The sequence below is a fragment of the Glycocaulis sp. genome, from assembly GCF_051859565.1.
Classification (GTDB): domain Bacteria; phylum Pseudomonadota; class Alphaproteobacteria; order Caulobacterales; family Maricaulaceae; genus Glycocaulis.
Genome location: NZ_JBHYFK010000002.1, coordinates 146,644 through 325,392, shown reverse-complemented (window position 1 = coordinate 325,392; position 178,749 = coordinate 146,644). Strand labels below are relative to the sequence as shown.

General features: G+C 63.5%; 160 protein-coding genes and 3 tRNA genes (1 of these 163 only partly in view). 67 read left to right on the top strand and 96 right to left on the bottom strand.

Translation table 11 applies throughout. The features are described from left to right. From ACTIGC_RS04005 to ACTIGC_RS03990, 4 genes are all read left to right on the top strand, one after another. On the top strand, positions 1-1,630 hold a 1,630-nt coding region (locus ACTIGC_RS04005; RefSeq protein ID WP_439633177.1), incomplete at its 5' end, for a flagellar biosynthesis protein FlhA. Positions 1,631-1,644: 14 nt separating this feature from the next. Continuing rightward, the gene (locus ACTIGC_RS04000; protein ID WP_439633176.1) at positions 1,645-2,640 is read left to right on the top strand and encodes a flagellar biosynthesis-like protein (FlhF); all 996 of its coding nucleotides are present in this window, start codon (positions 1,645-1,647) and stop codon (positions 2,638-2,640) included. Continuing rightward, positions 2,637-3,455, top strand: a complete 819-nt coding sequence (locus ACTIGC_RS03995; RefSeq protein WP_439633175.1) for a nucleotide-binding protein — start codon at positions 2,637-2,639, stop codon at positions 3,453-3,455. Before ACTIGC_RS04000 ends, ACTIGC_RS03995 begins: the two co-directional genes overlap by 4 nt. A 39-nt stretch (positions 3,456-3,494) precedes the next feature. Further along, entirely contained in the window at positions 3,495-3,821 is a 327-nt protein-coding gene (locus ACTIGC_RS03990; RefSeq protein ID WP_439633174.1) for a hypothetical protein, read from the top strand. A 29-nt stretch (positions 3,822-3,850) separates the two neighbouring features. Here the strand turns inward: ACTIGC_RS03990 and ACTIGC_RS03985 are convergent, their stop codons facing one another. Beyond that, on the bottom strand, positions 3,851-4,243 hold the full coding sequence (locus ACTIGC_RS03985; protein WP_439633173.1) for a hypothetical protein: 393 nt from the start codon (positions 4,241-4,243) through the stop codon (positions 3,851-3,853). A 340-nt stretch (positions 4,244-4,583) separates the two neighbouring features. Continuing rightward, positions 4,584-5,687, bottom strand: a complete 1,104-nt coding sequence (locus tag ACTIGC_RS03980; RefSeq protein ID WP_439633172.1) for a DUF6607 family protein — start codon at positions 5,685-5,687, stop codon at positions 4,584-4,586. Between the two features lie 109 nt (positions 5,688-5,796). Here ACTIGC_RS03980 and ACTIGC_RS03975 point away from each other — a divergent pair, with 109 nt between their 5' ends. Continuing rightward, positions 5,797-7,914 carry a TonB-dependent receptor domain-containing protein gene (locus ACTIGC_RS03975; protein WP_439633171.1) on the top strand — a complete coding sequence of 706 codons (2,118 nt, stop codon included), beginning with the start codon at positions 5,797-5,799 and terminating at the stop codon, positions 7,912-7,914. 428 nt (positions 7,915-8,342) lie between these two features. Beyond that, complete coding sequence (locus ACTIGC_RS03970) at positions 8,343-8,984, top strand: OmpW/AlkL family protein (RefSeq protein ID WP_439633170.1); 642 nt, start codon at positions 8,343-8,345, stop codon at positions 8,982-8,984. A gap of 497 nt (positions 8,985-9,481) precedes the next feature. Here the strand turns inward: ACTIGC_RS03970 and ACTIGC_RS03965 are convergent, their stop codons facing one another. Together ACTIGC_RS03965 and fliI are read right to left on the bottom strand one after the other, a co-directional pair. Then, positions 9,482-9,901, bottom strand: coding sequence for a flagellar FliJ family protein (locus ACTIGC_RS03965; protein ID WP_127568279.1), 420 nt, complete (start codon positions 9,899-9,901; stop codon positions 9,482-9,484). A gap of 3 nt (positions 9,902-9,904) precedes the next feature. After that, positions 9,905-11,224 carry a flagellar protein export ATPase FliI gene (gene fliI / locus ACTIGC_RS03960; RefSeq protein WP_439633169.1) on the bottom strand — a complete coding sequence of 440 codons (1,320 nt, stop codon included), beginning with the start codon at positions 11,222-11,224 and terminating at the stop codon, positions 9,905-9,907. A 341-nt stretch (positions 11,225-11,565) separates the two neighbouring features. Here fliI and ctrA point away from each other — a divergent pair, with 341 nt between their 5' ends. Together ctrA and ACTIGC_RS03950 are read left to right on the top strand one after the other, a co-directional pair. Then, positions 11,566-12,261, top strand: coding sequence for a response regulator transcription factor CtrA (gene ctrA, locus ACTIGC_RS03955; RefSeq protein WP_127568283.1), 696 nt, complete (start codon positions 11,566-11,568; stop codon positions 12,259-12,261). Positions 12,262-12,491: 230 nt separating this feature from the next. Next, positions 12,492-13,058, top strand: coding sequence for a tetratricopeptide repeat protein (locus ACTIGC_RS03950; RefSeq protein WP_439633168.1), 567 nt, complete (start codon positions 12,492-12,494; stop codon positions 13,056-13,058). Positions 13,059-13,064: 6 nt separating this feature from the next. Here the strand turns inward: ACTIGC_RS03950 and ACTIGC_RS03945 are convergent, their stop codons facing one another. From ACTIGC_RS03945 to ACTIGC_RS03915, 7 genes are all read right to left on the bottom strand, one after another. Further along, on the bottom strand, positions 13,065-13,904 hold the full coding sequence (locus tag ACTIGC_RS03945; protein ID WP_439633167.1) for a CheR family methyltransferase: 840 nt from the start codon (positions 13,902-13,904) through the stop codon (positions 13,065-13,067). Further along, positions 13,904-15,088, bottom strand: coding sequence for a protein-glutamate methylesterase/protein-glutamine glutaminase (locus tag ACTIGC_RS03940; protein ID WP_439633166.1), 1,185 nt, complete (start codon positions 15,086-15,088; stop codon positions 13,904-13,906). The genes ACTIGC_RS03945 and ACTIGC_RS03940 overlap by 1 nt, the downstream gene beginning before the upstream one ends. Continuing rightward, a complete protein-coding gene (locus tag ACTIGC_RS03935) occupies positions 15,042-15,407 on the bottom strand; it encodes a response regulator (protein ID WP_439633165.1) in 366 nt (121 codons plus the stop codon). The genes ACTIGC_RS03940 and ACTIGC_RS03935 overlap by 47 nt, the downstream gene beginning before the upstream one ends. A gap of 21 nt (positions 15,408-15,428) precedes the next feature. Beyond that, positions 15,429-15,884 (bottom strand): chemotaxis protein CheW, encoded by a 456-nt coding sequence (locus ACTIGC_RS03930; protein WP_439633164.1) that lies wholly within the window; start codon positions 15,882-15,884, stop codon positions 15,429-15,431. Positions 15,885-15,902: 18 nt separating this feature from the next. Beyond that, on the bottom strand, positions 15,903-18,575 hold the full coding sequence (locus tag ACTIGC_RS03925; protein WP_439633163.1) for a chemotaxis protein CheW: 2,673 nt from the start codon (positions 18,573-18,575) through the stop codon (positions 15,903-15,905). Between the two features lie 134 nt (positions 18,576-18,709). Continuing rightward, positions 18,710-19,381: a histidine phosphotransferase ChpT gene (chpT, locus tag ACTIGC_RS03920; RefSeq protein ID WP_439633162.1), complete on the bottom strand. Its 672-nt coding sequence runs from the start codon at positions 19,379-19,381 to the stop codon at positions 18,710-18,712. A gap of 65 nt (positions 19,382-19,446) precedes the next feature. Then, positions 19,447-19,668 (bottom strand): hypothetical protein, encoded by a 222-nt coding sequence (locus ACTIGC_RS03915; protein ID WP_371392464.1) that lies wholly within the window; start codon positions 19,666-19,668, stop codon positions 19,447-19,449. Between the two features lie 243 nt (positions 19,669-19,911). Here ACTIGC_RS03915 and ACTIGC_RS03910 point away from each other — a divergent pair, with 243 nt between their 5' ends. Continuing rightward, entirely contained in the window at positions 19,912-21,390 is a 1,479-nt protein-coding gene (locus ACTIGC_RS03910) for a peptidoglycan DD-metalloendopeptidase family protein (protein WP_439633161.1), read from the top strand. Positions 21,391-21,405: 15 nt separating this feature from the next. Here the strand turns inward: ACTIGC_RS03910 and ubiG are convergent, their stop codons facing one another. The 4 genes from ubiG to ACTIGC_RS03890 form a co-directional block, all read right to left on the bottom strand. Next, positions 21,406-22,164 (bottom strand): bifunctional 2-polyprenyl-6-hydroxyphenol methylase/3-demethylubiquinol 3-O-methyltransferase UbiG, encoded by a 759-nt coding sequence (gene ubiG / locus ACTIGC_RS03905; protein WP_439633160.1) that lies wholly within the window; start codon positions 22,162-22,164, stop codon positions 21,406-21,408. Positions 22,165-22,402: 238 nt separating this feature from the next. Further along, the gene (locus tag ACTIGC_RS03900; RefSeq protein WP_439633159.1) at positions 22,403-23,203 is read right to left on the bottom strand and encodes a helix-turn-helix domain-containing protein; all 801 of its coding nucleotides are present in this window, start codon (positions 23,201-23,203) and stop codon (positions 22,403-22,405) included. 187 nt (positions 23,204-23,390) lie between these two features. Then, the gene (gene ptsP, locus ACTIGC_RS03895; RefSeq protein ID WP_439633158.1) at positions 23,391-25,718 is read right to left on the bottom strand and encodes a phosphoenolpyruvate--protein phosphotransferase; all 2,328 of its coding nucleotides are present in this window, start codon (positions 25,716-25,718) and stop codon (positions 23,391-23,393) included. 76 nt (positions 25,719-25,794) lie between these two features. Beyond that, the gene (locus tag ACTIGC_RS03890) at positions 25,795-27,000 is read right to left on the bottom strand and encodes an aspartate kinase (protein ID WP_439633157.1); all 1,206 of its coding nucleotides are present in this window, start codon (positions 26,998-27,000) and stop codon (positions 25,795-25,797) included. A 448-nt stretch (positions 27,001-27,448) separates the two neighbouring features. On the opposite strand from ACTIGC_RS03890, the gene clpB reads away from it, so the two are divergent. From clpB to ACTIGC_RS03875, 3 genes are all read left to right on the top strand, one after another. Further along, positions 27,449-30,067 (top strand): ATP-dependent chaperone ClpB, encoded by a 2,619-nt coding sequence (gene clpB / locus ACTIGC_RS03885; RefSeq protein ID WP_439633156.1) that lies wholly within the window; start codon positions 27,449-27,451, stop codon positions 30,065-30,067. 268 nt (positions 30,068-30,335) lie between these two features. Then, a complete protein-coding gene (locus ACTIGC_RS03880) occupies positions 30,336-30,755 on the top strand; it encodes an MAPEG family protein (RefSeq protein WP_439633155.1) in 420 nt (139 codons plus the stop codon). After that, positions 30,752-31,102, top strand: coding sequence for an ArsC/Spx/MgsR family protein (locus ACTIGC_RS03875; RefSeq protein ID WP_439633154.1), 351 nt, complete (start codon positions 30,752-30,754; stop codon positions 31,100-31,102). Before ACTIGC_RS03880 ends, ACTIGC_RS03875 begins: the two co-directional genes overlap by 4 nt. Positions 31,103-31,397: 295 nt before the next feature. Here ACTIGC_RS03875 and ispG read toward each other — a convergent pair whose 3' ends face one another. From ispG to ACTIGC_RS03850, 5 genes are all read right to left on the bottom strand, one after another. After that, positions 31,398-32,537 carry a flavodoxin-dependent (E)-4-hydroxy-3-methylbut-2-enyl-diphosphate synthase gene (gene ispG / locus ACTIGC_RS03870; protein WP_439633153.1) on the bottom strand — a complete coding sequence of 380 codons (1,140 nt, stop codon included), beginning with the start codon at positions 32,535-32,537 and terminating at the stop codon, positions 31,398-31,400. An 81-nt stretch (positions 32,538-32,618) separates the two neighbouring features. Further along, complete coding sequence (locus ACTIGC_RS03865; protein WP_439633152.1) at positions 32,619-33,308, bottom strand: DUF4167 domain-containing protein; 690 nt, start codon at positions 33,306-33,308, stop codon at positions 32,619-32,621. Positions 33,309-33,575: 267 nt separating this feature from the next. After that, positions 33,576-34,622 carry a peptide chain release factor N(5)-glutamine methyltransferase gene (gene prmC, locus ACTIGC_RS03860; protein WP_439633151.1) on the bottom strand — a complete coding sequence of 349 codons (1,047 nt, stop codon included), beginning with the start codon at positions 34,620-34,622 and terminating at the stop codon, positions 33,576-33,578. Positions 34,623-34,625: 3 nt separating this feature from the next. After that, positions 34,626-35,699 (bottom strand): peptide chain release factor 1, encoded by a 1,074-nt coding sequence (gene prfA / locus ACTIGC_RS03855; RefSeq protein ID WP_439633150.1) that lies wholly within the window; start codon positions 35,697-35,699, stop codon positions 34,626-34,628. Between the two features lie 17 nt (positions 35,700-35,716). Then, positions 35,717-36,298: a TIGR00730 family Rossman fold protein gene (locus ACTIGC_RS03850; RefSeq protein WP_127568326.1), complete on the bottom strand. Its 582-nt coding sequence runs from the start codon at positions 36,296-36,298 to the stop codon at positions 35,717-35,719. A 264-nt stretch (positions 36,299-36,562) separates the two neighbouring features. Here ACTIGC_RS03850 and ACTIGC_RS03845 point away from each other — a divergent pair, with 264 nt between their 5' ends. Then, on the top strand, positions 36,563-36,862 hold the full coding sequence (locus ACTIGC_RS03845) for a GIY-YIG nuclease family protein (protein WP_439633149.1): 300 nt from the start codon (positions 36,563-36,565) through the stop codon (positions 36,860-36,862). 145 nt (positions 36,863-37,007) lie between these two features. Here ACTIGC_RS03845 and ACTIGC_RS03840 read toward each other — a convergent pair whose 3' ends face one another. Genes ACTIGC_RS03840 through sdhC form a run of 4 tightly spaced genes read right to left on the bottom strand, consistent with a single transcriptional unit; the run spans position 37,008 to position 40,381 of the window. Then, positions 37,008-37,787, bottom strand: a complete 780-nt coding sequence (locus ACTIGC_RS03840) for a succinate dehydrogenase iron-sulfur subunit (protein WP_439633148.1) — start codon at positions 37,785-37,787, stop codon at positions 37,008-37,010. An 18-nt stretch (positions 37,788-37,805) separates the two neighbouring features. Further along, positions 37,806-39,596 (bottom strand): succinate dehydrogenase flavoprotein subunit, encoded by a 1,791-nt coding sequence (gene sdhA / locus ACTIGC_RS03835; RefSeq protein ID WP_439633147.1) that lies wholly within the window; start codon positions 39,594-39,596, stop codon positions 37,806-37,808. 12 nt (positions 39,597-39,608) lie between these two features. Continuing rightward, positions 39,609-39,986, bottom strand: coding sequence for a succinate dehydrogenase, hydrophobic membrane anchor protein (sdhD, locus tag ACTIGC_RS03830; RefSeq protein ID WP_439633146.1), 378 nt, complete (start codon positions 39,984-39,986; stop codon positions 39,609-39,611). Then, positions 39,986-40,381, bottom strand: a complete 396-nt coding sequence (gene sdhC / locus ACTIGC_RS03825) for a succinate dehydrogenase, cytochrome b556 subunit (protein ID WP_439633145.1) — start codon at positions 40,379-40,381, stop codon at positions 39,986-39,988. Before sdhC ends, sdhD begins: the two co-directional genes overlap by 1 nt. Before the next feature lie 260 nt (positions 40,382-40,641). Here sdhC and ACTIGC_RS03820 point away from each other — a divergent pair, with 260 nt between their 5' ends. The 6 genes from ACTIGC_RS03820 to ACTIGC_RS03795 all read left to right on the top strand — a co-directional run bounded on the left by ACTIGC_RS03820 (position 40,642) and on the right by ACTIGC_RS03795 (position 48,276). Continuing rightward, the gene (locus tag ACTIGC_RS03820) at positions 40,642-41,523 is read left to right on the top strand and encodes an SDR family oxidoreductase (RefSeq protein ID WP_439633144.1); all 882 of its coding nucleotides are present in this window, start codon (positions 40,642-40,644) and stop codon (positions 41,521-41,523) included. 34 nt (positions 41,524-41,557) lie between these two features. Beyond that, positions 41,558-43,306: a DUF885 domain-containing protein gene (locus tag ACTIGC_RS03815; RefSeq protein WP_439633143.1), complete on the top strand. Its 1,749-nt coding sequence runs from the start codon at positions 41,558-41,560 to the stop codon at positions 43,304-43,306. Positions 43,307-43,617: 311 nt separating this feature from the next. Then, a complete protein-coding gene (locus tag ACTIGC_RS03810) occupies positions 43,618-46,026 on the top strand; it encodes a hypothetical protein (protein ID WP_439633142.1) in 2,409 nt (802 codons plus the stop codon). Next, positions 46,013-47,002: a hypothetical protein gene (locus ACTIGC_RS03805; protein ID WP_439633141.1), complete on the top strand. Its 990-nt coding sequence runs from the start codon at positions 46,013-46,015 to the stop codon at positions 47,000-47,002. The genes ACTIGC_RS03810 and ACTIGC_RS03805 overlap by 14 nt, the downstream gene beginning before the upstream one ends. A 355-nt stretch (positions 47,003-47,357) precedes the next feature. Then, positions 47,358-48,002 (top strand): MarC family protein, encoded by a 645-nt coding sequence (locus tag ACTIGC_RS03800; protein ID WP_439633140.1) that lies wholly within the window; start codon positions 47,358-47,360, stop codon positions 48,000-48,002. A 94-nt stretch (positions 48,003-48,096) separates the two neighbouring features. Next, positions 48,097-48,276, top strand: a complete 180-nt coding sequence (locus ACTIGC_RS03795) for a hypothetical protein (RefSeq protein WP_439633139.1) — start codon at positions 48,097-48,099, stop codon at positions 48,274-48,276. A gap of 18 nt (positions 48,277-48,294) precedes the next feature. On the opposite strand, the gene ACTIGC_RS03790 is transcribed toward ACTIGC_RS03795, so the two are convergent. From ACTIGC_RS03790 to ACTIGC_RS03770, 5 genes are all read right to left on the bottom strand, one after another. Continuing rightward, positions 48,295-49,854: a carbon-nitrogen hydrolase family protein gene (locus ACTIGC_RS03790; RefSeq protein ID WP_127568354.1), complete on the bottom strand. Its 1,560-nt coding sequence runs from the start codon at positions 49,852-49,854 to the stop codon at positions 48,295-48,297. Next, positions 49,851-50,699, bottom strand: coding sequence for an N-carbamoylputrescine amidase (gene aguB / locus ACTIGC_RS03785; protein ID WP_439633138.1), 849 nt, complete (start codon positions 50,697-50,699; stop codon positions 49,851-49,853). The genes ACTIGC_RS03790 and aguB overlap by 4 nt, the downstream gene beginning before the upstream one ends. A 2-nt stretch (positions 50,700-50,701) precedes the next feature. Continuing rightward, positions 50,702-52,432, bottom strand: a complete 1,731-nt coding sequence (locus tag ACTIGC_RS03780; protein WP_439633137.1) for a serine hydrolase domain-containing protein — start codon at positions 52,430-52,432, stop codon at positions 50,702-50,704. 4 nt (positions 52,433-52,436) lie between these two features. Continuing rightward, positions 52,437-53,438, bottom strand: coding sequence for an agmatine deiminase family protein (locus tag ACTIGC_RS03775; protein WP_439633136.1), 1,002 nt, complete (start codon positions 53,436-53,438; stop codon positions 52,437-52,439). A 256-nt stretch (positions 53,439-53,694) separates the two neighbouring features. Next, the gene (locus tag ACTIGC_RS03770; protein ID WP_439633135.1) at positions 53,695-57,042 is read right to left on the bottom strand and encodes a TonB-dependent receptor; all 3,348 of its coding nucleotides are present in this window, start codon (positions 57,040-57,042) and stop codon (positions 53,695-53,697) included. Positions 57,043-57,475: 433 nt separating this feature from the next. Here ACTIGC_RS03770 and ACTIGC_RS03765 point away from each other — a divergent pair, with 433 nt between their 5' ends. Next, positions 57,476-59,041: an ArnT family glycosyltransferase gene (locus ACTIGC_RS03765; RefSeq protein WP_439633134.1), complete on the top strand. Its 1,566-nt coding sequence runs from the start codon at positions 57,476-57,478 to the stop codon at positions 59,039-59,041. Here ACTIGC_RS03765 and msrA read toward each other — a convergent pair. From msrA to ACTIGC_RS03725, 8 genes are all read right to left on the bottom strand, one after another. Further along, positions 59,035-59,754, bottom strand: a complete 720-nt coding sequence (gene msrA, locus ACTIGC_RS03760; protein ID WP_439633133.1) for a peptide-methionine (S)-S-oxide reductase MsrA — start codon at positions 59,752-59,754, stop codon at positions 59,035-59,037. The genes ACTIGC_RS03765 and msrA overlap by 7 nt on opposite strands. Before the next feature lie 7 nt (positions 59,755-59,761). Continuing rightward, on the bottom strand, positions 59,762-60,703 hold the full coding sequence (gene argC / locus ACTIGC_RS03755; protein ID WP_439633132.1) for an N-acetyl-gamma-glutamyl-phosphate reductase: 942 nt from the start codon (positions 60,701-60,703) through the stop codon (positions 59,762-59,764). A 4-nt stretch (positions 60,704-60,707) separates the two neighbouring features. Then, positions 60,708-62,063 carry an acetylglutamate kinase gene (locus ACTIGC_RS03750; protein ID WP_439633131.1) on the bottom strand — a complete coding sequence of 452 codons (1,356 nt, stop codon included), beginning with the start codon at positions 62,061-62,063 and terminating at the stop codon, positions 60,708-60,710. Beyond that, complete coding sequence (locus tag ACTIGC_RS03745; RefSeq protein WP_439633130.1) at positions 62,060-63,067, bottom strand: N-acetylornithine carbamoyltransferase; 1,008 nt, start codon at positions 63,065-63,067, stop codon at positions 62,060-62,062. Before ACTIGC_RS03745 ends, ACTIGC_RS03750 begins: the two co-directional genes overlap by 4 nt. Positions 63,068-63,295: 228 nt before the next feature. After that, positions 63,296-64,798: a L,D-transpeptidase family protein gene (locus ACTIGC_RS03740; protein ID WP_439633129.1), complete on the bottom strand. Its 1,503-nt coding sequence runs from the start codon at positions 64,796-64,798 to the stop codon at positions 63,296-63,298. 138 nt (positions 64,799-64,936) lie between these two features. Next, positions 64,937-65,176, bottom strand: coding sequence for a hypothetical protein (locus ACTIGC_RS03735; RefSeq protein ID WP_439633128.1), 240 nt, complete (start codon positions 65,174-65,176; stop codon positions 64,937-64,939). 233 nt (positions 65,177-65,409) lie between these two features. Beyond that, complete coding sequence (locus ACTIGC_RS03730) at positions 65,410-66,390, bottom strand: P1 family peptidase (RefSeq protein ID WP_439633127.1); 981 nt, start codon at positions 66,388-66,390, stop codon at positions 65,410-65,412. A 115-nt stretch (positions 66,391-66,505) separates the two neighbouring features. After that, positions 66,506-68,896 (bottom strand): TonB-dependent receptor plug domain-containing protein, encoded by a 2,391-nt coding sequence (locus ACTIGC_RS03725; protein WP_439633126.1) that lies wholly within the window; start codon positions 68,894-68,896, stop codon positions 66,506-66,508. Positions 68,897-69,243: 347 nt separating this feature from the next. Between ACTIGC_RS03725 and ACTIGC_RS03720 the strand changes: the two genes are divergently transcribed. Both ACTIGC_RS03720 and ggt read left to right on the top strand, forming a co-directional pair. Continuing rightward, positions 69,244-70,197, top strand: a complete 954-nt coding sequence (locus ACTIGC_RS03720) for a LysR substrate-binding domain-containing protein (RefSeq protein WP_439633125.1) — start codon at positions 69,244-69,246, stop codon at positions 70,195-70,197. A gap of 58 nt (positions 70,198-70,255) precedes the next feature. Next, positions 70,256-71,986, top strand: coding sequence for a gamma-glutamyltransferase (gene ggt, locus ACTIGC_RS03715; RefSeq protein WP_439633124.1), 1,731 nt, complete (start codon positions 70,256-70,258; stop codon positions 71,984-71,986). Between the two features lie 127 nt (positions 71,987-72,113). On the opposite strand, the gene ACTIGC_RS03710 is transcribed toward ggt, so the two are convergent. From ACTIGC_RS03710 to ACTIGC_RS03695, 4 genes are all read right to left on the bottom strand, one after another. Continuing rightward, entirely contained in the window at positions 72,114-73,172 is a 1,059-nt protein-coding gene (locus ACTIGC_RS03710; RefSeq protein ID WP_439633123.1) for an ABC transporter ATP-binding protein, read from the bottom strand. Further along, a complete protein-coding gene (locus tag ACTIGC_RS03705; RefSeq protein ID WP_439633122.1) occupies positions 73,169-74,836 on the bottom strand; it encodes an ABC transporter permease in 1,668 nt (555 codons plus the stop codon). Before ACTIGC_RS03705 ends, ACTIGC_RS03710 begins: the two co-directional genes overlap by 4 nt. After that, entirely contained in the window at positions 74,827-75,867 is a 1,041-nt protein-coding gene (locus ACTIGC_RS03700; protein WP_439633121.1) for an extracellular solute-binding protein, read from the bottom strand. The genes ACTIGC_RS03705 and ACTIGC_RS03700 overlap by 10 nt, the downstream gene beginning before the upstream one ends. A 348-nt stretch (positions 75,868-76,215) precedes the next feature. Further along, positions 76,216-76,290, bottom strand: a tRNA-Val gene (locus ACTIGC_RS03695). A 256-nt stretch (positions 76,291-76,546) separates the two neighbouring features. Here ACTIGC_RS03695 and ACTIGC_RS03690 point away from each other — a divergent pair. Further along, positions 76,547-76,765: a phosphoglycolate phosphatase gene (locus tag ACTIGC_RS03690; RefSeq protein WP_127568383.1), complete on the top strand. Its 219-nt coding sequence runs from the start codon at positions 76,547-76,549 to the stop codon at positions 76,763-76,765. Between the two features lie 2 nt (positions 76,766-76,767). Here ACTIGC_RS03690 and ACTIGC_RS03685 read toward each other — a convergent pair whose 3' ends face one another. Then, positions 76,768-77,466, bottom strand: coding sequence for an HAD hydrolase-like protein (locus tag ACTIGC_RS03685; RefSeq protein WP_439633120.1), 699 nt, complete (start codon positions 77,464-77,466; stop codon positions 76,768-76,770). 99 nt (positions 77,467-77,565) lie between these two features. Between ACTIGC_RS03685 and glmU the strand changes: the two genes are divergently transcribed. The 4 genes from glmU (at position 77,566) to ACTIGC_RS03665 (ending at position 81,831) form a co-directional block, all read left to right on the top strand. Beyond that, positions 77,566-78,918, top strand: a complete 1,353-nt coding sequence (gene glmU / locus ACTIGC_RS03680; protein WP_439633119.1) for a bifunctional UDP-N-acetylglucosamine diphosphorylase/glucosamine-1-phosphate N-acetyltransferase GlmU — start codon at positions 77,566-77,568, stop codon at positions 78,916-78,918. Between the two features lie 40 nt (positions 78,919-78,958). Next, on the top strand, positions 78,959-80,431 hold the full coding sequence (locus ACTIGC_RS03675; RefSeq protein ID WP_439633118.1) for an NAD-dependent succinate-semialdehyde dehydrogenase: 1,473 nt from the start codon (positions 78,959-78,961) through the stop codon (positions 80,429-80,431). Then, positions 80,428-81,132 carry a ribose-5-phosphate isomerase RpiA gene (gene rpiA / locus ACTIGC_RS03670; protein ID WP_439633117.1) on the top strand — a complete coding sequence of 235 codons (705 nt, stop codon included), beginning with the start codon at positions 80,428-80,430 and terminating at the stop codon, positions 81,130-81,132. Before ACTIGC_RS03675 ends, rpiA begins: the two co-directional genes overlap by 4 nt. A gap of 102 nt (positions 81,133-81,234) precedes the next feature. Then, positions 81,235-81,831 carry a hypothetical protein gene (locus tag ACTIGC_RS03665; RefSeq protein ID WP_439633116.1) on the top strand — a complete coding sequence of 199 codons (597 nt, stop codon included), beginning with the start codon at positions 81,235-81,237 and terminating at the stop codon, positions 81,829-81,831. A gap of 111 nt (positions 81,832-81,942) precedes the next feature. Here the strand turns inward: ACTIGC_RS03665 and dapD are convergent, their stop codons facing one another. From dapD to rpmH, 7 genes are read right to left on the bottom strand one after another with little or no spacing between them, the layout of a single operon-like run. Then, positions 81,943-82,782 carry a 2,3,4,5-tetrahydropyridine-2,6-dicarboxylate N-succinyltransferase gene (dapD, locus tag ACTIGC_RS03660; RefSeq protein ID WP_439633115.1) on the bottom strand — a complete coding sequence of 280 codons (840 nt, stop codon included), beginning with the start codon at positions 82,780-82,782 and terminating at the stop codon, positions 81,943-81,945. Further along, positions 82,779-83,474 carry a pyrimidine 5'-nucleotidase gene (locus ACTIGC_RS03655; protein ID WP_439633114.1) on the bottom strand — a complete coding sequence of 232 codons (696 nt, stop codon included), beginning with the start codon at positions 83,472-83,474 and terminating at the stop codon, positions 82,779-82,781. The genes dapD and ACTIGC_RS03655 overlap by 4 nt, the downstream gene beginning before the upstream one ends. After that, on the bottom strand, positions 83,471-84,457 hold the full coding sequence (locus ACTIGC_RS03650) for a DUF1036 domain-containing protein (RefSeq protein WP_439633113.1): 987 nt from the start codon (positions 84,455-84,457) through the stop codon (positions 83,471-83,473). The genes ACTIGC_RS03655 and ACTIGC_RS03650 overlap by 4 nt, the downstream gene beginning before the upstream one ends. Next, complete coding sequence (gene yihA / locus ACTIGC_RS03645; RefSeq protein WP_439633343.1) at positions 84,454-85,059, bottom strand: ribosome biogenesis GTP-binding protein YihA/YsxC; 606 nt, start codon at positions 85,057-85,059, stop codon at positions 84,454-84,456. Before yihA ends, ACTIGC_RS03650 begins: the two co-directional genes overlap by 4 nt. 56 nt (positions 85,060-85,115) lie before the next feature. Beyond that, on the bottom strand, positions 85,116-87,224 hold the full coding sequence (yidC, locus tag ACTIGC_RS03640) for a membrane protein insertase YidC (protein ID WP_439633112.1): 2,109 nt from the start codon (positions 87,222-87,224) through the stop codon (positions 85,116-85,118). Further along, the gene (rnpA, locus tag ACTIGC_RS03635) at positions 87,217-87,606 is read right to left on the bottom strand and encodes a ribonuclease P protein component (RefSeq protein ID WP_373870241.1); all 390 of its coding nucleotides are present in this window, start codon (positions 87,604-87,606) and stop codon (positions 87,217-87,219) included. Before rnpA ends, yidC begins: the two co-directional genes overlap by 8 nt. A gap of 19 nt (positions 87,607-87,625) precedes the next feature. Next, complete coding sequence (gene rpmH / locus ACTIGC_RS03630) at positions 87,626-87,760, bottom strand: 50S ribosomal protein L34 (protein WP_127568409.1); 135 nt, start codon at positions 87,758-87,760, stop codon at positions 87,626-87,628. 227 nt (positions 87,761-87,987) lie between these two features. On the opposite strand from rpmH, the gene ACTIGC_RS03625 reads away from it, so the two are divergent. The 3 genes from ACTIGC_RS03625 to ACTIGC_RS03615 are packed head-to-tail and all read left to right on the top strand — an operon-like array spanning position 87,988 to position 91,615. Then, positions 87,988-88,743: a TVP38/TMEM64 family protein gene (locus ACTIGC_RS03625; RefSeq protein WP_439633111.1), complete on the top strand. Its 756-nt coding sequence runs from the start codon at positions 87,988-87,990 to the stop codon at positions 88,741-88,743. Then, positions 88,740-90,161, top strand: a complete 1,422-nt coding sequence (locus tag ACTIGC_RS03620) for a dihydrolipoyl dehydrogenase family protein (RefSeq protein WP_439633110.1) — start codon at positions 88,740-88,742, stop codon at positions 90,159-90,161. Before ACTIGC_RS03625 ends, ACTIGC_RS03620 begins: the two co-directional genes overlap by 4 nt. A 26-nt stretch (positions 90,162-90,187) precedes the next feature. Next, positions 90,188-91,615: a sensor histidine kinase gene (locus ACTIGC_RS03615; protein WP_439633109.1), complete on the top strand. Its 1,428-nt coding sequence runs from the start codon at positions 90,188-90,190 to the stop codon at positions 91,613-91,615. Positions 91,616-91,739: 124 nt separating this feature from the next. On the opposite strand, the gene ACTIGC_RS03610 is transcribed toward ACTIGC_RS03615, so the two are convergent. Continuing rightward, a complete protein-coding gene (locus ACTIGC_RS03610) occupies positions 91,740-92,282 on the bottom strand; it encodes a hypothetical protein (RefSeq protein WP_127568417.1) in 543 nt (180 codons plus the stop codon). Positions 92,283-92,492: 210 nt separating this feature from the next. Here ACTIGC_RS03610 and ACTIGC_RS03605 point away from each other — a divergent pair, with 210 nt between their 5' ends. Continuing rightward, complete coding sequence (locus ACTIGC_RS03605) at positions 92,493-93,053, top strand: lipocalin family protein (protein WP_439633108.1); 561 nt, start codon at positions 92,493-92,495, stop codon at positions 93,051-93,053. A 3-nt stretch (positions 93,054-93,056) separates the two neighbouring features. Here the strand turns inward: ACTIGC_RS03605 and ACTIGC_RS03600 are convergent, their stop codons facing one another. Together ACTIGC_RS03600 and ACTIGC_RS03595 are read right to left on the bottom strand one after the other, a co-directional pair. Next, positions 93,057-96,593 carry a class I SAM-dependent DNA methyltransferase gene (locus ACTIGC_RS03600; protein WP_439633107.1) on the bottom strand — a complete coding sequence of 1,179 codons (3,537 nt, stop codon included), beginning with the start codon at positions 96,591-96,593 and terminating at the stop codon, positions 93,057-93,059. A gap of 270 nt (positions 96,594-96,863) precedes the next feature. Beyond that, positions 96,864-97,391, bottom strand: a complete 528-nt coding sequence (locus ACTIGC_RS03595) for a response regulator (protein ID WP_439633106.1) — start codon at positions 97,389-97,391, stop codon at positions 96,864-96,866. 197 nt (positions 97,392-97,588) lie between these two features. Between ACTIGC_RS03595 and uvrB the strand changes: the two genes are divergently transcribed. The 3 genes from uvrB to ACTIGC_RS03580 are packed head-to-tail and all read left to right on the top strand — an operon-like array spanning position 97,589 to position 101,972. Further along, entirely contained in the window at positions 97,589-99,721 is a 2,133-nt protein-coding gene (gene uvrB, locus ACTIGC_RS03590; protein WP_439633342.1) for an excinuclease ABC subunit UvrB, read from the top strand. Between the two features lie 5 nt (positions 99,722-99,726). Further along, positions 99,727-101,088: an AAA family ATPase gene (locus ACTIGC_RS03585; RefSeq protein ID WP_439633105.1), complete on the top strand. Its 1,362-nt coding sequence runs from the start codon at positions 99,727-99,729 to the stop codon at positions 101,086-101,088. 2 nt (positions 101,089-101,090) lie between these two features. After that, positions 101,091-101,972 (top strand): DUF4435 domain-containing protein, encoded by an 882-nt coding sequence (locus ACTIGC_RS03580; RefSeq protein ID WP_439633104.1) that lies wholly within the window; start codon positions 101,091-101,093, stop codon positions 101,970-101,972. Positions 101,973-101,997: 25 nt separating this feature from the next. Here ACTIGC_RS03580 and ACTIGC_RS03575 read toward each other — a convergent pair whose 3' ends face one another. Together ACTIGC_RS03575 and ACTIGC_RS03570 are read right to left on the bottom strand one after the other, a co-directional pair. Further along, a complete protein-coding gene (locus ACTIGC_RS03575; protein WP_439633103.1) occupies positions 101,998-102,486 on the bottom strand; it encodes a hypothetical protein in 489 nt (162 codons plus the stop codon). A 230-nt stretch (positions 102,487-102,716) separates the two neighbouring features. Beyond that, positions 102,717-104,558 carry an aminopeptidase P family protein gene (locus tag ACTIGC_RS03570; RefSeq protein WP_439633102.1) on the bottom strand — a complete coding sequence of 614 codons (1,842 nt, stop codon included), beginning with the start codon at positions 104,556-104,558 and terminating at the stop codon, positions 102,717-102,719. A gap of 177 nt (positions 104,559-104,735) precedes the next feature. Between ACTIGC_RS03570 and ACTIGC_RS03565 the strand changes: the two genes are divergently transcribed. From ACTIGC_RS03565 to ACTIGC_RS03550, 4 genes are all read left to right on the top strand, one after another. Continuing rightward, positions 104,736-106,583, top strand: coding sequence for a fibronectin type III domain-containing protein (locus tag ACTIGC_RS03565; protein ID WP_439633101.1), 1,848 nt, complete (start codon positions 104,736-104,738; stop codon positions 106,581-106,583). Positions 106,584-106,681: 98 nt separating this feature from the next. Next, positions 106,682-107,656 (top strand): ATP-binding cassette domain-containing protein, encoded by a 975-nt coding sequence (locus tag ACTIGC_RS03560; protein ID WP_439633100.1) that lies wholly within the window; start codon positions 106,682-106,684, stop codon positions 107,654-107,656. Next, on the top strand, positions 107,653-108,486 hold the full coding sequence (locus tag ACTIGC_RS03555; RefSeq protein ID WP_439633099.1) for an ABC transporter permease: 834 nt from the start codon (positions 107,653-107,655) through the stop codon (positions 108,484-108,486). The genes ACTIGC_RS03560 and ACTIGC_RS03555 overlap by 4 nt, the downstream gene beginning before the upstream one ends. Positions 108,487-108,503: 17 nt before the next feature. Next, complete coding sequence (locus tag ACTIGC_RS03550) at positions 108,504-109,376, top strand: 50S ribosomal protein L11 methyltransferase (protein WP_439633098.1); 873 nt, start codon at positions 108,504-108,506, stop codon at positions 109,374-109,376. Here the strand turns inward: ACTIGC_RS03550 and ACTIGC_RS03545 are convergent. The 5 genes from ACTIGC_RS03545 to ACTIGC_RS03525 all read right to left on the bottom strand — a co-directional run bounded on the left by ACTIGC_RS03545 (position 109,373) and on the right by ACTIGC_RS03525 (position 115,863). Next, positions 109,373-110,080: an MgtC/SapB family protein gene (locus ACTIGC_RS03545; protein ID WP_439633097.1), complete on the bottom strand. Its 708-nt coding sequence runs from the start codon at positions 110,078-110,080 to the stop codon at positions 109,373-109,375. The two genes, ACTIGC_RS03550 and ACTIGC_RS03545, sit on opposite strands and share 4 nt — an antisense overlap. A gap of 71 nt (positions 110,081-110,151) precedes the next feature. Continuing rightward, entirely contained in the window at positions 110,152-110,838 is a 687-nt protein-coding gene (locus ACTIGC_RS03540; protein ID WP_439633096.1) for a hypothetical protein, read from the bottom strand. Positions 110,839-110,866: 28 nt separating this feature from the next. Continuing rightward, positions 110,867-112,264, bottom strand: coding sequence for a magnesium transporter (mgtE, locus tag ACTIGC_RS03535; RefSeq protein WP_439633095.1), 1,398 nt, complete (start codon positions 112,262-112,264; stop codon positions 110,867-110,869). Positions 112,265-112,839: 575 nt separating this feature from the next. Further along, positions 112,840-113,487: a TetR/AcrR family transcriptional regulator gene (locus ACTIGC_RS03530; protein WP_439633094.1), complete on the bottom strand. Its 648-nt coding sequence runs from the start codon at positions 113,485-113,487 to the stop codon at positions 112,840-112,842. Positions 113,488-113,556: 69 nt separating this feature from the next. Further along, the gene (locus ACTIGC_RS03525) at positions 113,557-115,863 is read right to left on the bottom strand and encodes an ATP-dependent helicase (protein WP_439633093.1); all 2,307 of its coding nucleotides are present in this window, start codon (positions 115,861-115,863) and stop codon (positions 113,557-113,559) included. Between the two features lie 190 nt (positions 115,864-116,053). Between ACTIGC_RS03525 and ACTIGC_RS03520 the strand changes: the two genes are divergently transcribed. From ACTIGC_RS03520 to ACTIGC_RS03510, 3 genes are all read left to right on the top strand, one after another. Beyond that, on the top strand, positions 116,054-116,959 hold the full coding sequence (locus ACTIGC_RS03520; RefSeq protein ID WP_439633092.1) for an aromatic ring-hydroxylating oxygenase subunit alpha: 906 nt from the start codon (positions 116,054-116,056) through the stop codon (positions 116,957-116,959). Positions 116,960-117,024: 65 nt separating this feature from the next. Further along, a complete protein-coding gene (locus tag ACTIGC_RS03515; RefSeq protein ID WP_439633091.1) occupies positions 117,025-117,270 on the top strand; it encodes an AbrB/MazE/SpoVT family DNA-binding domain-containing protein in 246 nt (81 codons plus the stop codon). Then, a complete protein-coding gene (locus ACTIGC_RS03510) occupies positions 117,264-117,623 on the top strand; it encodes a type II toxin-antitoxin system PemK/MazF family toxin (protein WP_439633090.1) in 360 nt (119 codons plus the stop codon). The genes ACTIGC_RS03515 and ACTIGC_RS03510 overlap by 7 nt, the downstream gene beginning before the upstream one ends. Here the strand turns inward: ACTIGC_RS03510 and ACTIGC_RS03505 are convergent. Beyond that, complete coding sequence (locus ACTIGC_RS03505; protein WP_439633089.1) at positions 117,606-118,337, bottom strand: RlmE family RNA methyltransferase; 732 nt, start codon at positions 118,335-118,337, stop codon at positions 117,606-117,608. The two genes, ACTIGC_RS03510 and ACTIGC_RS03505, sit on opposite strands and share 18 nt — an antisense overlap. Then, positions 118,334-119,464: a Ppx/GppA phosphatase family protein gene (locus ACTIGC_RS03500; RefSeq protein ID WP_439633088.1), complete on the bottom strand. Its 1,131-nt coding sequence runs from the start codon at positions 119,462-119,464 to the stop codon at positions 118,334-118,336. Before ACTIGC_RS03500 ends, ACTIGC_RS03505 begins: the two co-directional genes overlap by 4 nt. Positions 119,465-119,693: 229 nt before the next feature. Between ACTIGC_RS03500 and hspQ the strand changes: the two genes are divergently transcribed. After that, complete coding sequence (gene hspQ, locus ACTIGC_RS03495) at positions 119,694-120,026, top strand: heat shock protein HspQ (protein ID WP_439633087.1); 333 nt, start codon at positions 119,694-119,696, stop codon at positions 120,024-120,026. Here hspQ and ACTIGC_RS03490 read toward each other — a convergent pair whose 3' ends face one another. The 9 genes from ACTIGC_RS03490 to ACTIGC_RS03450 all read right to left on the bottom strand — a co-directional run bounded on the left by ACTIGC_RS03490 (position 120,027) and on the right by ACTIGC_RS03450 (position 128,558). Further along, positions 120,027-121,040: a fumarylacetoacetate hydrolase family protein gene (locus ACTIGC_RS03490; protein WP_439633086.1), complete on the bottom strand. Its 1,014-nt coding sequence runs from the start codon at positions 121,038-121,040 to the stop codon at positions 120,027-120,029. Positions 121,041-121,061: 21 nt separating this feature from the next. Continuing rightward, positions 121,062-121,715, bottom strand: a complete 654-nt coding sequence (locus ACTIGC_RS03485; protein WP_439633085.1) for a carbonic anhydrase — start codon at positions 121,713-121,715, stop codon at positions 121,062-121,064. Positions 121,716-121,762: 47 nt separating this feature from the next. Continuing rightward, positions 121,763-122,074, bottom strand: coding sequence for a P-II family nitrogen regulator (locus ACTIGC_RS03480; protein WP_127568465.1), 312 nt, complete (start codon positions 122,072-122,074; stop codon positions 121,763-121,765). A 4-nt stretch (positions 122,075-122,078) separates the two neighbouring features. Then, entirely contained in the window at positions 122,079-123,080 is a 1,002-nt protein-coding gene (locus ACTIGC_RS03475; RefSeq protein WP_439633084.1) for a sodium-dependent bicarbonate transport family permease, read from the bottom strand. A 23-nt stretch (positions 123,081-123,103) separates the two neighbouring features. After that, positions 123,104-124,252, bottom strand: a complete 1,149-nt coding sequence (locus tag ACTIGC_RS03470; protein ID WP_439633083.1) for a homogentisate 1,2-dioxygenase — start codon at positions 124,250-124,252, stop codon at positions 123,104-123,106. 134 nt (positions 124,253-124,386) lie between these two features. Further along, entirely contained in the window at positions 124,387-125,421 is a 1,035-nt protein-coding gene (locus ACTIGC_RS03465; RefSeq protein WP_439633082.1) for a glycerophosphodiester phosphodiesterase family protein, read from the bottom strand. A gap of 78 nt (positions 125,422-125,499) precedes the next feature. Then, positions 125,500-126,573, bottom strand: coding sequence for an isoaspartyl peptidase/L-asparaginase family protein (locus ACTIGC_RS03460; RefSeq protein ID WP_439633081.1), 1,074 nt, complete (start codon positions 126,571-126,573; stop codon positions 125,500-125,502). A 44-nt stretch (positions 126,574-126,617) separates the two neighbouring features. Next, entirely contained in the window at positions 126,618-127,592 is a 975-nt protein-coding gene (locus ACTIGC_RS03455; protein WP_127568475.1) for an NADPH:quinone oxidoreductase family protein, read from the bottom strand. A gap of 171 nt (positions 127,593-127,763) precedes the next feature. Continuing rightward, entirely contained in the window at positions 127,764-128,558 is a 795-nt protein-coding gene (locus ACTIGC_RS03450; RefSeq protein WP_439633080.1) for an outer membrane protein, read from the bottom strand. 184 nt (positions 128,559-128,742) lie between these two features. On the opposite strand from ACTIGC_RS03450, the gene ACTIGC_RS03445 reads away from it, so the two are divergent. The 3 genes from ACTIGC_RS03445 to ACTIGC_RS03435 all read left to right on the top strand — a co-directional run bounded on the left by ACTIGC_RS03445 (position 128,743) and on the right by ACTIGC_RS03435 (position 132,302). Then, positions 128,743-129,447 carry a TetR/AcrR family transcriptional regulator gene (locus ACTIGC_RS03445; RefSeq protein WP_439633079.1) on the top strand — a complete coding sequence of 235 codons (705 nt, stop codon included), beginning with the start codon at positions 128,743-128,745 and terminating at the stop codon, positions 129,445-129,447. Positions 129,448-129,507: 60 nt separating this feature from the next. After that, positions 129,508-130,593, top strand: a complete 1,086-nt coding sequence (locus ACTIGC_RS03440) for a Rieske 2Fe-2S domain-containing protein (protein ID WP_439633078.1) — start codon at positions 129,508-129,510, stop codon at positions 130,591-130,593. A 122-nt stretch (positions 130,594-130,715) separates the two neighbouring features. Then, complete coding sequence (locus tag ACTIGC_RS03435; protein ID WP_439633077.1) at positions 130,716-132,302, top strand: AbgT family transporter; 1,587 nt, start codon at positions 130,716-130,718, stop codon at positions 132,300-132,302. Here the strand turns inward: ACTIGC_RS03435 and ACTIGC_RS03430 are convergent. From ACTIGC_RS03430 to ACTIGC_RS03410, 5 genes are all read right to left on the bottom strand, one after another. Next, complete coding sequence (locus ACTIGC_RS03430) at positions 132,299-133,444, bottom strand: alpha/beta hydrolase (RefSeq protein ID WP_439633076.1); 1,146 nt, start codon at positions 133,442-133,444, stop codon at positions 132,299-132,301. The two genes, ACTIGC_RS03435 and ACTIGC_RS03430, sit on opposite strands and share 4 nt — an antisense overlap. A gap of 5 nt (positions 133,445-133,449) precedes the next feature. After that, positions 133,450-134,148: a ParA family protein gene (locus ACTIGC_RS03425; protein ID WP_439633075.1), complete on the bottom strand. Its 699-nt coding sequence runs from the start codon at positions 134,146-134,148 to the stop codon at positions 133,450-133,452. A 46-nt stretch (positions 134,149-134,194) separates the two neighbouring features. Then, positions 134,195-134,704 (bottom strand): bactofilin family protein, encoded by a 510-nt coding sequence (locus tag ACTIGC_RS03420; protein ID WP_439633074.1) that lies wholly within the window; start codon positions 134,702-134,704, stop codon positions 134,195-134,197. 220 nt (positions 134,705-134,924) lie between these two features. Further along, complete coding sequence (locus ACTIGC_RS03415; RefSeq protein WP_439633073.1) at positions 134,925-135,323, bottom strand: hypothetical protein; 399 nt, start codon at positions 135,321-135,323, stop codon at positions 134,925-134,927. Between the two features lie 156 nt (positions 135,324-135,479). Continuing rightward, a tRNA-Phe gene (locus ACTIGC_RS03410) sits at positions 135,480-135,555 on the bottom strand. Positions 135,556-135,749: 194 nt separating this feature from the next. Between ACTIGC_RS03410 and ACTIGC_RS03405 the strand changes: the two genes are divergently transcribed. Next, on the top strand, positions 135,750-138,431 hold the full coding sequence (locus tag ACTIGC_RS03405; RefSeq protein WP_439633072.1) for a TonB-dependent receptor domain-containing protein: 2,682 nt from the start codon (positions 135,750-135,752) through the stop codon (positions 138,429-138,431). Positions 138,432-138,677: 246 nt separating this feature from the next. On the opposite strand, the gene lpdA is transcribed toward ACTIGC_RS03405, so the two are convergent. From lpdA to ACTIGC_RS03355, 10 genes are all read right to left on the bottom strand, one after another. After that, positions 138,678-140,099 carry a dihydrolipoyl dehydrogenase gene (gene lpdA, locus ACTIGC_RS03400; protein WP_439633071.1) on the bottom strand — a complete coding sequence of 474 codons (1,422 nt, stop codon included), beginning with the start codon at positions 140,097-140,099 and terminating at the stop codon, positions 138,678-138,680. Between the two features lie 189 nt (positions 140,100-140,288). After that, positions 140,289-140,462 carry a DNA gyrase inhibitor YacG gene (locus ACTIGC_RS03395; protein WP_439633070.1) on the bottom strand — a complete coding sequence of 58 codons (174 nt, stop codon included), beginning with the start codon at positions 140,460-140,462 and terminating at the stop codon, positions 140,289-140,291. Beyond that, positions 140,462-141,520 (bottom strand): ribonuclease E/G, encoded by a 1,059-nt coding sequence (locus ACTIGC_RS03390; protein WP_439633069.1) that lies wholly within the window; start codon positions 141,518-141,520, stop codon positions 140,462-140,464. The genes ACTIGC_RS03395 and ACTIGC_RS03390 overlap by 1 nt, the downstream gene beginning before the upstream one ends. Further along, positions 141,520-142,110 (bottom strand): Maf family protein, encoded by a 591-nt coding sequence (locus ACTIGC_RS03385; RefSeq protein WP_439633068.1) that lies wholly within the window; start codon positions 142,108-142,110, stop codon positions 141,520-141,522. Before ACTIGC_RS03385 ends, ACTIGC_RS03390 begins: the two co-directional genes overlap by 1 nt. Positions 142,111-142,120: 10 nt before the next feature. Next, positions 142,121-142,339, bottom strand: a complete 219-nt coding sequence (gene infA / locus ACTIGC_RS03380; RefSeq protein WP_019961978.1) for a translation initiation factor IF-1 — start codon at positions 142,337-142,339, stop codon at positions 142,121-142,123. Positions 142,340-142,471: 132 nt separating this feature from the next. Next, positions 142,472-142,891: a low molecular weight phosphatase family protein gene (locus ACTIGC_RS03375; protein ID WP_439633067.1), complete on the bottom strand. Its 420-nt coding sequence runs from the start codon at positions 142,889-142,891 to the stop codon at positions 142,472-142,474. Further along, positions 142,888-143,373, bottom strand: coding sequence for a UPF0262 family protein (locus ACTIGC_RS03370; RefSeq protein WP_127568505.1), 486 nt, complete (start codon positions 143,371-143,373; stop codon positions 142,888-142,890). Before ACTIGC_RS03370 ends, ACTIGC_RS03375 begins: the two co-directional genes overlap by 4 nt. After that, a complete protein-coding gene (locus ACTIGC_RS03365; RefSeq protein WP_127568507.1) occupies positions 143,370-143,819 on the bottom strand; it encodes a DUF2948 family protein in 450 nt (149 codons plus the stop codon). The genes ACTIGC_RS03370 and ACTIGC_RS03365 overlap by 4 nt, the downstream gene beginning before the upstream one ends. Then, entirely contained in the window at positions 143,816-145,084 is a 1,269-nt protein-coding gene (gene murA, locus ACTIGC_RS03360; RefSeq protein ID WP_439633066.1) for a UDP-N-acetylglucosamine 1-carboxyvinyltransferase, read from the bottom strand. Before murA ends, ACTIGC_RS03365 begins: the two co-directional genes overlap by 4 nt. 72 nt (positions 145,085-145,156) lie before the next feature. Further along, entirely contained in the window at positions 145,157-145,327 is a 171-nt protein-coding gene (locus tag ACTIGC_RS03355) for a hypothetical protein (RefSeq protein ID WP_429910577.1), read from the bottom strand. A gap of 373 nt (positions 145,328-145,700) precedes the next feature. On the opposite strand from ACTIGC_RS03355, the gene ACTIGC_RS03350 reads away from it, so the two are divergent. From ACTIGC_RS03350 to ACTIGC_RS03335, 4 genes are all read left to right on the top strand, one after another. Further along, positions 145,701-145,775: transfer RNA gene (locus ACTIGC_RS03350), tRNA-Thr, on the top strand. A 97-nt stretch (positions 145,776-145,872) separates the two neighbouring features. Further along, a complete protein-coding gene (locus ACTIGC_RS03345; RefSeq protein WP_439633341.1) occupies positions 145,873-147,327 on the top strand; it encodes an NfeD family protein in 1,455 nt (484 codons plus the stop codon). A gap of 42 nt (positions 147,328-147,369) precedes the next feature. Next, positions 147,370-148,137 carry a slipin family protein gene (locus tag ACTIGC_RS03340; protein ID WP_439633340.1) on the top strand — a complete coding sequence of 256 codons (768 nt, stop codon included), beginning with the start codon at positions 147,370-147,372 and terminating at the stop codon, positions 148,135-148,137. 17 nt (positions 148,138-148,154) lie between these two features. After that, on the top strand, positions 148,155-149,159 hold the full coding sequence (locus ACTIGC_RS03335) for an alpha/beta fold hydrolase (RefSeq protein WP_439633065.1): 1,005 nt from the start codon (positions 148,155-148,157) through the stop codon (positions 149,157-149,159). 8 nt (positions 149,160-149,167) lie between these two features. On the opposite strand, the gene ACTIGC_RS03330 is transcribed toward ACTIGC_RS03335, so the two are convergent. After that, positions 149,168-149,626 (bottom strand): GNAT family N-acetyltransferase, encoded by a 459-nt coding sequence (locus ACTIGC_RS03330; RefSeq protein ID WP_439633064.1) that lies wholly within the window; start codon positions 149,624-149,626, stop codon positions 149,168-149,170. A 198-nt stretch (positions 149,627-149,824) separates the two neighbouring features. Between ACTIGC_RS03330 and ACTIGC_RS03325 the strand changes: the two genes are divergently transcribed. The 7 genes from ACTIGC_RS03325 (at position 149,825) to ACTIGC_RS03295 (ending at position 153,572) form a co-directional block, all read left to right on the top strand. Continuing rightward, positions 149,825-150,493, top strand: coding sequence for a TetR/AcrR family transcriptional regulator (locus ACTIGC_RS03325; RefSeq protein ID WP_439633063.1), 669 nt, complete (start codon positions 149,825-149,827; stop codon positions 150,491-150,493). Beyond that, on the top strand, positions 150,490-151,104 hold the full coding sequence (locus ACTIGC_RS03320) for a dihydrofolate reductase family protein (RefSeq protein ID WP_439633062.1): 615 nt from the start codon (positions 150,490-150,492) through the stop codon (positions 151,102-151,104). Before ACTIGC_RS03325 ends, ACTIGC_RS03320 begins: the two co-directional genes overlap by 4 nt. A 17-nt stretch (positions 151,105-151,121) precedes the next feature. Continuing rightward, positions 151,122-151,544: a VOC family protein gene (locus ACTIGC_RS03315; RefSeq protein WP_439633061.1), complete on the top strand. Its 423-nt coding sequence runs from the start codon at positions 151,122-151,124 to the stop codon at positions 151,542-151,544. A gap of 39 nt (positions 151,545-151,583) precedes the next feature. After that, a complete protein-coding gene (locus ACTIGC_RS03310) occupies positions 151,584-151,940 on the top strand; it encodes a DUF1428 domain-containing protein (protein ID WP_439633060.1) in 357 nt (118 codons plus the stop codon). A gap of 14 nt (positions 151,941-151,954) precedes the next feature. Then, positions 151,955-152,854 (top strand): VOC family protein, encoded by a 900-nt coding sequence (locus tag ACTIGC_RS03305; RefSeq protein ID WP_439633059.1) that lies wholly within the window; start codon positions 151,955-151,957, stop codon positions 152,852-152,854. A 132-nt stretch (positions 152,855-152,986) separates the two neighbouring features. Continuing rightward, positions 152,987-153,241 (top strand): ribbon-helix-helix domain-containing protein, encoded by a 255-nt coding sequence (locus ACTIGC_RS03300; protein WP_439633058.1) that lies wholly within the window; start codon positions 152,987-152,989, stop codon positions 153,239-153,241. A gap of 4 nt (positions 153,242-153,245) precedes the next feature. Beyond that, the gene (locus tag ACTIGC_RS03295) at positions 153,246-153,572 is read left to right on the top strand and encodes a type II toxin-antitoxin system RelE/ParE family toxin (RefSeq protein WP_439633057.1); all 327 of its coding nucleotides are present in this window, start codon (positions 153,246-153,248) and stop codon (positions 153,570-153,572) included. A 3-nt stretch (positions 153,573-153,575) separates the two neighbouring features. On the opposite strand, the gene ACTIGC_RS03290 is transcribed toward ACTIGC_RS03295, so the two are convergent. Then, positions 153,576-154,661 (bottom strand): ferritin-like domain-containing protein, encoded by a 1,086-nt coding sequence (locus ACTIGC_RS03290; RefSeq protein ID WP_127568531.1) that lies wholly within the window; start codon positions 154,659-154,661, stop codon positions 153,576-153,578. A 241-nt stretch (positions 154,662-154,902) separates the two neighbouring features. Between ACTIGC_RS03290 and ACTIGC_RS03285 the strand changes: the two genes are divergently transcribed. Then, the gene (locus tag ACTIGC_RS03285) at positions 154,903-156,036 is read left to right on the top strand and encodes a TraB/GumN family protein (RefSeq protein ID WP_439633056.1); all 1,134 of its coding nucleotides are present in this window, start codon (positions 154,903-154,905) and stop codon (positions 156,034-156,036) included. Between the two features lie 4 nt (positions 156,037-156,040). Here the strand turns inward: ACTIGC_RS03285 and ACTIGC_RS03280 are convergent, their stop codons facing one another. The 3 genes from ACTIGC_RS03280 to ACTIGC_RS03270 are packed head-to-tail and all read right to left on the bottom strand — an operon-like array spanning position 156,041 to position 158,328. Continuing rightward, entirely contained in the window at positions 156,041-157,006 is a 966-nt protein-coding gene (locus ACTIGC_RS03280) for a sterol desaturase family protein (protein WP_439633055.1), read from the bottom strand. Then, a complete protein-coding gene (locus ACTIGC_RS03275) occupies positions 156,990-157,460 on the bottom strand; it encodes a hypothetical protein (protein WP_439633054.1) in 471 nt (156 codons plus the stop codon). Before ACTIGC_RS03275 ends, ACTIGC_RS03280 begins: the two co-directional genes overlap by 17 nt. 52 nt (positions 157,461-157,512) lie before the next feature. Next, entirely contained in the window at positions 157,513-158,328 is an 816-nt protein-coding gene (locus ACTIGC_RS03270) for a PIG-L deacetylase family protein (RefSeq protein ID WP_439633053.1), read from the bottom strand. A gap of 93 nt (positions 158,329-158,421) precedes the next feature. On the opposite strand from ACTIGC_RS03270, the gene ACTIGC_RS03265 reads away from it, so the two are divergent. Then, positions 158,422-159,294 carry a glycerophosphodiester phosphodiesterase gene (locus tag ACTIGC_RS03265; RefSeq protein WP_439633052.1) on the top strand — a complete coding sequence of 291 codons (873 nt, stop codon included), beginning with the start codon at positions 158,422-158,424 and terminating at the stop codon, positions 159,292-159,294. Positions 159,295-159,490: 196 nt separating this feature from the next. Here ACTIGC_RS03265 and ACTIGC_RS03260 read toward each other — a convergent pair whose 3' ends face one another. Further along, positions 159,491-162,106 carry a TonB-dependent receptor gene (locus ACTIGC_RS03260; RefSeq protein WP_439633051.1) on the bottom strand — a complete coding sequence of 872 codons (2,616 nt, stop codon included), beginning with the start codon at positions 162,104-162,106 and terminating at the stop codon, positions 159,491-159,493. 152 nt (positions 162,107-162,258) lie between these two features. Next, positions 162,259-162,699, bottom strand: a complete 441-nt coding sequence (locus tag ACTIGC_RS03255; RefSeq protein WP_127568545.1) for a hypothetical protein — start codon at positions 162,697-162,699, stop codon at positions 162,259-162,261. A gap of 167 nt (positions 162,700-162,866) precedes the next feature. On the opposite strand from ACTIGC_RS03255, the gene ACTIGC_RS03250 reads away from it, so the two are divergent. The 6 genes from ACTIGC_RS03250 to ACTIGC_RS03225 all read left to right on the top strand — a co-directional run bounded on the left by ACTIGC_RS03250 (position 162,867) and on the right by ACTIGC_RS03225 (position 171,638). Next, positions 162,867-164,021 (top strand): PQQ-dependent sugar dehydrogenase, encoded by a 1,155-nt coding sequence (locus ACTIGC_RS03250; RefSeq protein WP_439633050.1) that lies wholly within the window; start codon positions 162,867-162,869, stop codon positions 164,019-164,021. Positions 164,022-164,137: 116 nt separating this feature from the next. Continuing rightward, positions 164,138-165,457, top strand: a complete 1,320-nt coding sequence (locus ACTIGC_RS03245) for a serine hydrolase domain-containing protein (protein WP_439633049.1) — start codon at positions 164,138-164,140, stop codon at positions 165,455-165,457. Continuing rightward, the gene (locus tag ACTIGC_RS03240) at positions 165,457-167,061 is read left to right on the top strand and encodes a GMC family oxidoreductase (RefSeq protein WP_439633048.1); all 1,605 of its coding nucleotides are present in this window, start codon (positions 165,457-165,459) and stop codon (positions 167,059-167,061) included. Before ACTIGC_RS03245 ends, ACTIGC_RS03240 begins: the two co-directional genes overlap by 1 nt. A 34-nt stretch (positions 167,062-167,095) precedes the next feature. Next, positions 167,096-168,517 carry a coniferyl aldehyde dehydrogenase gene (locus ACTIGC_RS03235; protein WP_439633047.1) on the top strand — a complete coding sequence of 474 codons (1,422 nt, stop codon included), beginning with the start codon at positions 167,096-167,098 and terminating at the stop codon, positions 168,515-168,517. 81 nt (positions 168,518-168,598) lie between these two features. Beyond that, the gene (locus tag ACTIGC_RS03230) at positions 168,599-170,908 is read left to right on the top strand and encodes a penicillin acylase family protein (protein ID WP_439633046.1); all 2,310 of its coding nucleotides are present in this window, start codon (positions 168,599-168,601) and stop codon (positions 170,906-170,908) included. A gap of 7 nt (positions 170,909-170,915) precedes the next feature. After that, positions 170,916-171,638 carry a M48 family metallopeptidase gene (locus ACTIGC_RS03225; protein WP_127568554.1) on the top strand — a complete coding sequence of 241 codons (723 nt, stop codon included), beginning with the start codon at positions 170,916-170,918 and terminating at the stop codon, positions 171,636-171,638. 77 nt (positions 171,639-171,715) lie between these two features. Here the strand turns inward: ACTIGC_RS03225 and rpsU are convergent, their stop codons facing one another. Then, on the bottom strand, positions 171,716-171,949 hold the full coding sequence (gene rpsU / locus ACTIGC_RS03220; protein ID WP_036514953.1) for a 30S ribosomal protein S21: 234 nt from the start codon (positions 171,947-171,949) through the stop codon (positions 171,716-171,718). 214 nt (positions 171,950-172,163) lie between these two features. Here rpsU and ACTIGC_RS03215 point away from each other — a divergent pair, with 214 nt between their 5' ends. Then, on the top strand, positions 172,164-172,838 hold the full coding sequence (locus ACTIGC_RS03215; protein WP_439633045.1) for a COQ9 family protein: 675 nt from the start codon (positions 172,164-172,166) through the stop codon (positions 172,836-172,838). Between the two features lie 112 nt (positions 172,839-172,950). Here the strand turns inward: ACTIGC_RS03215 and rsmI are convergent, their stop codons facing one another. Further along, positions 172,951-173,712, bottom strand: a complete 762-nt coding sequence (rsmI, locus tag ACTIGC_RS03210) for a 16S rRNA (cytidine(1402)-2'-O)-methyltransferase (protein WP_439633044.1) — start codon at positions 173,710-173,712, stop codon at positions 172,951-172,953. 122 nt (positions 173,713-173,834) lie between these two features. On the opposite strand from rsmI, the gene ACTIGC_RS03205 reads away from it, so the two are divergent. Then, positions 173,835-174,443: a hypothetical protein gene (locus tag ACTIGC_RS03205; protein WP_127568557.1), complete on the top strand. Its 609-nt coding sequence runs from the start codon at positions 173,835-173,837 to the stop codon at positions 174,441-174,443. A 9-nt stretch (positions 174,444-174,452) separates the two neighbouring features. Here ACTIGC_RS03205 and pbpC read toward each other — a convergent pair whose 3' ends face one another. Together pbpC and ACTIGC_RS03195 are read right to left on the bottom strand one after the other, a co-directional pair. Beyond that, positions 174,453-176,510: a penicillin-binding protein 1C gene (gene pbpC, locus ACTIGC_RS03200; protein WP_439633043.1), complete on the bottom strand. Its 2,058-nt coding sequence runs from the start codon at positions 176,508-176,510 to the stop codon at positions 174,453-174,455. Further along, a protein-coding gene (locus ACTIGC_RS03195; protein WP_439633042.1) for an alpha-2-macroglobulin family protein crosses the window boundary here: on the bottom strand, positions 176,510-178,749 show its 3' end. 2,626 nt of this gene lie beyond the right edge of the window; only the last 2,240 of its 4,866 coding nucleotides appear in the window; the start codon falls outside the window, past its right edge; its stop codon occupies positions 176,510-176,512. Before ACTIGC_RS03195 ends, pbpC begins: the two co-directional genes overlap by 1 nt.

Sequence of the window (178,749 nt, the reverse complement as noted above, 5' to 3'; positions counted from 1 at the left end):
CACGCTGGACGCCATGCCCGGCAAGCAGATGGCCATTGATGCTGACCTCTCCGCCGGGCTTATCAGCGAGGACGAGGCGCGCACCCGCCGCAAGGAGCTGGAAGACAAGTCCAACTTCTTCGGCGCCATGGACGGTGCCTCAAAGTTCGTGCGCGGCGACGCGGTGGCCGGCATTCTCATCACCTCGATCAATCTGATTGGCGGCATGATCATTGGCGTGGCCCAGTCCAACATGGCATTTGGCGATGCGGCCTCCACCTACTCCACGCTGACGATTGGCGATGGTCTGGTTTCGCAGATACCGGCCCTGATCGTCTCGCTGGCGGCCGGTCTTCTGGTCTCCAAGGCGGGCGTTGAGGGCGAGGCCGACAAGGCCGTGTTCGGCCAGCTTGCTGCCAACCCGACCAGCATGGCGATGGTGGCGGCGGCGGCGATCTCCATCGGGCTTCTGCCCGGCATGCCGCTCTTCCCGTTTGCGGTGCTGGCAGCAGCGGCGGGCGGCACAGCCTTCATCATGAACCGGCGAAAGATACAGACCGCCGAGCGCGAGGCCACGGCCATCCAGACCGAAGCCGCCGCCGCGCAGCAGCCTTCGGAAGCGCCTATCGAGGACTCGCTGCATATTGACGAGCTGAAGATCGAGCTTGGCTACGCACTCCTGCCGCTCATCAATGATGTGGAAGGCCGCCGCCTGACCGACCAGATCAAGGCGCTGCGCCGCAATCTGGCGCAGGATACCGGCTTCATCCTGCCCAGCGTGCGCATTATCGACAACATGCAGCTGACGGCCGAAGACTATGTGATCCGCATCAAGGAGATGGAGGCGGGCGCCGGCCAGCTGAAAATGCGCCATCTCCTCGTCATGGACCCGTCCGGCCAGCAGGTCTCCATGGCCGGCGCCCATGTGAAGGAACCCGCCTTCGGCCTGCCCGCAACCTGGATCGAGGAAGGCGCGCGCGAAGAAGCCACCTTCCGCGGCTACACCATCGTCGATCCGGCCGCCGTGCTCGTCACGCACCTGACCGAGCTCTTGCGCGAGCACCTGGCCGACCTTCTGTCCTACTCCGAGGTTGAAAAGCTGCTCGACGGCCTGTCGAAGGAGCACAAGAAGCTGGTCGACGACATCACGCCCGGCCAGATCACCCGCGCAGGGATACAGCGCGTCCTGCAGAACCTGCTGCGCGAGCGCGTCTCGATCCGTGACCTCGCCGGGATCATCGAAGGCATCGCCGAGGCCTCAGGCGCGACGCAGAACCTCGATGCCATCACCGAGCATGTCCGCACGCGCCTGGCCCGCCAGCTCTGCTTTGCCAATCGCGGCCCCGATGGCGCGCTTCCCGTGCTGAGCCTCTCTCCGCAATGGGAGCAGGCCTTTGCCGAGGCGATGATCGGCGATGGCGAACGCCGCCAGCTCGCCCTTGCCCCGACACGCCTGCGCGAGTTTGTAACCGCCGTGCGCGATGCCTTCGACCGGGCAGGCGCATCAGGCGATGTGCCGGTTCTGCTGACCAGCCCCGCCATCCGCCCCTATGTGCGCTCCCTGACCGAGCGCTTCCGCCCCTCTACAGTCGTAATGAGCCAGAACGAGATCCACCCCAGCGCGCGGCTGAAAACCGTCGGCGCGGTCTAGGGAAGGTTTAAGCCATGCGCCTTCGCACCTTCACCGCCGCGTCGATCAGCGAGGCCATGGCACAGGTGCGCCGGGAGCTGGGGCCGGACGCCATCATCGTCGCCACGCAGGAACGCGCCGATGGCGGGGTGAGCGTGCGCGCGGCTGCCGAGGAAGGCGCGGTGCAGCCGTCCAAGGACTCCCCCAAACTGGCCGCCAAGCGCCGCGAGGCCGAACGCACGCGTGGGCGCGGCGACAATGCAGACGGCATCACCCGCATCGCCCGCTCGCTCGCCTGGCATGATGTGCCCGACAGCGCCGCCGAAGCCATCATGGACGCCGCGATCAGCCTGGAAGACGCCGAGCCGACCGCTACCCTCGCCCATGCGCTGGACGCACGCTACGCGGTCCACCCGGTCGAGATCATGCCCGCAAGGCCGATCCTCTTTGCCGGTGCGCCGGGGGCAGGCAAATCCTCCGTCATGGCGCGCCTTGCCGCGCGCGCGGTCTCGCAAGGCGTGACCCCGCTACTGGTTTCTTGCGACCAGCGTGCAGGCGCAGCCGCCCAGATGCAGACCTATGCCAAGGCGCTGCAGCTCGATTTCGAGGCCGCGCCCGGCGCACGCGAGCTGGATCTGGTGCTGGACGGTGCCAATGGCCGCCCGGTCTTCATCGATACCGGCGGGGTGAACCCGTTCGAGCTGGACGCGCTGGAAAGCCTCACTTACCTCGCCGCCACCGCAGACGCCGAGATCATCGCGGTGATGGAAGCAGGCCAGATACCCGCCGATGCCGAAGACGCCGCCGCGCTCTTCACCTCCATCGGAACGGCGCGTGTGATCTTCACAAGGCTTGATATTGCACGGCGCATGGGCGCGCTGCTGGCCGCCGGAGAGGCGGGGCTTTCCTACGCCCATATCGCCGCCTCGCCCTTTATCGGGTCGGGCCTGGCTCCGGCCACGCCCTTGCGTCTTGCCCGCGCTTTGCTCGAAGACCCTACGGAAGACGGGCCTGAGGAGGCCGCACCATGAAGCAGTATTTCAGCACCACCGCCGATGACCAGCCGCGCAAGGCCGGCTCGCTTCTGGCCATAGCCTCCGGCAAGGGCGGGGTCGGCAAGACGGTGGTGGCCGGCGCGCTCGCCAGCGCCTTTGCCGCGCGCCAGGAACGCACCCTGCTAGTCGATGGTGATCTGGGCATGGCCAATATCGATGTGCAGCTGGGGCTCGATCCGCGCGGGGATCTCTCCGGCGTCATGTCCGGCCAGATTTCGCTCGCCGAAGCCGTCTCCTGCGTCGCGGGCGGGGCGGACATGACCGGCGGGTTTGACGTCATCGCCGGGCGTTCCGGCTCAGCCGCGCTGGCAGGGCTCGACACCGCAGGCGCGGCGCGCCTCGCCGCCGGAATTGCCGCCGCCTCCATGACCTATGACCGCACGCTGATCGATCTCGCCGCCGGGGCCGACCGCGCCACGATCCGCCTTGCCGCGGCGGCCGATGATGTGGTGCTGGTCATGTCCGATGAGCCGACCTCGCTCACCGACGCCTATGCCTTCGTGAAACTCCTGCGGCTGAGGGATGAGGGGGCAGCCCCCTTCATCATCGTCAACAATGCGCCCGACAAGGCGAGCGCGGAGATGGCCTATGCCTCGTTTGCGCGCACCTGCGAGAGCTTCCTCGGCTTCCGTCCGCCGCTCGCCGGCATTATCAGGCGTGACAGCAACGTGCCCAAAGCCATCCGCGCGCAGACCGCGCTGAAAACCTTTGCGCCCGCCACCCCGGCCATCCGCGACATCGAGGCCATTGCCGGACTTCTTGCTGCGGGGGCCGAGAGCGCTTACGCTTGAGCGATCCGGTGGGGGCCGGTTTGAAAACCGGGGGGAGCCATGATCGAAGAATTTGCCACCCGGCTGATCGCCGGGTTCACACCTGCAACGCTGATCCTGTTGACGCTGGTCTCGATTGTGGCCGCGCTGGTCATGCGCCGCTGGAGCCAGCTTTACGCCGCCGCCCTCTTTGCCTTCGCGGCTGACTGCGTGGCGCGCTATCTCCTGGAGCTGGGCGCCGCCGACGGCGTGCCCGTCAATTTCGCCATGGAACTCGCCATGACGCGCCTCGATGCAGGCGCGATCAGCGCCATGGCCCGCCCCTTCCTCTATCTCGGCGTCATCGCCGCCCTGTTCTGGGTGAAGAAGCGGTATGGGGCGAGGTAGGGGGGTGAATTGGCCTCCTAAGGCCTCCCTCAAAAAACAATGTGAACCAGCGAGTAACGCCAGAAAATGGCCACGACACGCCCGTTCTCGATCCGCAGGAACACCTGTCCATCTTTCAAGAAATCTTGCCGCCGGAAGAAATGGATGTCGTCGTTATCTGAGCACTGAACAAGTTCCTTGAGGTAGGATACGTCGCATCGATAACGACGATCATCACGCAGCCCCTGAGCTACCAGCGTTGCCACCGCATCCTCGTGAGCCATACCAACCGACACGCCATACTTCGCACCTTCGACAAGATGACCGTAGTATGCCCTGTCGGTACCCGGCGGGATGGGGCGTGGCTGCTCACAGCCCGATAGGGCTACGAGGACAAACAGCGCGGCCAGCGCACCAACGAGCATTTTCCAGAACATAATCATCGCGTATCCACCCTCATCTCCCGCCGGTCATCACTCCGCCCGACCAGACACATACTACACCCGCCAGAGGCAGGGGTGGATAAGTTTTAAGGGGCCGTGATGGGGCGGCATAAGACGAAGGTTGATGTCCTCCCCCGCCTGCGGGGGAGGTGTCGAGCGCAAGCGAGACGGAGGGGGGAACTTTTCTTTTCACCCCCCCTCGCCCCGTAAACGGGGGGAGACAACTAACTGGCCATCACCACTTCCACGCCCGCCCCCTAAGCACAAAAAAACTGCGGCGCGCGTCAGGGCGTAACGCGCGCCGCAGCATCTAACCGTCCGATGTAAAGGGACAATCCCTTCAGGGGAGGATATCGGCCGGCTGTCCGTTCGCCGTCACCCGCGTCTCGATGATCGCGGCCGCATTGGCAAAGGCTTCTTCCGTGTCGCGCGCGCCCATGAACACGGCCTGCCCTTCAGAGAGGACCGGGCCATAGAGCAGCGTGCCTTCGGCGTCGTCCTCGGCGGTGAAGACATCAGCCAGCATGATCTCGTCCCACGCGGCGCGCACCTCGGCCCAATAGTCGGCGGTAGCGGCCCAGTAGCGGTGGGCGTTCTCAACGCCGGTGAGCTCTGTGCGGCGATAGGTGTTGATGCCGTGCTCGCGCACCAGTTCGCGTGGCTCACCATCGCGTAAGGCCAGCTTTGAATTGTCCTGCTCATGGGTCCAGCCCCAGGCAGTGATGGTGTGGCGGTTTACGGCCGCGATAGTGTCGTAATCATCGCGCGTGGTGGCATCACGGCGCGGCAGCGGACGCCATGAGACGCCCGGCGTCCAGGTGGAGGCACCCACGCCATGTTCCCAGCGGGCGAGACCGGCATAGCGCGGGGAATCGTCCACCTGATAGACGGTCTGTGACCATGCGCCCCGCGCATCGTCCGCGCTGACCTCTTCCATCTCCCAGCTGTTGAAGCCGCGATAGGCCATCAGGCGGGAGGGCTGATACTGCCAGTCCTGACGCCAGTGCTTGATAACCATCGGGTCTTCAGGGTCACCCACCAGCAGGAGGTGCTGCAGCGAGATGAAGCCCGGCTCGTCGGCGATCACGATCACCAGCTCGCGCGCAGGCGTCTCGGTGGACGGGCGCAGCTCATAGCCCTCGGCAATCGGCAGATATTCATTGAAGGCGAAGGTGACGGCGTATTCGCCCTGCATCGCCAGAATGGCCTGACGGTCCGCCTCTGACGGCACGCCCGCCTCGCCTTGCGCCTGCACGCCTTCCGCTACCGTCCCGCCCAGCGCGGCGGCCGGCCCTGCCAGCATCGCCAGCGCCAGAAAACTGCCCGTCAGCCCTGTTACCACTCGTTTCACCGTCACATCTCCATCTGTTGTGGACGCCAGCCCTGTAAGGGCCGCAGCGATCTCGGCCTGCCTCAGGGAGCGAAGCTTGTGTCCCTTGCGCATGGCCTACTCCGTCAATTGCAGTTTTGCAAACGATTCTGACTTGCATTCTGAAATCGTCGCCGACATACATGCCGCAATTAAGACTTATTCGCAATAAGGAAGCTGCATCATGTCCTCCCCAATCCACACCCTTTCCACATCCGCCCGCGCGAGCCTGCTGGCCAGCGCCGCCGCTCTCGCCCTGCTGCCCGCCACGGCGTTCGCCAATGACGCGGACACCGCGCAGGTGAATGAGGCGAGCGAGACGATCATCGTCACCGCCACGCGCACCCGCCTGCCCAATTTCGATTATCCCGGCATGGCATCTGTGATTGATCTGGACTGGCTGGAGTCAGAGCGCCCGTCAGACCTCACCGATCTTCTTCGCGATACGCCCGGCCTTGAAGTGGCAGGCGGTCCGCGCCGCACCGGCCAGACCCTGTCCCTGCGCGGATTTGGCCGCGAGAATATCGCCCTTCTGGTCGATGGCACGCGGCAGAACTTCTCCTCCGCCCATGACGGGGTGATGTTCATCGATCCGGGCCTTCTGGGACGCGTGGAGACGGTGCGCGGCGCAGCATCCTCGCTTTATGGTTCGGGCGCATCGGGCGGCGTGATCGCGTTTGAAACCGCCAATGCCGACACTTTCCTGCAGGCCGGTGAGACGCGCGGCGCGCGCGCCTCCATCGGCTACCGCTCCGGCAATGAGGAAACGCGCGGCTCTGCGGCCGTGTTCGGACGCAATGATGTCGTCTCCGGCCTCGTTGCCCTGTCAGCGCGTTCCTCTGGCGATATTTCGCTCGGCTCCGGCAATGATCTGCCCGCCGATGACGAAGTGATCTCGCTTCTGGCCAATGGCGAATGGCGTGTCAGCCCCGGCCTGACGCTATCCGGCGGCATCCTCTCCTTCCGCAACGAGGCGCGCGAGCCCAATAACGGTCAGGGCGCGCAGGAAGTGGCCAGCGGCAATCCGCTGATGGAAAAGGATGTCAGCGCCGATACATACCGCGCCGGGCTGCGCTTTGCGCCTGAAGGCCAGTCGCTCATTGGGCTGGAGATGACGCTCTACCGCACCGAGGGCGGGGTAGATGAGCGTGACCCACTGACCGGGCGTTTCATCACCCGCGATCTCACCACCAATGGTTTCCGCGCCGAAAACCGCTCCGAATTTCTGGTTGGCACCCTGCCGCTCGCGCTGACCTTTGGCGGCGAATGGTATGAGGACGAGCAGACCGGCACCGACAGCGATGTGCCCTCCGGCGTGCGCGGCGGTGTACCGAACGGCACGACCAGTTTCTACGGCGCCTATGTGCAGGGCGAGACGGAGTTCTCTGTTGGCGCGCTGGGCCGCGTCATCCTGCTGCCGGGCGTACGCTGGGACAGGTTTGAAAGCGATAGCGATATTGGCGGCGCCAATGAGGACGAGGCCATCTCGGCCCGCTTCGGGGCCACCTGGGCGCCGGTCGAGAGCGTGCGCATCTTCGCCAGCTGGTCAGAAGCCTTCCGCGCGCCCTCGCTCAACGAGCTTTACCTCGATGGCACGCACTTCTCCATGCCGCACCCGATCCTTGGCGCGCCGAACTTCATCACCAATGACTTCATCCCCAACCCCAACCTGCGCCCGGAATCCAGCGAAACTTTCGAGATCGGGGCGGGCTACACCCATACCGGCCTGTTCACATCTGCTGACCGGCTGGAGGTGAAAGGCGCCTGGTTCCGCACGCGCGCCGATGATCTCATCAATCTGGCGGTGGATTTCGCGCTCTCGCCCACCTGCTTTGCCCCGCCCTTCTTCGCGCCCTGCTCGGCGGGCACGTCCTTCTCCAGCAATGTGGCCAATGCCGAGCTGACCGGGTTCGAGATCGCCGCGCTCTACCAGAACGGGCCGCTCACCCTTTCCGGCTCTGTCTATGAGGTTGATGGCGAGGATCGCACCACCGGCGCGCCGCTGGGCTCACTGCAACCCGTTCAAGGCTATGTGCGCGGCGTGTGGAGCTTTGACCGGGCCGACATCGGCGCGCGCCTGAGCTTTGCCGGTGATTTTGACAATACGAGCGCTGGCAATGAGCGCGACAGCTTTGCGGTGCTGGATGTGTTTGGCAGCTGGCAGCCCTTTGAGGATCGCCGGGTGCGCATCAATGCCGGCGTGGAGAACGTGTTCGACACCGATTATGAGCGCGTGTTTGCCGGCGTCTCGGAAGCCGGCCGCACCTTCCGCATCGATCTGTCCTGGACCGGAGGGTGGTGAGAGGGCGCAACACGCGCTGTCATGGCCCGGTTTATCCGGGCCACCCATGCCTGCAACGAACGATCAGCCGGAAACTCTAGAGGCATGGGTCCCCCGGACCGCTACGCGGCCGGAGGATGACAAGCGGAGAGGGCAATGAACAGCAATTGGCCTTGCGGACGGCGAAGCGCCGTCCGAAGAGCGCGAACGCGCGCCCGCGACTTTTCGCGGAACATCGCAACGCGGATGCGTTGCGAAAACTAACGCCGGCCGGTTGAGGGACTGGCCGCATGAGACCCCCGCACCTGTCCAGAGGGTGCGGGGGTTTTTTTGCCTGAAGAAAGACCTCTTGCCTGCGGCAGCACGCCGCGCGGCGGCTTGCCTCATCGCCTGCGGCACATCTCTCCTGCGAAATAACCCTACTTTTTTTACAGGAAAGGTTTTTCCCCATGAAGACGCTGTTGATGGCCTGTGCCGGTGCCGCCGTTCTGGCCGGTTCGATTGCTCCTGCCGCGATGGCCGGACAGGGCGACTGGATGTTCCGGCTGCGTGCGCTGCACGTCGCTCCGGACGAGGGCGCAACCATCTCTCCCATTGGCGGCTCGGTCGATATCGGCACATCGGTCGTGCCCGAACTCGACATCACCTACTTCTTCACAGACCGGATCGCGGTGGAACTCATTCTAGGCGCCACCCCCCATGATGTGAGCGCGGTAAACACCAGTCTCGGGGATGTCGACTTGGGCGATGTGTGGCTGCTGCCGCCGACCTTGACCCTGCAATACCACTTCAACCCGGAAGGCCAGCTGCGCCCCTATGTGGGGGCCGGTGTGAACTTCACCCACTTCTTCAATGCGGACCTGCCCTCCGGCTCACCGCTCACCTCGATCAGCTATGACAACAGCATCGGTTTCGCGCTTCAGGCGGGCGTGGATTATGCGCTCAGCGAGCGCTGGTTCCTGAACTTTGATGTGAAGAAGGTCTGGATCAACACCGACGTCACCATTGATGCCGGCGGGCTCGGCATCGTGAACGCCGATGTTGATATTGATCCCTGGATTGTCGGTATCGGTTTCGGCTGGCGCTACTAGCGCCCGAACACCATCACGGACGCTGCATGGGCTCTGTGATACTCCCCCAAGCCTGGCCCTCTTCGCACCTCGCGGAGAGGGCTTTTCTTTGGCACTGCGGGGGATGATCCCTCACTATCGTCACTCCAGAAGCGGCGTCAGCCGCTATCTGGAACCCAGTAGTCTTTCAAAAAAGCCTGGGTTCCGGCTTTCGCCGGAATGACGCTGGAGAGATGGCGGACGATGAAATGGGTCCCCCGTTCCCCGTTTTCACGGGGACAGGCGCGGCGGGCGACCTAAGATGTTTCTGGCGAATGCCTCTCAACCGGGTCCCCGGCCACCGAGCCGGGGTCCATCTTTCCAGCCACCGAGCTTGTCCATGGGTCCCCCGTCGGGGCGGGGGACCCCGGTGGACAGGTCAATGGCCATTCGGGCCGCATCGGCGGCCCGCAAGCGCGAACGCGCGCCCGAGCTAATGCGAGGAGCGACGGGGCGGATGCCCCGGAGCATCACTAAAGCTAGTGCGCAGCCCGGCGCATGCGACCGGCGATCTCGTCCATCTCGGCCTGTTCGGCAGCGCGCACGGCATCCTCGATACGCGCCACGCGGCGCTCTTCGAGAAGCTCGTACTTTTTCAGCTCCGCAAAAGCCGTCTCCAGCCGCTCGCGCAATTCCCCCGCCTGCGCCTCGACCTCGCGTTCGGAGGCACGCAGATTGTCTTTGCGCTGAATGACAGAGCGCGCATAGGAGCCGTAGGCGAGATAGCCTTCCTTGCTCTCTGAGGCGGCGGCCTGTTCGCCCGGAACGCTTAGCTCCAGCCGTTCGATCTGGTCGGCAATCGCCGCGCGGGCGCGGTCGATGTCGGCCATCTGCTTTTGCAGTTCTTCCACCTTGAACCGGGCCAGCCGGATCAGCGGAGCATGAGAGCGTGTGCTCATGGGTTATTCCTTTCCATCCACCACAATCTCCGACAGGGCCGCGAAACTCTCTTCAATCGAGGAGGTGTCGTCTTTTCCCTGCCCGAGGAACGCTTCGAGCGGGCCGTTCAGCGCAATCGCGCGGTCGACCTCTGTATTGGACCCGGCGGCATAGGCCCCGAGCCTTATCAGTTCTTCCATGTCGGCATAGGCGCTAAGCACGCGCCGTGCCTCGACAACCAGCTCTGCCTCGCCGGGTCCGTAGACCTCCGGCGCGGTACGCGAGATGGATTTGAGCACATCGATGGCCGGGAAGCGGCCGCGCTCGGCAATCGCGCGCGTCATCACCACGTGGCCGTCCAGAATGCCGCGCACCGCATCGGCAATCGGTTCGTTATGATCGTCGCCATCCACGAGAACGGTAAACAGCGCGGTGATCGACCCGCAGCCGTTCTCGCCTGGACCTGCCCGCTCCAGAAGGCGCGGCAGCTCGGCAAAGACGGATGGCGTATAGCCGCGCGTTGTGGGCGGCTCGCCCGCAGCCAGCCCGATCTCGCGCTGGGCAAGGGCAAAGCGCGTTACTGAATCCATCAGGCACAGCACGTTGAGGCCGCAATCGCGGAAATACTCCGCGATGGTCAGCGTCATATAGGCAGCCTGTCGGCGCGACAGGGCGGGCGCATCGGATGTCTCGGTGATGACAACGGCGCGGGCACGGCCCGCCTCGCCCAGCACCTCGTCGACAAACTCGCGCGCTTCGCGTCCCCGCTCGCCAATCAGGCCGATCACGATCACGTCCGCGCTGGTGCCGCGCGTGATCATGCTCATCAGGACGGACTTGCCGACGCCCGAACCGGCGAACACGCCAAGGCGCTGGCCGGTACGCATCGGGGTGAAGGTATTGAGCGCACGCACGCCCAGATCCAGGCGCGGGCCCAGCGCGTCACGCTGGTGAGCGCACAGCGGCGCACCCTTGACCGGATAGGCACGATTGCCTTCCGCCAGCGGACCCTTCCCGTCGCGCGGCTCGCCAAACGCATTGATGACCCGGCCAAGCCAGGCGCCATGCGGACGGATCACCATGCCGTCAGGATCGATACGGGCGGGCGCACCGGCGCGGATGCCGGACAGATCGCCATGGGCCATCATCAGGGCGGTATCGCCCCGGAAGCCGACCACCTCGCAGCGCTGCGGGTTGTCGCCTGCCCCCACATAGGCGCTGGCACCCAGCGTCAGCCCGGCACGCGGACCTTCCGCCTCGATAAGCAGGCCGTTGATCGCCTTCACGCGCCCCTTGAAGGTGCGCGTCTCGATCTCCTCGATACGGTCAATCAGGCCTTGCACGGCGGTTCTCGCTTAGCTGTGGTTCCGGCTGCTTCTGCGGCCGGTCTTGCAAGCTTTTAACGCAAGTGCGGTTTCAACGGCGTAAACGACCCCGCAACGCCTTGCTCATACTTTCTCCACAGGGCGTTGCAGCAAAAACTCTGCCGCGGGGCCATGCAGCGCAGCGTGCTTTATCAATACGTTAACCAGGAACAGTGCTGGACGGACTCGATTCCGCCCTTTGAGTCAAATCGCTGTTAACTTTCTCGAAGGAATTGTCGCGCCATTGTGCGAACCACGTTAACCATGGGGACGACGCGCCGGATCAGGTGATTCGCGCGAGCGGCTGCGGAGAGGGACCGATGCGGGTACTGCTCATCGAGGATGATCGCGCGACAGCGCAGGGCATCGAACTGATGCTGAAGTCCGACGGCTTCAACATGTACACAGCCGATCTGGGCGAGGAGGGTGTCGATCTCGGCAAGCTCTACGACTACGACATCATCCTTCTGGACCTGAACCTGCCGGACATGCCGGGTTTTGACGTTCTCAAGACATTGCGCCTTGCCAAGGTTGATACGCCCATCCTCATCCTGTCGGGCAATGCCGACATTGATAACAAGGTGCGCGGGCTTGGTTCGGGCGCCGACGACTACATGACCAAGCCCTTCCACAAGGAAGAGCTGATTGCGCGCATACACGCCATTGTGCGCCGCTCGAAAGGCCACAGCCAGTCAATCATCCGCACCGGCGATATCGCGGTGAATCTGGACGCCAAGACGGTGGAAGTGAACTCCCAGCGGGTTCACCTGACCGGCAAGGAATACCAGATGCTGGAGCTGCTCTCCCTGCGCAAGGGCACGACGCTCACCAAGGAAATGTTCCTCAACCACCTTTATGGCGGCATGGACGAGCCGGAACTGAAAATCATCGACGTCTTCATCTGCAAGCTTCGCAAGAAGCTGGAAGCGGCGACCGGCTCCAAAGCCCCGATCGAGACCGTCTGGGGCCGCGGCTATGTGCTGCGCGACCCGGTCGAGGAAAAAGGCGCGGCGTAACAGCCACACGATCACCAGAACATGCAAGAACCCCGGCCTCCGCGCCGGGGTTTTTCTTTGGGGCAAGCCAATTACCCGCGCCTCTTCCGATTCTGATTAACCAGACCCGGCGCCCGTGCTACATTGTGTGGGTTACAGGGCAGCCCCGGACGGGGGCTTTCCATCCCCTCACCTGCCCCCGGACGGCTGACAGACAAAAGCGCTCGCCCCTTGTAACGGGAGGTAGAGACATGCGTTTTCTGATCAGTCTTGCCGTGCTCAGCATCATCGCCCCCGCCAGCGCATCCGCCCAGATGACCATTATACTGGGCACCAGCGAAGCACGCGCCTGCTATGAGGCCGCGCGGGACGGGGCCCGGCATGCCGCCAGTGGTGTCACGCAGTGCGAGAACGCGCTCGCCGGCGGAATGGTATCGCGGCGCGACCGTGCGGCCACGGAAGTGAATATGGGCATCTTGCTGATGCGCGCGGGCCGCACGGATGAGGCACTGGCCGCCTATGACCGCGCACTGGGCATACAGCCACAGCTGGCCGAAGCCTGGCTCAATCGCGGGATCGCCCGGTTCAGCCTGCAGGAATATGCCCTGGCCGAAGCCGATATCACCCGCTCGCTGGCGCTGAATGTGCGTGAGGCCCACAAGGCCCATTATCACCGGGCGCTCAGCTACGACGCGCGCGAACGCTACACGGAAGCCTATGCCGACTTCCAGAGCGCACTGGAACTCTCCCCAGGCTGGGAGCCGCCCTTGCGCGAGCTGGAGCGCTATCAGGTTGTCCGCACGCCGGTGAACGGATAGAGGGCGCTACGCCACTGCCCGTGGAGCCGCCGGAGCGGCCTGCACGCCAGGCTGGTTACGCATGTACAGGCCGCGCTGGCCGGCGACGGGCTTGAAACTGTCTGTCAGGCCGACGACCGTTTCGGCAGCGCCGAGCACCAGATAACCATCCGGCGCCAGTTGGAGGGCCAGCCGGTCGAGTATCTTTGCCTTGGACTCCACATCGAAATAGATCAGCACATTGCGGCAGAAGATGATGTCGAGCGTGCCATAGCGCGAGAAATCCTCAAGCAGATTGCCGGTTTCAAACCGGATCATCTCGCGCAGTTCCGGCTTCACCCGCCAGCTATCCCCGTTCTGGTCGAAGTGCTGCACCAGGCGCTGGATGGCGAGGCCACGCTGCACCTCGAACTGGCTGTAAATCCCGGCCTTGGCCTTCTCCATCACGTGCGCGCACATATCCGTCGCGAGAATGGACGCGCTGATCCCGTTCATTTCGCGGATCAGCATGGCCAGCGAATAAGGCTCCTGGCCTGTCGAGGCCGCCGCGCACCAGATCTTGAAGGGCCGCCCCCCGCGCGCCTGGCGCAGGGCGGGCGCCATCACATCGCTGAACATGTCAAACGGGGTCTTGTCGCGGAAGAAGAAGGTCTCGTGGGTTGCCAGCGCTTCAGACGCGGCGGCACACAGGCGCTGATCGCCGCGCATCATGGCATCAATGACAGCCTCCGGCCCGGCGAGCCCTTCGGCACGCGCCAGCGGCGCCAGACGGCTCTCGATCAGATAGCCCTTCTCCGGACCCAGCACGAGGCCGGAGCGCTTCTTCACCTCGGCGGCGAGGAATTTGTATTTGGTTTCGCTCAGCATTATCGCGCTCCTGTCAGGCGGCGGGCGAGTTCCGGTCCGATCTGGTTGAGTGGCAGCACAAGGTCTGCGAGGCCCGCTTCGGCCACGGCGCCAGGCATGCCCCAGACGACGCTGGAGGCCTGGTCCTGCACGATCACACCGCCGCCGGCATTGCGGATATGGCGCGCGCCATTGCGTCCGTCAGAACCCATGCCCGTCAGGACAAGCGCCAGCAGGTTCTTGCCCGCGACGCGCGCGCAGCTTTCAAACAGCGGATCAACGGACGGACGGCAGAAATTGATCGGCGGGTTCTGATCCAGCCTTGCCCGGTACTGACCCGGCGCGCCCTCGATTGTCAGATGATAATCGCCCGGCGCCACATAGACATGGCCAGCTTTCAGTGTTTCGCCGTCGCGGGCCTCGTGGGCGGGCAGTCCCTCGCGTGAGAGATGCTCGGCGAGGATCGCCGTAAAGACCTTGGGCATATGCTGGGCGATCACCACGGGCATGCGGATGGATGAGGGAATATTCTGTATCACCTGGCGCAGGGCCTGCGGGCCGCCGGTGGACGAGCCGATGGCCAGAAGATCGATGCGTGATGGCAGCTCCCGCCCCGATGCCGCCGCACCCGTGCCGGCAGAAAGCTTTACGCCGGCAGTGGCAGCGGCTGCGATAGCCGGACCCGCGGCGCGCTGCGGCGCATAGCGCGGGGCCAGCCCGGCCAGCTTGTCCAGCAGTTCAAGGCGGTAGCTTTCCGCCCCGCCCATCCGGCTGGTATCGGGCTTCGGAGCAAAGTCGGCAGCGCCAAGGGAGAGCGCCTGTAGCGTCACCTGCGCGCCCTTCTGGGTCAGCGTCGAGGCCATGATGACCCGCGCCTTGGGCGCAGCTTTAAGGATCAGCGGCAGGGCGGTCAGCCCGTCCATGCGCGGCATTTCAATGTCGAGTACGACCAGATCAGGCTGCAGCTCGCCAGCGCGCTTGACGCCCTGCTCGCCATCAGAGCAGGTCGCCGCCAGCGCCAGGCGCGGATCAGCCTCGATCCAGCGCGCGACAAGCCCGCGCACGACAGCAGAATCGTCCACCACCATCACGCGTGGCAGGGCGCCAGGGCTGGCTCCGGGGGGAAGGTTGGCGGCTGTATTCATCACAATGGCCGGCTCACACCAGCCCGGCTTCGGCGAACTTCGAGCCGATAATGTCGCCATCGAACGGCTTCATCACATACTCGTCCGCACCTGCCCGAAGGGCCTGTGTGATATGGGACATGTCATTCTCTGTCGTGCAGAACACGACGACCGGGCGCTTGCCGTTCTGTTCGGCGCGCAGCGTGATCAGAAAATCGATCCCGTTCATCACCGGCATGTTCCAGTCAAGCAGGATCGCGTCGGGCATGGACTTGCGGCACTGGTCCAGCGCCATTTTGCCGTCCTGGGCTTCTTCGCAGGCAAAGCCGAGATCTTCCACGATTTTCCGGGCCACCTTGCGGATGACCCGGCTGTCATCGACTACCAGACAGGTTTTCATTGCCCTTTTGCCTTTCGCCCGTCAGGCCGCCATCGCCATGTCGGCGGCGATCAGCCTGTCCACATCCAGTATGGCCAGCAGTTCGGTTTCCAGACGATGAACGCCGGTGAGGAGCGCCCGCCAGCGCGGATCGAGATGGGCTGGCACCGGCTCGAACGTGTCCTGTCCGAGGCGCAGCACCTCGCCGACCTCGTCCACCAGTACGCCGAAGAGTTCCGCGCCCCGCTCCAGCCCGAGCGACATGCACGGCGCATCGGCCTCGCGCGCCGGCAGTCCAAGGCGGATGCGCGCGTCGATCACCGTCACGATGCGGCCGCGCAGATTGAGAAGACCGGCAATCTCCGGCCGGGCCAGCGGTACCGAAGTGATCGCCTGTGGGGCAAAGACCTCGCGGATTTCCTTTACCGGCGCGCCGCAGAGCTGACCGGCGATACGCACCGTCACAAATTCCTGGCTGGTCTGATAATCGAGTGCCATGATCGCTTCTCCTAGCCCCTAAGCCGCGCGTGTTTCACCGGAGCGCGCCGCCCGGTCGAGGGCAGCAATCAGCCCGCCCCTGTCGGCCGGGCGCATCACCGCCACCATGCCTTCGCCATGACCCCCGCGCGCACGGTCACTGACGCCAAGGCGCGGCACATCGGCCCAGTGGCCTTCACTGGCCAGAGTGTCGAGCGCGGCCGGATCGCCCACCAGCGCAGCGTATTGCGCGCCCATCTGGGCGGCATCGCGCGCCTCGTGCAGACCGCCCACCACCGTCACGTCGTAGCCCGCAGCGGCCAGCAGCGGCGCCATCATGCGCCGGGCGAAGGCATCCGGCTCCACCAGCAGGATCGGATGGCGGCCCGAACGCGCCGGACGCTGCGGCGAACCGGACCAGGCCCGCTCCATGTGCCAGGCAATGTCGAGCACTTCGGTCGCCCGGCCCTTGATGATGGCAGAGCCGATAACGCCGGGGCGTTCAGAGCCCATCTGCAGGTCGAGCGTCTCTTCCACCACATCGAGAATTTCGTCGACAGCCACACCGGCCGAACGGCCTTCCTCGGAGAAGACCAGCACCGCCTGACGGCCCTCGCGCTTGAACTCATCCACACCCGAGGCATGGGCCAGCGGCAGCAGGCGTCCGCGGTATTGTACGACATGGCGCGCATCGACGACTTCAATCGCGGACCCGTCAAACTCCTCAAGACGTGTGATGAGGCTGACCGGAACGGCCTTCACATCATCTTCGCCTGCACGCACCAGAAGCAGGCGCTGGCGTGAGGGGTCAGCAGAGCCAGCCGCCAGTTCTTCAGAAGCAGGCGTTTCCTCGGTGGCGTGCGCCAGTTGCTGGGAGAGGCCATTGGGATCAAGAATGATGATGACCGAGCCATCACCCAGAAGGGTGGCGCCGGAATAGACCTGGATGCCGCGCAGCTGGGCCGAGAGCGGCTTGACCACGATCTCCTCGGTATCGAGCACATCATCGACCACAACGCCGAGCTTGCGCCCCGCCGCCTCGATCACCACCACATAGCCATGGCTGGCATCGCTGGAGGCATCCGGCAGACCAAGCACCGTATTCAGGCTGACCACCGGCAGGAGCCGGTTGCGCAGGCGGATCATGCGCGCGCCATTCATCGACTCTATGGAGTGCGCCGATCCTTCACCGGCCCGCACCAGCTCGCGCACAGCCAGTTGCGGCAGCGCGAAGCGGGCATCACCCGCCTTCACGATCAGGGCCGAGACGATGGCCAGGGTCAGCGGAATCTTGATCGCAAAGCTGGTGCCCTTGCCCACCTCGGAGGTAAGGTCGATGGAGCCGCCAATCTGCTCGATATTGGTGCGCACCACATCCATGCCGACGCCGCGGCCGGACAGGTTCGTCACCTTGGCGGCGGTCGAGAAACCGGCCGCAAAGATGAAGCGCTGGATCTGCTGCTCGCTCATGGAGCTGAGCTCTTCTGCCGTGGCGAGACCCTTTTCGAGCGCCTTGGCGCGGATTTTCTCCGGGTCGAGACCGGCGCCATCATCAGTGATCTTGATGATGATCGCCCCGCCTTCATGATAGGCAGACAGGCGGATCGTGCCCTGCTCGGGCTTGCCCTTGGCGGCGCGCGCCTCGGGCATCTCGATGCCGTGATCGGCAGAGTTGCGCACCATGTGGGTGAGCGGATCCTTGATCAGCTCAAGCACCTGGCGGTCCAGCTCGGTCTCCTCGCCCTCCATGATGAGGCGGATTTTCTTGCCGAGATCCTGCTGGGTATCGCGCACGATGCGCGGCAGCTTGCGCCAGGCATCGCCCACGGGCTGCATGCGCGTCTTCATCACCCCGTCCTGCAGCTCGGCCGTGACCGAGGACAGACGCTGTAGCGGGCTTTTCAGGGCGGAATCTTCGTTCTCGCGCACGATCTGGTGCAGCTGGTTACGCGCCAGCACCAGCTCGGACACCGTCGTCATCAGCGTTTCGAGAACGTCCACATTCACCCGGATTGTGGACTGGGCCCGCACGCCTTCAGACCTTGGACCATCGCCATCTGCCGGAAGTGTCTGCACCGCAGGCTTACCGACCTTCATGGCGGCTACCGGCGCAGGCGCCTCATCATCGTCCTCGGCCTCCGCCTCGTCCTCGACGGCAGCGCTGGCCAGCTCCGGCCCTTCAGCGGCCATGAAGGCCGCTTCCAGATCGGCCAGCGACACTTCGCCCGGACGCAAGGGGCGGCCCAGATCGGCGTCGAACGCCTCCCCGCCTTCGGCAACAGCTTCGATAACGGGTTCAGGCTCGGGTTCCGGCTCAGGCGTGGCCTCTACTGCCTCGCCCATTGCCAGCGCTTCCAGCTTGGCAATCAGTTCGCTGTCATCGCCCTCAGGTTCACTCCCGGTCTCTTCCAGACCGCCCAGCACCAGCTTGATGCGGTCAAGCGATTGCAGGACCAGCGTCACCGCGGCGCTATCGGCGACCAGCGTGCCGTCACGGAACTTGCCCAACAGCGTTTCGCCCGCATGGGCCACGGCCTCAAGGCGCGACAGGCCCAGAAAGCCGCACGTGCCCTTGATGGTGTGCAGAAGCCTGAAAATATTGTCGAGCGTCGCCCGGTCGGTCGGATCGGATTCGAACTTCACCAGCTCGACATCGATCGTATCAAGGCTCTCAGCCGTTTCGGCCAGAAACTCGCCAATCAGCTCATCCATCGTGAACCCGTCCCCTGACTGTCCGCCACCGGGCGGACTCGCGCGCACGGCGCGCAACTGTGATCAGGGACGAAACTCACACGGGCAGGGTTAACGCATCGTTTGGCGGGTGGCCCGGATCCGAATAGTATTATTCAGGCCGCTGCCGCCTTCGCCTGCGGAGCCAGGAGGGCAATGTATTCAATGCGCTCTTCTTCCGCATGCGCCTCAACCCGGCCGCCATGCTCGCGGGCCACCAGCCCGGCATAGTATGGCTGGATGGAGCGGCCATCATAACCGTCCTCGCCCGCCCGGCCGGCCAGTGCCTCGACATAGGCCGGGTCGATGCGTGCCCGCGGTCCGGCAGCAATGATACGCAGACGGCTGTCACCGGCTTCGCTGGCCGTTGCCTCTACCGTCACCGTCCCGCCGCGGGGCACATTGTCCACCGCCAGCCAGATAAGGTTCAGCAGCACACGCGCCGCCGGCTTGTCGAGGCCGGCCGCCTGCACCTTCCACACCAGCTCCGGCTTGGCGGGCGCAAACATGGCCTCCGCCAGACGCTTCAGCTCGCCGGTGTCGACACTGCCCGGACGCGAGCCCCCTGCCCCGAAGGCCAGGCGCACATATTCCAGCTTGGCATGGGCCTGATTGGCGCCTGTGCGGATCAGCTCGATGGCGTCATCGCGCATGTCGGCGGCGTTTTCATCATCCAGCACGGACAGGGCCGCGCCGAGCGCCGATACCGGGCTGACAAGATCATGGCAGAGCCGGGCGCACAAAAGTGCGGCAAGCTCGGTGGCGGAGGGTGTGTGTTGCGTGCTCATGGCGCCAAGCATTATCCGATTCTCGATCGCGAAAGGGTTAACGCGTGTGCGGGACCTCCGGGTGCCTACGGCTCGCGGTCGTCCTCGTCATAGCCGCGCCGCGAAGAGAAGAAGACCAGCGCCATCAGCCCTGCCCCGACCACGAAGGTCAGCACCGCGCCGATGACCAGCGCGGCCCAGCCATGCCCGCCGACTGCATTATCCATGCTCATCCAAAGCCGGGCCGATAATGCAATCGCGCCGATGAGCATCGCGCCCAGAACCACCGCCAAAAGCCAGGTTTTCATAAATATCCTTCCTGTGCGCTGCACCGGGATGCATAACATGCATTGTGGTTAAGGGAGACATTAACCTTGCCTGCGGCACACATGCCCCCTTGGCAAGTCGATTCGTCCTTGTCACTGTGTGTGCCGCTCCGGCACGGTCCGGGAAAGATGACAGCATGTCACGGGGGGTGATGTTGGCCTGCATCTTGCCTTGCTGGACTGGCGGCTGATGACCAACCGCGCGGGAAGAGGGAAATAATACGCATGTCCGGTTTTGACGTCCGCCTCGCTGACGCCCACCGCTCTCGTGCGCTGGTTTTCTTTGCCACACTGACCATGGCGCTGCTGCTTGTAGCGGCCATACTGGTCAGCCGGACCATGGCAGGCACCTCCGCCTCGGCCGCGGCGCCGGAAACGGGCGGGCTTGATCCGGCGGGTGCGGCCCTGATGGCTGAGGCGGCTGAAGCCGCCCTCACCCTCGACGACATGGTGATGGCCGAACACGCTGTCTTCGCCAATTGCATCGACTGTCCCGTGCTGATGGCTGCCGAAGTGACGGTCCGTTCCGGCCAGACCTTTGCCAGCGTGCTGGCCGAGGCCGGCGCCAGCCGCATTGACGCGGCCCGCGCCATTGCTGCGCTGGATCCCATCTACCCCGCCCGATCACTTCGCGCAGGGCAGTCGCTCAACCTCTTCTTCGAGCGCGATCCCTTGCAGCGCATATCGGCCGACGAAGAGAGCGGCCTTACCCTGACCGGCATTTCCTTCCGTCCCGACCAGGAGCGCACACTGACCGTCGCGCGCACCGCCGACGGCCAGTACCGCACCCGCGAAGCCGTCATGACCGTCGAGCGCGAAATCGTGCGCGCCCGCGGCGAGATTTCCTCCAGCCTGTACGCCGCCGCGCTGAATGCCGGCGCGACCGACCGCATCGTCACCGACATGGCGCTGGTGCTGGGCCACGCGGTGGACTTCCGCACCATCCGCTATGGCGACACGTTCGACATCGTGTTCGAGCGCTATACCAACCGCGCGGGCGAAGTGATCCGTACCGGCCGCATTCTCTACATGACATTCGAGGGCCGGGGCCGTCCGCTGGAGTATTTCCGCTACGAAGCCCCGGACGGCGATATTGGCTACTACACCGCCGAAGGCGAGAGCGCGGCGCGCCTGCTGATGAAAATGCCGATCAATGGCGCGCGCATCTCCAGCCAGTTCGGCATGCGCTTCCACCCGATCCGCCGCACCAACCGGCCCCATAATGGCACGGATTTCGCCGCCCCGACCGGGACGCCTATCTACGCCGCCGGTAGTGGCACGGTGGAACGCGCCGACTGGTTTGGCACATTCGGCAACTATATCCGCATCCGCCACGCCAACGGCTATCAGACCGCCTACGCGCACCTGAACGGCTTTGCCCGCGGCATCCGCGCCGGCACGCGCGTCACGCAAGGCCAGACCATCGGCTATGTCGGCACGACCGGCGCCTCCACCGGCCCGCACCTGCACTATGAGGTGCACCTCAATGGCCGCCCGCTGAACCCGATGAGTCTGGACCTGCCGACGGGCCGCCGCCTGGAGAGCAATGAGCTGAACGTGTTCCGCGCCGAGCGTGACCGGATCATCGCCCTGCGCGATCAGGCTCCGGCAGCGCGTGAGGAAGAGCCCCAGCCCGTTCTGGTTGCCGAGCGCAGCGAGGAACGCCGCGTCAGCGCCGGTTCCGGGGCCAGCGCACGGCCGTAACGGTACCGCCCGCGCCTACTTCGTGGCCGCCATCAGATAGTTCACGCCAGCATCAGTGCTGATGAAGAAGCTGTCTTTCAGCGGGTTATAGCTGACGCCCACCGGCGTTTCGGGCGCAAGGCCCGCAGTTTTCAGCGCGGCCTCCACCTCTTCGGGCTTTACCAGCTTTCCAAAGCGGTGCGTGCCGCGCGGCAGCCAGCCCAGCACATATTCCGCGCCAAAAATCGCCGTCACGAAGGCGCGGCTGGTACGGTTGATCGTCCCGACAATCATTATCCCGCCGGGCTTTACCAGCGCCGCGCAGTCGGCAAGGAACTGCTCCGGATCGGCGACATGCTCGACGACTTCCAGATTGAGCACGGCATCAAACCGGCCCGGCCCTTCGGCCTCCAGCAACTGCTCTGCCGTGCCGTGGCGGTAGCCGATTTCGAGACCCGCCTCGCGGGCATGCACCAGCGCGGTCTTGATATTGGGCTCGGCGGCATCCACCCCCGTCACCTTGGCGCCCAGACGCGCCATCGGTTCAGACACCAGCCCGCCCCCGCAGCCAATATCGAGAAGCTCAAGCCCCGCCAGCGGCTCGCGGCCCTCACGGGCGAAATGGGCGCACAGGCGCTCGCGTATCCAGGTGAGGCGCGCCGGATTGAATTTGTGCAGCGGCGCGAACTTGGATTTGGGATCCCACCACTCGGCAGCCATGCGTGAGAACTTCTCCACCTCCGCCGGATCGATGGAGGGGCTGGAGAGGGTTTCAGGCGAGCTTGACTGGGCCATGGGACATCCTGCGGTGCGGGAACGGTAATCGCACCGGCCAATATACGCTGGCACGCGCGCGCGTTAAGGGCTGTGAGTGAGGTAAAATGCCGCCGCCTGAAATGCGGGGCGGAGAGCCGGGATATGGCACGAGGCCACGGATACCGCTTCGCGGTTCCGGGGGTTCAATGATGATGTTTGTACTTTGCTGAAATCCCGGAGGCCCGCAGGGCCATCCGGGACCTGTGGCCGGAAAAGCCTACCGGCCTGCGCCAGCGCCTGCGCCGATCACCGGCGTGCTGTCGGCACGCGCCGCGCGCCAGTTGCGCACGAAATTGTCCATGGGCAGCGATTCCAGTATCTGCCCGGAATTGCCCAGCACCCCGATATCCTGCGCGCCCGAACGCACGCGCACAGCGCCGGCATCGGTGGCAGAGACTTCAAGCCCGGCCTCGTCCGGCGCACGCCAGGAGGCACCGGCCTCCATCTCGCGCGCAAACAACACCCGGCCAGAGCCATCACGCACTTCCAGCGTCACCGGCGAAATGGCGGTAAAGACCAGCGCCTCGGGCGCATGGGCGGTCGGCAGACCGGCCCAGATCTGGGCCGGGTCGGGCGCACGGCTGGATTCCACCACAGGGCGTGGCATGGCCAGCAGTGTAGCGGCGTCGGGCGCGTCGGCAAACGCGCCGGTGCGGGTGATGTGCACGCCATACCAGCTCGTCGCGGCCAGCACGCTGCCCAGAATGACAACGGCGCCGATAACGCCCTTGGGCAGTTTGAATTCGCGTTTTTTCCTCGGAGCGGTCGGCTGGGCGCGGCCCGTATCGCACTCCACCTCCAGCTTGAACTGCTCCACCACGTCGGTGACGTTCAGCTCAAGGAAGCCGGCATAGGCGCGCAGATAACCAATCGTATAGGCGCGCGAGGGCAGGCCGCGCGGATCCATCGCTTCGAGGGCTTCGAGATAATCGCGCTTGATGCGGGTGCGGGCAGCGGCGGAATCCAGCGTCCAGCCATGTTTCAACCGCGCCTGACGCAAGGTGTCACCGATGCTCACGGGGCCACAAGGTGCCACCGGGGCATTGGCGAAAACAGCATCCATGGGCACGTACTGACTTCCTGCTACCTGACCGGCCAGCTTTTGCATCGCAATTTAAACCGCCTGACGGCGGCTTCCCCTCACCACTCGCGCTGACTCAAGGCCACTTGGTGTGACTTTTTGATCCCAACGCAAGCAGATTAAATCAAAATGCAGCACGGTTATCAACAAGTCGTGAAGAAATTCCGGCTTCTTGCGCAGCAGCGATCAGCTTGTGCCTCAACGATTTATCCGTATCGGGACGCTTTGTGGCGATCTCGCCTGCAAGCCAGATGCCAAGACGGCCCGCATCACATTCTGCCAGCGCCGCCTTTACCGGGCCGATACTGGCCGCCGACATGGACAATCGCCGGTAACCAAGACCGGCCAGAACGCAGGCCTCTAGCGGCTTTCCGGCCATTTCACCGCATACAGAAACCGGCTTGCCGGCCGCGTCACACGCCTCGCGGACCGATTGAAGCAGGGCGAGCGGCGCCGGGTTCAGCACGTCGTAGCGCTGGGCCACTTGCGGGTTTTGCCGGTCAGCCGCGAAGAAGTACTGCATCAGGTCATTGGCGCCCACGGCGGCAAAGTCACACAAGGCCAGATAGGGCTCCGGGGCGAAGGCCACGGCCGGCGTCTCGATCATCAGCCCGGTTTCAACCCGCTCCGGCACGCCGTGGCCATGGCGCCGGGCCAGTTCCAGCTCGGTATAGAGAAGATCGCGCGCGCGCGACAGCTCGCCAATATCGGCCACCATGGGAAAGAGGACTTTCAGCCCCTGCCCTGCGCTCGCCCTGACAAGGGCGCGCAGCTGGTATCGGGTGAGCGCAGGCCGGTCGAGCCCCATGCGCAGCGCCCGCCAGCCCAGCGCCGGATTGGGCTCGCGCATTTCGGGGATGAAGCGCGTCACCTTGTCGCCGCCAAGATCGAGCGTGCGGAACACGACCGGCCTGCCGCCCGCCGCTTTCAGGACCGCCTTGTACATCTCGATCTGGGCTGGCACGCGCGGCAGGGTGTGGGAGATCATGAACTGAAACTCGGTGCGGAACAGGCCCACGCCCGCCGCGCCCGTTTCAGCAAGGCGCGGCATCTCGATCAGCAGGCCGGCATTCATCGACAATTCCATGGCCACGCCATCGGCGGTCACTGCTGGCTCGTCGCGCCGCGCCGCATAGGCCAGGTTCGCCCGGGAGAGGCCCTCCATCCGCTCGGCATAGGCGGTCAGTACCTCCTCGCCGGGACGCACATGCAATATGCCAAACTCGCCATCGATGATGAGCGTGTCGCCATCTTCCACCCGGTCCAGCGCGCCTTCCACCTGCCCCACCATGGGTATGCCCAGCGCCTTGGCGACAATGGCCGCATGGCTGGTGGCAGAGCCTTCTTCCGTGGCCAGCCCCGCCAGGCGTGAGCGGTCCAGCTCCATCAGCTCGGCCGGGCCTATGGAGCGGGCAACGAGGATGGCATTGGGCGGCAGATCGGCCAGCGCCCGCACCGCGTCCGGCCCCGCCAGATGGCGCAGCAGCCGGTTGGCAAGGTCTTCCAGGTCATGCAGGCGCTCGCGGAAATGGGCTTCGCGCGCCTTCATCAGCCTGGCGCGGTGTTCATTGCGCACCCGCTCGACCGCGGCCTCTGCGGTCAGGCCCGAGCGCACCGCCTCGCGCAGCTGGCCGGTCCAGCCCCGGTCATGGGCGAACATGCGGTAGGCATCGAGCACATCGCGCGAGGGCGTGCCGATGGGCGCGCGCCCCGATTCCAGCAATTCATCGAGCCCGCGCCGCAGATCGGCAATCGCCGAATCCAGACGCACCTCTTCTGCCTCCGCATCCTCTGCGATCATGCGGGCAGGCGCAACGTGCGGCTCGTGAACCACCGCCACGCCCATGGCGATGCCCGGCGCCAACGCCGCACCGGCATAGCGCTCCGGCCCCGATGCGCGCAGTTCAAGATCAGAAAACGCTTCGGCGCGAATAAGCTCGCCCGACGCCACGATCTCGGCCAGCAGCATGGCGACCGTCTGCAGCGTCTCGATTTCCTCTTCGGTGCTGGGCCGCGCCGATTTGGACTGGGCGGTCAGCACCCCGACCAGACGCCCGCCGCGCAAGACCGGCACACCGACAAAGCTCTTGAAGGGTTCTTCGCCGGTTTCAGGCTTGTAGGCAAAGCGCGGGTGGGCCGGGGCGTCTTCCACCGACAGGGGCCGCGCCCTCTGGGCGACAAGACCCACCAGGCCCTCATCTCGCGCCAGGCGGAGAGAGTGAACCGCTTCTGCCTTCAGGCCGTGCGTCGCCGACAGCTCCAGCGCGCCGCTGGGCAGGACCAGATAGATCGAGCACACATCAGAGCCGGTTTCCTCGGCGATGATGCGCGTCAGCCGGTCAAGGCGCGCCTGCGCCTGATCCTGCTGCGCCATCAGATCGCGGATGCGCTGCAGGAGCCGGCGCGGTCCGCGCAGGCCCGTCCTGTCCAGCATGGGCTTTTCCAGCGTCATGGTTCTAGTGGTCCCGTGGCTGCGGGCGGGCAATGTCAGGTATTGCGCGGGGCAGTGGCCCCTTTCGCCCCTGACGTCAAGCCTCGTCCAGCCTATAGGCTGCATGAAGGGCGCGGACCGCCCGTTCTAGCGCATCTTCGTTCACGAGTGCTGAAATCTTGATCTCTGAAGTTGCCAGCATGCGCACCTCAATCGCCTCGCGCTCCAGCACACCATAGAGCGTGCGCGCCACGTCCGCCCGTCCGCGAAGGCCCGTACCGACCACCGACACCTTGGCAAGGCCCACCTCTGAAGCCAGTCCCTCATGCCCGGCCAGCGCCTGCAGGGCGGCGCGCAGATCACGCCGCTCCACCGAAAATTCCAGATTGGACCCGCCCGAACGCGCCCGGCCCTGCACGATCATGTCGACATGCACGCCCGCCCCCGCCAGCGCGGCAAACACGCCGCCCGGCCCGCTGGCGCTGTCCTCAATGCCCGGCAGCGCGATGCGCGCCTGCGCGCGGGCATAGGCAATGCCGGACACGACGCGCCGTTCGGCCAGCGCGCTCTCGCTCAACACCTGCGTACCGATGCTCGCCCCCGGCGCGGCAAAGCTGGATTTCACCCGCATCGCCACGCCCTTGGCCTTGGCGTATTCGACAGAGCGGGTCTGCAGAACCTTCGCGCCCATCGCCGCCAGCTCCAGCATCTCGTCATGGGAGATGCGCGCCAGGCGCGTGGCTTTGGGCTCAATACGCGGATCAGTGGTGAACACCCCATCGACATCGGTGTAGATGTCGCACTCGGCGCCTATGGCCGCCGCAATCGCGGCTGCTGACAGATCCGTCCCGCCCCGGCCCAGCGTGACGAGGCGCCCCTGCGCATCCACGCCCTGATAGCCCGCCACCACCGGGATCACCCCGTCGCCGAGCAGGCTCTCCAGCACCTCGCCATCAATGCCGGTAATGCGCGCCGAACCCGGCACGCCGTCCACCTCTATCGGTAATTGCCAGGCGAGGATTGAGCGCGCTTTCAGGCCCAGCTGTTTCAGCGCCAGCGCCATCAGGGCGGCAGCGGCCTGTTCGCCAGCGGCCAGCACGGTGTCGGTCTCGATCTCGCCAAGCCCGCCGCCGAGTGCGCTGGCATGGCCCAGATAGCGGTCTGTCTCGCCGGACATGGCAGAGACCACCACGGCGAGCTGATGGCCCCTGGCCGCCTCTGCGGCCACGATGGAGGCCGAATGGGCAATCCGTTCCGGACTGCCCATCGAAGTGCCGCCAAATTTCAGGACCAGCCGTGTCATGGCCCTTCTCTAGCAGGATTGGTGCCGGGAGGAAGCGGGGAGTCTTTTCGTGGACCCTCCACCTCGTCGTTCCCGCGCAGGCGGGAACCCAAGTTTAATGCTCACACATCCCTGCCGCGCACCTTTTAGCCTCGTGAGTTCAACTCACCGGGTCTCCGGCCACCGGGCCTGTCCATGGGTCCCCCGTCGGGGCGGGGGACCCCGGCGGAGAGAGCATCGGCAAATTCGCAGATTTTCCGAATAGGTAGAAAACCGGGCCCCGCCCTCCGAGTGGGGACCCATGGCAACGCCCCGCGCAACCCCTCCACCAAATTTATCCCCCCATTCCTTGTGTGGTCTCGTGGCCACACCTACATGCATGTCATCAGGGATGGCGGGCCGTGCCTCCAAGAGGGCGGCTCTTACCTAACCCCTTGTCTCGCTGCCCATTTTCAGGAGACCTGAAGGCATGAATTTCGACAGCTATACCGACCGTGCGCGCACTGTGATCCAGACCGCACAGGGCCTCGCCATGAAGGCGAAGAACCAGCAATTCTCCCCCGAGCACGTGTTCCGCGCGCTGATGGAGGAGGAAGAGGGCCTCGCCCCCAATCTCATCAACGCTGCCGGCGGGCGCGCGGACCTCGCCGCTGACCTGGCAAAGCGCGCCGTGGACGCCCTGCCCAAGGTAGAAGGCGGATCAGGCCAGCTTTATCTGGCGCCCAAGACAGCCGAAATCCTCTCCGCCGCCGAAGAAGCCGCCAAGAAGGCCGGTGACCAGTATGTGACGGCTGAGCGCCTGCTGCTGGCCTTTGCGATCACGCCCGGCACCGCGCCGTTTGACATATTGAAGCAGGCGGGCGTGACCCCGCAGACGCTGAACACCGCGATCAATGCGCTGCGTCAGGGCCGCACCGCCGACAGCGCCTCCTCTGAAGACAGCTATGAGGCGCTGAAGAAATACGCGCGCGACCTCACCGAAGTCGCCCGCAAGGGCAAGCTCGATCCGGTGATTGGCCGTGATGAGGAAATCCGCCGCACCATTCAGGTGCTCTCCCGGCGTACCAAGAATAACCCCGTCCTGATCGGCGAACCGGGTGTCGGCAAGACCGCGATTGCGGAAGGGTTGGCCCTGCGCATCGTCAATGGTGATGTGCCGGAATCCCTCAAAGACAAGCGCCTGCTCGCGCTCGACATGGGCGCGCTGATCGCGGGCGCGAAATATCGCGGCGAGTTCGAGGAGCGGCTGAAAGCCGTGCTCTCCGAAGTGACCGCAGCCGATGGGAAGATCATCCTCTTCATCGACGAGATGCACACCCTCGTCGGCGCCGGGAAAACCGATGGCGCGATGGATGCCTCGAACCTTTTGAAGCCCGCCTTGGCGCGCGGTGAGCTGCACTGTGTGGGCGCGACCACGCTCGATGAATACCGCAAGCATGTGGAGAAGGACGCCGCGCTCGCCCGCCGCTTCCAGCCCGTCTTCGTGGACGAGCCGAGCGTGGAGGACACGATCTCCATCCTGCGCGGCCTGAAGGAGAAGTATGAGGTTCATCACGGCGTGCGCATCGCCGATGGGGCCATCGTGGCCGCTGCCACCCTCTCCAACCGCTACATCACCGACCGCTTCCTGCCGGACAAGGCCATCGACCTGATGGACGAGGCCTCTGCGCGCCTGCGCATGCAGGTGGATTCCAAGCCCGAAGAGCTCGACGAGCTCGACCGGCGCATCATCCAGCTGAAGATCGAAGGCGAGGCGCTGAAAAAAGAGTCCGATGCCGCCTCCAAGGCGCGCCTTGAAGCGCTGACCAAAGAGCTCTCCGACCTTGAGCAGCGCTCTGCGGAGATGACGGCGGCCTGGCGCGCGGAGAAGGACAAGCTTGCCTCCTCGACCAGCCTGAAAGAGCAGCTGGACCAGCTTCGCGCAGAGCTCGCCAATGCCGAGCGGCGCGGTGATCTCGCGCGTGCCTCCGAGATCAAATATGGCCGCATCCCGGACCTTGAGCGCCAGCTTGGCGAGGCCGAAAAGGCGGGCGAGGCCAATGGCAAGGGCGCTCTGGTGCAGGAGGTCGTGGACGAGGAGCAGATTGCCGGCATCGTCTCGCGCTGGACCGGTGTGCCGGTCGACAAGATGCTGGAGGGCGAGCGGGCGAAACTCCTGAAAATGGAGGAGGGGCTGCATGCCCGCGTGGTCGGTCAGGACGAGGCGGTCGCCGCCGTCTCCGACGCCGTGCGCCGTGCGCGCGCGGGCCTGAAAGACCCCAGCCGCCCCATCGGCAGCTTCCTCTTCCTCGGCCCCACGGGCGTTGGCAAGACCGAGCTGACCAAAGCGCTCGCCGAGTTCCTCTTCGATGACGAGACGGCGATCACCCGCCTCGACATGAGCGAATACATGGAGAAGCACTCGGTCGCCCGCATGATCGGCGCACCGCCGGGCTATGTCGGCTATGACGAGGGCGGGGCGCTGACGGAAGCCGTCAGAAGGCGACCCTATCAGGTCATCCTCTTTGACGAGGTGGAAAAGGCCCATCCGGACGTGTTCAACGTGCTCTTGCAGGTGCTCGATGATGGCCGCCTGACAGACGGTCAGGGCCGCACGGTCGATTTCCGCAACACGCTGATCATCATGACCTCCAATCTCGGTTCGGAATATCTCCTCTCCGGCTCGGTGGAGGATGCGCGCCCACAGGTGATGGAGGCGGTGCGGGCAAACTTCCGCCCTGAATTCATCAACCGGATCGACGAGACGATATTGTTCCAGCGCCTCGAACCCCAGCACATGGGCGCGATTGTCTCGATCCAGCTCAAACGCCTTGAAGCGCTCCTGAAAGACCGCCGCATGACGATCTCTCTGGATGAACAGGCAAAGCAATGGCTCGCCGACAAGGGCTATGACCCGGCCTATGGCGCGCGCCCCCTGAAGCGCGTGATCCAGAAGGAGCTGCAGGACCCGCTCGCCCGCCTGATCCTGGAAGGCACGATCAATGATGGCGACGAGGTGAAGGTCTCCGCCGAGGCCGGATCACTGACCATCAATGGCCGCGCGGTCTCCCGCTCTGCCCTGCCGCCGGCGGAGGCCGTGATCCAGTAGAGAGGTCTTTTAGCGCCGCAGCCCATCCGGGCTGCGGTGTTCCGCGAGAAGTCGCGGGCGGCCGGTCGGCCTTGCGGCCCCTGACGGGGCCAGGCTGGCACCCCGGCGCGCAGCGCCGCAAGCGCGAACGCGCGCCCGAGCTCGTGCGAGGCGCGACGCGCGGATGCGCGGAGCACCACTAAAAAGACGCCCCTTCCCGTCCGGGCAGAGTCGCGCTTATCTCTCCTGACCAGAGGGCGCCAGACGCCCCGGACGGGAGGAGACGACCATGTATCAATCCATGATGGTGCCGCTGCTGGTGCTGGTATGCTGGACGCTGGTGATGTGGGTGTGGATGTATGCCACGCGCATTCCGGCCATGCAGAAGGCCGGCATCAATGCTGCAAAGATGAAGGAAAAGTCCGAGATGGACGTGCTGCCGCGCGGCGTGCGTCAGATTGCGGACAATCATAACCATCTGCACGAACAGCCGGTGATTTTCTACGCGCTCGTCACCTACAGCCATCTCGTTGGCGTGGGTGATGCCATCAATATCGGCTTTGCCTGGACCTATGTGATCCTGCGCATCATCCACTCGCTGGTGCAGAGCACGATCAACTTCATTCCCCTGCGCTTTGGCATCTACACGCTGGCGACGCTCTGCCTGTTTGTCATCGCTATCCGCAATCTGATAGCCTTGTCGGTATGAGCCTTACTGTATACGGACTGAAAAATTGCGAGACCTGCCGCAAGGCAATGACCGCGCTTGGCGAAGGCGGGAGAAATCCCGCCTTCGTTGACATCCGCGCCGAGCCTTCCGTGGCCGGACTGATCCCCGGCTGGATCAGGGCTGTGGGTGAAGCAAAGATCATCAACCGCGCCTCGATGACCTGGCGCAAGCTCTCCGACGCCGACAAGGCGAGGGCTGATGATGCAGGCAAACTTGCCAGCCTGCTCGACGAACACCGCACGCTTATAAAGCGCCCTGTGATCGTTACGGGAAGCACGGTCCATGTCGGCTGGACGAAGGCTGTGCAGACCGAGTTGGGGGTTTAGGGGCCTTCTTTTCTGCTGAGAGCCAGAGCACCCTCAAACGTCGAAGGACCGGGGTCCCCCGCACCGCCTGTCCTCGTGAAAACGGGGAACGGGGACCCATTTTCAAAATACCGTCAGATTGCGAACACCGATCGCCGCTCAAGCGCGCCGCACCCTTTTTCTGGGTCTCCCGTCGTGGCGGGAGACCCCGGAAATGTTGGCTTCCTGAATAATCTGCCAGTTTCGCCTTCGGCCTATCAACCGGGGTCCCCGGTATTGTGCGGGTTTCGATAGTTTTGCCGGTCTGGAAGGAACCCTACTCCGCCGCCGCCAGCGCCTCGCGTGCGGCGCGCATTTTCGCGGCCTTGTCTTCCACCGCAGCGACGATGCGTTCGATCATCGTTTCGTTGGAGACTTTCTCGGTCTGCTGGCCGGCAAAATAGAGCATGCCCGCGCCCTTGCCGCCGCCGGTGAAGCCCAGATCGGTATAGGCCGCCTCGCCGGGGCCGTTGACCACGCAGCCAATGATGGAGAGCGAGATCGGCTCGGAGATGTGGGCCAGCCGCGCTTCGAGCGCCTCCACCGTGCGGATCACGTCAAAGCCCTGCCGCGCACAGGACGGGCAGGCGATGATGTTCACCCCGCGCGTGCGCAGGCCGAGGGCTTTCAGCATGTCAAAGCCTGCGCGGATTTCCTCCACCGGCTCAGCCGAGAGCGAAACCCGGATCGTGTCGCCAATCCCCGCCCAGAGGAGCGAGCCCATGCCGATGGCCGATTTGATCGTGCCGGAGCGAAGCCCGCCGGCCTCTGTCACGCCAAGGTGCAGGGGCGCGTCGGTGGCTTCAGCCAGCATCTGATAGGCAGCGACGGTGAGGAACAAATCAGACGCCTTCACCGAGATCTTGTATTCGTGAAAGCCCAGATCATCGAGAATGCGGGCGTGGTTGAGGGCGCTTTCCACCATCGCGTCGGGGCAGGGCTCGCCATATTTCTCCAGCAGCTCGCGCTCCAGCGACCCGGCATTGACCCCGATGCGGATGGAGCAGCCATTATTCCGCGCAGCGGAAACCACGTCCTTCACGCGCGCCATGGAGCCGATATTGCCCGGATTGATGCGCAGGCACGCCGCGCCCGCCTCTGCTGCCTCGATGCCGCGCTTGTAGTGGAAATGGATGTCGGCGACGAGCGGCACTTTTGCCTCGCGCGCAATCGTGCGGAAGGCCGCCGTTGAGTCTTCATCCGGGCAGGAGACGCGCACAATGTCCGCGCCCGCCTCTTCCAGCCCGCGTATCTGGTTGATCGTCGCGCGCGCGTCGCTGGTGGGCGTGTTGGTCATGGACTGGACGGAGATGGGGGCATCCCCGCCCACCTCGACAGACCCGACACGGATTTTGCGCGAGACGCGCCGGTCAATCGCCCGCCAGGGCCTGACCTTGGTGTGATCCTCGACCGCCATGAACCTGCTCCTTCGCGCCTCGCTCCAACATATAGGAGCGATGTGACGAGGTGAAGGCGGAGCAGGCGTCAGGCATCCAGATCAGGCAGCCGCCTCGCCATCACCGTCAGAGGCCGATTTCAGCGCCGCTTCGGCTTCGGCATCGGCGCGTGAACGGCGCGGACGCCGTGTGCGGGCCGGGCGCGGAGCCTCGTCGCCGGGCTGGTCGTCACCGCCGGAAATCACCGGCGTCTGCTCGGCCGTGCCCGGATCAACCATGCGCAGCGGATCGCTCTGGGCATCGCCATTGTCTGCGCCCTTGCGGCTGTCACCGTCAGAGGCGCCCTGCTGACCGGCATTCTCATTGCGGCGGCTGGGGCGGCGGCCACGCGGCTGGCGTTCGCCGCCTTGCCCATTGCCCTGCTGGCGCTGATTGTTCTGGCCGTCCTGGCGGTCGCCATTATCGCTATCGCCGCCATTGCTGCGCGACTGATGCGTGTTGCGGCTGTCGCCATCATCACCGTCATCATCATTGTCATCATTGTTATTGTCGCGCTCTTCGCGGCGCGGCTGGATGACCTGCAGAATGCGCAGATAGTGCTCGGCGTGCTGGTAATAGTTTTCCGCCATGATCCGGTCGCCGGAGGAGGAAGCATCGCGCGCGAGCTGAAGATATTTTTCGTAAATATGGGCAGCATTGCCCCGGATTTTCACGTCCGGCCCATTGCTTTCAAAATTGCGATTGCCCTGATTATGACTGGGCTTACGCCCGCGGCCGCGTTGACGCTTCATGTCGTGCTGGGTCCTCATCTGGTGACCGTCATCTTGCCGGAATACCTGTCTGTTATGGCTTTATCCTGCGGGCCCGTGCCGGGGGTCGCGTTGCGCCAAGTCATGACGCACCTTGTTAGTGGTGCAACATGTCTCTGCAAGATGAGAGCCGGTATTACAGCGTCAGGCGCATGCCACTTTTCAGTTGTAACAGCCCCGTCCCGGCGCGCCACAATCGCTGTATCAACGCCAACCTAGACTCATCTGCACGTCATTTCCAAATCTTTTTCAGTTATGCACAGCCAGTACCCGGTCATGTCCGGCCAGGTCGGCAAGTATACGGGCGCTTCCAAAACCCGCTGCACGCGCCAGTTCCAGCACCGGCGCGCCCTGGTCATGGCCGATCTCGAAAAGGGCGTGGCCGCCGGGATTGAGCAGGCGGCGCGCCTCATTGAGAAGATGCGGATAGGGCGCCAGCCCGCCCTGCCCGCCATCCAGCGCCAGAAGCGGTTCAAAATCACGCACTTCCGGCTCCAGCGTGGCAATCACCTCCGGCGCAATATAGGGCGGGTTGGAGACCAGAAGATCAAACCGGCCCTCCACGCCATCGGCCCAGCCCGTCTCGAGAAAGCGGACCCGCCCCGAGAGCTGATTGCGTGCGGCATTGGCCTTTGCGATCTCCAGTGCCGCGGGCGAGATGTCCGTCGCGACGGCATGAGCGTTCGGCAGTTCAGACAGAAGCGCCAGCGCAATGGCGCCCGATCCTGTCGCTATATCGAGAATTTTCAACGGCGCGCTGCGGTCCGTGATTCGTCCCAGCGCGGCGCGCACCAGCGTTTCGGTGTCGGGGCGCGGGGTGAGCACATCGCGGGTGACGATGAGGTCCAGCGTCCAGAAGCCCACCGAGCCGATGATCTGGGACAGGGGTTCGCGGGCTGCGCGGCGGACGGCCATTTCAGCCACCTCACTCGGGATTGACCATGCCGCAGGCGTCGACGCATCCAGAACCGCGTTGAGCTGGTAGGGCTTCAGCACCGTTTCGAGAATGCGGCGAGAGTCGTGTTCGGCGTCTTCGATACCCGCCTCGCGCAGCCAGGCAGTCAGCGCCCGGCGAAGCTGGCCTATCGACAGGTCATGCCATTGCGCCGCCAATGCCGCATAAGCCGTCGGTTCGGCGCCTTCGATCTTTGCAACGAGGTCCATTGGGTCAATCGGGGAGCCATCTCGCCGCACGGCGATCAGGACCTGACCGCCCCCCTCGACATCGACCACTTCGACCCGGACTTTCCCCGGCTCGTTATCATCATCCGGCTCGTCTGAACCAGCGGAAGCCAACCCCTACCCCTCATCCATGGCGGCGAGGCGGGCGGCCTGATCCTCGGCGAGCAGCGCATCGATCACCTCGCCCAGCGCCTCGCCAGACACGATCTCGGGCAGCTTGTAGAGCGTCAGATTGATGCGGTGATCGGTGACGCGCCCTTGCGGATAGTTATAGGTGCGGATGCGTTCTGAGCGGTCGCCGGAGCCGACCTGGCCCTTCCGCTCGGCCGCGCGGGCGGCGTCCTTCTCGGCGCGCTCTTTTTCATAGAGCCGCGTCTTCATCACCTGCATGGCGATGGCGCGGTTCTGGTGCTGGGATTTTTCCTGGCTGATCACCACGATGCCGGTGGGCAGGTGCGTCATGCGCACGGCCGAGTCCGTCTTGTTGACGTGCTGACCGCCTGCGCCGGAGGCCCGCATCGTATCAATGCGGATATCCTCATCGCGTATCTGGATATCGACATCTTCCGGTTCGGGCAGCACGGCGACGGTCGCGGCTGATGTATGGATGCGCCCGCCGGCTTCAGTCGCCGGTACGCGCTGCACGCGGTGGACGCCGGATTCAAATTTCAGCTTGCCGAACACGCCCTTGCCATTGAGTGAGGCGATGATTTCCTTGTAGCCGCCAACCTCGCTATCGCTGGCCGACAATACCTCCACCTTCCAGCCCTGCTTGGAGGCGTGGCGCTGGTACATGGAGAAGAGATCACCGGCAAACAGCGCCGCCTCATCCCCGCCCGTACCGGCGCGGATTTCGAGGATCACATTGGCCTCGTCATCCTTGTCTTTGGGCAGGAGGAGAAGCTGCAGCTCGCGCTCGATTTGCGGGATGCGCTCTTTCAGCTCCGCGCGCTCTTCCTGGGCGAGCTCGGCCATATCCTTGTCACCGCCCTCTGCGATGATTGCCTCGGCCTCGGCAAGCCCGGCGCGCGCGGCTTTGAGCTCACGCGCCTTTTCGGTGATCTCTTTAAGCTCGGAATGCTCGCGCGACAGCTTGACGATCTCCTCGCCATCGGCGGCCGCGCCGAGGCGCGCCTCGATCTGGTCGAAGCGGTCGAGAATCTGTTCGAGTTTCTGGTCGGGCAAGCGCATGGGACTGGCGATACACCCTACATGCGCGCGCGTTCAAGCGAAGGTATCATGCCGGGATGGTCATAATCGCCCATGCGGGCGAGCAGATCGGCAATATCACCGCCTGAAAACAGCATGTCACGATGGCGCGCCTGCACGAAGCCATCGCCCTGCATCCGGTCCAGAAACGCCAAGAGCCCGTCATAATAGCCGTTCACATTGATAAGCCCGACCGGCTTTGTGTGACGGCCCAGCGCGCTCCATGTCCATATCTCGAACAGCTCTTCCATCGTGCCAATACCGCCCGGCAGCGCGATGAAGGCATCGGATTCCTCTGCCATCACGTGCTTGCGCTCATGCATGGAGGTGACGACGCGCATGTCAGAAACGCGCGGATGGGCGATCTCGCGGTGATGGAGAAAGTCCGGGATCACGCCGGTAACAGCCCCGCCGGCATCCACGGCCGCATCGGCCAGCACACCCATCAGGCCCACCTGCCCGCCGCCATAGACGAGCCGGTAGCCTTCACTTGCCAGATGAAAGCCCACAGCCCTTGCCATCGCGGCATAGGCCGGATCACCGCCGGGGCTCGCCCCGCAATATACACAGATCGATTTCATGGAGGGGTGTGTAGCGGGAGGGGAGGATTCGGGGAAGGGGGATTGGCCCTCTCCACCGGGGTTCACCTCTCTTTGCGTTTCCCCGACGAAAGTCGGGGTCCAGCGGAAGCTTCTACCTAGGCACCGGCTTTCGCCGGTGAAACGCAAAGAGGGGAGTGAAACGCGAAGAGGGCTGTGGAATACGAGAAAGGCTGGGTCCCGACTTGCGTCGGGAAAACGCTGTGGCGGGTTTTCACGCTAACCGCGCGCGCTTAAGCTGAAATCATGCGTGAAGAGCCGTTCCAGCCTTGCGTGTATATCCTCGCCAGCCAGCGCAACGGCACGCTCTATTGCGGCTCCACCTCGACGCCGATCAAGCGCATCTGGGACCATAAAGAGGGTGTCGGGTCTGTCTTCACCCGCAAGTATGGCGTGACATTGCTGGTCTGGTACGAGTTCCACGATCTGATGGCTGCCGCCATCAAGCGTGAGCTGCAAATCAAGGAATGGAAGCGGCGCTGGAAGCTGGAACTGATTGAGGCCGCCAATCCTGAATGGCGCGATCTGTATCAGGACTGGTTCTAATTCCCTATTTGCGTTTCCCTATTACGCGTTTCACCGGCGAAAGCCGGTGCCCAGTCGAACGGTTCCTCTGGATCCCGACTTTCGTCGGGAAAACGCAGGGTGGGCCGGTGAAACGCAGGGACGGTGGAAACGCCGGGAGGAAAAACTACCCCTGCCGTTCGACCAGCAATTCCTTGATATGGCCGATGGCTTTGGCGGGGTTCAGGCCCTTCGGGCACACATTGGTGCAGTTCATGATGGTGTGGCAGCGATAGAGCTTGAACGGGTCTTCAAGATCATCGAGGCGCTCGCCGGTGGCTTCATCGCGGCTGTCGGCAATCCAGCGATAAGCCTGCAGGAGCGCAGCCGGGCCCAGATACTTGTCGGAATTCCACCAGTAGGACGGGCAGGCCGTCGAGCACGAGGCGCAAAGGATGCACTCGTAAAGCCCGTCCAGCTTTTCGCGGTCATCGATGGACTGGCGCCATTCGCCCTGCGGGGTCGGCGTCACGGTCTGCAGATAGGGTTTTATGCTGGTCAGCTGGGCGTAGAAATTGGTCAGGTCCGGCACCAGATCCTTGATGACCGGCTGGTGCGGCAGGGGCGAAATGGTGACGCTGCCCTTGTAGTCGTCGATGGCGGCGGTGCAGGCGATGGTGTTGCGCCCGCCAATATTCATCGAGCAGGAGCCGCAAATCCCCTCGCGGCAGGAGCGGCGGAAGGCGAGCGTGGAATCGATCTCGTTCTTGATGAAGAACAGCGCGTCCAGCACCATCGGGCCACACTTGTCCATGTCCACCTGATAGGTGTCCCAGCGCGGGTTCTCGCCCGTATCGGGGTCATAGCGGTAGACCTTGAAGGTGCGGGTATTCTTCGCGCCCTCCGGCTTCGGCCAGGCCTTGCCTTTTTTGACTTGCGAGTTTTTCGGCAGCGTCAGCTGGACCATGTCAGTCGTGTCCTGTGTCTAGTAGACCCGGGCCTTGGGCTCGATATAGGCGATGTCGTTGGAGAGCGTGTATTCATGCACCGGACGGTCGCCCAGCGTGACCTTGCCGGTCTTTTCCTCATACCAGGCAAGCGTATGCTTCATCCATTGCTTGTCATCGCGGTCGGGGAAGTCCTCGCGCGCATGCGCGCCCCGGCTCTCGGTACGCGCCGCTGCCGAGTTCACGGTGACGGCGGCCTGGGCGATGAGATTGTCAAACTCCAGGGCTTCAACGAGATCGGTATTCCAGACCATGGAGCGGTCCTTGATCGCAATATCGCCAGAACCGGAGACCACTTTCGCGATGCGCTCAACGCCCTCGTCCAGCACGTCCTGGGTACGGAAGACGGCGCAGTTTTCCTGCATGGCCCGCTGCATGTCGAGGCGCAGCTTGGCCGTCGGCGTGCCGCCATTGGCGTGGCGGAAACGGTCGAGGCGGGCGAGCGTCGCATCGCCTGCGTCTTTGGGCAGTTCGGCCTGATTGGCACCGCTCTGCGTCGTCTCCGCGCAGCGAAGGCCCGCCGCCCGGCCAAACACCACAAGGTCAATCAGCGAGTTGGAGCCGAGACGGTTCGCGCCGTGGACCGACACACACGCCGCCTCGCCGACGGCCATCAGGCCGGGCACGACATGGTCCGGATCGCCGCCCACCTTGGTCAGCACTTCGCCATGATAATTGGTCGGGATGCCGCCCATATTATAGTGGACGGTCGGCAGGACCGGGATCGGCTCGCGCGTCACGTCCACACCGGCGAAGATTTTCGCGCTTTCCGAAATGCCCGGCAGGCGCTCGTGCAGTACTTTCGGATCAAGGTGATCAAGGTGCAGGAAGATATGGTCCTTGTTGGGACCGACCCCGCGCCCTTCACGGATCTCGATCGTCATCGAGCGTGAGACGACATCGCGGCTGGCAAGGTCTTTGGCCGAGGGCGCATAGCGCTCCATGAAGCGCTCGCCTTCGGAGTTCGTCAGATACCCGCCCTCGCCGCGCGCACCCTCGGTGATGAGGCAGCCCGCGCCGTAAATCCCGGTCGGGTGGAACTGGACAAACTCCATGTCCTGCAGCGGCAGACCAGCGCGTAAGACCATGGCATTGCCATCGCCGGTGCAGGTGTGAGCGGAGGTGGCGGAGAAGTAGGCCCGGCCATAGCCGCCGGTCGCCAGAATGACCTTCTGCGCGCGGAAGCGGTGCAGCGTGCCGTCATCGAGCTTCCAGGCGGTGACGCCCCGGCAGGCGCCCTCCTCATCCATGATGAGATCGAGCGCGAAATACTCGATGAAGAACTCGGTCGAGTGACGAAGCGACTGGCCATAGAGCGTGTGCAGGATGGCGTGGCCGGTACGGTCAGCCGCCGCGCAGGTGCGCTGCACCGGGCCTTCGCCATAATTGCGCGTCATGCCACCAAAAGCGCGCTGATAGATCTTGCCTTCCTCGGTGCGCGAGAACGGCACGCCCCAGTGTTCCAGCTCATACACGGCGGCCGGGGCCTCGCGGCATAGATATTCAATCGCGTCCTGATCGCCCAGCCAGTCCGACCCCTTGACGGTGTCATACATATGCCAGCGCCAGTCATCCTCGCCCATATTGCCAAGGCTGGCCGAGATGCCGCCCTGCGCTGCAACCGTGTGGGAGCGCGTGGGGAAGACTTTGGTGATGCAGGCCGTCTTCAGACCGGCTTGCGCCGCGCCGAGCGCTGCGCGCAGGCCCGAACCGCCCGCGCCCACCACGACAACGTCAAACGAGTGGTCGATCCATTTGTATTCAGACATCGAAACCTGCTCCTAGCGCGCGAGCGCGAGTACGGAATAAAGAACTGCGATCCACAGGCCCGCCGCCACGAAAGTGTTGAGGATCAGCAGGATCGCCTTGGTCGCCGGACGATAGATGTAGTCCTCGATGACGACCTGGAGACCCAGACGCATGTGATAAAGCGCCGCAGTCATGGCCAGCAGGGTGAGGATGGCGCCGAACGGCGAGCCGACCCAGGCGGCGGCCTCCACATAGCCCGCGCCTGCATGCTTCGCGAGCTTCACCAGAAACAGCGGCATCAGCACGACAAGCGCGATGGCGCTGACACGCTGGGCGATGAAATGGCCGGTGCCGGATTTGGCCGAACCGAGGCCGCGCACACGCGCCAGAGGTGTACGGAAATCACCCATTACACCAGCCCTCCCATGATCCACGCGCCCGCTGTGAAGGCGATGGCAAAAAATATGATCACAACAGAGCGCAGGTTCGAGCCCTTGGCGTCAAACCCGATCCCCGCATCCCAGACGAGGTGGCGGATACCGTTGAGGAGGTGGAAACTCACCGAGAAGGTGAAACCGACAAAAATCGCCGTGATGAGAATGCCCAGCGGCCCGGCGTTCAGATCTTCCCAGATCGCGTAGGTTTCCGGCCCTGCGGCCAGAAGCACCAGCCAGACCGAGACCAGCACCGCACCGATATAGTTCGCAACGCCGGTCGCGCGGTGCAGGATGGAGGAGGCCATGGTGGCGTGCCAGCGCCATATCTGGACGTGAGGGGAGAGGGGCTGGTCAGGTCTGGTCGCCATGGGCGTTGCTTTCCGCCTTCGAATACCGTTTCGAAAAAATCCGTAAACGGGAAAGGACGGTGCTTTCCTTGACAGCGCCTTAACCGGGCGGCCCCGGTATCAGTCATGCCAGTTCAGGCCGCCCCTTGCCTGTTTGAGCGAGACAATAATCCGGCAAGGCGCAAGGTCAATGCGGCGGGTGCTAAGGGGATGGGTAATTGACCGCGCCCGCCCCGCTTGCCACCCTTCATCCTGGCTGAATTCAAAAACAGGGGTGGCTGATGAGCGAGTTTGTGCGCAGCGCGCTGGTAACGGGCGCATCGACCGGCATTGGCCGGGCCTGCGTGGAGAAATTCGCGGGCGAAGGCTGGCAGGTCTTTGCCAGCGTGCGCAAGGCCGAGGACGGCGAACGCCTTAAAAGCGAAATCGGCGAGGCGGTCATCCCCCTCCTCTTTGACGTCACAGACGGCCCGGCGATTGCCCGCGCCGCGGGCCAGATGCGCGAGGCGCTGATGGGCGCGACGCTGGGCGCTCTCATCAATAATGCCGGTATCGCCGTGGCCGGACCACTTCTGCACCTGCCCATCGAGGAGATGGAAAAGCAGATGGATGTGAACGTGACCGGCCAGCTTCGCGTGGTGCAGGCCTTTGGCCCGCTTCTGGGCACGGACCGCAGCCTCTCCGGCGCGCCGGGGCGGATCGTGAATATCTCGTCTGTCGCCGGTTTCAGCGCCGCGCCCTTCGTGGTGCCCTATGCGTGCTCGAAGTTTGCGCTGGAGGCGTTTACCCAGGGGCTGCGCCGCGAGCTGACGCCTTATGGCATTGATGTCGTCGCCATCAATCCGGGGCCTATCGCCACGCCGATCTGGGACAAGGCCGAAAGCGTCGACCCCGAACAATACGCCCACACCGATTACATCAAGCCCATACGCCGGCTGGTCAATTACATGCTGGAGCGCGGGCGCAGCGGCCTGCCGCCCTCTGCGGTGGCTGATGCGGTCTGGGCGGCGGTGACATCGCCCAAGCCGAAGCTCAACACCATCGTCACGCCCGAACCGTTCACGCAGTGGTTACTGGGCATCATGCCGCGCCGGATGGCAGACAGGATCATCACCAGGCGCCTCGGTCTGACGCCGCAAGCGCTCAACACACGCGGGCAGTAAAGCCCTTGGACCATATACGAACGGGGAGAACACCATGCGCCATCTGATCTGCGGCATCGCCGCCAGCGTGCTGATCGCCAGCGCCGCCCATGCCGATCCGGCAGAGGATTTCGCCAGCCTGGTCGCCGATTACGAGGCCTGGACCGAGGAGCAGAACGTGCAGGCGCGCATCCGCGCCGGTGATCTCGATGCGATGCGTGAATGGCGCGATATCTCGCGTGCGACCATCGAGGCCCGCGATACGCAGATGGCAGGCTTTTATGACCGGATGCGCGCGATTGACCCCGCCGCGCTGGAGGGCAGCGACACCGCCTCCTACGCCGTGCTGGAGCACATGCTGCGCCACGCCGTCGCCCTGCCGCAGGCGCAAGGCATGTACTTCCCCTTCACCAATGATTCCGGCTTTCACACCTCGGCCGATTTCGCCGCGATGAGCGCGCGTCTGCGCAATGCGGATGAGGCTGAGGCCTGGATCGACCGGCTGGCGGCCTATCCGGCACATCTGGACGCGTGGATGGGCTGGCTGGACGAGGCGATTCAGGCGGGCTGGACCCAGCCGCGCGAAATCATCCCCGGCGTGATCGACCAGATCGCCGCCCAGATCGTCGATGATCCGCGCGACAGCGCGCTCTTCATACCGCTGGCCAACCTGCCCGCCAGCATTCCGGCTGAGGCGCGCGAGGCGCTGCAGGCGCGCGGTGCAGCCGTGATCGCCGATACGGTCATGCCCGCCATTGCGGGCCTGAGAGACTATTTTGAAAACACCTACATGCCGGCCGCGCGCGAGAGCATTGGCGTGTCCGAAGTGCCCGGCGGGCGCGCCTATTACCGCGCTCTGGTGCGCTATCACACCTCGCTGGATCTCACCCCGGAGGAGGTTCACCAGACTGGTCTTGCCGAGGTGGCCCGCATCCGCGCGGAGATGGACGATGTCATCGCCCGCACCGGATTTGAGGGCAGTTTTGACGAATTTACGCATTATCTGCGCACCGATCCGCGCTTCTACGCCCAGAGCGAGATGGAGCTGATGATGCGCGCCTCCTATCTCTCCAAGCTGGCCGATGATGCGATGCCGGCCGTGTTCAACCGCCTGCCGCGCCTGCCCTATGGCGTGCGCCCCGTGCCGCCTGCCATTGCGCCGAACTACACGACGGGCCGCTACTGGCCGGGCGACGCCGAAACGGGCCGGGCTGGCGGCTATATGGTCAACACCTATGCGCTCGACCAGCGCCCGCTCTATGAGCTGCCTGCCCTCACCCTGCATGAGGCGGTGCCCGGCCATCACCACCAGATCGCGCTCGCCCAGGAGATCGAGGACATGCCCGCCTTCCGGCGGCGCGCCTCCATCACCGCCTTCACCGAAGGCTGGGGGCTTTATTCGGAGTTCCTCGGCCTTGATATGGGCTTTTACGAAGACGCGTATGAGGATTTTGGCCGCCTCTCCTACGAGATGTGGCGCGCCTGCCGCCTGGTGGTCGATACCGGCATGCATTATTTCGGCTGGACGCGCGAAGAGGCCGAAAGCTGCTTCCTCGACAATTCCGCCCTCGCGCCCCTGAACGTCACCAATGAGGTGTCGCGCTATATCTCATGGCCGGGTCAGGCGCTGGCCTACAAGACCGGCGAGATCCTCATCCGCCGCCTGCGCAGCCAGGGCGAGGCGAGGCTGGGCGAGGATTTTGACCTCGCCGATTTCCACGACACGATCCTGGAAGAAGGCCCCCTGCCCCTCTCCTATCTGGAAAGCAAAATGGAAGCCTGGATAGCGGAGCAGGAGGGGTAGGAGGTTACCTCCGGGGTCCTCCGCCGGAGCGGTGGACCCGGCTACTCTGCTGGATGACAGCGCATGCTTCTAATACGTCCGGTGATCGTCACAAGCGGCGATGTACGTGTGAGTGGCGCGGTATTGGGGGCAGGGGGCGCTTCTCCCTTATGCAAGCGACCAGACATCACGTATGGTAGCGGTAGGAAGCATCAGCGCCTCTGAAGCAAGAGGCTATGGGGGTTCAATTTTTGATTGATCGGCTAAAAATCTGGATCAGCTCCAAGCCCTGGTTTTGGATAATCCGGACAAAATTTCAAAAAATCGCATTTATGTTCGAGCGTGAATTATATCAGCGCCGCACCTATGCATCCAAAGCACAAAGCAATGCTTGGATTATCGCATCTATTGTACAACGTGTATCAAGAATTCTTTTTCTTACAGCATCTTCATTGGCATTGATGATGGCTATAGAGTTTTATGCTAGAGATCGGCTTGAGTGGATGCCCAGTCTCAGCGACGCCGACCGAGCTTTCTTAACAGATCAACTTCGTCTGTACGCTCAAATATTGACGGGTATCTTCTCTATTTACTTCGCGACAATCGGAATAATTTTAAGTGCCGGGCATGCTCGGCTTCGGCGTGATATCATTCAGATGCTGACCAACGAGCAGGTCGGAAGCTTGTATTCTCAGGCATTGGTGCTGGCCGCTATGTTCTGCTTGCTAGCTACAGCTCTGCCGCTTATCGGATTTGAGCCTGGACAAATTGTATACATTATCGGGACAGCTTTAACTTTGCTAAGCGCCTTCGCCCTGTTTCCATTGGGTCAAAGACTGTTCAACTTCTTCGATCTCAATGTGCTTGTCCGGAGCGAGATACTCCCCAGCATTGCACGCCACATCGAAAATGCTGCAAATCGCAATGCTTCAATGTCGTTAGCCAACCATCACTCTAAGAGCGCACGCCGTGCTCTTGAGCAACTCACTTACATTGACGGTCGCCTCAAATTAGAAAGGGAGAGTTTAGAATACAATCTTCTTAGACTGACAGATAGTTATTCGACACTACTTCTACATTATCTCCACCACAAACATGCGATCAATCATGCAAGCTATTGGTATCCGCGGCGAAGGATGCATAAGCGTTGGTTTTTTGCCGGCGACACTGCAACCTCTATGGCCTTGGAGACGAGCAGTCAGGAAATGTTGATTGAAGACACACCCGACCATCAGTGGTTGGAAACTGAAATCGTCAACAAACTGGCAGGTCATATAGAGCTCGCATTTCAGGCCAACGACTTCAATCTTGCATTGAAGCTTCTCAGTCGCTTCTATACCCGCATATCTTCCTACGCGGCACAGTTTCATTTTGAAACTGGCATGCAAGAACTCAATAAACTCCAAAAGATCATCGAGCGAGCTTTTATTAATTCAGCTCTCTTAGAGAGCGACGAGACAAGAATGATGAAAATAGGTATAGCAGACACGTGGGCTGCATTAGGCAGCAATCTCTGCCAAGAAACTTTACGTCGAATGATAACTTTTGAGAAAAATCTAAAAGAATTCTTTGAGGCTGATGATTGGACCGAAGATTCATTAAAACGTTTACCTACTTTTTTGCAGGTCGATCTCGCATTAATCGTTGAGCGTATTGAGTTCGAGCAGAATATCGAGGGACAGCGCTTATCCAAACCAAAGTACGTCCAGCAGCTAGCGGTCCAAAAACTTCTGCAACACTACTCCAATATTCTGCCAGAGGTGTACAATTTCCACCACAAGATGGTTCCAAGTTTTGTCGCGACATTGATGAAGTTGGAAATGTCCGAGGCCGCTACACAGGTCACGTTGGCGAGCTTACACAACCACTGGAAGCTTCCAAAATGGATAGCCAATATAGCTGACCTTATAAGTCGGTACGGCGATTATGAGCACTATAAAGAAAACCAGTACCTGCTCCCAAATATCGACCTCACCGAAATGTCTACGCAGCTTGAATCGTTACGAGATGAGGCGTTGGCGCTTCTCGGCAATGGAGCAATGGTCGGTCATATTTTCGAGTCAGAAAGCAGTGATGAGCTTCCAGATCATTTTGGGCAAATTTACTTTGAACTGGCGGAAGCCTGCGTAAGAGCAATTGAGCAAAACGATGAAGAAAAACTCGACAAAATACTCCCAATGTTCGTGTCACTTGCCATCCTGGCGGCTAATTCAAAGTTTCTTGACCCGTCACTCGATCTAACAGTCGAGTTTCGACTTCATCTCATATCAACAGCGATCAACGATTTAGCGGCTATTTTGGGCTTCGCGATCCTCTATGGCGCTTACTTTAATAACGACAAGTTATTTGAGGGGGCGCTTGCAGAGTTCGATACTTGGGCTGAGCGTGCTCCCGACAAGCAGCAGCACTTGAAGCGTATGATCCTTCTGTCAAATCCATATAGCTTCAGTGTGAGCGCTTCCCCGAGAGGTTTGATCCGGACTAATTGGAAACTCTCGTTCGAACGACGCGCTAGGAATGATGGGTTCGGCGATCGGACTGGAATAGAGAGAGGCGACCCGCATCCGCACAAGACCGTAAGGGAGTTTCTGCGCTCATTTTCAGATGCATCCCATCTCTTCTTCGCCATGCACGTTGTCCCACAACTCGAAACCGTCGATTTTGAGATCGATCGCCGGATAACGGAATTAGCGCAGCGACTGCGCGACACCTCCGAAGAGATTCAAGATGAGGATCGTTAAAGCTCCACCACTGGCTCGCCATCTGCACGATGAGCAACCGGGCTGGGTTGATCGCCTCGTGTTGCGGCGTAAAAGCGACAGGCCGGACTTTAACCGCCGGATGTTTGACGAGGATTTTGCCAGGTTGTTCGGCTTTAGGGGTCGGGAGCGTGGCAATCTGTTTAACGTTGTATCCAGCGACGATGAACTTGCCCGAAAGCTATTGGCGAACGCAGACCCGCGATACGAACGCCGTTCTGTCGACCAATCTGTTCGAAAGCGGGTGGAGGACATCGCTCAGTCATTGGTCCGGTTTGGAGCAGCTTATTACTTCCTGCACGACAACCCGGATAGTGGCGAGATCCGCGTGAATTCGTTTGGGTCAGGGGATATTGGATATCTTTTTGGCAGGCATATTCAGTGGGTGCCTAAACGCTTGAAAAGGAACTGGGATCGAGAGGACGAAAAGGTTCCCGGCGAAATACGTCTCTTGGACTCAGCCAAAGTAATGCGCTTCGTGCTTCCTCACGGAATTAAGCGCATGCTCTCAGTTCAAAACAGGACGCTGGCTGTGCTGGATAGGCACGAGTTTAAACTAACCGAGTTCCAGCCTCAAGCTACGCACGAAAATCCAAATCCAACGAATCATTTCGATTTCGGCGTCTGGAGAAATACAAAGGATCGTGTGTTTTACCGGTCCACGCGGAGCACTGGTTGGAACGGCAGAAAACAGGACTCATCCAAGCGCTCGGATTTTTTCGACTGTCACAGACTAATTCGGTTTCGGCGAAACCAGCTTATACTACGAGACGACATATTCCGCCAACTTAGTTCAGAGCTTTCAAAAGTCGGCAGGTTTTACAATGCGGAGTTTACTGTAGATATATCGGGAACCGACAACTTACCTAGCATTAAAGATCTCAACGAACTTGAGGCTAAGCTGACCCGCGAGGAAATAGGATTCACCGAAGTCCTAGATTGTATTTTCGAACGTTGAATGACAGCCTGGCACTTCCAGTACGCGACGCTGCAAATGCAAGAGTCGCCATTCAGCCAACACACCTCCAACCACACCCATTCTACCCCAACCCACCCTGCAGGGGGATAACTCCACCCCTATCCCCCCATTTCCCGCCAATAGGGGGATAGATGCCGCCGGCGGGCATCTGCCCTCCTTGTGGCATTCAGGCAACACGGTGGAATCCGGGCCTTGGAACCGTGGAATCGGGGTGTGCGCACCCCTCATTTCGGGCCTGAAAACCCCTTAAAACGGGGATAGAGGCCCCGCCCCCTCTCGCCAGACGCAAAAAGGGGTGTTATCCGCCCCCCTATCCCCCATGGACAGGTGTGTCATGCCCGCTTTCGATCTTGCCCTTCTATCTGCCGCCTTTGTCACCTTTTTCGTGGTGATCGACCCCATTGGCGTGATGCCGATCTTTGCGGGGCTGACCCAAGGCACCAGCGCGGCCCACCGGCGCAAGATGGCCATCAAGTCGGTTCTTATCGCCACCATCATCTTGCTGGGCTTTGCCTATGGCGGGGAATGGCTGCTCTCCGCGCTGGGGGTGAGCCTTGATGCGTTCCGCGCGGCGGGCGGCGTTCTGCTCTTCCTCCTGGCGCTCGACATGATCTTTGAAAAGCGCACCGAACGGCGCGAGGACCGGGCCGGAAAACTGCACGGCGAGGGCGAGAGCGCGCCAGAGGATATCTCCGTTTTCCCCATGGCTATCCCCATGCTGGCGGGGCCGGGCGCGATTGCCTCCATCATGCTCTACATGTCCGGCTCTGGCGGGGACTGGGCGACGCAAGGCGTGGTTCTGGCGGCGATGGCGGCCAATCTGATCGTGTGTCTGGTGCTGTTTCTGGCCGCCGGTCCGCTGATGCGCGTGATGGGGGATACAGTCGCCGCGATGATCACGCGTATCCTCGGGGTGATCCTGGCCGCTCTGGCCGCCCAGTTCATCTTTGACGGGATCGCAGGCGCCTTGCTGGGCTGACGTTTATGGTCAATGCAGCGTAAACGCTGCGCACACTGAAATTTAGCCAGTTTCTGCCATTATCCTGCCTTCAGGGTGCAGGAGAAAAAGCGCCATGACACGGTTTCGCATCATGCTCTGGACTGCCTTTGCAGGCGTGCTAGCTCTCGGCCTCGGGGCCGGAGGGATGAGCCTTGCCAGCGGCATGGTGGATCAGGCCATCGCCTTTACCTGGCCGAGCGCGGGCGCGGCACTGGCCATCGCCCTCCTGATCCCGGCCGCGCGGCGCGAATAGGTTTTTGATAACAGCGTGTTAGCTGCGCCCTGAACCGGGCCCGTCATTCCACACAATGCGGTATAGATCAAAGCGCCGGTCGCGCAAATTGCGCACCGTGCCGGAGCGCCGGCTCTCGGCCAGATCATCTAGGCGCAAATCGGCCACCGCGATTGTCTCAACATTTTCAGAGGTTTCAGCCGCGATGCCATCGCGCGCAAACGGAAAGTCGCACGGCGTCAGAATGGCGCTCTGGGCGTAGTTGACGTCCATGTTTTCAACGTCCGGCAGATTGCCGACATTGCCTGCTGTGACGACGTAAAACTGGTTCTCGATGGCCCTCGCCTGCGAGCAATAACGCACCCGCAAATGGCCGGTGCGGTCATCGGTGGCGTAGGGGACGAACAATATGCGCGCGCCTTCATCGGCCAGGCGGCGGGCCAGCTCTGGAAATTCGCTGTCATAACAGATGAGTACGCCAATAGGCCCGCAGTCTGTCGGGATGGCGTGGACGAAATCGCCGCCCTTGATATTCCACCAGAAGCGCTCGTTCGGCGTGGGGTGGATCTTCTCCTGAGCGTGGACCGAGCCATCGCGCAGGAAGACATAGGCGACGTTCTGGATCTCGCCGTCATCGGTCTCGGTCGGGTGAGAACCACCAACGATATTAATGTTGTAGCGCACGGCCAGCTGGCTCATGAACTCCAGGAAGCGCGGCGTGTGGCGCGACAGGGCGGCGATGGATTCCTGCGGCGAGAGGCGCCGCTTTTCGAGCGATAAGAGCGCCACGGTGAACATTTCGGGGAAGACGCAGAAATCGGCCCGGTAGTCCGAGCAGACATCGACGAAATATTCCACATTGCGCTCGAACTCGCGCGTGCTTTCAACCGCGCGGGCCATGAACTGGACAGCCGCCACGCGCACGGTCTGCGGGTCGGGGCGTTTGCCGCCGGACGGCGCTTCAACGAATTTGGGATTGCGCCACACCATCAGCGAGGCATGGCCAAGAGAATCAGTATCTTCGGGGTAGTAGTTCTTCAGAACGCCCACCGGCTCAAAGCCCATGCGCATCTGGAAGTTGGAGACCGAGTCCTTCACCTCGCGCGCCTCGATGGCGGCCAGATATTCTTCCGGCGTGGGGTAGGCCTTGCGGCGGCGCTTATAGCCGGGCAGCCGCCCGCCAAAGACAACGCCCTTCAGCCCCCAGGCCTGGCAGAGCTGCTTTCTGGCATTGTAGAGCCGCTGGCCAATGCGCAGACGGCGGCGTGTCGGATCAACCGCCACCTCCATGCCGTAGAGCCACTCGCCATCCTCATCATGGCGCGCCGCATAGCCATTGCCGGTGATCTCCGCCCATGTATGCGGGCTCATCGCCAGCTCTTCGCTGATGATGAAGGTCGCACACCAGCCGACCACATCGCCTTCATATTCCACGAGAAACTGGCCTTCGGGAAAGGCCTGTATCTGGCCGCGTATCATGCCGGGCAGGTCTGGCGGCAGGTTGGGATAGGCCCGGTCCTGAAGCGCCAGAATCTCCGGCACATCGGCCAGCGTGGCATTACGTACGGTCAGTTTCGCGCTGCGGCGGGTATCGGTCATGAAAAATGGGGTCCGTATAGATCGGTGCGCCGATCCCGGAAAAAGCCCCAGGCGGCGCGGTGACGGTCAAGGAAGGCACGGTCGAAACGCGCAACCGCTACACCTTGTTCCGTCCGGTCCAGCTCGGACACCACTTCGCCGGTATGATCGCAGATAAAGCTGGTCCCGTAGAAGACCTGGCCGTTCTCGTCGCCCACCCGGTTCGCTGCGGCGATGGGCATCACGTTGGAGACGGCATGGCCCTGCATGGCCCGGCGCCAGCGCGCCGCCGTGTCCAGGCTGTCATCATGGGGTTCAGACCCGATGGCGGTGGGGTAGAGCAAGACTTCAGCGCCCAGAAGCGCCATGGCGCGCGCGGTTTCGGGGAACCACTGGTCCCAGCAAATGCCAACGCCGACGCGGCCATGGCGGGTATTCCACACCTTGAAGCCGGTATCGCCGGGGCGGAAATAATACTTCTCCTGATAGCCGGGGCCATCGGGGATATGGCTCTTGCGGTAGGTGCCGAGCGCCTTGCCGTCCGCGTCCAGCATGACCATGGAGTTGTAATAGCGCGGACCGTCACGCTCGAAGATGGAGACCGGGATCACCACGCCCAGCTCGGCAGCCAGCGGCTGCAGCGCGGTCACGCACGGATGCTCCAGCGCCGGGTAGGCAGTGCCAAACCAGCGCTCTTCCTGGCTGGTGCAAAAATACGGCCCCTGAAACAGTTCCGGCGGCAGGATCACTTGCGCGCCCTTGCCCGCCGCCTCGCGCACGAGGCTTTTTACCGTTTCGATATTGGCATGCATGTCTTCACCGAACGCGCCTTGCAGCACGCCCAGCGTAATCGCCGTGTCAGTCAAGATCAGTCCTCGTTAAGCTGGTCGAGCCAGTCGCCCGGCCCGTCGCCCGTGCGCAGGTCCATCACCGTCGGCCAGAGCCGCCACGGGGCGCTGGCATCGGCATTCCACAGCGCTATGTAGGCAAAACCGGTCGCCGGTTCCATGACTATCTGCGCTCCATAGCCCGACAGATAGCCCGAATGGGCGATGAGGGTGCGGTCCCCCCAGCGGTAAATGCGCCAGCCCAGCCCGTAATGAGTCTCCTGCACGCGCCCCGGGAAGCGCCGGTTCAGGCCTTGCGTCTCGCGCGGGGTCGCCACGTAAGGGGTAAACAGGCGCTCGCGGATTTCGGCCGGTATACCGCCCGTTTCGGAGATATGCGCCTGCGCCCAGGCCATCAGATCTTCCAGCGATACGATAGCCGCCGCAGCCGGTGCCACTGCATCGTAATTGCTGGCCGGGCTGCCGGGCGTGTCGGCGCGGCGTGCCCAGCCACGATGGGGCCGCGCCCAGCTGGCCGCGCGCGTCAGGTCGCGCTCGCCAAACCCGGCGGTCGTCAACCCGTAGCGGTCAAACAGGCGTCGGCGCACATTGCGCTCATAGCTGGAGCCGGTGGAGCGGCGCACCACTTCAGCGGCGCCGGAAAACACAATGTTCTGATAGGTATAGCACTCACCGACGGCGCAGACCGGGTCCAGCAGCGCCGTATCGGTAAGGATGGCGTCAATGGCGCGCCCCTCCTCCAGCCGGTTGTCATAGGCATTGCGTGGCAGGCCGGTGCGATGGGAGACCAGATCCAGCACGGTCGGCTGGCGCGAATTATTGACGCGGATCGTCTCCGGCGCCGGGTCATCAAGCCGGATGCGGCCCTCATGTTCCAGATGGGCCAGCAACACGCCCGTCATCGTCTTGGTCAGCGAGGCAGCACGGAACACGGTGCGCGGGGTGATGGGTTCACCCGAGCCGGCCGCCGTCTCGCCAGAGGTATAGATAAGCGCGGGGCGGCCCTGCTCGATAATGGCGACAGCCAGGCCGACCACGCGCCGTGAACTGGCCGCCTGGTTGAGGCGCACGATCACATCGTCCAGATAGGCAAGGTTGGAATAGAGCGACACGCGCGGTTCGCGCGGATTGCTGATCTGGGCCAGCGTCTCCGCCTCATCCACCAGGGTCGGCAAGAGGCGCTCAGGCGTGATTTCCCATACGAACTGACCGCCATCGGCAGGCACCGCCACCGGCACTACGCTGCCCTCACTGACATAGGCCATGTCGAGGGATTCCGCGATGGCCGCAGCTTCGGCCAGCGCCGCCTCCGCGTCCAGTTCGGGTGCGCTGGCGATGAACGGGGCCTCCGCCTCCGCGCCCGGCGCAGGCGCGATCCGGTAGATGGTTTCGCCCTCGGTCTCCGCAGGCGCGCGCTCTTCCGCGCCGGTCCGGCGCTCTGGCAGGTGACGTTCCGGCAGCACAGGCGCGCCGTCCAGCCCCATGCCTGCCGCTGCGCCGGCATCGGCGAGGGCATATACCGCCTCGCCCCCATCTCGCATTTCAGACACGCCGGCAGCTTCACGCCGCGCTTCGGCAGCGGCGATCAGCGCGTCGGCCTGCTCAATGGTCAGGCTGGCTTCAGAGGCGGGCGCATCATCGGCCGAGGCCAGTGCACTCGCCGTCAGCGCACGCAAGTATGGCGTGGGCGGCGCCGCACTGGATGCGGCCGCCATGGCAAGCGCAGCAAAAGCGTAGGCCGTATAGCGCATGGGATCACACCCGCGGCTGGTTGCACGTCACACAATGAAAGGACCCGCCGCCAGACAGGATATGCGAAGACGGGCTGGCCGCAAGAGTGTGCAACGCAAAGTAAGGTTTCAAAACCTCTAACGCCGCATCCGCGTGTTCATTAAACGATGGAATAACAACGGTTTTCGGCGAAATCACCCAGTTCATGTGAGAGGCGGCCTTTGGCTCGCCCTCCTCGTCCACAACCCGCCCCGGAGAGGGAATGCGCACCACTTTCAGCTTGCGCCCCTTCGCATCAGCTGCGCTTTCCAGCTGCCGGGCGATGGCATCGAAGATTTTTGCATTGGGATCATCGCTGCCGCTGGCGCTCTGGCAGGCGACGATGCCGGGCGCGATGAAGCGGGCGATATTGTCGACATGGCCATCGGTGTGATCGCCAATAAGGCCCTCATCGAGCCAGATGACGGTGCTGATCCCCAGCGCCTCTTTCAGCCGGCCCTCCACCTGCGCTTCGCTAAGACCCGGATTGCGATTGGCATTGAGCAGGCACTGGCGCGTGGTGATCAGCGTGCCCTCGCCATCAAACTCCAGCGCCCCGCCCTCGCAGACCAGATCGATCTCATTCAGCGTGGCCCCCGACAGTGCGGCGACGGCGAGGCCGATCTGCTGGTCGCCATCGAGCTCATACTTGCCGCCCCAGCCATTGAAGCGGAAACGCACTGCCTTCAGCTGGCCGTTCGACACCGCGAAGACTGGCCCGGTATCACGCACCCAGACATCGCCATAAGGATTGCGCACCACCTCGACGGTCTGCCCCAGACGGGCGCGGACATCGCGCTGCGTTTCCTCATTGGCCGCATGCACGGTGACGGCCTGGCCGCCGCGCACCAGATGGCTGACGAAGCTCGCAAACTCGGCGCGGGCGGGATCGAGATTATCCTCCCACAGATCGCCGTCGGCCGGCCAGCAGGTGTGGATCACGCTCTGGGCGGCAGTTTCGTGGGGAATATGGAGGGGAGTGGTCATGAGCAATCCGCGCAGCTGGCTGTGTAGAGCGTTGCCATACCATGCCCGTCAAGGCGTAGCGATGGGGTTAAGCGGGGCACCTCTTACTGAAACCCCTTAAAGCGCAAAGCGCTATCCGGGGCCTCTCTCCGCTTCATCCTGCCACAGGTCCCGGATGGCCCTGCGGGCCTCCGGGATTTCAGGTGGTTTTCAAAAGAAAAGGGCGGCTCAACAGAGCCGCCCTTCCCCTTGGTCTCAGAGCCGTAAAGGCTGGTTACTAGAACTCGTAACGCAGGCCGATGCGGATGCGGTAGAGCGACGCGTTCGGATTGGTCGCGACCGTCCGCGGCGTGAACGAATTGAACCGGTACTGGCAGGCCCCTTCGGTCGCACACACGATCGACGGGTCGTGGGCGGCGGAGTAGGCACCGGTGTTGTTGGCATTCGCCCGTGAGTTCAGCGGACGGAAGGTCGGGTCGCCCGTCTGTACAATATCAGCGTTCACGATCGGCGCAGCCGTCGAGAAGAACTGGTTCGAGGCATCCCCCGGCCGGCGATACTGACGGCCCCACTCATTGTTGAGCATGTTGGGGAAGTTCTGAACGTCAATCACAAGGCTGGCGCGGTTATTGCGGAACCGGTCAACACCCAGCGAGGCGAACGGCAGATCCTGCTGGATGCGCAGATCCCAGGACTGGCTCCACGGGGCCCGCAGGGAGTTACGCTCGAAGATCTGGCCGCGTGCCACACCGCGTTCGTCGATAAACTGATTGAACGCCGCCTGATCAAAGCCCGGCGCATAGCTGACACGCGGGTCGTTCAGGGTGGGAACGTACAGCAGATCGGTCTGCGCGGTATTGAGGTTCTGCACGGCGGAACGGCCAAACAGCGGGTTGTTGGCCGTATGACCGAAGGTCAGGCTGTAGGCATTTCCGGTCTGGACCTGGCCGAAAATGTCGAACCGTGTCGTCAGATCACCGAAGACCGCCGTCTCGTAGGAGAGGTTTAAGGTAAAGCTGTGCTCGGTCTCATAGTCAGAACGCGCCAGTTCAAGATTGTTGCGGTCGGCTGTTACCGCGCCATTGAAGTTCGAGATGGCAACCGACGAGCTGCCCGGGCTCTGGCTTTCAATGTCCTGATGGGCATAGGACACGTAGAAGCCGAAACCGTTTTCGAACTCGTTGGACAGCGACAGGGTGTAGATCCAGCCGCCACCGCCGCTGGTATTGGTCAGGCGGGTAGCGTTCTGCTCGCCGGAGATTGCACCCAGGTCGAGATAGATCGGGCGGCCGTCAGGAGCGACACCGATTGACGGGGTCGGGCCGTTAAGACGCGGAGCAATCTGGGCCAGGTTCTGCCAAGTATAGCCGTGGCGCGTGTCGGTGTAGATCACCTGGGCCTGAGCGATGTAGTTGCGGCCGAGATCGAAAGCGCCAAAGGCGAGGTCAAACTCTTGAGTCACCCCGAGCGAACCACGCCATTCTGACGGCAGGTTGAAGCCCGGATCAATCGTGTCGATCGGAGCCAGCGTTGTGGGATCGGCTGCCGCCACCTGGGCAATCAGGGACGCCGGAATGGTGAGCGGATCAACGCCGATGAAATCGCCGCTGAAGTCGAACTGCTGCGGCAGGAAGTTATTGCCGAACCATACTTTCGGATCAGCGCCGGAGAACAGGCCAAAGCCGCCCGTCACCGTTGTGCGGTCAAGCGCGTCCCAGCGGAAGCCGAAGCGCGGCATGACAATGTCCAGGCCTTCGAGATCACGGCGCTGGCTGGCACCATAGCGTGCGTCGAAATCAGCACGGCCGATAAGCGAGCGGCTGCTGACATAACGCTCATAACGCAGGCCATAAGTGATCTGGAGGTTCGGAAGGATCTGCCAGTCATCCTGCGCGAACAGCGTCAGGATATCGTAATCGAGTTCCGTGGCGCCTTCTTCGCGGACATTTGACTGAACGCCGCGATAGGAGACGCGGGCGCGGCCCTCGATGATGTCCTGATAGATATCACCGGTGCTGTGGTTGTTCTGCGTGCTGAACACGAAACGGCCCGAAGCGTCCTGCATGAACAGGTTATACACTTCGTACATCTCGTAGCCGCCACCGAAGCTGATCGTGTGATCGCCCCAGCGATAATCACCCTGCGCGTAGAACTGCCAGCGCTCGTCGGACAGTTCGTTAGCCTGACGCGAGCGGTCACATCCACCCAGAACCGTTGTGTTGCTGTTGACGAGACCGGCCAGCGGCGTGCCCGCCACAGAAGCAGCATTCAGGCCGACGATCTCGATCTGGCCGACATTGGTGCCAGCGTTACAGTTCGGCATGTTTTCGAACTCTTTGAACGATGCGCGCAGCGTCGTGGAGAAGTTCGCATTCCAGTCAGAATAGAGCTGGGCCGAATACGTCGTCACCCGGCGATCCGTCGGATAGTAGGTCGTATTGAAGTTGGAGCTGTTGTTATCACCGGCGGAGTCGAGGTCCTGGACGTCCTGGTAGGTGAATGAGAAGCGATGATCGTCGGTGATGTTCCAGTCAACGCGCGCGATGATGCGCTCGGACTCGGTCGGGCTGCCAAACACGGTCGGGCGCTCACCCACATCATAGCCTGTCCCAGCCAGGATCGCATCCCGAACAGCCGGGAAGAAGCCAGGCTGGATGCCGGCATTGGCGTCGTTGGACGTAAAGTTACGCGGCTGAGCGGTTTCAAAGCGCTCATAGCCCACAAAGAAGAACAGACGGTCGCGCAGGATCGGGCCGCCGAGCGTGAAGCCATACTCTTCCTCGATGAAATCGGCCTGCGCGACGTAGCTGTCAAACGCCGTGTTGCCGATGAAGTCATTGCCCGAGCGGTAGTAGTAGGCCGAGCCGGAGAAGTCGTTCGAGCCCGATTTGGTGACGACGTTCACGATACCGCCTTGGAAGCCGCCGGCGAACACCGAGTAATCGGTCGCGGCAACGGACACCGCTTCGATAGCGTCCAGCGAGATCGGTGAGCGGTTGGTGCCGAAGGTACGTGAGCTCAGGCCGAAATCGTCCTGCTGCAGCACGCCATCAACGGCAAACGCGTTGAAGCGCGGGTTGGAGCCGGCGATCTGAAGAACGCCCGGGCCGCCAGATGCGTTCGTGAGCGGGTCACGCGACAGCAGAGAGGAGATATCGCGGCCATAGGCAGGCTGGTTGAGAATGTCACGGGCGGTGAAGGACGAACCGGCGCCGTTGTTCAGGCTGATCGCCGAGGTGGCCGTACCGGATACGACGATCGTCTCGACGTTTTCGATCAGGCGCAGCGAGGCGCGCACCGGCGGGTTGACACCTGGAGCCAGGTTCAGGTTGTCAACCAGATCGCCTTCATAACCGGCGGCGTCGACCGTGATCCGGTAAGGACCGCCCACGCGCAGGCCCGAAGCGGCGAAGTTGCCGTTAGCGCTGGTGGTGGCAACCGACACGGTGGAGGTCGGGACGTGAATGATGGTCACCGACGCATTCGCAACCGGAGCGCCGTTCTGGTCCACAACAGTGCCGCGCACCTGAGAGGCGGTCTGCTGGGCGTGTACGGCGGCAACCGGGGCCATCGCGGCGAGCGCGGCCACAGAAGCGCCATAAGCGAGCTTCTTGAAGAGTTTCATGGGATAGGTCCCCCTGGATCGACCAAAATGAAGCGAAGCCCGCCGGAATACGGGCGTTCGGGGGACCGCTTACGGGCGGTGGGAGTCGGTTCGGTGACACAAGTGTGAAGGTTTTATTTCAATGCTACCGGTTTATTAACAGCGCGTTAGGGTGCATACGGACACTGTAACAGACGCACAGCCACGCAAATTCAAGGCTCTGCAGGCATTTCCCGCCGCCGGTTGTGCTTTTGAGGCATCCGCTGACGGATGCCGGACTGGACCGGCGTTGCAGCGACATCTCAGGAACCGTGACTTCTGCGCAACGCCTCTCGTCACCCGCCTCCCATCACCGCTCCCTGCAGCAATAACCGCAAGCCAGGTGCGCTGGTCGCCCATACGCTCTATGTAGGTTGGACCTTGAACATTCCTGCCTGCCCGGCCCGACACGATAATGACCCTGCTGCATGCCTCCCTGACCGATCTGACAACGCGACGGCTCGTCCTGGCGGCAGGCCTGTTTGGCCTGTTATTGCTCACCGCGCGGATCATCGGGCTGATCGTCAACCCGTCCAGCCTCTATGCCGACGAGACGCAATACTGGGTGTGGTCGCGTGATCTGGACTGGGGCTATTTCTCCAAGCCGCCGCTGATCGCCTGGATCATCGCTGCCACCACCGCCGTCTTCGGTGATTCGGACTGGGCGATCCGGCTCGCCGCGCCTCTGCTGCATACCGCAACCGCGCTGCTGCTGGCGCTCAGCGCTGACCGGCTGTTTGGCCGGGCCGTAGCCGCATGGACCTTCATTGCCTGGATCACCCTGCCCTCGGTCTGGCTGTCAGCGGCGGTCATTTCCACCGATGCGGTGCTGCTGACCTGCTGGGCGCTGGCGCTTTACGGCTTTGTCCGCCTGCGCGACGGCGCGGGCTGGAGCGCTATTCTCCTGCTGGGCGCCGGGTTCGGCTTTGGCATGCTGGCAAAATACGCCATGGGCTATTTCGCTGCCGGGCTGGCGCTGGCGGCCATTCTCGACCCGGTCTCGCGCCGCGCGCTATTGCGCCCGCGCCTGCTGGTGGCGGGCGCGCTGGCCCTGCTCATCATGGCACCAAACCTCATCTGGAACTGGCGTAATGACTTTGCGACCGTCTCCCACACGGCGGCCAATGCCAACTGGGGCGGAGACATGTTCAACCCCGGTGAGGCCATCACCTTTCTGATTGACCAGATGGGCGTGTTCGGCCCGGCCTTCTTCATCGCGCTTGGTGCCATCATCGTCATGCTGGCACGCCAGTGGCGCAAGGGCAGCGCCGACCCGCGCCTCATCGTGCTGGCCTGTTTCTGCGTGCCCGCCATTCTCGTCGTGACGGGGCAGGCCTTCTTGAGCCGCGCCCACGCCAACTGGGCGGCCAGCGCCTATGCCGCCGCGACGATTATCGTGATCGCCGTGCTGCTGCAGGGTCCGCGCTGGCGGCGCTGGGTGCTGACCGGCTCGGTTGCGCTACACACACTTGTCGGCGTGACCTTTGCCACGCTCGCCATGAGCCCGGCCCTGACCGAGCAGGCAGGCCTTGCCAACGCGTTCAAGCGCGTGCGCGGCTGGCCGGAAACCGCAACTGCCCTGGCGGAAGCCGTAGAGCGCACCGGCGTCGAGACGCTCGTCTTCGATAACCGCAATGATTTCCACCAGATGCAACGCTATGGCGGGGCCATCAATGCCCGGTTCTTCATGTGGATGCGCTATGCGGGCGTTACCAACCATGCCGAGCAGGGCTGGGCCCTGCCAGCAGGCTATGACGGCCCGGTCCTGATCGCGTCAGAACGCCCGCTGGAAGTGCCGGTCATGGCGTTCGACTTTGAAAGTCTCGAGCGCGCTGGCGATATCCGCATTGATCTGGGCGGCGGGCGCGAGCGCCACTACCAGCTCTTCATCGCAGAAGGCTACCGGCCTGTCGTCAGGACCGACCAGTTCGAGGATGCGGTCCGCCTGTCTCGAGAGGCGCGCGACGCAGCCCTTCAGTAACCGCCCGCCTCATTGCCCCAGATTTCGCGCAGGCGCTGATCGCGCCGGCAGCCAAAGCGGTAGCGCTGATAGCGGATCGGATTATTCGCCGCATAGTTCTGGTGATAGTCCTCCGCTGGCCAGAAGGTTTCAGCCTCGCGGATACGCACCGCCAGCGGCTGGCCGAAGCGGGCCTCGACTTCGGCGGCGCTGGCCTCGGCAGCGGCGCGCTGCGCCTCATCAAGCGTGAAAATGGCAGGCGCATAGGCCGCCCCCCGGTCGCAGAACTGCCCGCCCCCGTCGAACGGATCGACATTGCGCCAGTAGTGATGAAGCAGCGCCTCATAGCTGACGATCTGCGGGTCATAGATGATCTCGACCGCCTCGACATGGCCGGTATTGCCATTGACCACCTGACGGTATTCGGGATTCTCCACATGCCCGCCAGTAAAACCGGAGACCACGTCGATCACGCCGTCGAGCCGTTCAAAATCAGCCTCGGTGCACCAGAAGCAGCCAGAGGCAAGGATCGCGCGCGCCTGACCGTCCGGCAGGGCGGCGGGTTCGCCAGCCTCTTGCGCGGTTCCGGCCGGGCTGTCGGAACAGGCCATCAGGAAGGCTGCGGCAATAAGGGCGAGCAGGCGCATGGCGGCATCCTTCGGGTCAGCTGACAGTGAGTAAATGACGCAGACTGCCGTCAGGGAAAGCCCCGCACGCGAAATTGTGACACGCAAGGCGGGATCAGCTGATACCGCCCAGCTCCTCCAGCCCCGCCGCCAGGGCAAGGTTCTGCACCGCCTGCACGGCGGCGCCTTTCAGGAGATTGTCGAGTGCGCACACCAGCGTCGCATTGCGTCCGCCCTCGCCCACAGACCAGCCGCCGATCACTGCGCCCGGAATATCCTGCCCGTCACGGATTTCGGGGATGGTGTCAGAGAGGCGGATCAGCTTTTCGCCGCCATAGGCCGCCACGTAGCGGCTTTTGAGCGCTTCCAACGTCACCGGGGCGGCAAAGTTCAGCTGCGCGGTCAGGGTGATGCCCCGGAAGAAGGACGCGACATGGGGTGAGAAGCGCACTTCGTGGGCCAGATGACGGCTCATCTCACGCTCATGCATATGGCCGGTGAGGCTGTAGGGCATGAGATTGTCGCGAAGCGCTTCGACATCATTCTTGCGGCTGGGCGTGGTGCCTGCGCCGGAATAGCCCGACACGCCGAACAGATGCGCCGGACCGCTCAAGAGATCACGCACCGGATGCACGCAGAGCTGGCCCGCCGTGGCGTAGCAGCCGGGATTGGAGATGCGCGCCGCGCCTTTCAGGCGCTCCCGGCCGTAAAGCTCGGGCAGGCCATAGGCCCAGCTGCCGTCAAAGCGGTAATCCGCCGACAGATCGACCAGGATCGTGCCCGGCGCTGCGGCTTCAATCGCCGCCACATAGGGCGCGGCTTCGCCATTGGGCAGCGCCAGTATCACCGCGTCCGCACCGCGCGCAGCCACGTCTTCCGGCCCCATCGCCTCGAAGATCAGCCCATCGCGGGCTTCAGGCGCGAGATTGGATACCGGCTCACCCGCCATCGCCCGCGAGGACGCGAACACCAGCCGCATATCGCTACGGCGCGACAGGATGGCGATGAGCTCCTTGCCGGTATGTCCGCGCGCGCCCACAAGACCGACCGTCAGCATGGCCCTAACTCCTCAGCGTCGGCGGCAAGGCAGCGATGCGTTCCACCATGGCCGGAATGCGCGACAGATCATCCTCCCCGCGCCAGAACACCGTCCAGTGGCCGGTCTTCACCGCGCCATGGCAGGTGGCAAAGTAGAACTCATTGACCGGATTATCGGTGCGCGAACGCCAGTAGAGGCGCGGCGCATAGGCGATCAGCTTGCGCCATACCGCCCCGCCCAGCCCCTCGCCGCGCGCATCGTCCAGCACGGCAAACTTGTCGAGATAGATGACATCATCAAGCCGCGAGGTGATCGCCGCGGCCCGGTAGCTCTCGGTGACAAAGGCGCGGTCAAAGTCCAGCCGGTCGAAATACCCCTCCACCAGCTTGCGCCCGAAAGCCTGTTCAATCAGCGGGGCCGCACGCGCCGTGTCGAGATCGGCCTTGGCCGTGATCTCCAGCATGCGCTCGCCCTTGCGCACCAGCGTGCCGGACCCGGCGTGGGTGAAGAGCTCCTTGGCGAGTTCCCCCGGACTGGTGATCGAGACCGAGCTGGACAATGGCAGATCATCAAGCAGACGCTTGATCTCTTCCATTTTCAGACGCATCCCGCCCGACACCCAGTCCGCACCCATCAGCTCGTCAAAATCGGTGGCGAGGTTGATGGCCGAGATGGCTTTGCCCGCCTCGTCCAGCAGCGCGCCCGTGCCCGTCAGGAACACGATCTTGTAGGGCTGGAGCGCGTGTACGAGCGCGCGCACGGCAGCATCGGCATTGATATTGACCATGCGCCCGTCGGCCGTATCGCCAAGACAGGCCAGGATCGGCGCCTGCCCGGCGCGCGCAGCCGCTGCAACCAGATCAAGGCGCACAGCCTTGGGATCGCCGACGCGCCCAAGCTCCGCCTCATCCATCAGCTCGGCTTCAAAGACGCCGGAGGGAATAGCGGCTGCGCGCCCGCCGCAATCGCGGATCGCCTGCACCAGTTCGAGATTCACGCGCGTCAGCGTATCGCGGATCACGGGGATCGCTTCGGGCGGGGTCACGCGCAGGCCCTGCTTGCGCACGGTCTCGATGCCCGCCTCGGCCAGCGCCTTGTCGAGCTGCGGACCGCCGCCATGCACCACGATGGGAGCCAGCCCCACCGTCTGCAGGAAGGCGAGCGAGGCCGAGAGCGCGGCCATGTCCTCTTCCATCACCGCGCCGCCGACCTTGATGACAGCGAAACGCTCCTGATCGAGGCGCGAGAAGCGGGTCAGATACTCGCGTATCTCCTTGCCGTCGCGCATCTGGGAGAGAAGCTGGACAATGGCCGAGCGTACGGGAACAGCGGCCCCGCCGCGTTCATTTGCCGAATTACCGGCTGCCTGATCGATCACGCTGCCCCTCCTTTGACGAGGGCTTCCATGATCGCCTTTTGCACGTGCAGGCGGTTTTCCGCTTCCGCCATACCGATAAAGGCCGGCGAATCCACGACAGAATCCGCAATCTTCACATTGCGGCGCATGGGCAGGCAGTGGCTGACGACCGCCTTGTCCGTCATCGCCATCTTGGCATCGTCGATCATGAAGCCGGCACCCTTGGCGCGGTAGGGCGCTTCACCGTCCCACTGGCCGAAAAAGGGCAGCGCGCCCCAGCTCTTGGCGTAGACGGCGTGCGCGCCGCTATAGGCCGCCTTCACGTCGGTGGTGACGGTAAGCGACGTACCGGCATCACCGCAGAATTTCTCTGCCGCATCCATGTAGCGCTGATCGAGGCGATAGACTTCGTCGGGGATGAGCAGGCGCACATTCATGCCAAACTTCGACGCAATCAGCAGCGCGGAATTGGCCACAGCGGTGTTGAGCGGTTTCGGGTGCGGCACCCAGGTGAGGAGAAACTCCTTGCCGCGCACATCGCCGATAGCGTCCTGCAGCGCCATCATATGCGCTAGCTCCTGACAGGGATGGACGATTGTTTCCATGTTGATGACAGGAACCGTGGCGTATTTCGCATACGCCATGATCAGCGGATCCTCGCGCTCGGCCGTCCAGTTCTCAAACTTGGGGAAGCAGCGGATCGCGATGAGATCGACGTAGGACGACAGCACACGCGCGGCTTCCTTCACGTGCTCTTCTGCGGTGCCATCCATGATGGCCCCGTCCTCGAACTCCACCGGCCAGGTGCCGCCACGCGCATCCAGCACAATGGCATGGCCGCCCAGCTGGTGCGCGCCAAGGTCAAACGAGGTGCGCGTGCGAAGCGACGGGTTGAAGAAGACCAGCGCGATGGACTTGCCTTTGAGGGCATCGCCTTGTGGGCTTTCGCGGTATCGGCGCGCGCGGTCGATCAGGGCCTGAAGTTCTTGTCTCGACCAGTCAGCGGTAGACAGGAAATGCCGCATCGTTTCACGCGCCTCCCTTGGGCGTTGGAAAGCTCACGCGTTTAGCGCTCATTGCTGCGTTGCGCAAACGGGTGTGTGAGCGGGAGGTGGTCGTTGATCTTGTTTCCTGATTAGCCAGCAGTTGAACCCCCGGAAGCCCGCAGGGCTGTCCGGGGCCTCAGGCCAGTTCTGCCAGAGGTCCCGGCTCGCGCTGCGCTTGGCCGGGGTTTCAGCGCTTCGTTGAACCGTTCACGGGCTGCCCTGCACTGCGGCAGTCAGAAGCTCGCCGGCGTCTCGCACCTCCTCCACCTCCCCGCGTGCATCAGCGTCCAGCGCCGCGATCAGGGCCGCATCGCGGTTATAGATGTCGTGAATGAAGCGGACATGGCCGAAACGGTCCGACACAGCGGTAAAATAGAGGATGTGGACGGGGATGTGATTGCGCAGCCAGACGCGGCGCGTGCGGCCATTGTCAAAGGCCTCCTCCATCGCCTCGCGCGTCCAGCCCGTCTCGCCCTGCAGCACCCACCAGGCGAGCTCGCGCGGCTCGTCGACGCGTACACAGCCAGAGGATTCATTGCGCTGCACCTGATCGAACAGGGCGCGATGGGGCGTGTCATGGATGTAGATATTGTGGATGTTGGGGAACATGAATTTCACCTCCCCCATCGAATTGCCGCGCCCCGGCACCTGAATGACGCGGTAGCGCCCGTTTGCCCAGTCCGCCTGCGACGGGCTGATGACCCCGCCGGTCGACTGGTCCACCAGCCGGTAGCCCGATGCCAGCGCATAGCCCGGATTGGTCTGGAAGCGCCTGAGCCAGGGCGCGCCGAGGTTGGTGGGCGTGTACCAGACCGGATTGATCTCGATAAAGGTCATGTCCTCGGAGAAGACCGGCGTGCGGTTATAGCCCCGCCCGATCATGGAGCGGTGCACCCGCTCCACCTGCCCGCCCGACCACGCTTCCAGCCGGTAGTCGGCGAGGTTTACCCGGATATGCCGCTCGCCCAGATCACGCGGCACCCAGCGCCAGCGCTCCAGATTGGCGCGCACCTGATCGAGCCGGTGACGCGGCGGCGTATTCAGCTCACGCAGGGTGCCAGGCCCCACGACTCCGTCGGTGGCCAGATTGTGCCGCGCCTGAAACCGGATCAGAGCCGTTCGCAGCATATCGTCAAACGGGGTGCCCGGCGGCGCGAGTCGCGCCAGCAAGCCTTCCTGATGCAGGCGCGCACGCAACGCATCCACCCGCGCGCCGCTATCACCAAGCTCCAGCCTCGGCCCGTCCGCGATGAGTGAATGGGCACGCAGCAGCGCATGGCGGCGGATCAGCTCGCGGCGCAAGGCCATATAGTCAGGGTGGGAGGGGCTGAACCCCTCCAGCGTGGCAAACACGGCATTCTCGCGAAGGGCTGTCGCCATCGCCATGTCGAGGTCGAGCCTGCGCTGCGGCGCGGTCCAGTCCGGCTCCAGCTGGCGCGGGTCGATACGGCCAATCGCAAGGTCCCGCGCGAGCGCCGTGAAGCCTTCACGGGCCAGGGCATCGCGTTCCGGCCCCGCGCCTAAGGCGACTACCGCTTCGGGTGCAGGGTAATGGCCCGGTGTCAGCCCGTGCGTCCACGCCTCGCTCAACGCATCGGCCAGATCGGCGATGTGGCTGTCGCTCCACGCCTGACGCGAGTGCGCTGGACCTGTGACGGCAAGCACCAGTGCGCACAACGCTGACATCATGAAAAAGGCGCGTGCGCCCATATCACCCCCCTCGGCCGCGCCGGCGAGGTTAACAAGACGTTGCCGCGATGAGAACGGGAAATATACCCGGCAACAGGAAACCCCCGGACGTTTCCGCCCGGGGGTCCTTGAAGTCCGTCTTGGGACAGCGTGCCCGTATTATTCCGGAGCGCCGTCCTCAGGGTTTTCCTCGGTGGCCTCTTCCCAGGCCTCCTCAGTTTCCTCGGCCCACTCCTCGACCTGATCGGTCGTGTCGTCCCAAGCCTCTTCTACCGGGTTTTGCTCCTGAGTGCCCAGCGCCTCATCGATTGCTTCACCCGCTTCTTCTGCCGGACCCTGCTGCTCACAGGCGGCCAGAATCGCACTTGCAGCGAATGCAGCCAGAACAAACTTTTTCATCGTCAACTTCTCCATCAGTGACCTGTCCATCAGGGAGGCCGGCGGCGCTATTCGTGCCCCGGTTTTTTGCAGCCCCGCGGAATAACCGCAAAGGAAAGCCAACAGCTTATTGGCTTCCCGTCAAGCAATAACAGGGTGTACCGCCCGGAAATCGCCGTCAGCAACGCCGGGAATAAACGCACGCCTGCCGCATTTGGTTGCAGCCCATTTGCTGTAAACAGCATTCACCGGCCTTACAGTTTTGTCATCCCGGCATGGTGGACGCCGCGCGCTATGGCCCGCGCCAGACAGTCCGCTGCCAGATTGCCAAGCCGGGCAAGGAACAGGGGCGCAGGATCCGGCAGGCAGGCCCGCCCGGTCGACGCCACGAACACCACATCACCATCAAAGGGCGTATGGACCGGGCGAATCGCGCGCGCCAGCCCGTCCTGCGCCATGATGGCGACCCGTCTTGCCTGATCGGGTGTCAGCGCCGCATCCGTGGCAATGATGGCAAGCGTGGTGTTGGTACGCAGGCCAGGATTGAACTTCGCCCCGCCCCAGTCTTCCAGATCATCCAGCGGAGCAGGCGAGCAGCCCAGCCCGCCAAACTCGCTCTCCCGCTCAAACGGCGCGGCCCAGTATTGCTGCGTTCCGGGCACCTGCACCGAACCGAAACTGTTCACGCACACAAGCGCGCTGACCATGTAGCCATCGCGCGATTTAGCGCTGGCAGAGCCGGTTCCGCCGGGCAAGGCCCCGGCCCTTGCGCCAAAACCCGCCCCGGCACGGCCAAGGCGTACGGGCGCGCGGCGGCCGGCATCGTCAAGCGCGGCGCGGCCCAGCCGCGCATAGGGCGGTTCGCCGCCCCAGTCCTTGTCTCCGCCATTGGCCAGATCATAGAGAATCGCCGCCGGCACGATGGGAGAGGCCGGCACGCCCGGCTGGGGCATCAGCGCATAGCCACGCCCTTGCGCGCCCAGCGCCGCGCATACCGCGTCCGCTGCGCCCAGCCCGTACACCGAACCGCCTGACAGCACGATGGCGTCCACGCCTTCCACCAGTCCGCCGGGGCGCAACACATCACTCTCGCGCGTGCCGGGGCCGCCGCCGCGCACATCGATGGCGGCAATCGCCGGTTCGTCGAACAGCACCAGCGTAACCCCGGTACGGACGGTCTCGTCCTCGGCCTGTCCGACGCTGAGCCCGGCTATGTCAGTAAGGTCGTTGTGCATTGTTCGCGCTCCTGCTCGGCGGCGGCAGCCTAGCCGCATCTCAAAAGCAGACAAAAGAAAACCCCCGCAAGGCGGACCTTGCGGGGGCAGAACCGTCCAGTGACGGGAGGAGAGCTTACCAGTTCACGCGGACCCGGCCATAGACGTAGCGGCCGTTAAAGCCAGCCGGCGAGAAGCTGGAGAACGGCAGGATACCATCGAAGTTCAGACCCGCAGGAACATTGTCCGGGTAGGTGTCGAACAAATTGTTGGCACCCAGCGCGAAGTTCATGCGGCTGGTAATGTCGATATTGCCTTCAAGGTCAATGACCCACTGTTCGGACAGTTCCACATCGCTGGCCGCCGCCGTACCCGGCGAAAGCGTTTCACCAAAGCGCGTGGCGCGGACAAACCCGCCAAGGCGGTCACGCGACCAGTCGAGGCCGAGGATGAACTTGTCGCGCGGCGTGCCCTCTTCCAGACGCAGGGTGGACTGGCGCCCGAAGATTGTCGGCGGCGGGGTCAGCGAGGACAGCACACCGGTTGACTGGATATTGCTCAGTTCCACCGTGTTGTAGTTATAGCCGAACGTCGCATTGAACTCGCCGATATTTTCCACCGACCAGCCATAGCTGGCTACGATGTCCACGCCTTCGGTCGTGCTGTCCGCCGCGTTCAGGAAGAAGCGGGCCGAGGTGACACCGGCCGGCAGAATGGCTTGTACGGCCGGCGAGTTCAGGTTTTCCGACAACAGGATGCGGTCATCGATCTCGATGCGGTAAGCGTCGATGGTGAGCGCGAACCCGCCCGTGGCGAACACGGCGCCGAGCGAGTAGTTCACGCTAGTTTCAGCTTCCAGCGGGGTGGCACCGAGCGCGATGGCAACCGGGCTGGAGACCGGGAAGGTGCCGGTTTCAAACGGCACGCCGCCGGTGAATACCGTCGCGGTCGAGGTGAAGAAGGACTGATGCAGGGACGGCGCACGGAAGCCCGTGCTGACCGAACCACGCAGCGCCAGCGCATCGGTGAGTTCGAAGCGGGCCGCGAGACGGCCATTCAGCGTGTCACCGAAATCAGAATAATTCTCATAACGGGCTGCAGCAGAGACCGTCAGGCGGTCGGTGAGATCAGCCTCCAGATCGATATAGGCGCTGAAGGATTCACGGCTGGCATCCACCTCGTTGCTGGGCTGGAAGCCGGGGAAGACCTGGCTGCCCGGAGCGCCCGGGAAAGCGCCCTGTATGTAGGAGCCCGGCTCACCCGCACCGATCTCGAAGTTTTCAAATCGCGCCTCAAGGCCCAGACCCACATTCAGCGGACCGGCAAAGGCGTCAACCGCATACTGGCGGACAAGATCGAAATTGGCCACGGCCTGGCTGTAGGCCAGCCGGCCGGCATAGAATTCGGTCGGGCTGGCAGCGCCAAGCGTGGTGTTGAGCGTGTCCCTGATCGTATAGTCAATCTGGTTGCGGCCATAGACAAGGCTGGCATCAGCCGACCACTCGCCCAGCTGTGCACGCAGGCCCCCGCCAACCGAGTAGTCCTCCACTTCCGGCGCGATCAGCGGCAGGAAGCCGTCCGGGTAAACGGCCAGCACATTTCGGGGATCCAGCGCACGGCGGTAGAAGCCAGCGGAGTCTGCTTCGCGGTTCTGATAGCTGGCAAAGCCGTAAAGCTCATTGCCATTGGCAAATGGAATACCGGCATTGGCCAGCAGGGTGATGTCACGCGCGTTCGGGTTGCCGAAGCGGTGATTGAGTCGGTTGAAGCTTGCCTCGCGCGGATCACCCGCAGCCGGGTATTGCTGGCGCGGATCGGGACCGGAGCGGTTGGTCGCGCTGCGGTCACGGAACTCACCCGAAATCGTCAGGAAGCCGTCGGCGCCAAGCGGCAGGCCCGCCCAGGCGGCGGCTGTGAAGGTCTCGCCGTCGCGTTCGTTCCGGTCACCGCTGAGCAGCGGCACGGTCGTCACGTTCTGGCCATAGGTGAAGGTGGCGCCTCCGCCTTCACGCGCTTCGCGCAGGCGCACATTGATGACGCCGGCAATGGCGTCCGAGCCGTATTGTGCCGCTGCGCCGTCGCGCAGCACTTCCACCGCGCCGATGGCACTGGTCGGGATGGTGTTGAGGTCAACCGCTGCCGAACCCCGGCCCACCGAGCCGTTCAGGTTGACCAGCGCGCTGACATGGCGGCGCTTGCCGTTAACCAGGGTGAGGGTCTGGTCAGGGCCAAGGCCGCGCAGGGTCGCCGGGCGAACACTGTCAGTGCCGTCGGTGAGAGAGGGCTGCGGGAAGGAGAACGATGGCACGGCATAGTTCAGCGCCACGTTCAGCTCGGTCGAGCCATTGGCTTCCAGCTGCGCGTTGGAAATGACATCCACTGGCGCAAGCGTCTGCAGCGCGGTGCGTCCTTCAGAGCGTGTGCCAGTGACGACGATTACCTCTTCAGGTGTGCTGGCCGGTTGCTGAGCGAGGCCCGCACTGGCCGCAACCAGTGCAATCGCGGTGCTGGTGAGTAGTGTTTTCATGGGTCCAATCCCCTTTTTTGATCAGTCGGTGAAAAGTGCCGCCGGCTAACGCTGCAGCGCAGCAATCCGGTGGTTATACCGTCCAGAATGTCCGTACATTGTGTTGAGCGTGGACGGTTTCCAGTCAGTCGGAGCCGGTCGGAAGCCAAGCCCCTGTCGATGTAACAATTTTGCGACACATGCCGTCATGGACGGAAAAGGAGCGCGTTGAGCGAAGAATATCTAACTGCATGCTGGCGCCCCTCAAAAAAATCCCCGCCCCCGCACTGCACAATCGACAGGCTGAGTGAGAACTTGTAGACAAAAGGCCCGTTACACAGCGCGAGCGCAATCGAGCGGACCTAGGGATGGCATTAGAAAATCTGAATGATGGAGATCTGACCTCTTCTGCGCCGCAGCCGCTCCTGCCGCTGAACGCCTTACGCGCCTTCGAGGCAGCCGCCCGGCGCGGCAGCCTTGCTGCAGCTGCGAGAGAGTTGGGCGTCACACCAGGCGCCGTATCCCAGCAGATCCGGCTTCTGGAAGATGTGCTCAAGACCCGCCTGCTGGAGCGCACCGGGCAGGGCGTATTGCTCACCGTGGAGGCCGCCGATGCGGCGCCCTATCTCCACGAGGCCTTTGCCAGTCTTGCCGAAGCCAGCGCGCGGTTGCGTTTTGCAGGCGCCGCACCTGCTCGGGTGCGTCTGGGGGTTCCCGGTGCCTTTGCCGCCGCCTGGCTGGCCCCGCGCCTTGCCCGGGCGGGACGCAGTGATGTCAACCTGATCAGCGATCCCGGCACGGACGATCTGGACCGTTTCCGGCTGGATATCGAAATACGCTTTGGCGACGGGCAATGGCCGGGCTATGCGGTGCGCCCGCTATTGTCCGAAAGCCTGATGCCGGCCGTCGCGCCCGACCTGCTGGAGCAGTGCGATGGCGACTGGCGCAAGGCCGTGCTCGCCCTGCCGCTCATTCATGACACGACCCCGGCACGCGATCCGTCCCAGCCCGACTGGCAGGTCTGGCTGGCGCGCCGCGGGTTGAACCGGCCCGATCTCGCCCAAGGCGATCATGTCAGCGCGCCCGATCACGCCGTGCGGGCGGCGGTATCGGGGCGCGGCGTGGCGCTGGTGCGCGCCTCGCTGGCCGAAAACGCCGTCGCGGAAGGGCGCCTCATCACCCTTATCGCCGACGGGGTGACGCCGCTCTCCTGGCGCTATCATCTATTGTCACCCGAAGGACGCCCGCTGAGCCGTGCGGCACGCTCGCTCGCCAGCTTCCTCACCGAAGAGGCAAGGCCCTTTGAAACAGCCGGGGTCTAGCCAAACCCGCTGCCACGCCACACTTTCCACCAGACTGACTGAAAAAGAGAGACCGTCCATGCATCTGAACCGCTTCCTGCTTACCGCCGCCCTGCCCTTTGCCCTGATCGCCTGCAGCGGCGATGACAGCGCGCAGCAAAGCACTTCAGGTCCGGTTACAGGCGGTGAGGAAGCGATGGTCTCTGCCGCCCACCCGCTGGCGGTGGAAGCCGGTCTGGATGTCTTGCGCCAGGGCGGCGATGCGGTCGATGCCGCCATTGCGGTGCAGATGGTGCTGGGTCTGGTCGAGCCGCAAAGCTCCGGCATTGCGGGCGGGGCCTTCATGGTGCGCTATGACGCACAGTCCGGCACCGTCACGGTCTATGACGGTCGCGAGACAGCCCCGGCGGCGGTAACAGAAGACTACTGGCTGGACGAAAACGGCGAGCCTCTGGCCTATCTTGATGCCTGGCAGAGCGGCCAGTCCACCGGCGCGCCCGGGGCGGTGGCCATGCTGGCCATGGCCCATGAAGAGCATGGCCGTCTGGACTGGTCGGCCGGTTTCGAGGCGGGCATTGAACTGGCCGAGGAAGGCTTTCCTCTGTCAGGGCGCACCTCTTCCATGGCCGCGCGCGTGGCGCAGATTTCCCAGTTGTCGCGTCAGGAACCGGCCCGCTCTTATTTCTACGATGAAGAGGGCAATGCCCACCCTGAGGGCTTCATCCGCACCAATCCGGGCTATGCCGAGACCCTGCGGGCCGTCGCAGCTGACTGGCGCAATTTCTACACCGGCGAGATAGCGCAAGACATTATTGCCACCGCATCGCGCGATCCGCGGGGCGGGCTCCTGACGCTGGAAGACCTGGCCGGGTACGAGCCGGTCCGGCGCGAGGCCATCTGTGTGCCCTACCGCGTATATCGTGTGTGTTCGGCCCCGCCGCCCTCATCGGGCGCGGTAGCTGTAGGTGCCATCCTGACCCTGCTGGAAGGCTATGAGATGAGCGCGTTCGGCCCGGACACGGTGGAGGGCTGGCACCTTTTCATCGAGGCCAGCCGCCTGGCCTATGCCGACCGGGACCAGTATGTCGGCGATCCGGCCTTTGCCGATGTGCCGGTTCAGGGCCTGCTCGATCACGGCTACCTTACCGAGCGCCGCCGCCTGATCTCGGTAGACAGGGCCATCCCCGCAGTTCGCCACGGCACGCCGCCCGGCGCTCCGGAAGTGATCGCCGACACCACGCCGGATAGCCCCGGCACCACGCACTATTCCATCCGCGACACGTTCGGCAATGTCGTCTCGATGACGACCACGGTGGAGTCCATCTTCGGCAATAACCGGATGACGCAAGGCGGCTTCCTGCTCAACAACCAGCTCACCGATTTCGCCTTCGCACCCAGAGATGCAGAAGGCCGCACCCACCCGAACGCGCCAGCGGGCGGCAAGCGTCCGCGCTCGTCCATGTCGCCTACAATCGTGCTGGATGCGGAAGGCGATTTCCTGATCGCCACGGGCTCTCCGGGCGGCAATTCCATCATCGCCTACACCGCCAAGACACTGGTCGCCATGCTGGATTGGGGGATGACGCCGCAGGAAGCCGCAGCCCTTCCCAATGTTGTGGCGCGCGGCGATGTGGTCAGCATTGAAAGCGGCTTTGATGCAGAGCTGCTGGAGGGTTTGCGCGCGCTCGGCCACCAGATACGCGGCGAGCAGGGCGAAAACTCCGGCATCCACATCATCCGCCTGGGCGAAGACGGCACGCTGGAAGGCGGCGCTGACCCGCGCAGGGATGGGGTGGCGGAGCGGCCTTAGGGGGAAGCCCCACCGTGAACTCCCGGCCAAGCGTAGCGCAGAGCCGGGACCTCGTGCAGGAGAAGCGGAACAAGGCCCCGGATAGCCCTTCGGGCTTCCGGGGTTTCACGTCCAGAGTGTGAAAACCCTACCCCGCCACTACACTCACAAAAGCCGGGTCCAGGGTGAGCGACACCGCATCACCGGCATGTGCCGGGTGGCTGACAGGCGCGCGGGCCGTCACGCGTTCACCCGATGCCAGCGCGATCAGCAGCACGACCACGGGGCCAGCAGGGCGCCGTGAGACGATGCGGGCAGACGCCCCGGCTTCGCCCTCCGCACCGACCAGAATGCCTTCCGGGCGCACCAGCACGGTGACGGCGCTGCCATCGGGTTGAGGGGCGGCGGCCACACCCAGAGGCGTTGATGCATTGCCGCCATCCACCCTGCTGGCAAAGGCATCGACATCGCCCAGCATGCGCGCCGCGCTTTCGCTGGCAGGCGCGAGATAGAGCGCGTCAGGCGTGCCCGACTGGATGATGCTGCCACGCTCCATCAGCGCGATCTCGTCGGCACTGGCCAACGCATCTTCGGCATCGTGCGTGATGATGAGCGAGGCCGTGCCGGAGCGGCGCAGCACGTCCAGCGTCATCGCGGAAAGGTCGGCGCGCAGCCGCCGGTCGAGCCCGCTAAACGGTTCGTCCAGCAGCATGACGGCAGGTTCGGGCGCCAGCGCGCGGGCCAGCGCCACGCGCTGCTGCTCCCCGCCGGACAGCTCGTGGGGATAGGCGCGCGCGCGGTGGGTCAACTCCACCGCCTCAAGGCTTTCCATTACGCGCTGGCGGCGTTCACCGCTGCTCAAGTGGCGCAGGCCAAAGGCCACATTCTGGATCGCGGTCAGGTGCGGAAACAGGGCGTAATCCTGAAACACCACCCCGCAGCGCCGCCGCTCCGGTGCCAGATGCACGCCCGGCCCGCTCCACACATTGCCATCTGACACGATCTCGCCCGCATGCAGGCGCTCCAGCCCGGCAATCGCCCTGAGAAGCGTGGACTTGCCTGCCCCGGATGGCCCCAGCAGAGCCGTTACCTGACCAGCTCGCAATGCCAGATCAGCCCCGCGCACAGCAACACCGTCGGCACCGCCAAGGCGCACCTCGGCGCGGGTGATGGTCACGCGCGGTGTGTCGCTGGTCATCATGTTCATTCAGCCAGCCCCGGTATCGCTTCGGAGGGAGGCACACTGGCACGCGCACGCTCCGTGGCGGTAATGCGCCGGGCGATCCAGATCATCGCGGGCAAAGCCGCCACGACCAGCAGCACCGCCGGGAGGGCCGCCTCGCCCAGCCTTTCATCGGCTGCATAATTGTGCGCGGTCACGGCCAGCGTATTCATGTTGAAGGGCCTTAAAATCATCGTCGCGGGAAGCTCTTTGAGAACCTCCACAAATACAAGCAGGCCCGCCAGCGCGACACCCGATGAGACCAGCGGCCAATGGACGCGCCGGGCGAGCTCCAGCGGTCTTGCCCCCAGCGAGCGCGCTGCTGCATCCAAGGAGGGCGTGACGCGCGACAGCGCGCTTTCGCTGGGGCCGATGGCGGCGGCGATGAAACGCGCCTGATAGGCAAAGATGAGCGCCAGCGCGCTACCCGTCAGCACCAGCGGGAAGGGCGAGCCGGTGAGGGTACGCCAGCCGGTATCCAGCCAGCCCTGCAACGTGCCGAAGATGATCAGCACGCCCAGCGCCGCCACCGCGCCCGGCACGCCGTATCCCATCGCGGCAATACGGGCAGAGGCGCGTCCGGCAAGCTTTCGGGTGCGGATGGCATAGGCAAGGCCCAGCCCGATGACCGCTGCCAGCAGCCCCGATATGCCCGCCAGCATCAGCGAGTTCACCGCCGCATCCATCAGCCCGGTTGCAGCCGGCGTATAGGCCGCCCGCCAGCCCAGCCTTGCCGCCGGAATGACGAGCCCCATCAGCACCGGCAACAGACAAGCAAAGGCCGCCAGCATCCCGGCGAGCGGGGAAAGGCTCTGGCGGCGGAAGGCGCGCACATGGCCAGACGCCGCTGTCTGGCGCGCGCGCCGGCGCAGCGCCCGCTCGGCCATGAAAATCAGGAAGGTGATGGACACCAGCAGCATGGCAAGGCGCGCCGCATCAGGGATCGACCCCTCGCCCGCCCAGGCGCGCATCAGCGCCACGGTCAGGGTCGGCGCGCCCAGATGGCTGACCGTGCCATAGTCTGCCAGCGCCTCCATCACGACCAGCGCAAGGCCCGCCGCGATGGCCGGGCGCACCATGGGCAGGGCGGTGCGGGCAAAGGCGGCAAAGGGCGAACAGCCCAGCGTGCGCGCCGCGTCATAGGCATCGGCGGACTGGGCCGAGAAGCTCTCGCGCGCCAGCAGGTAGACATAAGGGTAGAAGACGAGGCCAAAGATCGCGCCTGCCCCCAGCGGCCCGTGCACAGTGGGTAGCAGCCCGCCCAGCGGGCCTGCCCCTTGCGTCAGATCATACCAGCCATAGGCGGCCGCATAGGCGGGCATGGCCAGCGGCAGGGCCAGCATCCACTGGAAGAGATTGCGGCCGGGAAACACATAGCGCGTGACCAGCCAGGCCGTGCCTGTGCCGATAACGCCGGCCAGGAGCGCCGCCGTCAGGCCCACAATCGCGGTATTGATGAGGAATTCGGCCAGACGCGTATTGGCAATGTGGATCAGATAATCGCTCCACGGGCCGGACACGCCCAGCCACACCACGGCCAGCAAAGGCGCGGCGCACAAAAGGCCTGCAAAAGCAGCGAGCCAGACAGGATGCAATCCTGTCCGGCCCGTCAGCGTGCGGCGGAGTGTGGCAGTATCGGTTATGGCCATCCCACCCGGTCAAAAATGCGTTGGGCTTCAGCGCCGTTCTCGCCCAGCGCGTTGACGTTCAGATCACGCGCCTCGAAACCGGCAAACCCTTCAAGAACGGTGTTGTCATAGCTGACAGACGGGTCGGCGGGAAACTCATTGGTAAGTTCGGCAAAGGCCCGCTGCGCCCGCTCCGACAGAAGGAAGGCCAGTAGGGCACGCGCGGCTTCAGGATTGGGTGCATTGGCCGCAAGGCCCGCGCCCGAGATGTTCAAATAAGTGCCGCCCTGCCCCTGATCGGGAAACACGATCCCAACGGCCTCGCCGACGGCGCGATCGGCATTGTCAGAGGCATTCAGCAGCCGGCCAAGATAGTAATGATTGACGATGGCGACATCGCATTCACCAGCGGCGACAGCGCGGATCTGATCAGTATCGCCGCCCTGCGGGGTGCGGGCGAGATTCTGGGCGATGCCGCGCGCAAAGCTTTCTGCCGCCTCAACGCCGTCTTCGGCAATCATGCCGGCGACGAGCGACTGGTTATAGACATTGGAGGACGAGCGCACACACACCCGGCCTTCAAACTCCGGACGGGCGAGATCGGCATAAGTCTGCACCTCGGACGGGTCCACACGGTCACGCGCATAAACAATGACGCGGGCGCGGGTCGCGAAGCCGAACCAGAGATTATCGGGATGCACCAGGGCGTCGGGCACCCGGTCCAGCATGCCGCCCAGATCGCCTGCGGGCTGGAACAGGCCCGCCTGCTCGGCACGGTGCAGACGGCCCGCATCGACAGTGATGATGACATCAGCCTGCGAACGCTCGCCATCGGCGCGAACCCGCTCGATCAGCAGATCGCCATCAGCCTCGACCAGATTGATCGCGATGCCTGTCTCTTCGGTGAAGGCCCGGAACACTTCCTGATCGGACGCGTAATGGCGCGCCGAGAACACGTTGACGACGCTGTCCTGCTCAGGTTGGCCACAGGCGGTCAGCCCCAGCGAGGCACAAAGAGCGCCGATTATGGAAAGGCGGAGACGGTCAGACATGGCGTTCCTCTCACGGTTTGCGGCAGCACAGAGAGCCTCCGTCAAAAGGGTCCGGCGCCGTTACCGGCCGTCATGCCAGTTCTGCGAACGCTTCGCAAGAGCAAGTGTGAGTTAATTGAGGGGCCATGCAGCCCCGCCGAACGTGCCCAGCGTTTCCCAAAAGGAAAGACAACATTTCCGAAGTGGCGCGACACGCGGCCGCCACTCCAATGGTCACTTTAAAGTGATCCGCCTCCCTCAGGGGCGATGCTGTCCGTGTCGCGCGCAAAACCGGCATCGACTGCCCTTGCAGGCATTGGCCTGAGGGCAGTCGAAAATCCGGCATTACACAGATTTAATGAGGAAATCTGGTGGGCGATACTAGGATCGAACTAGTGACCCCTTCGGTGTGAACGAAGTGCTCTACCGCTGAGCTAATCGCCCGGAGGGAGCGGCGTATAGAGGCAAAACACGCACGCGGTCAAGCGCTGGATCGCCGAGCCGACTCGATTTCGCTGCATGCATTCACTGGCTGGATAACAAAATCGCGAGGAGGGCTTTCGTCACACTTCCGTCAAGAAGACAAAGCATCTATATCGCTCATACCGCCGGGCGCATGAAGCGGCCCCGGTATGACACCCTACAGTCACCAGAGCCGGTGCGCTTCAAGGCCCTAAGCGCGTCGAAGGAGAATAGAGACATGGCCAGTAATGACCTCTGCACGCCTGAAGGCGCGCGCCGCCTGAAAGAACGTATTGAAGCCTACTGGAAAGAGCGCGGTTACGACGTGACCGTCGATCTCGTGGACGCTGGCTTCATGCCCGCCATGCGGTCTGCCCGCACCGATGTGCGCTCCAACCTCGTCAACGGCATGCCGCGCCCGGCCAATGACCGTGGCGAGAATCGCCGCAGCGCGTAATTTCAGACCGATCGCCTGCCCGCAGCCAGTTCGGCGAGCATGGCAGGCAGATCGTCGAAGTGATCGAAAAGCCGGTCAGCGCCCAGCGTGCTGACCGGCTTTTCGCTGTAACCTCTCGAAAACAGCAGACAGGCCACGCCTGCGCCCTGTGCTGCCAGTGCATCAGGCTCGGAATCGCCCACCAGCGCGATAAAACGCCCTGTATCGCCTTCACCGGCAGCGGCCAGCAGATGGGACGGGTCGGGCTTCCTGGCCGGTGCATCCTCCGGCCCGGTGATCCGCTCGAACCGGCCCGTCAGGTCCAACGCCTCTATCAGCTGGCGTGCTAGAGCCGACGGCTTGTTGGTACATACGCTGAGCCGCGCGCCGGATGCCGCCAGGACATCCAGCGCGGCCTCCACCCCGTCGAACGGCCGGCTGTGTGCGGCGATATCCGCGCCATAGGTCATCAGGAAATGCGACAGGGCCGATTCGGCCATGTCCGGCTCCAGAACGGCACCGGCCCGGTCGAAAGCCCGCACGATCAGCGCCCGCGCGCCACGTCCGACCATGGCGCGAACATCATCAACCGGCACCGGATCAAGGCCGAAGCGGGCAATCGATTCATTCAGCGCCCGCACCAGATCAGGGGCCGTATCCACCAGCGTGCCATCAAGGTCAAACGCAATGGACGCCCCCCGCAGAGCCTCAAAATGCGTCATGGCCAGTCTTCCCCTTCGCAAGTATGCGCCCGATGGGCTATAGCGCGGGCACGCTTTCACGAACAGCGCCCGGCGGCAGGCATGAGGAAGGACAGCTCCATGGCAAAGGCACGCGCCGTCATCATTCTCGCGGCCGGGCACGGCACCCGGATGAAGTCGGCCCTGCCCAAGCCGCTGCATGCTGTCGGCGGACGCCCCATGCTGGACTGGAGCCTCGCGCTGGCCGGTGAATGCGGCGCGGACCGCCAGGTGGTGATCTGGGGTGCGCACGGGCCGGAGGTGAAGACCCGCGCAGAGGCCGCAGGCGCTGCAACCGCCCTGCAGGACCCGCCCATGGGCACCGGCCACGCCGTGCTGTGCGGCAGGGACTCGCTGGCCGGTTTTGACGGCGATGTGGCCGTGCTGTTCGCCGACACCCCCCTGATCCGCACCGAAACACTGCAGGCGGTCTTTGCGGCGCTCGATTCGGGCGCGGACATCGCCGTTCTGGGCTTCGAGCCGGAGAACCCCACGGGCTATGGCCGCCTGATCGAAAACGCGTCCGGCGCGCTCACCGCCATTGTCGAGGAAAAGGAAGCCAACGCCGAGCAAAGGGGTGTGCGCCTGTGCAATTCCGGCGTAATGGCAGCGCCCGCCCCGCTCCTGTTTGAACTGCTCTCGAAGGTCACGAACGACAACGCGATGGGTGAGTATTACCTGACCGACATCGTGGCGCTTGGCGTCGCTGCCGGACACACCGCCCGCGCGGTGCGCGCGGACGCAGATGAGGTGCTGGGCGTCAACTCCCGCGCCAATCTGGCTGAGGCCGAAGCCGCCTTTCAGGCGCGCGCCCGCGCCGCTGCCATGGAGGCGGGCGTCACGCTGATCGCGCCCGAAACCGTGTTCTTCAGCCATGACACGCAAATCGCGAATGACGTGATCGTGGAGCCGAACGTGGTCTTTGGCCCCGGCGTGCGCATTGAGACCGGCGCATTGATCCATGCCTTCAGCCATCTGGAGGGGACAAGCGTTGGCGAGAACGCGTCCGTTGGCCCCTATGCCCGCCTGCGCCCCGGCGCGGTGCTGGAGACGGGAGCGAAAATCGGCAATTTCGTCGAGGTGAAAAACGCGGTCCTGCACGCCGGCGCGAAGGCCAATCATTTGTCCTATATCGGCGATGCCGACATTGGCGCGAAGGCCAATATCGGCGCTGGCACCATCACCTGCAATTATGATGGCTTCTTCAAACATCGAACGATTGTCGGCGATGGCGCGTTTATCGGGTCCAATACCAGCCTGGTCGCGCCTGTGAACATTGGACGCGGGGCCTTTACAGGCTCGGGCAGCGTCATCACATCAGACGTGCCGGATGACACGCTGGCTCTGTCGCGCGCCAAGCAGGAGAACAAGCCCGGCTGGGCGGCACGCTTCCGCCAGACGATGCAGGCGCGCAAGGACAAGACGAAAGCATAATAGACCGGGAAACCGGCCCCACACGCGAAAGGACCTCCCCATGAGTGATTACAAGTCCCGCCTGAAAGATTCCGGCCTGTGGCGCACTGATTCCTGGATCAATGGCGAGTGGGTGAAGGGTGAGAGCCGGTTTGACGTCAACAATCCGGCCAACCGGAAGAAAGTCGCCGATGTCGCCGATGTCGGGGCAGAGGGCGCCAAGCGCGCGGTGAAGGCCGCTGCGGCGGCGAACCTTGCCTGGCGGCGCACCTCGGCGTTTGAGCGCTCGCGCATCGTCAATCGCTGGTATGAGCTGATCATGGAGCATCAGGATGATCTGGGGATCATTCTGGCCGCCGAGATGGGCAAGCCCCTGAAAGAAGCCAAGGGCGAGGTTGCCTATGGCGCAGGCTTCGTCCAGTGGGCCGCAGAGGAAGCGCGCCGCGTGCATGGCGAGACCCTGCCCGTGCCGACGCCCGGCGCGCGCGGCTGGACGATCCGCCAGCCCGTGGGCGTTGTCTCGTGCATCACGCCTTGGAACTTCCCCTCTGCCATGATCACCCGCAAGTGCGGCCCAGCACTGGCGGTGGGCTGTCCCATCGTCATCAAGCCGGCGGCGGAAACGCCGCTCTCTGCGCTGGCGCTGGCCGAGCTGGCAGACCGTGCCGGCTTCCCCAAGGGCGTGTTTAACGTCGTCACCGGCGAAGCGCGCGAGATTGGCCCGGTCCTGACCGGATCGGAAGAAGTGGCGATGATCGCCTTTACCGGCTCAACGCCGGTGGGCGCGCTGCTGATGGAGCAGGCGGCGAAAACCATCAAGCGCGTTGCGCTGGAGCTGGGCGGCAATGCGCCCTTCATCATCATGGATGATGCGGACCTTGAAAAAGCCGCTGACGGCCTCGTTCAGGGCAAGTTCCGCGCAGCCGGCCAGACTTGTGTGTCGCCCAACCGCGTCTTCGTACAGGAAGGCGTAATGGATAAGCTGACCGAGCTTCTAAAGACGCGCGTATCCAAGCTGAAGCTCGGCGATCCCTTCGCTGACGGCACCGATGTCGGCCCGCTCATCCACGAAGAGGCCGTCAGCCGCGTGGCCGAGCTGGTGGAGAACGCCGTTTCCAAGGGCGCCAAAGTGCTCACAGGCGGCAAGTCGCGCGTGGACGATATGGGCGGTGCGTATTTCGAGCCGACCCTCATCACCGGCGCGGACCATTCCATGAGCCTTGCCTGCAACGAGATCTTCGGGCCCGTCGCCGCGCTCTATCCGTTCAAGGACGAGGCAGACGTGATCCGGCTCGCCAATGACACGCCTTATGGCCTCGCCGCCTATCTCTACACGCGCGATGCCGGGCGCATCCACCGCATCTCCGAAGGCATTGATTTTGGCATGGTCGGCGTCAACGCGCCCATGGTCGGCTCGCCCGCCACACCCTTTGGCGGCATGAAGCAGTCCGGCATTGGCCGCGAGGGCGGCAAATGGGCGGCCGAAGAGTTCACCGAGCTGAAATTCGTCCTCCTTGGCGGGGTCGATCAGTGAGCGCGCAGAGCCAGAAGGCCAGAGCCGCTGAAGCGGCGCTCGAGTATATCGAGGACGGCATGATTGTGGGGCTCGGTTCGGGCTCCACCGCCGCCCTTTTCGTCAAGGCGCTGGGGCGGCGCTGTCTGGCGGGTGATCTCTCCATCAAGGGCATCCCCACCTCGCGCGAGACCGAACAGATCGCGCTTGAGGCGGGCGTTCCCCTCATCCCGATCGAGCAGGCTGACCGCATTGATGTGGCGGTTGACGGCGCCGATGAGGTTGATGGCGGCTTCCGCCTCATCAAGGGCGGGGGCGGCTGCCTCCTGCGCGAGAAGATCATCGCCGATGCGGCCGACTATATGGTCGTACTGATCGATGAGACCAAGCTGGTGGAGACGCTGGGCGCCTTCCCGCTGCCCGTCGAGATCGATCCGTTCGGCTGGACCATCACCGCCAAGAAAGTGTTCGACGCGCTGCGCCGCGCGGGCGTGGAGCGGCCTCTGGTCGATATCCGCCGCCAGGGCGACCGCAGCGAGCCCTTCATCACCGATGGCGGCCACTACATTCTCGATTGCGCCTGCGGGGCCATTATAGACCCCTACAGCGTCGATGCCGAACTGCTGGCACTGCCGGGCGTGGTCGATCACGGCCTATTTCTCGATCAGGCCCGCGTGGTGATCGTCGGCGAGGACGACGATGTGAAGGTGATGGAGCTTTAGCGTCTTCCCTGACCGGCATTGTCAGCCTGTGGCGGGTATCGCCCCGGCAGGCCCGGCGCTAGGCTCCTTTCCGGTTCAATGATTGCCGGAAAGGCCTTGCCCATGCGTGCGTTTCTCACCGCCCTCGTAATGATTGTGGCCCTGCCGTTTGCGGGCCTTGCCGATGATCGCGCCGAACGGCTCGAAGCCGCACGCGATTTCGCCCATGCCAGCGGCATGTGGCAGGCGATCCTTACCAATATCCCCGATCTGGGCGCGGTCGTGGTGGAGGGCATACGCGAGACGCGGCCAGAGCTTCGCGGCGAGCAGGCCCGCGATATCGCCGCGCTGCTCAATGCCCGCTTCGAGGCAGAGCAACCGGCTTTCCTTGATACAGTGTCCGGCGTGCTCGCCAGCCACCTCTCAACGGCCGATCTGCGCGAACTGACCACCTATTTCCGGTCGGAAGCCGGGCAGGTGCAGGCCCGCGCGATTGCCCGCGGCTCCGAGACCAGCGCCGAGGAATTGACCGCGCTGATCCTTGCGCTGCCGGCCGAGCAGCAAGCCGCCATCGAAGATTTCGGCAATAGCGAAGCGGCCCGCAACTGGCTCTCGGCCCAGCCGCGCTTCATCGGCGAGATTGAACGCGCGTCGGAAAGCTTCGGCGAAAACCTCGTTTACAGCTCGGTGCCGGAAATACAGGCGATTCTGGCGCGCTAACGCTTTTCTCTCGTGCTTCGAGCACCACGTGGCCGAAGCATGAGGGGAAAAGCGCACAAAGCCTTCATCCTGAGGAGCTTTCGTTAGAAAGCGTCTCGAAGGATCAGAACATCAGTCCCGCAAAAGCGCGTTGATGCCCGTCTTGGAGCGGGTCTGCGCGTCCACACGCTTGACGATCACGGCGCAGGCGAGCGAGGGCCCGCCCTTCGGGTCCGGCAGCGTACCCGGAACCACGACCGCATAGGACGGGATTTCCCCGCGCGTGACCTCCCCGGTCGCCCGGTCGACGATCTTGGTCGAGGCGCCCAGGAACACGCCCATGGAGATGACCGCGCCTTCGCGCACGATCACGCCTTCGGCGACTTCAGAGCGCGCGCCGATAAACACATTGTCCTCGATGATGACGGGCGCAGCCTGCAGCGGCTCCAGAACGCCGCCAATGCCCACCCCGCCGGAAATGTGCACATTTGCGCCAATCTGCGCGCAGGAGCCCACCGTGGCCCATGTATCCACCATCGTGCCTTCACCGACATAAGCCCCGATATTGACGAAGGACGGCATCAGCACCGCGCCCTTGGCGACAAAGCTGCCCCGGCGCACGACACTGCCCGGCACGGCGCGGAAACCCGCAGCCTCGAACTGGCTGGCTGACCAGCCCTCCCATTTGACCGCCACCTTGTCCCACCACGGGCCCGGCACCGGCGCGCCGGGCAGGCCCATGCGCCGGTTGGGTTCAAGGCGGAAGGAGAGCAGCACGGCTTTTTTCAGCCATTCATGGACCTGCCAGTCACCATTACCGTCTTTGGAAGCCACGCGCAGACGGCCCGCATCCAGTTCGCTGAGCGCGGTGTTCACTGCATCGCGCAGCTCGCCTTGCGTCGCGGTGGAAACGCCATCGCGTGCCTCCCAGCCCGCTTCGATGACAGATTTCAGGGCGGCGGTGTCGCTCATGCGGGTGTCTCCTTGAAGCCCTCGACAACCTCGCCAAGGAAGGTGTCGAGGCAGTCTACGGCATAGTCTACAAATTCGGGGTGCTCGCCGGGCCCGGCCGTGTGACCATTGCCGATATTCTCACGGGCGCGCACCAGCACGGTCGCAAAGCCGATCCCTGCAGCGGTTTCGAGGTTGCGGGCGCTGTCTTCAAACATCACCGCGCGCGCCGGATTGACCGCGTGACGCTTGATGAAGCGGTCAAAGCTCTCGCGCTGGGGTTTGGGTGTGTAATCGGCAGCGGCGATGTCAAATATGCCCTCGAACAGATGGTCCAGTCCCAGGCGTGCCAGCACGTTCTCCGCGTGGCGCACCGAACCATTGGTGTAGATGATGCGCGCGCCATCCAGCGCCGCGATATGTCCAGCCAGTACCGGATTGGGCTGCAGCACCGAATGGTCGATGTCGTGGACGAAATCGAGAAAGTCGCTGATCGCGATTCCGTGGTTGACCATCAACCCGTTCAACGTCGTGCCGTAGTCATGCCAGTAGCTGTTCTGCACCTTGAAGGCCGCTTCGCGGTCCAGATCCAGAAGCTGCATGACGAATTCGGTCATGCGCGCCTCGACCTGGCTCATCACCGCCGTGTGTGCTGGATAGAGCGTATTGTCGAGATCAAAGACCCATACGTCGCGCTGGAGCAGGCGTTTCACTGAACGAGGTCCTCAAAGTCAGCGTCTTCCAGCGTCACCCGCGCGACACCATCAACAGGCACCGGGCTGGGGCGGAACAGGACCTGCGTATAACCGCGCTCTGCGCAATTGGAGCGGCCTTCGGAGGTGAACCGTCCCGGCGCAACACAAAACGCCTCGACACCGCGCCGCAAGGGCTCGGTGCGGTCGCCATTGATGATCTGCGCGAACACAAAAACCTCTCCGGGCTGCAGCCTCTCGGCAATAACGCGCATGCAGGATCCTGCCTCAATGCGCCACCAGCCCCGGCTCTGCCAGCGCTCATTGCGCTGACGGGCAATCGCGATACCGGCAGGCGCCGATGCCTGATTGCACACATTCAGGCCCACTTCCCGGTTACGCTCCAGCGCGGCCGCGTGCAGCCGCTCTATCAGCCGCTCGTAATTGCTGCCAAACGATGCGCCGGCATCACGCTCGAACGCGGCGATCTGGTTGCGCGACCGGCGGCCCGCAAACCCGTCCACCACCCGCACCTCATAGCCCAGCGTCTGCAACAGGCGCTGCACGCCCGCTTCCAGCGCCCGGCTGCCAAAATCATCGGGCTCGACCAGTACAGCGCGCGCCCGTTCAGACGGGGCGAGCTGGCGGAATTCGCGCTGCTCCAGCCCCATCGCCTCGCAATCGTCCGCGCCCTCGATCTGGAAATTGGCACGGTCCACACAGACCGGCGTGCGGCCCAGCCATTCACGCGCCCCGCCAAGATAGGCCTCGCTGGTGCGCGCATAGAGAAACTGCGGCACGCCGGCGGGTATGCCTGAAAAGCGCGCGCAGGAACCCGGCGCAATACGCTGCCAGCCTTGCGCGGAGATACCGTTCTCCCCGCCCCAGGCCTTGGCCGCATCCACATAATAGCTGGTCTCGTTGCACACCTCGCCAGCGCGCGCCTGCGGAGCGAAAACCCCCGCCAGGACCAGCACCGCCAGCACCATCACAGCCCGCATCATTTCTCCTGCTCCGGTATTGCGAGATCCGCAATATCGGCGCGCAATGCGTCAAGGCCAAGGCGTTTGGAGGAGGATGTTGCAGCAATGACCGGATAGGCCGCGACCTTCTTGGCCACGGCGGCCTGCGTGGCGGCGATCATCGCCTCGCGCTCGGCCGGTTTCAGCTTGTCGAGCTTGGTCAAAGTCACCTGATAGCCGACCGCCGCCTCGGTCAGCACTTTCATGATCGCCTCGTCGGCAGGCTTGATGCCATGACGGCCGTCGATGAGCAGGATGACGCGTTTCAGATTGACCCGGCCGCGCAAATAGTCGCGCGTCAGTGCCATCCAGCGTGCGGCGACATCTTTCGGCGCCTTGGCAAAGCCATAGCCCGGCAAATCGACAATGCGGATGCGCCCGGCCAGATCAAAGAAATTGAGCTCGCGCGTGCGCCCCGGCTCGCCAGAGGCCCGTGCTAGATCCTTGCGATTGGTCAGCGCATTGATGAGCGAGGACTTGCCCACATTCGACCGGCCGGCAAAGGCAATCTCCGGCATGTCGGCAGGCGGCAGCCCGTCCATGCCGACCGCGCCCTTGATGAAGGTCACATTCTGGGCGAACAGGCGCTTGCCTGCGGCCAGGCGGGCCGCCTCTTCCTCGCTAAGCTCGTCGGGCGCGCTCAGCCCTCTCCCTCCGGCTTGGCCGGCGGGGTGCGCCGGGTGCCCGGGCGTTTGGCCGCCGGCTTCTTCGCCGGGGTTTTACGCGCGCCCTTGGGCTTTTTCGCTGCGGGGTTGGACGTGGTGCGCCGCCCCGGCGTGGCGGGTTTGGGCGCGGGCGCATCGGCTTCGGGAACGCTGCTCTCCACCTGCTCGGTCACATCGACGGGGGGCGGTGACGCTTTTGCGTCCTTCGCCGTGCCCTTGGCCGGTTTGACGTCATTGGCAGGCTTGGCCGCCGCTGGCGTCAGGCCCGGCGCGGCGCCCGGCAAGGCAAATTCCGGCACCGGCTTTCCTGTGACGCGCGAATGCAGCCGCGCCGCGATCTTGTCCACCTCGGTATAGGTGCCGTGGCGGCGCATGATGACGTATTGCTGCAGGATCGTCAGGAAATTGTTCCACGTCCAGTAGATCACCAGCGCAGCCGCAAACGGCGACAGGATGAAGGTGAACACGATCGGCAGGAAGGCGAAGATGCGCCGCTGCATGGGATCGGGCGGCGGGGGGTTGAGCGATTGCTGCGCCCACATGGTCAGGCCCATCAGGATCGGCCAGACACCGAGCTGGTAATCGCCCAGCAGCCACCAGCCATCGACCGAATAGGGCAGAAGGCCGAACAGATTCCACAAGGAGGTGGGATCGGGCGCCGACAGGTCCTGGATCCAGCCGAAGAAGGGCGCATGACGCGCCTCCAGCGAGATGAACACCGTCTTGTAGAGCGCAAAGAAGATCGGGATTTGCGGCAGGATGGGCAGGCACCCGGCGAGCGGATTGATCTTCTCGCGCTTGTAGAGCTCCATCATCTCCTGGCTCTGGCGCTGCTTGTCAGCGGCAAAGCGCTCGCGGATTTCGGTCATTTTCGGACCGACCGCGCGCATCTTCGCCATGGAGGCAAAAGCGCGGTTATTGAGCGGGAAGAGCGGGATCTTGATGAGCACGGTCAGTAGCAGGATCGCCACGCCGAAATTGCCCGTCCACTGGTAGAACGTGTTCAGGAGCCAGAAGAAGGGGCGGGTGAAGAACCAGAAATTGCCCCAGTCCACTGCCATGTCGAGGCGCGGAATGCCCTGCTCGTCCTGATAGCGCTGCAGGATCGGCACCGATTTCGACCCCGCATAGACATGCGACACGCTGGTGACCGAGCTGCCCGCCGCAATCGTGTCGGCGGTGCGCACATAGCTCGATTCAAAGATGGTGCGGCCGCCCGACTGGCGCGCCTCGAAGCGGGCGCGGATCTCGCCATCATCGCTGGGCGCCACTGCCGTCAGCCAGTATTTGGAGGTAATCCCCATCCAGCCGCCCGCGCCGGTGCGCTCCATGGAGCCATCGCGCTCGAGCCGGTTATATTTGCGGTCCATGAGCGACCCGCCGGCAACGCCGATCGGGCCTTCGTGCAGGATGAAGAAATTGGTGATGTCCTCGGGGATGCCTTCCTGGCGCACCACACCAAAGCGCGACAGCGATACTGCGTCTGCGCCATTATTCGTCACCGTATCGGTGACGGTGAAGAGATAGTCCTCATCCACCGAGATGACCCGGCGGAAGGTAAGATCGCCCGCCACATGCTCCAGCGTCACCGGGCTGGTTGGCGTCAGCGTGGTATTGCCTACAGCCTGCCAGGGCGTCGAGGGACCGGGCAGGCCCGACGGCGCACCGGCAGCGCCCGTCCAGCCATCGACCGCATAATGCCCGCCGCGCGTGCCTTGCGGAGAGAGCAGCGTCACCGGCTCATCCGACCCGACAGCCACATCATAGCGCAAAAGGCGCAGATCATCGAAGCGCGCGCCGGTCAGCGCGATGGAGCCTTCCAGCGCGGGCGTGCGGATCGCGATGCGCTCTGAGCGGCCAAGCGCATCCTCCCGGCTGGTAAACCCGCCAAGCGCCGCAGGGGCCTCTTCGCCGCCAAACGCGCTGGGCGTGTCGGTGGCGGCCTCGCCTTCTTCAGCTTCCACCGCCGCTTCCTGCGCGGCGCGCTGCTCGGCCATCATCGGTTCGACGATGAAGAGCTGGTAGGGAATGAAGATCGCCAGAACGATCGCCACCACGAGGAGAATATTGCGGGTGTCACCCATGACCGGGTTTGTCCTTCACGCTTTGTCGGTGCCGGGACGGCGCGGCGAGGCTTAGCAATGCGCTTTTCATATCGTCAAGCAAAGCCTCCCATTCACGCGCAGCCGTTCCGGCACGCGCGATGAACACATAGTCGGTGCCGGAGAGGCCATGGAGGGGGAGAATCTGGCGCGCGGCCTCTTTCAGCCGGCGCCGCGCCCGGTTGCGCTGGACGGCATTGCCCACCTTCTTCGAGGCGGTAAAGCCAGCCCTGGCAGGGCCTTCTGCCGGATCACGCGCCACCATCTGCACGACAAGGCCGGGACGGGCGGCAGAGCGGCCATCACGCGCACGCAAAAAATCGCGCCGTACGCGGATGCGCGCGGCGCGATTTGGATATTGCAGCGCTTTCAAAGTGTGGCGATTAGGCCGACAGGCGCTTGCGGCCACGCGCACGGCGGCGGGCGACAATCTGACGGCCAGCCTTGGTGGCCATACGGGCGCGGAAACCGTGACGCCGGGCGCGGACGATTTTGGACGGCTGGAAGGTACGTTTCACGGCACTGGCTCCTGAAAAGGCAAACGCGCCGGTCTCATCACGTCCGCGCTCTACGCGCGAGGGACGGGGCAAAGCCCGGCGAAAATCGAGCCGCGGTAACTACCGGCGGCGGGCGCGGGTGTCAAGCGGGAGTGGGTAATTCGGGCAGTTCAATTCGCAAGGCGACTTTCAGCTGCGCAAGCCTATATTGGCAAGCTGATAGCACCCCACCCGTCCAAGGACATCCCATGACCGCTCCCACGCCCCCCGATGCGCCTGCAAAGGCGAAACCGCTCTGGCTGCGGCTGTTGCCGGTGCTCATTCTGGCGGGGGCGCTGATCGCGGTGCTGGCAAGCGGGGTGTGGCGCGATCTGAACCTTGAGACCCTACAGGCCAACCAAGCCGCGCTGGAGGCCTATGTTGCGGCGAACCTGATCCTGGCGGTGCTGATCTACACGATTATCTATGCGCTCGCCGTGTCGATCTCTGTGCCGGGCGCGATCTGGTTCACTATCGGGGCGGGCTTCCTGTTCGGGCCGATTGTCGGCACCGGCGTTGCCGTTACCGGCTCCACCATCGGGGCGACGATCATCTTCATCGCCGTGCGCTATGCCTTTGCCGACTGGGCGCGGGCGAAATTCGGCAACTGGGTCAAGCGCCTGCAGGACGGGTTTTCCTCCGATGCCTTCAGCTATGTGCTGATCCTGCGCCTGATTCCGGTCCTGCCCTTTTTCGGCATCAATATCGCGACCGCCTTGCTGAACGTGCCCTTGCGCGCCTATGTGCTCGGCACGTTTATCGGCGTCATGCCGCTGGCCTATGTCTATGCCACGGTCGGCTCCACCATTGGCCGGGCCGCAGGCGGCGTGCCGAGCCTTCTCGATCTTCTGACCCCCGAACTCATCGCGGCCATCTGTGTATTCGCGCTCGTTGGGTTCCTGCCCTTCATCTACAAGCGCCTGACCGGCAAGAAGCCGCCAGCTTCCAATGGGGGCGAGGCATGAGCCGGGAAACCATCAAGGCCGACCTGTGCATTATCGGCGCAGGCGCAGCGGGCCTCGTCACGGCGGCGGGCGCCGCCATGCTGGACCGCAAGGTCGTCCTCTTTGAAGCGCGTGAAATGGGCGGCGATTGCCTCAATTTCGGCTGCGTGCCCTCCAAGGCGATCCTCTCTGCCGCCCATGCGGCCCATAATGTCCGCGCGGCTGCAAAGCTGGGCGTCAACGCGGGCGAACCTCAGATCGATTTCGCCGCCGTGATGGCGCATGTCCGCAAATCCATCGCCGACATCGAACCCAATGACAGCCAGGACCGTTTTGAAGGGCTGGGCGTGCGCGTGATCCGCGAATGGGCGCGCTTTACCTCTCCTGACACGGTGGAAAGCGGCAGTGTCACCGTGAAGGCGAAACGCTTCGTCATCGCGTCCGGCACGCGTGCGCGCATCCCCTCCATTCCGGGTCTTGATACCCTGCCCTACCTCACCAATGAAACGATCTGGCAGCTGGATGCCCTGCCCCGCCATCTCTTCATTCTGGGCGCGGGACCGATTGGCTGCGAGCTGGGACAGGCTTTTGCCCGTCTTGGCTCAGACGTGACCATCGTGGAGGCCGGCACCGCCCTTGGCGCGTTCGAGCCGGACCATGTGGCGGTCTTGCGCGAGGCGTTGGCCGCCGATGGCGCACGCCTGATAGAGAACACGGGCGTTGAACGCTTTTCCGGCGAGGCGGGCGCCATCACCGCGCATCTGGCGGGCGGCGAGACGATTAATGCCAGCCATGTGCTGGTGGCCGCAGGGCGCGAACCCGTCACCGATACGCTCGGGCTGGAGGCGGCGGGCATTGAGGCTGATGCGCGCGGGATTGTCTGCGATGACAAGCTGCGTACCGCCAACAGGCGCGTCTACGCCGCGGGCGACATCGCGGGCAAGGGCGCGCTGACCCATCTGGCTGGCTGGCATGCCTCCGTCATCCTGCGCAATCTCTATTACGGTGTGCCGACGCGCCAATCCTCCAACCCGATACCGGCCTGCGTCTATACCAGCCCGGGTCTTGCCCAGCTCGGACTGACTGAGACCAAGGCGCGCGAACTGCATGGCGACAAGGTGTCTGTCGTCTCCTGGCCCTTCGCCGACAATGACCGCGCGATTGCCGAGGGCGATACCGCAGGCGGGGTGAAGCTGGTGCTGGGCAAGGGCGGCAAGCTGCTGGGCGTGCATGTGGCAGGCGCGCGCAGCGACGATATCGCCGCGCTGGCCGCCATCACCATGGCCAAGGGCGGCACCGTGCGCGATCTGACCAGCCCCGTCCTTGCCTATCCGACGCGCGGCGAGGCGATAAAACGCGCAGCGGGCAAACATTTCGAGCCTGTGGTATTTGGACCCTTCGCGAAGGCGTGGGCCGCGTTATTGTCCGCGCTGCACTGATTTGCGTTCGCAATCATGGGGGCAGCTTGGCCAGAGGGGCAATCAGGGAAGGACTGGCGCGCACCGGGCGGATCCTGCGCTCCGGCACCGGCTCGCTGGGCGGACGCCTGCTGGCGCTGACCATCGCATTTGTGCTGACCGCTTCAGTGCTGATCTTCTTCCCGTCGGCGGCCAATTTCCGCAATAGCTGGCTGGGCGAGCGGGCCAATGCCGCCCATCTGGCCGCCATTGCCGCCGAGTTGGCTGAAGACAATCTCTCCGAAGAGGCCGTGCGCGAACTGCTGGACGGGGCCGACGCCATCGCGGTGGCGCGCATAGCAGGCGGCGCGACCGAGCTGGTGCTGGGAGCAGATACGGGCAATGCGCCCCTGCTGGACGAGGACCAGACCCGGCGGCGGCCCTTGCGCGAGATGGCTGCCGTCATCACCACTTTAACCGGCCCGGCTGACCGGCTGATCGTGCTGACCGCCATTCCCCAGACCCGGCCCGATGAGCGCATTCTGGTCATCCTGCCCGAAGCGCCCTTGCGTGAGGCATTGATGGGGTTTTCCGCGCGCCTGTTCTGGTTTGCGCTGTTTGCTTCGCTGGCCACCGGCGCACTGATATATCTGGCGCTGCTGGTCCTGTTTGTCGGGCCGATGCGGCGGCTATCCCTGTCCATGACGCGGTTTCAGGAAAACCCGTCCGATGCGCGCCGCGTGCTCTCGCCCGGCAAGCGCCATGACGAGATAGGCGAGGCGGAACGCGCGCTGGCCGCCATGCAGGCCGATATTCTGGCCGCCATCCGCCAGCGTGAGCGGCTGGCAAGCCTCGGCCTCGCCGTCGCGCGCATCAATCACGATCTGCGGAACGTGTTTGCCTCCGCCCAGCTGGTTTCTGACCGGCTGGCCATGAGCGAGGATGCGCGCACCGCCGCCATGGGCCAGCGCCTGGTGCGGGCCATCGGGCGCGGAATCCGCCTGTGCTCCGATGTTCTGGAATATGGACGCAGCGGCGAGGCGCACCCCGAACTGCAACCCGTCATCCTTGCCCCCCTTGTCGAGGAGATCGCCGGTGAGCTGCTCGCCGGCAGTGATGGCGTGATCTGGGAGAATGCCATTGCGCCGGACATCACCGTGATGGCTGACCGCGACATGCTGCACCGCCTGTTCGGCAATCTCATCCGCAATGCGGCCACCGCAATGAAGGGGCAGGACGGCGCCCGTCTGACGGCCAGCGCCCATGCCAGCGGCGATGAGGTCCACATCACGCTCGCCGATACCGGGCCGGGCATTCCTGGCCGCGTGCAGGCTCGCCTGTTCGAGCCCTTCTCGTCCGGCGGCGGCGAGGGCAGCACGGGGCTCGGCCTCTCCATCGCGCGCGAGCTTGCAGGACTGCTGGCCGGCGCCATCACCCTGCAATCGACCGGGCCGGAGGGGACGGTGTTTGTGGTCAGCCTGAAGGGTGCGGACTGACGCCCTCGTCTCTCAACTACCCGTGATGAAACCCCGGGCGAGTGAAGCGAGGCCCGGGGCCTCTCTCCGCTTCATCCTGCCAGGTCCCGGCTCTGCTGCGCAGGCCGGGATTTCAGGCGATCTCTCAGGCCAGGAAGGCCGGGCGCTCCACGGTGTCAAACCGGTTGCGATGGACAAAGCGCGCGACCGAGCAGTGCGCGAACTCCGCCAGCGTCTCGCCTTCGGGTAAGGTGGGCAGCCCTTCAAACCGCAGGCGCAGGGCCGCGCAGTGATCACCCGGCGCGCCGGCATGACTTTGCCATTGCGACAGCGCCGCCGCGACCGCCGCGCCCTCATCCGCACGCAGATGGCGCACGCACGCATTCACGCTCATATCGCTGACCTGGCGCAAATCGGCGGCGATCTGGATTTTCAGCACATCGCCCAGGCTCCACAGCCGCATCCGCCCGCCATGCGGGCGCACGCCGTGCAGCGGCTTTACAAAGCCCAGCCTCTGCAGCGGACGCAGGAGACTGTCCGCATCGCCCTCCACCGCCGGTTCATACCGTCCCTCACCGAGCAGCTCGGCATCGGTGAGTATCTGGCGCGCACGCCAGTCATAGGAAAGCAGCGCCGACAGAGCCGACGGATCACGAAGCGCAAATTCGGCGCGTGACGATGACAGCATTTTGAAAACCCCCGCCCGGAAGTGGACTCAACTCACGCACTAGCTATTCACTTACTTGAGTAACTGAATGCGTTTAGTGAACTTATATTCTCTGGCGGGTGTTTAAATCAGGTTAACGCGATCTTTCGCACCCGGACGGTGGAGCCTGACCGCCTGTCCGCGCGTTACAGGCGCACTATATCCTGCCGCGACGACACAGGAGTTTGCCCCATGATCCGCCCTGCCTTGCTCGCCTTTGCCGCCCTGGCGCTCGCCGCCTGCCAGCCGCCTTCAGGGCGCGGCAGCGATGTCCCGCCCCTGCAGACCGTGGATAATGTGGAGATCGAGCGCTATCTCGGCCGCTGGTTCGAGATTGCCCGCTATGATCACGGTTTCGAGCGCGGCTGCGCGGGCGTGACGGCCGACTATGCCCTGCGCGATGACGGGCGGATCGATGTCACCAATACCTGCTACCAGGACGGGCTGGACGGCCGCATGCGCACCGCCAATGGCCGCGCCCGCATCGCCGACGAGACGACGAACGCGCAGCTGGAAGTCTCCTTCTTCGGCCCGTTCTGGGGCGATTACTGGATCATCGATCTGGCAGACGATTATAGCTGGGCAGTCGTCTCGGAGCCGGAGGGGCGATACTTGTGGATCCTCTCACGCGAGCCCCAGATGGACGCGGACACGCTTGGCGACCGCCTCGGCTGGCTGGAGGCCCAAGGCTTCGACACCTCCATGCTCATCATGGTGGAGCAATGGGACAGCGCGGAGGATGTGAGGGGGTAGGTTTTAGCCAGCGCTAAACCAGCGGCCATCATCGGTCGCCTCGGCCTGACCGATGGCAGCGAGGATGGAGAGCATGCCCTCCACCCTGCCGATCTTGGCCTTGGTGTTCTTGCCCGCAAACCGGCTGGCGATATCGCGCGCGGAGAGCGGGGTTGCGGACGCGGCGACCAGTGCGCGTACCGATCTGGCCAGCTCCCCCTGCTCTTCGGGCAGGCGCGGACCTGAGGGCTCCGGCGTGGCCACGCCCACATCCATCTCCACCTGTTCGTCCGCCACGCGCGCCGCGCGCCCGTCCGGGTTCTGGAACTCTGGCCGCAGCCAGCGGATGACCCCGCGCGCTTCTTCGGCGGCGCGCTCATGGTTCAGCGCGACCAGGCGGGAAAGTATCTCTTCCTCTTCAAGGTCGGCCGGCCAGCCATAGCTTTCCGCCACCGCCGCATCGATCTGGTCGTGAATGTCTTTCAGCACCCCGACCAGCCCCGCCTCGTAAATATCGCGCTCGGCATCACTCAGGGGCGGCTCGCCCTCCTTGCCCGCCTCCAGCGCGCGCACCCGCTCCAGCACATTGTAGAGCCTGGTCATGGTCAGGAAGTCATGGGCTTCCAGCCGCTCCTTGCGGAAGGAATCCAGCCGCTCGCCCAGCGCATCGAGACGGGCTTTAAGTTCCGGCTTGCCCTCAAGGTCCGGGAAGGGGAAGGGGTCGAAGCAGGTACTGTGGGTGTAAACGGGATCGTTTCCCACTCCTTGCCGATTGCCACGAGCGTCAGAATACGTGACATGCAAGCGTGATGAGAGGACCGCCAAAATGGCCAAGTCTTCGACCGCGATAACCCTGACTTTCTGGTCCGGCAGTATGTCCGCACTCACGGTCTGGAAGGTTCTATGCTTAGCCGTTTCTGTTGTCGCGATATAGCGGCTTAACCCCTCAAGCGCCTTTCGCATAGCGGGACGTGTTTTTGCGAACAGCCACCAGCGATCCGCATACTGATCATTGTCAGGACTAGTCCCCCGCTTGGCTTCAAGCGTTGGACGCACGCTATCGAGAAGGTGCTGATAAAGATTAGGGAAATTACGAGAAACCTCGTCAACATCAAATCCATATAGATCAATAGCAAAAATACCTCTTGATCGCTGAACTAAATCACGACCATTGACATACGGTAGTATTTTTTGCCTCTCAATCTCCGATAATGAACTTTTATTTCTAAACGTATGATCAACCCAAAAACCTTTACTGTAAGGCATTACGCCTTTGAATCCAATTCCTCGATTGGAGTTCAAAGGAAAGCAGGAGCTAAGAGCCAGCCCCGCCCTGAGATTGTCACGAATGACCAGCCCCGTCCGCGCCCGCAGCTCCACCTGCGGCGCGTCGGTGTTGAGCCCCGCCTCGCTTACCACGTCGGCCAGCACGCCGTCGCGCTCCTCGCCCGGGGTCACCACCGTCATGGCGATGCGCACGGCTGCCTTGTCCGCTGACTTCATCCAGGGATGGTCCGGGATGGCATAAACGATGGACAAAGGCGGCTTGCCGGAAAGCGCCGCCTCGACCACGCGCCGGTTGAAGGTCTGGCGCAGCGAGTTGGTGGTGATGAAGCCGAAACGGCGCGGCGTCTTCGCCTTGGCCTTCGCGGCCTTGGCCGTCAGGTCGGCGGCCTTGCCCCACCAGTACATCACGAAATCGGCCGAGCGCGGCATATGCGGATAGGCACGCCACAGGGCTTCCGTGTAGCCATCGCCCAGCGATGCGCGCAAATCCTTGCCGCCAATGAAGGGCGGATTGCCGATGATGAATTCGGCCTTCGGCCAGCTAGTGGCCTTGGCTTTGGGATAATCGAGTATCTCCACGCGCGCGGCCTCGTCCGGCACGCGCTCGCCCGTCACCGGGTGATCCTTGAAGCTGATCCCGTCCCAGCGCGTGACCGGCTTGCCGTCATCGCCTGTGCGCAGCACCGGTTCGCCATGATCCAGCAGCGCATCGCGGCACTCGATATTGTGAAAATCGCGCAGGACCGGATCACGGACAATGTCCTGACCTGCTGTCTTGATCTGCCATTGAATGAAACCGATCCAGAGCACCAGCTCGGCAATCGCCGCAGCACGCGGATTGATCTCCAGCCCGAGAAACTGATGTGGGTCCACCGTATGGCCTTCAAACTCCAACGCCGCAGTGCTGCCCAGCTCCACGATCATGTCCACCACTTCGCCCTCAAGGCGCTTCATGCGCTCCATGGCGACATAGAGGAAATTGCCCGTGCCGCAGGCCGGGTCCAGCACACGGATATCGCACAAAGTGGCGTGGAAGGCGCGCAAGCGCTCCAGCGCCTTCTCCTTGCGGTCCGCATCCAGAAAGCCCTGCACCTCGGCGCGCACCGCCGCCCAGTCATCACGCAAGGGCTCCATCAGGGACGGCGTGATCAGCCGGTCGACATAGGCGCGCGGCGTATAGTGCGCGCCCAGCCGGTGGCGTTCGCGCTTGTCCAGCGCCTGTTCCAGCAGCGTGCCGAAAATGGCCGGCTCCACCTGCGTCCAGTCCTGCCTGGCCGCGATATAGAGCTCTGACAGCATTTCCGGGGAAAGCGGCAGGGCGCGCGCATCCTTGAACAGCCCGCCATTGAAGCGCCGGATGGGTTCGCGCAGCCACCCCGAGAGATCAGCGCCGGTGTTCATCTCCCGCCACAGAGCCTCCAGCGCGATATGCGCCTTGGAAGGATCGCCCTTCAGATCCGCAAGCAGCTTTGTGAAGGAGTCCTTCGGCAGCAGGGACACGTCCTCGGCGAACATGGTGAAAAGGCAGCGCATGAGGAACAGGGCGACCTGTTCGGCCTCGTGCTTTTTCTCCAGCTCGCGCGCCACGATGGCGAGGCGCGCGGCAATGTCCTTGGTAACCTCGGCTGTCTTTTTCGCCGGGTCGATGGAGTGCGGATCGGTCCAGACAGCTTTCAGCCGCGCGCGGATTTCCGGCTTTCGCAAATCCTCCAGCAGAATGCGGAAACCCCGCCTGTCGGGGAATTGCTCATACGCCTTTCCCTGCCCGGAGAAGTCGGCATAGAGCTCGAAGCAGTAGCCGATATCAGCCACGATCAGGAAAGGCGGCCAGCCATGCTCGCGCGGCAGATCCTTGGCGTAGCGCTCCGCCTGCCCCCGCGCGCGCTGCATGGCGGTGATCCAGCCATCAGTGCCGCGCCGGGCGGTGCCTGAGCGCGCCTTGCCCGCCTCTGCGCCGAACATGTCCACCTGGGCCGCGCTGGCCTTGCGGTTTCCCGTCCCTGATGAGCCCTGCTTGGCCTCCAGCACGAAGCAGCTGCGCTTGTAGAGATCAATCCGACGGCTCGACTGGCTGCCATCTTCGTGCAGTCGGGTCACCTGCCGCTCAAAGACGTAATCGTTGAGCGCCGTCTCCTCGCGTGACGGGTCGGGACGGTCCACGCCGATGAGATCGCAGAGCTCGTTGAGGAAGGTGTGCGTATTGGCCAGCTCCCCGCCGCCGGATTCCTTCCAGCGTTCGATGAAGGCTTCCACCTGCTCGTCAATCACACTCATGGCCCGCGCGCGTCTCCCCTTGATCCCACACGCTAGCCGTGTTGGGGCGGGAGGGGCAATCTTGTCTTACGCAACGCATCCGCGTTGCGATGTTCCGCGAAAAGTCGCGGGCGCGCGTTCGCGCTTTTCGGCGCTACGCGCCGGGAGACCCTACCCCCTCGTCATGCCCGCGCAGGCGGGCATCCAGAGATCATGGGGCGAAGGCAGTGACAAGCGGCTCTGGGTTCCCGCCTGCGCGGGAACGACGAAAGAGGGAAAAAGAAAAACCCCCTACCCGAAATCGACCTCGTCTTCGGGGTTCTGGTTTTCCTTGTCCGTCGCACGGCGGAAGGGCCCCGGATAGCGCGGATCGGTGCGGCGGCGCCGGTCCGGGCCGAAATAATTGCCCGACTTGATGAAGCGGCGCGGCCGCTCGATCAGCGCCACCATGCGGTTATACAGATCGACCGGGCGCACGGGCTTCGCCAGATACTCGTTCACGCCCGCATTGATGGCTTCCATGATGCGGGTGCGGTCGGTATGGCCGGTGACCATGATGATGGGCAGGTATTTGTTCGGGCTGTCCGACGCGGTGCGCACCAGCCGGGTAAACTCGAGGCCATCGACATCGCCCAGCGCATAATCGACCAACGCCACATCGGGGTTGGAAGTGCGCATGGATTCAAACGCATCGGCCGCGTCACGCACCTCCACCACGGTGCGCACGCCAAAACCCTGCAGCACCTTGCGCAGGATTGTGGACATATGCGCGTTGTCCTCAACGATAAGGACCCGCACGCGTTCAAAGCTGCCTGACATGCCTCGCCCGATGGATTCGCGACTGTAGAGGCCATTGTGCACCCGCAGCGTTAACCAAAACTTGCGGCACTGGTGCAACAGCACTCTCGCTTTCAGGCCAAGCGTGTTGCATATATGTTCTCATGGCCAAGCTGACCCGCGACGATACCGCCTATGCCCCGCCCGAAGAGGCCATAAGCCCAGGCGGCGTGTCCGATATGGGCCAGGCGGAGTTTGTACGCGATGTGGTGCCCGCCGGCATCCATGATGCGCTCTCTTTGCCCGCCAACTGGACGCCGCACCGCCCGGACCGGCCCGACAAGTCCGAGGGCGGGCGCACCTTCCAGATGGTCAGTGATTTTGAGCCCTCAGGCGATCAGCCCGCGGCCATCGCCGAGCTGGTGGAGGGCTTGAGCCAGCATGAGCGCGATCAGGTGCTGCTGGGGGTCACCGGCTCCGGCAAGACCTTCACCATGGCCAAGATCATCGAGGCGACGCAGCGCCCGGCCCTGATCCTCGCGCCCAACAAGACGCTCGCCGCGCAGCTTTACGGGGAGTTCAAGAGCTTCTTCCCCCACAATGCGGTGGAGTATTTCGTCTCCTATTACGACTACTACCAGCCCGAAGCCTATGTGCCGCGCACCGATACCTATATCGAGAAGGAATCCTCGATAAACGAGGCCATCGACCGGATGCGCCACGCTGCGACGCGGGCCATCCTGGAGCGCGATGACGTGATCATCGTCGCTAGCGTCTCCTGCATTTACGGCATCGGATCGGTGGAGACCTACACCGCCATGGTGTTCGACCTGAAGGTCGGCGACCTGTCCGATCCGCGCGAGATCATGCGCCAGCTCACCGCCTTGCAATACACGCGCAACGACGCCGCCTTCACGCGCGGCACGTTCCGGGTGCGCGGCGATGTGCTGGAGATCTTCCCCGCCCACTATGACGCCCGAGCCTGGCGGATCAGCTTCTTTGGCGACGAGATCGAGAGCATTTCCGAGTTCGACACCCTCACCGGCAAGGCGGTGGCGGCGCTGGAGAAGGTGCGCGTCTACGCCAACTCCCACTATGTCACCCCGCGCCCGACGCTCAATCAGGCGATTACCCATATCAAGGCGGAGCTGGCCGAGCGCCTGGAATGGATGGAGGCCAATAACAAGCTTCTCGAAGCCCAGCGCCTCGCCCAGCGCGTGCAGTTCGATATCGAGATGCTGGAGGCCACAGGCAGCTGCAACGGCATCGAGAACTATTCGCGTTACCTCACGGGCCGCAAGCCCGGCGAGCCGCCGCCGACCCTGTTTGAATACATCCCGGAGAACGCGCTGGTCTTCACCGATGAGAGCCATGTGACGATCCCGCAGCTCGGCGCGATGTACAAGGGCGACTTCTCCCGCAAGCGCACGCTCGCCGAGCACGGCTTCCGCCTGCCCTCCTGCATGGATAACCGCCCCCTCAAATTCGAGGAATGGGAGGCGATGCGCCCGCAGACCATCCACGTCTCGGCGACGCCCGGCTCTTGGGAGCTGGACAAGACCGGCGGCGTCTTCACCGAGCAGGTGATCCGCCCCACCGGGCTTATCGATCCGCCGGTGGAGGTGCGCCCGGTCGCGAAGGAAGGCTTCAGCCAGGTGGATGACATTATCGAGGAGGCGAGGGCCACGGCCGCTGCCGGTATGCGCACGCTCGTCACCACGCTCACCAAACGCATGGCCGAAGACCTCACCGAATACATGCACGAGCAGGGCCTGAAAGTGCGCTACATGCACTCTGATGTGGACACGGTGGAGCGCATCGAGCTGATCCGGGATTTGCGCCTTGGCGCCTATGATGTGCTGGTGGGCATCAACCTGCTTCGCGAGGGGCTGGACATCCCCGAATGCGGGCTGGTGGGCATCCTGGATGCCGACAAGGAGGGCTTCCTGCGCTCGGAGACGAGCCTGGTACAGACAATCGGCCGCGCGGCGAGGAATGCCGATGCGCGCGTCATCCTCTATGCCGACAGCGTGACCGGCTCCATGCAGCGCGCGATGGATGAGACGGCACGCCGCCGCGACAAGCAGATCGCCCATAACGAGGCCCACGGCATCACCCCGCGCACGATTGTGCGCGGCATTTCCGATGTGCTCGAAGGCGTGATGGAGAAGACGGCCGCCGGCAGGGGCTCGCGCAGCCGCCAGCGGGGTCAGGATCGCTTGACCGCCCGCGAAGATCAGGCAAGCTTTGAACCCAATAATCTCAAGGCGGTCATCGCCGACCTTGAAAAACGCATGCGCGAGGCCGCCGCCAATCTCGAATTCGAGGAAGCGGCAAGGCTACGGGACGAGATCAAGGCGCTGGGGGAGTAGATTCCGTGGAAATAAAAAGTGTAAAAGTTTCTTCACTACATGGCTACCTTGATTTCAATATAAAATTCCGGAGAGATCTGACATTTATTTATGGAATAAATGGACAAGGAAAGACATCAATCGTACTTGCCATCGTTTCACTAATACAGCCGGACATTCATTGGCTGATAACAAATGAATTTAAGTCAATAGAAGTGAAATTTAATTCTCCCGGAGCCTTTAGCGCCACCGCTGAAAACAACGGCTCGTCATTGGCGTTTATACTTAAAAAGGACGGCGAAATTATCGGGGAAGCAGCTTTAAGCTTATCCCTTGTTGAAGAATACAATTTATTGAGTTCTGACGAAGCGGCATTTGATTCATCCAATAGAATTATGGATTTTGTAAAGGCAGAATTTATTAACTCATCATTTTACAAAGAACCACACAAACTTCCAACTCCGTTTTTCTTAGGTCTTGAGAGAACCTCTCCTGCCCGACGCATTAACATAAGTCGGCGGCGGCGCTCTGCGCCTCAGAGGCTAAGGTCGAATAGGCAAACTCCCTTGACGTACGGCGTGTCTCTCGCAGAAGAGGTGATTGTCGAACGATATAGAAAAATATCTATTAGTCGGGCTAAACTTGATAGTGATTTTCGTAAACAACTTGTGCTATCTGTATTTCACGTCACCCCACACAGAAGGGTTTTTGGGGAACACTGGCCAAATCAAACGCTCATCAAGAAGTATAAAGATATTCGAGACAAAATAAATCCCATTCTTAAGAGAGTTGATTTTTCCGATGAGGATATATCAACTCATATTAGCCCGGTATTTGAAGATCTGATTGAGACAGCCGAGAAGTTGGTTCAGATCGGACGCCCCTCAGCCGATGTATTTTTTAATTCTGATAAATCACAACAAAGGCTGATAACAAAATGGCTTGAAATAAGCACAAGGGTTCCTATTTTTAATAAAATATCAGAGATAATCGACGGTTATGAGAAATTAGAAAATGAAATATACTCATCTAGTTATATGTTTTGTGATTTCGTGAACGAATTTCTAAAAGAGTCGGGGAAATCAATCCACATTGACGAGAGTGGTAACGTGGGAGTTGATCTTCCTAATGATAAGACTCAGTCACCAACTGATATGAGCTCTGGTGAGATGCAAATATTTCTACTTATGGCCCACGTTATTTTTAACCTCGATGTTAAGGACGCTAACTGCCTCATCATCGATGAGCCAGAGTTGAGCTTGCATGTGCAATGGCAGGAGATGTTTGTTGAAGCGCTCCAGGCTGCTAATTCAAGCATGCAGTATATCTTTGCAACCCACAGCCCGTCGATAATTGGGAACCGTGTAAACAACTGCGTGGGCCTGTAAACATGGTGGCTATACCGAAGTACACATCCAGAGCAATGTACGGGTTGGCAGCTTTAAAAAGTGGCAGGAATGATATAGATATATACGTAGAAGATACTAAAACGTGGAGGCTTGTAGAGATGCTTGTGTTCTCTAACCTTCCACCGTCTATTAAAATTCGGGAGGTATTTCCCCTAGGGGGCAGGGACAAGGTTATTCAAGCTTCAAAGCAGGCGCCCGTTAATTTGAATCGAGTCGAATTGTATATTGTCGACTCAGATTTAGAACTAATCGGAAAGTGCCGAGATTCGACAAATAGACATACTGTCCCACTGTCAAGGTATTGTGTAGAAAATTATTTCCTCTGTCAGCGCGCTATCGAGCTAACGCTTGTTCATGACAAGCCGGAGTGGAGATCGGCAGAAATTAAGAGTAGGTTAGATTATGAATCATTCAAAAGGGAATTGAGATTGTTCTCTAAATTATATATGCTTTATGCGGCGGCATCTAGATTAAATGTGCGCGAACAGCTCTCGGCTTACGCGCTGTCACGTCTCTGCATTAAGAGCACTAGTGGAAGGCTTGTTGGCTCGCCGAAGCTGATAGCGGGAAGGTGCAAGCAGGTAATTCGCGCGATGAAAGATGCTGCGGGGCGCGATAAGTGTATAGATGCGATTAACACCGTGCGCAGAAATGCAATGCGAATGCATTACATGGACTATGTTAGCGGAAAATATGTTTCTATCCCTTTGCTATTTGGATTGGTGAAAGACGTGTTCGACGTTGGAGGTCGAAGGGAAGTTTTTTTGATGAGACTGAGTGCAAACGTCGAGAATTTGAGGTGTGACGTACTGAGAAGGCGGATTGCGAATTCTATTCGGTATCAATCGGCAAGTGCCGCCTAGGTGATCTGTCTGGCTCGGCCCCCCCTCACCCCACCCTGCGATAAATCCCGTCTATCCGCACGTCGCCGTCCAGAATGTCGAGATAGGTTCGTATGACCTGTTCGAGCTGGTCAAGCGTTTCGATATCGCAAAAGCCTTCCGGGTCGCGGGTGATGCCGGCGGCGGCGAGCTGTTCAGCCGAGAGGATATGGCAATCGGGCTGGTGATAGGTGGTCATGTCCGCATAGACGAAGAGCACGCCATAGGTGATGGCGTCCTGGCGGGGGACTTGCGCGATATAGATATCGCCCGACAGGCGGCGCAGCCTGGCATTCTGGTGCGGGAAGTTTTCCACGTCCGAGCTGTAGCGGCGCGAGAAGCGGGCATAGTCGATACGGCCCTGCCACGTCACCCCGCCCCATTCCACGCCCTCTGTATCAAACGGCGTATGGGTGTATTCGCCCGGCGGCATGGCGCGGGTCGCCTGGCGTGCGCCGATCAGCTCCACCTCGCTGGTAAAGCAGCCCGCGAGCATCAGCGCGGGCAGAACAAGCAGTGAAATCCCGGCCGAGCGGAGCGAGAGCCGGGAGCTGTTGCCGGATTGTTTCGAGACCCCGGATCGCTGCGCGTCCGGGGTTTCATTAGAGGGTTGAAATCCCGGCCAAGCGAAGCGCAGAGCCGGGACCTCGTGCAGAATAGCCCTGAGAGAGGCCCCGGATAGCGCTGCGCGCTTCCGGGGTTTCAGGTGACTGTGGAAGGTTTCCCTCATACCGGCGCGCAGGCCGCTTTCAGCCAGGCATGCACCTCTGCCTCCTCCGCCACCAGCGGGCCGATCTTTTCCAGCACATCGGCGTGATAGGCATTGAGCCAGTCACGCTCCTCATCGCTCATCAGCTCCACATCCACCAGAGCGGTGTGGATGGGCGCGAGCGTGATCGTTTCAAAGCCCATCATCGGCCGCTCGCCGCCGGGCAGATCCTCCGGCGGGGTGACGACCTGCAGCGTCTCGATGCGGATGCCCCACTTGCCGGTATTATAAAAGCCCGGCTCGTTAGAGAAGATCATCCCCGGTTTCAGCGCGATTGTGTTGGGCGCCTTGGCGATGCGGCCCGGCCCTTCGTGTACGGAGAGATAGCTGCCGACCCCGTGGCCGGTGCCATGATCATAATCCATCCCCGCCATCCACAAGGGCTGGCGCGCGAGGGCATCAAGCTGTGATCCGGTCGTGCCTTCAGGAAAGCGTATGCGCGCCAGCGCGATATGGCCCTTCAGCACCAGCGTGAAGGCGCGGCGCATGTCCGCGCCCGCCTCGCCGATGGGCACGGTGCGGGTGATGTCGGTGGTACCGTCCGGGTACTGACCACCGGAGTCCACCAGATAAAGCGTGCCGCGCTCCAGCTTGCGTACCGAGTCGGTGGAGACGCGGTAGTGCGGCAGCGCGCCGTTCGGCCCGGCGCCGGAAATCGTCTCAAAGCTTATATCGCGAAATTCAGGCAGCGCCCGGCGGAAGCTTTCCAGCTTCACCGCCGCGCTGATCTCGTCCTCATGGCCGGACTGTCCTTGCGTATCCAGCCAGTGGAGGAAGCGCACCATGGCCGCGCCATCGCGGATATGGGCCTGGCGAGCGCCTTCCACCTCGACCGCGTTCTTGATCGCACGCGGCAGGGCCACCGGATCGGCGCCGCGCTTGATGATCGCGCCGGCTTTTTCAAGCTGGTTGAAGACGTGGGCGCTGGTGATGGCCGGGTCCACGAGCACGGTTTTCCCGGTGAGGGCGGCGAGCGCGGAATCGAAGCTGTCTTCAGATTCGATGGATACTTTGTTGCCGCCCACAGGATAGAGCTCAGAAACCCCTTTTTCGGGGTCGAAATACCCAGAAACCGACCCGTCCGATAGTATAATTGCGCGTCCCAGACCTATGGGGGCGCAGGCGACGTCTCCGCCGCGCAAATTGAGGATCCAGGCCACCGAAATCGGGTCTGACAGCACGGCCGCATCGGCGCCAGCCTCTTTAAGCCCTTGAGAAACCTCATCGAGTTTCTCCTCCACCCTGCGCCCGGCCAAAGTGACGGGGTGGGGATAGATTTTCGCTTTCGGGGCCGCGGGGCGATTTTCCCAGATTCTATCCACCGGGTTCTCGTCAACTATCCGCATGTGGATACCGGCGCGCGCTGCGGCTGCCTCTATCCGCGCGATGGCATCGGGGCTGTGCAGGCGGGCATCATAGCCGATTATCTCGCCTTTACGGGCGTTTGCGGCGATCCAGCCCGCGATTCCCGGCTCCGGAAAGCCCTCGAAGGCGAAAAGTTGTCCATCAACCTGGTCGCGCACCTGCAGGGTATAGCGCCCGTCGGTAAAGATGGCGGCCCTGTCCCGCATGATAATCGCCGCCCCGGCGCTGCCCGTGAAGCCGGTTACCCATGCCAGACGGTCCGCGCTGGCGGGGACATATTCGTTATTATACTCGTCCTCATGGGGCACGAGAAAGCCGTCAAGGCCAAGGCGCTCCAGCTCTTTTCGAAGCAGCGGCAAGGCTTTACGGCCATTGGCGGGGCCGCCCTTGGGGGTGAAGGTCTGGATGGTTTCGGGGGGGATAATATGGGTCATGGGGGCAAGCTAATCCCCCTCCGGGCGGCGATCAATCGGGGCATGCTGTGGGCGCTCTATCCGGCGGGGCGGGGCCGGGCTATCCGGAGAAGAGAGGGGGCGCTTTGGCAAAAAACTGTCACACACAACAAGGGCCAAACGCGATATAGGGCGGGGATAGTTGACCCGGAGTCCGCCATGATCCGCTTCGCCGTTGCGCTGATTGCCACACTTTTCCTCAATATTTCAACAGCTTATGCCGATCCGGGCGCGCGCTTCGCCGACGGCCATACCCGCGCCCCCGATACCAGCCCCCATGCGGCGCTGGAAGCACAAGTCTCTGATATACTTGACAGATTCGCCGCCGAACTGGGTCCGGACGCACTGGTAGCGCTCACCCCCGAAACCGCCCTCGCCTTCCTGAGTGAAGAAGAAAGGGCTTATCTTTCAACGGCTTTCGTCCATTTCTCCATTGACCGCCCGGCCCGCATCTATGTCGCCTATGACGGCATGTATGGCGAGCGGCCTTTCTGGCTTGAAGATCTGGGCTTTGAACGCCGCGAAGCTATTGATTTTATTGTTGATTCGGAAGACCCCTACGAGGTCTGGCAGCGCGAGTACGAGGCTGGCGAGATCCGCCTCGGCATCCCTTCCTTCTCCGGCGAGCTGAAACCCTATGTGGTCTTCGCCGCGCCTCTGGATGGCGGTGAAGCCATTGAAATTACACCGCTTGTTGACGGCACGGATGTGCAGATTGCCGCTGAGGGCGGTGAGCCCTTCATCGACGATAATGACTATTTCAACGCCCTGCCGGCAGAACTCGACGGCCTTCCCGTACTAAGGTCCTATGAAAGCTGGGAATTTGTCTCCCGCATGGTCGGCTTCTTCCGCACCACGGATTACCCGTCCTCAGGCCAGCCCGATCACATCATCCAGACCTGGCAGGGCGATCCGCGCGAGGAGATCACGATCCAGTGGCGCACCCGCTCAGGAGCGGCCAGCGATCCGGTACTCTGGTATGCCCCTGAGAATGAAACGGAATCTGTCTCTTACGTACGCGCCGAAACGGTGTCGCTGCGCAGCCGGCAGATCGTCAATGACCCGGCTGTGGACTTCCACCGCGTGCGCCTGACCGGGCTGGAACCGGGTGTGCGATACGCGTTCGGCGTCAGTGCGAACGGCGGCGAAAACTGGAGCGAAGTGAGGCACTTCCACACGGCGGCCGAGCCGGGCGCGCAGAGCTGGCAGTTTGCCTATCTGGGCGATCCGCAGAACGGGCTGGACGAATGGGGCGATCTCATCCGCCAGGGCTATGAAAGATTTCCTGAAATCCGCTTCTGGATGATTGCCGGAGACCTGATCGACAAGGGTACGGAGCGCGATAACTGGGACCAGTTCTTCGCCGAAGGCTCCACCGTGTTCGACCGCTCCGCCGTGGTCCCGGCCATTGGCAATCATGACAGCCATGGCGGCCACCCGACCCTTTACCTTCAACAGTTTGCCCTGCCCGATAACGGGTCCGAGCATCTCGATCCGGGCCGCACCTATCACCTGACCTATCAGGACATGCTGATCGTGGTGATGGATTCCAACTATGATCTCATCGAGCCGGAAACGCAGACCGAATGGCTGGACCGGGTCCTCGGCGAGAGCGATGCGCGCTGGAAAGTGGTTATCTACCACCACCCCTTCTATGCCTCGCGTCCGGGCCGCGATAACCAGCCCTTGCGCGATGCCTGGGGCCCGATCTTCGACCGGCACAATGTCGATATAGCCTTCCAGGGCCACGACCACGCCTATATGCGCACCGTGCCCATGAGGGATCACCGCCCGGCAGAGCCGGGTGAGCACGGCACCATCTATCTGGTCGCGGTTTCCGGCACCAAGATGTACGAGCAGGAATTGCGCGATTTCGTCGCCTTCGGCACCACGAATGAGCGCACCTATCAGATCATCGATATGGACTCAGCTGCCGGCACCCTCTCCTACCGCGCCATCAATGCAGACGGTGTGGAGATCGATGCCTTCGCGCTGGAAAAGGAGTAGCCGGCCAGCATCTGTCGAAAGCGTAATATTTGCAGGCTTGCCCTCTGGCCGGGTTGGGCTAAACCGGCGCGCCCTGCTGATTACGCGCGAGCCTGGCCATGACCGCACCTGCCATTGAAACCCGATCCCTTGCCCGCCGCTTCGGCGACAAGCGGGCGGTCGATGGCATTGATCTCGACGTGAAGCGCGGCGAGATTTTCGCCGTGCTCGGCCCTAATGGCGCAGGCAAGACGACGCTGGTGCGCATGCTGGCAACCCTGCTGCGTCCCTCGGAGGGCAGCGCGCGCGTGCTCGGCCACGATATCGAGCGCGAAGCGCGCGAGGTGCGCCGCAAGATCAGCCTGACCGGCCAGTTTGCTTCGGTAGACGAAGACCTTACCGGCTATGAGAACCTGCTTCTCCTCTCTCGCCTGTCGGGCCTGAAAGGTGCAGACGCCAAGGGCCGGGCGATGAATCTGCTGACCGCCTTTGATCTGGCCGAAGCGGCTGCCAAGCAGGCCAAGGACTATTCCGGCGGCATGCGCCGCAAGCTCGACATCGCCGCCAGCCTCATCCGCCGCCCCGAACTCCTGTTTCTGGACGAGCCGACGACCGGGCTGGATCCGCGCTCGCGCAATCAGGTGTGGGACATTGTGCGCGGCCTTGCCGCCAGCGGCACGACCATTCTTCTGACCACGCAGTATCTGGAGGAGGCCGACCAGCTCGCAGACGAAATCGCCGTTGTCGATCACGGCCGGATCATTGCGCGCGGTACCAGCGCCGAACTCAAAGCCAAGGTCGGCGGGGGCGTGTTGCAGATCAACCTTGCCAGCGCGGAGCGGCGCGAGGAGGCTTCCCGCCTGCTGTCTGACATGCTGGTGGGCGAGGTGCGCGCAGGCGGCAATGGCGTCTCCCTGAATGTGGATGTGGCGGATCCGGATGCGGGTCTGGCGGCGCTCGGCGCACTGTCAGCGGCAGGCATCACGCTGACCGGCTATGCCCTCAGCCAGCCGAGCCTCGATGAGGTGTTCTTCGCGCTGACCGGGCGCCCGCCAGAACCGGAGAAAGAAGCAGAGACGGAGGCGGCACAATGAGTGAGATCGTGAAACCTCTTGAGCAGGCCGCCGAGAATGCCGTGCTGTCAGCATCCGCCATTGCGGCACGCCCGCCCCATGCGGTGTCGGTCAGCCTCACCTATGCGTGGCGGGCTCTCCTGAAGATCAAGCACATGCCCGAACAGCTCTTCGACGTGGTGGTGACCCCCATCATGTTCACGGTGATGTTCACCTATCTGTTTGGCGGTGCGCTGGCGGGTTCGACCGATGCCTATCTGCAATTCCTGCTGCCGGGCATTCTGGTGCAGACGATTGTTTTCACATCCGTCTATACCGGCTTCACGCTCAATACCGACATTTCCAAGGGCGTGTTTGACCGCTTCCGCTCTCTGCCGGTCTGGTCGCCGGGGCCGATTGCGGGTGCGATGCTGGCTGATGTGTTCCGCTTCACCGCGTCGGGCGTCATTGTCTTCATCATCGGCACCCTGATGGGCTACCGGCCTGAGGGCGGGTTCATCGCGGTTATTCCCGCCCTCGCGCTGATGAACGCCTTTGCACTGGGCTTTGGCTGGATATTCACGGCGCTGGCGCTGTCGGTGCGCACGCCCTCCACGGTGATGACGCTCGCCTGGCTGGTACTGATGCCCCTCACCTTTGCCTCCAACATCTATGTCGACCCCGCGACCATGCCGGGCTGGCTGCAGGCGGTTGTGTCGGTCAATCCGGTGTCGCTGCTGGTCACGGCCATCCGCGACATCATGGCTGGCACACCGGACGCAGGCGCTATATTGCTGGCCCTGCTCGCCCCCGGCGTGATGGCGGCCATATTCGGACCGCTCACCATGTGGCTCTACCGGCGCGAGCGCTAGCGCAAGGAAACACTCCGATGTCCACACTCTGGCGCCTGCTCGCCATCGGTCCGGCCGCGCCCCTGAAGGCCGCAGACGCTTCCCTGAACGGGTGGGAAGACGGCCCGATGCTCTCCTGGTCCTTCTTCGAGGACGGCAGCGAAGAGGTCTGGCGGCTGGACGTGCTTTTCGGTCAACAGATCGATGTGGAAGGGTTCCTCGACGCCATCGGGCTGACGGGCGCGAACATTGATGTGCAGTTCGCCCCGCTTCCCGAAGAGGACTGGGTGCGCCTCTCGCTGGCGGGCCTGCCGGCGGTGAAGGCGGGCCGGTTCGTCATCTATGGGGAACATGCCCGCCGTCCGCTGGAGCCGGGCGAACTGGGCATCGAGATCGAGGCGGGCCCCGCCTTCGGCACCGGCCATCACGGCACTACCAAAGGCTGCCTAATCGCATGTGACCGGCTCGAGCGCGAAGGGCTGAAAGTCGCCCGCGTGCTGGATCTGGGCTGCGGCACGGGCGCGCTCGCCATTGCTGCGGCGCTGGTCTGGCCCAATGCCGATGTGCTGGCGACCGATATTGACCCTGAAGCGGTGGCAGAAACCGAAATCAACAATGCCAAGAACGGTGTGGCCGACAGAATTCAGGCCATTACCGCAGACGGGTTTGACCATCCCGCTTTCGAGGGTGCGGTGTTTGATCTGATCTTCGCCAATATCCTCGCCGGACCGCTGCAGGAGCTGGCGCGTGCGCTGGCTGAGCGCCTGGCCCCGGACGGCCGCGCTGTGCTGTCAGGCCTGCTGGAAGAGCAGATCGAGGCGGTGGAGGCAGCCTACAGGGACGCCGGACTGGTCACGGCCCACGCCGACATTATCGACGAATGGGCGATCCTGACGCTGAAAGGCGCCTAGCGGTCCGTATCGGATATGCGCCAGCGCGCGGCTGTGACAGCCGCTTCAAGGCTCAGCCGTCCGACGATCTGTTCCAGCGTCTTGTCCGCACGGCTGTCCGAGGTGAGCTCGGCGCTGACCTCCACCCGCTCGCTTTCCTCGATATTCTCGCTGTCGAGGGATTGCAGGTGCAGCCCGCCCGAGGCCACGCCCTGCAGCAGGAGCGCGCGGATATGGGCTTCCTCCTCGCCCCGGCAGACAATGGTGACGGCATAGCCTGCGGGCAGTTCGGCACTGTCCATGGGCTGGCGGTTGATCTTCGCGGCCAACGGGCGCAGCAGAAGGTTCACCAGCACCACCAGCACTGCGACGATCAGTGCGTAGACCAGCGCACCGGCGCCGGCGAGCACCCCCACCGCCGCCGCACACCAGAGCGTGGCCGCCGTGTTGAGCCCGCGCACATTGAAGCCTTCGCGGAAGATGATCCCAGCGCCGATAAAGCCGACCCCGGAGACGACCTGCGCGGCCACGCGCGTTGGGCTCACCTCATCGCCCCCGAACAGGGTTGAGAAGACCACGAAACTGGCCGAACCCAGCGCCACCAGCGTGTTGGTGCGCAGGCCCGCAAGGCGCTGGCGCCATTGCCGCTCAAATCCGATCAGCGCGCCCAGCAGGACGGCTGCGATCAGATTGATGGTGGACGGGATGATCAGCGGATCGAACATGACAGGCACCTCGCGGGAGGAAGGGCAGACCCAAGCGATAATACGCCCGGCCTGCCCTTCAACCTTTAAGCCTAGAACTCTACGGCGAAACCAACGGTGAGCCAGTCGGCCCGCTCACCATCGAGATTGCGCCCATAGACGATATCGAGAGCAACATTGCCGTCGAACAGGAAGGGGCGAATGCCCGCCTGCCAGCCGGGGCGGTCATTCTCCGCGCCGAACACCTCGCCGATCAGTTCCAGCCGGTCGTGGGCCATTACTTGCGCGGCCATGCCCCATACGCCGACAGTCTCGTTCTCCGTAAGGTCACGCTCCACACCGGCATTGAAATGCAGGTTGAGCCGCTCATTGACCGGCAGCGATAGCGGCACCACAGCGTAGATCGTGTCGGCATTGCGGATCACGCCGGCATGGCCGCTGCCCACTGACAGGGCGAGGCCGTAGCCATGCTCGTCAATATCGCGCAAGGCGATCTTGGCGGCAGGGGCGAAGGTGGTTGCCCACTCCCCGTCCGCACGGCGGCTCTCCATGGTCAGTTCGAACTCGACAAAGGGCAGCGCTTCCAGCGTAAAGCCCGGCGAGGCGAGATAGACCCGGTCACCATTATTGGCAAACGAGGTCCAGGTTTCGAGCTTGAACATGCCCGGCGTTGCGATGCCCGCGTCGTCCACCGCGTACGGGCCGCCATTGGCAAAGCTTGCGGGCATGGCGGAAAAGCTCAGCGTCACAGCGCTGACAGCAAAGAGAAATTTTTTCATCGGTCTTGCTCCTGTTGATTGGGACCGGTCATGCCGCCGCAGCGGGCAGATCGAGAAGGGCGGTGGCGATGGAGAAATAGATCAGCACGCCTGCCGCATCGGCGATGGAGGTGATGAGCGGTGCACTGGCCGCTGCCGGGTCGAGCTTCATCCGTGACAGGATGAAGGGAAGGCTCATCCCGATGATAGAGCCGACAAGCACGATCACCACCATGGAGAGCGACACGACAAGAGCCACTTCCGGGCCGCCACGGACAACGCCGATAGCAGATACCGCTATGGCCATGGTGATGCCGAGCAGAAGCGCGACAAAGCTCTCCCGGCCGATCATCTTGCCCCAGTCGGAGAGTTTCACATCACCCACCGCAAGGCCCCGCACCATCAGCGTGGCGGCCTGTGAGCCCGCATTGCCGCCGGAGTCGATCAGCAAGGGCAGGAAGAAGACCAGCGCCACATAGGCCATGATCGTGTCTTCGAAATAGGCGATACCGGCGCCGGAGAAGATGTTGCCGAAGACCAGCAGCACCAGCCAGACGATACGCATCCGGTAGAGTACGAAGGTGGAGGCGGTGCGCACATTGGTGATGCGCTTCATGCCGGGCACATAGCCCTTCTGGTCGCTGCCAATGTCCTGCACGCCGCCTGCGCGGTAGAAGTCCTCGGTGGCTTCGGCCACCTGCACGTCCATCGCGTCGTCGGCGGTGATGATGCCGACCAGCGCGTCCCCGCCATTGATGACGGGAATGGCCAGAAGGTCGTACTGGGCGATCTTGCGGGCCGCCTCTTCCTGGGACTCGTTGGCCCGCACGAAGATCACCTCGCGTACCATGATGTCGCCGACCAGAGCCTCGTCCGGCTCGGTCAGCAGGTCACGCAAGGAAACCACGCCGATCAGGCGGCGGTCCTCATCGACCACGTAAGAGTCGTAGATGGTCTCCTTGTTGGGCGCTTCGCGGCGCAGCCGGGCAATGGCCTCAACGGTCGTGAGGTCTGCTTTCAGCGTCGCGTAGTCCGACGTCATGATCGCCCCGGCCGTGCCCTCGGCATAGGCCGAGAGCTTGCGGATGTCCTCACGGTCGGCACGCGCCAGCACGGGCAGAAGCCGGTCCTGCAGCTCTTTGGGCAGGGCGTTGAAGAGGTCGGCACGCTCATCGGGCGACATCGCCGTAACGAGCGCTGCCAGCGCATCGCGTTCCATGGCGAGCGCCGTCTCGGCCTGCATGTCGGCAGGCAGGTAGCCGAAGACTTCAGCCGCCGTTTCCACGCCAAGCGCGGCCAGCACCCGGGCCACTTCCTCCGGGCTCAGCGTGCCAATGGCATTGGCAATATCAGCCGGGTGCAGGCTCGCCAGAGCTGTCTTGATGGATGCTGTATCGTTATTGTTCAGAAAGTCGCGGATTGCTGCCGCGATGTGATTACTCGTCATGTCAGAACCTCCTGACAGGGCGTTGCAACAGGCCCGTCAGAAGACTGTCAGAGGCGCACCAGCCTCCTCGACATGAGAAGGTCAGCGCGCGCCGGACATCCCGCCACGGGCGCAAATCTCGGATTGGTCGCGCAGGCCGCCACGTCCTGTGGAACGCATCACGGCCCGCCTACTCGACGGATCGTCCATGATCGGCCTCCCTGCCTGCCGGCAGCCCGCATCAGGGGCATGCGCGACGCGCGTGCTGCGGGCCTTTTGCGGCCCGGCACACAGATGATAACGAAGCGAGCCGAGATTGGTTCTCACACCCGCGCGAATGTCTGACCCTCATGAGCCATCAAACGCGGGTGGATCAGACGAAAGCGTGGGTCCTGTAAGGACGAGCCGCTGCCGGATCACCCGGCATCTAAAGGCCGGAGGGCGTGGTGTTGTGTTCAGCCCGCGTCAGACGCGGGCTACTGGAACTGCCGTCCATCAAAGTGTCCTTGATTGTCGCCTGCCGTGAGCAGACGGGCAGGGGCATAACCCCGGCTTGCATGCGGCGTCAACCCCGGCTTCGAGACAGTTCTGTGAAATCAGACCGGCTTCAGGATCAGTTCCAGACAGGCATCGATATGCGCCTCGATCTGGCGGGTCTCGATCGAGTTCTTGCCCGTGAGAATCTCATATTCCGGGGCCAGCACGATCGGCAGTGAGAACGCGCCTGACAGCACGAACATGAGATGCGTCGGATCGCCCGCCGCGATCAGATCCTCGCCCTGCGCCGATATGATCAGTGCAATGATCTTGTCGTTCAGCGGCTTCTGGTGCCGGTCTATCAGCCATTCCAGGCGCGGCGTGCGCTCGGCGCCCTCCTGCAGCAGGAGGCGCATGTGTTCAGGATGGGCTGCGAGCGTCGTGATATGGGCTCGGATAGCCGCCTTGTAGAAGGGCAGGCCGGTAAGGCCTTGCGTGCTTTCCAGTTCCTCAGCCAGCTGCGCGTTCACGCGCGCATAGAGGCGCTCGACCGCCGCTTCCCACACGCCCTGTTTGGACTTGAAATGATACATGATGAGCGGCACGGGCGCGCCGCAGGCGCGCGCCACATCGCTCACCGACGCGCCGGCAAACCCGCGCTGGGCAAACAGGGTGATGGCCGCGTCCAGGATGCGGCTCTGCGTTGCCTCTCTCTGGGCTTCGCGCTCATTGGTGCGCGCCGGGCGGGATTGCGTTTTCGTATTCATAATCGAAGGATTAAAGCCTTTGGGGCGGCAGGTCGATAGTGTGCGCTGGCAACACGCGCGGCCAACATCTCACGCCTTCTCCACGAAGCTGGAGACCACCTTCTTCTCGCCCGCCTTGTCAAAGGCGACGGTGAGCTTGGCGCCGTCGGCCACCAATATACGGCCATAGCCGAATTTCTGATGGAAGACCCGGTCACCGCGGGCAAAACCGCCAGCGCCATTGTCGCCGCTCTCGATCAGCTTCGCCTTGCCTTCGATCACGCCCGGATCGCGCCGTGCGCCGCTTTCCTGCGCCGCCTTGAAGCGTTTCCAGCCTGGACTGTCATAGGCGGAGCGGAACGGATCGGCAGGCTCTGACACGCCCGCAAAACCCGGCCCCGCATCATAATATCCGGTCTCGGATTTGGCCTCGGCATGTTCGGGCGGCAACTCATCGATAAAGCGCGAAGGCAGAACAGACTGCCAACGCCCGAAAATCATCCGGTTGGCGGTAAAGGAGATGATAGCGCGCGCCCGCGCACGGGTAATACCGACATAGGCAAGGCGGCGCTCTTCCTCCAGGCTCGCGGTGCCGCCTTCGTCCAGCGACCGCTGGGAGGGAAACACCGTCTCTTCCCAGCCGGGCAGGAAGACCAGGGGAAACTCCAGCCCCTTGGCCGCGTGCAGCGTCATCAGGGAAACCTCGTCCCCGGTCCCGGCCTGATCGAGATCGGCCACCAGCGAGACGTGTTCCAGATAGGCTTCCAGCGTGTCGAACTGGCCCATGGAGCGGACAAGTTCCTTCAGGTTATCGAGGCGGCCCGCAGCCTGCGGGCTCTTGTCCTCGCGCCACATCGCCGTATAGCCGCTTTCATCAAGGATGATCTCGGCCAGCTCGTCATGGCGCATCGTGTCGGCCTGTAGCCGCCAGCGCTCGACATCGCGCAAAAACACCTGAAGCGCGGTGCGCGCCTTGCCGCGTATCTCGTCGGTCTGGACCATCAGGCCCGCCATCTCGCTCATCGAGACGCCGGCAGAGCGGGCAGCCGAGGCGATCTTCTGCACGCTGGTCTCACCGATCCCGCGCTTGGGGACGTTCACGATCCGCTCGAACGCCAGATCGTCCTCCGGCGAGCGCACCAGGCGCATATAGGCGTGGGCGTCGCGTATCTCGGCGCGTTCAAAGAAGCGCGGGCCGCCAATGACCTTGTAGGGCAGGCCCAGCATGATGAAGCGGTCTTCAAACGCGCGCATCTGCCAGGAGGCGCGCACCAGAATCGCAATGTCATTGTGCTGGTTACCGGCGCGGACGAACGCCTCGATCTCGTCGGCAACAAAGCGCGCTTCCGCCTCGCCATCCCACAGCCCGCGCACCTGCACCTTCTCGCCGGGATCATCGTCGGTCCAGAGCGTCTTTCCGAGGCGCGCGCGATTGGTCTTGATGAGCCCGGAAGCAGCCCCCAGAATATGGCCCGTAGAGCGGTAATTGCGCTCCAGACGGATCACGGTCGCGCCGGGAAAATCGGTCTCGAAGCGCAGAATATTATCCACTTCCGCGCCGCGCCAGCCATAGATGGACTGGTCGTCATCACCCACGCAGCACACATTGCCCGACCCGCGCGCCAGCAGGCGCAGCCAGAGATACTGGCAGACATTCGTGTCCTGATACTCATCCACCAGAAGATAGCGGAAGCGCCTGTGATAGAGCGCCAGCACATCGGCATGCTCGGTGAAGATCGTCAGATTGTGCAGCAGCAGATCGCCAAAATCGCAGGCATTGAGGACTTTGAGCCGCTCCTGATAGAGCCGGTAGAGGACATCGGCCTTGCCGTCAGCGAAGGTCCAGCGATCTTCCTCTCCCAGCTTTTCCGGGCGGATGCCCCGGTTCTTCCAGCCATCGATGAGGCTGGACAGATGGCGCGGCGTCCAGCGTTTATCGTCAATGCCTTCGGCCTGCAGGATCTGCTTGATCAGCCGCAGCTGGTCATCGGTATCGAGAATGGTGAAGGAGGATTTCAGCCCCACCAACTCGGCATGACGGCGCAGTATCTGCGCGGCGATCGAGTGGAAAGTGCCCAGCCAGGGCAAGCCCTCCACCGCCTCGCCGATGATCGCGCCGACGCGCTCCTTCATCTCGCGCGCAGCCTTGTTGGTGAAAGTGACGGAGAGGATCTCCCACGGGTTCGCCCGGCCCGTGGCGAGGATATGCGCCAGCCTGGTGGTCAGCACACGTGTCTTGCCCGTGCCGGCGCCTGCCAGCACCAGAACCGGGCCGTCGGTCGCCTCCACCGCGGCGCGCTGCTCGGCGTTGAGCCCTTTGAGATAGGCAGGCAGGCCCGTCTCTCCGCCGGACGGCGGACGGGCAGAGGCCTGCTGGGAAAGGGGTATGGAGCTCATGGGCGCGCGGACAGGTCTGCTCTCGATTCGGCGATGGTCTGGCAGGTTAGCACGGCTGGAGCGAGGCCGAAGGGGCCTGGATGCGGACAAGCGCAGCATTGACCACACAGGGCCGAACATGTCCCTTGCAGCTTTACATGTTTTTGCACAATACTGTGTTAAACACCGTATCTGCGGGCAAAGATGATCCATGCGCGACGAAGCCGCGATGACGCCGAGTGATGACGGGCTGTTGCGCGGCGTCTGGTACGTGGCCTGCCCCGCCTCGAGGCTGAGACGCCACAAGCCGTTGAACGCCCGAATTTGCGGCGCAGCATTGACGCTTCACCGCAGCCCGGACGGCACCAGCAGCGCTGTTGACGAAGCAGGCCATAACGTCACGACTTGCGAGCAGGACGGGCTCCTCTGGGCATTCATGGGTGACGAGATCACCCCTGAACCCACAAGCCTGCCGCCGACATTCGACGGTCCTGGCAGGGGCCGTGTCCGCTTCGTGGAAGAGGCATTGCTGCCCTGCCATATCGATGATGCCGCCTATGGGCTGCTGGACCCGGCGCACGGGCCGTACGTCCACGCCAGCCCGATCTGGCGCAGCTCCAAGACGCTCAAAGACAAGGCAAAGGATTATGTGCCGAGCGAGCTGGGCTTCACCATGGTTCCGCACGCACCCGTCAACTCCAGGCTCTACAATATCATTGGTGGCTCGATCCGCGTCACAATCGCCTTCCGCCTGCCGGGCCTGCGCATTGAGCGGATATGGACCGAGAAGCACACGGTTGTCGGCGTCACCGCCCTTACCCCGATTGATGCGGATCAGACCGTCATCCGGCAGATATTCTACTGGGATACGCCCGTCCTGAGCGCGATCAGGCCGATAGCGCGCCTGGTCTCGCGCCCCTTTCTGCAGCAGGATGTGCGCATCATGGCGCTGCGCCAGAAGGGGCTGACATTCGGGGCAAAAGGCATGCTCATCCGCGACGCTGACCAGCTCTTCGTCTGGTACCAGCGCATAAAGAAGGAGCTAAGGGAGGCACGCGCCGAGGGCCGCAGCTTCGTCAATCCGGTCAAGCCCGCGACCTTGCGCTGGCGGACTTGAAACATTGAACTCGCATTTGGCCCGCAAAAATGATATTTTCAAGATATCTTTTCAGGAGCAAGGCCATGAAAGCGTTGATCGGCAAATGGGGGCAGTCACAGGCGGTGAGGCTGCCCAAGGACATCTCTGACCAGCTGCGCCTGAAGGCTGGCGACGAGGTAGAGATGGAGCTGGTGAACGATCAGCTCGTCATCACACCCGTCAAACGCCCGGCCAAGCTCGACCCCGGCGCTCTGTTTGCACAGATGGAACAATGTGATCCGCCAGCAGAAATTGACTGGGGACCAGCGCGCGGGGCTGAGGCTTGGTAACGCAGCCGGCCGCTTTCCAGCCCGGCGATCTGGTCTGGCTGGAGTTCGCCGATGTCTCGGGCCGCGAACAGGCGGGGCGGCGGCCAGCCGTGGTGGTGTCAGCGGGCGGCTATAATGCCCGCTCCAGCCTGATCCTCGTCTGCCCGGTCACCAGCAGCGGCAAGCCGTGGCCCTTCAAGGTGAAGCTGGCCGGTGAGACAGGCGGGGTTGACGGCTACGCGCTCGTTGATCAGGTCCGCGCGATAGACCCCAATGCCAGACACGCCCGCAAGGCTGGCGAGGTCAGCGGCGCTTGCCTTGCCGATATCCGGGCGAGACTTGCTGTCGTGCTAGGCCTACCCCCGGAAGCCTAGAGCGACGAGATAGGTTTCCGAGCTATCGGCGCGGCTGGCGGCGGGCTTGGCGTGCTTCACCTTGTCAAAGCGCGGTTTAAGCCGGGCAAGTATTTCGCTTTCGGTGCCGCCCTGAAACGCCTTGGCGATGAACGCCCCGCCGGGCTTCAATGTTTCCAGCGCGAAGTCTGCCGCCGCCTCGACCAGATTGACGATGCGCAAATGGTCAGTGCTCTTGTGGCCGGTCGTCCAGGGGGCAAGGTCGGACATCACCAGGTCGGCCGGGCCGCCAAGCGCCTCTTTCACGGCCTCCGGCGCGCCGGGATCAGTGAAGTCCATCGTCATCAGGACGGCGCCCGCAATGTGGTCCATTTCCAGAAGGTCAATGCCGACAACATGGCTGGCGCCGCGCTTGAGCGCCACCTGCACCCAGCCGCCCGGCGCCGCGCCGAGATCAGCAATGCGCATGCCGGGCTTCAAAAGGCCGAATTTCTCATCCAGCTCGATCAGCTTGTAGGCCGCGCGCGAGCGATAGCCTTCGGCCTTGGCGCGCTGCACATAAGGGTCGTTGAGCTGCCGCTCCAGCCAGCGCTGGGATGAGACCTTGCGCTTCTTGGCGGTCTTTACCCGCTCGTGAAACTGCTTGTCGGCGCGCTTGCTGCCCCCGGCCGTTACAGGGCCGGAGCGTCTGCGGCGCTTTTCCTCGGGCGGCTCGTCATCTTTACCGGAACTCATGCTTCAACTCCTGATGGTCCGGACTTGCGTACCCGTCCCTTGCGGCCACGCCGGCCCCGCTTGCGCCTCGGATAGATCAGGTTGAGCAGCAGGCCTTCACGAAGCCCCCTGTCACCCACACGCAGGCGCGGCACCGGCCAGCCATCCATCAACGTTTCCAGAATAGCGCAGCCCGCAACAACCAGATCAGCCCTTTCCGTACCTATACACCCCTCGCCGGCGCGCCCTGCCGCGTCCTTGCTGGACAGCCGGTCACAGGCGGCGCGTGCCTCGTGCGCCTCCATCCAGGAGCCGTCCACCCGGTTACGATCATAACGCACAAGGTTGAGATGAACCCCGGCCACGGACGTTACCGTGCCCGATGTGCCGACCATATGGGCCCTGCCCTGCTCGAACAGGGGGCGCAGGCGGCGCGCACCCTTGGGGATACGCGTTTCCTTGCGCACTTCGGCCTTCATCGCCTCATACCAGGCGCGCCGCTCGTCCGGTGTGGCATTTTCCGGCTCGGGGCAGCGTTCAGACAGGGTGACGACGCCCAGCGGTATTGTCGTCCAGCCGCGAATGCCCGGACGGCCTGCGTCTGGATAGCCGCCACGCTCGCGCCACTCGGCCAGATCCAGCCAGCACAGCTCGGTCGACCCGCCACCAATATCCACCACCAAGGCCGCGTCAAAGCTGTCATCAAGCAGATCCAGACTGCCCTGTACGGCCAGCCGCGCCTCTTCTTCCGGCGAAATGAGATCAAGCTGCAGACCGGTTTCACGCTCCACCCGGTCGAGAAATTCCTGACCGTTAGAGGCCATGCGGCAGGCCTGCGTGGCGACGGCGCGCAGCTTTGTGACTTTGCGGCGTTCCAGCTTCTGCGCGCACACCGCCAGCGCCTCGACGGCGCGGTCCATGGCCTCGTCCGACAGGACCCCGCTGGCACCCAGACCCTCACCCAGCTTCACAATGCGCGAAAAGCTCTCCACCACGCGAAAGCCCCGGTGGGCGCGCTTGGCCATCAGCATGCGGCAATTATTGGTGCCAAGGTCTATCGCACCGTAAATGACGTCGTGCCGCTGCCGGCCTTTGGATGTGTTGCGCGAATCGGTCCCCGGCCGGTCACCGGGGTCATGCGTATCCATGAACTGTCTGGTCCTGCTTCCGGCCTGGCTGGCAAGGCGCGCAACCTTTCGGCGCGCAGCCCGTTGCCGGACAAAGCCGGTCTGGTTCGTGTGTTGAAGACTATGATAACACGATTGTGACAGGATGACAGGGATTTGGTCCGTCAGCGTGTCTTGCAGCATAGGGCTGGACTTGTCGAAACCACGCCATATCTCAAGGGTAAGGCTCTGTACAAAAAAGAGGTTTTCCGTGCGAAGCGCACAATTTGCGATCGGTGATGTGGTCCGCCACCGGCTCTTCCCGTTCCGGGGCGTCGTCTTCGATGTCGACCCGCAATTTGCCAATACCGAGGAATGGTACCAGTCCATCCCCGAGCGCATCCGCCCGCACAAGGACCAGCCTTTCTACCATGTGCTGGCAGAGAATGAGCAGAACTACTACACGGCCTATGTATCCGAGCAGAACCTCCTGCCCGACGCGCATAACGGCCCGGTGGGCCACCCCGAAGCGGCCGCCGTATTCGAAGGCTTCGACGGCGCCCGCTACAAGGTAAAGCCGGAAATCGCCTCGCGGGCGAACTAGCTATTTCCCGTAGCGCACGACTTCCTGCTCGATCGCACCGAAAATCGATTTTCCAGCCTTGTCGCGCATATCGATGCGCACCGTATCGCCCGGCGTCATGAAGGGCGTTTTCGGCTTGCCGTCATTGATCGTCTCGATCATGCGGATTTCCGCGATGCACGAATAGCCCTTGCCGCCCTCGCTGACCGGCTTGCCAGGGCCGCCATCCTGCTTGTTGGAGACGGTGCCCGAACCGACAATCGTGCCTGCCGTCACGGGCCGGGTCTTGGCCAGATGGGCGATCAGCTCGGGAAAGCCGAACGTCATGTCGACACCGGCGTCCGGCTCGCCAAAGAGCTGGCCATTATACTGCGAGCGCAGGGGCAAAGAGAGGCGCGCGCCATCCCACGCTTCGCCCAGCTCGTCCGGCGTCACAGCAACCGGAGAGAAGGCCGTCGGCGGCTTGGACTGGAAGAAGCCGAACCCCTTGGCCAGCTCGCCGGGAATAAGCCCGCGCAAGGACACATCATTGCAGATCATCACCAGACGGATGGCTTTGGCCGCCTCGTCCGCCGTGCAGCCCATCGGCGCATCGCCGGTAATGACAGCCACTTCACCCTCGAAATCGAGGCCCCAGGCATCATCACCCAGCGGGATCGGATCACGGGGCGCAAGAAACGCGTCGGACCCGCCCTGATACATCAGCGGATCGGTCCAGAAGCTTTCCGGCATCTCGGCGCCGCGTGCTTTCCTGACCAGTTCCACATGGTTCACATAGGCCGAGCCATCAGCCCACTGATAGGCGCGCGGCAAGGGCGACAGCGCTTCATGCTCATGAAAGCGTTCGCGCGGAATGGTCTCGCGGTGCAGCTCGTCCGACAGGGTTTCCAGCTTCGGCGCGATCACGTCCCAGTCATCCAGCGCGGCCTGCAGGGTCGGCGCAATGTGAGACGCGTCCGCGCACCAGGCGAGATCCTTCGAGACCACGACCAGACGGCCATCGCGGCGGCCATTCTTCAGGCTGGCAAGTTTCATCGCTAAAGGCTCCTTTGCGCGTCAGGCGCGGTCAGAACGAGGGGTAAGGGCGGGCGCCACAGGCTCAAACTGGCCATCAGCCATCAGCCATTCAAGCTCACCGTCTGCAATGCCAAAGCGCGCGCCATGAAGGACCAGTGTTCCGGCCTGCACCCCTTCAGCGATGAAGGGGAAGGACATCAGACGCTCGCGCGAACGGCGGATGGAGCGCAGCTCCATGTCATCGCACAGATCATCGACAGATGCGTCTGCGCCGAGCTCCCGGCAGGCTTCCGCGTGGACCGGCGTCAACGGCTCAAGCCATTTGCGCACGAACTGGGTGTCTTCCGCCGCACCCGTGGCGGCCGCAGCCACGCCGCCACACTGGCGATGGCCCAGCACCACGATGTTCTTAACTTTCAGCACCGTCACCGCATATTCCAGCGCGGCCGAAACGCCGTGATGCGCGGAGTCCGGCTCGTAAGGCGGGACCAGATTGGCGACATTGCGGATGATAAAAAGCTCGCCCGGCCCGGCATCGAAAATGGCGGCCGGATCGACGCGGCTGTCAGCGCAGCCAATGACGAGCGTTTCAGGGCTCTGCCCCTTGGCGAGGGTCTGCCAGATGCGTTGCTTGCGCTCGAAGCGCTCGGCGCGGAAGCGGGCAAAGCCCTCATGCAGTCGGGTGGGTATCATGTCTGGCGGTCTAGCCTTCGATTGGGCGCGCGGCAAGCGCGGCTATGTCAGAAGCGCTCGGCGCGCACCACCTGCACATCGGACACCATCACAATGCCGATCTGGCGCTCCAGCAGCGCATAGACGCGCTCCAGAACCGTGTCGAGAACCGCAGGGTCAATGATCACCAGAACCATCACCATGCGCCCGGCGCTGGTAATCTGGCCCTCGCGTGACCAGCTGCCATTGGCACCGCGCCCGGACTTGGCGGGCAGCACCGTCCAGCCCTTGACCCCTGCCTTTTCCAGCACGCCCTCAAGGCGCGGCACGGCGGGCATCTCGATAATGATCTCAAGGCGCTTTTTCAGACTGGTCTGCATCGGTCTAGCCTCCAGTGCCGGTCACAAGCCGGGCGAGCCAGAAATAGAGCGGAATACCCGCCACCAGATTGAACGGGAAAGTAATCCCCAGCGCCAGCGTGAGCGAGATGGCAGGCCGCGCTTCGGGCAGGGCAAGGCGTAAAGCCGCTGGCACGGCGATATAGCTGGCGGATGCGGCGAGCGTCATGAGAAGGCCGAGGCTGCCGCCGTCGAGCCCCACAGCCAGCCCCGTTCCCATGCCTGCCAGCGCCCCGATAAGCGGCATGTAGAGGCCAAAGCCGATAACGCCGGGCTTGAGCACGCGCCAGTTGCGCAATAGCCCCCTGCCCGCCACCAGCCCCATATCGAGCAGGAAGAGGCAGAGTACGCCGCGGAAAATGTCATTGAAAAAGGGCGCGACGGCCATCATGCCGCGAGGGCCAGTCATCCAGCCGATGAAGAACGCCCCGATCAGAAGAACGATGGAGCCGTTGGCGGCGATCTCCTTGAGAACCGAGAGGCGGCTTTCGCCATGCCCCTCAGCGCCATTGGACGCGCGCGCGGCAGAGCCGGCGAGGATCAGCGCTGTCACAATCGCCGGGGCTTCCATGGCCGCAGCGACCGCGACCATGAAACCTTCGCCCGGCGTCTCCAGAAAGCGCGCCGCATCGCTCGCAGCAATGAAGGTAACGATGGAGATGGAGCCGTAATGCGCGGCGATGGCCGCCGCATCAATGCGTCCGACCTTCGTGGTCAGCATGAGCAGGCCGAAGCCGAGAATCGGCAGGAGTGCCGAGAGCACAATGCCGGCAAGGATTGCGCCGCCGACAGACCAGTTGAGGTCACCGGCAGCCATCTCGGCCCCGCCCTTGAAACCGATCGCCATGACCAGATAGAGCGACAGCGCCTTGGCGATGGCTTCAGGGATGGAAAGGTCAGAGCGGACGAAGGCCGCGATCAGCCCCAGCACGAAAAACAGGATGGGCGGGGAGATCAGATTGGCTTCCGCCAGCGTGAAAATATCCATGCCCCGCCCCGGTCAGATGATCGCTACTCGGCCGCCTGTTTCGGCTTCCATGAGTGAACGTAATCCAGATTCTCGACGCTGGCAGCGCCCTCGCCCACATCCAGCGGATCACGGGTGTCGATCATCACGGCATACTCGTCCGTGGCAGGCTTTTTCTGCGTGAACATGTTGGCGAGCGCTTTGGGGTGCGGGCCATGGGTGAAGCCTGCCGGGTGGAAGGTCATCATGCCTGCATCAATGCCGTCGCGGCTGAAGAAGTCGCCCGCGTGGTAGAACAGCACCTCGTCGTAATCATTGTTGTTGTGGAAGAACGGCACTTTCAGCGCGCCGGGATCAGTCTCGAAGGGGCGCGGCGCGAAGGTGCAGATCACGAAACGGTCCGACAGGAAGGTCGTGTGCGCGCTCGGCGGCACGTGATAGCGATGGCTCATCAGCGGGCGGATATCGCGCACATTCAGGCGCACCGGATAAAGCTCACCATGCCAGCCAGCGGCATCCAGCGGATTATACGGATAGGTGATGCGGCTGACCTGCCCGCGCTTCTTCACATGCACCACCCACTCACCATCCTCGTCGGCCTGCTGCGCGCGGAAGGCCTCGTCCATGGCGGGCACGTCCAGCACGGCAGGGTCGAAGATCGCATGCGGGCCGAGCAGGCCCCGGTCGGGCAGGGTGTAGTGGGTGTTGGTGGCCTCCACCATCAGCACGGACGTCGCTTCGGTCGGCACCAGCCGCCACATCGTCGCGCGCGGCAGGATGATGTAATCGCCCGCCTCGTATGCCAGATGGCCGAAATCGCAGAAGAGCGAGCCCTTGCCGGTATGGATGAACAAGAGCTGGTCGCCATCGCCATTGCGGGCAAGGCCCGTCATCGGCTTGTCCAACTTCCACAGACGTATGTCGCAGCTATTGTTGAAGAGGACCGACGGGCTGGACCACGGCACATCATCGGGCCGGTTCAGCCTTGTCAGATCGAAGGCGCGCGGCTGCAGTGGGCCTTCAAACTTCACCCAGCCGGTCGGCGGGCGCTTGTGATGGAGGAAGGCGGCGGGGCCGAAAAACCCCTCCTTGCTCATCTCGCGCTCATAGGGCGCATGCTCGGGCAGATCGGCATGGGCCTGCCGCGAGGCATCGCCCTCGCTGCGGGAGGTGTAGATCCATTTGCGCGCCATGACATGTTCTCCGTTCTGCCGGACCGTCAATTTAGTTACATTTGAAACTAAATGAAAGAGGCTTCGCGGCAAGGGGTGCCCGGTAGCGCAGTCTGCCTGAGCGCGGATGGACTGGCAAAGGGTGAGTGAGCGTCCTACTCCGCCGTACAGGCCCGGAAAGCCGCCACCGTATCCTGGCGCTCTTCCAGCGCTTCATAGGCGGTCCAGTGCAGGTCGGTCGCGATCATGGCCACGCCCGCATCGGCAAATCCGGCATAGATGGACGTATCGCCGCTCTCCAGCACTGCACTGTCAATGTGCCACAGCGTGCCGGCAACGGGAGGAATGCCAGCCTCCAGCAAATGAGCCCAGACAGACGGGTCGAGCTCGCGCTGTACGCCAGCCCAGCCGATGAGGCGGGCCGGATCGACACCGGCGGCGGTCAGCGCCCCCAGACGTTCGGGATCGGTCAGCTGGATGGAAATGACCACATCGTCGCTCACGGCTGCGGCGCGCAGCGCGTCCTCAGCCTCATAGGTAATCACCATGGCGTAGGAGAGGGCGTCATTGGCGAGGATCGCCTCCACCAGCTCCTCCACCGGCACGGTGCGCTTCAGGTCCAGCTGGACGAAGGCGCGCCCGCGCGCCCAGCTGAGCACTTCCGACAGGCTGGGGATGCGATAGGGGGTCAGCTCACCCTCATTATCGACCAGCTGGAATGCCGACAGCTCGGCGAAGGTCAGTTCGGATATATTCCCGGTTCCGTTCGTGGTCCGGTCCAGGCTCTCATCGTGCATCATGACCAGCACGCCATCGGCAGTACGCCGGACATCCATCTCCAGCAACATGGGTCCGCCCGAAAGCGTGTTGGCGAAGGTTTCGATCGCGTGTTCCGGATAGCCCGGCTCCACGCCGCCCCGGTGCGCGCTGACCAGCGTCACCTCACGTTCCATCAGGCAACGCAGTACATCGGGGATGAACTGTCCTTCGGGCGCGACCGCCGCCACCAGGGGTTCGGGCAGGGTCGCCGGCGCAGATTCGGTTTCAGCCAGGCGCCGCTCGGCCTCCGATACCACACCGCTCGGCTCGGGTATCTCGATCTCACCCACCGGCTCCGGGCAGGCCGCCAGAAGCAGGGACAGGGCCGACATGCTGGCAAGTTTCAGCAGGGCAGGATCAAACAGGCGCATGGAAACTCCGCGAGGGATTATTAGACATTGCAGGGCTACTAGCCCAGTCAGACGACAGGCCTGTGACGGAGCAAAAACCTACTCATCACCATAGATGGCGACATACGGCTCGCGGCGTTCGCCCCAGCTGGCGCGGTACATGCCCGGCGTGTTCATCGCCCAGACCGGCTGGCCGACAAACAGCATGACGATGCCGCCATCCCCGCCATCGGCCTCAAGGCGCTCCATCATGCGGTCAGCGGCCATCTGTGCGGCGGCTTCAAACCCGTGTTCGATCATCAGCCGGTCGGCCTCATGGCAGATCGTGGCGGCGACGTTGAAGCGGATGAAGTACTCACCCGTGCCGGTCGCAGAGAGCCCGCAGCGTTCGTCGGCCCAGGTGCCCGCGCCGATGATCGGCGTATCGCCCACCCGCCCCCATCTCTTGGCGGTCGTGCCGCCCGTCGACGTGCCAGCGACGGTGACGCCATGAGTGTCCATCACCACCACGCCGACTGTGCCAAAGCGATGCTCGCGCTCCAACAGATCAAGCGCGCCTTCGCGGATCGGTTCAGGGTCCGGCGCGCCTTCCGGGCGGGGCGGAACTGGCAGCCCGAGACGCTCCAGCTGACGCTCCAGCCCCTGCCAGCGCCGCTCGGTGAAGAAGAAGGATTGTTCCGCTGTCTCCAGCTCGCGCTCGGCGGCAAAGGCTTCAGCCCCATCCCCGATCAGCATGACATGCGGGCTGTGCTCCATCACGGCGCGGGCCAGCGAAATGGGATGGCGTACCCCGGTGACGCCAGCGACAGCCCCGGCAGCGCGCGAATTACCCGCCATGATGGAGGCATCCAGCTCCACACGGCCCTCTGCAGTGAACACCGCGCCGCGCCCGGCATTGAACAGCGGATCGTCTTCGAGCGTCCGGATCACCGCCTCAACCACATCCACCCCGTCCGCGCCGCCCGACAGCATGGCGCCGCCCAGTTCCAGAGCGGCCTGCAAGGCAGCGCGATAGGCGGCCTCGGTTTCATCATCCATGGCGCCGCGTTCGATCACGCCTGCCCCGCCATGAATGATGATGGACCATTCAAGCTCGCCCGCGCTTGCGTTCCGCGCCTGCGCGGCAGGGGCTGCAAGGACAAGGACAACAAGGGCAATCAGGATACGGATCATCGTCAACTCCATGACTGGCTGGCAGGGGTCAGAATAGCCTGAAATCAGAAGGTGAGGATAACTTTCCCCTTCACCCGGCGCTCCATGATGTCGGCAAAGGCCTTGGCAAATTCGTCCAGCGGATAGGCCGCCGAAATGTGCGGCACGATCTTCCCGGCCTCGTAGAGGTCAAACAGCTCTTTCATGTTCTGCGCATTCTCACGCGGGTTGCGGCCCGCCCACGCGCCCCAGAACACGCCCAGAATGTCGCGGCTGTTAAGGAGGGCCAGATTGAGCGGCACTTTCGGGATCGGACCAGCGGCAAAGCCGATGACGAGATAGCGCCCGCCCCAGCCGGTAGCGCGCAAGGCGGCTTCGGAATAATCCCCGCCCACAGGGTCATAGACGACGTCCACGCCCTTGTTTGCGGTGATCTCGCGCACGCGGGCTTTAAGGTCTTCGCTTGTATAATTGATCAGCTCGTCAGCCCCGCCTTCGCGGGCGATCTCCAGCTTCTCTGCCGAGCTGGCGGCTGCGATCACCTTAGCGCCCATCGCCTTGGCCAGCTGCACGGTGGCAAGGCCAACACCTCCGGCAGCGCCCAGCACCAGCACGGTCTCGCCGGGCTTGAGCTTCGCGCGCTGTTTCAGCGCATGATAGGACGTGCCGTAAATCGTGGTGAAGGCAGCCGCGTGCTCAAAGCTCATCACGTCGGGGATCGGGATTACCTGGGCTGCGGGCGCAACGGCCTGCTCGGCAAATCCGCCCAGCATGGTCGCCACGATCACCCGGTCACCCGGCTTGAAGCCTGACGCACCCTTGCCGAGCTCGGAGACCACGCCGGCGCACTCCGTGCCCGGAATGAAGGGAAAGGGCGGCTGGGCCTGATACTTGCCCTCGACCAGAAGGATGTCGGGAAAGTTGACGCCTGCTGCCTTCACATCGACCTGCACAAAGCCCTCATTCAGCGGCGGCGCATCCACTTCCGCCACTTCCAGATTCTCGTAGGGGCCGAATTCCTTGCAGATCAGAGCGCGCATGCGGATTGTCCTTTTCGTACTGCATCAGGTCATTTGCGCCAGACCTTAAAGGCTGGTGCCCGCCAAGGGCAATGCGCGAAGCCTGCACCTACCGGACAAAAATGGCCCTGCGGCGGGCAAGAACCGCAGGGCCACTCGATCCGGTCTGCCGGATATTACTGACAGTCCAGACTAGAAGTAGAAGCGCACGCCCGCTTCCAGGATGTTGGAACGGTTCTCGATATCCAGCGTGGCCGGGAACAGGTTGACATTGAGATCCACATCCTGCGTCGCGCGGTAGCGATAACCGCCAAAGATCTGGACGCGGTCCGACACATCAAAGCTCGCGCCGGCCATCAACTGGTAGGCAAACACCGTCTCGCGGCCATTGATGATATCGACATCGGACGGGTTGTAACGGACCTTCACACTCGACGCGCCAATGCCCGCACCAGCATAAAGCCCCAGCGGGCCTTCAAGATCGAAATCGTAATAGGCGTTGATCATGAAGCTGGTATTGCGGATCACGCCGCGGCCGTCAGCCACGAGATCAGCCACGGTCACACCAAGCTCTGGCGAGCCGGTAATCAGGACAGCCGCGTCAGCCGCCCCGATCGGGTTGCCGCCGACCGTCACATTGGTGTGGGTGTCGACATCGCTGGATGAATAGCCGATCTCGGCCTCAAAGCGCAGGCCGCTCGCCAGGCGCCAGCCATAGGCCGCACTGACAAATGCGCCCGTCTCGAACTCGGTGTTCCAGCCCAGCGGGGTGCCCGAGGCCAGCACGGTACCGGCCGGCACGGCAACGCCTTCACCGGTGGTGAAATCGCTGGTGAAACTGCCGGAATTGGAGCTGTCACTCTGGAAATTGAACCCGGCAGACGCCGAGACATATTGCTGTGCGGATGCACCCGCGCCTAGCGCCAGGGCAAGCACCGACGCGGCAAGACCCGTACGCAGGACCGAAAGGCGGGTTGAGTAACTCATCTCTGTCTCCTTCTTGGATGGCCGAAAGTGATATGCAATATCGGATATGCAATAGTAGATAAGAAGGGCAAGGGCCCGGCGTGCTTTTGCGCAGACCTGCGCCCGGCCGGGCAAGGCGCCGCAATCACAGAGGCGCCCGGCAGATGGCGAACGCCTCACGTGCAATGACAGGAGAAGTGTCGTAATGGACGAAGCAGCACCGGACCGATTCCCTGCGCCCGGAAACGACAACCAGACGGCAGACACGCCGCACGCCCTTCGCCCGGAGACGGCCATGACCGCGTCGCCCGCCCTGCACTCCGACCGTCAGCGCGAATTGCTGGACATGCTCTCCGTCGCGGCCGTCGCTGACCGTTCAGGGCCGGTTTCCTTGCGCCAGTTCGCCATAAGGGCGGGTGTGTCGGAGCCGACGCTGCGCCATTTCTTCAAGGACCGCCAGGGCGTCGTCATCGCCATTTTGCACCATTTCGCGCGGCAGGCCGGCGCGTGGCTTGCCCTGTCTGCCTCCCCTGCAGACACGCTGGAAACCTCAGTGAAGGGCTATCTCGATCTGGCCCTGCAGGGCTTTGACAACTCGCTCTTCGTGCAGGCTCACGCGTTTGCCCTGGTGGAATCCATCCATGATCCGGTTGTCGGGCGGGCCTATCTCGACATCGTCGTTGAGCCGTCGCTGAAAGCCATCGAGGCACGCCTTGGCCCAAGCCTTGACCCTGAAGGCCAGAACCCCGACCGGGTGCGCCATGGCGCACTGGCGCTCTACTCCACCATGCTGTTTGCGATACTGCACCAGCGCCTGCTCCATGGCGACGAGGCGAGGCCTCTGGCCATGAACGCCTTTTTTTCCGATCTCGTGACCCTGTTCAGCGGCGGGCTGGCACCAAAGGCTTGATAATGCGCCGCCAGCCTCCGATAACCGGATCGTCTGTGATGACCGGGAGCCGGCCTTTCCATGTTTCTGCGTAATATCTGGTATTATGCCTGCCCGGCCTCGGACCTGAAGCCCGGCAAGATGCTGCACAAGGTTCTCCTGGGCGAGCCGGTCGTGTTTGCGCGCGGCAGTGACGGCGCGGTGTTCGCCTTGCGCGATCTGTGTCCGCATCGCGGCGTACCGCTTTCGGCCGGGCGCCTGTGCGCGGCTGGCAGCTCAGTGGATGGCAAGACGCTGGGCGAGCCCCAGATCGAGTGCCCCTATCATGGCTGGCGGTTCGGCCCCGACGGGGCGTGCAAGGCCATACCGTCTCTGGTCACCGGACAGGAAATGGATATCGGCCGGATCCGGGTCCGGCGCTATCCGGTGCGCGAGCTGCAGGGCAATATCTGGATATGGATGCCCATGGCCAGTGACGGCCCGGTGCTGGACGACACGCCAGAGCCTGATCACGAACCCCCGGTCATGCCGGAAGTGGGCGAGCGTTCGCCCACCCTGATCGAACGCATGGTCTTCGACTGCCATGTCGATCACGCCGTTATCGGCCTGATGGATCCCGCGCACGGGCCTTATGTCCACCGCTCGGTCTTCTGGCGCTCGGAAAAATCCATGCACGAGAAGGAAAAAGCGTTCGGGCCAAGCGAGCTGGGCTTCACCATGCTGCCGCACACGCCGTCGAAAAACTCGCGCTTTTACAAAATCCTCGGCGGCAATCTGACCACCGCGATCAGCTTCCGCCTGCCGGGCGTCCGGGTGGAGCACATCACGGCAGGCACGCGCGGCCACGTTGTCGGGCTGACATCAGTGACCCCGCTCACCGAAACTTCCACCGAGGTGACACAGAGCTTCTACTGGACGCTGCCCGTTCTGGGCGCGCTGAAGCCCGTGCTGCGGCCCTTCGTGCGCTCCTTCCTGAAACAGGATGGCGACATGGTGAACATCCAGAAGGAAGGCCTGAAGTTTGATCCCCGCCTGATGCTCATCAATGACAGCGATGTTCAGGCAAAATGGTATTTCCGGCTGAAGGACGCCTGGGAGAAGGGCGGCGGCGCGCGCACCGGCTTCGAGAACCCGGTACAACCTGCAAACCTGCGCTGGCGTAGCTGAGGCACGCGCAGGACTGGACCCGGCCAGCCGCGCCGGGCATGGTAGGCGCATCCCCCAACAGCTGACGAGTTTGCCCGGTGACAGAGACGAGCCCTGCAACACGCGCCGAGAAGCGCGGCGCCATGACCCGCTTTCTTGATGGTGTGGAATGGCTGGGCAATCTCCTGCCTCACCCTGTCACCCTGTTTGCCATCCTTGCCGGCCTGATGATCCTGGCCTCTGGCCTGTTTGGCGGCGTGATGGAAGTGGCTGTGGAAGACCCGCGCCCGGAGGGTGCTAGCGGGCGAGCCGCCGACGGCATGATCCGCGCCGTCAGCCTGATGAATGAGGACGGCTTCCGGCGCATCTTCACCAGCCTCACTACCAATTTCACCAGCTTTGCGCCGCTGGGCGTCGTGCTGGTGGCGATGCTGGGCGTCGGCGTGGCGGAAAAATCAGGGCTTCTGTCTGCCGCCGTGCGCTCCATCGTGCTCGGCGCCAACCGGCACACCGTCACCGTGGCGGTGGTGTTTGCCGGCGTGCTGTCCAACACCGCTTCGGAGATGGGCTATGTCGTGCTGGTCCCGCTGGCTGGCGCGGTGTTCTACGCGCTCGGGCGCCATCCGCTTGCCGGCATGGCTGCCGCGTTCGCGGGCACGTCGGGCGGTTATAGCGCCAACCTCCTGATCGGCACGATTGATCCCCTACTGGCGGGCATCACCACCGAGGCCGCGCAGCTTATCGACCCGGGCTATGTCGTCTCGGCCCCCGCCAACTGGTATTTCATGGTGATCTCGACCTTCATGATCACGGTCGTGGGTTCGCTCGTCACCATCTTCATCGTCGAGCCGAAGCTGGGCAAATATGATTCCAGCCGCGCCGACCCGGCCGTCCTCGACAAGAACATGATGCAGCCGGTATCCGGCGCAGAGAAGAAGGGCCTGGTCTGGGCGGGTATCGCCACTTTGGCTGTCTTTGCCGCCATGGCCTGGACGCTGATGCCGCAAATCGATCTGGCCGGATGGCTGCCCGGCTGGGGAGCGCTGCGCAATCCCGAAACCGGCTCGATCTTCCAGCAGGCGCCCTTCTTCACCGGCTTCGTGACCTGGATATTCCTCTTCTTCCTCATCGTCGGCTTTGCCTATGGCCGCGCTGCCGGAACGATGAAGAATGACCGGGACGTGATTGACGGCATGGCGTCTGCCATCTCCACGCTTGGTCTCTACATCGTACTGGTCTTCTTCGCCGCCCAGTTCGTGGCTTTCTTTGGCTGGTCGAACCTCGGCGCCATCACCGCCGTCACTGGCGCGCAATTCCTCACAGATACCGGCATGACCGGCCCGGCCATCTTCATCGGCTTCATCCTGATGTGCTGCTTTGTGAACCTGATGCTCGGCTCGGCCAGCGCGCAATGGGCGGTGACCGCGCCCATCTTCGTGCCCATGCTGATGCTGGTGGGCTATTCGCCCGAAGTGATCCAGGCTGCCTACCGGATCGGGGATTCATCGACCAATATCATTACGCCCATGATGAGCTATTTCGGCCTGATCCTCGCCTGGATGACGCGCTATGACAAAAATCTCGGTATCGGCACCGTCATCGCGATGATGCTGCCCTACTCGGTTGCCTTCCTGGTCATCTGGGTCGCGCTGTTCTTCCTGTGGACGTTCGCGCTGGGCATGCCGGTCGGGCCGGGTTCGCCCACCTTCTACGAGATGCCGGGGGGCTAGTTAGGCTGGCGCGCGCCGGTGCCTTCAATGGCGCCGGCTGCCGCAGCGGCAGGCGCCAGGATGATCTCGGTTGCCTGGCGCACCACATTGACCGAAAGGCTCAAAGGTCCGCGCACGCCGCCCGCCTGGGCAGCCGGCTCCACCCCGAAATCGCGCGTACCCGCGAACAGGGCAATCAGCTGCGGCGACATGGACACTGTGGAATGGCGCATCGGGTCTGCCGTATCGAAGCTGGACACATCGACCACGGTGAGGCGCAGATCGGCCACTTCCTCGACCGAACGCAGGGAACCCAGCCGGTCGGTCTGGCCACGGAGCACCGCCGAGGCGCGCAAGGCCCGGTCACGGGTCGAGGTGAAAACAATGAAGTCAATGTCGGAAGCTTCACCGATGACGGTGAGCTGACTGCGGAACACGTCCACACTCAGATCCGGTGACATCAGGGCCACCTGCCCGATCCGGCTCAGCACTTCGCCATCATTGGCATCCGACAGGTCGCGCAAGGCTTCCAGGGTCAGCATCGACCCCATGGAGTGGGCGATTATCATGATCCGGTCAGCCTGCGCGCGCGAGGCAAGGCGCAGCGTATCGGCAAGCCCGTCCCGGCTGATGAACACGCTGTCGAGATCGTAGGCATAATAACGCGGATCCCCCGCGCTCGGCCAGGCAAAGTAGAGCGGCACGCCGGGTATTTCGAAATCGTGCATCATCTGGGCGAAACGGAACAGGCCGCTGCCGAAAGTCTCGTTATAGCCGTGCACGAAAATGACGAGGATGCGCTCATCTTCATCAAGCTGGGAGAGCTTGCGGTTCAGCATGTCCAGGAAGACTTCCTGCCCGCTCAGCGTTTCGGCGAAGGCGAAGGTGAAATGGCGCATCGGGTCGGGCGTTCCGCGCGGATAGCGGATGCGGCCCGGCTCGCGGTCTGGCGGAATGGAAACTGTGTGCACGCCATAGCTGAGCGTTTCCGCGCGCTCCCGCCCGAACAGCGTCGCGTCATGGGTTGGTGCCCGGCCTGAGACGGTCAATACCGGCTGACGGGCAACGTCCCGCGGCAGCTCGTCGAACTGGGTAACGCTAAGCGTGGGTGCACAGGCGCTGACACATATCAGGCCCAGCAGGGCCGAAACGGCCTTGCGCAAAGCGGTTATCCCTGACGGGATCGCATTTGCCGCAGCGCAAAAATTTCCGCCGACATCCATCGGAAAAAGCCACCATCTTCGAGGAAAACCGAGGCGATATTCGCGTCACCCGGCTCGAAGTGGAAGACTTCGCGCAAAGTACGTGAGAACGCAAGTGCAGGCGCTATCCGCACCGAGTGTCCCCGGAACGCATCGCGGATGCGCAAGGCGTGATCATCGCTGAACACCTGGTTGGGCACCAGCATGATGCGCGGCTTCACCCCCGACGCCTCCGCCATGCGGCTGGCGGCTTCCTCCAGTTCTGGCAGGTAAGCCTTGGTGGCCATGATATCGGCATCGGACACAGCGACGGGCACGAAAATGGCGTCCGGCTGAATCGCCGGAACCATGGTGCCGGCAGGAAAGCCCGCCGGCGTATCCACAAACAGGACATCGCTGGAGGCACGCCGGTTATCCAGCGCAGACCGGACGGCATCGGGCGCGACCCGGTGCCCCTCGCCGTGTTCGTCAGCGAGGTAAAAGGACTGCACGCCCGAGCCGGAGAACCGGCGAACGGCGTTGTATGTCGTGCGCAGACGATCGAAATCGATCACGCACACACGCAGATCGTATGTCGCGGCAAAATGGATGGCGCTGAGAAAGGCAAGCGTGCTCTTTCCCGCACCACCCTTGGCGTTTGCGAACATAACGGTGGTGCAGCTCATGGCCCTGCCGTCCTGGCTTCCTCAACTGACACGGTCAGCGTGCAGATCAGGATTCGCTGTCGTCGGAGTCTGTGGCGGTGGAGGTGTCGACGGGCTTGGGCGCCGAGCCAGCGTCACGCGCCGATTGCGAGATTGCCGAGCGCAGATTGCTGAGCGAAGACGTCCCTTCCGTACGGGTAGCACGGCCTTGCGTATTGATCTGGCCGACCAGCTGGGCGCCCTCATGGGCTTCCAGCGAACCGTAGGTGATCTGGCCTTCAATGCGCCCGGCTTCGCGGATGGTCAGCTTGCCCGACAGGACCAGCGTGTCTTCCACGCTGCCCATGATGTCGGCCGTTTCGCTGGAGATGTCGCCCGCGACATGCCCCTTCTCGCCAACGATCAGGTGAACAGCGCGCAGCTTGCCGCTGAACTGGCCGTCGATACGCGCGGCACCGTCAACATCGAGGACAGCCCCTTCCACGGAGCATTTTTCGCCCATGAAGAAGGCGAGATCCTCGCCATTGTCGGGAATGCCGTTCTTGGTGGGCTTGGAGGCAGAAGAGGAATTGCTCATGAGGGGACCCCAGCTCTTTTGTGATTTATTGCAGTGCTAGCCGAAAGGCGGGCACTTATCCAGCACCGGACTGAGCGCAAGAGCAAGCCCTTGATACCATTATTCACAAGTGTATGGGCCTTGCCGCTGGCTGCACGCCGCAAACTGCGCCCGGACAGACATACCGGCGCGCGCGGACGCCCTGAAGAAGGGCGGTGACCGCAGGGTGATTCCCGGCGCGCTAGTTCACGCCGCGCAGGAACTGATTGCCGCTATTGGGAATGCATGCCTGCCCGTTAAAGGCCGAGTTGAAGGTTCCATACACAACGCCATAACTGCCCGGACGGGTCGTGGAACTATAGCCGCGGCCATTATTGGCCCAGGACGGGCACGGATAGCTGGCCGCCCCGTAGACAGGCGCAGGGGCATAGCCATATCCCTGATTGCCCTGATTGCTGTAGCGGCGGATCATCGCGCGCTGGCGTTCGAGGCAGGCATTGCTGTAGCCGGCGCGGCTGCCATCGGGGCGGTAGACCGCGCAGCGTTCATAATCGCCGCTGGAGAGCGCTTGTGCGAACGTGGGAGCGGGGACGGCAACAAGCGAAGCAAGGGCCAGAACGGCGATACCAGCACGCGGCATGTGATTCCTCCTGCACGGCGAAAACCTCGACCCGAAAGGGCAAGGCAGGCTGTGTGCGCCAGCATGAACGCGCCATGAACGCGCTTGCCGGCAGCAACAGGTTTCCAGCATGCGCGCGCCAGCGCGTCTGTGCATCTGAAATTTAAGGAAAGGAAATGGTGCCCAGGGCCGGAATCGAACCAGCGACACGCGGATTTTCAATCCGCTGCTCTACCAACTGAGCTACCTGGGCACACTCCGAAATCGGAGAGCGCGGTTTATAGGGCCGGTTTTTGCCTCTGTCCATGGGGGTTGGCGCATCTGGCGCCCATGCTTTGCACATGAACGCCGCGTGCTATGTAAACGCCTGTCACGCCTTGCCCGGCCTGGTGTGCGCTGCTAACCGGCTCCACCCGACCCGCTTCCTGCCTGATGAGACATCATCCCATGAACGCCATCCTTCGCGGCCTTCTGGCCAGCACCGCCCTGTGCGCCTTTACACAAGCCACACTGGCGCAAGACGCAACTGGGCCGCGCGAGGTCATCACCATCACGGGCGGCCGCGCACCGGGCGCGCTGGAAGCAGACCGGCCCGTCTCCGTGATCAGCCGTGATGAGATCGACGGGGCAGGCTTTGCCCGTATCGGCGAGGCGCTGGTTTTCCAGACCTTCGTGACAGGGTCGGAATTCAACGAGGATCCCGGCACGCAGAACGACACCTCAGGCACGTCGAACGTGAATTTGCGCGGGCTCGGCCTCGGCGCGACGCTGGTGCTGGTCAATGGCCAGCGCCAGACGGTGGCGAGTGTTGCCGCCGACGATGGCTCCAGCTTTGTCGATTTCAACGCCCTGATGCCCTCGCTGGCGGTGGAGCGGGTGGAAATCCTGCGTGACGGCGCCTCGCCGGTGTACGGCGCAGACGCTGTGGCCGGCGTCATCAATGTCATCACGCGGGACCGGTTTGAAGGCGTTGAAACCTTCGCCGAATGGCGCGGACCGACAGAATTTTCCGGCTCCGGTGCGGGCTATACGATTAGCGCCATTGCGGGGCGAGCGTTCGGCAACTGGCATGTGACCGGCGCTGTCGAATGGTTTGACCGCGAGGGACTGGAAGGATTTGAGACCCCGTTCGCGCCCGGCACGGGCCTGTCTTCGCTCGGCCAGCCCGGCTCCTTCTACATCCTCGCGCCCGGCGGCGGATTTGAAGTGACCAATGCCAGCGGCGGCCCGGCTCCCGTGCTTGATCCAGACTGCGTGGCAGCCGGCGGACGCCCGCTCGCCACCGGCGCGCAGACAGCCTTCGGCCAGATCGGCTCGTGCGGGCTGGATTTCGGCCAGTTCTTCTCGGTGCTGACCGATGAGGAGCGGCTTTCCGGCTTTGCGGCGCTTTCGGGCGATTTCGGCGATACACGTATCGCGCTGCGTTTCGCAGGCGCGGGGCAAAATGTGGAGCGCGGCAATTCGCCTTCGCTGGCAAACTTGCGCTTCCCCACCATCTCCGCCCTCCACCCGGCCAACCCGTTCGGGCGTGATGTGATCTGGCTTGGCCGCCCTCTGGGTGAGCGCGCGGGCGCAGCGCGGCGCGCGTTCGAGCACCGCACCTGGCGCGCCGAAGCCAGCCTTGAGCACGATATTCAGGCCATGAACCGCGACTGGAGCCTGAGCGCCGATCTCACCTATTCGCGCAACAGCTTGCGGGCGACCATCACCGATACGCTGGCCGATAATTTCGATGCCGCGATCCTGGGCTTTGGCGGGGCGGACTGCCCGGTGCGCGCACCGGGGCAAGGCGTGGCGGCGGGCGATCAGTCGCAGGGCTGCTTCTTCTTCAACCCGTTCGGCTCTGGCGGGCTGGTCACCGACCCGGCTGACCCGCGCTATAACGACCCGGCTGTGATCGACTACATCATCGGCGAGAACATCCGCAACTCGCACGCAGACCTTGTCACGGCTGAGTTCACCGCCGCGACGGATGCGCTCTTCACCCTGCCTGCAGGCCCGGTCTCGGCGGCGTTCGGCGCGCATCTGCGCCGGGAAAGCTACCGCGTTGACCATGGCGATGATTTCAACGCCGACAATTTCCTCTTCATCGTCGGCGGGCCGGATTATGCGGGCGCACGCAGCGCACAGGCCGTCTTCGCCGATGCGATCCTGCCGCTGACGCAAGCCTTTCGCCTGCAGCTCGCCGCGCGCCATGAGCGTCAGGGTGATTTTTCGTCCACCGATCCACGCGTGGCGGCCGCCTTTGATGTGAACGAGGCAGTGACGCTGCGCGCCTCCTGGTCGCGCTCCTACCGCGCGCCGTCCTTGCATCAGGAAGTCTCAGCGACGACCACGCTGCAATCGCTGACCATCGGTACGCAGGCTTTGTTTCGCCCGGTGCGCACTGTCGGCAATCCCGATCTTGATCCCGAACGCGCGCAGACCTTCTCGGCCGGCCTGTCGGCGCGGGTGTCAGGCATCAACGCCACCGTGGATGCGTGGCGGGTACGCTATGAAGACCTGATCGTCCGTGAAAGCGCCAATGCGATCATCGCCGCCGATCTGGCGGATAATGGCCAGTTTGACGATCCGCGTATCGAGCTCTCCCCGGCGGGCGATGTGGTGCTGGTGCGCGCTGCCTTCGTCAATGCGCCGCGCGTCGATGCGTCAGGCATTGATCTGGCCCTGCGTGGTGATCCGGTGGATCTGGGTACCGGAGCGCTCGGCTGGGGCGTGGACGCCAGCTGGATTGGCGAGTTCACGATTGTGGACCCCGTGCTGAACCGCGAGATCGACGCGCTGGGCAGCCGCAACTTCACCAATTTTGCCCGCTCGGTGCCGGACTGGCGCGCCAGCGCGTATCTGGACTGGACCAGCGGCGCGTTCAGCGCCCGCGCGGGCGTGCGCCACATCGCGGGCTACCGCAATGATGAGGGCGCGGGCAGCGATGTGGAAAGCTGGACCGTGCTGGACCTGCAGGGGCGCTATACGCTTGATCTGGCGGGCACTGCCCTGACCCTCACCGCCGGGGCACTGAACATCACTGACGAGGCTGCGCCGTTCGTGCCGACGCCTCTGGGCTATGACACCAAGGTGCATGATCCGCGCGGGCGTGTGGCCTATGTGCGGGTGGGGGCGAGGTTTTAGGGGGTCTCTTCTCGTCACTCCAGCAGCGGGAAAACCGGCAGAATTATCGAAACCGCATCAATACCGGGGTCCCTGTCCGCTTCTGCACGAGGTCCCGGATGGCCCTTCGGGCCTCCGGGATTTCAAGAATGTGGTGGTTACAAAAACTGAACCCCCGGAAGCCCGCAGGGCTATCCGGGGCCTTTTGCTGAGGGAGCTTTTCCCTCATCCTTCGGCCACGTGGTGCTCGAAGGACGAGGGTGTGGATCAAGCCGGAATATGAATCGGATGGCCCAGCGCCGCGAGGGCGGCTTCGGCAAAGCACTCGGTCAGGGTCGGGTGGACGTGGATCGTGCCGGCAATGTCCTCAAGGCGTGCGCCCATCTCGATGGCCAGCGCAAACTCGCCTGAGAGCTCGCTCACATGCTTGCCGACGGCATGGATGCCAAGGATCACGTGATCGCTTTCGCGCGCGGTGATGCGCACGAACCCGCCATCGGCCCCGCCTTCCATCGACAGCGCGCGGCCTGAGGCGGCCAGCGGGAATTTGCCAGTGATGACGCTCTCGCCCTTCTTCTTGGCCTCGTCCGGTGTCATGCCGACCCCGACAATCTCCGGCTCGGTAAAGCACACGGCGGCGATTGAATTGGGATCAAAGCGGCGGCGATGGCCGGCGATCACTTCGGCGACGAGTTCGCCCTGAGCGGTCGCCTTGTGGGCCAGCAACGGCTCGCCGACGAGATCGCCAATGGCGTAGACGCCGCGCATGGGCGTGCGGCATTGATCGTCGATCTTGAGGAACGGCCCTGCCATATCGAGGCCCATAGTCTCAAGGCCCCAGCCTTCAGTGACGGGCTTGCGCCCCACCGCCACCAGAATGCGGTCGGCTTCCAGCTTCTCCGCCTTGCCGGAGGAATCCTCGAAGACGAGGAAGGTCTTGCCGTCTTTCTCCTCAACGCCCTTGGCGCGGGCTTTGAGGTGGACATTGATCTTGTGGCGTTTGAGCCATTGCGTGATCGGGCGCGTCATCTCGCTATCGTAAAGCGGCAGGATGGCGTCAGCAGCCTCAACGAAGCTGACCTCGCTGCCCATCTTGGCGAACGCGATGCCGAGTTCCAGCCCGATATAGCCAGCGCCGACGACGACCAGCTTCTTGGGCAGTTCGGTCAGTTCCAGCGCGGCCGTGGAGCCGATCACCTTGTCACCGAAAGGCAGGAAGGGCAGCTCGGTTTCTTTTGAACCCGTGGCCAGGATCACGTTCTCGGCCTGAATGGTCAGCGTCTTGCCGTCTTCCAGCTCCACCGTGCAGGTCTTGGCGTCGGAGAATTTCGCCCAGCCGGAAACCGCTTCCACCTTGGCGCTTTTGAGGAGCTGGCCGACGCCCTTGGTCAGCTTGCCAACGATCGTATCCTTCCAGGCGGTGACGCCTGCCATGTCCAGCACGGGCGCGGTTTTGAGCGATATGCCAAGCGACCCCTCGCCCACATGCCCGGCCATTTCCTCATACTTGGAAGCCGCGTGGATGAAGGCTTTAGACGGGATGCAGCCCCGGTTGAGGCAGGTGCCGCCAAGCCCGTGCTTGTCCACGATCACCGTATCAAGGCCGAGCTGGCCTGCGCGGATGGCTGCCGGATAACCGCCCGGTCCGCCGCCTACGACAAGAACCTGACATTTGCGAATATCGGCCATGGGGCTTCCTCCGTCTGGATGTTTGGCGGGTGTTTAGCGCGCTGGCGGGCATGCGGGAAGGGCGCGGGTGTGTAGCCCTCGTCCTTCGAGACGTTCGCTTCGCTCACCCTCAGGATGAGGGCCACTACTTCTTTCCCTCATCCTGAGGAGCGAATGAAATGAGCGTCTCGAAGGACGAGGGAAGCTAACCTACCCCCCCTCCTCCGGGGGCAGGGCCTCGGGCGATACCGGCTCGCCGGGGACCGCGTAGGAATTCGACAGCCATTTCTGCAGATCGAGATCGCTGCAGCGTTTCGAGCAGAAGGGCCGGAACTCATGCACCACCGGCTTGCCGCACATCGGGCATTTGGCCTTGGCGCTCATCACACCCTCCCGGCGGCGAAGCCACGCGGCGGGAGGCGGTCAGAAAGTTTCAGGGTGAAGCGGGCACCCAGGCGCGAGGCCATCGCCTTGTGCCAGCCCACAGGATCACGGGTCAGCCAGTCATGCACATCCAGGCCAGCTTCCAGCACAAGCTGGCTGGCGCGGTTGGCCTTGCCTTCGGCCTCCAGCGCGCGCAGGGCGGCGAGGGAAGCGGTCTCAAGGCTCTCCACGCCGAAGCGCTCCCACATCTGCTCATGCAAGGCGCGGCCGAGGCGCTGGCGGGCCAGCTCGACAATGGCAAAGCGCGATGAGGGCGCGATATCGACCTTGGCCGGATCATTCTTGAAGGCCGATTTCAGCGTCGCTTCCAGCGCCGTCTGATCGCCCTTTTTCTTCAACGGCAGGAAGTCGATGGCCACAACCCCGCCAATGCCGCGCAGGCGAATCTGGCGGGCCGCCTCGCGCGCAGCGGTACGGTTGAGATCAAATGCGAAATTGCCCTTCCCGCCGGTGCGCCCGCCCGCATCGACATCAATGGCGGTCAGCGCCGTCACCGGCTCGATGATGAGGCGTCCACCGCCATTGAGCGGCACATCGGCTTCCAGCGCGGCGTCGAACTCGGCGTCGAGATCAATGCCGGCCTTGGCGGCTTGTATGATGGGCGCGTCATTCAGCCCGGACAGGCGCTCTGCCAGCGGCGGCGCGGTAAGGAGAGCTTCTGGCGCGTCGCCCGGCTCCACCTCATGGAGGACAAGGGTCGGGCCTTTTTCCTGAAACGCCTCGCGCGCGATCTGCACGCCAATGCCAGCGCCTTCATGGAAGCCGGCGGGGCGGCCAGCTGCGCCGAATGGCAAAAATCCGTCCGGGCCGCGACCGATATCGAGGAAGGCGCCATTGAGCTGCGGCTCGATACGGCGCACGCGGGCACGGTAAATTTCGCCGCGTATGGCGCGGCTCTTGCGCTCGCTCCAGCGCTCCAGATGCAGCTCCACCGCGCGGTCGCCCTCAAAGATCGCGGCGCGCGTCTCGCCCACATGTTCAGCGACGATAATGCGCATCAGCCCGCGCCCCCCGGACGGTAGCCAAGGCCGATAAGCAATTGGCGGGTCTCGTAGACGGGTAGGCCCATCACGCCGGTATAGCTGCCGGTAATCTGGATGATATGCGCGCCGAACCGGCCCTGAATGCCATAGCCGCCCGCCTTGCCCTGCCATTCACCGCTGGCGATGTATTCATCGGTTTCTTCGGCGCTGAGGCGCTTTACCGCCACGCGCGTCATGGAAAGACGGCTGGACACCCGGCCATCGGGCGCACGCACCGCCACGCCGGTAAAGACGCGGTGATTACGCCCGGAAATGAGCGCCAGGCAGGCGCGCGCTTCGTCTTCGGTTTCGGTCTTGGGCAATATGCGCCGGCCCACGCCGACCACCGTGTCGCTGGCCAGCACATAGGCATCGTCATGGCCGGTCGCGGCGGCGAGCTTTCCAAGCGTCAGGCGCAGGGCCAGATCGCGCGGCAGCTCTCCTGCATGCTCGGTCTCGTCAATATCGGTGGGGGCAATCGCGTCGGGCGGGAAGCCGATTCCCGTCAGCAGGTCACGCCTGCGCGGCGAGGCACTCGCCAGAACAAGGCGCGCATCTGCAGGCATGGCTACTGCCCTACTTGAAGCGGTAGGTGATACGGCCCTTGGTCAGGTCGTAGGGCGTCATCTCGACCAGCACCTTGTCACCGGCCAGCACGCGGATGCGGTTCTTGCGCATCTTGCCGGCGGTGTGGGCAATGATCTCGTGGTCGTTTTCCAGCTTCACCCGGAAAGTGGCATTCGGCAGGAGTTCGGTGACCTCACCGGGAAACTCCAGCAATTCTTCCTTCGCCATGCAGCTCCTCTTGTCTGGCATCAGGCAGGCTGTTCCCTCATCGTGATGGAATCAGCCTTCACCCCGCGCGGCGCGTGGCGGGCTATATAGTCCCTATAGTGGGCTGACGTCGAGCCTTGCGGCAGTATTGGCTCACACGGCCATGGTATTGATGCGTGATTTCAACGCATCGCGTATGGCGCGGTAGGCCTCAAGGCGTGCCTCGCGGCTGCCTTCAATCTCCGCCGGGTCGGCAAAATGCCAGTGCTCGATGCGGGCCTTTGCACGCTGTGCCAGCGCTCTGGCCGCCTCATCGGCTTCCGGCGCGAGGCACACCACCAGCGTATCGGGTCCGGCGCTGACATCCTCCAGCCCCTGCGGTTCAAAGCTGGAAAGGTCCGCGCCCTCTTCGCGCATCACGGCAATCATGAACCCGTCGGCGCAACTGGCCGGTTCGATACCGCACGATTGCACACGCGCTTCGTCGCCAAAGCGCGCGCGCCACAGCGCCTCGGCCATGGGCGAGCGCACAGAATTGCGACCGCACACGAATACCAGATCGGGGGCGCTCACGCAGATCTCCGGTGCAAGGCACAGATCAGGGTGAAGAGGCGCCTTGCCGTGTCGAAATCGACATCGATCTTGCCCTCCAGCCGCTCTTTGAGGAGCGTGGAGCCTTCATTGTGGACGCCCCGGCGGCCCATATCCACCGCCTCGATCTGGGCGAGCGAAGCATCGCGCACTGCCTCGTAATAGCTTTCGCAGATGAGGAAATAGTCCTTCAATATGCGCCGCAGCGGCCCCAGCGAGAACACGAACATGCGCACCGGCGTGCCGTCTTCCGCGCTGACATCAAACACTAGGCGCTGCTCCTCGATGGCGAGGCGCAGCCGGTAGGGGCCGCCCGGCCCGTCTTCCGGGCGGAAGCGATTGGCTTCAAGCAGGTCGGCAATCGCCACCCGGCGCTCATGCTCGACGTTTTCTTCCGCCTTGCCGATACTGGCCGCATCCAGCTCGATCGCGATCAGCCGGTCTTCAGGGGCGTGTTCGCTCATGGCGCGCCTTCGCTTTCATGGTCGGGACGTGCCGACGCTTTCCAGGGCGCGGACACATCGGCGAGTACCAGATCAACGCACTCCACCTCGACTTTGAGCGCGCCGCCACCGGCAAAGGTGAAGACCAGCGTGCCGGACGGGTCTTCCGCCCCGCCCGCAGGCTCAAAGGTCAGCGAGAGCAGGGAGACAAAGGCATCCGGCGCGCCCTTGCGCAGGCGCTGGGCCTTTACAGATGTGACCGAACCGATCTGCAGGCCGGAGCGTATGCGCTCGCCCTTGCCAGCCGGCTTTTCCCAGCGATAACGCGTGAAGACGGCCGTGAAGCGCCGGGCGCGCGCCTCGAATTTGAGGTCAGCAATGCGCGCAATCGCGTCCTGCAGCGCAGCCGATACCGGCGCGACATCACCCTCGTCCTGACCGATGAGGCGTAATGGCTTGCTGCTCATGCCTCTTCCTTCTCCCGGCGTATATCGGCCCCGCAAGCCGACAGCTTTTCCTCCAGCCGTTCAAAGCCGCGGTCAAGGTGATAAACGCGCGAGACGATGGTTTCTCCCTCCGCCGCCAGCCCGGCGATGACCAGCGACACCGAAGCGCGCAAGTCCGTGGCCATCACCGGCGCGCCTTTCAGGGGCGCAGGTCCGCGCACCACCGCCTCATTGCCGCGCACATCAATGCGCGCGCCCAGCCGGGTCAGTTCCGGGGCGTGCATGAAGCGGTTTTCAAATATCGTCTCGCGGATGACAGACGCCCCCTCGGCCAGGCACATCAGCGCCATGAACTGGGCCTGCAGATCGGTCGGGAAGCCCGGATAGGGCGCAGTCTGCATGTCGACGGCCTTTAGCGGCCCGTCGCGCACGATACGTACCGAGGTGTCACCCTCCTCCACCGTCACGCCGGCCTCGCGCAAATCCGCCCACAGCGCCTGATTATGCGCAGGCACCATGCCGGTCAGCGTGACATCGCCGCCCGCCGCCGCTGCCGCCATGGCATAGGTGCCGGTCTCGATACGGTCGGCGACCACAGGCCACACAGCGCCATCGAGCGAAGAGACGCCCTCAATCGTGATCGTGCCGGTACCCGCGCCGGAAACCTTCGCGCCCATGGCATTGAGGCAATTGGCGAGATCCTCGATCTCCGGCTCGCGCGCGCAGTTTTCCAGTTTCGATGTGCCCTTCGCCAGCACGGCGGCCAGCATGGCGTGCTCGGTCGCACCGACCGAGACAAACGGAAAGACGATATGCCCGCCCTTCAGCCCGCCTGCCGGAGCCTCGGCCAGCACATAGCCTTCTTCCAGCGTGATCTTGGCGCCCAGCGCCTCCATGGCTTTCAGGTGCAGATCGACAGGGCGCGCACCGATGGCACAGCCGCCGGGCAGGGAGACCTTCGCCTTGCCCTCGCGCGCCAGCAGCGGACCCAGCACGTTGAAGGTCGCTCGCATCTTGCGCACCAGATCATAAGGGGCGGTGGTGCCGGTAAGATTCGCTGCCGTCAGGCTCAGCCGGTTGCCCGACTGCTCCTCAGCTTTTACGCCCAGATGCGCCAGCAGATGGGCCATGAAGCGCGTATCGGCCAGGCGCGGCATGTTTTCCAGCAGGAGCTCGCGTTCGGTCAGAAGGCTTGCCGCCATCAGCTTCAGGGCCGAATTTTTCGCGCCGGAAACCGGAATGGTGCCGGAAAGCGGCTGTTTCCCGCGAATGACAATGCGATCCATGAAAACGGTCCTGAAAACGGGTGGGGCGAGGCGGCAATACGCCTGCCATGTAGGATGGGGCTTGTCCCTATCCTAGCCCTGACCGGCGGGCTTTGTGCCAGTCGTTTTTTCAGCGCCGCCTTTCGCCGGTCTGGCGGCTGCCTTGCGCCGGCGCAGATTGGCGCGCAAAGCCTCGGCCAGACGCGCCTCGCGGCTGTCTGATCCGGCTGGCGGGCGAGAGCCTTTGTCGGACTTTTTGGTCATGGGTCTGGTGTGACGCCAAGCGGGTGGGCGGTCAAGCGGGCACTCCCCTGCGTCGGCTACCGCCTGTTTCGTTTTCCCGGCGAAAGCCGGGATCCAGAAAATTGCTGGGCACCGGCTTGCGCCGGTGAAACGCGTGGTGAGTTGTACTCAAAGGCAACAGGCCGCTTTGCGGCCTGAAAAGCGCGAACGCGCGCCCGCGACTGCCTGCCCCCGCGCAGGCGGGAGTTCGCGGAACATCGCAACGCGGATGCGTTGCGAAGCTAAAAGAGTTCCCCCCTGCAACAACCGCAAGCGCGCCCTTGGCGGGCGGCAAAACTTGGGCTATACGCCCCGCTCCGGTAGGGCAGGCCTCGCGCGCTGCCCGGCACCGAAGGCCGCTATAGCTCAGGGGTAGAGCGTTCCCTTGGTAAGGGAGAGGTCGAGTGTTCAATTCACTCTAGCGGCACCATTTTTCTTTCTCCCCCCCCTTCCGCATTGGGCTTTCGTCATTTCCGGGTTAGGTTTGCTGTCAGGCCACCAGCTGACGGAACCCCTCCATGTCCGTGATGCGATTATCCTCTGCGAAGTCCCTGCTGACGCCTGTGCGGCTGATGTGCGCGGGCCTCATCGCGCTCGGCGCAGTGATGCTGGCCGCAGGCGCGCTGGCACGGCAGGCTGAAAGCGCTGGCGGCACGGTGCATCTGGTCAGCCTGCAGGGCGCGATAGGCCCGGCGCGGGCAGGCCATGTGGTGCGCGTGATCGAGCGCGCAGCCAGCGAGGCGGACGCCGTCATCATCGAGATGGATACGCCGGGCGGCCTGGTTGATGCGATGCGCGACATCAATAATGCCATTCTTGCCTCTCCTGTGCCGGTGATCGTCCATGTCGCGCCCACCGGCGCACGGGCCACCAGCGCGGGCACCTATATCCTCTATGCGGCCCACGTGGCCGCGATGGCGCCGGGCAGCACGGTCGGCGCAGCAACGCCTGTGACCATGGGCGGCGCACCCGGCAGCCCGCCGCAAACGCCTGAAGAGGGCGAAGAGGAGAGCAATGAGCCCGGCAATGCGCTGGAGGAAGCCGCGCGCCAGCGCAGCGAGCCGGCCACCCGCCGAGCACCGGCCAATGACGAAGCCATGCGCAACAAGATGGTCAACGATTCGGTGGCCTATATCCGCGCGCTGGCAGAGCTGCGCGGGCGCAATGCTGACTGGGCCGAGCGCGCCGTGCGGGAAGGCGTAAGCCTGACCTATAGCGAGGCGGTGTCGGAAAACGTTGCGGACTTCGTTGCCGGATCGACGAGCGAACTTCTGACCCTCGCCAGCGGCCGCACGGTGATGCTGGGCGATGGCAGCGAGATCACGCTTGCGCTCGAAGGCGCGGCGGTGGAGCGGGCCGAGATGAGCCTCCCCACGCAGATTCTCACCGTCATCACCGATCCGAACATCGCCTTTCTGGTGCTCAATCTCGGCTTTATCGGCCTACTTGTGAGCTTCTATAACGGGCTGGAGCCGATCACCTTTGTGGCGGGTCTCATCTGCATCATAGTCGGGCTTTATGCGCTCAATACCCTGCCCCTGAACTATGCAGGCGCGGCGCTGATCGTGCTGGGGCTGGGCCTGCTCATCGCGGAAGTATTCGTCGCCTCTTACGGATTGCTGGCGCTCGGCGGTGTGATCGCCTTTGCCATCGGCGCGCTGATGCTGGTCGATACCGATGTGGAAGGCCTGCGCATTGACTGGCCGCTGGTGCTGGCGATGAGCGCGATCATGGGCGTGTCGGTGTTGCTGGCTGGCAGTTACGGCCTCGCAGCGCAGGCGCGCAAGGTGGTGACAGGCCGCGAAGGCCTGACGGGCGCTACCGGCACCGTGCTAAGCTGGCTCAATGGCGCTGGCCATGTTCAGGTGGAGGGCGAGCGCTGGCAGGCAGTGTCCTCTGATGATCTGCAACCGGGCGATGTTGTGAAAGTCGTTTCGGTGGACGGGCTGACTGTGAAAGTGAAATCATCTGGCCGGGGCTAGGCTGCCGGCAAGGCAATTTGGAAGGAGAAGTCTGTGGCGGAACTGGGCATGAATATCGGATTTCTGCTGGGCCTTGCGGCCGTGGTGTTCGCCTTCCTGTCGTCGGCGATCAAGATTTTGCGCGAATATGAGCGCGGCGTGGTGTTCACGCTCGGGCGGTACTCGGGAACCTCAGGTCCGGGCCTGATCATCCTCATCCCAATCGTCCAGCAGATGGTGAAAGTCGATTTGCGCATCGTGGCAGAGGACGTCCCCAGCCAGGATGTCATCAGCCAGGACAATGTCTCGGTGCGGGTGAACGCCGTGCTCTATTACCGCATCGTCGATCCGCAGCGCGCCATCAACCAGGTCAGCGATTTCCGCGAGGCGACTAGCCAGCTCGCCCAGACCACGCTGCGTTCGGTACTCGGCAAGCATGATCTTGATGAAATGCTCTCCCAGCGGGACAAGCTGAACGAGGACATCCAGTCCATTCTGGACTCCCAGACCGAGGCCTGGGGCATCAAGGTCTCCAATGTCGAGATCAAGCATGTCGATCTGGATACATCCATGATCCGCGCCATCGCCCGCCAGGCCGAGGCCGAGCGCGAACGGCGCGCCAAGGTCATCATCGCCGAGGGCGAACAGCAGGCCGCCGCCAAGCTGGCCGAGGCCGCAGAAGTGCTGGCCCGCCAAGATGGCGCGATGCAGCTGCGCTATCTCGGCACCTTGCAGGAGATCGGCGGCAAGGGCTCCAACACCATTGTCTTCCCGATGGCCGGTGATCTCATCGCCAACCTCACCGCGCCGCGTAGCGGAGGCCAGAGCTGACCGTCATAACTGCCGGCATGCATAGCGCACTTTTCCCGGACATTGCGGCCCGCGAGGCCGGCCTGCTGCCTGTGTCTGACGGGCATTCCCTCTATTGGGAACGATCCGGGCGCGAGGGCGGGCGCACGCTTCTTTTCCTGCATGGCGGGCCGGGGTCGGGCGCGAACGCCCGTCACCGCCGCTATGCCGATCCGGACATCTGGGAGACCATCCAGTTTGACCAGCGCGGCTGCGGACGCTCCGCTCCGCTGTTCGAGCTATACGCCAACACAACCGCACACCTGATTGAGGATATCGAGGCCCTGCGCGAGCATCTGGGCCTTGAGCGCTTTGATTGCGTGATGGGGGCAAGCTGGGGGACCACGCTGGCTCTGGCCTATGCGCAGGCATGCCCCGAACGCGTGGAAAACGTGCTCGTCGAAGGCGTCTTTCTGGCGACCCGCCGGGAGCTGGACTGGTGGCATGGCAAAAGCGGGGCGGGCGCGGTCTATCCCGATGCCCATGACTGGCTGATGCACGGCGTGCCGGAGACACTGCACGACGACCCACCGGGCTTTGCTCGCTGGGCGCTGGCCGCCATGCAGACCGAGCTGGCCGCAGGCGCGCCCTTGCTGGCGGGACTGGACGATCCGGATGCCGAAGCCGCCTTGAAAGACAGCGTGATATTCCGCTGGATCGCCTATGAGGAATTGCTCTCGCAACTGGAGGCAACACCACAGAGCGCGCTGGCGAACTTACGCGCCAAGGGCCGCGACAAGCTGATCTCCACCGCCCTGATCGAGGCGCATTACTTTTCACAGGGCTGCTTCCTTGAGGAAGCCCAGCTACTGACCGGGGCACACCGCCTCACCATGCCGGTCCATATCGTCCACAGCCGCTATGACATGGTGTGTCCGCTGCAATCGGCCTTCGATCTGAAGGATGCCGCGCCTGATGCGCGTCTCGTCATCGTGCCGGCCCATGGCCATGCCATGAGTGAGCCGGTCTTCAAGGTGGTCAGGAATGTGATTGCCGGGCTTTAGCGCCCGCCTCAAAGCTCAACGTGGAAGAACTGGTTGAACGCGGTTTGCGGGTAGTCCGCAAACGCATCACCCGGCAGGAAGCCGCGCCGGGCATAGAGCTTCACCGCCGCCTCGAATGCCGGGCCTCTGCCCGTCTCCAGACTTAGCCGCATCATACCTCGATCACGCGCCACCGTAATGATGTGATCAAGTATGGCCGCGCCCGCGCCCCGCCCGGCAAAATCGGGATGAGCCCGCATCGACTTGATCTCGCCATGAGTGACGCTGAGCGCCTTCAGCGCCCCGACGCACGCGATCCTTCCCTGCCGCCACGCGGTCCAGACAGTTATCTCCGGCCTTTGCAGGCCGGACAGGTCCAGCGCAAACACTGTCCCCGGTGGAGAGCTGGCATGCATGCCCGCCAGATGCAGCGCCAGAAGCCCGCGCGTGTCCGCCCCAGATAGATCATCTTCCCGGATTTCGTACATGCCCGCCCCCTGCTGTGCTCGCCGCGGCGCTAGCGCAAATACCCCAACCCCCTCAAGGCTGGCTGGCCGTGGATTTCGGCGCTTGCCGCCATTTGCCCGCTCCGGCAGCACGCCAGCCTGATCGGCGCACAAGACCCGCTTTCCTCGTCCTCTGGATTCTCGCTTGCATACATACCAACTGGTTGGTATTTATGCTGCATGAGGAATGACAACCACCCCGCAGCCGCCTCTCCTGCCCGCATCCCGCGCGGGGAAGCCCGCACACGTCTCCTCGACACGGCGCTGAGACTGATCCGCGAGCAGGGCTTCGCGGCAACCAGCGTGGATGCGTTGTGCAAGGAGGCCGGCGTCACCAAGGGCGCCTTCTTCCACCATTTTGACAGCAAGGAAGCGCTGGGCGCGGCAGCGGCCGATTACTGGTCGGAGACCACTTCGGCCCTGTTTGCGGCCGCGCCCTATCATGCGCCAGCTGACCCGCTGGATCGCGTATTTGCCTATCTCGATTTCCGCGCCGCGCTGATCGATGGCGAGATCGCCGAATTCACCTGTCTCGTCGGCACGATGGTGCAGGAGACCTACGGCTCCAGCGACGCGATACGCGATGCCTGCAATCGCTCGATCACCGGCCATGCCGCCACGCTGGAGGCTGACATCCAGGCCGCCATGGACGCACGCGGGATCGGTGCGCCCTATACGGCGCAGAGCCTGGCCCTGCTCACACAGAGCGTCCTGCAAGGCGGCTTCATCACCGCCAAGGCGGCGGGACACAAGGGCCCCGCGCTGGATGCTGCCGCCCACCTGAAACGCTATTTCGCCTTCATTTTTGACGGCTCGCCTGCGCGGGCGGACACAAGGAGTGCCGCATGAGAACGATCCGGATCATTGAGCACATCTCGCTGGACGGGGTGATACAGGCCCCCGGCGGCCCCGATGAGGATATCGACAGCGGGTTTGCCCATGGCGGGTGGGCCTTTCCCCATTTTGACGCGGCGGTCGGCGAGGCAGTAGATGCCGTGCATGGCGACGGCTTCGATCTCCTGCTGGGGCGGCGCACCTATGACATTTTCGCCGGTCACTGGCCGCACCAGACCGGCCCGATGGCTGATCAGCTCAACGGCGCCAGAAAGTATGTCGCCACGCACAGGCCGGATAGCCTTGGCTGGGGACCTGCCGAAGATCTGGGCGCGGACATTGTCGCTGGCGTGCGCGCCATCAAGGCGGGCGAAGGCCCCGATCTGGTCGTGTGGGGCAGTTCGACGATCACGCCTGCGCTGATCGAACATGGGCTGGCTGACGAGGTCGTGCTGCTGGTCTTCCCGGTCATGCTGGGGCGCGGCAAGCGGATTTTCTCGGACACGGCGGCTGCCACCGAGCTGTCCCTGATCAGCAGCAAGGCGGCTGGCTCCGGCGTCATCATCAACATCTACAAACCCGCCGGGCCTGCGCGAACCGGCAGCTTTGCCGACACGGCGGAATGAATCATCGACATACCCAAATGGGAGAGCCGATTATGGCTGAACTGACCACATCAATCACCAATCCCGAAACCACCAAGGGCGTCATCCCCTATCTGGATATGGCGGGCCGGTCGCTGGAAGCGGCGAGATTCTACGAGAAGGCCTTCAGTGCAAAGATGATCGGCCATGTGCCCGGTCAGAGTGCAGGACGTGTCGTGCACTGCCAGATCGAGATCAATGGCGGCACGCTGATGATGACCGACCATCGCGACGCAGCCGTGGAGCGCGAGGGCTTTCACCTGCAAATCGTCGCTACCGATGCGCAGGCGCGCTGGGACCGTGCGGTCGAGGCAGGTTGCGAGATCGTCATGCCGTTCGAGATGCAGTTCTGGGGCGACCGGTGGGGCCTGGTTCGGGACCCGTTCGGCATCCAGTGGGCGTTCAACGAGGCCGCAAGCTAACGGCGCATAATCAGTCAACAGACAGGAAGGACAGGACCAATGAGCTATTACGTACAGGGCTTTGTGCTCGCGGTGCCCACCGCCAACAAGGACGCTTTCATCAAGCACGCCAGGGAAGCCGCCGGCATCTTCAAGGAATATGGCGTACTCAAATGCGTGGAATGCTGGGGCGATGACGTGCCTGATGGCGTCCACACCTCCTTCCCTATGGCAGTGAAGGCCGAGGCGGACGAGACGGTGGTGTTCTCCTGGTATATCTGGCCGTCGAAAGAGGCGCTGGACGCTGCCATGCCGAAAATCATGGAGGACGGGCGCCTCGACCCCGCCAACAACCCGATGCCGTTTGACGGCAAGCGCATGATCTATGGCGGCTTCATGCCGGTGGTAGATCTGTAATCGGGAGACCCGCCATGCCAAAAATCAGCGCCTGCATCTGGGCCGACGGATGGGCGGAAGAAGCCGCCGATCTTTACGCCGCCCTCTTTCCGGACGCCGCTATCGGCGAGATCGCCCGGTTCTCGAAAGACGGCGCCGAGCTTCACGGACAGACGGACGGCAGCGTGATGGTGGTCGAACTCACGCTCGGCGGGCAGGCCTTCACGCTTCTCAATGGCGGGCGGATGTTTTCGCCCAACCCTGCCATGTCCTTCTTCGTTTTCATCAATGACAAAGCCGAAATCGACCGGCTCTGGACCGCACTCATTGATGGCGGCAGGGCACGCATGGAGCTTGGAAGCTACCCCTGGTGCGAGCATTATGGCTGGGTGGAGGACCGCTTCGGCGTCAGCTGGCAATTGATGATGGCCGATCCGGGCGCGCTGGGGCAGACTATTGTCCCGGCCCTGATGTTTACGCAAGGCGCTGCCGGGAAGGCCGAGGAAGCCATGGCCCGCTATGGCGCGGTGCTGGGCGGGTTCCGGCCGATTGAAGTCAGTCACTACCCGCCGGGCACAGGCGCCAACGAAGGCCTGCTGATGCACGGGCAGTACAAAATCGCCGGTCAGGCCTTCATCGCTTTTGACTCCCCCATGGACCACGGTTTCGGCTTCACACCCGGCCAGTCCCTGCAGGTCTATCCCGCAGGTCAGGCCGAGACAGACCGCATCTGGGGCGCGCTCACCCACGTTCCGGAGGCCGAGCAATGCGGCTGGCTGTGCGATGCCTACGGGCTTAGCTGGCAGGTCATCCCGGAAGGCTTTTCGGACTACATCAACGGGCCGGACAAGGCAGGCCAGGCCCGTGCCCGGCAAGCCATGTTCGCCATGAAGAAGCTCGATATCGCCGCCCTGAAAGCGGCTTATGAGGGGTAAGGCCTGACCCTCATCCTGAGGGCGAGCGCAGCGAAGCGTCTCGAAGGACGAGGGCAAAGTGGCGGCCTGATTGCCTCACGTATTCATTTTTGATTATATTGAATACGTACAGCAACGGGACCGGAGGTAGCCATGTCCCGCACTACGACGATGACGGTGCGCCTGAGCGGAGTATTGAGCGAGTTCGTTGCCGCCAATGTCGGCGATGACGGTGCCTATGAGAATGTCAGCGAATATGTCCGCGACCTGATCCGCCGGGACAAGGAACGCGCTGAGCAGGCAGCTTTTGATCGGCTGAAGGCGGAGCTGACCCATGCCTTCGCGGCCCCGGACTCCAGTTACAAGCCCCTGACCGCCGCCGATGTAGTCCGCCGCAATCAGGGCTGAGCGGATGACCCGAATCCGCATTCAGGAGGCGGCCTCAAGGCGGCTGGACGAAATATATCTCTACACCCGCAAGCACTGGGGCGAGGAACAGGCGGAGCGCTACATCACCGGCCTGTTCGACGCGTTCGGGACGATCGCCACTCACGGTGTGCTGTCACGGCCCATCCCTGCCGAGCTGGGCGTCGACGGCTTCGTGTTCCGGTACGAACGCCATTTCGTCTACTGGCGGTATCTCGACAATGGCGATATCGGCATCGTCACCGTACTGCACGAACGCATGCACAGGATCGGACAGCTGCGTGACGCGCTGGATGGCGAACCGGACGGCTAACCCCTACTCCGCCAGCCCCGCCACCGCGTGAACATAGTCGCTGCGCGCCTTGTTGGCGTCGATCTGGGCGGCGATGCGCTCATCCTCATCCTGCAGGGTCTGCGGATCGAGCTCGGCATAGTGCAGCACGCCCATATCCTCATACGCCTTGCGGATACGCGGCCCCCAAAGGCCGATATCCTTCACGATCGGCACGATGCGCTGGAAGAGCAGCGTCCGGTAGAGCTTCACGATCTCGGAGTTCTCGACAAACTCCTTGCATTCCTTCGCCGGCAGATCGAGCACCTCGTAAAGCTCGTGGCTCTGGGTCATGCGGTCACGCATGAGATAGCAGGCCTCCACGAGGAACTCCTCGCGCTCATCGCGCTCTTTCTGGGTGAGCTGGGGGTAGTAATCGCGCAAGGAGAGCCGGCCGAAAGCGACGTGGCGCGCTTCGTCCTCCATCACATAGGCATTGACCATGCGCGCCAGCGGGTTCTGTGCCAGATCGCGGATCGTGCCGAAGGCGGCGAGCGCCAGCCCCTCGATCACCACCTGCATGGCCAGATATGTGACGTCCCAGCGGGAATCCCTCAGCGCATCATTGACCAGCTCCTGTAGCGGATCGGTCATCGGATAGGCCACGCCGAACTTGCCCTGCAGCAGGCGATAGGCCTCCACATGGCGGGCCTCGTCCATCACCTGCGTGGCGGCGTAGAACTTCGCATCGAGATCAGGCACGGACGACACGATCTTGGAGGCCGACAGGAGCGCTGCCTGCTCGCCTTGCAGGAACTGGCTGATATTCCAGGCCTGCGTATGGCGGCGCAGATTTATGCGCTCCTTCTTGGTCATCCTGTTCCAGACATCCGAGCCATAGATGGCGACGGCCTCGTCGGGCATCTGCATCGGGTTTTCCGGATCGAGCTCCTGCGTCCAGTCGATGCGATTGAGCGCATCCCACTGCATGTCCTTACCCTTCTGGTAGAGGTGCATGAGCGTGGTGCGGCCCTCGTCAAAGCGCCAGTCAAACACCGCGTCGAACTGCTGGGGGACATGCCAGTGATCGTCAATCCCGGGCATGGGGTACAAGTCGCGCAAGGCCGTCATCGCTTCAGCTCTCCTCCGTAGCGGGAAGCCGGTGCAGCGCGTGCAAACCCTGCCGGGCGCTGCCCGGTCCTCGTCTATAGGGGTGAACGGTGTTCACCCGATGGACAGAGCATGACTCCGACTATACCCGCCTGTCTACCCCTGACTGATCAGTCAGTGAAAATTCATGAACACGATTTCACTGGTGCGGGCAGCGGCGCAGAGGCAAACGTGCCTGACCCTCGCACCTATCGGAGTGCCCATGCTGCGCTGTCTGCTTGCTGTACTTGCCTGCGCCCTCACCCTCTCACCCGCTCTTGCCGTGCAGGACACGCCCGCGCCGGAAGCGGCCGCCACCGAGATCATCACGGTACGCGCAGAGCGCTCCGGCCCGCAGCTCTGGCGGATCTCTCACCCCGAACAGGCTGGCGAGGTCTATGTCTTCATCACAATCCCCTGGCTGCCCGCGAGCCTTGAATGGAATGAACGCCCCGTGGCGAGCGTTCTGGAGGAAGCAGGCGAAGTCCTGACCGAGTTCGAGGTCAATGCCGGTGCGGTCAGCACCACCCGCATGGCGGCCATGATGCTGCGCACCGTCACGTTCAACCGCAGCCGCCTGATGATGCCGCGCGGGATCACGCTGGCCGACCGTGTGGGCGATGAGCTGGCGGCAGAGTTTTACGAGGCGGCGGCGATCGCCGAAGAGCGCGATGAGCGCCGCCGCGCGCTGCGCCGTGCCGCCCGGCGCGGCGACGGCGAGTTGACGGCAGATGACGTACTGGAAGAGCCGGAGCAGTCCGCGCTGGCCGCGCGCCTTGCCAGTCTGGAACCGGGCAGGATGCACCCCTTCTTTCAGGCCATGAACCTGATCGGCAAGGCCGCACAAAGCGTGGATCTGCAAGGCTCCTCTGCCATTGAAAGCCGCGTGACGCGCCTCGCGCGCCGCAACCGCGTGCCCGTACGCGCCGTGCAGAGCTATGATCTGGCCGTATCAGATATTTCTGCCCTCATGCGCTCGGTGCAGGATTTCTCGCGCGAGACCAATGAGACCTGCATTTCCGAGGCCGTGACATTCGCCCGCTCCGAACTACCCACGGCGTGGATGGCGGCGCAGGCCTGGGCACGCGGTGATGTCGACACGCTGCGCGGATTTTCAGGCCGCCGCACCGGGCTCGACTGCCAGCGCGCCATGGAAGGCGAAATGGGCGGGCTTCGCACATTCGGCGGCGCCACCACCGCTGACATCGACTATCCGGGCATCTGGGCGCAGGCCATTGGCAGTTCCATAGCCGGTGGCGGGGTCACCCTTGCCATTGTCGGCGCAGCAGGCTGGCTGGCCGAAGACGGCATTCAGGCAAGGCTGGCCGCTGCCGGCTATGTGGTGGAGGGGCCGTAAGGCCTTATTCAGCAGGCGTGGCGGCGGTCTGGACGGGTGATGCCGCGCGCGCATCGTCTGGAACGGCTTCACCGCGCTTCGCCGCCTGTTGCTCGGCCCAGCGCGCCTTGATGATTTTCGAACTTTCCCGGCTGCCATCGGGCGACCAGCCCGGCGGTCCGAGCCAGTAGCCCAGCGCATCGCGCAGGGATTTGGCCGACGACACATCCTTCACGATGCCCACCCATTCATGCAGGCAGATGCGGATCGGGTTGTAAGTGCCGAGATTCTTCACGATGCCATAGCGGCACTTCTCCTCGTCCAGCTCCTCCTGGAAGGTGCCGAACATCCGGTCCCAGATGATGAACACGCCCGCATAATTACGGTCCAGATAGAGCGGGTTCGTCGCGTGATGGACACGGTGATGAGAGGGGGTGTTGAACAGCCACTCAATCGGCGCAGGCAGGCGCTTGACGGCCTCGGTATGGATCCAGAACTGGTAGATGAGATTCAGCGCGCCCACAAAGGCCACCATCGCGATGGGAAAGCCCAGCAGCACCAGCCACGAACCGAAGAAGATGAACTTGAAGGTCAGCGGGCTGAGCCAGGGCTGACGCAGCGCCGTGGAGAGATTGTAGTGCTGGGAGGAGTGGTGGATCACATGGTCCGCCCACCACCAGCGCACGGTGTGCGCGAAACGGTGTGACCAGTAATAGAGAAAATCGTCCAGCACGAAGCAGACCACAAACGCCCACCACGCCCAGCCAATGTCAAACAGGGCAAAGCGCTCGATATACATGAACCAGGCGAGCGCGATGAAGCCGAGCAGCACGCCGGAGACCGTATTGCCAAGCCCCATGGCGAGGCTGGCGGCCGTGTCCTTGGGCTCGAACTCGGCCTTGCCGGTCACTCGCGCATAGATCATCTCCGCGACGATCAACGCCACGAAGAAGGGAATGGCAATCAGGATCGGATCAGGAAGCTCGGGCATGACCCTCTCCTCGCATCTGCGTATCGCTCTGGCGGACGAACCGGCGCATCCGCTCGCCCCACCCCTGCGCTGAGGCGTCATCAAGATCGATGGTCACATGCGGCAGGGTGAAATCGTTGAAATGGATATGAAAGCGCGCGCCATCCGCCTCCAGCCGGGCGATCTCGCCGGGGCGCACCACGCGGGTCACGCAGCGGCTTGACCGCGCAAGCACCAGCCCCAGGCGCGCCTCGCCTTGCTCCATCACGAGCGCGGCAAGACCGTCGGCCGCTATCACGCCCTCGCCTGCGCGAAACCCGACGACATCCTCTTCCAGCCTCTGGGAGGGCAGGCTGGCATCCTCAAAGCGAACATCCTGCCAGCCGCCAATGAGGCGGTTGAACACGATGAGCGCGCCCACCGCGAGGGCAGACACGGCCAGTACGGCGAGAATGGCAAGAGGGTTGTCATCCATGCGCTAATACTTGCTGTCTTTGAGAGCGAAGCGCAAGCCGCTGAGCATCCACTCAGTCAGTTGCGTCGGCAAACGCGTAGTATTCGCGTGTCCACAGCGCGTACATCACACGCGGCCCAATGCCATAGGTCGCCTGCAGATAGCGCGACTGGCTTTCATGGATACGCCAAGCCCGCTGCTTGTCGCGCGATGGCGAAGGCACGGCAAAATCCGGCTCAGGCTGTATATCGGCAATGAGCTGGCCGCGTTCGCCGCCAAACCGGCGAAGGCCCGGGCGCGGGGCGAGCACATAGACAAGGCGCGGCGCATCCTCACCCATGGCCAGAACCGCCTGGCGCGCCGCTTCCCCAATGGCCATATGATCGGGGTGCAGCGAGATCGCGCTTTCAGGATGGAAGCTGATGACGGCCGAGGGCCGGGTGCGTTCAATCTCCGCCGCCACACGCTCCACCAGCTGATCGAAGGGGCGTGCGCGCAGCTGGCCATCACCCAGATCGAGCACCGTGTGGGAGGCCACGCCCAGCGCAAAGCCGTGCTTTCGCGCTTCCGCCTCTCGCACTATGCCCAGATGCGGCTGGTCCACTACCGGCGGGAACTGCGTACCCGCCTCACCGCGCGTGGCGGTGAAGAGATGCACGGGCAGTCCTTCAGCCACGCCGCGCGCCATCAGCGCATTGGCCGTGATCTCGTCATCGGGATGCGCGAATACGAAAAGCAGACCCGCCTCGCCTAGCTCTGCGCGCAGATCGGCAAGGCGCGCCACACCGGGTTCGGCAAACAGCGAACGCGCGATCATCAGGCCGGCCAGCGCCGCCACCAGAACAATGCCGGCCATAACGCCCGCCGCGATGAGGATGATACGCGCCATAAGCCTTCGTCCTTGTCCCGCTATTGCCCGTCACCTGACTGACACGCCCTGATGCCATATCATACCCGAACAAGCTTGCGGGGAGGATAGAAGATGCGCGGTGTGCTGATTGTACCGGCGGTATTGGCGGCAGCGTACGGGACAGCCCTGTTCTGGCCCGGTCCGGACCCCGTTTCCCACCCCTGGCTGGACGGCCGGACGGTGGAGCGGGCCGAGCGCATCGCCCATGGCGGCGGGCTTGGCCGCGCGCCCGCCAACACGATTGCCGCGCTGGAACAGGCGATGGCAGACGGCGCAGACGTGCTGGAGGTCGACACCCAGCTCACCTCCGACGGGATCCTCGTGCTGATGCATGACGACACGGTCGACCGCACCACGGATGGCGCTGGCCGCGTTGCAGACCTGACCCTTGGCGAGGTGCAGGCCCTCAACGCCGCCTTCGGCTATGAGGGCGAACGGGCAGACAGGTTTGCCGGCGACGGTATCAATGTGCCGACGTTGGCAGATGCGTTCGGCGCCTTCGCGGACATGCGCTGGATCGTCGAGATCAAGCCGGACACCGAAGAGGCCGCCCGCGTGATATGCGAGACAATCCGGGAGGCCGGCATGGAAACCCGGGCCCTCGTCGGCTCTTTTCATGACAATGCCATGGCCCATTTCCGCGCGTTCTGCCCTGAGGTGGCAACGGGCATGGGACGCCGCGAAGCGTTCAGCTTCTACGTGCTGGCCCGGCTGGGGCTGGCGAAATTTCACCCCACACGCGCCGTTGCGGCCCAGCTCCCGCCGCGTGCCAACGGACTGGATGTCATCCATCCACGCCTGGTGGACGCCGCCCATGCGCGCGGGATCGCCGTGCAGGTCTGGACCATCAATGAGCCCGACGAGATGGAGGCGCTGATCGCGCGCGGCGTTGATGGCATCATCACCGACCGGGTGGATGTGATGGCAGGCACGCAGGGGGAGTGAGTTTCCGTCTTGAGCCCTCGTCCTTCGAGACGCACTGCGTGCTCCTCAGGATGAGGGCTCTGGGGTTGCTTCTCCCCTCATCCTGAGGGTGAGCGAAGCGAACGTCTCGAAGGACGAGGGGAGACGCAACCCTTGAACAGCAAAGGGCCGGGAGGTTTCCCTCCCGGCCCCTGCCCGATCCCCGAAGGAGAGGCTTCTAGAAGCGTGCCCGCAGCGTCAGGCCGTAGGTACGCGGATTGCTGGGATAGGAGTTCGTGCTCGGACCGATCGTCCCGACCGAGAAGAACGTACCCCGGTAGTAGGTCTCGTCCGTGAGGTTGCGGCCCCACAGTTGCAGCGACCAGGCGCCATCCTCGGCACCGATTCCGATCGAGCCGTTGACCAGCGTAATAGCGTCCTGCTCGAAGCTCGGCATGGCCGCCAGCGCTCCGTTCAGGTTCTGGCTGGACGTATAGGACGTCTCGCCACGCAGACGCAGCTCAAGGCCATTGCCCAGCGGCTGGGTGTACATGGCGGTCAGGAAGCCGGAGAACTCCGGGCTGCCGCGGTCAACACCCGACAGATCGTTGAAGCGTCCAGTGAAGCCGTTCTGGTTGACTCGCGTTGCCAGGCAGTCAGCAAACAGCGGGTTGCCCGCAAGACCTGGCTCCGTCAGCGACGATGTGCGCGGGCAGGGCCCGAACTCGTAGCTCTCGTAGCGGTTCTGGAACAGCCATGTGAAGCCGCCAGCCAGAACGAGGTTTTGCGTCGGCGCAATAGTCGCCTCGACCTCGAGGCCGCGCACCGAAATCTCGCCCGCATTGTCGAGATAGAAGCCGCCGCCCACGAAGACTTCGGTCTGGAAGTCCTTGTTGGTCTGGTCAAACAGCGCGATGGCATAAACCATACGGTTGTCGAACGCCGTACCCTTCACGCCAACCTCGATATTGAGCGTGGTTTCTTCCTCAAACTGGAAGAGGCCGGTCGCCGCCGAGTTGGAGTTCAGCGAGAAGCCGCCCGGCTTGTAGCCGGTGCCAACGCTCAGATAGGTGTTGAGCGTCGGGCTCCAGTCATACCCGAAAATGATCGAGCCGGAGACGTTCTCGTCGGTGCGCGAGCCGGGCGTGAACGGTGCGTTGACCCGGTTGAACTGCAGGCCCGAACCCTCGATCAGCGGCAGCAGGAAGTTTACGCTGGGATTTTGTGCCTGGGCCAAGGTCAGCGGGACAAACGGATTAATCGGCGCGCCGCCGCCGGCGAGGATCGCCGGAACGAAGAAGAGGCCACCGGGCAGTTGCAGATTCTGACCCAGTGCGACCGCATCGAGCGACGAGAACGGATCGTTGATCGTGACATTCGGCGTGTAGTCCTTGGTCTCACGCGAGTAGCGCAAACCCGCCGTGATGGTAAAGCGGTCGGTGACACGCCAGTCGACCTGACCGAAGGCAGACCAGGCTTCCGTGTCGTAATTATAGGTCTCGTTAACCAGACCCTGACCCGCCCCGAGATAGCCGCCAGCCGGGAGTGCTGGCACGCCGGGCGTGCCCAGCATGTTGTTCAGCCCGACAATGGTATTCATGATCGCCGGAATGCCCGAACCGGCCGGAAGGCCGAGACCTGTCGCAAGCGCCTGAACCGACGGGTCCAGCGAGGATGCAAGGTTGGCGAACGCGGCCAGCTGCGAGCCGTAAGGCGTCTCGTTCTGGAAGGTCAGCTCGTTATTGTAGTAGAACAGGCCGGCCATCCAGTCGAAATTCTCGCCGCCATTGGACGCAATACGGAATTCCTGCGTGAATGCGTTATATTCTTGGAACTGCTGACGGGCGCCAGCCGCATCCAGCGTGGTGAAGTCAGCGTCGATGACCTGATCTTCTTCATAGCTCTGATAGGCCGTGATCGAGGTCAGCGTGAAGCCGCCAAAATCATGATTGATTTCCGCTGACAGACCCCAGGTGTCGACCTGCGTGCGCAGCGGGCCGTTGATGGCCGTAGTCCCGTCATGCGGGTTGCCGGACGGCACGACAGCGCCAAGCTGGGTGAACGCAAAGAGCTCTGACGGAGCAACATTGGAGAAAGGCGCAGCACAGCAGTTCTCGTCAATATTGCTGACGCTGGCGATGAAGCGGGCGGTCGTCGCGCCGCCGCTATCCCACAGCAGCTGTCCGCGTGCGCTCCAGCGGTCGCGATTATTGAATTCGCGCCCGTCCACATTCGTGATGAAGCCGTCGCGCTGGTTGATCGAGCCGTCCAGGCGGAATGCCAGCTGGTCAGCGACAAGCGGCCCGGTGACGGTGCCGCTGACAACGCGCGCGTTGTAATTACCGACGGTCACTTCGCCTTCAGCGCCAAACTCGAATTCGGGCTGGCGGGTGTGGAAGCTGACAACACCGGCGGGCGTGTTGCGGCCGAACAGGGTTGATTGCGGGCCCCGGATGACCTCGACGCGCTCCAGCGACAGGAAGTCATTGATCGAGGCGCCCTGACGCGGCACGTACACACCGTCGATGAACACGCCGACCGAAGGCTCCACGCCCGGGTTAAACGAGGAAGAACCCAGCGAGCGGATATTGAAGGTCTGGTTGGTGGACGCTGCAAACTCGCCCACGCTCAGCGAGGGGACAAGGGTCTGCAGGTCGGCCGCGTCGCGGATTTGCGCCTCGGCAATCGTTTCGCCGGTGACGGCGGTAACGGCCACCGGCGCTTCGAGCAGGGTCTGCTCACGCTTCTGGGCCGTAACGGTGATGATTTCGACTTGCGCTTGTGCGGCGGTGCCGACAAGGCCAGCGGCCAACGCGGTCGCACCGAGCACGGCGGCTCTTGAAAAACGCTTCATTGGGTTCCTCCCCCTCTGGATGTGTTCAGCCTGCAGATTCGTACGTCCACATGACTTCAGTTCGCACTGTAGGCGCGATTTCACAGGTTTGTCATCGGGTCTTTAGTGGTCTGTCAGCCAAGTGAGGCATTCCCGTCACACTGACAGGAGAATTAACCCTGACGGCTGGTCATCCATGCGTAGAACACGCCCGCCAGCGCGCCACAGACCGCTTGTGATATTTCGCCAGCAAGGCTGCGCGCGCCAGCAATCACCGGAACGCCGAAGAACACCTCGCGCATCAGCATCAGCATGACGAACATGCACACCGCCCCGGCCACCGCGTAGACGGCTGTGCGCGGCACCGGCGTGAAACGGACCACCAGCGCCCCGGCAAGAAAGGCGATGAGAAAGCCGATCAGGATGAAAACGAGATAGAGCGGACCCAGGCCCGCCATGTCCGCGAGCGTCATCGATAGCCGGTCTGCGGCGGAAATCTGCGCACCGGCACCCGCCAGCGCCGACAGCACGAACTGCGTCTGCACGATCACGCCAGCCAGCGCCATGAAGATGCTGGCCAGCACCAGTCCCAGCGGATATCTGAACCAGCCCATATCGGCACTCCCCCTGTTGGACCTGGCGGACCCGTCCGCCCCTTGCCCGCCCCACGAACCATCTTGGTCGATGGATGATTTGCGGCCATGATGCCCCGCAAACCGCCGCCTGGCCAATCTCTGTTTTTCGCCGTGGCACGCATTTTTCAAGGCTGGAGATTACGTTCATGACGGTATCAGCACTCCATCACCCTGCACTTCTGGTCTGCGCGCTTGGCCTCATCGCTGCGGCCTGCGCAGACAATCGCGAAGCGGTTGAACTGCCTGAACCGGCCAGTGGCCATTCTGTCTCGGTGGAAACGGTCGTGGACGGGCTGGAGCATCCCTGGGGGCTGGCCTTCCTGCCCGGCGGAGACATGCTGGTGACCGAGCGGACCGGCCAGCTTCGTCTGATCCGCGATGGCGCGCTTGTTGATGCGCCGGTCAGCGGCGTGCCGGAGGTGCTGGTACTCTCCCAAGGCGGGCTGTTCGATGTCGTGCTGGCGCCGGACTTCACCGCCTCCTCGCTGGTCTATCTCTCCTTTGCGAGCGGCACCGCCCAGTCCAACAACACCGCCCTCTATCGCGCGCGCTATGAAGATGGCGCGCTGCTTGATGGTGAGGTGATCTGGACCTCGCAGATGGACAAGACCGGCGGCGCGCATTTTGGCGGACGCATCGCCTTCATGGGCGATGGCACGTTGTTGCTCACCCTGGGAGACGGGTTTGAATTCCGCGAGGAAGCGCAGAACCTCGCCAACCATTTCGGCACTATCGTGCGCCTGAACCCCGATGGCTCACCGGCAAGCGGCAATCCGCTGGCAGAGGAAGACGGGGCGCTTGCCGACATCTGGACCTATGGCCATCGCAATGTGCAAGGCATCGCCATCGACCCTCAGACCGGCATTGTCTGGGCGCATGAGCACGGGCCGCGCGGCGGGGACGAGCTGAACATTATCGAAGGCGGCCAGAATTATGGCTGGCCCATCGTCACTTCGGGACTTGATTACTCCGGTGCGCGCATCTCGCCTTTCACCGCACATGGCGATGATTACACTGGCCCGCTGCGTGAATGGCTGCCCAACTCCATCGCGCCGTCAGGTCTGGCGGTCTATCGCGGCGAGGCCTTCCCCAACTGGAGCGGCGATCTGCTGATCGGCGCGCTGGCCGGACAGGCCCTGCACCGGGTCCGCGTGGAAAACGGGCAGGCGATAGCCGAGGAAGTCCTGCTGGCAGACGAAGGCGCACGCATCCGCGATGTCCGCACCGGCCCGGACGGGCTGGTTTATGTGCTGACCGATCACGCCAATGGCGCGCTCCTGCGCCTCTCGCCAGCGGACTGACACATCGCTCAGTGAAGGGGCTGGCGTTCGGCGCGTGAAAGGTGTTCACTTCTGCCTAAACACAAGGGCCGGGGCGGATTCGTGCGTGACCGGCCACATACTCTGGGGAGGCGCGCATGAAGCGTATTCTGATCGGCCTGGTGGCCGTAATCGTTGTCGCTGGACTGGCATTTGCAGGCTGGTATTACCGGCCCTGGTCGCCCTATTCGCCCGCGAGCATTACTGCGCTCGACAATCCGGACGACTATGTGACCACCTTCCAGCGCATGGACGAGATCCTGCCCAGCGCCACGATTTCGGCAACAGCGCCGCAACCCCTGCCGCGCAATCTCCAGCCGCTTGATGTGAGCTATGAGTGGGAAGGCGGAACCCGCACGCTGGATGAGTATCTCGAAGCGGCGCGCGCGACCGGCCTGACCGTGCTGCGGAACGGCGAAGTGATCCACCAGCGCTTCTTCCACGGCGCGGACGAGACCACGCGCTTCACCTCATGGTCGGTCGGCAAGAGCTATGTCGCCAGCCTCATCGCGATGGCGCTGGACGAAGGTCTGATCGAAAGCCTTGATGATCCGGCGGAGCGCTATGCGCCTGAATATGCGGGAACGTATTACGGCACGGTGTCTTTGCGCCATTTGCTGATGATGTCGGCGGGCATCAATTTCAACGAGGAATACTCGCCCGACCGTCCCTCCGATGTGCGCCCCTTCTTCTTCAACGCTTTCATCATGGGCCGCAGCCCGGACGCGCTGGCCAGCGCCTTTGGCGCCAATGACCAGGTGCCCGGCGAACACCTCCACTACGCCTCCACGAACACGCAGGTTCTCTCCGCTGTGGCGCGCCATGTGTTTGGCGGATCGCTGGCGCAAGTGGTGGAAGAGCGCATCTGGACGCCGCTTGGCATGACTTCTGACGCTACATGGCTGCAGCAGGTGCCGGGCAATCGCGGCGTGGCCGTCGGCTATTGCTGTCTGCAGGCGACCAGCGAGGACTATGCCCGCTTCGGCCAGTTCTATCTGCAGGACGGCGTGTGGAACGGCACCCGCCTGCTGCCAGAGGGCTGGGTGCAAGAAGCCACCCGCCCGGTCTCGCCAGCCCATGAGGCGGGCGCGACACCGGCCTATGGCCCGCGCGGCTATGGCCTGCATTTCTGGATCCCCGAAGGCCATGACGGCGAGTATTTCTTCGCTGGCGTCTACGGCCAGTATATCTGGGTCGATGAGCGGCGCGGCGTGGTGATCGCCCAGAATGCCGGTGACCCGGCCTGGGGGCGTCTCGGCGCGGAGGTGTTCACCGTCATGCGCGCGATTGCCGAAACGGTGTCGCCGCTTGAGGTGGAGCCGGAGCCGGTTGAAGACACCGGGGAACCCGCCCTCGATGCCCCGCTGGGTGCCGAAGAAGAGCCGCTCGACGAGGCATCAGAAGAGGACAGCGAATAATGTCCGCCGCGTCCGAGTGCGATTATGTGATCGCGGGCGCGGGCAGCGCCGGATCGGTGCTGGCAGCCCGTCTATCTGAAGACCCGTCTGTCACGGTCTGTGTGATCGAGGCAGGCGGCTCCGACAAGAAGGCGATCATCCAGACGCCCATGCTCCTGCAGTTCGCGATCACCGATCCGTCGATCAACTGGGACTACTGGACAGAGCCGCAGAAAAACCTTCAGGACCGCAAGCTCTACTGGCCGCGCGGCAAGACGCTCGGCGGCTCCTCCTCCATCAACGCCATGCACTATATGCGCGGCGCGTGGGAGAATTACGACGAGTGGGAGAAGGTTTACGGCGCGACCGGCTGGGGCCGCGAGGCCGCGCTGGAAGCCTTCAAGCGGGTCGAAAACAACGAAAACCATGGTGAGCCCTGGCACGGCAAGGGCGGGCCGCTGAATGTCAAATCCATCTCGCCGCTCAATCCACTGACCGAGCTCTATTACGAGGCCTGCCGCCGCCGGCAATTGCCGTGGAATGATGATTTCAACGGCGAGAAACAGGAAGGCTTTGGCGTCTATCAGGTGACGCAGAAAGACGGCAAGCGCTGCTCGGCCGCTGATGCCTTCCTCAAACCCGCCATGACGCGGCCAAACCTCACCGTCATTACCGGTGCGCTCGCCCGCAAAATCATTATCGAGGAAGGCCGGGCGACCGGCATCGAGATCGAGACCGAAAGCGAGACCTGCACAATCACTGCCCGCAAGGAGGTCATCCTGTCAGGCGGGGCGATCAACACGCCGCACCTTCTCATGCTGTCGGGCATCGGGCCCGCGGACCATCTCCGCGAGCATGGCATATCCGTCGAAGCCGATCTGCCTGGCGTCGGCGCGAACATGCAGGACCATCTCGACATCATGGCCCGCGCCTCCACCCGCTCGGCCAGATCCATCGGGTATTCGCTGAAGAAATTCCCCGCGACCGCGCGTGACGTGCTGCAATGGGCGACGACCGGCACGGGCAATTTCACGGTCAATCCGGTGCAGGGCTGCGGGTTTGTGAAATCCAGCCGCGCGAAGGATTTGCCGGACATCCAGCTTGTCTTCATCCCGGCGCGCGGATCACCCCATGGCCGCGAGACCATGACCGGACATGGCATGATGATCCATGCCTGCCATCTCTATCCGCAAAGCCGTGGCAGCTTGCGCCTGAAAAGCGCCGACCCGCGTGATCCCATCCTCATCGACCCCAACTATATGGATCACGAAGAGGATGTGGAGGTGATGACCGATTGCCTCGAGATCGCCCGCGACATTCTCTTGAGCGACGCCTTTGATGGCGAGTTCAGAGAGCTGGAACTGCCCGCCAAGACCAATGGCAGCCGCGCCGAGCTTCTCGATCACGTTCGCGCCAATGCCGAGACGCTCTACCATCCCACCTCCACCTGCGCGATGGGTTCGGGCGAGCTTGCCGTTACCGACCCGCAATGCCGGGTGCGCGGGGTGAAATCGCTCCGCGTCGTCGATGCCTCGGTGATGCCGCGCGTCGTCGGCGGTAACACCAACGCCCCGACCATGATGATCGCTACCCGCGCCGCCGACATGATTATCGCTGGCGCCTGAAACCCGTTCGAGACCGAAGCCGAGGAGAGACCCGATGAGTGACGCCGCAGCCCGCCAGATCGAGCGCATGAAATCGGTCTTCGACGCGCAGAAATCGGCCTTCAAGGCCAGCAAGATACGCCCCTATAGCGAACGCAAGGCGGACCTTGAGAAGCTCGAAGCCATGGTCAAGGAGAAGGCCGATGCCTTCGCCGCCGCCGTTTCGGCAGACTATGGCCGGCGCTCCGCCGCCGAGACCCAGATCGCCGAGATCGGCTTTACCCTCGCCACCGCCAAGCACACCCGCAAGAAGCTCAAAAGCTGGATGGCGGACCGCTCGGTTCCGGTGCCGATGACGCTGGCGCCCGGCAAAGCCTATATCCGGCGCGAGCCGAAGGGCGTTGTCGGCATTGTCGCGCCGTGGAACTACCCGATCCAGCTGGCGCTGGCGCCGCTCGTCCCTGCGCTCGCCGCCGGATGCCGGGTGATGATCAAGCCATCCGAATACACGCCGCGCGTGGCCGACATGCTGAAAGAGACGCTCGGCAGTCTCTATTCGGAAGACCATGTCGCCGTCATCACCGGCGGGCCGGAGGTCGGGCAGGCTTTCTGCGATCTGCCATTCGATCATCTCTTCTACACCGGCTCCACCCATGTGGGCCGGATGGTGGCGCAGGCGGCGGCGAAGAACCTCACCCCCGTCACGCTGGAGCTGGGTGGCAAATCACCCACCGTCATCGCGCCCGATTTCGACATCGAGGAAGCGGCCAAGACCATCGCCTGGGGCAAGTATTTCAATGCCGGCCAGACCTGCGTCGCGCCGGACTATGTGCTGACCCCCAAGGGCTCCGAGCAATCGCTCGCCGAGGCGATTATCGGCAACGCAACGAAGTTCTGGCCCGGCCCGGACAGCAATGATGACTATACCGGCATCGTTTCGGAGCGGCATTACAAGCGCATCTCAGAGATGGTTGAGGAGGCACGCAAGGGCGGCGCGACCGTGCTGCAGGTTCCCACCGAAAGCGGCACGGGCGGCAATCACCATGCCTTCCCGCCGACGGTTGTCCTCAATGCGCCTGCGGACTCCAAACTCATGACGGAAGAGATTTTCGGCCCCGTATTGCCGGTGCTCGGCCATGACGGGCTGGATGACGCCGCGCGCTTCATCAACGACCGGGACCGGCCGCTGGCGCTTTATGTCTACACAAAGTCCAAAGCCACCGCGCAGGGCTTTCTCGACAAGACCATGTCGGGCGGGGTGGGCGTGAACGTGCCGATGCTGCACCTGTCGGTCGAGGATTTGCCCTTTGGCGGCACGGGCGCATCGGGCTATGGCGCCTATCACGGTGAAGAGGGTTTCCGTACCTTCTGCCATGAGCGCAGCGTGTTTCATGCGCCAGTCTGGCATCCGATCCGCCTGATGGCGCCGCCTTACGGAAAGCTGTTTGAATTTTTCAAGAAACTGCAGGCCGGGTAAGCGCTCACCGCTTCCCTCGCGTCTTCAGCTTGATAAGCTCGCGCCACTCTGGGGCGCGGGGCCTGAGTCGAGGGGGCTATCATGGTAAAATGGATTGTGCGCGGCGTTATCGGCGTTGTGGCGCTGGTGCTGGTGCTTGTTCTGGCCGTAACCGGCTGGGCGGGCTGGCGGTTTGTGGGGTCACAGCCCCGCACCGAGGGCGAGGTTCGCCTTGAGGGCGTGACAGCGCCGGTCAATGTGGTACGCGACCAGTATGGCGTGGCGCACATTTTCGGCGAGACCGATGCCGACGTCTATTTCGCCCTTGGCTACACCCATGCCGCCGAACGCTTCTTCCAGATGGACCTCTACCGGCGCACCGCGCAGGGCCGCCTGTCGGAGCTGTTTGGCGAACGCGCCCTGCGCGCTGATATCCGCGCGCGCACTTTTGGATTTCCAGAAGCCTCCCGCCATGCGCTGGCAAACCTGTCTGACGAGGCCCGCCTCATCGTCGAGGCCTATGTGAGCGGGGTGAATGCGCGGCTGGAGCAAGGCAATCCGGCACCGGAATACCTGCTGCTTCGCACGCGGCCGGAACCCTGGACGCTGGCCGATTCCGCGTCCGTGGTGGTCGTGCTGGCTGATGATCTGGCCACTGGCGAAGGCGAGGACCGCGAACGCGCCCGCGCATCGCAAGTGCTCGAGGGTTCGATGCTGGAACAATTCCTCTCCGCCTTCCCGGACTGGGCGCCAACCACGCTGAAAGACGAAGACATCAGCGCCGCCTTCGGTGATATCCGTCGCCAGACGCTTCCCCCGCCTGCCGGCACACAGCCCGATAACGAGCCCGGCTCCAATGCCTGGGTCGTCTCGGGGGACCGCACCGAGACCGGCGCACCCCTGCTGGCCAATGATCCGCATCTGGGCCTGTCTGCGCCCTCCATCTGGTATTTCACACGGCTGAACCTCTCCTTCGGTCCGGTGCTGGGCGCGTCCCTGCCCGGCACGCCCTTCATCACGCTGGGGCGCAACGCCCATGGCGCGTGGGGCTTCACCAATACCGGCTTTAAAGTGATCGACCTTGTCGAACGCGACAGCGACACCACGCAGACCAATACGCGCATCGAGACAATCAATGTGCTCGGCCAGCGCGATCCGTTCGAACTCACCATCACCGAGACGAGCGAAGGCCCGGTACTGGACGCCCAATGGTTTGATCTGACCGGCTTTGATTCCGATGCGCTGGTGGTGCGCCGCTCCACCGTGTCTGATCCGCGCAACCGGGTGGCCGATGCCACCCTTGCCATCATGCGCTCCACCGGCTGGGACGATTTCGTGGAGGCCGGGCGCGGCTGGACCGCGCCGATGCAGAACATGCACTATGCGGGCGTGGACGGCACAATCGGCTACACCACCGCAGGTCTTTTGCCGATCCGCGATGAGGATGGCGAGTGGACGGGCTTTGTCCCGTTCGAGGAACTTCCCCGCATCGTCAATCCCGCTGGCGGATCGATTGCGTCGGGCAATAATCTGCCAGCAGGCGCGGCCTATCCCTATCCGCTTCCCGGCCGCTATGCGGTCCACCGCGCCGTGCGTATCGAAAACATGCTGGCTGAGCGCCGCCGTCACTCGCTGGAAGGCTTCATCACCATGCAGATGGATGTCACCTCTGCTCTGGCTGAAGCCATCCTGCCGGCCCTGCTGGCCGCGCAGCCTGAAAGCGAGCTGGGCCTCGAAGCGCTCGCCCGCCTCGAAGGCTGGAACGCATCGCTGGATGCAGAGGGCCCGGAAGGGCTTATTCTGTCAGCCTGGCTGCGGGTGATGACCGAGGCGATCTGGGCCGATGAGCTGGGCCCCATGGCGCGCTATTTCCGCGGGCCGCGCCCTGTCTTCGTGCAGGACGTGCTGACGGGCGATGCATCATCCTGGTGCAACAACGTGACGACCACGCAGGTGGAAACCTGCCCCGTCATTGCCGGGCTGGCGCTGGACACCGCCATGGCGGAGCTGGCGCGAACCAATGGCGGCGATATATCCAGCTGGCGCTGGGGCGACCATGCGCAGGGCTATTTTGCCCACCCCATGGATTCCCTGCCTGTGCTGGGCGGCATGTTTGGCGTGCGCGTGCCGGTGGGCGGCGATGGCACCACCGTCAATGTCGCCAATTTCAGCTATGCCGGTGAAGGGTTCGACATCGTCCACGCCGCCTCCCTTCGCGTGGTTTACGATCTCGCAGACCTGAACAATTCCCGCTTCATCCACGGGCCGGGCCAGTCGGGCCATCCGCTCTCGCCGCATTATCGCGATCTTGCGGAACTCTGGTCGCGCGGCGAGTATTTCCAGATCCGTGATGACTGGACGCCGCAAAGCGCGCCGCAAGGATCGCGCGTTCTGACGTTGAGACCGCGCTAGGAGTGTCATGCAGACCCGTACAATCGAGCTGGACGGCCACGACGTCACCTATCAGGTGCGCCATACCGGGCGGCGAACGATCGGGCTGCGCATCGATGCCGATGGCCTGACCATCACCCTGCCCCGGCGCACACCCGCGATCGAAGCGGACCGGGTGGCGCGCGACCGGGCGGGATGGATACTGCCCCGGCTTGAAAAATGGAGTGCGCGCGCCCGGCCGGACTTTACCGGTATGGGCGGCCAGACAATCGGCTATCTGGGCCGCGAGCTGGAAGTCGTGGTCGAGCCGCACGGGCGCGCACGCACCCTCATCAGCGTTCATGACGATCACCTGCTGGTGAAAACCGATGAACGCCTCGATCCATCCTTGCGCGATGCCACCGTGCTGCGGGCGGTCAAGCGCTGGCGGGCCGATACTGCCCTTGCCGACTATACGCCGCGCATCGCGCACTATGCCGGAGCGCTCGGCCTGCCTGCCCCGCAAGTGAAGGTACGAGCGCAGGAGTCACGCTGGGGCAGCTGTTCATCAGACGGCGTGATCCGCATGAATACGCGCCTGATCGCCTTCCCCGAGGACGAGATCGCCTATGTCTGCGCCCACGAGGCCTGCCACCTCATCGAGATGAACCATTCGCCGCGCTTTTATGCCCTGCTGGACCGGATCATGCCCGACCACAAGGCGCGCCGCCGGTCAATGCGCGAGCGTACCCCGCCCGGCCATACATTCTGACAATCACAACGCAAAACGCCGCGCCGGATATTCCGGCGCGGCGTAATGTTTGTGCAGTCCCGTAAAGGGAAGCTGGCCTAGCGGCGGGCCGTTGCCGTACGCGGCAGCAGACCTTCGCGCTGGGCGCGCTTGCGGGCCAGCTTGCGGGCGCGGCGGATCGCCTCCGCCTTCTGGCGAGCGCGCTTTTCAGACGGCTTTTCGTAATGGTTGCGGCGCTTCATCTCGCGGAAAGTGCCTTCCCGCTGCATTTTCTTTTTCAATGCCTTGAGCGCTTGCTCGACATTGTTATCGCGCACGACGATCTGAACGATGACTTACTCTCCCAGGTCCTGCAACGGGTCCGGTCTGGCCGGTCACCCAGAATTCTAACACGAAAAGGCGTAACAGAGCGGTTCTGGATCGCCTGTTCCGCCGGAAACTTTGCGATGAGGCGCGGGTGTTACCAGAGCAAAGCCCTGCTGTCCATACACATCGCGGCATGCTGACGCGATGACGCGCACACAAATTCACAGTAGATTACCCGCCATGAGCACATCAAACGCCTCTGACCGCCCCAATCGTTCCCACGCGGATGCAGCCCGCGCCCGGCTGCTGGACGCTGCCCTGCCCCATATACCCTTCGAGGGCTGGTCAGGATCGCTCCTGCGCATCGCCGCGCGCGATGCCGGGATGAGCGATGACGAGGTGGCGCTCTATTGCCCGGACGGCGCCATCAGCCTGATCGTGTTCTGGTGGCGCGAAATGGATGACGCCGCACAGGAAGCCATAACGGCGGGAGAATCACCGGCAAAGATCCGCGAGCGCATCCGCCGCGCGGTCGTGCTGCGTCTGGAAGCGGCAAAGGGCCATGAGGATGCGCTGTCGCGTGCCCGCGCCCGCCTGCTGCTGCCCGACGGTATCGCCACCGGCGCGCAGCTCGCCTGGAACACGTCTGACATGATCTGGCGGGCGATTGGCGACAGCTCGACCGATGCCAACTGGTATTCCAAGCGGACGATTCTCACCGGCGTATGGACGTCCAGCCTCGCCATCTGGCTGTCAGAGAACGATCCGGCAAAGCCCGAAACACTCGCCTTCCTAGACCGGCGCATCGCCAATGTGATGGAGTTCGAGAAGGTGAAGGCGAAGGTCAACAAGCAGCTTGCCGGCCTGCCGGACTTTGCCGCCATGGCCGCGAAAATGCGCTACGGGACGCGGTAACCCTCACATGTTCTGAACTCCCGGACGGCAGAGCCGATCCGGGACCTTATGCAAGAAAATCGGAGAGAGGCCCGGATCGCTGCGCGTCCGGGGTTTCAGCGAGGGGAAGTCCTCACCCCTTCTTCTTGCCCCCATCGGGCGTGTATTTATTGACCTTCTCACGCACTACCACGGCGCCGGCGATGACGATCACCGCTTCGCCGAGCGGTGGCTCTGAATAGCGCGCGGCAAGTTCGATGAGCGTGCCGCGATGGACACGCTCGAACGCCTTGGTCAACTCGAACGCCACGGCGCCCTGCCGCTCGCCGAGCACAGCGGCGGCATCGGCTAGCGTCTCGGAGAGGCGCTGCGCGCTTTCCATGATGATGAGGGTCGCCGGATCGGCCTTGAACGGCTCCAGCCAGCGCTGGCGCTTGCCGCTCTTGCGCGGTGCGAACCCCAGAAAAGTAAAGCGGTCGGTCGGCAGGCCCGACACCGCCAGCGCGGTCAGCACCGAGGATGGTCCCGGAACCGCGCTGACCTCAAACCCGGCTTCGATCACCGCGCGCACCACCCGGTAGCCCGGATCGGAGATGGCAGGCATGCCCGCATCGCTGACCAGCGCCACGCTCTCGCCCTGCCCCAGCAGTTTGACGATACCGCCCGCGCTGCTCTGCTCGTTATGGTCATGACAGGCGATCAGGCGCGGCAGGGTGATACCGGCCAGATCCAGCAGGCGGCGCGTAGTGCGCGTATCCTCGCAAGCAATGACGCTGACCTCTGACAGGATGCGCGCCGCGCGGGGCGGCAGGTCTTCCAGATTGCCGATAGGCGTACCCACCAGCCAGAGCCGGGGGCCGTCATAGGGCGTTTCAAGATTGGCGCTCGCGCTCATGAAGGAGCGTTTTAGACCATCACGCGTTTCTGGCCAGAGCACACTTTCAGGCATGCGCGTTCACCGGTAATCTTTTCCTCGAAGTGGGCTTGGGTATTCGCAGTCACGAGAGGACAGGGCTGATGACGAAGATTTCCAGATTCTTGCTCGCGGGCGCGGGCTGTCTTGCGCTGGCTGGGCTGGCGGCGTGCGAGGATAATGCCGGGACCGCCGGCTGGGTTGATGTCGACGAGGCGGTGACGACACCGGCCGCCGAACCTGATCAGGATGCCGGGGAACGGGTGTCGACCCGCGAGCAGCATTTCGATGCCTTTGGCTATTATCTGCCCTTTGAACCGCTGCAGTTCGGCAATTGGCGGCTGGACAATGTCTTCATCGCCCCCAGTAGCGATTTCGAGGCATGGGAAGCGGGCGGCAGGCGCGACGAGATGCCGTTCGGCCCGGTGTTTGTGGATTTTTCTGATGTGAACAGCCCGACCGGCACAAACGAGCTCGGCGGCGAGTATCACACCGTCACGACGCGCGTGCAGGCCGACTATTACTATCTGGCCGATGGTGCCTTCACCTTTGAAGGCATCGATCCGGAGCTGGGAACCGTCATCATTGACGGCGCGCTGCACGGCGATGTCGTCCGCGCCGGTGACAGCCAGCGCCCTGCCTTTACCGGCGGTGTGGAAGTGGGCGGAGAGCGTATCCGCAATATCTCGCTGCGCTGGTATGGTGGGGACTAGGCTTACAGCTCACGAAGGCTCCGGCATCCGCACCCGGACACGGGTGCGGGCGCTGCGCCCGGCCTCGTCGACGACTGTCAGCTCGTAAAAGCCCGGCCCTTGCGGCTGCCACAGGGATTGCCCGCCTGCATCGAGCGCCACCGGCACGCCGCGCTGATACCAGCGCAGCGGGCCGCTGCCACGCGCCGACAGGGCAAATCCGCGTCCCGGCTCATCGGCCCACACTTCTGCGCCATCGGGCGGGAAAACGATGTCAGGGCCGGACACACCCCGGTCAAAGCGCGCCAGCGGCCCTGTGGCGTTCCTGGCTACAAGACTGTCTGTGCGCGACGCAACACCAGACGGATCACGCCGCGCGATGACATCAAAAATGTCGAACAGGGCAGGCAGGGCGGCCTGCCGCCCACTCTCGCCGGGGCGCGGCGCGCCATCGGCCCGGCCTACCCAGACCACAACCGCGTAATTGCCCGACACGCCCGCCGCCCAGGCATCGCGAAAGCCGTAGGAGGTGCCGGTCTTGTAGGCGATGGCGGGCGCGCCGCTGGTCAGGCGAGCGGGCATGCGCCCTGGCGGAGCGGGAGAGCGCTGCAGCACATCGACAAGCGTCGCTGCAGCCGAGCGGTCCAGCAGGCGGAAGCCCCGGCTTTCCCGATTGGCCTCAGCCGCCTCCGGTGTCCAGGCAAGCGGCAGCGCCTCGCCGCCTGCGCCCAGCGCCGCAAACATCACCGCGATCTCCTCTGCCGTGATGCCAAGCCCGCCGAGCGCGATGGCGAGCCCGGCATCGCCTTCGTTCGAGCGCGGGACAATGGCGCGTCCTCCCGCAAAGCTCATGGCGGCGAGAAAGCGGTTGGCCCCCACCGCGTCGAGCACCTGCACGGCGGGCACGTTGAGCGAATGCTGCAGCGCCTCGGCAATGGTCACATCGCCCCGGAAGCTGCGGTCGAAATTCTCCGGATTATAGTCGGCAAAGCGGCGCGGCAGATCGGCGATGCGCGTGCCGGGCCCTGCCAGCCCGTCCTCGAACGCCAGGCCATAGATGAAGGGCTTCAAGACCGAGCCCGGCGAGCGCGCACGCCGCGTCAGATCAATCCAGCCGCCCGGCCTGTCACGCCCGGCAGACCCCACCGCCGCGCGCACTTCACGCCCGTCGAGCGACACGATCAGCGCAGAGGCCTGAACATCGGGTCCGGCCTCGTTTGCCAGCGTCTCCAGACGCGTCTCCAGCGCGCTCTGAAGGCGGATGTCGATTGTGGAGCGCACCTCCCCGCCTGCACGAGCCAGATGCTGCGAGGCATGCCAGGCGCGCGCCGGGAAGGCGCGGCGCACTGGCGCCGGTTCTTCTGCCGCATCCGCCGCCCGGTCCGCACTTATCAGGCCAGCGCGCTCCATACGGGCGAGCAGCCGCGCACGCGAGGCCATCGCCGCATCGGGGCGCAGATCGGGACGCCGCGCTTCGGGCGCCTGCGGCAGGGCAATCAGAAGCGCAATTTCATCCGGAGTGAGCACATCCGGCTCATGCCCGAACCACGCCCAGCTGGCCGCGCGCACGCCCTCCAGATTGCCGCCATAGGGCGCGAGCGTCAGCCAGGCTTGCAGGATTTCATGTTTGGAATAGCGCCGCTCCAGCTGGATGGCGCGCACCATCTCTAACAGTTTTGCACCAATCGTCCGGCGCGGGCGCGGCTCCAGCAGGCGGGCCGTCTGCATGGTGATCGTCGACCCGCCCGACACGATCCGCCCGGAGCTGACGAGGGAGCCAACCGCACGCGCCATCGCCAGTGGATCGACGCCGTGATGGGAATAGAAGCGCTGGTCCTCGATCTCGATCAGGGCGGCGCGAAACGCCGGATCAACGGCTTCAGGATCAACCGGCAGACGCCAGCGTCCATCCTCGACCGGAAAGGCACGCAAGGCCCGCCCCTCCCGGTCTGTCACCAGCGCGGAAACCTCCGGCATGAGCGGGGGTGGCAGGGCATGATCGAGACCTGCCAGCAAGACGCCAGCAGCGAGGAGCGAGGCGAGCGGCACGCTCGCCCGCCTCAGCCCTATCGCCAGCCAGCCAGCCATTACGGGCGGATCGTGACCTGCCCGGCCTCAGAGCGGGCAAACACGTCCGGCCGGTACATGTCTTCCACCACCGTGCCGGGCTGGACAAATTGCCCCGGCGTGACGGCGCGGACCATATAGGCCACCCGCACCGCATCGCGCCCGCGCGTATTGATGGCCGCGATGAAGCGGTCATCACGTGCTTCGGCAATTTGCGTGGATGCCAGATCACCAAGGAAGGCATACGGCCCGGTCTCGCCCGCATCGCCTGCGCGCAGAATGCCCTCGATCTCGAAGCCCGCGGGCAGGAGATCAGCCACAATCAGCGGCATGGCGCGGGTCTGTTCAGGCGTGATGGTCAGGCTGACAATGATCTGGTCACCGCGCCTGATTGCGGCGGTGTCGATAGCATTGCCGCGCCGGTCAGTGAGGGAGCGCTCGACACTCACGCCTTCGGAGGCCGTGTCAGGCGCTTCCACCGGTACGCCGCGCGCAAAAGCCGTCACCCAGACCGGCTGCTGGCCGCGATTGGTCAGCTCCCGGCCCTCACTCAGCTCATCGGCATCCAGGGTGACAGACCGATCTTCCAGCGGCGCACCGCCCCATTCCAGCGACAGGTTTTGCGCGTCTCCGGCAAAGGCACGCGCCGCCATCAGCACATGGGCCTGTTCCTGCGTGGTCATGCGGGTGGGTTCGGGCAGGTCACGCGCCAGACGCGCCAGCAGGCCCTCCACGCGGTCTTCAATGCCTGCCTCGGCGACCAGAGCCGTCACGCCGGCCAGATCACGCACCGGCGTCTGATACCAGTCACCGGCATTATTGTAGCCGAGCACCGAGATGGCGCTGTCAAAGGCGCTCACCGCACGGGCGCGGTCGCCAATGGCGGCCAGCCCGGCCCCGATATGGGCGCGCGCCAGCGGGCTTTCGATCCGGCCAAGCATTTCATCATGCAGATAGCGAAGCCGCGCCCGGTCTCCCCGGCCCGCACGGGCCAGAAGGTAGGCGGCATAGGCGCTGCTGCGATGATTGATCCGGTCTTGCGTATCGCGGCTCCAGCGCGGATCGGGTGCGCTGGTGTCATAGCCATAGGCCTGCCACAGATCACCGCGCGCCACCGGCACCAGCGCATCAAGCGCGCGTGTCAGCGCCGCACGCGGCACGCTGTAACCGGCTTCTGCAGCCCGCATCAGGAAGTCGGTGGAATACGCACCCAGCCAGGGCGATGCCTGCCCGTCGCCAATGCGCCACAGGCCGATAGCGCCATCCTCGCTCTGGCGGGCCAGCACCGATTCCACCGCACGGCGCACGATATCGTCGGCGTCCGCTGGTGCATCCGCGCCCGACAGCCCGGCCATCTGCCCGGCATAGAGCAAGGGCAAGGCCCGGCTCACCGCCTGTTCGGTACAGCCATAGGGATAGCCCGACAGCGCCTCGTAGATCGCGGCCACATCGATGGGTGTTGCGGCGACGGAGAGGCGTAACGCCCCGCTGCCCGGTGCAAATGCGCCAAGCGCATCGGCTGGCGGTTGCCAGGTTTCGCCCGGGCGCAAGGTGCGCCGCGTGATCGATGTCATCGGCAGGAAGGCTGAACGCACCTCTATCGGGTATTCATGCACCACCGCCTCGCCATCCGGCCCGGTGACAGAGAGCGAGAGCTCTGCAATCCCCGGCGAGGACGCGGCAGAGAGCGCCACGGCGCGGTCGGTCCGTTGCCCGGCGGGCAGGCTTTGCGTGAAGGTAGCGTCAGCAAAGCTGACAGGACCGTCCGCGCTCAGCGCCACCGCATAATCACCCGGCGCGCCATCGATATTGTCCATGGTCAGCGTGGCCGACGCCGTATCGCCCGGTGCCAGGAAGCGCGGCAGGATCAGCTCTGAGGGCACATCATCGCGCACGGTCAGGGGCTGGCTCGCCGAGCCAATCCCGCGATCCGACCAGGCCACCGCCATCAGGCGCAGCTCGCCATTGAAGTCCGGAATATCGAAGCTCACTTGCGCGCGGCCCTGCCCGTCAAAGCGTACAGGCCCGGAGAACAGGGCGACGGTGCGGGTCGGCACCACGGACAGGCCTGCAGCCCCGATCTCGTCACCGCCAGAGCGCACCGGCGCTGCCGGTCCCTGATTGGGGTCGAGCAGGCGGCCATAATCATCGAGCAGGTCAACGCCGAGGCGCGCCTTGCCGAAGAACCAGCTTTCCGGGTCGGGCGAGGCAAAGCCCGTCAGCAGCAATATGCCCTCATCGACGGCAGCCACCGTCACAT

What these genes read in the sequence shown, in the direction of transcription:
- ACTIGC_RS04000 (WP_439633176.1), top strand. Translation starts at nt 1,645, where the DNA reads ATGCGCCTTCGCACCTTCACCGCCGCGTCGATCAGCGAGGCCATGGCA.
- ACTIGC_RS03995 (WP_439633175.1), top strand. Translation starts at nt 2,637, where the DNA reads ATGAAGCAGTATTTCAGCACCACCGCCGATGACCAGCCGCGCAAGGCC.
- ACTIGC_RS03990 (WP_439633174.1), top strand. Translation starts at nt 3,495, where the DNA reads ATGATCGAAGAATTTGCCACCCGGCTGATCGCCGGGTTCACACCTGCA.
- ACTIGC_RS03985 (WP_439633173.1), bottom strand. Translation starts at nt 4,243, where the DNA reads ATGATTATGTTCTGGAAAATGCTCGTTGGTGCGCTGGCCGCGCTGTTT.
- ACTIGC_RS03980 (WP_439633172.1), bottom strand. Translation starts at nt 5,687, where the DNA reads ATGCGCAAGGGACACAAGCTTCGCTCCCTGAGGCAGGCCGAGATCGCT.
- ACTIGC_RS03975 (WP_439633171.1), top strand. Translation starts at nt 5,797, where the DNA reads ATGTCCTCCCCAATCCACACCCTTTCCACATCCGCCCGCGCGAGCCTG.
- ACTIGC_RS03970 (WP_439633170.1), top strand. Translation starts at nt 8,343, where the DNA reads ATGAAGACGCTGTTGATGGCCTGTGCCGGTGCCGCCGTTCTGGCCGGT.
- ACTIGC_RS03965 (WP_127568279.1), bottom strand. Translation starts at nt 9,901, where the DNA reads ATGAGCACACGCTCTCATGCTCCGCTGATCCGGCTGGCCCGGTTCAAG.
- ctrA (WP_127568283.1), top strand. Translation starts at nt 11,566, where the DNA reads ATGCGGGTACTGCTCATCGAGGATGATCGCGCGACAGCGCAGGGCATC.
- ACTIGC_RS03950 (WP_439633168.1), top strand. Translation starts at nt 12,492, where the DNA reads ATGCGTTTTCTGATCAGTCTTGCCGTGCTCAGCATCATCGCCCCCGCC.
- ACTIGC_RS03945 (WP_439633167.1), bottom strand. Translation starts at nt 13,904, where the DNA reads ATGCTGAGCGAAACCAAATACAAATTCCTCGCCGCCGAGGTGAAGAAG.
- ACTIGC_RS03940 (WP_439633166.1), bottom strand. Translation starts at nt 15,088, where the DNA reads ATGGCGACATTATCGGCTCGAAGTTCGCCGAAGCCGGGCTGGTGTGAG.
- ACTIGC_RS03935 (WP_439633165.1), bottom strand. Translation starts at nt 15,407, where the DNA reads ATGAAAACCTGTCTGGTAGTCGATGACAGCCGGGTCATCCGCAAGGTG.
- ACTIGC_RS03930 (WP_439633164.1), bottom strand. Translation starts at nt 15,884, where the DNA reads ATGGCACTCGATTATCAGACCAGCCAGGAATTTGTGACGGTGCGTATC.
- ACTIGC_RS03925 (WP_439633163.1), bottom strand. Translation starts at nt 18,575, where the DNA reads ATGGATGAGCTGATTGGCGAGTTTCTGGCCGAAACGGCTGAGAGCCTT.
- chpT (WP_439633162.1), bottom strand. Translation starts at nt 19,381, where the DNA reads ATGAGCACGCAACACACACCCTCCGCCACCGAGCTTGCCGCACTTTTG.
- ACTIGC_RS03915 (WP_371392464.1), bottom strand. Translation starts at nt 19,668, where the DNA reads ATGAAAACCTGGCTTTTGGCGGTGGTTCTGGGCGCGATGCTCATCGGC.
- ACTIGC_RS03910 (WP_439633161.1), top strand. Translation starts at nt 19,912, where the DNA reads ATGTCCGGTTTTGACGTCCGCCTCGCTGACGCCCACCGCTCTCGTGCG.
- ubiG (WP_439633160.1), bottom strand. Translation starts at nt 22,164, where the DNA reads ATGGCCCAGTCAAGCTCGCCTGAAACCCTCTCCAGCCCCTCCATCGAT.
- ptsP (WP_439633158.1), bottom strand. Translation starts at nt 25,718, where the DNA reads ATGACGCTGGAAAAGCCCATGCTGGACAGGACGGGCCTGCGCGGACCG.
- ACTIGC_RS03890 (WP_439633157.1), bottom strand. Translation starts at nt 27,000, where the DNA reads ATGACACGGCTGGTCCTGAAATTTGGCGGCACTTCGATGGGCAGTCCG.
- clpB (WP_439633156.1), top strand. Translation starts at nt 27,449, where the DNA reads ATGAATTTCGACAGCTATACCGACCGTGCGCGCACTGTGATCCAGACC.
- ACTIGC_RS03880 (WP_439633155.1), top strand. Translation starts at nt 30,336, where the DNA reads ATGTATCAATCCATGATGGTGCCGCTGCTGGTGCTGGTATGCTGGACG.
- ACTIGC_RS03875 (WP_439633154.1), top strand. Translation starts at nt 30,752, where the DNA reads ATGAGCCTTACTGTATACGGACTGAAAAATTGCGAGACCTGCCGCAAG.
- ispG (WP_439633153.1), bottom strand. Translation starts at nt 32,537, where the DNA reads ATGGCGGTCGAGGATCACACCAAGGTCAGGCCCTGGCGGGCGATTGAC.
- ACTIGC_RS03865 (WP_439633152.1), bottom strand. Translation starts at nt 33,308, where the DNA reads ATGAAGCGTCAACGCGGCCGCGGGCGTAAGCCCAGTCATAATCAGGGC.
- prfA (WP_439633150.1), bottom strand. Translation starts at nt 35,699, where the DNA reads ATGCGCTTGCCCGACCAGAAACTCGAACAGATTCTCGACCGCTTCGAC.
- ACTIGC_RS03850 (WP_127568326.1), bottom strand. Translation starts at nt 36,298, where the DNA reads ATGAAATCGATCTGTGTATATTGCGGGGCGAGCCCCGGCGGTGATCCG.
- ACTIGC_RS03845 (WP_439633149.1), top strand. Translation starts at nt 36,563, where the DNA reads ATGCGTGAAGAGCCGTTCCAGCCTTGCGTGTATATCCTCGCCAGCCAG.
- ACTIGC_RS03840 (WP_439633148.1), bottom strand. Translation starts at nt 37,787, where the DNA reads ATGGTCCAGCTGACGCTGCCGAAAAACTCGCAAGTCAAAAAAGGCAAG.
- sdhA (WP_439633147.1), bottom strand. Translation starts at nt 39,596, where the DNA reads ATGTCTGAATACAAATGGATCGACCACTCGTTTGACGTTGTCGTGGTG.
- sdhD (WP_439633146.1), bottom strand. Translation starts at nt 39,986, where the DNA reads ATGGGTGATTTCCGTACACCTCTGGCGCGTGTGCGCGGCCTCGGTTCG.
- sdhC (WP_439633145.1), bottom strand. Translation starts at nt 40,381, where the DNA reads ATGGCGACCAGACCTGACCAGCCCCTCTCCCCTCACGTCCAGATATGG.
- ACTIGC_RS03820 (WP_439633144.1), top strand. Translation starts at nt 40,642, where the DNA reads ATGAGCGAGTTTGTGCGCAGCGCGCTGGTAACGGGCGCATCGACCGGC.
- ACTIGC_RS03815 (WP_439633143.1), top strand. Translation starts at nt 41,558, where the DNA reads ATGCGCCATCTGATCTGCGGCATCGCCGCCAGCGTGCTGATCGCCAGC.
- ACTIGC_RS03810 (WP_439633142.1), top strand. Translation starts at nt 43,618, where the DNA reads ATGTTCGAGCGTGAATTATATCAGCGCCGCACCTATGCATCCAAAGCA.
- ACTIGC_RS03805 (WP_439633141.1), top strand. Translation starts at nt 46,013, where the DNA reads ATGAGGATCGTTAAAGCTCCACCACTGGCTCGCCATCTGCACGATGAG.
- ACTIGC_RS03800 (WP_439633140.1), top strand. Translation starts at nt 47,358, where the DNA reads ATGCCCGCTTTCGATCTTGCCCTTCTATCTGCCGCCTTTGTCACCTTT.
- ACTIGC_RS03795 (WP_439633139.1), top strand. Translation starts at nt 48,097, where the DNA reads ATGACACGGTTTCGCATCATGCTCTGGACTGCCTTTGCAGGCGTGCTA.
- ACTIGC_RS03790 (WP_127568354.1), bottom strand. Translation starts at nt 49,854, where the DNA reads ATGACCGATACCCGCCGCAGCGCGAAACTGACCGTACGTAATGCCACG.
- ACTIGC_RS03780 (WP_439633137.1), bottom strand. Translation starts at nt 52,432, where the DNA reads ATGCGCTATACGGCCTACGCTTTTGCTGCGCTTGCCATGGCGGCCGCA.
- ACTIGC_RS03775 (WP_439633136.1), bottom strand. Translation starts at nt 53,438, where the DNA reads ATGACCACTCCCCTCCATATTCCCCACGAAACTGCCGCCCAGAGCGTG.
- ACTIGC_RS03770 (WP_439633135.1), bottom strand. Translation starts at nt 57,042, where the DNA reads ATGAAACTCTTCAAGAAGCTCGCTTATGGCGCTTCTGTGGCCGCGCTC.
- ACTIGC_RS03765 (WP_439633134.1), top strand. Translation starts at nt 57,476, where the DNA reads ATGACCCTGCTGCATGCCTCCCTGACCGATCTGACAACGCGACGGCTC.
- argC (WP_439633132.1), bottom strand. Translation starts at nt 60,703, where the DNA reads ATGCTGACGGTCGGTCTTGTGGGCGCGCGCGGACATACCGGCAAGGAG.
- ACTIGC_RS03745 (WP_439633130.1), bottom strand. Translation starts at nt 63,067, where the DNA reads ATGCGGCATTTCCTGTCTACCGCTGACTGGTCGAGACAAGAACTTCAG.
- ACTIGC_RS03740 (WP_439633129.1), bottom strand. Translation starts at nt 64,798, where the DNA reads ATGGGCGCACGCGCCTTTTTCATGATGTCAGCGTTGTGCGCACTGGTG.
- ACTIGC_RS03735 (WP_439633128.1), bottom strand. Translation starts at nt 65,176, where the DNA reads ATGAAAAAGTTTGTTCTGGCTGCATTCGCTGCAAGTGCGATTCTGGCC.
- ACTIGC_RS03730 (WP_439633127.1), bottom strand. Translation starts at nt 66,390, where the DNA reads ATGCACAACGACCTTACTGACATAGCCGGGCTCAGCGTCGGACAGGCC.
- ACTIGC_RS03725 (WP_439633126.1), bottom strand. Translation starts at nt 68,896, where the DNA reads ATGAAAACACTACTCACCAGCACCGCGATTGCACTGGTTGCGGCCAGT.
- ACTIGC_RS03720 (WP_439633125.1), top strand. Translation starts at nt 69,244, where the DNA reads ATGGCATTAGAAAATCTGAATGATGGAGATCTGACCTCTTCTGCGCCG.
- ggt (WP_439633124.1), top strand. Translation starts at nt 70,256, where the DNA reads ATGCATCTGAACCGCTTCCTGCTTACCGCCGCCCTGCCCTTTGCCCTG.
- ACTIGC_RS03710 (WP_439633123.1), bottom strand. Translation starts at nt 73,172, where the DNA reads ATGAACATGATGACCAGCGACACACCGCGCGTGACCATCACCCGCGCC.
- ACTIGC_RS03705 (WP_439633122.1), bottom strand. Translation starts at nt 74,836, where the DNA reads ATGGCCATAACCGATACTGCCACACTCCGCCGCACGCTGACGGGCCGG.
- ACTIGC_RS03700 (WP_439633121.1), bottom strand. Translation starts at nt 75,867, where the DNA reads ATGTCTGACCGTCTCCGCCTTTCCATAATCGGCGCTCTTTGTGCCTCG.
- ACTIGC_RS03690 (WP_127568383.1), top strand. Translation starts at nt 76,547, where the DNA reads ATGGCCAGTAATGACCTCTGCACGCCTGAAGGCGCGCGCCGCCTGAAA.
- ACTIGC_RS03685 (WP_439633120.1), bottom strand. Translation starts at nt 77,466, where the DNA reads ATGACGCATTTTGAGGCTCTGCGGGGGGCGTCCATTGCGTTTGACCTT.
- glmU (WP_439633119.1), top strand. Translation starts at nt 77,566, where the DNA reads ATGGCAAAGGCACGCGCCGTCATCATTCTCGCGGCCGGGCACGGCACC.
- ACTIGC_RS03675 (WP_439633118.1), top strand. Translation starts at nt 78,959, where the DNA reads ATGAGTGATTACAAGTCCCGCCTGAAAGATTCCGGCCTGTGGCGCACT.
- ACTIGC_RS03665 (WP_439633116.1), top strand. Translation starts at nt 81,235, where the DNA reads ATGCGTGCGTTTCTCACCGCCCTCGTAATGATTGTGGCCCTGCCGTTT.
- dapD (WP_439633115.1), bottom strand. Translation starts at nt 82,782, where the DNA reads ATGAGCGACACCGCCGCCCTGAAATCTGTCATCGAAGCGGGCTGGGAG.
- ACTIGC_RS03650 (WP_439633113.1), bottom strand. Translation starts at nt 84,457, where the DNA reads ATGATGCGGGCTGTGATGGTGCTGGCGGTGCTGGTCCTGGCGGGGGTT.
- yidC (WP_439633112.1), bottom strand. Translation starts at nt 87,224, where the DNA reads ATGGGTGACACCCGCAATATTCTCCTCGTGGTGGCGATCGTTCTGGCG.
- ACTIGC_RS03625 (WP_439633111.1), top strand. Translation starts at nt 87,988, where the DNA reads ATGACCGCTCCCACGCCCCCCGATGCGCCTGCAAAGGCGAAACCGCTC.
- ACTIGC_RS03620 (WP_439633110.1), top strand. Translation starts at nt 88,740, where the DNA reads ATGAGCCGGGAAACCATCAAGGCCGACCTGTGCATTATCGGCGCAGGC.
- ACTIGC_RS03610 (WP_127568417.1), bottom strand. Translation starts at nt 92,282, where the DNA reads ATGCTGTCATCGTCACGCGCCGAATTTGCGCTTCGTGATCCGTCGGCT.
- ACTIGC_RS03605 (WP_439633108.1), top strand. Translation starts at nt 92,493, where the DNA reads ATGATCCGCCCTGCCTTGCTCGCCTTTGCCGCCCTGGCGCTCGCCGCC.
- ACTIGC_RS03600 (WP_439633107.1), bottom strand. Translation starts at nt 96,593, where the DNA reads ATGAGTGTGATTGACGAGCAGGTGGAAGCCTTCATCGAACGCTGGAAG.
- ACTIGC_RS03595 (WP_439633106.1), bottom strand. Translation starts at nt 97,391, where the DNA reads ATGTCAGGCAGCTTTGAACGCGTGCGGGTCCTTATCGTTGAGGACAAC.
- uvrB (WP_439633342.1), top strand. Translation starts at nt 97,589, where the DNA reads ATGGGCCAGGCGGAGTTTGTACGCGATGTGGTGCCCGCCGGCATCCAT.
- ACTIGC_RS03580 (WP_439633104.1), top strand. Translation starts at nt 101,091, where the DNA reads ATGGTGGCTATACCGAAGTACACATCCAGAGCAATGTACGGGTTGGCA.
- ACTIGC_RS03575 (WP_439633103.1), bottom strand. Translation starts at nt 102,486, where the DNA reads ATGCTCGCGGGCTGCTTTACCAGCGAGGTGGAGCTGATCGGCGCACGC.
- ACTIGC_RS03570 (WP_439633102.1), bottom strand. Translation starts at nt 104,558, where the DNA reads ATGACCCATATTATCCCCCCCGAAACCATCCAGACCTTCACCCCCAAG.
- ACTIGC_RS03565 (WP_439633101.1), top strand. Translation starts at nt 104,736, where the DNA reads ATGATCCGCTTCGCCGTTGCGCTGATTGCCACACTTTTCCTCAATATT.
- ACTIGC_RS03560 (WP_439633100.1), top strand. Translation starts at nt 106,682, where the DNA reads ATGACCGCACCTGCCATTGAAACCCGATCCCTTGCCCGCCGCTTCGGC.
- ACTIGC_RS03555 (WP_439633099.1), top strand. Translation starts at nt 107,653, where the DNA reads ATGAGTGAGATCGTGAAACCTCTTGAGCAGGCCGCCGAGAATGCCGTG.
- ACTIGC_RS03550 (WP_439633098.1), top strand. Translation starts at nt 108,504, where the DNA reads ATGTCCACACTCTGGCGCCTGCTCGCCATCGGTCCGGCCGCGCCCCTG.
- ACTIGC_RS03545 (WP_439633097.1), bottom strand. Translation starts at nt 110,080, where the DNA reads ATGTTCGATCCGCTGATCATCCCGTCCACCATCAATCTGATCGCAGCC.
- ACTIGC_RS03540 (WP_439633096.1), bottom strand. Translation starts at nt 110,838, where the DNA reads ATGAAAAAATTTCTCTTTGCTGTCAGCGCTGTGACGCTGAGCTTTTCC.
- mgtE (WP_439633095.1), bottom strand. Translation starts at nt 112,264, where the DNA reads ATGACGAGTAATCACATCGCGGCAGCAATCCGCGACTTTCTGAACAAT.
- ACTIGC_RS03530 (WP_439633094.1), bottom strand. Translation starts at nt 113,487, where the DNA reads ATGAATACGAAAACGCAATCCCGCCCGGCGCGCACCAATGAGCGCGAA.
- ACTIGC_RS03525 (WP_439633093.1), bottom strand. Translation starts at nt 115,863, where the DNA reads ATGAGCTCCATACCCCTTTCCCAGCAGGCCTCTGCCCGTCCGCCGTCC.
- ACTIGC_RS03520 (WP_439633092.1), top strand. Translation starts at nt 116,054, where the DNA reads ATGCGCGACGAAGCCGCGATGACGCCGAGTGATGACGGGCTGTTGCGC.
- ACTIGC_RS03515 (WP_439633091.1), top strand. Translation starts at nt 117,025, where the DNA reads ATGAAAGCGTTGATCGGCAAATGGGGGCAGTCACAGGCGGTGAGGCTG.
- ACTIGC_RS03505 (WP_439633089.1), bottom strand. Translation starts at nt 118,337, where the DNA reads ATGAGTTCCGGTAAAGATGACGAGCCGCCCGAGGAAAAGCGCCGCAGA.
- ACTIGC_RS03500 (WP_439633088.1), bottom strand. Translation starts at nt 119,464, where the DNA reads ATGGATACGCATGACCCCGGTGACCGGCCGGGGACCGATTCGCGCAAC.
- ACTIGC_RS03490 (WP_439633086.1), bottom strand. Translation starts at nt 121,040, where the DNA reads ATGAAACTTGCCAGCCTGAAGAATGGCCGCCGCGATGGCCGTCTGGTC.
- ACTIGC_RS03485 (WP_439633085.1), bottom strand. Translation starts at nt 121,715, where the DNA reads ATGATACCCACCCGACTGCATGAGGGCTTTGCCCGCTTCCGCGCCGAG.
- ACTIGC_RS03480 (WP_127568465.1), bottom strand. Translation starts at nt 122,074, where the DNA reads ATGCAGACCAGTCTGAAAAAGCGCCTTGAGATCATTATCGAGATGCCC.
- ACTIGC_RS03475 (WP_439633084.1), bottom strand. Translation starts at nt 123,080, where the DNA reads ATGGATATTTTCACGCTGGCGGAAGCCAATCTGATCTCCCCGCCCATC.
- ACTIGC_RS03470 (WP_439633083.1), bottom strand. Translation starts at nt 124,252, where the DNA reads ATGGCGCGCAAATGGATCTACACCTCCCGCAGCGAGGGCGATGCCTCG.
- ACTIGC_RS03465 (WP_439633082.1), bottom strand. Translation starts at nt 125,421, where the DNA reads ATGCGCCTGTTTGATCCTGCCCTGCTGAAACTTGCCAGCATGTCGGCC.
- ACTIGC_RS03460 (WP_439633081.1), bottom strand. Translation starts at nt 126,573, where the DNA reads ATGATCCGTATCCTGATTGCCCTTGTTGTCCTTGTCCTTGCAGCCCCT.
- ACTIGC_RS03455 (WP_127568475.1), bottom strand. Translation starts at nt 127,592, where the DNA reads ATGCGCGCTCTGATCTGCAAGGAATTCGGCCCCTACGAGAATCTGGAA.
- ACTIGC_RS03450 (WP_439633080.1), bottom strand. Translation starts at nt 128,558, where the DNA reads ATGAGTTACTCAACCCGCCTTTCGGTCCTGCGTACGGGTCTTGCCGCG.
- ACTIGC_RS03445 (WP_439633079.1), top strand. Translation starts at nt 128,743, where the DNA reads ATGGACGAAGCAGCACCGGACCGATTCCCTGCGCCCGGAAACGACAAC.
- ACTIGC_RS03440 (WP_439633078.1), top strand. Translation starts at nt 129,508, where the DNA reads ATGTTTCTGCGTAATATCTGGTATTATGCCTGCCCGGCCTCGGACCTG.
- ACTIGC_RS03435 (WP_439633077.1), top strand. Translation starts at nt 130,716, where the DNA reads ATGACCCGCTTTCTTGATGGTGTGGAATGGCTGGGCAATCTCCTGCCT.
- ACTIGC_RS03425 (WP_439633075.1), bottom strand. Translation starts at nt 134,148, where the DNA reads ATGAGCTGCACCACCGTTATGTTCGCAAACGCCAAGGGTGGTGCGGGA.
- ACTIGC_RS03420 (WP_439633074.1), bottom strand. Translation starts at nt 134,704, where the DNA reads ATGAGCAATTCCTCTTCTGCCTCCAAGCCCACCAAGAACGGCATTCCC.
- ACTIGC_RS03415 (WP_439633073.1), bottom strand. Translation starts at nt 135,323, where the DNA reads ATGCCGCGTGCTGGTATCGCCGTTCTGGCCCTTGCTTCGCTTGTTGCC.
- ACTIGC_RS03405 (WP_439633072.1), top strand. Translation starts at nt 135,750, where the DNA reads ATGAACGCCATCCTTCGCGGCCTTCTGGCCAGCACCGCCCTGTGCGCC.
- lpdA (WP_439633071.1), bottom strand. Translation starts at nt 140,099, where the DNA reads ATGGCCGATATTCGCAAATGTCAGGTTCTTGTCGTAGGCGGCGGACCG.
- ACTIGC_RS03395 (WP_439633070.1), bottom strand. Translation starts at nt 140,462, where the DNA reads ATGAGCGCCAAGGCCAAATGCCCGATGTGCGGCAAGCCGGTGGTGCAT.
- ACTIGC_RS03390 (WP_439633069.1), bottom strand. Translation starts at nt 141,520, where the DNA reads ATGCGCATTATCGTCGCTGAACATGTGGGCGAGACGCGCGCCGCGATC.
- ACTIGC_RS03385 (WP_439633068.1), bottom strand. Translation starts at nt 142,110, where the DNA reads ATGCCTGCAGATGCGCGCCTTGTTCTGGCGAGTGCCTCGCCGCGCAGG.
- infA (WP_019961978.1), bottom strand. Translation starts at nt 142,339, where the DNA reads ATGGCGAAGGAAGAATTGCTGGAGTTTCCCGGTGAGGTCACCGAACTC.
- ACTIGC_RS03370 (WP_127568505.1), bottom strand. Translation starts at nt 143,373, where the DNA reads ATGAGCGAACACGCCCCTGAAGACCGGCTGATCGCGATCGAGCTGGAT.
- ACTIGC_RS03365 (WP_127568507.1), bottom strand. Translation starts at nt 143,819, where the DNA reads ATGAGCAGCAAGCCATTACGCCTCATCGGTCAGGACGAGGGTGATGTC.
- murA (WP_439633066.1), bottom strand. Translation starts at nt 145,084, where the DNA reads ATGGATCGCATTGTCATTCGCGGGAAACAGCCGCTTTCCGGCACCATT.
- ACTIGC_RS03355 (WP_429910577.1), bottom strand. Translation starts at nt 145,327, where the DNA reads ATGACCAAAAAGTCCGACAAAGGCTCTCGCCCGCCAGCCGGATCAGAC.
- ACTIGC_RS03345 (WP_439633341.1), top strand. Translation starts at nt 145,873, where the DNA reads ATGCGATTATCCTCTGCGAAGTCCCTGCTGACGCCTGTGCGGCTGATG.
- ACTIGC_RS03335 (WP_439633065.1), top strand. Translation starts at nt 148,155, where the DNA reads ATGCATAGCGCACTTTTCCCGGACATTGCGGCCCGCGAGGCCGGCCTG.
- ACTIGC_RS03330 (WP_439633064.1), bottom strand. Translation starts at nt 149,626, where the DNA reads ATGTACGAAATCCGGGAAGATGATCTATCTGGGGCGGACACGCGCGGG.
- ACTIGC_RS03325 (WP_439633063.1), top strand. Translation starts at nt 149,825, where the DNA reads ATGAGGAATGACAACCACCCCGCAGCCGCCTCTCCTGCCCGCATCCCG.
- ACTIGC_RS03320 (WP_439633062.1), top strand. Translation starts at nt 150,490, where the DNA reads ATGAGAACGATCCGGATCATTGAGCACATCTCGCTGGACGGGGTGATA.
- ACTIGC_RS03315 (WP_439633061.1), top strand. Translation starts at nt 151,122, where the DNA reads ATGGGAGAGCCGATTATGGCTGAACTGACCACATCAATCACCAATCCC.
- ACTIGC_RS03310 (WP_439633060.1), top strand. Translation starts at nt 151,584, where the DNA reads ATGAGCTATTACGTACAGGGCTTTGTGCTCGCGGTGCCCACCGCCAAC.
- ACTIGC_RS03305 (WP_439633059.1), top strand. Translation starts at nt 151,955, where the DNA reads ATGCCAAAAATCAGCGCCTGCATCTGGGCCGACGGATGGGCGGAAGAA.
- ACTIGC_RS03300 (WP_439633058.1), top strand. Translation starts at nt 152,987, where the DNA reads ATGTCCCGCACTACGACGATGACGGTGCGCCTGAGCGGAGTATTGAGC.
- ACTIGC_RS03295 (WP_439633057.1), top strand. Translation starts at nt 153,246, where the DNA reads ATGACCCGAATCCGCATTCAGGAGGCGGCCTCAAGGCGGCTGGACGAA.
- ACTIGC_RS03290 (WP_127568531.1), bottom strand. Translation starts at nt 154,661, where the DNA reads ATGACGGCCTTGCGCGACTTGTACCCCATGCCCGGGATTGACGATCAC.
- ACTIGC_RS03285 (WP_439633056.1), top strand. Translation starts at nt 154,903, where the DNA reads ATGCTGCGCTGTCTGCTTGCTGTACTTGCCTGCGCCCTCACCCTCTCA.
- ACTIGC_RS03280 (WP_439633055.1), bottom strand. Translation starts at nt 157,006, where the DNA reads ATGCCCGAGCTTCCTGATCCGATCCTGATTGCCATTCCCTTCTTCGTG.
- ACTIGC_RS03275 (WP_439633054.1), bottom strand. Translation starts at nt 157,460, where the DNA reads ATGGATGACAACCCTCTTGCCATTCTCGCCGTACTGGCCGTGTCTGCC.
- ACTIGC_RS03270 (WP_439633053.1), bottom strand. Translation starts at nt 158,328, where the DNA reads ATGGCGCGTATCATCCTCATCGCGGCGGGCGTTATGGCCGGCATTGTT.
- ACTIGC_RS03265 (WP_439633052.1), top strand. Translation starts at nt 158,422, where the DNA reads ATGCGCGGTGTGCTGATTGTACCGGCGGTATTGGCGGCAGCGTACGGG.
- ACTIGC_RS03260 (WP_439633051.1), bottom strand. Translation starts at nt 162,106, where the DNA reads ATGAAGCGTTTTTCAAGAGCCGCCGTGCTCGGTGCGACCGCGTTGGCC.
- ACTIGC_RS03255 (WP_127568545.1), bottom strand. Translation starts at nt 162,699, where the DNA reads ATGGGCTGGTTCAGATATCCGCTGGGACTGGTGCTGGCCAGCATCTTC.
- ACTIGC_RS03250 (WP_439633050.1), top strand. Translation starts at nt 162,867, where the DNA reads ATGACGGTATCAGCACTCCATCACCCTGCACTTCTGGTCTGCGCGCTT.
- ACTIGC_RS03245 (WP_439633049.1), top strand. Translation starts at nt 164,138, where the DNA reads ATGAAGCGTATTCTGATCGGCCTGGTGGCCGTAATCGTTGTCGCTGGA.
- ACTIGC_RS03240 (WP_439633048.1), top strand. Translation starts at nt 165,457, where the DNA reads ATGTCCGCCGCGTCCGAGTGCGATTATGTGATCGCGGGCGCGGGCAGC.
- ACTIGC_RS03235 (WP_439633047.1), top strand. Translation starts at nt 167,096, where the DNA reads ATGAGTGACGCCGCAGCCCGCCAGATCGAGCGCATGAAATCGGTCTTC.
- ACTIGC_RS03230 (WP_439633046.1), top strand. Translation starts at nt 168,599, where the DNA reads ATGGTAAAATGGATTGTGCGCGGCGTTATCGGCGTTGTGGCGCTGGTG.
- ACTIGC_RS03225 (WP_127568554.1), top strand. Translation starts at nt 170,916, where the DNA reads ATGCAGACCCGTACAATCGAGCTGGACGGCCACGACGTCACCTATCAG.
- ACTIGC_RS03215 (WP_439633045.1), top strand. Translation starts at nt 172,164, where the DNA reads ATGAGCACATCAAACGCCTCTGACCGCCCCAATCGTTCCCACGCGGAT.
- rsmI (WP_439633044.1), bottom strand. Translation starts at nt 173,712, where the DNA reads ATGAGCGCGAGCGCCAATCTTGAAACGCCCTATGACGGCCCCCGGCTC.
- ACTIGC_RS03205 (WP_127568557.1), top strand. Translation starts at nt 173,835, where the DNA reads ATGACGAAGATTTCCAGATTCTTGCTCGCGGGCGCGGGCTGTCTTGCG.
- pbpC (WP_439633043.1), bottom strand. Translation starts at nt 176,510, where the DNA reads ATGGCTGGCTGGCTGGCGATAGGGCTGAGGCGGGCGAGCGTGCCGCTC.